Genomic DNA, 230,686 nt, shown 5'->3' on the forward strand with positions numbered 1-230,686 from the left:
GCCGTCACAAGCGTGCCCGTCAGCGCGCAGACCCAGACGCAGGTCCAGGCCCAGGCCACGGCACCCATCGTCGTGTCCGGAACGGTCGCCGACGACGCCAGCAAGGCGGCCCTGCTGGCCCGCCTGCGCGCGGTGTACGGCGCGGACCGGATCGTGGACCAGCTCGCGGTCGGCCGGGTGTCGATGCCGGCGAACTGGAACGACCATGTCGGCAAGCTGATCGGCCCGAACCTGAAGCTGATCAGCCGCGGCCAGCTGCAGGTCGACGGCACGAGCGTCAGCCTGCGCGGCGACGTCGCGAGCGAAGCCCAGCGCACGCAGATCGCGAGCGACATCGCGCTCGCCCTCGATCCGGGCTACACGGTCAACAATGGCCTGCGCGTGGCGGCGACGGAGCAGGGCATGCTGGATGCGGCGCTCGCCAACCGCATCATCGAATTCGAATCGGGCCAGGCCACATTGACGGATTCCGGCAAGGCCATTCTCGACCAGATGAGCGTGGCGCTGTTGCGCCTGAAGGACAAGCGGGTCGAAGTCATCGGTCATACGGATAATGCCGGTTCGCGCGCGGGCAATTTATCGCTCAGCCAGGCGCGCGCGGAAGCCGTCAAGGCGTACGTCGTCGGACGCGGCGTCAAGCCCGACATGGTCGCCGTGTCCGGCGAAGGCCCGGATCGGCCCGTGGCCGACAACCGTACGCCGGAGGGACGCGCACGCAACCGCCGCATCGAATTCAAGGTCGTCCAATAATCGCCCACGTACTTTTATTGTATATTTGCAAGGTTAATATCCTTGCAATAGGGCGTATGAAAATCGGCATGCAAAGTGGGGCAGCCATGGCGACATCCGGCCCTTCCTGGCGCTCGCGGAGGGCCTGCAGGCGGCGGGCAATGACGTGCACCTCGTGATTACCTGTGTCGACAGTGGTGCTTACGAAAGCGTGACGTCGGCGAACGGGGTGAAGATCAGCGTGGTGGCGTCGCCCGTGCTCACACCGGAACAGCAGGAAACCGTCGGCCGGACGGCGTACGCCATCCGCAATCCGATGACGCAGATGGCCACATCCTGCGGTTGTGCCTGGACCCGGTCGAAGACGCCATGTTCGACGCCGCGCGCCGCCTGTGCGCCGAGTCCGACGTGCTGGTCGGCCATTACTTCATGCACCCGTTACAGACCGCGGCGGAGGCGGCGGGACGGCCGTATGTCAGCGTCTTGCTGTCGCACGCGGCGATCCCCAGCGACTTCGACCATCCATTGACCGGGTCTCGCGCCGGCAAATACATCCACCGCGTGCTCTGGTGGCTGACCCGCACGCTGCTCAACCGCACGTTGAAGCATTATCCCGACCGGTTGCGCAGCCGGCTTGGGTTGCCGCCGGTGCGGGACGTCGTCACGCAGGTCTGGTTGTCGCACCACCTGACACTGGCCGCAGTCAGTGCCACGATCTGCCGCGCGCAGACGGACTGGCCCCAGTCCGTCCGCGTCTGCGGTTTCCTCGATACGCTGAACCTGGCGATGGAAGGGGACATCCCGCCCGGCCCGGCCGGATTCCTCGTGGCCGGTGACGCACCTGTCTACATGACGTTCGGCAGCTGGATGCCGCGCGACCCGACGGGACAGGCGAAAGCCTTGCGTCTGCTGACGGACGCGGCGCGCCAGGCCGGATGCCGCGCCATTGTCCAGGCACCCTCCGCGGCGGCGTGCGGCTTCCAGTCCGACGGCGACATCCTATACATCGCCGCAGCCCCGCACCACGCCATCTTCCCGCATTGCCACGCCGTCGTGCACCACGGCGGCGCGGGAACGACGCAGTCGGTCATGCGCGCGGCGAAGCCGTCGGTCGTCGTCGCCAACATCAGTGAGCAGGAGCATTGGGGCAGGGAGCTGCGCCGCCTGGGCATCGCGGGCCGGCCGGCCAGGCGCCGCAAGGTCACGGCGCCGGCACTGGCGAGTCGGCTCCGTCACGTGCTGGGTCACCTGAGATGGCGGCGCGGGCCGCGGACATCGCCGGTGCGATGAAGCACGAGCATGGCGTCGACGCGGCCGTCGCGCTCGTCACGCAGGCGTTCGCGCACCGGCACGTCACGGTAGCGTGATCGTCACATTGGCCGACCGCGGCGGCAGCTTGACGAGGTCGTTGTAGCTGGCGAGCGCGCGATCGGTCTCGCGCCCAAGCGCACTGCGATAGCCCAGGTAGGCGCCCAGGCCGGCCAGCGCAAACACGCCGCACAGGACCCACAGCGACGTGTCGCTCCCAAGCTTGTGGGCGATCTGGTCGGGTCGTTCCGCATGCGGTGCGAACGTGCGGCTCTTGCCGCGCATGCGGGCGATTTCGTCGCCCAGGCGTGCCGTCAGGTAGTTCAGCTTGTCGCGGCCGTCCAGTGCGAAGCGGCCCTGGAAGCCGAGGAGCAGGCACAGGTGATACACCTCGAGCGCCTGCAGGTGCGCGCTGCCCTTGGCGCGCAAGTCTTCCAGGCGCTGGAAAAAATGTTCGCCGGCGAGCTGGTCGCCGAACAGGCGCAGCTGCAGCGGACGGGTTTCCCACGCTTCGCGGATGGAGTACTCGGAACCGAGGATGATCTCGTCGACGGCCGCGCAGAACGCATATTTAGCGGCCGTCACGTCGTCGGCCGGAATGCCGAGGGCCTTGGCGCTGCGGTCGACTTCGCCGAGGAAGCCCGTCATGCGGTCGGCGAATGCGGCCTGCTCCTGCGGGCCGCAACCGCTTTTCAGAAGGAACAGGGCATAGAAACCCTCGTACATCAGGTCGACGAGGGAGGCGGGGGCGGTGCCGGTGGCGCCGCGTGGGGAGGGCGCGGTGCGCCGTTCGACGGGATGGTTCATGCTGCGATCGCAATCAGTTCGAGTTTGAGGTCACGGATACCGTTCGGGACATAGATCGAGATGGCCTGCGCCTTGAGCATGCTGTCGTACAGCACGCCGCGGTTGTCGAGTACGAAATACACCATGTCCGGGCGTACGGGGAGCGCGCTGGGCACCTGGGCCGCATGCGCCAGCTTCACGCCGGGCATGGCGGTCAGTACCAGCTTGTCGACGTCTTCGGGGGCGCCGATCTTGAAGCGCAGCGGGACGATGTCGACGAGCTGCAGCGCCGGCAGGTCGGCGGCCACACCCAGGTACAAGGTCGTCTGGACATTGATCTTGCCGGAGTCGAGCGCACCCAGGTGGTACGAGGGACGGTCGTTCGACAGCGCGATCGCGAAATAGCGCGACGAGATCACGGTGTCGAGCAGCTCGCGCAGGATGCCGTCCAGGCGGGCGAAGGCCGGTCCGGGATCCTGGTGGGCATAGGCCGGCAGGTCTTCCAGCCGGGCCGTGCGCGAAAACGTCATCAGCCCGCCGGCCAGCGACAGGAGCTCCTGGAACAGGCGCTCCGGATGCAGTTCCCGGTGGGCGAGGTAATGCGTCAGCGCCGCGTAGCCGGTGCTTACCGTGTGCAGCAGCCAGAACGACGCGACGTCGCCCCCGCGCAGCTCGACGACGTGGCGGCCCGGTTCGCGGTAATGGCCGTACAGCGCATTCACCTTGGCGAGCAGTTTTTCCATCAGGCGCACGAGGCGCCCGTGCAGGCCTTGTGCGCCCGCGATGGACAGGCTGGGCGGCGTGAATGCCTGGTCGATCTCGAAGCCGCCCGTCGCCACGCGCTGCAGGCGCACGAGCGGAAAGCTGTCGTAGGCGTCGAGCGCATCGAGCTCGGACACGAGCCGCATCGCGCGGGTCAGGTAGGCCACCGGGGCAGGCGCGGCCTGGCTGAAGAGGTCTTGCGTGTCGTGCTCGCGCTGGCCGAAACGGGCGTCGGGCCGGGTCGCGCCCCGCTCGGCACAATTGTCGCCGTGCGGCTTCAACACGGGCAGGGCCGCGTGAAACGTGATCGTCTGGACGTTGGGCGGCAGCTCGTCCAGGCGAACCTGGGGCGGCAGCGGATCCTGGTCCGGTGCGCGCACGAGGTCGCCGTCCGGGAAGATCAGCGCCAGTTCGGTCACGCGCAACGTGTCCGCCTTGAGGGCGTCGGCATCGATGGCCAGCCGGCGCACGCCCCAGCAATAGGGATGCAGGGCGCTGGCTGTCTCGTTCAGGCGCGCTTCATGGTAGCGGTCCTGTTGCTGGAAGTGCTGGGGACGCAGGAACAGCCCTTCGCCCCATAAAACCTTCGCCGGAATGTTCATGAGCCTCCCTTCGCAAATCTCTAGCTTGCTGGAAACGTTACGGGGCTTATTGACAGTGGACAAGAGACAAAGGCTTGGCGGCATTGCCGGCCGACAACGCACAGGCATGCAGGCCGATGGTCACGCCGGCGCCTTCGGCATCCGCGGCCGGGATGACGGCGCGCCAGGCATTGCCTGACGGCGTGTGAAACAGGGCGACGACGCCGAGCCAGGGCGTGTCGCGCGCGAGCCTGTCGGTGATGTCGAGGCGCTGGCCCGGCACCAGCGTGACTTCCCTAGCCTCGACGAGGTCGGCGCCGAGGGCCTCGCGCTCCGTCTGCGGCGACAGGAACGCAGCGTAGGGCGCCTGGTCGAACGCGCCGCGCTGGCGCAGCTTGTAGATCTTGACGAGCAGCGCCAGCGACTGGCCGCGCGCGTCGACGTTCAGACGCGGCGCCGCATGCAGGTGCATGACGACGTTGCGCGGTGGCTGCTGGGATTCCGGTACGGGCGCCGGCTTGCGCAGCCCGAGCGTGCCGCCGGCACAACCGCCGAGCAGACCGGCGGCGCACAACACGATCCACGTTCGTTTCATCGTTGCTCCTTGCATCTGATAAAGAGAACACGACGATTTAACGGGATCGCCCGCCATGCACCCTGAGCAGGCGCAATACCCGCGCAACAGCCTCTTCGACGCGGCGCAATGCGGCGGCAAACCTGCGTTGATGGCACGCAATTCTCCCGAGAAACCGTTCACCAATAATGGCGTCTGATTTCAACCCGGGAGAGCCAGATGACCTTCGAACGCCTGATGCCGCTTGCGGCGGTGCCCATCACATGTGTCATGTTGTTGTCGGCCTGTGCCAGTACCGCGCCGGCAGCAAGCCATGCGGCCAAGGCGGCGCCGACGATGGCGAGCGCGATGGCCGAAGTGGATGCCGCCGTGCTCGCGGGCCAGAACGACAAGGCCTACGCGATCCTGAAGAATGCCGGCACCGCCTTCCCGACCGACAAGACGCCGTGGGTGCGCATGGCCCAGATGCATTTCGACAGTACCAACTATGGCGAGGCGATCGTCGACGCGCTGGAAGCGCTCGAGCGCGACCCGGACGATACGCTGGCCAACAGCATCGTCGCCGTCAGCGGCCTGCGCGTGACGAGCAAGGCGCTGTCCGACCTGAGCCAGAAAAACAACCTCACCGGCAACGTCCGCACGGAGGCGCAGGACCTGGCCAAGCTGCTGCGCACGAGCCTCAACGAAGACGTGCTGGTGCCGAACAACCGTCCCGCGGCGCCGCGCGTGAAGGAGACGATCAAGAAGGCCGTCGGTGCCGCGTCCACTGCCCGTACCACCGCATCGAGCGATCCGTTCGGCGCGCTCAAATAATCCGTCCACAGCCCACTGGAGTCGACATGGCAAAGAATGAAAGCGTGCAGAAACGCCTGCAGAAGGTGCGCGCGCCGCGCGTGCAGATGACGTACGACGTCGAGATCGGCGATTCGATCGAAAACAAGGAATTGCCGTTCGTGGTCGGCGTGTTGGGCGACTTCGGTGCAGATCCGGAGGCAGCGAAGAAGCGCCTCAAGGACCGCAACTTCGTCAACGTCGACGCCGACAATTTCGACGAAGTGCTGGGCGGCGTGGCCCCCGCGACGAGCTTCCGCGTGGAGAACCATCTGTCGCCGGAAGGCGGCGAATTCGCCGTGCAGCTGCAGTTCAAGCAGATGGACGACTTCCGTCCCGAGGCCGTCGTGCAGCAGGTGGCACCGTTGAAGGGCCTGCTGGAAGCGCGCGGCAAGCTGGCCGACCTGCGCAACAAGCTGGCCGGCAACGACAAATTGGAAGACCTGCTCAGCGACGTGCTGTCGAATACGGAAAAACTCGGCAGTCTCCGCAAAGGCGGCAAGGGCGGCAAGGAGGAGGCATGAGCGCGATCCTCGATACGGCGAACGTGGCGCAGACAGCGGCGCCTGAACTGGACATGTCGCTGCTCGACCAGATCGTCGAACAGAGCCGGGTGGCGAAATCGAGCAGCGAACACGAACGGGCGCGCGACATCATCTCCGAGCTCGTCAGCCAGGTGATGGAGGGCACGATGGTCGTGTCGACGAATCTGTCGGCCACGATCGATGCGCGCCTGGCGGAGCTGGACCGGATGATCTCGGCCCAGTTGTCCGCGATCATGCACGCGCCCGAATTCCAGAAGCTGGAACGCAGCTGGACCGGACTGCACTACCTCGTCCAGAACACGGCGACGAGCAACGGCCTGCAGGTGCGCATGCTCAATGCGAGCAAGCGCGAGCTGGTGAAGGACTTCCAGTCGGCGCTGGAATTCGACCAGAGCACGCTGTTCAAGAAAGTCTACGAAGAAGAATTCGGCAGCTTCGGCGGCGCGCCGTACGGCACCCTGATCGGCGACTTCGAGATCACGCGCCAGCCCGAGGACATCTATTTTCTCGAGCAGATGTCGCACGTGGCCGCGGCCAGTCATGCGCCGTTCATCACGTCCGCCGGGCCGGAACTGTTCGGTATCGAGAGCTTCGGCGACCTGGGCAAGCCGCGCGACCTGGCCAAGGTGTTCGATACCGTCGAATACGCGAAATGGAAGGCGTTCCGCGAATCGGAAGACGCGCGCTACGTCGGCCTCACGTTGCCGCGCTTCCTGGGCCGCCTGCCATACAACCCGGCCGACGGCACCGCCACGGAAGGCTTCAACTACGTCGAGGACGTGGACGGCACCGACCACCAGAAATACCTGTGGTGCAACGCCGCGTATGCCTTCGCGACCAAGCTGACCAAGGCCTTCGAGGATTATGGCTGGTGCGCCGCGATCCGCGGCGTCGAAGGCGGCGGCCTCGTAGAAAACCTGCCCACGCACACGTTCAAGACGGACGAGGGCGAGATCGCGCTGAAATGCCCGACCGAGCTGGCGATCACGGACCGGCGCGAGAAGGAATTGTCGGACCTGGGCTTCATCTCGCTCGTGCACTGCAAGAACACGTCGTACGCGGCGTTCTTCGGCGCGCAGTCGGCGCAGAAGGCGCGCAAGTACGCGAACGAGGCGGCCAATGCCAACGCGCTGCTGTCGTCGCAGCTGCAATACATCTTCGCCGTGTCGCGCATCGCCCACTACATGAAGGCCATGATGCGCGACAAGATCGGCAGCTTCGCCGCCGCATCGAACGTCGAGGATTACCTGAACCGCTGGCTGACGCAATACGTCCTCCTGGACGACAACGCGAGCCAGGAACAGAAGGCGCAATTCCCGCTGCGCGAGGCGAGCGTACAGGTGGCCGAGGTGCCCGGGCGGCCGGGCGTGTACCGGGCCGTGTCGTTCCTGCGGCCCCATTTCCAGCTCGACGAATTGTCCGTTTCGCTCCGATTGGTCGCGGAGTTGCCGCAATCGACCAAGAACTGATTCTTTCAACAACCTGAACTGGAGTAGAACATGGCAATTGACGTATACCTGCAAATCGACGGCATCAAGGGCGAATCGGCCGACGACAAGCACAAGGACTGGATCGAGTGCAAGGCGGTCAACTGGGGCGTGACCCAGCCGAAGTCCGCCACGGCGTCGACGGGAGGCGGCCATACGGCCGAGCGCTGCGAGCACGAGGAGATCGAGATCGCCAAGCTGGCCGACCTGTCTTCGCCGCTGCTGCTGCAGACCTGCTCGTCGGGCAAGACGATCCCGAAGGCGAAATTCGAATTCATGCGCGCCGACGGGCAGGGCGAACGCGTCAAGTACTTCGAGATCGAGATCGAGAACGTGCTGATCGGCTCCGTCAAGCCGACGGTCGCGGAAGGCGATTTCCTGCACGAGAAAGTCGGCCTGAAATTCTCGAAGATCAAATGGAAGTACACCCAGCAGAAGATCGGCGGCGGTGCCGGCGGCAACACGTCGGGCGGCTGGGATCTCGCCACCAACCGGGTCGTCTGAACAGGCATTCCTGACTTACCCCGCGTCTTCCGCGGCCCCCGGGCCGCGGTTTTTTTACTGCGTCTTTGTACGGGAGCCGCGATGACCGCCTATCTTCCCGGCCTGCTCGAGCGCCTGATGGGCGAGCGGGCCCACCCCGGCCGACCAGCGGGCGAGCAGCTCAGGGACAGCATCGCGCGCGACCTGGAAGCGCTGCTGAATGCCCGCGCCGGCCTGCCGCCCGGAGCATTCGACGCTTGGCCGCTGGCGCGCGCCTCGGTCCTGAACTATGGCCTGACCGACTTCGCCGCGTTCTGCCTGTCGAGCAGCGAGGACCGGGCCGCGATCTGCGCCTGCCTGAAGGACGCCATCGAGCGCCACGAACCGCGCCTGAAAAACGTCAGCGCGGCCCTGGCTTCGGAGCAGGGCGGCGTCAACCGCCTGAATTTCGTGATCAACGCGACCCTGCACGCCGGCCCCGGCGCGGCTGTCGTTCCCGTCAATTTCAACGCCGTGCTGCAGCCGTCCTCGCTGAACTACGCGATCTGCAAGGCTGCCGCGTCAACTCCACAAAGGACCTCGACATGGATATCAACCTGAAGACCCTGATCGCCAAGCTGAACGACGTCACGCGCTCGGCTGCCACGCGCGCGGCCGGCATCTGCGTGGGGCTCGGCCAGTACGAAGTCGACATCGAGCACCTGTTCCTCGCGCTGCTGGAGCAGCCCGGGAGCGACCTCGTGGTGGTGGCGCGCGCGGCCGACGTCAGCCTGGCCGGCCTCGAATCCGACCTGCGCAAGGAAGTGGAGCGCCTGCCGTCGGGCAGCGCGCGCACGCCCGTGTTCTCGCGCCATTTGCCCGTGCTGTTCGAGCATGCGTGGCTGATCGCGTCACTTGGTGCATCGGGCCAGCCGCAGCACATCCGCAGCGGCCACCTGCTGCTCGCGCTGCTGACGGAGCCGGGCCTCGCGCAACTGGCCCAGCGCGCATCGCGCCACTTCGCCGGCTTCCCGCTCGACCGCCTGAAACACGATTTCGACAAGCTGACGCACGGCTCCGACGAAGCGCCGGCCGTGCTGGCCGCCACCCCGGCGCCGTCCGCGGACCCGGTCACCGAACTGCAGGCGAGCGCGCCCGGCAAGACGCCCGCGCTCGACCAGTACACGGCCTGCCTCACGGCGCGCGCGCGCGAGGGCAAGCTCGATCCCGTGATCGGGCGCGATGCCGAGATCCGGCAAGTGATCGACATCCTGATGCGCCGGCGCCAGAACAATCCGATCCTGACGGGCGAGGCGGGCGTGGGCAAGACGGCCGTCGTCGAAGGCCTCGCGCTGCGCATCGCGCGGGGCGACGTGCCCGATGTCCTGCGCGGCGTCGAGATCCACACGCTGGACCTGGGCCTGCTGCAGGCCGGCGCCAGTGTCAAGGGCGAGTTCGAGAACCGCCTGAAGAACGTGATCGACGAGGTGAAGAAAAGCCTGCATCCGATCATCCTGTTCATCGACGAGGCGCACACGATGATCGGCGCGGGCGGCACGGCTGGCCAGAACGACGCGGCCAACCTGCTGAAGCCTGCTCTGGCGCGGGGCGAGCTGCGTACCGTGGCCGCCACGACGTGGAGCGAGTACAAGAAATACTTCGAGAAGGATGCCGCGCTGGCGCGCCGGTTCCAGGTCGTGAAGGTCGAGGAACCGAGCGAGGAGACGGCGAGTGCGATGCTGCGCGCGATGGCGCCGCTGATGGAGGCGCACTTCGGCGTGCGCATCTACGACGAGGCGATCGTGGAAGCCGTCCGGCTGTCGCACCGCTACATCAGCGGGCGCCAGCTGCCGGACAAGGCCGTCAGCGTGCTCGATACGGCCTGCGCCAAGGTCGCGCTGGGGCAGAAGGCGACGCCCGCCGTGCTGGAGGATTGCGCGCGCGCGGTGGAGCGCCTGGACGCGCGCATCCAGGCGCTCGTGCGCGAGGAAAGCGCGGGCGCGGACCACGGCACCGCGCTGGCCGCGCTGCACGCTGAGCGCGCCCAGGCACTGGAAGAACAGGACCGCCTGCGTGCGCGCTGGGATGCCGAGCAGGCGTTGTGCGCCGAGATCCACGCGATGCGCGCGCGGCTGGAAGCGGGGCAGGGCGACAGTCCCGCGCTGCGCGCGAAGATCGCGGAGCTGCATGCGCTGCAGGGCGAGACGCCGCTCGTGCCCGTGCAGGTCGACGGCCAGACGGTGGCTGCCATCGTCGCCGCGTGGACCGGGATCCCGCTCGGGCGCATGGTGAAGGACGAGATCCGCACCGTGATGAATCTGCAGGGCCTGTTGGACGAGCGGATACTCGGCCAGGGCCACGCGAGCGGGATCGTCGCCCAGCGCGTGCGCACGGCGCGTGCGAACCTGGAGGATCCGAACAAGCCGAAGGGCGTGTTCCTGTTCGTCGGCACGTCCGGCGTCGGCAAGACCGAGACGGCGCTCGCGCTCGCGGACCTGCTGTACGGCGGCGAACGGAAACTCGTCACCATCAACATGAGCGAATACCAGGAAGCGCACAGCGTCTCCGGCCTGAAAGGCTCGCCGCCGGGTTATGTGGGCTATGGCGAGGGCGGCGTGCTGACGGAAGCCGTGCGGCGCAATCCGTACAGCGTCGTGCTGCTCGATGAAGTCGAGAAGGCGCATGCCGACGTGCTCGAGCTGTTCTTCCAGGTCTTCGACAAGGGTGTGCTGGACGACGCGGAGGGCCGCCAGATCGACTTCCGCAACACGATCATCATCCTGACGTCGAACGCGGCGTCGAGCCAGATCATGCAGGCCTGCCTGAACAAGGCGCCGAACGAGCGGCCCACGCCGGACCAGCTGGCGGAACTGATCCGGCCCGCCCTCATGAAGCATTTCAAGCCCGCGTTCCTGGGCCGCCTGACGGTGGTGCCGTTCTATCCGATCGACGACGCCGTCCTCGCCAACATCATCCGGTTGAAGCTGGACCGCATCAAGCAGCGTGTGGCCGTCAACCACAACGCCCGCTTCGAATACGACGATGCGCTCGTGGCGGCCGTGCTGGCGCGCTGCACGGAGGTCGATTCGGGCGCGCGCAATGTCGACACGATCCTGAACGGCACGCTGCTGCCCGAGATCGCGGATGCCGTGCTGGCGCGCATGGCGGAAGGCGGCGCGATCGGCAAGGTGAAGGTCGGCGCCACGAAGGCGGGCAAGATCAAATATGCCGTCGAACCGGCGTGAGGAGGGCACCATGCTGAACCTGGAACGGCTGCTCGCGCCCGTCAGCGCGGACAAGCCCTGCGGCGACGACCTCGCGTTTTCCAGCGAGATCGACGCCATCGTGCGTGCGCGCCAGGCCGACGATCCGTCGCTGGAGCAGGGCGCCTGGGTCACGGAACTCAAGGAGGCGGATTGGAAGTTCGTGGGCCGGGAGTGTGTCCGGCTGATCGAACAGCGCAGCAAGGACCTGCAGCTGGCCGTGTGGCTGGCCGAGGCCAGCGTGCAGACGGCCGGCGTGCGCGCGCTGGCCGACAGCCTGCTGCTGATCGCCATGCTGTGCGAGCGTTACTGGGACGGCCTGCATCCGCTGCCGGACGAGGACGGCGTCGAGCGCCGCATCGGCAACCTGTCCTGGCTGGCGGCGCGCATCGCGCCGTGGCTGCGCGCCGTGCCGCTCACCGACGGCGCGGACGGCCACGCCCAGCGCGACTTCGACGCCGCGCGCATGCAGGGCGGAGATTCGCTGGCGAAGCTGGAAGGCGCGCGCCAGCGCACGTCGCAAACGTTCTATGCGAACCTGATGCGCGAATGCGAGCATTGCGCGGGTGCGCTCGACCGGCTGGAAAAGAGTGTCGACGCGGTCGTCGGTGCGGACGGTCCCAGTTTCAGCGCCGCACGCTCGGGACTGGAGGGCCTCGTCCTGTTCATCAAGCCCGCATTGAAGGCGGCGGTGCCGGTCCCCGGCGCGGCCGATGTCGTCGTCGCGGCGCCGGCGCAATCGCCGGTGGCGGGAGGGCCGTTGCAATCGCGCGCCCAGGCACTGGCCCAGCTGCGCGCGGTGGCGGATTATTTCCGGCGCACGGAGCCGCACAGCCCCGTCGCCTACCTGGCCGACAAGGCCGCGCACTGGGGCGAGCAACCGCTGCACGTGTGGCTGCGGTCGGTGGTGAAGGACGACGCGGCGTTCGCCCAGATCGAAGAGATGCTGGGCGTCGGGCCGCGGCCGTCCTGATTCAGTGCGACGTGGGCGCTTGCGACTGGGCGGCTTTCAACCGCTCGGTCGCGCGCGCGACCTCCTCCTCGACGCGGCGCATGGCATCGCGTGTCGACTGCGTCACCTGCTCGTAGCCCTTGAACGCATTCTCGATCGCGGCCTTGATGATTTCCACCGCGTTTTCCTGGCCCGGCTTGACGTTTTGCGTGACGTCGTAGATCAGCGCGGACAGCGTGTTCTTCGCTTCGGCCAGGTGGGTGTCGGCGGCCTGCTCGAATTCGCTCTTGATGTCGCCGATGATCTGCTTGAGCTGTTCGCCATAGGCCGTCGCTTCCGTCACGCCCGGCTGCACGCGCGCCTGCAGGGCATCAATGGCCGTCTTCGGGTCCGGTGCCTGGCTGAACTGGCGGCTGGCCTCCAGCGTGTTTTCCATCGATTGCTTGGCGGTCGCCAGGTTCAGCGCCACCACCTGCTCGACGCCCTGCACGGCCTTGGTGGCCAGGGCATTGAAAGTCTGCATCTGCAGATCGAACAGGGTCTTGGTGGCGTTTGCGAATTGCTCGGGGTTGTTGAACATCGATTTCTCCTCGGTTAGGGGACTACGGCGACCTTCTTGTTGCAAGCTCCTCTGGTGGATTATTTAGCAGGCAATGGTTTTTCGCAACGGGCGTCACGATACGGCCCGTCGGCGCGCGCCCAGCCTTCGCCGAGCGGCGTCTGCGAGCAGACGATCGTGCCCGTGCTCTTGCTGCGCCAGTGATACCACGGCGCCGGGGCCGCGTTCAGGACGACGGGGCCGGCCAGGGCGATGGCGAACAGGATGAGGACAGTCTTCTTCATGGTTCGCCGAGCTTAACCGCTTGGCGCGACAAGTCAAGCGGCCCTTTGAGCTTCCCATCGTGGGAAGGTGTATGCTGGCGCCATGAACGACACATATTTCAACATCGGCGAGGCGGCGAAGGCGTCCGGCGTGACGGCGAAGATGGTGCGTCATTACGAATCGATTGGCCTGTTGCCGCCGGCGCGGCGCACGGAGGCGGGCTACCGGCTGTATGGCGACGACGACGTGCGCATGCTGCAATTCATCCATCGCGGCCGCGCGCTGGGTTTTTCGCTCGACCAGATCGCGGACCTGCTTGCACTGTGGCGCGACAAGCACCGGGCCAGCGCCGACGTGCGCCGCCTGGCGCTCGAACACATAGCCGCGCTGGACCGCAAGATCGCGGAACTGGAAGCGATGAAGCGGACCCTCGCCACGCTGGCCAGCTCCTGCCATGGCGACGCCCGCTCCGACTGCCCCATCCTCGACGATCTGGCGGCCCACTGAACGAGCCGGCTGGACCGGAGGCCGGCATTGCGGTCTAATGGCTGGCATGCCGCTTCGCCTGCCGCTCTCCGCCTGCCTGTTCGCACTCGCCGCCCTCCTGCTGGTGGGCGCCGTCATCGTGTGGGCGATCGGTTCGAAGTTGATCGCGGTCGAGTCGCGGCCCGTGGCGCTGGCCGGGCCGGGCTTCGAGGACGTGGTGCTGCGCGCGGCCCCGGACCAGCGCGTCATCGGTTCGTGGCTGCCGGGGCGGGGCCGCGGCGCCGTCCTGCTGCTGCACGGGATCCACGGCGACCGCCGCGACATGGCCGATCGCGCCCGTTTCCTGAACGGCCAGGGCTATGCCGTCCTGCTGATCGACTTGCCGGGCCAGGGCGCCAGCACGGCCTCCTGCGTCACGTTCGGCCTGCGCGAGGCGGATGGCGTGCGGGCCGCGCTCGAGGAGTTGCGGCGGCGGGCGCCGGGGCAGCGCATCGGCGTGATCGGCGTGTCGCTCGGCGCGGCGTCGCTCGTGCTGTGCCGCGATTGCCCTCCCGTCGATGCCGTTGTGCTGGAATCGATGTATCCGACGATCGAGGAAGCCGTCGCCAACCGCTTGCGCATGCGGCTGGGGCCGGTGGGCGGGCCGCTGTCCGTGCTGCTGCTGTGGCAGCTGCCGCTGCGCCTCGGGATCCAGCCGGATGCGCTGCACCCGATCAAATTCGTGGGACAGGTGAAGGCACCGGTGCTGATCGCGTCCGGCAGTGCCGATTTGCACACGACCCTGGCCGAAACGCAGCGGTTGTACGAGGCCGCCGCGCAGCCGAAAGCGTTGTGGGTGGTGGAGGGCGCCGCGCACGTGAACCTGCATGCGTACGCGCGCGAGGAATACGAGCGGCGCATCGGCGCGTTCCTGGCGGCGCATCTGGATCCGGTATCGGTCGCGGACGAACGCTGAAACGCAAAACGCCGCAATCCTTTTGCAAAGATTGCGGCGTTTTGCGCCAGTATCCTGGTGGTCTCGAAGACCGGGTAGCTTTTGGTGCCCACGGAGGGACTCGAACCCCCACACCTCGCGGCACATGGACCTGAACCATGCGCGTCTACCAATTCCGCCACGTGGGCATGCAAAACATCAAAACGTACAACAACAGCGGTAGCTTCTGGTGCCCACGGAGGGACTCGAACCCCCACACCTCGCGGCACATGGACCTGAACCATGCGCGTCTACCAATTCCGCCACGTGGGCATACAAAACAACCATCAATGCTCGCCAGCTGGTGCCCACGGAGGGACTCGAACCCCCACACCTCGCGGCACATGGACCTGAACCATGCGCGTCTACCAATTCCGCCACGTGGGCATTGGACCGCTTTGCTTGCATTGCTCGACGTTGCCGTCGAATTCCGCTACGATATCAGGCTTTGCCGTTTTGCGCTAGACCAACTTTTGTTCGATCCTGGCGCGCACCGCCTGCGCAGCGCCTTCGTTTCCGGCTGGGCCGTTTCCGAAGAGACCGAGAGTATAGCGGATGGATGGCAAATGTCAAAGACCCTCCGAACCGGACATTCCCTGCACGGTTCACGGGCGACGTTAGGCGAATTTGCCGGTCCTCCGTTACACTACGCGTGCCTGCGTGTCAATGTAACGAGATCCGCGCTGTCAAACGGACGGCGCCACCACTGAGAAGATAAAGAATACAAATTTGAAGCACCCAACTCATACCATCCCAAGCCGCGAGGAAATCCTCGGCGTGTTCCGTGAGGCCAAGGGGCCGCTCGACAGCGGCGCCCTGGCCCGAGCCCTCCAAGTCAACCCGGAAGCGGAAGGCGTCCTGTCGCGCCGCTTGAATGCGATGGAGCGCGACGGCCAGTTGCGCGCCAATCCGGCGGGCGAATATGCGCTCACGGACCACTCGAGTTTCATTTCCGGCCGCATCAGCGCGCACCGCGACGGCTTCGGCTTCGTCATCCCCGACGAGGGCGGTGAAGACCTGTTCCTGCCCGATAAGGAAATGCAGAAGGTCCTGCACGGCGACCGCGTGCTGGCCCGCGTCGTCGGCACCGACCGCCGCGGCCGCGCCGAAGGCACGATCGTCGAAGTCACGGAACGCGCCAACACCCACGTCATCGGCCGCCTCCTGAACGAGAACGGCGTCTGGGTCGTCGCGCCGGAAGACCAGCGCATCGGCCAGGACATCCTCGTGTCCGGCGCGCCCGGCAAGGCCAAGGCCGGCCAGGTCGTCAGCGTCGAACTCCTCGAGCAGCCGTCGCGCTTCCGCCAGCCCACCGGCAGGATCGTCGAAGTACTCGGCGAACTGGACGACCCGGGCATGGAGATCGAGATCGCCGTGCGCAAGTTCGGCGTGCCGCACATCTTTTCGCCGGCCGCCATCAAGCAGGCCAATAAATTGCCGAACGAGGTGCGTGACGCCGACCTGGCAGACCGCGTCGACCTGCGCGACGTGCCGCTCGTCACCATCGACGGCGCGGATGCGCGCGACTTCGACGATGCCGTCTACTGCGAACCCGTCAAGATCGGCCGCACGAAGGGCTACCGCCTGCTCGTCGCCATTGCCGACGTCAGCCACTACGTCAAGCCGAACGATGCGCTGGATGGCGACGCGATCGAGCGTTCGACGTCCGTGTATTTCCCGCGCCGCGTGATCCCGATGCTGCCGGAGAAGCTGTCGAACGGCCTGTGCTCGCTGAACCCGGCCGTCGACCGCCTCACGCTCGTGTGCGACATGGTCGTGACGACCGACGGCGAAGTGAAGGCCTACCAGTTCTATCCGGCCGTGATGCATTCGGCGGCGCGCCTGACCTATGACGAGGTCGCCGCTATCCTGGGCAACACGAGCGGACCGGAAGCGGGCCGCCGTCCCGGCATCGTGCCGCACCTGCTGAACCTGAACGAAGTGTTCCGCGCGCTGCTGAAGGCGCGCCAGGAGCGGGGCGCCATCGATTTCGAGACGACGGAAACGTATATCGTCTGCAATGCGATGGGCAAGATCGAGAAGATCCTGCCGCGCACGCGCAACGACGCGCACCGCCTGATCGAGGAATGCATGCTGGCCGCCAACGTGTGCGCCGCCGACTTCCTGATCCGCCACGACCAGCCGAGCACGTTCCGCATCCACGCCGTGCCGACCGAGGAAAAGCTGAACCAGCTGCGCACCTTCCTGAAGCAGGTGGGCCTGAACCTGGGCGGCGGCACGACGCCGCAGGCGCGCGATTACGCCGAACTGATGACGCGCATCAAGGAGCGTCCGGACGCGACCCTGCTGCAGACCATGCTGCTGCGCTCGATGCAGCAGGCCGTCTACAGCCCGGACAACGTCGGCCACTTCGGCCTCGCGTACGAAGCCTATGCGCACTTCACGAGCCCGATCCGCCGCTACCCCGACCTGCTGACGCACCGCGCCATCAAGGCCGTGCTGAAGGGGAAGAAGTACGAGCCGACCGGCATCGACCTGTCCAAGCTGAACACGACCGTGTCGAAAGCGGTGCGCAAGCAGGCAACGAAGGACAAGGCCGAAGGCAAGCAGAAGGATCCGAAGGACCTGACGATCTGGGATGCGCTGGGCGTGCACTGCTCGGCCAACGAACGCCGTGCCGACGAGGCGTCGCGCGACGTCGAGAACTGGCTCAAGTGCTACTACATGAAGGACAAACTCGGCGAGGAATTTACGGGCGTGATCTCGGGCGTGACGCCGTTCGGCATCTTCGTCCAGCTCGACCAGTTGTTCGTCGAAGGCCTCGTGCACGTCACGGGTCTCGGTACCGATTACTTCCAGTACGACGAAGCCCGCCACGAACTGCGCGGCGAACGCACGGGCCAGGTGTACCAGCTGACGGGCCGTGTGACGGTACAGGTCGCGCGTGTCGACCTGGAATCGCGCAAGATCGACCTCGTGCTGGCCCAGCCGAGCGACGCAGCGCCGGCGCCGCTGGAACGCGCCCGCGCCGCTGCGCTGGACGCCCGCGAACCGAAGCCGCCGCGTCGCCGCAAGGCGAAGGGGAGCGCCGTACCGGTGTCGCAGCAGGAAGCCCGCACGACGCCGGCCGAGCCGGCCGCATCGACGTTCGGTGCCACCGACGAGAGTGAAGAAGACGTCGTGTTCGTGCCGCCCACGCGCAGCCGACGCGGCAACAGGAATGGATCGCCGGCCGCGAAAGCGGCCGCGGCAAACCAGACCGCGTCCAAGAAGACCGCGGCGAATAAAAGCGCTCCCACCAAGAGCGCCTCCAAAACCAGGAAGAAGAAGTAACGCATGAAAAATAAAATGATTTTCGGCTTCCACGCCGTGACCTCGCGCCTCCGCCACGAGGCCGCCAGCGTGGAAGAGATCTTCGTCGATGCCGGCCGCCAGGACCGCCGCATGCAGGACCTGATCGCCAACGCGAAATCGGCCGGCGTGCGCGTGATGCCCGTCGACGCCGAGCGCCTCGACAAGATCGTCGGCACCCGCCGCCACCAGGGCGTGATCGCGTTCGCGAGCCAGCTGTCGCTGGCGCGCAACCTGGACGAATTGCTGGATGCCGTGGAAGGGCCGCCGCTGCTGCTGATCCTGGACGGCATCACCGACCCGCACAACCTGGGTGCCTGCCTGCGCGTGGCGGACGGCGTCGGCGCGCATGCCGTCATCGCCCCGAAGGACCGCTCCGTCGGCCTGAACGCGACGGCGGCGAAGGTCGCCAGCGGTGCCGCCGAGACCGTGCCTTACATCACCGTGACGAACCTGGCGCGCACGATGCGCGACCTGAAGGAGCGGGGCATCTGGCTGATCGGCACGTCCGACGATGCCGACAAGGGTTTGTACGAAGGCGATTTCACGGGCCCGACGGCGCTCGTGATGGGCTCGGAAGGCGAGGGCATGCGCCGCCTGACCCGCGAGACCTGCGACATCCTCGTTTCCATTCCCATGTTCGGCTCGGTCGAGAGCCTGAACGTCTCCGTGGCCTCGGGCGTCTGCCTGTACGAGGCCCGCCGCCAGCGCCTGGCGCGCGAAGGTTAATAATCCGGTTCGCGAAGGTGGGCTCGGGGAGCCCACCCTACGACATGCATCACCGCCGTGGGCTGGGCACCCTGTGCCCACCGACCGCCGGCATTCCGCCTCCCCAAAATTGATTCCCTCATAAGCAAGTACGGCGCGGATAAGCTACCATGCTGCTTCACTTGCACGAATCACGACTATGTTTTCCAACCTGCGCGAAGATATCCAGAGCATCATCGAACGCGACCCTGCGGCACGTAACGCATGGGAAGTGCTCACCTGCTACCCGGGCCTGCATGCCGTCGTCATGCACCGCTGGGCGCATGCTTGTTGGCGCGCCAACTTCCGCTGGCTGGGAAGGTTCATCTCGTATTTCGCGCGCGTTCTCACGGGCATCGAAATCCACCCGGGGGCGACGATCGGCCGGCGCGTCTTCATCGATCACGGCTTCGGCGTCGTGATCGGCGAGACGGCCGTCGTCGGCGACGATTGCACGATCTACCAGGGCGTCACGCTGGGCGGCACGACCCTGGTCGCGGGCACGAAGCGCCATCCGACGCTGGAGCGCGGCGTGATCGTGGGGGCCGGCGCGCAGGTGCTCGGCGCGTTCACGGTCGGCGAATACGCGAAGGTGGGTTCGAACGCCGTCGTCGTCAAGCCGGTTCCGGCCGGCGCGACGGCCGTCGGCAACCCGGCCCACATCGTGCGCAAGGAAGATCAGACGCGCAGCGCGCAGATGTTCGCCGCGTACGGCGTCACGCCGAACGGCGACGATCCGCTGTCGAAGGCACTGCGCAACCTGATCAACCACGTGGCCCAGCAGGACGAGCAGATCGAGCGCATGTGCGCGACGATGAAGGCGGCCGGCATCCGCTGCCATACCCCCGACGAGAGTGATAAACTCGACCAGGCACAACTGAACCGGCTCGTAGACTAAAGGACCACCGATGCAAGACGATATCCCGGGCAGCTTCGACCCGGCATCCGACCTCGACCCCAACGAAATCCGCGTACTGGGCGTCCTCACCGAAAAAGAGGCGCTGACGCCCGACAATTACCCCATGTCGCTGAATGCGGTGATGAACGGCTGCAACCAGCTGTCCAGCCGCGACCCCGTGATGCAGCTGTCGGAAGACGTCGTCCACGACACCCTGCAGCGCCTCATGCAGCGCAAGCTCGTGAACGGCATCGCCCAGGCCGGCGCGCGCGTCATCAAGTACGAGCACCGCATGCGCATCAAGTGGACGCTCGAGCAGGACAAGGTCGCCGTGCTGGCCGTGCTGATGCTGCGCGGCCTGCAGACGGCGGGCGAAATCCGCAGCCGCACGGGCCGCCTGCACGATTTCAAATCGGTGGCCGAGGTGGAAAGCGCGCTGCAATTCCTCATCGACAAGTACCCACCGCTCGTCGTCCGGCTCGAACGGGCGCCCGGGACGAAGGAATCCCGCTACGGGCAATTGCTCGGCGGGGCTATCGACGTCGCGCGCGTGGATGCGGGCGCTGGCGCAGCCGCCCGCGCCGCCGGCGGCTCGACGGGCGCCCGCGTGGCGCAGCTGGAGCAGGAAGTGGCCGCGCTGCGCAGCGAAGTCGACGAACTCAAGGCGCAGTTCGCGGCGTTTCGCCAGCAGTTCGAGTAGTGCTCGCGGGCGCGCGCTCGTCTGCACCCGCGTCGAATTGCACGAGGGCGTCGTCCGGCCAGCCCGTGTCGCCGATCGGCACCATCATGTTCCAGCCCTGCGTTTCCAGCGTGCGCGACCGTTCGCCGTCGCGCAGCACCGCACGCACGCCCGGCCGCGGCGCCAGCGTGCCGTAGTTGAAATCCTTCTTGGCGCACCAGTCCGACGTCAGCATCAGCGTGTTGATGGCAGCCTTCGCCATGAACGGCATCTGGTCCTTGACGATGGCGATGGTGACGCGGCACTCCAGGCGCAGGTCGCCGAGCCGGCGGACGTTGTCCGGCAGGCCCGCCGTGCGCACCTCCGGATGTCCCGTGTACAAACCGTTCTTCTGGTTCAGGATGAACGTGGCGTCCGCATCGTAGGCGGCCTGGTTGCGGCCGACGGTGAGCAGGCCGGCGGCATCGATGGGGACGTCTTCCTGGAAGCTCCCGTCGTCGCTCGCGAGCCGCAGCCGCAGGCCGTCGCCCGCGTTCGCCGGCGCGCCTTCCGCGTGGCGCATGCGGAAGCGGAGCAGGGCGTGCGGCGCCAGCGCGCGGTGCGCGTCGAACGCGTCGAGGCCGGCCACGACGCTGCGGTACGAGCGCATTTCCGGATCCGCGATGCCCTTCACCTGGACCGATGGCACGGGCTCGTCGGCGTGTGCGGCCGGCAGGATGCAAGCGAGCGCGAACAATAACGCGACAGGCCTGGTTCTCATGGCGTGGCTCCTTCGGTTGCGACGAACGCGAGGTCGACGACGGCATCGTTGCCCCAGCCGGCGTCATACAGCGGCAGCTCGAACTGGCGACCCTTCACCTTCAGCGGCAGCGTGCGCTCGCCTTCGCGCAACATGGCGGACGCGAGCGGCGATTCCACGTTCACGGACCACGTGCGGTCCTGGTCCTTGAAGAAGCTGCACCAGTCGCCCGTCAGGAACACGGTGTTGGCCAGCGCGACGACCCAGAACGGCGCCTCCTTCTTGGCGACGGTGACGAAGACCTGGCATTCGAGCCGCAGGTCGCCCAGGCGGCGTTGGTTGTCGGCCAGGCCGGGCGTGCGCACGTAGGGCCAGACCCGGACGTCCTTGCGCTTGCGGCTCAGCACCAGTTCCGCGTCCGCATCCCACTCCGGCTGGCTGCGCGGGACGTCGAACAGCGCGTCCGTGCCGACCGGCAGTGCCAGCGTGAACGCGTCGGCGGTCAGCTTCGCCGTCGGCAGGTCGCCTTCCAGCAGGGCGCCGCCACGCTTGCGTACGGCGAACCGCAGTTGCGGGACGGCGGGCGCCAGCGCATGCTGCGCGTCGAAGGTGTCGAGGCCGGCGGCGATGGCGCGGTAGGAATGCATCTCCGGATTCTTGATCGCATTCACGTGCACCACGCCTGCGCCGTTTGCGCTCGGGTTTGCGCCCGGCTCGATGTCCTGCGCGTAAGCCGTCGCGGACAGCAGGGCGAGGGCGACGAGGGCGGGGCGCATGGCCTCAGCCTTCGTCGCGCCAGCGGCGCATGCGGATGGCGGCATACAACATTGCGACGCCCATCGCGACGCCGATCCAGGCATCGATCCCGGCCAGCGACAGGTACGACTGGGACACGAGCCCGCTCATGTCGACGCCGTTCTCGGTCGGGCGCACCCCTGTCTGCAGGGCCGGCTGGAACGTGAACCAGATGCCGGGCACGATGCCGCCGAGGATGCGGGCGACGACGTCGCTCGCGTAGTGCGACAGCAGCAGCGTCTGGCCGGAGAAATTCTCGAGCGCCGCGTTGATCCACTTGATGATGACGAGCGCGACGACCGGCACGCCGACGGCCCACAGGAACGGCTTCGATTTCGCCCAGCTGGACACGAGGATCAGCCAGCCCACCGTCGGCAGCGCCCACACGACGTACACCGGCAGCAGTGCGGCGAGGCGCAGCGGCGACAGGTACAGATCGGACGACGCCAGCAGCGACGCGAACAGGTTCAGGCCCTGCGCACTGAGCGCCAGGCAGGCGATGACGAGCAGCGCCAGCGAGGTGGCGACGGCCAGCACGAGCGTGATCGCGGGCGCGACGACCGTCGCCATGGCGGCCTTCGACAGCACCGTCATCGGATCGGACACGGGCAGCGACTTCCAGAACAGGATGCTGCGGTCGCGGCGCTCGTCGTACAGTGCACCGAGGCAGTAGAAGAACACGACGCCGACCAGGATCGCAAACAGCGGCGCCGACGCGCCCAGGTACATGCCGGTGGCGATCTTCGCGACCACCAGCTTCGTTTCCTCGGGCAGGATCTGGTCGAGGCGGGCGTGATCCAGCGTCTGGCCGTTGACCGTCACGTGCGCGGGAATGCCGTGCTGCATGATGCCGTAGGTGATGGTGCAGCCCAGTAGCACGACGAGCAGCGAGCCGACGATGAGCGGCGCCCAGAACATCGAGCCTTTATGCTCCCAGAACTCGCGCCTGAGCAGCCATTTCATGGTGTTCGAGTTCATGCGTAGGTTCCTTTCATGGTCGCGACGAACAAATCGGCGACGGAGGGATTACGGGTTTCGCCGAGCGCGGCCAGCTGCTGGCGCGACGCGCCGCCGGGGCCGGCATCGAACAGCATCACGGCCTTGCCGAACACGGTGCGGCGGTCGAGTGGCTGCAGCGCGTTGGCGGCGCTCAGTTTTTCCTGCGGCACCATGACTTCGACATAGCGCTCGCCGATCTCTTCCATCGATGCGGCCAGCACGATGCGGCCGTCGCGGATGAACATCAGGTCGGTCAGGATGTGCTCGACTTCCTCGACCTGGTGCGTCGTGATGACGATCGTCTTGTGCTCGTCAAAATAGTCCTCCAGCAGGTTCTGGTAGAACTGCTTGCGGTAGATGATGTCGAGGCCCAGCGTGGGCTCGTCCAGCACGAGCAGCTTCGCATCGATGGCCATCACGAGGGCCAGGTGCAGTTGCACGATCATGCCCTTGGACATTTCCTTGACCTTCATGCCCGGCTGCAGCTTCGTGTTCGCGATATAGCGCTCCGCTTTCTCGCGGTTGAAGCGCGGGTGCACGCCGGCCACGAAGTCGATGGCGTCGCGCACGCGCAGCCAGCGCGGCAGGATCGCGACGTCGGCGATGAAGCAGACATCCTGCATCAGCTCGTCGCGGTGGGTGCGCGGGTCGAGGCCCAACACGGACAACTGGCCCTCGAACGGGATCAGACCGAGCGCGGCCTTCAGGGTAGTGGTCTTGCCCGAGCCGTTCGGACCGATCAGGCCGACGATGCGGCCGGCGGGGATGGTGAAGTCGATGCCGTTCACCGCCGTGCGCTTGCCGTAACGCTTGGTCAGGTTTTTCGCTTCGATCACGGCGCTCATTTGTCGCCTCCGGCCGGTTCCCGCAGCAATTGATCGATGTTGAGGCCGAGGCGGCGGATTCGCTCCAGCATCGCCGGCCATTCCTCGCGCAGGAAGCGCTCCCTTTCGCTGGCGAGCAGTTTCTCGCTCGCGCCTTCCGTGACGTACATACCGATCCCCCTTCGTTTTTCTACTAAGTTGTCGTCGACCAGTTCTTGGTAAGCCTTCGAGACCGTGATCGGATTCAGCTGGTATTCCGCTGCGATCTGGCGCACGGAGGGGAGCGGATCCCCGGCCTTCAGGGCGCCATCGAGCATCATACCGATCACCCTGTCCTTCAACTGCCGGTAGATTGGAGAGTTGTCATTCCAGCCGATCGTCATTGCCGGCCTCCTTTCGTCGTGGTGCAGTCCATGTCATGCCTGCCTCCATGTTGGTGATGTAGAGTCGTGGTGTTGTAGTGAAGTATAACACAATGCCGGCAGCGGTCAATACGAGGGTGACCTAGCAGGATTGAGAGGGGTTAGATTGTTTGTCCGTCGAGGTCGAAACGCAGGATGCGTCCGTCCTCGTCGATTGCGATCCAGCCGCCGCGGACGGGATCCGCGTCGAGTTCCCAGTCGGGCAGTACGTAGCGCCGCTTGCCGCCGGCCTCGTGCAGGGCAGGCCGGTGGGTGTGGCCGTGGATGATGACGTCCGTACCCGTGTCCGCATGCAGCGCGGCGACGGCGGCCGGGGTGACGTCCATGATCTCGTACGATTTTTCGCCGTGCGCCGCGCGGCTGCCTTCGCGCAGGCCGGCGATGATCGCCTTGCGCTGCGCCAGCGGCATGGCGAGGAACTGGCCCTGCCATGCCGGGTCGCGCACCTGGGCGCGGAAGGCCATGTACTTGACGTCGTCCGTGCACTGGGCGTCGCCGTGCACGAGGACGACCTGGCAGCTGCCGATGGTCGCTACATGCGGCTCGGGCAGCAGGGTGAGGCCGGCCGCCTCGGCGAAGCCGGTGCCGACGAGGAAGTCGCGGTTGCCGCCGAGCCAGTAGACGGCCGTGCCGCCATCGCTCACGCGGCGCAGCGCGGTGGCGACGCTGCGGTTGAACGGGTCGTCGAGGTCATCGTCGCCGGCCCAGTATTCGAAGATGTCGCCGAGCAGATAAAGCCGCTCGGCGTGCGCCGCGCGTTCGGCCAGGAAGCGGAAAAACGCTTCGGCCGTACGCGGGTGGGATGCCTGCAGGTGCAGGTCGGAAATGAAGAGTGCGAGCGTGCGCGCGGGTGCGGTCATCATGTTGCCAGGACGACCGGGGGGTGGATCCCGCGCGTCATGCCTGCCTGTCTGGGATTGCTAAACACCTCGAAAAACCGTCGCGAGCGGCAGCGGATCTGGCCGGGAAGCGCAGCTGTACGAGGAGTACAGCGAGCATCGCAGGGCTAGGCGCCCCCGCCAATGTGCAACGCGCAGCAGGTTTTGCGACGTGTTTACTGGACGACTTCGATCTTTTCGATGACGACGTCTTCGCTCGGCACGTCCGAGTGCATGCCTGCACGGCTCGTCTTGACGTTGTTGATCTGGTCGACGATGTCCTGGCCTTCGACGACCTTGCCGAACACGGCATAGCCCCAGCCGTCCTGGCCCGGGTAGTTCAGGAAGTCATTGTTCTTGGTGTTGATGAAGAACTGGGCCGATGCCGAGTGCGGGGCCATCGTGCGGGCCATGGCGATCGTGTACTTGTCGTTCTTGAGGCCGTTCTTCGCTTCGTTCTCGACGGTCTGCTCGGTCGGCTTTTGCTTCATGCCCGGCTCGAAACCGCCGCCCTGGATCATGAAGTCCTTGATCACGCGATGGAAGATCGTGTTCGAGAAGTGACCCTTGTTCACGTAGTCCAGGAAGTTGGCAACGGTCTTCGGTGCCTTGTCGGCGTCCAGTTCGACCTTGATGTTGCCCTTGTTGGTGGTCATGAGTACGGTGGTCATGTTTTTTCCTATCGTTGGAGTTGCGAGTTCGTTATTTTACTTTATCGCCCTTGAGGAGGGTCGCGGACTGGATCGTGACGGGCGTGACCGGCACGTTTTCGAGGCCCCGGATGTCGTCCACGACGACGGCCTTGATCTTGTCGACGACGTCCTGGCCCTTCACGACCTTGCCGAATACGGTGTAGCCCGAGCCCTGCATGTTCGGATAATCGAGCCCGGGATTGTCGACCACGTTGATGAAGAATTGCGAGGTGGCCGAGTCCGGATTCGACTCGCGCGCCATGGCGACGGTATACTTTTCGTTCGACAGGCCGTTGTTGGACTCGTTCTTGATCGGTTTGTTCGTCTTGCGTCCATGGAACTGGGCATCCATGCCGCCGGCCTGGATCATGAAGCCGTCGATCACGCGGTGGAAGATCGTGCCCTTGTAGAAGCCGGCTTTGACGTACTTGAGGAAATTGTCCACGGTGATGGGTGCTTTTTCCTGGTTCAGCTCCAGCACGATCTCGCCCATCGACGTTTTCAGCGAGACTTGCGGGTCGGCGGCGAACGCGGCTGCGGACAGGGTCAGGGCGGCCACACCTGCGACAAAGCGGGCAGTAAAGCGGGCGCCGGGCGATTTCAGGACGTGCATCGTAGCTTCCTCTCGGTGGATGTAGCGCAAAGTGCTGTCAAGGGTTTTGCAGAAAAATAAACCTATGGCATATGCGGCCAGTCGGGATTTTATCAATGCTATACTTTGCGACGGACTGCCGATTCTATCAAAAAGAACAAGGTTCCCAAGATTCGCTGTCCTGACACTCCCGACGCGCCTGCCACGTCACGGCACTGCCGCAAGGCTGCGTTTCGAGCGTCATGCTCCAACCCTCTAGCAAACATCCGATGAGCCAACTCAAGATCTACAACACGCTCGCGCGTGACAAGCAGGTATTCGTTCCCCTCCAGTCCGGCAAGGTCAACATGTACGTGTGCGGGATGACGGTTTACGATTACTGCCACGTCGGTCACGGCCGGATGATGATGGCGTTCGACGTCATCTACCGCTGGCTCAAGGCATCGGGCTACGAGGTCAAATACGTCCGCAACATCACGGATATCGACGACAAGATCATCAAGCGCGCCGTCGAGAACAATGAAACGATGACGTCGCTCACGACCCGTTTCATCAAGGCGATGGACGAAGACACTGCTGCCTTGGGCATCCTGCCGCCGGATTTCGCGCCGCGCGCGACGGAGTACGTGCCGCACATGCTGTCGATTATCGAAAAGCTGGAAACGAAGGAACTTGCCTACCGGGGCGAGGACGGCGACGTGAACTATGCCGTGCGGAATTTTCCGGGCTACGGCAAGCTGTCCGGCAAGTCGCTGGACGACCTGCGCGCCGGCGAGCGCGTGGACGTGAACACGGGCAAGCGCGATCCGCTCGACTTCGTGCTGTGGAAGGCCGCCAAGGAATCCGAGCCCGACGAAGCCAAATGGGATTCGAAATGGGGTAAAGGTCGTCCGGGCTGGCACATCGAGTGCTCGGCCATGTCGTGCGCCATGCTGGGCGAACACTTCGACATCCACGGCGGCGGCGCCGACCTGCAGTTCCCGCACCACGAGAACGAGATCGCCCAGTCGGAAGGCGCGTTCGGCCCGCCGATGGCGAACTACTGGATCCACAATGGCTTCGTGCGCGTCGACAACGAGAAGATGTCCAAGTCACTGGGCAATTTCTTCACGATCCGCGACGTCCTCAAGAAATACGATGCCGAAGTCATCCGCTTCTTCATCCTGCGTGCCCACTATCGCAGCCCGCTGAATTACTCGGACGTCCACATCGACGACGCGAAGGGCGCGCTGACGCGCCTGTACACGGCCTTGTCCGAGGTCGATGTCGGCCTCGAGCCGCTCGCCGTCGACTGGGACGAAGCCCATGCGCAGCGCTTCCGCGACGCGATGGACGACGATTTCAATACGCCGCTGGCGGTGGCCGAGCTGTTCGACCTGGCCACGGAAGTCAACAAGAGCAAATCCATCGCGGCCGCGCGCCAGCTGAAGGCGCTGGCCGCCGTGCTGGGCCTGCTCGAACGCAGCCCGCAAGCCTTCCTGCAGGCCGGCACGCCGGGCGAGGGTGGCCTGGGCGAAGCTGCGATCGTCGACGCGATCGCGCGCCGCGCCGCCGCCAAGAAGGCGCGCAATTTCGCCGAGGCGGACGCGATCCGCGCCGAGCTGACCGCGGGCGGCGTCGTGCTCGAGGACAAGCCGGACGGCAGCACCAACTGGCGTCGCGCCTGACCGGCCCTCCGCGCACGAGCATGGCACTTTCCAAGGACCTCGCGGGCGCCGTCCCGGCGCCGCCGGACGTTCAGCCTTCCGTCCCACCGTACTGGGCGGAGGCGAAGGCCGAGCTCATGCGTCGGGACCGCATCATGAACAAGCTGATCCCGCAATTCGGCGATATGCACCTGCGTGGCCATCCCGACCCGTTCACCACGCTGGCCCGCTCCATCGTCGGCCAGCAGGTGACGGTCAAAGCCGCCGAGTCCGCCTGGACGAAGCTGCGCGCGCTGTGCCCGAAGATGACGCCGTCGCAGGTCATCAAGGCCGGCGCCGAAGAGCTGGCGGGCTGCGGCCTGTCGAAACGGAAGACGGAATACATCCTCGACCTGGCCGATCACTTCAAGGCGAAGCGCGTCCATGCCGACCAATGGTCGCAGATGGATGACGAAGCCGTCATCGCCGAGCTGGTCCAGATCCGCGGCATCACGCGCTGGACAGCCGAGATGTTTTTGATATTTAATCTGCTCAGACCGAACGTCCTGCCCCTGGACGATCCCGGCCTGATCCAGGGCATCAGCCAGAATTACTTCTCCGGCGAGCCGGTTTCGCGCAGCGATGCGCGCGAGGTCGCCGCCAATTGGGAGCCTTGGCGAACAGTTGCCACATGGTATTTATGGCGTAGCCTGGATCCGGTTCCGGTATAGAATAGCGCCCTTGCCGCCGCGCGGATGATCTTCCCCGGCCACGAACACACCCGGAGGTACAATGAGTAAAACAACTTTCCTCAGTTTCGAGCAGCCGATTGCCGAGCTCGATTCGAAAATCGAAGAGCTGCGCTTCGTGCAGGACGATTCCGCCGTCGACATCTCGGAAGAAATCGACCGCCTGGCCAAGAAGAGCCAGCAACTGACGAAAGACATCTATGCCAAGCTGACCCCTTGGCAGGTTTCCCAGATCGCCCGCCATCCGCAGCGTCCGTACACGATGGATTATGTGAACGCGATCTTCACCGATTTCCATGAGCTGCACGGCGACCGTACCTTCGCCGACGACCAGTCGATCATCGGCGGCCTGGCCCGCTTCAACGGCCAGTCCTGCATGGTCATCGGCCACCAGAAGGGCCGCGACACGAAGGAACGCGCGATGCGCAACTTCGGCATGCCGCGTCCGGAAGGCTACCGCAAGGCCATGCGCCTGATGAAGGTGGCCGAGAAATTCAACCTGCCGATCTTCACGTTCGTGGACACCCCCGGCGCCTTCCCCGGCATCGACGCGGAAGAGCGCGGCCAGTCGGAAGCCATCGGCCACAACCTGTACGTGATGGCCGAGCTGAAAGTGCCGCTGATCGCCACGATCATCGGCGAAGGCGGCTCGGGCGGCGCGCTGGCGATCGCCGTCGGCGACGCCGTGCTGATGCTGCAGTACGCGACGTATTCCGTGATTTCGCCGGAAGGCTGCGCGTCGATCCTGTGGAAGACGTCGGAGCGAGCGGCGGACGCGGCCGACGCCCTTGGCCTGACGGCGCACCGCCTGAAGGCGATGGGCCTGATCGACAAGATCGTCAACGAACCGCTGGGCGGCGCCCACCGCGACCCGGCCCAGATGGCCCAGATGCTCAAGCGCGCGCTGGCCGACACGCTGCGCCAGTTCCAGGGCATGAAGACCAGGGAACTGCTGGATGCCCGCCACGCCAAGCTGCTGGCCTACGGCAAGTTCAAGGAAACGACGCCGCGCGAAGAGTGAGCCGTCGTACGCAGGGGGTGGCCGTGATTGTCGCCCAGTTCGCGCAGGCCATCGCGGCCCTGCGCGAAGCATACCTTCCCGATGCCATGCCGCCCGTCGCGGTCGCCCTCAGCGGCGGCCTCGATTCGATGGTGCTGCTGCACCTCGTGCACGCGCACGGCCTGAACGCCCGCGCCTTCCACGTCCACCATGGGCTGAGCCCGAACGCCGACGCCTGGCGCGACCATTGCGCGGCCGCCGCCGCTGCGCTGGGCATCCCGTTCGACTGGCGCGCTGTCGTCGTCGCGAAAGGGAAGAGCGGCATCGAGGCTGCCGCGCGCAAGCTGCGCTACGCGGCGCTCGGCGAGATGTGCCGGGCCCATGGCGCCGGCGTGCTGCTGACCGCCCATCACCTCGACGACCAGGTCGAAACGGTGCTGTTGCAATTGCTGCGCGGTTCCGGTCCGGCCGGCCTGTCCGGCATGGATCCCGCCAACCGCGCACCCGGTTTGCTGGGCGACGAACGCCTGGCCATGGCGCGCCCGCTGCTGGGCGTCGCGCGCGCCGACCTCGAACAGGTCGCGCGCGAGCGGGGCATCACGTGGGTCGAAGACGAATCCAATACCGATCCGCGCTATGCCCGCAACGCGCTGCGCCACCAGGTGATGCCGGCGTTGGCCGCCGCGTTTCCCGGCTACCAGCAACGCGTGGCGCGCAGCAGCGCCCACACGCGCTCGGCCCAGCGCCTGCTGGACGAGCTGGGTGAGCAGGACCTGCAGGCCTGCCTGGCCGGTGATGGCCTCGACCTCGTCCGCGTGCGCGCGCTGAGCCGCGACCGCATCGACAACCTGCTGCGCCACTGGTTCACCGTGCGCCGCCTCGCGATGCCGTCGACGGCCTGGCTGGCGCAGATGGTGGCGCAGATCCTGTCCGCGCGCGAGGACGCGCAATTGCTCGTCGAACACCCGGACGTCGACGTGCGCCGCCACCGCGACCATTTGTATCTCGTGCCGCGCCTGCCGGACCTCGCCGGGATGCGCGATCCCGAGGATGCCGGCATCATCGACAAGCACGCCCAGCCGTTCCGCTGGAACGGCGAGGCATCCATTGCGTTTCCCGATTACGGCGGCGTGCTGCATTTCGATATGGACGAACGCGGGTTCGATCCGGCCTGGCTGCGCGAGCAGGGACTCGAGATCGATTTCCGCAAGGGCGGCGAACGGCTGCGCCTGGCGCACAACCGTCCCAGCCGCAGCCTCAAGATGCATTACCAGGCGAGCGGCATCCCGGCCTGGGAACGGGGGCGCCTGCCCATCGTGAATGCCGGCTTCGACCTGCTGTTCGCGGCGGGGCTCGGCATGGATTGCCGGCACGTGACCGAGGGCCCGGAGCGCGTCGCGCTGCGTTGGGAAAGCGCGACGGCAGTCATCCCGCGTTAATACCCTTTCCGTATTACCATATTCCTATTTGGTATAGATTTCGCATCCCGACGGCTTGTGATTCCGCGCCGCAGCATGTAGAGTAAAAGGCTCATTTGATTTTTTACAAGCGGAAATCCCTTCAGTCATGGCCTTAATAGTCCACAAATATGGCGGTACGTCGATGGGTTCGACGGAACGCATCAAGAACGTCGCGGCCCGCGTCGCCAAATGGCACGACGCCGGCCATCAAGTCGTTGTCGTCCCCTCGGCAATGTCCGGTGAAACCAACCGTCTGATCGGCCTGGCGAAAGAGATTATGTCGCAGCCGGACCCGCGTGAACTGGACATGATTGCATCGACCGGCGAACAGGTGTCGGTCGGCCTGCTGGCCATGGCACTGCTGGCGCGCGGCAAGGATGCCGTGTCGTACACGGGCTGGCAGGTGGGCATCAAGACGGACTCGGCCTTCACGAAGGCCCGTATCCAGTCGATCGACGACACCCGCGTGCGCGCCGACCTGGACGCCGGCAGGATCGTCATCATCACCGGTTTCCAGGGCATGGATGAGGACGGTAATATCTCCACGCTGGGCCGTGGTGGTTCGGACACCTCCGCCGTCGCGATCGCGGCCGCACTGAAGGCCGACGAATGCCTGATCTACACGGACGTCGACGGCGTCTACACGACCGACCCGCGCGTCGTGAGCGAAGCGCGCCGCCTGTCGAAGATCACGTTCGAAGAAATGCTGGAACTGGCGTCGCTGGGCTCGAAAGTCCTGCAGACCCGCTCCGTGGAATTTGCCGGCAACTACCGCGTGCCGACACGCGTGCTGTCGTCGCTGACCGACCCCCTGATGTCGCTCGAAGAAGAAGCCAACTCGGGTACCCTGATTTCGTTTGAGGAAGAAAGCAACATGGAACAAGCCGTCATCTCGGGCATCGCCTTCCACCGCGATGAAGCCAAAATCACTGTCCTGGGCGTGCCCGACAAGCCGGGCGTCGCCTTCCACATCCTCGGGCCGATCTCGGAGGCCAATATCGAGGTCGACATGATCATACAGAACCAGTCGGTCGACGGTAAGACCGACTTCACGTTCACCGTGTCGCGCAACGATTACCAGCGCGCCATGGGCGTCCTGGAAGGCGTGAAGGCCGAAATCGGCGCCGACAGGATCCTGGGCGATGCCAAGGTCTCGAAGGTATCGGCCGTGGGCGTGGGCATGCGCAGCCACGTGGGCGTCGCGTCGCAGATGTTCCGTACGCTGTCGGAAGAGGGCATCAACATCATGATGATCTCGACATCGGAGATCAAGATCTCCGTCCTGATCGACGAGAAGTACATGGAGCTGGCCGTGCGCGCCCTGCACAAGGCGTTTAACCTGGAGCAAGCTTAACTTTTTTCAAAAAAATGGCCGTGCTTCCTTGACCAAAAAGGGTGTGGCCATTAATATGCGTGCACTCAGCGCTGACGCATAAACGTTGAAGCTGACTGGAGGCGTGGCCGAGTGGCCGAAGGCACTTCCCTGCTAAGGAAGCATACGGGCTTAAACCTGTATCGTGGGTTCGAATCCCACCGCCTCCGCCAGGACACCGTCCCTGAGTGTTCAGGGACATCAAAGAACCCGCTGTTCTCGTAGAGACAGCGGGTTTTTTGTTGTCTGATACTGTCCAGCGAGGGAGCCTCGCCTTCGTGGACGGCAATCCCGACTACGAAGCGATCAAGCGCGCCGGCGCACGCATCCCCACCATCGTCACCGTCAACCTCGAGCGACCCGCGATCCTAACCAATGTCGTCGACAAGACAAGGGCGGTGCTGGCCACTTTCGGCATAAGCGACGAGGCCTTGCTGGATGTCGTGACCGGGAAGGGAACGCCGGAAGGCCACTTGCCGGTGGAGCTGCCGTCTTCGATGGCGGCCGTCGCCAGGCAGCGTTCGGACCTGCCGTACGACAGCGAACGACCCTTGTTCCCGTTCGGTTTCGGACTTGCTTATTGAACCAGCCAGCTTTGGCAGGTCGACGCTCAACATGCGCATGGACGCATCGTTTTTTCCGGTACTAACAATCGGTAGAAACGGTTTTAAACGTTTCTCATTCGCCGATATGATCAGTTTTAAGCCAAGCCTTGGCAGAACCAATCACAAATCGGAGACATGCGCATGACATCGATGACTCATACCACCGGCTGAACCGAGCCGCATCTCGCGGCGTATCAAGCGTCCGCCGACTTCCTGCCGCAATCACTCGATGGAGTCCCGGTAGTGCGACCTGCAGTTCCGGCGGCCGCATCACGTCCGTCGCAGTCGGGATTCCTCGTCGGCAGGCCTGGCACGCCGCGCACGAATAACTATATGGAGACCCAATGCACCACCACACATTCGGCTTCGGCCACATGACCACCAAACTTCGGAAGGGCGCTGCCTGCACGCTGGCCGCCGCCTTCGGGACGCTGTTCGCAGCCACAGGCGCCGGCGCTGGCGAAATCGATACCGGCAACCCCGAACTGAAGCTGCGCTGGGATAACACGATCAAATACAGTGCCGCGTTCCGCCTGAAAGAACGCAGCGCCGAGTTGATCGCCACGCCAGACGCACCCAATTTCGACGACGGCGACCGCAACTTCGGCAAGGGTCTCATCTCGAATCGCGTCGACCTGCTGTCGGAGATGGACCTCACCTACAAGAACGTCGGCGCGCGCGTGAGCGGCGCCGCCTGGTACGACTCGGTCTACAACCGCCATACGGACAACGATTCCCCCTTCACCTACAACGCACTGTCGGTACCTGCCAGCGAGTTCACCGAAGCGACGCGCACGCTGCACGGACGCAAGGCCGAGCTGCTGGAAGCCTTCCTCTTCGCCAACGGCGACGTGGCGGGCAAACCGGTCTCCGTGCGTCTCGGCCGCCATGCGCTGGTGTATGGCGAAACGTTGTTCTATGGCGCCAACGGCATCGCCGCCGCCCAGCAGCCGATCGACGTCGTCAAGGCGCAATCGGTGCCGAACACGCAGTTCAAGGAACTGATCCGGCCGGTCGGCCAGGTCTCGGGCCAGGTGCAGCTCGCGTCGAACCTGACGCTCGGCGCCTACTACCAGTATCGCTGGGAGGCGAACCGGCTGCCCGGTATCGGCAGCTACTTCAACTTCGTCGACAACGTGGGCACCGGCGTCGAGAGCCTGATCCTCGGCGCGCCGCCGACGCCGCGCAGCATCTACATGGGCGTCGTCAACGCGAAGAATTCCGGGCAGGGCGGCATGCAGATCAAGTGGACGCCCGCGGGCAGCGACGTCGACCTGGGCTTCTACGCCGCGCGCTACAACGACAAGTCGCCCCAGGTTGTGCTGGGCCTCGTGCCGACGCCGGTCGGTGCGTTCCCGGCCACGTTCCGTCACTTCTACCACGAGGGCACCCTCACGTACGGCGTCAGCGCCAGCAAGACCTTCGGCGAATTCAACGTGTCCGCCGAAGCCTCGGTGCGCCGTAACGCCGCGTTGAGCAATGCCGGCTCGCCGGACCTCTACGGCGTCGTGCCGGCCGCGTTCGGCGGCCCGGTGGCGCCTTCCGACAACCGTGGCAATCCGGTGTATCCGGTGGGCCGGACGGCGCACCTGAACGTGTCGACGCTGGCCACGCTCGCACCGAACGCGATCTCCGCCGAGTCGTCGCTGGCGGGCGAGATCGCCTGGAACCGCGTCACCAGCGTGACGAAGAACGCCGACCACCTCGACCCGAACGCCGCACGCGACGCGTGGGGCCTGCGCGCCGTGTACACGCCGTCCTACCGCCAGGTGCGGCCGGGCCTCGACATCGATGTGCCGGTCGGCGTCGGCTACACGCCGAAGGGCCGCTCCGGGGCGCTCGGCCCGTCGTTCGGCGCGGACAAGGGCGGCGATTTCAGCATCGGCGTCAACGGCCGCTACGAGGATGTCTGGTTCGCCAGCATCAACGTCACGCATTACTACGGGGCGGCGGCGACCATCGCGACGAACGGCGCCGCGGGCACCGTCTACACGTACAAGCAGGCGTTGAAGGACCGCGATTTCGCGTCGTTCTCGCTGCGCCGCACCTTCTAATCACATAATAGTCAGGAGACGACAATGAACTTCACGCGAGCAATCGTGACCGCCGCGGTGACTGCGGCCATGACGGGTGCCGTCGGCGCGGCCACGCCCGAGGAGGCGGCGCAGCTGGGCAAGACGCTGACACCGTTCGGCGCCGAAAAAGCCGGCAACAAGGACGGCACGATCCCGGCCTGGGACGGCGGCCTGACCAAGGCGGCGGCAGGCTATAAGGCCGGCGGGCGGCGCGACCAGGATCCCTACGCCGGCGAAAAGCCGCTGTATTCGATCACGGCGAAGAACATGGACCAGTACGCGGACAAGCTGACCGACGGCACGAAGGCGATGCTGAAGAAGCACGCCAGCTACCGCATTGACGTGTACCCGACGCACCGCACGGCCGCGGCGCCGCAATGGGTATACGAAAACACGGCGAAGAACGCGACGGCCGGCAAGCTCGGCGAGAAACAATTCCCCACCGGAGTCTACGGCGGGATACCGTTTCCCATCCCGAAGAGCGGTGCCGAGGCGATGTGGAACCACTTGCTGAACTGGCGTGGCGAAAACTGGGAGCTCAACATTCGCGGCTACCTGATCACCGCCGAAGGCAAGCCGGTGATGACGGTCGACGCCGTAGGCGCCCAGAGCATGCCGTATTTCTTCAAGGACGGCAGCGCCGAGGCGGCCGGGGGTAATTACTGGAACATCCGGCTCGTGAACGTCGGGCCGCCGATTCGTGCCGGCGAGGCCATCCTGGGACGCCTGAACCTGGATGCGGATCGCGACAGCAGCTATGTCTACCTGGCCGGCCAGCGCCGGACGCGCAAGCTGCCGAACGCCTGCTGCGACACCCCGACGCCCGCGACCGCAGGCGTGATGAGCTTCGACGAGGTCAACGTGTTCGGCGGACGCCTCGACCGCTTCGACTGGAAGCTGCTCGGCAAGAAAGAGATGCTCATCCCGTACAACACGAACCGTTCCTTGAAGGGCAAGGATCTCGACCTGATCGGCGCGAACCACTTGAACCCCGACATGGTGCGCTGGGAGCTGCACCGCGTCTGGGTCGTGGAAGCGAACCTGAAGCCCGGCATGCGGCACGTGGCGCCGAAAGGGCGTTACTACCTCGACGAGGATACCTGGACGGCGGTGCTGGGCGATCGCTGGGATGCCAAGGGCCAGCTGTGGAAGACCACGTGGCAACTGCCGGTGATGATGCCCGACCTGCCGGCGACGACCCCGACCGTATTCGGCTTCTACGACCTGCTGTCGAGCACCTGGTTCGTCAACGGGATCGAGAACGAAAAACCGCAGCAATACAAGACGATGCCGCGCTACCCGGAAACGACGTTCTCGCAGGATTCGCTGAACAGCGGCGTACGCTGATCAGGAGGATGGCATGTCTCTCAAACTCAATATCGTCGGGCGCCGCAAGCCCGGCACGACCATTGCCGACCACCGCCATCACATCCGTGCGGTGCACGGGGAGATGGTCCTGCGTTTCATCGAGGTGGCGCCGGACTGTGCCCCGCACCGCTACGTGCAGAACGCGGTGTTCGACGGACAGTATCGTACGACCCCACCGGGCACCGACCCCTTCGCGTTGAACCGCGATTTCGTGACCCAGGTCTGGGTCGACGACTTCGCGATGCTCGAAGCGTCGCGGCGCCACCCGTTCTACAACGCCAGCCTGAAGGACGACGAAGACAATTTCGTCGACCAGGCGACGGTCGTGTTCCTGCCATCGCGGGAACGGCAGATCGTGGCGCGTGGCGACCAGCCGCCAACGTCCGTCAAGCTGTTCACCCTGATGCGGCGGGCGGCCGACGCCGACCCAGGCGACTACGCAAAGGCGTGGGTCGATGCAGCCGGAGCAGCAGGCACGCTCCCGCTGCGACACGTGCAGAACGACGTCGTGGCATTGCCGGGCGCGGCGCCCGCAGCCGACGCGATCGACGAGTTCTGGCTTCCGAACGAAGCCGACGCCCGGAGGTTCCTTGCGTCGTGGTCCGCGGTGCTGGCCGATAAGCTCGTGAAGCCGGGACTGGCCTGCCCGGGCGGCGTCGTGGCGCTGCTCGCCCGCGAGGACGTCGTGCATGCGGGCCGGACCTGACATGGCGTCCGCGATCAGGGGGGGCTCCCGTGAACGGGATGGCGCCGGGAAGGCTTCCGCGAAGTTATCGGATTTTCCGTTAGTTCGGAACGGTGCAAACGATTTTTCCTCTCTATTGATCGGAACTATGATGGATTCATGCAAAGAGCTCACACGAGCCGGCGCCACCAAGGAGAGAGCATCATGACCGCAACGTTTACCCTCCCACCGCAGCCACGCATGCACGCTTCGGCGCCATTGCGCCGGAGCTGATCCCTCGCAATACCGCAGCGCCGGCCCGCACGCGCGGGCTGGCCCCCAGGACCAGTATCGTTCATCCGGCGGCCGCCACGGCGTGCCGGACGGGCCGCCGCATGCCTGCCCGCGATACCGGTCCTTGATTAGCATCGTGGAGCGTTTCATGTACCTGAACAGATTGACATTGACCCTCGCGGCGGCCTGGATCGGCGCCGCAACCGTGCCGGTCGCCGCAGCCCCCGTTGCCGATCCGATGGCGCGCCCCGCGCTGATGGTGGCGCAGCCGGCCAGGGCCTACCTCACCGGCATCGCCCGCGCCGGCAAGCGCCTCATCGCCGTGGGCGAACGCGGCGTCATCGTGCTGTCCGACGACGACGGCGCCACCTGGCGCCAGGCCAGCGTCCCCGTCAGCGTGACGCTGGCCGCGGTCCAGTTCCCCACGCCGACGCAGGGCTGGGCCGTGGGCCATTACGGCGTCGTGCTGCACAGCGGCGACGGCGGCGCGACCTGGACGCGCCAGCTCGACGGCGTACAGGCGGCCCAGTTGGTACTGCGCGACGCCCAGGCGGCGCAGGGCGGTGCAGCCTATCTGGCAGACGCGCAGCGCCTCGTCGCGGACGGACCGGACAAGCCCTTCCTCGGCCTGCATTTCACCGACGAGAACAACGGCTTCATCGTCGGCGCCTACAACCTGGCGTTCCGCACGCGCGACGGCGGCGAGACCTGGGCGCCATTCGGCAACCGCCTGGACAACCCGAAGGCCAGCCACCTGTACGCCGTCGAGGCATCCGGCAGCGACGTGCTGATCGTCGGCGAACAGGGCGTGCTGCTGCGCTCCACGGACGGCGGCGCCACCTTTGCGCGCATCGCACTGCCGTACAAGGGCAGCTTCTTTGCGCTGACGCTGGGCGGCGCGGATGCGGTCGTTGCGGGCCTTGGGGGCAACGCGTTCTCATCGCACGACCGCGGCGCAACCTGGACCGCGCTGGCGGTGCCCGCGTCCGTCTCCGTGACGGCAGCCCATCTACGCGACGGCCGCCTGCTGATGGCGAACCAGGCCGGCATGCTGCTGGCCGGCGCCGCCGGCGCCACCGCAATCGCACCGCTGAACACGCAGGCGCTGCCCCAGCCCAACGACCTGATCGCACTGCCCGACGGCACCATCGTGACAGTCGGCGTGGCCGGCGTCGTCCGTCTGCCCGCGCACGCCGCAACCACCACGTCCATGGCCTCACGATGAACCCGACCCACGCTCCCCAACAAGTCGCCGCCGACCTGGCGCAGTTCGATCCGCGCTCCGGTTCGTTCCTCGAACGCCTGCTGTTCAACCACCGCATCGTCGTCGTGGTGCTGTGTGCCGTCGTCACCGTGCTGCTCGGCTGGCAGGCCGGCAAACTGCGCCTGAACGCCAGCTTCGAGAAAGCGATCCCCGCCGGCCATCCGTACATCGCCAACTACCTGAAGTACCAGAAGGAGTTGAGCGGCCTGGGCAACGCCGTACGCATCGCCGTCGAGAATCCGAATGGCACGATATACGACCGGCGCTACCTGGATCTGCTGGCCAGGATCAGCGACGAGGTCTTCCTGCTGCCCGGCGTCGACCGTCCGTTCATGAAATCGCTGTGGACGCCCAACACCCGCTGGGTCGGTGTCACGGAGGAAGGCATGGACGGCGGTCCCGTGATCCCCGAAGGCTACGACGGCTCGCCGGACAGCCTGCGCAAGATGGCGGCCAACGTCGCGCGCTCGGGAGAAATCGGCCAGATCGTCGCGCAGGGCAAGCCGCTCGACTACCAGGCCCTGTCCGGTGCACTGGAGACGATCCGCGCCAAATACGAGGCGCAGGGCGTGCGCATCCACGTGACGGGGTTCGCCAAGATCGCGGGCGACCTGATCGACGGCCTGCGCCAGGTGTTGCTGTTCTTCGGCGTAGCGATCGCCATCGCCGCCGCGATGGTGTTCTGGTACACGCGCTGCGCGCGCTCGACGCTGCTGGTCGTCGCGAGTTCGCTCGTCGCCGTCGTGTGGCAGCTCGGCCTGTTGCCGACGCTGGGCTATGCGCTCGACCCGTACTCGATGCTGGTGCCGTTCCTGATCTTCGCGATCGGCATGAGCCACGGCGCGCAGAAGATGAATGGCATCATGCAGGACATCGGTCGCGGCGCCCACAAGCTCGTCGCGGCACGCTTCACGTTCCGCCGCCTGTTCCTGGCCGGGCTGACGGCGCTGCTGGCGGACGCCGTCGGCTTCGCCGTGCTGCTCGTGATCGACATCCAGGCGATCCGCGAACTGGCCATCGCGGCCAGCATCGGCGTCGCCGCGCTGATCTTCACGAACCTGATCCTGCTGCCGATCCTGCTGTCGTACACCGGCGTGAGCGCCGCGGCGGCCCAGCGCAGCCTGCGCGCGGAAGAGACCAAGCGGACGGGGGGCGGCAAGGAAGGCCTGTGGCGCTTCCTCGACCTGTTCACCCGCAAGCTGTGGGCGGGCGTCGCCGTCGCCGCAGCCTGTGTGCTGGCCGTGGGCGCGGGCGTCACCAGCCATCAGCTGAAGATCGGCGACCTGGATCCGGGCGCGCCGGAGCTGCGTCCGGACTCGCGCTACAACCGCGACGTGGCCTACATCAGCGCGCACTACGGTGCCAGCAGCGACGTGTACGCGGTGCTGGTGAAGACGCCGGACGGCGGCTGCGCCAGCTACGACGTCCTCAAACGGGTGGATGCACTCGATTGGGAACTGCGCCAGGTCGAGGGCGTGGAATCGGTGAACACGCTGGCGCTGCTGAACCGCCGCATGCTCAGCGGCCTGAACGAAGCCAACCCGAAATGGTACGAGATGTCGAGGAACCAGGCGATGCTGAATTCGATCACCGCCGGCGCGCCGCGCGGCCTGTACAACGATGCCTGCAACCTGCTGACGGTTTACGTCTACCTCAAGGATCACCGGGCCGACACGCTGTCGCGTGTGGTCGCGCACGTCGATGCGTTCGCCGCCGCCAACGATACCGCCGATGTCAAGTTCCTGCAGGCGGCGGGCAGCGCCGGGATCGAGGCCGCGACCAACATCGTCGTCAAGCGCTCCTGGTACGAGATGCTGCTCCTCGTGTACGGCGCCGTGATCGTCCTGTGCTTCATCACGTTCCGCTCCTGGCGCGCCGTCGTCGTGGCCGTGCTGCCCCTGATGCTGACGTCCGTGCTGGCGGAAGCGCTGATGGTCGTCCTCGGCATCGGCGTGAAGGTCGCGACCCTGCCCGTGATCGCCCTGGGCGTGGGCATCGGCATCGACTACGCGCTGTACATCCTGAGCGTCACCCAGGCGCGCATGAAGGAGGGCATGAGCCTGTCCGAAGCCTATTACCGCGCGCTGCTCTTCACGGGCAAGGTCGTGATGCTGACGGGGGTGACCCTGGCCGTCGGCGTCGCCACGTGGGCCTTTTCGCCGATCAAGTTTCAAGCCGATATGGGCATCCTGCTCGCCTTCATGTTCCTGCTGAATATGCTCGGCGCCCTGGTGCTGCTGCCCGCACTGGGCCATTTCCTCCTGCGTCCCACGCCGGTATCCCGGGTGGCGGCGGACGTTCCCAACACCATGCCAACCACCCAACAACGATAGAAAGCCAACCATGTTCAAGTATTTCCCCACCAACTACGTCTGGAACCTCTCGGTCGACCTGGCGATCGAGATGGGCGCGAAGATCGGCGAAATCGAGGAGATGTGTGCGCCGCTGCAGGACGCGGCGAAGCAACCCGACGCCGCCGGTACGAAAGCGTTCCGCGAGACCTGGTCGCGCATGGCCGACAAGCTGTGCGGCCTGGCCGAGGAAGACGAGACGCGCGGCCGCCTGATCTCGGCCGGCGACAAGTACAACCGCGCCGCCACGTATTACCTGACGGCGGAGCGTCTGCAGGCGCACGGCGCGCCCGGACGTGTCGAACTGTATAAACGGTTCCTGGACGTCTTCGCGCGCGGCCTGAAGCTCAGCGGCGAGAACTGCGTCCGCGTCGAGATCCCGTACGGCGACGCCCATATCTCTGGCCTGTACGTGCGCGCCGAGGGTGTGGACGGTCCCGCGCCCATCCTCGTGCAGGTCAACGGCCTCGATTCCACGAAGGAGATGAAATACCGCGTCGGCCTGCCGCAATGGCTTGCAAAGCGGGGCGTGTCGTCGCTCGTGATCGACCAGCCGGGCACCGGCGAAGCGCTGCGCCTGCACGGCATGCACGCGGTGTATGACAGCGAGCGCTGGGCCAGCAAGGTCGTGGACTGGCTCGAGACGCGTGCCGACGTCGATCCGAAGCGCATCGGCCTTGAAGGGGTATCGTTGGGCGGCTACTACTGCCCGCGCGCGGTGGCGTTCGAACCGCGCTTCGCCATGGGCGTCGTCTGGGGCGCCAACCACGACTGGCGCGACGTACAGAAGAAGCGCCTCGCGAAGGAGGGCAGCTTTCCTGTGCCGCACTACTGGGAGCACGTGCGCTGGGTATGGGGGGCGAAGGACCAGGACGACTTCATGCGCATCGCCGAGAACGTGCACCTGGACGGCATCCTCGACCGCATCAAGGTGCCGTTCCTCGTCACGCACGGAGAGAAGGATTCGCAGATCCCGCTGCACTGGGCCGTCCGCACATACGACCAGCTGGTGAACAGCCCCAAGCGCGAGTTGAAGGTGTTCACCGAGCGCGAAGGTGGCGTGCAGCACTCCAGCTTCGACAACTCGGCCAATGCCGGCGCCTACATCGCCGACTGGGTGGCCGAAACCCTCGGCGGCCGCACCGCCGTCTGAACCACGACACGACAGAGAGAACCCCATGAATATCATCGGACCCGACGCACTGGTCTTCGGCGTCGACGACGTCGCCGCCTGCACCCAATACCTCACCGACTACGGCCTCACGCCCGTCGGCAACGGCCGCTTCGAGGCGCTGGACGGCACCGCCATCGTCCTGGCGCACAAGGACGCGCCCGAACTGCCCGCGCCCCTCGGTACGGCGACCATGCTGCGCAAGACGATCTACGGCGTGGCGGATGCGCAGACGCTGGGCGCCATCGCCGAGGAACTCGGCCGCGACCGCGAAGTGAAACGCCTGGCCGACGGCAGCATCGAAGCCGTCGACGACCTGGGCTTCGTGCTGGGCTTCCAGGTGACGGTGCGCAGTCCCCTCGACCTGCCGGCCGAAGCGGTGAACGCGCCCGGGGCGCACAACCGCCCGGTCAACCACGTCGCCGTGGACGAAGCCGCGAAGGCGTTGCCGCGCACGCTGTCGCACGTCGTGTATTTCGTACCCGATGCGGTGAAGGCCGAGGCCTTCTACGTGGAGCGCCTGGGCTTCCGCTGCACCGACCGCCTGCTGGGCGCCGGTCCGTTCCTGCAGCCCGGCGGCACGGTCGACCACCACACGCTGTTCCTGATCCAGACGCCGCCGTTCATGCAGGGCTGCGAGCACTTCACGTTCCACATGGGCGGACCGACGGAACTCATGCAGGCCGGCACGCGCTTCGTGAACAAGGGCTACCAGTCGTTCTGGGGGCCGGGCCGGCACAAGATGGGATCGAACTGGTTCTGGTACTTCAACAGCCCGCTCGGCTGCCACGTCGAGTACGACGCGGACATGGACCTGCACGACGACACGTGGACGGCGCGCGCCGTGCCGATGAGTGCCGACGCCTCACAGCTGTTCCTGTTCCAGCAGCGGGATAAATGGGCTCCGGGCGGGCCACGCCCGGAGAGTGGGCCGCCACCCGGCGCGGCAGGTGCCGGCGAGCGCCACTGAGCGATGGCGCATCACTACCTGTGCAAGGGCAGCGACCTGGCGGAAGGATGCGCGCGCGGGTTCGACCCGCGCGGCGAGGGCGCCGACACGATCTTCGTGGTGCGCAAGGACGGCCGCCTGCACGCGTATCGCGACGCCTGCCCGCACTACGGCGACACGCCGATGGCCTGGCGCAAGGATGCCTACCTCGACGGCGCCGCCACGCGCATCGTATGCAGCGCACACGGCGCGCAGTTCGCGATCGACACGGGCATCTGCACGCTGGGCCCGTGCCTGGGGCAGGCCCTGACCCCGGTGCCGCTCGCCATCGCCGCGCCGGACGACATCTATGCAGTAATGGAAGAGACATAAGGGAGACATCATGACGGCAGCACACAAGGTACTCATCATCGGCGGCGGTTTTTCCGGCATGTCCGCCGCGATCGAACTGCGCAAGCGCGGCGTGGAGGTCGATCTCGTCGAAATCGATCCGGGCTGGCGCTCCTATGGCGCGGGCATCAGCCTCGGCGGCGCCACGCTGCGCGCCTTCCGCACGCTCGGCATCCTGGACGAGTTCCTGCGCCGTGGCGCCGCCTTCGACGGCGTCGAGATCGGCCTGCAGAACGGGATGCACGTGGCGACGCTGCCGACGCCGCGCGTCGCCGGCGCCGACGTGCCGGGCGGCGGCTCGATCATGCGTCCCGTGCTGGCCGCGATCCTGGCCGAAGCCACCCGGGCGTCCGGTGCCGACGTGCGCCTGGGCTGCTCGTTCACCACGATCGGGCAGGACGACGCCGGCGTCGACGTCGGCTTCACGGACGGCTCCACCGGCCGCTACGATCTCGTGATCGGCGCGGACGGCCTGTATTCGAAGACGCGCGCGACGCTGTTCCCCGATGCGCCGGCGCCGCGCTACAGCGGCCAGGGCGTCTGGCGCGCCGTGCTGCCGCGCGCGCCGGAAGTCAACCGCGCCGCCATGTGGCTGGGACCGAAGATCAAGGCCGGCGTGAGTCCGGTGTCCGACAGCGAGATCTACCTGTACGTCACCGAGGATCGGGTCGAGAACGTCCACATCGATCCGGCGCAGTTCCTGCCTATGCTCAGAGACCTGCTGGCCCCGTTCGACGTGCCCGTGCTGCAGGACGTGCGCGCGAAACTGGACGCTTCGTCGCAGATCATCTACCGGCCGCTGGAGGGCATGCTGCTGCCGCGCCCGTGGAACCGGGGCCGCGTCGTGCTGATCGGCGACACCGTCCACGCGACCACGCCGCACCTGGCGTCCGGCGCCTGCATAGGTATCGAGGACGCACTGGTGCTCGCCGACGAGCTGGAGAAGGCGACGGACGTAGCGCATGCGCTGCACGCCTTCCAGGAACGGCGCTGGGAACGCTGCCGCATGGTGGTCGAGAACTCGGGCCGCCTCGGCGACATCGAGATCGCCGGCGGCGACAAGGAAGAGCACAGCCGCATCATGCGCGAGTCGCTGATGGCGCTGGCGCAACCGATCTGAGCGCGCCATGCCAAGCGTACCAGCCAGCGGGAAAGGCCTGTTCGACCTGGGCGGGCAGGTTGCCCTCGTCACCGGTGCGGCGCAGGGCCTGGGCCGCGCGATCGCGGCGGCATTGGGCGCGCACGGGGCGGCTGTCGTGCTGGCCGACTGCGACGCCGCCGGCTGCGCGGCGGCCGCGGACGCATTGCGCGCGGATGGCGTCGACGCGCTGGCGCTCCCCTGCGATGTCGCCGATCCCGCGGCCGTCGCGCGCCTGGTGGATGTCGCAGCCGGCTGGCGCGGCCGTATCGATACGCTCGTCTGCAATGCCGGCGTGCAGGGCCCGGTCGGACCGCTCGCGCAGACGACCGACGCCGACTGGGACCACGTATTCGGCGTCAACCTCCAAGGCGCGGCGCGGCGCGGCTCGCCAACCTGATCGTACCTTCGATGGCAGGCCGCGCCGGCGGCTTCATCACGGGGCAGACGCTCGTCGTCGACGGCAGCACCCTCATCACCGACTAATACCCAACAAGGAAAAACCATGTCCCGTCATTTCATCGACCTGTCCATCTACCTCGAAAACGAAGTCCTGTCCGATCCGCCCCCGCTGGCGCCGAAGATCACCTATCAAAAGCACCAGGACACGCTGCCGGAATTCATGCTGATGATCCCGGGCACCACGGCGGCCGACTACCCCGACGGCGAAGCGGCCGCCGCCGAATGGGTCACGATGACGACCCACAGCGGCACGCACCTCGACGCGCCTTACCACTTCCATTCGACGATGGATGCGAAGACCGGCGAGAAAAAGGCATCGATCACCATCGACGAGGTGCCGCTCGAATGGTGTTTCCAGCCCGGCGTGAAGCTCGATTTCCGCCACTTCCCGGACGGCTACGTGGCCACCGCCGCCGACGTCGAGGCCGAGCTGGCGCGGATCGGCCACGTGCTGCAGCCGCTCGACATCGTCGTCGTGAACACGCGCGCCGGCAGCCGCTATGGCCACGGCGACTTCGTGCAAGCCGGCTGCGGCATGGGCTACGAGGCGACGATGTACCTGCTCGAGCGCGGTGTGCGCCTGACTGGCACCGACGCCTGGAGCTGGGACGCGCCGTTTTCGTACACGGCGAAGAAGATCGCGGAGACGGGCGACAAGTCGCTGATCTGGGAAGGCCACAAGGCCGGCCGCGACATCGGCTACTGCCACCTCGAGAAACTGCACAACCTGGAAGCGCTGCCAGCCCACGGTTTTTATATCAGCTGCTTCCCGCACAAGGTCCGGCGCGGCTCGGCCGGATGGACGCGCGCGGTGGCCATCGTCGACGACGGCCTGCTGGCATTGCCGCGTTCCTAAGCTTGCGGCACCGGTCCGGCGTGGATGGCGGCGCCGTGTTCGGCGAGTACCTGTCGCATCCACGCCATGCCCGGATCGCTGTCGGCGTACCGGTTCCACTGCATGGCTTCGGAGACGGTCGGCAGTTCGAAGGCGGGCTCGATCACCTTGATGGGCAACAGGTCCGCATAGTAGTCGGCCAGCGTGCGCTGGATGGTCGCGATGCGCCTGTTGCCGATCACGGCCTGGGGCAGGCCGTAGAAGCCGGTCGTGATCATCTCGATGCGGCGCATCTCGCCGAAGCGCCGCAGGAACCATTCGTCGATCGCGGGCGTGCGGTTGTGACCGAAACGCGTCACGACGTGCCCCAGCTCCATGAAGCGGTCCAGCGTGATCGCATCGTCCACGAGATCGTTGTCGCGCCAGGCGATGCAGCAAAAGCCGTCCTCGAACAGCAGGGAGCTCGGGTGGCCCGTGGTCATGTAATTCTGCGGCATGATCAGGAAGTCCGCCTCGCCGCGGTCGAGCGATTCCCACGGCACGGTCGAGTGGGGAACGATCTCGAGCGTGATGCTGGGCGCGATCCGGCTCAGTTCCGCCGCGACCCTGGTGACCAGCACCGTGTAGACGTAGTCGCTCACCATCAGGGTGAACGTACGGACGGCCGCGGCGGGATCGAAGCTCGGCTTCGTGTTGACCATTGCTTCGGCCTGCAGCAGCAGCGTGCGTGCCGGTCCGATAAGGCTCTCGCCGAGCGGCGTCGGCACCATCTTGCGGCCGACCTGGGTCAGCAGGTCGTCGTTGAAATACTGGCGCAGCCTGCCTAGTGCGTCGCTGATCGTGGTCTGGCTCGCGTTGAGCCGGACGCCGGCCCGGGTGACGCTGCGCTCGTCCAGCAGTGCGTCGAGCACGACGACGAGGTTGAGGTCGAGTTTCTTGAATCGCATGGTGTCTCCGCAGCCCTTCGGCTTTCTATCGTTTTTCCCGTTAGTTTAAATCGATATAAACGGTTATTCATAGGCTTTTTTGATCCCTAAGATGACCGTACCTGCAACATCACCAAGAAAGACAACACGAGCATGAGCACGAATCCTCTCAAGGGCTGGCAGGTCGACCGCGGCCAGATCCGAACTATCGGCACCGACCTGCAGCGCCCCGAATGCATCCTGGCGCAACGTGACGGCAGCCTGCTGGTCGCCGACGCCAGGGGCGGCGTGATGCGCATCGAACCGGACGGCAGGCAGCGCCTGATCGTGCCCGTGCGGGCCGAAGGTGCGGCCGCGCAGGACAGCTTCGCGGACCGCTACGTGATGGCCAGGGGCTCGCTGCCGAACGGCCTCGCGCTGATGGAAAACGGCGACATCCTGATTGCCAACTGGGGCACCGACAGCGTCGAACTCCTGACCGTGGATGGCACCCTGCGCACGCTGTACACCGAAATCGACGGCCGCCCGATCGGCAAGGCCAATTTCGTCATGCGCGATTCGAAAGGCCGCACCTGGCTGACCGTCACCACGCGCACGGTGCCGTGGACCGATTCGATCAACTCGGGCGTCCTCGACGGCTATATCGCACTGATGGACGAGAAGGGCATCCGCATCGTGGCCGACGGCTTCGGCGGCACCAACGAAATCCGCTTCGACGCGAACGAGGATTGGCTGTACGTCGTGGAGAGCAACGCGCGCCGCATCTCGCGCCTGCGCGTGGCCGACGATGGTTCGCTGTACGACCGCGAGGTCTACGGCCCGGCCGAACTCGAAGGGTTCCCGGACGGCTTCGCGTTCGACGCATACGGCAACCTGTGGATCACGCTGATCATGAGCGACAAGCTGATCGCGTTGACCCCCGACGGCGAGGTCCTGACCCTGCTCGACGACGGCAATGCGGAAGCGACGGCGCGCCTGAATCGCCACTTCGCCGACAAGACCCTGACGCCTGAAATCATGCAGGCGGCGCGCGGGCCGCTCGCGCCCTGGATGGCGAGCCTGACCTTCGGCGGCCCGGACCTGCGTACGGTCTACCTGGGTAGCCTGATGGGCACGAAGATCCCGTATTTCCGCGCGCCGGTGGCGGGCCTGCCGCCGATCCACTGGTAACACGAATTCAACGACAACGAAGGAGACACATGAAGCTCGCTACACTCAAGAACGGTTTCCGCGACGGCCGCCTCGTCATCGTCTCGCGCGACCTGGCCTGCGCCGTGGACGCGGCACCCGTCGCGGCGACGATGCAGGCCGCGATCGAGAACTGGAGCACAGTCGAACCGGCGCTGCGCGCCCGCTACGACGCACTGAACGCGGGCGCGCTGGCCGACGCCTTCGATTTCGACCCTGCGCGTGCGGCGGCGCCGTTCCCGCGCGCCTACCAGTTCATCGACGCATCGGCGTTCCTGAACCATGGCGACATCATGGAACGCGCCTATAACCTGACCGTCAAGAAGACGCCCGGCGTACCGATCCTGATCCAGCGCCAGGGCGACGACTTTCGCGGTCCGTGCGACGACTATGCGTTCCCGTCGGAGGACGACAACGGCGATTTCGAGGGCGAATTCGCCGTCGTCCTCGACGATGTCCGGATGGGTGTTGGCGCGCGGGAGGCTCTGGATCACGTTAGGCTGATCACGATCTTCAACGACGTCAGTATGCGCGCACACCTGTTCCGCGAACTGTCGATGGGCTTCGGCTTCATCCAGGCCAAGCCCGCCGCCGCGTTCGCGCCGGTCGCCGTGACGCCGGACGAACTGGGCGACGCGTGGCGCGATGGCCGCGTGCACCTGGACATGCACGTGGCGCGCAACGGCGACTGGTTCGGCCACCCGAACGGCGGCGAGATGGACTTCGGTTTCGGCGAGCTGATTCGCCACCTGGCGTACAACCGCAACCTGGGCGCCGGCACGATCATCGGGTCCGGCACGGTATCGAACAAGAACTACCGCGAGGTCGGTTCCGCGTGCCTGGCCGAGCGGCGCGCGATCGAGACGATAGACCACGGCGAGCCGCGCACGGCCTTCCTGCGCTACGGCGACCGCCTGCGCTTCGACGTGACAGGCAGCGATGGCCAGTCGGTGTTCGGCGCCATCGAGCACCGCTTCGTGGCGCCGCGCGAGGGAGCCGACGCATGAACGTACTGATCACGGGGGCGAACGGTTTCGTTGGTCGCCACCTGGTGCGGCGCCTGCTGCGCGCGGGGCGCATCGGCGCTGGACAGGCACCGTTTTCCAGGCTGACCCTGGTCGATCTCGAAGCGGACGACAGCATCGACGATGCGCGCGTGCGTGTTGTGCGCGGCAGTATCGCCGACGATGCCGTGTTGCGCGCGGCATTCGCGGAACGGGTCGATCACGTCATCCACCTGGCCAGCATTCCGGGTGGCGCGGCGGAGAAGAGCTACACGCTGGGGCTGGACGTCAACCTGCGCGCAACCCTGGCCATGCTGGAGCTGCTGCGCGCCCAGCCGGCGCCGCCGGCCCGCTTCACGTTCGCGAGCACGATTGCCGTGTACGGTTCACCGATGCCTGCAATGGTCGACGACGCTACGCCGATGCGCCCTGGCCTGAGCTATGGCGCGCACAAGCTGGTCGACGAAATTCTGGTCAAGGACTACAGCCGGCGCGGGTGGATCGACGGGCGTATCGTGCGCCTGCCCGGCATCGTCGCCCGGCCCGCGGAGCCGTCGGGCCTGCTGTCGGCGTTCATGAGCGAAATCTTCTGGAAGCTGCGCGCCGGCGAACCGTTCACGTGCCCCGTGTCGGCCGACGCGGTGGCGTGGTGGATGTCGGTGGGGTGCTGCGTGGGCAACCTGCTGCATGCGGACGCCCTGGACGAGAAAGAGGTCGAGACGCGGCGCGACTGGACGCTGCCCGTGCTGCGGCTGCGCGTTGCCGAACTGGTGGACGCCCTGGCCCGGCGCTATGGCAACGACCGGCGCGACCTGGTCTCGTACGCGCCCAACGACGCGCTGGAGCAGGTGTTCGGGCGCTTTCCACCGCTCGACGCGTCGGCCGCCGAACGGATCGGTTTCCGCCATGACGGGGACGTCGACCGGCTCGTCGTGAACGCCTGCGCACGCGACACGGACTGCACGCCATGATGCGCAGCCTGTCGATCAGGACGCGGCTGCTGTGCGGCCTCGCCATCCTGTCCATCCTGTCGCTGGTGTCCAGCGTCGGCGCCATCGTCAGCTTCAATGCGTCGAAGTCGTCGGTCGAGACCTTGTACGACCAGCGCCTGATGGCGGTGGCGCTGCTCGACCGCGTCAAGGTCGACCTGTTCTCGATGCAGGGCGCGATCCTGAACGCGGGCGGTACGGCGCCGGCCGACGCCGCGATCCTGGACGGCCTGGCGGCCGACCTGGGGCGCAACTGGGTGAGCTATCGCGGCAAGCCGCAATCGCCCGGCACGCGCAAGCTGGCGGACGCGTTCGACCGAAGCTGGACGGCGCTGGCGGCCGACCTGCGCATGCTGTCGAAGCCGGACGCCGCCGTGTCGATCCCGGCGCTGCAGCAGGATATGGCGAACGCAATCGCGCAGGCGCAGCGCATCAGCATGGCGCAGGAGAGCGATGGCGGCCAGTCCTACCGGCAAGCGCTCGAGGACCACGCGTTCTCCGTACGGTGCGCGCTCACCGTGCTGGTATTCAGCCTGGGCACCGCCGTGGTCGTAGCGGTGTCGCTGCTGCGCTCGATATCGGCTCCGCTGCGGCACGTGATCGACCTGACGCAGGCAATCGCCGCGGGCGACCTGACCCGCCGCATCGAACCGGTGTCCGGCGACGAGATCGGCCAGATCACCGCCGCATTGGCACGCATGCAGGAGGGGATCAGGAGCATGGTGGCCGATCTGCGCGAGACCACGGGCGTGCTGCTGCCGATGGCGGAGGATATGGCGAGCGGCAGCCGCGAGCTGGCGGAGCGCAACGACGCGCAGGTGTCGGCGCTGTCCGCGACGGCGGCGTCCATGGAGCAATTGACGACGACGGTGCAGCAAAATGCGGATAGCGCACGGCAGGTCGATGCCCTGGTCAAGAACGCCGCCGAGGTGGCTGCACGGGGCGGCGCAGTGGTCGGCGATGTCGTGGCGACGATGGCGTCGATCGGCGGGGCGTCGGCCAGGATCGTCGACATCATCGGCGTCATCGACAGCATCGCTTTCCAGACCAACCTGCTGGCGCTGAACGCCGCCGTGGAAGCGGCCAGGGCAGGGGAGCAGGGCCGCGGATTCGCCGTCGTCGCCAGCGAGGTGCGCAACCTCGCGCACCGTTCCGCGCTGGCCGCGAAGGAAATCAAGGCATTGATCGGTGCGTCGACGGCGCAGGTCCGGGATGGGAACAGGCTTGCCGGCGAGGCGGGGGCGACGATCGAAGACGTCGTCGCGAGCGTGCGCCGCGTCACGGCCATGGTCGGCGACATCGCACGCGCGAGCGCGGAACAGTCGGGCGGGATCGACCAGGTCAGCCGGGCCATCGTCGACATGGACGGGGTGACGCAGCAGAACGCGGCACTCGTGCAGCAAGGCGCGGCATCGGCCGCCGCCATGCGCGAACAGGCCCAACGGCTGTCGGCCGTCGTGGCCAGGTTCAGGTTGACGCCCGATGTGCACGCGCTTTCAGGCGTGTTCCCGGCCACCGTGCATGGCGGCCGCAAGTTCCGGTCCGAGCGCAGTGCGGATGATCTGCACCTCGATCTCGTCGACAGATAGGCCGCCGACCATGTACGGCTGCAGCAAGGCCGCCTGGCTGATCGTGGCGTAGCCGAAGAGCGTCGACCAGAACGCGATCACCCGTGCCTTCACGCCGTCGCCGTCGACCCCGGGCGTGCCGTCCAGCGCCTCCGCGAACAACGTGAAGATGCGTTCGTACACGGCACGTTGGGCGGCCGCCAGATTGGGGAATGCATCGGCGCGCTGAAACAGGCCGGATTCATACATCAGCCGAAACAGTTGTGGATGTGCGCGGACGAAGCCCAGGAACTGTTGCGCCGCGCCGACCACACGCGTTGCCCGGTCGGTATTGCGCACCGACTCGTCCAGCGCGAAGGCATCCAACCGCTCGAATCCCACCGAGGCCACTTCGGCCAGCAGGTGGTCGCGCTCGGGGAAATGCCGGTAGGGCGCCCCCCGGCTCACGCCAAGTTCCTCGGCGATGGCGCGCAGCGACACCGCTTCGTGTCCTTGCGTTTCGACGACTTCCAGGGCGCGGGCGATCAGCGCCGCCCGCAGGTCGCCATGATGATAAGCGCGGTCAGTGGCCATAAAAAGACGTTCGGATCCTTTGCAAATAAACGCGATTGTGCCATCATTCAGCGAATGTATGCGGCGCATACATTAAAATAATCGAGCGCATGGCGCGATCACGGAGACGACAATGACTTTTCTACGCAATACCTGGTACGTGGCGGCATGGGACCACGAGGTCGCACACGACGCGCTGTTCCAGCGCACCCTGTTGAACGAATCTGTGCTGTTCTTCCGCGACGACGCAGGCAAGGTGCAGGCGATCTCGAACCGCTGCCCGCACCGTTTCGCGCCGCTGCACATGGGCAAGCGCGTATCGAACGGCGTCCAGTGCCCGTACCACGGCCTGCAATTCGACGGCGCCGGCACATGTACGGGCAACCCGCATGGCGACGGCAGGATCCCGGCCGCGGCGTCGGTCAAGAGTTATCCCGTGATCGAGAAGTACAGTGCGATCTGGATCTGGATGGGCGATCCGGCCCGCGAGGACGAGGCTTCCATCCCGGACTTTTCGTGCATGGACCCCGAACACGCCTGGGTGGGCAAGCGCTACCTGCACGCCCGGGCCAACTACGTGCTCGAGACCGACAACATCATGGACCTGAGCCACATCCAGTACCTGCACCCGACGACGCTGGGCAGCGACACGGTGTCCGACGCGATCACCAGCGTGAAACAGGAAGGCCATACGGTGTATTCGAACCGCCAGACGGTTGCCGAGATCATGCCGGATTACCTGTACACGGCAATGGGTTTTCCGCACGGACTGCCGGTCGACCGTTGGGTGGACGTGCGCTGGGATGCACCGGCCAACATGCTGCTGGACGCCGGCGCGGTGGCGACGGGCGGCGCGCGCAGCGACGGCAGGTCGTTCATGCTGCCGCACCTGTTCACGCCGGAGACGGACAAGACGACGCACTACTGGTTCGCGTTCTGCATGCCGAAGGCGTTGGGCGAATTCGGCAAGCAGGTCGTGGAAGAGCAGGTGGAGGGCCTGAGCGTCCCGTTCACCAACGAAGACCTGCCGATGCTGGAAGCCCAGCAGCGCATGATGGGGGATGCGGAATTCTGGTCGCTCAAGCCCGTGCTGCTGCCGGGAGATGCCGGTGCGATCCGTGCGCGCCGCGTGCTCGACGGCTTGATCGCGAACGAGCAGAAAGAGGCGCTGCAGCCTGCACCTGCGCTCTGATTCCTTCTTCCACAAGCACACAGGACCGTCCATGATGAATAGTATTTCCGTCCTCGTCGCTTCGCGGCGCCAGGAAGCCGAGGACATCGTCAGCTTCGAGCTGGCGAATCGCGATGGCAGCCCCTTGCCGCCGTTTTCCGCTGGCGCGCACATCGACGTGGAAGTGGCGCCCGGCCTGGTGCGCCAGTACTCCCTGTGCAACGATCCCGACGAGTCGCACCGCTACGTGATCGCCGTCCTGCGCGATCCGCGGTCGCGTGGCGGATCGACGGGCATGCACGACCGGATCGCCGTCGGGCAGACTCTTCGCATCAGTGCGCCAAAGAACCATTTTCCACTGCAGCCGGCCGTGCATTATCTGCTCTTCGCCGGTGGCATCGGGGTGACGCCGATCCTTTGCATGGCGGAGCGCCTGGCGCGCGCGGATGCGGCCTTCGACTTCCACTACTGTGCGCGGTCGCCCGCGCGCACCGCGTTCGTCGAACGCATCCAGGCGTCCGCGTTCGCCGACCGGGTGCGGTTTCACTTCGATGCCGGCGACGCCGCACAGAAGCTCGATCTGGAGGCCGCGCTGCGCGCTGCGCCGCGCGGTACTCACATCTACGTGTGCGGGCCGTCCGGGTTCATCGACTACGTCACCGGCACGGCGCGGGCGCACGGGTGGCCCGCCGACTCGGTTCACCAGGAATACTTCGGTGCCGCGCCGGTCGACACGTCGGCCGATGCCTTGTTCGACGTGCGCATCGCGAGCAGCGGCAAGACCTGCACGGTCCCGGCCGATCAAACGGTCGTCCAGGCGTTGGCCAGACATGGCATCGAGATCCCCGTGTCCTGCGAACAGGGGGTGTGCGGCACCTGCATCACGCGGGTGCTGGACGGCGTGCCGGATCACCGCGACATGTATTTCACGGACGAGGAAAAGGCGCGCAACGACCAGTTCACGCCGTGCTGCTCGCGCGCGCTCACCAGGGTGCTGGTGCTGGATCTGTAAGCGTACAGCGTACAGCGTACAACGGCGCCGCGGCATGCCTCGTTACTCGTCATCGGCTCATCGGTTTTTCCGATGATGAGTAACGAAAAAAACCATTTCTTGTACCGCTATAACCTTCCTAAGATGACGATGCACCAATGCCGCAAACACAGGCGACGGATGCCAGCAGCCGTTCGCGACCGTAACCGGCGCCTCACGGCACCGGTGCGAAACGCCAGGGAGCTGCTTCTAAAAATTAGACGTCAAGGAGATAGCAGATGAGCAGTCCACATTCCAAAGCAACCGCTGTACACCCCTCGCCGCCCCTGCGCGACCACGAGCACGTCCCCGATGGCCACCGTTTTTATATCAGGCGCGAACGCTTGATTGCTGTCGTCATCAACCTCGTCTTGTCGCTGGCGTTCACCGCACTATTGTTTTCGAACGTTCAGCACGTTCCCCTGTGGGGAGTGGGCGGTATCGCGTTCGACCTGGTACCGACCGTCTTTATGCTTACGCTGATGGGAAACCTTGCCATGACGGTGACGACGAGGAGGCGTTTGCGTGACGGCGCGATCGCCCCGATGCCGGCGCGACTGTGTGGTTGGGTGGCATGCGCATTGCCCAGAAACGGAGTTCTCAGGGTCGCGCTCGTGGCATCGGTGGTCACCGTCGCGGTCGTGCCGGTTTCCGTACTCGTGCTATGGCTGTCGGGCCTTGACTCAATGTCCTACCAGCAGTATTTGGGCTTCAAGGCACTGTATGGGCCGGCGGTCGGTGCACTGTCGACCGGCATCATCATCAAGGCTGCTCTAAAGGGCCCGGGTGCGGCATGACGATCCAGGCAACTGGCACATCCTGAAGTTGCAGGATGCTGCACTTGGTATCATCGAACTCGTGCGGTACAAAGCGTGGCGCAGAGCTTAATCATTGGTTTATAAAGATTTTAAATGGCCGGTAAAGTCGTGTGGATGGGGTAGACTCCCGCCCGCGCAGCCGGCACAGCGGCTCATTGTATGGACGTGATTATTTCAAATTATGGCTGGCCAATAATTATTTGCTAGCCATAATTTGTGCTAATTTACTTGACCGACAGGCGCAAACTCACAGTGATTGCGCAGACTGCCAGGATCTCTTTCGGGCTGTTTGTCGCAGCGAATCTGTAAAACTATGTACTTCCGCCGGTCGTACCATGGTCGTAAGAAAAGCCATAATGAGTGTGAAATCTGCCGTGTGGGAACGATGACCCTGGTCCTAGGTGTCCAGTCCCGTTTGATCGTAAACGCGTTTGACGAATAATTCTGGCCGCTTCTGCTGCCATTCTTTGAGCGCGAGGATAGGCGTTTTACTGCCGATGGGGCTTTGTGGAATGTGGTGGTTGTACAGCTTCAAGTAGTTCAGCAATGTGGCCTGCAGGTCGGCCCTGCTGTCGAAGCGGGTTTGCTGTAGCAGTTCGTTGATCCGTCCGTTGAAGCGCTCGACCATGCCATTCGTTTGGGGATGACGCGGCGGTGCCAGTCGATGCTCGGCAGGCAGGCCTGCGCAAGCGACGTCGAAGGCGTGCTTGCCGCTGGGCTTCTTGTCTTTGGTGGCGAAACGGTCGGTAAATTGCGAGCCGTTGTCAGTCAGGATCTTGCTGATCTTGATGGGTGAAGCCAGCTTGAGCCGACGTAGGAAATCGACGCTGCTCGCCTCGGTCATGTCGCCATAGATGTGCATGAAGACCCAGCGCGTGGCGCGGTCGATGGCGACGAACAGATAGCGGCGCGAGGTCTCATCCGGCATCTGCGGCAGGTACTTGATGTCGATGTGGATGAAACCCGGCTCGTAGTCCTTGAAGGTCTTTTTCGGTGCGATGGTTTCGCCCTCGGCCTTCGGAATCACGTCTTCCAGGCGCGACATGCCTTCGCGCTTGAGCAGACGTGCGATGCCTGATCGGGAGACGTCGGGATTGATGTATTGCCGCGTGATGAAAAGCAGATCGTCGAGGGGCAGATAAAGCGACTGCCGCAGTGCCAGGACGATGGCTTCCTGGGCCGTGCTCAGCGTCGTATGCAGCGTGTGGGCACGATGCGAGCGGTCCTGTACGTCATCCCGCTTGAGCCACTTTGCGGCTGTCGCCCGTGTGATGCCGAAGACCTTCGCCGCCTGACGGTCCGATAGGCCGGAATCCTTGATCTCCTGCTGGACTTTCGGGGTCGTACGAGCTTGCGGATGGATGCGTGAACTCATGCTGCGAACTGCTCCTGTTGCGGTTGAATGCCGGGACTGCTGAACCCAGCAATCAAGTCGCCCAGCATAGCCCTTGCGCGAAACAAGGGCCAGCTACGACGAGGAGCATGATCACACGAAACTAAACAGCTAGCTTAACTGAACGGCATTACCTGCAAAAAGTGGCTTTTTCTTTTCTGGAACAGAACAGGCGAGCAGGACGCTTGTACGTCCTGCGGGGGGATTTGCCAGAACATAGTCCCTGGAAGTCATCTCGACCGCTGTTTCTCAGGTGGTACTGCCGCGCGTGCTTCACTGTTGGCCTGGCCATGCACACCGGCGGGGGTTGCAACAGCTCGTTCGGCACTTAGCTGGATTTCTGCGATCTTAAGCAAGACACGTAAGTTTGTTCCTTTCAGCACGGCTACCAAACCTCCCGACGTCTCGACCAACACCAGAGCAAGAGCAATGCTCGTAGCGCACCGCATCAGGCTGGACCCGAACAAGTTGCCGGCGACCTACTGTGCGCGCGCGGCCGGCACGGCCCGTTTCGCCTATAACCGGGCATTGAGCGAATGGCGGTAACAGTACGAAGCCTGCAAACCGATCCGACGCCGCCCAAGCCTTCCGAAGCGGGGTTGCGGCGTCTACTCAACAGCATCAAGCGCGAGCAGTTTCCGTGAATGCTAGAGGTTACCAAGTGCGCGCCGCAAATGACCATCAGATCGGTAGCGAAGACCTCAACGTCAAAGGCATGCTGGGCAACCGGCATCTGGCGGGCCATTGCCGCCATGGGCTTTCACGAGCTGCGCCGCCACGTCGAGTACAAGGCGGCCTGGCGTGGCGGGCGGGCCGTGCTGGCCGATCGCTCGTTCCCAAGCAGCAAGCTGTGCGCGTGCTGCGGATTTCGGCTGGAAACGCTCGTCCTCGATGTGCGTCAATGGACCTGCCCGGGTTGCGGGGCATCCCATGACCGCGACGTGAACGCCGCGATCAATCCAAGAAACATGGCGGTGAGTTCTACCGCATCTGCCTGTGGAGGGCAAGGCGCTGGCCCCACGCGCGAGCGCAGGGCGAAACCGGTCCGGCGAAGCAGGAATCCAATAGCAAAGTTATCTGTGGCTAGCTTGGCGTAATGTTGGAAGAACGGAAGATCACGCGGGCGCGCAGCCCCCGCTCGCCATCCGGCCGGTCGAGCAGGGAGATGGTCGCGCCGATCCGGTCGACGATCGACGCCGTGATCGCGAGCCCCAGGCCCGAACCGATCTCGCCGCTGCCGAGCACGCGGTAGAACGGATCGAACACGCGCTCGCGCTCGGCGGGGACGATGCCCGGTCCCGTGTCGTCGACGTCGAGAACGATGCGGTCGCTCGCGGCGGTCACGCGGATGTCGATGCGTCCGCCCTCCGGCGTGTAGCGAATCGCATTGTCGACGAGATTCTTGACGAGGATCCGGATGTCCATGGCGCGCCCCGTAACCGACGCATCGGCATCGCCTACCATGCCGAGATCGATCGCCTTGGCCTCCGCCAACGGCACGAGGTCCTCGAAGGCTTCCTGGATCGCCTTCTGCAACGGTACCTGCGTCAACGGCTCGCCGCCGCCCTCCTGGGAGCGTGCCAGCGTCAGCAACTGGTCGAGCAGGATGCGCGTGCGTGCCAGGCCTGCCGACAGCGCGTCGAGCCTGGCGCGCGCCTCGCGCGGCATCTCGGTCGCCGCCAGGCGTTCCGCCTGCAGCGACATGGCCGTCATCGGCGAACGCAGTTCATGCGCCGCGTCCGCGATGAAGCGCCGCTGCAGCGCCAGCGCGCGCCCGGTGCGGGCGATCAGCTTGTTGATCTCGCTGACGAAAGGCCACACCTCGGACGGGAGCGGCGTCCGGTCCAGTTCCCGCAAGTCGTGGCCGCGGCGCTTGCCGAGCTGTACGGCCAGCCTTTGCAGGGGCAGGAACATCGTACGCACCAGCAGCGCCGCCAGCAGGATGAGGACCGGACCGAGGAACAGGATGGGCATCACGGTGCGCAGGGCGCTCGAGCGGGCCGCGGCGTCGCGGACCGCCGTCTGCTGCGCGACGGCGACGCGTACGCCTTTCGCGTTGGTGCGGACGAAGACGCGCCAGGTTTCGTCGCCGATGGCAACCGTCTGCAACCCGTCGGGCAGGGACGGGCCGAAACGCGGGGGCCTTTCCGGTTCGGGAATGCGCGTGCCGGGCGCGTCGATGAAACGCACGACCAGGCGGGCGTCGAAATCGACGTCGCCCACCTTTTCGCGGGCCATCGGCGATGTCGGCACGGCGTCCAGTCTGCTGATGAGGTAGCCGACCTGGCGCAGCTGCGTGTCCTGGCCGCGGTGCGCCTCGGCGGTGGCGGCCAGGTACGAGTAGAGGCCGGCGACGGCGGCGCCGATCAGGATGGCCGCCGAGATCCACAGGGACAGCCTGAAGCGCAACGATGCCGTCAACGGCCCTTCGCGACCATCCATCCGACGCCCCGGACGTTCTTGATGATGTCGCTGCCCAGCTTCTTGCGGATCGAATGGATCAGGAACTCGATCGCGTTGCTCTCGACCTCTTCGTTCCAGCCGTAGACCCTGTGTTCGAGTTCCAGGCGGGAGAGGATGGCGCCTGGCCGCACGAGCAGCGCCTGCAGCAGGGGGAATTCGCGCGCCGTCAGGCGCACGGTCGCCGTGCCGGCGCGCGCCTCGTGCGTCGCGGGATCGAGTTCGACGATGCCGTTGCCCAGCACGGTGCTGCCCGTACCCTCGGCGCGGCGGCTCAGCGCGCGCATGCGCGCCAGCAGTTCGCTCATCGCGAACGGCTTGACGAGATAGTCGTCCGCGCCGCCGTCGAGGCCGGCCACGCGGTCTTCCGTCGTTTCCCGCGCCGTCAGCACCAGCACCGGAACACCGTTGTGCGCCGCGCGGATGCGGCGCAGCACCTCCATGCCGTCCATGCGGGGCAGGTTCAGGTCCAGCAGGACCAGCGCGTACTCATGCACCAGCAGCGCGGTCAGCGCCGCTTCGCCGTCGCATACCCAGTCGGCCGCGTAGCTGGCGTCGCGCAGCGCATGCTGCACGACGCTGCCGATCATGGGATCGTCTTCCACCAGCAATACTCTCATCGTTCCACTTTCCCTCCGGGCACCACCGGGCTGTCGAACATCGTGCTCGCCAGCCGCGCCAGGTCAGCCGGCCGGGCGCCGGCGGCCATGTGCGCGGTCAGCCAGCGTGCCTGTCCACCATTATGCAGCAGCTCATCGATCAATACGCACGCGGCCGGGAAGTCCGGATCGTCCGAGCGTGCCGCCAGGCGGGCGAGGTCGTCTCGCACCACGTGGGCTATGCTGTGTTTCTTCCGCGTGCTTGGGTCGATCCACGCGCCCAGCACGCCGCGCCGCGTGGCGTTGAAGCGGTTCCATGGATACACGTCGGCGGCCCGCCGGCCGGGCCAGCTGCCGGGGCGTTCCGCGACTTCGACGCACAACTCGCGCGCGTAGCACGCGAGGGCCGCGGCATAGGCCGGACGCAAAGGCGCGTCGAGCGCGCGCAGCTCGACCGCCCCATGCCCGGGATCCGGACGGACGTCCCAGTCGACGTCCTCGACGCGCGTGGCAAGGCCGTAGCGCGCGAGACGCGCGACATGCTGCACGACATCCTGCCAGCTGCGCAGCGCGGGCGGCATGATGCCGCTGCCCTGGAACGCAACGGCCACGTTGTTGCGTGCGCTGCAAAAGCCCGAGTCCTGCCCACGCCAGTACGGCGAGCTTGCGGAAAGCGCGATGAACAGTGGCGCGCGCTGATTCAGCCAGGCGCCGATGCGCACCGCCTCGTCGGCGCTCGGCGCACCGATCTGGACGTGCATGCCGAAGCCCGCGGCATGGTTGCGTTGCCTGCCGCCTGTCCGGACCGGATGGGTGCCGCCGCCCGCGACCGCGGCCCCGACCGAGCGGGCGGCCCGCCGCACGCAGCACCGCATGTCTTCGAGCGCGTCCGCCGCCGCGCAGTAGCCGTCCAGCGCCGAGGTGGCCACGTCGAGTGTCGTCGCGTCGATGTCCGGCGTGGCCACCCAGGCCGCGTCCTGCCCTTCCAGCCGGAACGCGATGTCGGGCGCCGCAGGATGCAGATCGTATGTTTCGCGGTCGAGCACCATCCACTCGAGTCCGATCCTCATGCTGCCCGGCCGCGCGGCGGCGAACCGCGGCGGCGGGATCGATCCAGCCATGTTCGACTTCCTTCCCTGAACGCGTGACGAGCGCAAGGATAGGGGGCCTCACTTAGCGAATACTTAGCCGCTGGCGCAGTCGAATTACGCACCCTGCCGCAGCGGTATGGAGGCATACCGATGGCGCTGCCGGTAACCGGAACCTGGCGTAAACATGAACCGTATTGATTTCCTGACGCTAAGGGTTTGCTAAGTCGGCCTGCCTACCATTGCCGGGTTCCCTCAGCTGCCGATCCGGCGATATGAAATATTTTGCATCTCTCATGCTGGCGCTGGCGTTCCTGTCAGGGCCGGTATCCAGCGTCCAGGCGCGCGCTGCGCGGACCGTCAAGGTCGTCAAGACGAAACCGGCACATACGCACCGGCATGCCAGGCCGCACAGGCGCCATCGGGCGCCGGGGGCGCGGGCGGCCAGGATGGTGGCGCTGAAGTCCAGCGCCGTCCTCATCCTCGACCCGAAGACGAAGGCCGTCCTGTATGGGAAGAATGCGCAGGCCGTCATGCCCATCGCTTCCCTGACGAAGCTGATGACGGCCCTGGTCGTCCTGGAAGCGAAGCAGGACATGGCGGAGGTGCTGGCCGTCACGGATGCGGACGTCGACCGTCTCAAATACTCGTCGTCGCGGCTGCACGTCGGTACGCGCCTGTCGCGCTCGGCCATGCTGCACATTGCACTGATGAGTTCGGAGAACCGCGCGGCGTCGGCACTCGGGCGGCACTATCCGGGAGGAACGAAGGCATTTGTCGCGGCCATGAATGCGAAGGCACGGGCGCTGGGCATGCGGCGTACGCATTTCGTGGAACCGACCGGCCTGTCGAGCGCCAACGTCTCCACGCCGGAAGACCTGGCCCGCCTCGTCGTTGCCGCCGAACGCCATGCGCTCATACGGCGGTATTCGACGGACCGGCATTTCACGATTCGCCAGGGCCGGCAGCATACCGACTACCACAACACGAACCGGCTGACGGCAAACCCGCGCTGGAAGATCCGGCTGCAGAAGACGGGTTACATCGCCGAGGCCGGCCGTTGCATGGTCCTGCACGCCACTGTCGCGGGGCGCCCGACGGTCATGGTGTTCCTCGACGCGCAGGGAAAATTTTCCCGTGCGGCCGACGCCAACCGGGTGCGCGCATGGCTGGCCAGAAACCGGCTCGCGGCACGCGGCTGAGTCCGCACTCGCAGCGATTGAACTTGGGCGGCAATCGTGCAACGATTTGATGCATCGCCGCAAGAAATGTTTGGACAAATGCGACGCGTGGGCGAAAATTCTCCGGTTATCCTCCGTTGCGCGCCGATTTCATGAACGGACCCGACACCCAACCCACGCCGCCATCGCTGCGCGCCGCCATCGCCCACCGTTTCAGCCTCCACGACGACAAGGCGGACGACACCGAGATCGACCGCGCCATCCGCGCCGGCGTGGAGTTGCAGGGCGCGACGTTGTGGATCCTGATGCTGGCGATCCTGATCGCCTCCGTCGGCCTGAACACCAATTCCACTGCCGTGATCATCGGCGCCATGCTGGTGTCGCCGCTGATGGGGCCGATCGTCGGGTTCGGCTACGGGATCGGCATCCTCGACTTCGCGCTGATTCGCCGCGCGCTCGCCAACCTCGGCATTGCCGCCACGATCAGCCTGTCGACCTCGACGCTGTATTTCCTCGTCACGCCGCTGGCCGAGGCGCAGTCGGAACTGCTGGCGCGGACGACGCCCTCGCTGTGGGACGTCCTGATCGCGCTGGCGGGCGGGCTGGCCGGCATCATCGGGCAGACCCGGCGCGAGAAGTCGAACGTGATCCCCGGCATTCGAAGCGCAGTACCCGCAGTGCGGCGACGTCCTCGTGGGCAAGGCCGCTCAGGACGGCGTCGACGGCGCGGCGCCGGTGCCTTTCCTCAGCGCGACTTGCCGGCGCATGCCGCGTGCGGACGAGGTCAAGCGGATCAACGAGTGGCTGAAGGTGCGAAGCGGCATGTCTGACGCCAGAGTGGTTCTTGTCGCCGGACGACCGCAGACCGTACGACGCCCCGCGCCAGGTCCATGATCCCCGTTGGTCGCTTCGGTCTGGTCGTGGAACAGCACCTGATGGGCGGGGAAGGGGAGATTATGGTTTCGCAGGGCCCGTCAGGAGCAGCAGCAGCACGCTGTGCGGCGCCAGCCGCGCTTCCAGTTTGGCGCTGGTGTCGCCCGTCTTCTTGCTCCACAGGTCGGACCAGCGGTAGACGGTCTGCTTGAAATCGACTGACCGGTTGTTCAGGTCATCGATCAGGACTTGCTTCTTCCAGTCGTGGTGAACGTCGGCAGGCTGGTTGGAGCGGTTCAGGAACATCAGCGCCCACTGGCCGCCGTCGAGCGGCTTGGCATAGACTTCCAGCGGACCGTCGGCGAGGACGCGCAGCGCCTGCACACCCAGCTTGTCCTGGTTCACCGCGATCACGCCGGGGTTGGTCAGGATGCGGCGGGTCGCCTCGGACATGGAGCGCAGGTCGTTGCCCAGGATGAGGGGCGAGGCCATCATGGCCCAGATCGACAGATGGGCGCGGTCTTCATCCTCGCTCATGCCGTTGCCCACTTCGAGCATGTCCATATCGTTCCAGTGGCCAGGCCCTGCGAACTTGCGCAGGTTTGCCTGCTTGTCGAGGATGCGCAGCACGCCCAGACCAGTCGAGAGACCGGGACTGAATTCGCAGTCGAAGCAATTATAGATATCGGGTGTGGTGCGCCACGAATGGCCGACCTGGCCGGCCCACTCCCACGGCTTGCTCATGCCCCATTCGCATATGCTGAACAGCATCGGGCGGCCCGCCTTGGCGATCGCGTCGCGCATCGTGGTGTAGGCCGCTTCAGCGTTCATGCTCGGGGTATTACACCAGTCGTACTTGACGTAATCGATGTCCCAGCTGGCGTAGGTCCGCGCATCCTGATATTCGTGGCCGCGGCTGCCGGGACGGCCGCCGCAGGTGGTCGCGCCGGCGTCCGAGTAGATGCCCAGCTTTAGTCCCTTGCCGTGCACATAGTCTGCCAGCACCTTCATACCGGATGGGAAGCGCTTGGGGTCGGGCTGGATGTTGCCGTCGGCGTCGCGCTGGCCTTGCCAGCAATCGTCAATGTTCACGTACTGGAAGCCGGCGTCCTTCAAGCCATGCTTGACCATGGCATCGGCAGTCTCGCGGATCAGGCGCTCGTCGATTTCGCAGGCAAATTTGTTCCAGCTGTTCCAGCCCATTTGCGGGGTGCTGGCCAGGCCTTCAGCCTTTTGAGCCCAGCTATTGCCAAAGGCGGCGGCACCCAGCAAGGCGCCTAACACGAGCTGCGCCGTGCGTTTGATGTTCATCTTGATTCCTATCATTATGCGGATGTTTGAAAGTTTGCGTTCGTGTGGGCGGCCAGCACGCTTGCCGTGACCGCCGCAACTGCAAGGCCGGGCCTTGGCCGCCTGGTGTGAGCCTTGAACGTGCATCGAACCGCAAATTCGCGTCTCACCGACTCGTGTAGAGCGAGGTGGCATCAAGGAGGCACACGCTTGACTGCGTAACTGCCGGCTTTATTTTGCGTCCGGGGTCGTGGGCGGTAGCGGAACCTGGCCTGAGGCTGAAGCATAGGCAATCCGTCGTGGACAACGATATCGGCGGCAATCGAATTTCTAGCAATCCGCAGAAATTGCAAGCAATCTTAACCACAGTGAAAAAAGTTTCATATTTGATACGCTGTTCAAGGAAGAATTCGGCTGTACGCCGAAGTCATCCCGGATGCTAGCCGCCCGGCAGCCGCAGCGGGGACAGCCCGTCGATAGCGTTCCGTCAGAACCACTTGCCTGAACACTGCGGCTGAACCGCTGCCATCCAGGGCCGCGCGAGGCGTGGTCATCCCCATCCCCTGCCAGTCTCCATGTCGCCGGCCGCCACGGCCGATTTCTACTGTGGCTAACATCGCTTGCAATTTCTGCGGTTTGCAAGAAATTCGATTGACAGCGATATCGGTGCCCATGCGGAACGGCCTATGTTTTGCACATGGGCCTGATTCCGCGACCGTCTTCCGTCCGCCACGGTGCCCGAACCCGGCACCCGGCCGATGCTGGGAATCGGCCTGCTGAGGTTTCGGAAATGTTTTCCAAACACACAAGTAAAATGGACACGACGAAAGTACAGCGGATCGCACTGTTATTCAACGCGAACAAGATATTCGATTACGAAGTCATTGCCGGCATTGCCGCCTATTTTGGAAGTACGGGGGCGGCCTGGGATATCTTCCTGGAAGAAGATTTTCGATTGCGCGTTGCGGGCATCGAGCACTGGCAGGGCGACGGCGTTATCGCCAACTTTGACGATCCAGCCGTGGCAGAAGCGTTGTCGCGCTGTAGCGTACCGGTGGTCGCAATTGGCGGTTCCTATGCCGACCCGTCGAATTACCCTGCCGGTGTACCCTACGTTGCGACCGACAACATCAAGTTGATCGAACTGGCACATCAGCATCTGATCGATGTCGGCCTGCAGCGTTTCGCCATGTTCAGCGTTCCCGCCACCGCGGAAAACCGCTGGGCGCAGGAGCGCGAGAATGCCTTCCGCAGCCTGATGCAGGGCGACCGCCTTGAAGCGGAGATATTCCGCGGCTGCGAAACCAGCGTCCATTCGTGGGACGAGGCAGTCCAGGGGCAGATTGACTGGTTGCGCAGCTTGCCCAAACCGGTTGGCATCATCGCCGTCACGGACGCGCGTGCACGCCAGCTCATACAGGCCTGCATTATCGCCAACGTCGAAGTGCCGGAACAGGTGGCGATCATCGGCATCGACAACGACCCGCTGGTGCGCAGGCTCACCCGCATACCGCTCAGTTCCGTGATCCAGGGCGCGCAGGAGATCGGGCGCGCGGCCGCCCGTCTGATCGGGCAGATGCTGCACGGGGTGTGCCCGCCGAAGACGCCGATCGTGGTGCCGCCGGCCGGCATCAACGTGCACGCGTCCAGCCAGTACCAGCTGATCAAGCATCCGAACGTGATGCGCGCGCGCCACTTCATCCGCCAGTATGCGTGCCAGGGCATCAGGACCGAACAGGTGGCCCAATACGTGGGCGTGTCGCGCTCTACGCTCGACGCCGTGTTTCGCCAGGAGCTGGGATGCAGCGTGCACGACGTGATCCTGAGCTTCAGGCTCAGTGCCGCCCGGGCCGGCCTGGATAGCGGGGATCGCAGCAAGGCCGACGTGGCGCTGAACAGCGGCGTTACGTCTATCTAGTACGTGCTTTGAATCAGGCGTTTTTTTTGAAGCTGACTTCCGCAACGATTGTGGCGCCACCCAGCGCGGCGGAGCTACGTTCGATACCGGAAAACGTCAAGCCAATCCTATTTGAGGAGACAATATGTTTCGGAAGCATAATTTGATCGTCCCAACGCTGGTCGCGGCGCTTCTCGCCGGTTGCAGCGGGGGCAGCACGCCCCCCGGCGCGTCCGGCACCGCACCGGCCCTCGCCGCCACCATCGGCTCGGCCACCAGTTATACGAGCGTGAAGTGGGCCGGTGGCGGCTACGTCACCGGCCTCGTCTACCATCCGACGACCGCGGGCCTCATGTACGCACGCACCGACGTCGGTGGCGCCTACCGCTGGAATAATTCGAACGGGTCGTGGACGCCCATTACCGACGGTATCGGTTTCAACGGCGGCGAGAGCGAGTTTCACGGCGTCGAAAGCATCGCCCTCGATCCGGCCAACGACCAGCTCGTCTACCTGGTCACCGGCATGTATACGAAAGACGGCGGCGGCAACCCGTCTAACGGCCGTATCTATGCCTCCAGCAACCGCGGCCTCACATGGACGCACTACGACCTGCCTTTCCCGGTGGGTGGCAATGAAGGCGGCCGGGCCATCGGCGAACGCCTGAAGCTCGATCCCACCAATCCGTCGACGATGTTCTACGCCTCGCGCACGGCCGGCCTGTGGAAAAGCACGAACTCGGGCCAGACGTGGACCCAGACGGCTCTGTCGAGCATCGTGCTCACGGGCGCCCAGATCCAGGCTATCGGCGCCGTGAAGGGCGTCGAGCAGATCATGTTCGACAACTCGAACGTGGGTGGCGGCCAGACGACCTGGATCATGTATGCCGCCGTCGCGCCGGACTACGGCCAGGTGGCGGGCCTGACCTCGACCCTGTACAAGTCCGTCAACGGCGGCTTTTCGTGGACGCCGGTGTCGGTCCCGTCGAACGTGTCCGGTTACTACGTCCCGCACATCGTGCGTACCAGCGACGGCATGTACTATGTGGTATTCAACCAGAACGCCGGCGAGGGCGCCGGCGGTCCCGGTTACCTCTACAAGTTCGGTGGCGTGGCCGGCAATGAGTCCTGGACCCAGCTCTCCAGCATCACAACCGGCGGCGGCTACGGCGGTGTGTCCGTGTACGGCACCGGCTCGACGGCCCGTATCGCGCTGGCCGTGACCGGGACCTGGAGCTCCGCCGGTCCTGTCGTCCAGCTGTCCGACAACGGCGGCGGCACCTGGCGCGAAATCGCGGGCGGCATGCTGCATTACGGCGGACAGTTCTGGGGCTGGATCGACGACATCGAGATCGATCCAGCCAACCGCGACCACATCATGCACGTCACCGGCGGCGGCGTCTGGGAAACCTGGAACGCGTCGTCGTCCACGCCGAGCTGGGACTTCCCGAACAACAACCTCGAGGAGACCGCCACCCTGGCCGTCGTCACGCCGCCGGCCGGCGCGCCGTACAAGTTCGTCAACAGCGCAGGCGACATCGGGACATGGGTCCAGACCGACCTCGCGACGACGCCGACCAGGGGCCCTCTCGCCGATTGGAACAATGGCAACTACGCCGACGTGCTGTGGTCTGATCCGAACTACATCGTCGGTGCCGGCCTCAACAACTCAACGCAACCAAAAAGCGTCTTCGGCTTCTGGTCCGGCGACGCCGGCAACTCGTGGTCGAACTTCGCGACCCTGCCTGCGGGCGCGGCAGCGAACGATTCCGACAACGGGAGTATCGTGACCACGTCTCGCAACAACGTGATCTGGGCGCCGTCCGGCTCGGTGCCATCCTATACCACGAACAATGGCGCGAGCTGGACCGCGACCAACCTGCCGGCGCCGGCAAACCCCGGCGGCTGGGCTAACGGCTATCGCCTGGTCGTCGACCGGAAGAATCCGAACAAGGTCTATGCGTACGATTCGGGCGGCGCATTCTGGGGGCCGGCGGGCAAGGTCTACGTCTCGACCGATGGCGGCCACAACTTCACGCTGAGCCAGGGCTCGGTGTCGGCGAACCTGTACCACAACGCCTTCGATCTCACGTCGATGGTGGTCAACCCCAACGTCGAGGGTGACCTCTGGCTGGCCGACGGCAACGCCATGTACCACTCGACCAATTCGGGGTCGACCTGGACCAAGCTGAACGGCTTCGCGACGGTCGGTGACGACGGCGCGCGGGGCCAACTGCATGGCGCCAGCGTGATCGCCCTGGGCAAGGCACAGGCAGGCAGCCCGTACTCGGCCGCGGTCTACGTCGTGGGTACGATGAATGGCGTATGGGGCTTGTACCACTCCGACGATGGCGGTGCGACCTGGGCACGCTTCAACGATGATGCGCACCAGTACGGCGGCATCGGCGCGATGGCGGGCGATTGGAACACCTACGGGCGCGTCTACTTCAGTGGCACCGGCCGCGGTCTGGTCTACACCAACTGAGTGATACGTCCCAGACGCCGCCAATGACCGCTGCGGCACCGCAAACGTGCCGCGGCGGTCTTTCGATCTGATCCGCAGCTTGCAACCGGAGCGCCGGTGTCGTCAGGCCGCGTGCATCGAGTCTCTTCGCCATCTTGCACGTGATGAAGTCGCTTCCGTGTCGAGCATGGCCCCGGCTTATGCTGGCCGGTCCATTCCCTCCAGATCGCCCCCCTGGCGCGCATGCTTGCGTGGCAGCTTTTCGACCAGCGGCTGGAAACGCACTGCCCATCGGTTGATCGTGGCGTGGTCGACGGAGCCGTACGGAAACGTATTCCTTTGAGCCGGGCATCCCACCCCTTGGTTCCACGATCGGCCTGTGGTGTGGCAGCCATTTCTTCCGGCCCGCTTGCCTGACCGACGCCACCCGTCACGTCCGATTTTTACTATGGCTGACATTCCTTGCAATTTCTGCGGAGTGCAAGAAAATCGATTAGCGGCGATATCGTTGCCCATGACGGACGGCCTATGCTTCACACATGGGTTGGGTTTCGCAACCGCCTCCCGGCCGCAGACGATCCTGGGCTTCACACATTTTCGCTCTCCTCCGTGGCGGGTTTCCGCAGCGGTTTTATGGGGCAGCTTTGGCTGCCCCTTTTTTCGGAGCCGCCCAGCACCGAGACAATTGTTTTAAATATATAAAGATCAAGATATGTCAATACGGCGCCATCGAAGAAGCTGGTTGAACGGTATCGATAATAAAAGCAGGGAGACAAGACGTGCACCTCAGGCTCATTGCATGCAGCAGCAACCGGTCCGCAAACCTTTCGCCGTCCCGGCGTACATCGCGTCGCGCTGTTTTTTTCGCGTTTTTGAAAACGATTTCATAACGCCGGCGACGCTCTGCCAGTCCGTACATCCTTGACCAGTACCAGTCTCCCTGCCGCGAATGTGGAGCGAAGCGGGCAGGGAGCGATCTTTTCTTGTCATCGGCGCAGCCGGTGCCGAGCAACTTCAGCAAACAAAAAAGAAAGGAAGATTCCAATGAGGAGACAAACCATGAGATTCCAGTTGACGGCAGTCGGACTGGCCTGCGGCATGTTGCTGGCCGGCTGCAGCGGCGGCGGCGGTTCGAGCGACGGCGCGACGGCGCAATCCATTTCGTTCCCATTCGTCGGCGGACCGACGCTCGCCGCCCCGCCCGACGTCGCGACCGTCCAGCTGACGGCGACGGCGAGCGGAGGCGGCGAGGTGACCTTCACGTCGAATACGCCGGATATCTGCACCGTCAACGGCGCTACGCTGTCGCTGATCAAAGCAGGCGAGTGCTCGGTGACTGCAAACCAGGCGGGTGGCAACGGCTACACCCCCGCCTCGGAAAACCAAATTTTCGGCATCCCCAAACGGTCGCAGACGGTGACCTTCCGTAATCCAGGGGCGCTGCCGCTGGATTCGACGCCGGTTCCGCTGGTCGCCACGACCAGCATTGCCGGCAAAGCCGTTACTTTTACGTCCAGCACGCCATCGGTCTGCACGGTCAGCGGCAACACGATGACCAAGGTCGACAACGGGCTGTGCGAAATCACGGCGCAGGTAGTCGATGATATCTATGCCCCCGGCACGGTTGTCCGGAGCATCCCGATCGGCACCGCGCAAGCGGATGCGCTGACGTTCCTGAGCGGCTACAAGGGCATCGACCAGACCAATGAGTCGGGCAGCATCGAGACCTACGCCGGCAGCAGCGCGGACGGTTGGTGGTGTGCCACGAACTGGTGCGGCCGCACCGTGCCCACCGACGGCAACAGCTTCACCTGGTACTACAACATCCAGCCGGATTCCGGCAATGGACTGGGGGGCTACATGGGCGTCAAGCTGCTCGCGGGTGGCCTGGCGAAGCTCGTCGAGAACGGCGACACGCCCACTGGCGCACGGATCGATGCCCAGACGGCCCTGAAGTTCAAGCTCGCGCAGAACCCTGAATGGTTCGGCAACGGCAACAACGGCGTCGATATCAATCTGTACCTCGGCCACTTCGCCGTCAAGGACGGCAAGGCCTGCAACGTGAAGCTGCACGCGACGGTAATGCCGACCGCTGCAGCCGCCACGAGCTACAGCGTCGCTCTCAAGGACAAGTTCACGATTGCGGAATCGTGCGGCCTGACGGGACTCGACCTCTGGACCGAGTTGCAGGATTACCCGATCGCGCAAGTCGAATTCTCCGCAGTGAGCGCGAACGCCTCGATGGCGACCGCGGGTGCGGTCAAGCTGACCTACTCGACCCAACTCACGCTGACCGGCCCCATCACCTTCCAATGACCGCGGACGGCATCCAAGGCATTAAATAAAAGGATATAAATAATGACAAGAATTGAGACGAAGATCGTGAGGAAACCGATCAAGATGACCGCGCTGTCGTTGGCGGTGGCGCAGGCCGCACTGGTCTGGGGCGGCGCGGCGCATGCGCAAACGGCGCCGGCCGGCGACCCGCCTACGCAGACGGTGGTCGTGAGCGGCCAGCGCGCCGCCATGCAGTCGGCGCAAAAACTCAAGCAGAACGCCGAGGAAGTCATCGATGCCGTCGTTGCGGAAGAAGCCGGCAAACTGCCGGACAAGTCGATCACCGAAGTGCTGCAGCGCGTCGCGGGCGTCACGATCGACCGCAACCGTTCGCGCGGCGACCCGGAACACTTCTCGGTCGAAGGTTCGGGCATTTCGGTGCGTGGCCTGACCTGGGGTTCGTCCACGCTGAACGGCCGCGAATCGTTCTCGGCCGGCTATCCGGGCCGGGAACTGAGCTGGGGCGACATCCCGCCGGAACTCATGTCCGCAGTGGTGGTGCACAAGAATCCGCCCGCCGAGCTGGTCGAAGGCGGCGTCAGCGGTCAGGTGGATCTGCGTACCGCGCTGCCATTCGACTACAAGGACGGCAAGGTCGCCCTGTCGGTGAACGGCAACTACAACGCCCTGGGCAGCAAGAAGTCGCCGGGCCTGTCGGCCCTGGTGTCGAAGCGGTGGAATACCCGCACCGGGCAATGGGGCGCGTTGATCGACCTGTCCGCCAACCGCACCAATTCCCACAACGATACGGTTCAGGTCGATGCGTATTTCCCACGCACCGACATCGTTGACAGCCAGACCGTCTGGATCCCCAAGTCCGCGTCATTCCGCACCAACACGAGCCAGGTCGACCGTGCCGGTGTCTATGGCGCGTTGCAGTGGAAGAACAACGGCATGGAATCGGCACTGACGTACTTCCATACCGGTTACAAGTCGGCCAACACCGAGAACGCCACGTTTACGGCCGTCGAGTCGCCGTACCTGGTCAAGCCGCTCGATCCGGTTTTCAACCAGAACGGCATTTTGCAGAATGGCCTCTACACTTACCCGATCGGCGGCGTGGGCGCGAACAGCTTCGCGGCCGGTGGCCTAGGTTACCAGTCCGACACCGGCTTCGACACCAGCAAATCGCAGACGCGCGAGATCGCCTGGAACTTCAGGTGGAACATCAACGACCGCTGGGCCATCCAGAGCGACTTGCAGTGGGTGCATGCGACGAATAGTTCCGAGGGCAACGTCATGACCTTGGGCACGTTCGTGCCGAACCTGGGCATCGACTTGTCGGGCAGTCTGCCGAAGGTGACGTTCGATGACACTGACCGCGCCTTCCTGGCGAATCGCGACAACTACTACATGAGCTTCATGATGCCGTCGATGACCAAGGCCAAGGGCGACCTGTATGCCTGGAAGACGGACGCGCGTTTCCACTTCGACGACGACGTGCTGCGCGACCTGCGCTTTGGCGTGCGCCTCACCAAGCGTACGGCGGTCCGCTCCGACGCCTCCGGTGGCATCGGTGGCTGGAAGAGCATTGCCGAGCCGTGGTCCGTCAACGCGACGAAGGTGCCGGGCACTCTGCCGCTGCTCGCGGACAAGGGTTGGCAAGCACGCCCCAACGTCAGTTACTTCAGCGATCCGCGCTACGGCAACCTGGTGCAGACGTCCTCGTATACGTTCCCGACGTTCTTCAATGGCAAGATTCCCCAGGTGCCAACGATGGTCGTTCCGGACCCGGCCTTCGTCCGGAACCTGGCCAATAATGCGAAACTCATCCCGGCCCTGCAGATGCAGTGCCAGGACGGCAACGCATACTATGGCACCAACAATGATTGCTCGACCGCGGATGGCGGCTGGAAACCGCTGGCCTACAACGACGATCCGGCCCAGACCAGCAGCCAGCAGGAACGCACCGAAGCCGCCTACGGCCAACTGCGCTTCGGCTTCGACAACTTGCGTTTCCCCGTCGAGGGCAACCTCGGCGTGCGTGTGATCCACACGCGCAGCGAGTCCCACGGCTTCACGATCTTCAATCCGACGTATGGCTCGAACGCGTCGGATGTGATCCCGCGCTTCGCCGCGATCAAGGATCCGGTGAATGCGTCGCAGCAGTACGTCGACGTGCTGCCCAGCCTGAACCTGAAGGCCGACCTGACGGACAAGCTGCAAACCCGTTTCGCGTTCGCCAAGTCGATGTACCGTCCGCCGTTCGACAACCTGAACGAGTACATCAACCTGAACCAGAACATCACGTCGGGCACCGGCGCCGAGGCCGGCACCATCAAGAGCATCAGCTACACGGGCAACGACCGGGGTAACGCCAAGCTGAAGCCGGTCCGCTCCAACAACTTCGACTGGACGCTCGAATGGTATCCGGGCAACGGTTCGTCGCTGACCATGGCCGTGTTCCGCAAGAATGTGCGTGACATCATCTTGAACACGGCATTCACCAGGACCTACAAGAGCCTGGCGGGCAACGACCAGACGTTCCTGATCACGGGGCCGGACAACGTCGCAAAGGGTTCGGTGACGGGCCTGGAACTGGCGGGCCAGACCTACTTCAACAATGTGCCGGGGCTGGACCGCATGCTGCCGGACTGGGCCAAGGGCTTCGGCATCTCCGCGAACTACACGTACATCGATAGCAAGCAGGACCTGTACCATCCGTTCACCCAGAAGTATTGCCCGGCGAACGGATCGTTCAACAACAGCTCGCTGAGCCTGTACGGCTGCGACACGAACGGCCTGCCTTTCACGTCGCTGCCGATCCAGTACCTGTCGAAGAACGCGTACAACCTCATGTTCCTGTATGACCGCGGTCCGCTGTCTGCGCGCCTGGCCTATAGCTGGCGCAGCCGGTTCCTGCAGGGCGTGGGTGCGAACGGCACGGGCGGTGACAACGCCACGAGTGCCGATCCGGACCGCGCCGCCGCGAACGGTGGCACGGCGCCGACGGACGTGGGCTACGGCCTGCCGACCTGGCAGGAAGCGACGGGCCAGCTGGACTTTGGCGTGGACTACAGGTTCAACGAGCACATCTCGGGCAACTTCTCGGCGAGCAACCTGACGGACATGGTCGTGCGTCAGACGCAACAGCAAGGCATCGGCAACATGCCCCGCGCCTGGTTCGAGCCGGGCCGCAGCTTCCGCCTGAGCCTGCGTTACACGTACTAAAGGAAAAGGCGGTCCCGTCTGCGGGGCCGCCCCTGCCTCTGCGTCGACAAGCCGGGCCCGGTGCGGACCGGCTTTATTCGCTGGTATGCGGCTTGGCCGCCAGGCCACCGGTTCGCCACTGTCGGACCTGCCACCTTCATTGACATGCACCCGCTATATTCAAAAGCATTGGTCCGGCTGGTCCTGCTTCTCGGTATGAGTACACTGACCGGGTATATTTGCGTCAGCCGCAGCCATCACCGCGTCCCGTTGTTTGGGCAGGCAGATTTTTCCTGGCAGTTGCGAACGCATAAAGGCAACGACGCGACAACGAGCCTGGATGCGCGAGTCGATGCCGCGCGCCTGATCATGGAATTCGCCCTGTCACGCAGCAGTTCCAAACCCTATGTATCGAGCGGCCTGCTCTTCAGAGACAGCAACGGTAAACCGGCATTGCTCGACTGGTCCAGATTCGGCAAGATCAGTTTCGAGGCACGCTGCCTCCCCGCCGGTACCATCCGGATCAGTCTGACCACCTTCGATGACAAGCTGTCCAAAGTGGATGATCTGATGACCTACCGTTCGCCGTCGGCATACATTAACTGCGATCAGGACGGGGCTCACGCCGAACTCGATCTGGCGCATTTGACTGTTCCGCAATGGTGGGTCGACTCGAACAAGCTCAATCCATCCGACCTGGGCTACTCGCTGGCCAAGGTTGCGCAGTTCGAAGTGGGCACCAGCACTGCCAGCGGCGTCGGCATCCCGTCGCGTATCGAAATCGCGAATATCGAAATGCACGAGCGGAAATATGGCTACCTGTATTTTCTCGCCGCATTCCTAACGGTAGCCTGGGCGGGTTTCGGGTTCTGGTTCGTCAGGCAGTACGCCGTGGTTTTGGCCAATGACCTTCATGCGCGGATGCAGAAGGAAGTGCCACTGGTGGCGTACCAGCAGCTGGCGCTGGAGACACACCAGGAAAAAGGAAAATCCGCCATTCTGCGATTGCTGGCGACGCGTTATGCGGATCCAGGACTGGATCTGGAGACCGTAGTGACGGAAACCGGTGTCAACCGCAATAAGGTCAACGACATATTAAAGGCGGAAATAGGCTGCACCTTCATCGGTTACGTGAACAAGCTCAGATTGACCGAAGCATCGCGCCTGTTGGTGGAAAACACCGGTGCCAGTATTGCAGAAGTCGCCTATTCGGTCGGCTACAGAAATTCCTCGTATTTCATCAAGCTCTTCAAGCAAGAATACCAATGCACCCCGAAGGCATTCCGGGATGCATGCAAAAAAGACGCGCGCGAGCCGGCGCGATAAGGCCCTCCGCAGGCGGCGGTCAGCGGGAGCCCCCGCTTTGACCGATCCGGTAGTAGTCAAAGTCGACGCGGCCGCCGGCGGTCTGCGTCGAATAATAGAAGAGCGCGTAGCGGTAACCCATGAAGTGCGGGAAGGTGTAGGTAAGGCGCGAGGGACGCCCGATCGGGGTCCAGGATTTGCCGTCGAGGCTGTAGGAGAAGCGGGCGACTTCAGGCGCCCCCGGTATGCCATAGGTCTTGGCGCCATTCTCGTCGACGCCGAAACGGGCATCGTCAGGCGCGGACTGGAATTCGCATTCGACCTTGAGGTGAACGGTTTTGCCGGAAAGGGGAATGGAGGCGACCTCCTCGGGCTGGCCGGAGTCGGCGCTCACCATGACGAGCGACCTGGCGCCGGCGCTCATCTTTACGCCGACAAAACCGTATTTTTTCTGAAAGGCGGCAAGGCCGGTCCAGTCGCCGTCTTTCATGCCGCTCACGTCGATGCTGGTGGTGGCGAAACTGTCAGGGCCAAAGGTGCGCTGGGTGAGGGTATTCCTCGCCTCAGGCAGGCTGGAATCGACCCGGCTGGTGACGAAGCTCAGGTAGCCGGGGCGCTTGGTGAGCGACCAGTTACGCGGCTCGGGATTGTGATTCCATTGCCAGGCGAGGGGCAGGGCGGGGGCGCCGGGCGAGCGGTCGAATTCGTCGGAGGCGACGATACCGGACGCGCCCGAGCGGCCCTGGCGGCCGGCGGGGATGTCGAGCGTCATGGGCACCTCGCCGTCCTGGCCGAGCACGGGCCAGCCGTCCTTCCAGGTCACGGGCACGAGGTAGGGAACGCGACCGACGGCGCCGTTGTCCTTGAAAAGATAGGCATACCATTTGCCTTCCGGGGTGTCGATGAGGCCGCCCTGGGCGATACCGCGATCATCGAGCGCGATGCGGCCCTCGTAGGGACCGTCGATCTTGTCGGCGCGGTGGACGATGACGGTGCGTGCCCAGCGGGTCTTGGGCGAGGCGATGTTGAAGAGGTAGTAGCGGCCGTTGATCTTGGAGAGCTGCGAGCCCTCGGCTTTGAGTCCGCCCTGGTCGGCGCCGAAGAGGGCATTGGCGTTTTCGATGATGACCTTGTTGACGCCGCCGGGCTTGAAACCAGTGAGATCGGGTTTCAGCTCCCTGAGCGAGATGCGGCCGCCCCCGAACACCATGTAGACACGACCGTCGTCGTCGAAAAACAGGCTGTGGTCACCCAGCGCGGGCTCGAAACTCGTTTCTTTCCACGGGCCGCGCTCCGGATTGCGCGTGGCGTAGATATGGGTGCGTCCTCCGGCGGTGGCGGAGAATGTCGAGGCATAGAACATGCCGTCGTGATAACGCAGGCTGCTGGCCCAGGAGCCCTCACCGTAGGCGTTCTTGCCGTTTTCGAGGCGGAAGGCTTCGTTGTCGGCCAGGGTGTCATAGGCGTACGAGGCCATGCTCCAGTTGACCAGGTCCGTCGACTTCATGATCGGCAGGCCCGGGCTCATGTGCATCGTCGTGCTGCTCATGTAGTAGGTTTTTCCTACACGGATGACTGCAATGTCCGGAACGTCGGCCCAGATCACGGGATTATGGGCACGATCCGCCTTTGCCGCCGGGCCGGGCCGGGGCGCGCCGGAGGCGCGGTCCGCCGGCAGGTCGTGGTGCGCGAATTGCCAGTAATCGAACTTGAAGAGTTCTTCGCCGGCCGCACCGCGGAACACGAAGAAGACATCCTGGACGCCGGAGGCGCCGGAGACCCGGACCGACTGCGGCTTCCATTGGCCGCCGGTTCCCGAGACCGGCAGCGTGCCGATCAGCTGGCCGTCGAGCTTGCCCAAACGAATCTCGATCTTCGCCCCGGTGGCCTGTTTCGGCTTGGCCGTGCTGGAGAGGCTGGCCATGAAGGCGCGCGCGCCGGGCGCGCCGAAATCGACATTGCGCACCTGGATGTAGGCCCCGTCGTGGATGTCGCGCACATTCTGGCCGCCGGCGCTGCTGGGTTCGATTTTGACACCGGACGACCACGCAATGGTCTCGGCTTCGACGCGCTTGTAGGGATCGAGGGTGGCGACCGGTGCCGGGCCTTCCCTGGTCGGTTGCACCGTCGGGACCGAGCCGTCCGGGTTGAACTTCAACTCATCGACGGCCACGGAACGCTTGAAGCCGTCGCCTCCTGGAAGCGCGGCGTTGTGGTAGAAGAGGTAGGTCTTGCCCTTGAAATCGACCACGCCCGGATGGTTGGTGAACGCACTTTGCGGGGGCATGACGACGCCGCCGTAGGTCCACGGGCCTTCCGGTGTGGGGCCGGTGGCGTAGGCGAGATGCTCAGGGATGGGACCACCAGCAAAAAACAGGTAAGCGAGATTCTTGCGCTTGTAGAGCCAGGGACCTTCTTCGTAGGACGTGCCGCGCAAGGCGCGCTTCGGAAGCGTCGTGCCTTGTGTGTCCGGAGGATTGCGCTCGCCCAACGCCTTGACGGTCATCGGATGGCGAATGATGCCATTCTCCCCGACGCTCGTGTCGTAGGAAATCATGTCCTTGTTCAGCTTCACCGACCACAGATTCGGGTTGCCCCAGGCGAGATAGGCCTGGCCGTTGTCGTCGATGTAGACGGTCGGATCGATGCTGTCGTACAGGCCGCCGGCGTGGCCAGCGATCAGTGGTTTCTTGATGGGATCGGTGTACGGGCCGAGGGGATTGTCGGCCACCAGCACGCCTATGCCGCGGCCTTGCACCGGGGCGTAGAGATACCATTTGCCGTCCCTCTCGATCACCTGGGGAGCCCAGGCGCCATTATCAAAACCGTCCCAGCCGGAAATCTCCTTGGCGGCCCAGGCGAAATCCCGCAGGGAGGCGATCGCGCCATGCTGGGTCCAGTTCACCATGTCCGTCGTCGTGGCGAGCACCCAGTCCTTCATGTTGAAGTTGTTTCTTTCGCCGACATCCTGGTCGTGGCTGGAAAACAGGTAGAGCGTGCCCTTATGGACCATGGGTGCCGGATCGGCGGTATACATCGTTTGAATAATCGGGTTGTGCGCGAATGACGCCGCGGGCAGCGAAACCAGTACGGACAAGAGAACGAGAGCGGGGCAGTGTGTCTTTTTCATGAATGTCGGAAGTGAGGTGTGGAACGTGGAGCGGCCCTGATTACTCCTTCGGGCGGATCGGCGGCAGCGTGCCGGCAGGCGGCCGCCCTATCAGGCTGCGCGGCAAATAGCTGTAATCGGCCGCACCGGGCCTTTTCCACGCAAGCATCAGCGCAAGATCTGGGCCTGGGCCCTGGAAGTAGCGCAGGCGGAAATTGTGCGAGCCCTTCTCCAGCTTGATCCTGGTCGCCACGGGTGTAGGGGCGTGGATGCCGTCGTTGTCGATCACGTTTTCATCGTCGATGCTGAGAACGGCACCATCGTCGGCCAACAGCATCAACTCCCAGGTGCCGGTTTCGGCAATATTGACGGTAAAGCGAATATCCAGACCGAACCATTCGATCGTCGAGCCCATGCCGGGAAAGCCTTCGCGGAAGGAGCGCGGCACGATATCGAGTTGGGCCAGGCAAACGCGCTTGATCGGCTTACGTCCGCGCATGTCGTACACCGATTGGTTGCCGGCAGCGAGGCGATATACGTCGGCGACCATATGCCGATCCGACGCTTCGGCGCATTCCTCGAACAGCTTGGGAGGCGCGCTGGCCACGACCTCCTTCGCGGGCGCGGCCGGGGCCGGGGCGGGGGCGCGGCCGGCGCCGGGGCCGCAGCAGGCGCCGGAGCCGGAGCCGGAGCCGGAGCCCGGATAGCGTCGGGCACGACGTCGGGCACTGGCAGCGGCGGCGGGACGAGAAGGGGCGGTGGCGCGAGGGTGGGTGGGGCGATGGCGGCGGGCGCAGGTTCGGGAATTTTTTCTTCCGGTACTTTCTCTTCGATCAGGGCCGTTTCCAAGGCGCGCGGCGGCGAAGGCGCGGGACGGCGCGCGGGCGACAGCAGCATGGCGATCAGCAAGGCAAGATGGATGAGCAGCACGATACCCAACGCGTAGCGCCGTTTCTCGGGCCGCAATGACGGCTGCCCTTCAGTTGCGGGCGGGGGCAAACTGGATTCCGGTGTTGAACGCATACGTTTCCGAATACAAGGTCGATTGATTGAGGTTTGACGCCCTTGCGGCGTCCGTTGCCGGAGCGGCGAGCTGCCGCCGCTGCTGTTCAGGATGGGCCGCGTCGGTACCATCGGACATGCCGAAGGTGATCACCATGCCCTTGCGCGCGCGGCGTTTATTCCTCCAGAGCGACCACCATCACGGCCTTTGCAGGCACCTCGATCGATAGTTTGCCGCCCGCGGCACGCGCGCTGAACGCTGCCGGCTTGATGACCTGCGGATTCTGGAACGTGTTGTGCGCATCCATCGCGGCCGAGGTCAGTACCTTGCCGGTCGCAGCATTTACCTTCGCGCCGGCGACGTCGACGGCGACCTCGACCGCCTTGTGCGGATCGGTGTTGACCAGTGCCAGATACACCTTGCCGTCCTTGGCAAGTGACGCCGATGCGCTCACCCCCGGAATGGTCGTTGCGCCCAGGGTATAGCTCGTGTTGTCCTTGATTGCCAGCGGCAGCGACCTGGCATCCTGGAACGGCACATACATCTGGAACGTGTAGTAGGTCGGGGTCAGGACCATCTTTTCCTTGTCAGTCAGGATCATCGCCTGCAGGACATTGACCATTTGGGCGATCGTGGTCATGGGGACCCGCTCCGCGTGAGCATGGAAGATGTGGAAGTTGAGCGCCGCCACGAGCGCGTCGCGCAGGGAATTCTGCTGGAATAAGGCGCTTCTGGCACCCGCTTCGTCATACCAGGTGCCCCACTCGTCGATCATCAGCCCGATCTTCTTCTCGGGATCGTGCTGGTCCAGTACGGCCACGTGATCCTTGATAAGCTGATCCATTTTCAAGGTATTGGCAAGGGTCGAGATCCACTCGTCTTCCTTGAAGCCAAGGTCCTTGCCCTTGACCGCCCAGCTGCCGCCCGGGATGGTGTACTGGTGGACGCTGATGCCCACCGTTCGGCCCTTCAGTTCCTTGCTCAGGACGTCGGTCCAGGCGGTGTCGAAACCACTGCCGCCGCTGGCAATCATCTTCGGCCTCGAATTTCCGGGCGCCCTCAGGAAATTCTCGTAATTACTGTACAGGTTCGCGTAGTAGTCGGGCTTCAAGTTGCCGCCGCAGCCCCATAACTCATTGCCGATACCGAAGTAGGCGACTTTGAACGGCTTAGCGTGCCCGTTCCGGGCGCGCAGCCTGGCCAGGGGCGAACCACCGTCCGACGTCATGTACTCGACCCAATCGGCCATCTCCTGCACGCTGCCGGTACCGACGTTGCCGTTGACGTAGGCGTCGGCGCCCAGCATGTCGATCAAGTCGAAGAATTCATGGGTGCCGACGGCGTTGATCTCCTCTACGCGGCCCCCGTTGATGTTGCTCGGGCGCTTGTCCTGCGGACCGATGCCATCGCGCCAATGGTAGGTGTCGGCGAAGCAGCCGCCCGGCCAGCGCACCAGCGGCACATGCAAGGCCTTGAGTGCGCCGACGACGTCATTGCGCCAGCCACGGGTGTTGGGGATGCTCGACTTCGTGCCGACCCACATGCCCCCGTAGACGCCAGTGCCGAGCTGTTCGGCGAACTGGCCGTAGACGTTCTTGTTGATGACAGGGCCGGGTCGACTGGCGTCGATGCTGATGCTGACTTGGCTGGCGGCAAAAGCCGGTGCCGCGATCAGGCCGAGAACGGCGAGGCTATGTTTGATGATGTTCATTCAGTCGTATCCATGAAAGTCGTATGTTTTTTGGCGCGTCGATGCATCAGTGGTGAAGAAGGCCGCCATGACGCATGCGTCCACCGGCGCCATAGCTGGCGCGCCGGTCCAGCAAACCGGCGAAGTCTATCCCAGGGGTTCGGGAAGAGTAAGGACCGAAATTACGCTAGCGGTGAAGACATTTACAGGGTGCGGAAAATCGCATTGATACTGCACTTCCTTGCATCCGCCCCGCGGCGGCGGCGGCGGCCTGTGACGGAACGGATGCAGCCGCGGCTTGCGCCGACACGCGACATTGACAGCGTCCTGTTATCGCACTTGCGCAGCCTGACGATCCGCTCGTCCAAGCCGTAGCTGTAAATCCCCAAGTTGTGCAATTTTTCGCATATTGCTAGCAATTTCTGGGGAAGCGATAACGGCCGTGGCGCGGATCTCGGTATGTTGGCGCTTGGCCGAAAAAATATTCGAGGCCAACGGGTAATTTGTCAGCATGAATATTTCGAGGTTAATTTGAAGCTCAGCCGTGTACTTATATTAGTTGGAATTCTGTCATTAAACGTTGGCTGTGGCGGCGGCGCGGCCAGCACGAAGCCTGCGGTGCCGGCGCCAACGACGCCAGCCGCAACGACGCCAGCGCCCACCACGCCAGCCCAGCCGACGCCAGTCCCGACGACACCGGCGCCAACCACGCCGGCCGCGGGTCTCTATCCCGACTACAACCAGAATCCGATCGCGCCCGATGCTGCCGGCATGGGCAGCACCGCTGTCCAGCTTGCCAGCAAGATTCGTTTGGGGCTGAATATTGGCAACACGATGGAGGCGATCGGCGGAGAAACCGCCTGGGGCAATCCCCTGATCACCGAGGCGCTGATCAAGGCGGCCAAGGCGGACGGATTCAACGCCATCCGGCTCCCGGTTGCCTGGGACCAGTACGCCAACCAACAGACCGGCAAGATCGACCAGGCCTGGATGGACCGCGTCAAGCAAGTCGTCAAATATTGCGTCGACAACCAGATGTATGTGCTCATGAACATCCATTGGGATGGCGGTTGGCTCGAAAGAAACGTTCAGCCCGACAAGCAAGTGGCCGTCAACGAGAAACAAAAGGCGTTCTGGACCCAGATTGCCACGCAAATGCGCGACTTCGACGAGCATTTGATATTTGCCGGCGCCAACGAGCCGGCTGTCGATACGGCCAACCAGATGCCGGTGCTCATGTCCTACCACCAGACCTTCATCGATGCGGTGCGCGCCACGGGCGGCAAGAATGCCTACCGTGTCCTGACGGTGCAGGGACCGGCCGTGGACATCGATAAATCAGCGACGATGTGGACCGCCATGCCGACCGACACTGTCAGCAATAAGCTGATGTATGAGGTGCACTTCTACCCGTGGCAATTTACTTTAATGGAAAAAGATGAATGGTGGGGCCATGCATTCTATTACTGGGGCAAGGACAATCATTCGACCACGGACACCGCCCACAATGCCGACCAGATGGAAGAGGCTTACGTCGATCAGCAGTTCTCGAAGATCAGGCAGCAGTTTGTCGACAAGGGCATTCCGGTCGTGCTCGGCGAGTACGCCGCAATGCTGCGCAATAATCTGACGGGCGATGCACTGGCCCTGCATAAGAAGTCGCGCGTCTACTATATCAACTACGTCACCAGGTCGGCAGTGGCCCATGGCTTGTTACCGTTCTATTGGGATGTGGGCGGCCTGATCGATCGGGGCAGCAATAACGCAGTCCTCGACCCGGACCTCCTCGATGCGCTGGTGAAGGGCGCAATCCGGTAAGCTGCCACACGCACATTCGCATGACGTGAGTGGCTTCTAGCGTATGCGGTCCGGCTCGGCGCGTTCTTCGCCGGGCCGTTTCGTTTGGCCGGGTTCGGTTCCGGTCTTGCACACAGCCCGGCCGGCGAGACAGGCCCCGATTCAATACAGAGCAATACAGAGATGATGCGATTACTTTCAATTACAGCGATGCTGACGGCCGTATTGGTTTGCGTGCCGGCCCTTGGCGCTGCCGAACCCAGACAACGCCTGATTGTCCTCACCGATATCGAGGCCGATCCCGATGACAGCCAGTCCCTCGTACGCTTGCTTCTATACGCGAACCAGATCGATATCGAAGGTATCGTCGCCACGACCTCTACGCATCAGAAGTCGCGCATTGCCCCGGAATCCATCCATGCGATCGTCGACGCCTATGGCCGGGTCCAACCCAACTTGTTGAAGCACGAACCGGGGTTTCCGAAAGCGCAGGCACTCAAAGCCGTGGTGCGCTCCGGCTCGCAAGTCTACGGCATGCTAGGTGTCGGCGACGGCAAGGACTCGCCGGGGTCGGACGCCATCATCAAGGCCTTGGAGAAAAATGATACGCGCCCCCTCTGGGTTGCGGTCTGGGGCGGTGCCAATACGCTTGCTCAAGCGTTGTATCGGATCAGCCACGACAGGACACCGGAGGAGGTCGGTCACCTGGTGAAGAAGTTGCGCGTCTACACGATCTCTGATCAGGACGATTCCGGTTTCTGGATACGCACCCAGTTTCCCGATCTGTTTTATATCGTCAGCCCCGGCGGGTATGGCAATGGCACCTGGACTGGGATGCACGCGACCGAGCCTGGCTTCGACAGCACGGAAGTGAGCAACGACTGGATCGCCGCGCATATTCAACAGGGGCATGGGCCGCTGGGTGCGGTGTATCCGGATGTTTCTTTTGGCGTCGAGGGCGATACGCCATCCTTCCTGTCCTTGATACCGAACGGCCTGAACGCACCCGAGCATCCGGACTGGGGCGGCTGGGGTGGGCGCTACGAGTTCTACACGCCTGCGTTGAAAGATACCAATCCGGAAGGCTTTACCGGCAACGTACCTGTATTACAAGAGCCTCATGCCATCTGGACCAACGCAGTGGATAGTTACAGGCCGATGGTCCACAGCGATTTTGGCCGCGCCGTGCGCGCCCACGACAAGGTCTCCACCGGGTACAGGACCACCATCTGGCGCTGGCGCAAAGACTTCCAGAACGATTTCGCAGCTCGAATGGAGTGGACCACCAAGCCGTACAAGGGGGCGAATCATCCGCCAGTCGTAAAGCTTGCGCCGGGCGATCGGCTGACCGTCAAATCCGGCGAGGGTTTCATGCTGAGCGCGGCCGGCAGTTCCGACCCCGATGGAGATAGCTTGAGCTACCTGTGGTTTCAGTATCCCGAAGCTGGCAGCTACAGGCAGGAGATCAAGCTGGGGTATGCGGAAAACCATCATACCGTTTGGGGGCAGGCGCCCGTGGTCAGCAAGACGGAGACCGCCCACTTCATCGTCAAGGTGATCGATAAGGGCAGTCCGGCGCTGACGCGTTACGGACGCGTTATCGTCACATTCGTGCCGTCTGCGCCCTGAACATGCAGATAGACCTTTGGGGCCGACCAGGAGGCTATTGCCCCTAATCAGTGATGACGCCGGTGGCGGGATGCGTGTAGCCGACTGGCTCGGCCGTTGCTTCAGGGCCGCCGTTGAGCATATCGATGAAGATGTTGCTATCGAAAAGACCAACGCTATTCCGTCGTCGTCGCCGCCCTGACCACCAGCCTGCGCCTCGCCTGCGCGGGCGCCCGCGCAGGCGACCGGGTCGGCATCGCCAACGCCGGCCACTGGGGCGACAGGAAGACTTGCGGCCTGTCGGCGTGAGCACGGTCCGCTGCAAAAATAACTGGGACTGTCCATATACCGCCTGTTATGATTCCGGGATCGTAGCCGTCGACACCTGCGGCGCCGAGACAGTTCAGGCCCCTACCTATATGCAAGAGTTCTATAAGAAGGCGCTGCTGGCGCTGATTGTCCTGCTTCTCGTGGACGCGCTGGTGGCGGTGGTTTTTGTTTATCGGACCTATCCGACACAAACGCTGTTGCCGGCGCAAAATGGCAGCTCCCGCTGGCATTACGGAACGTATTCCGATGTGGCTACTGGCGGAGCGTCGTCAGTGCGCTTGCACGACATGTCGCGCGACCGGCTGCGGTTCGACTTCAAGCTCAAGGATGCGGCCGCGTATCCTTTTGTCGCCGCCGACCTGACCTTCAAGGACGACAAAGGGCGGCCGATTCTCCAGGATTGGTCGAGGTTCCGTACCATTACCTTCGTTGCCAAATGTGCGCCGGCCACCTCGGTGACGTTCGAGATGTCCGCCTTCGATGAAAAAATCTCGAAGCCAGGCCAGTTCGAGACTTACCGCCCACCTAGAACGTATTTTTCGTGTAATGAGCAGGGCATGCCGGTGACGCTCGACCTGGCCCGGCTGCTGATTCCCGAATGGTGGTTTCCCGCGATGAAGCTGGACCTGGCGCGTCAGGGCTATAAACTGGACAAGGTCGCGAAAATCCTGTTTGGCACCAGCATGGCCACTCCACGCAATGTCGACGGGTATATTGAGATCAGCGAACTGACATTGCATGGCCGGGATTACCGCTACCTGGCCGCGCTGGCGGTCATTGTCCTGGGTGGCTGGGTGGCATTTGGTGTGTGGTTTTTCCTGGCTCATTCGCGCGCGCTGTTGGCCAGCGTGGATACAAAAATGAAGACCAATTTGCCCTTGGTCGCCTATCGCCAGCTAACCCTGGAACCGTACAAGGACAAGGAAAAAGCATCGGTCTTGCGGTATATTGCCAGCACTTATACCGACCCCAAACTGGATCTCGAAGCCGTGGCGGCAGGGACCGGCGCGAACCGCTACAAAATCAATGAAGTGCTGAAATCCGAACTTGGCATGACCTTCACCGCTTACGTGAATAAACTGCGGCTGACTGAGGCATCCAGGCTGCTGACTCAGAAAAGCAGCGCCGCCGTGTCGGAAATCGCGTATTTGGTTGGCTACTCGAATGTTCCATATTTCAACAAGCTGTTCAAGGAAGAATTCGGCTGTACGCCGAAGTCATTCCGGATGCTAGCCGCCCAGCAGCCGCAGCAGGAACAGCCCGCCGACAACGCCCGGGCGGAAACACCTGTCTGAACCGCTCCCTCCCGAGCACGCGGTTCGGCCGGAGCGTTCCGGCCGCACAACCTGATCCTGCGCATACTTCTTCTTGTATCAAGTTGAGCAAGTGCATGTCAGAGTGATAATTGTCACGAACAGGCCCAGCGGCTCGCGGCCGTCGTCGTCAGGTTCCGGTTGACGCCCGACGTGAACGCGCATGCGCACCGCCCTGTCCAGCGGGGCGATACCAGGCTGCACGCCAGCGAGGCCAGGCTGATGGTCGCGTAGCCGGGTGCGGTTTCATGTCGCCGCCGGCAAGCCCAGCCAACAGCTCGATCTGGACGCCGCGCTGCGCCTCGAGGCGCGCATATCTACGTGTGCGGGCCGTCCGGGCGGCGGCCGAATTCGACTCATTTGTCATTAAAAGGTGATCGCCAATACCTTTTTTGAACCAATCGATATACACAAAACATTGGTTCTAACTATCTTATTGAAATAGAGTGAATGAATGAGTGCCGGTCAGCATCGTGTTGCATTAACTCGCGATTGAATCGAATCCTTTGTATTGACAAATGCGCCCGTGGATAACGTCTTTTTATTTATTCTGTTATCCGGGTAGGGAATCGATTGCGGGTTTCCACATGTTGTGCTCGCGGCCCTGCTGATTAGCGTTCGTACACATGGAGACCGTAATGCCTCGCTACCGCATGTTCCCGGCGATCCTCGTCGCCGCGATGTTTTCCGCCTCGCCTTTCGCTCAGGCGCAATCCGGTCAATGCGCTGTCACCAGGACGGCCCTGGCGCTGACACCCCAGCAAAAAGCCGAAGGCTGGACCGTTTTGTGGGACGGCACCTCGACCGACGCCTGGCGCAGCGTGAAATCGGACCGGTTCCCGGAACATGGATGGCGGACCTGCGACGGCCTGCTCACGATGGCAGGGAAAGGTGGCGAGGAATCGCGCGGCGGTGGCGACATCATCACCCGCAAGCGCTATGCCGATTTCGAGCTGACGCTGGATGCGCGGCTCACACCCGGCGCGAACAGCGGGGTCAAGGTCTTCACCCAGCCGAATCTGGCACCGATCGACAAAGTGACGGGCAAGCCGGCCGCGGTGGGTTCGGCGATCGGCCTCGAGTTCCAGTTGCTGGACGATGAGCGCCATCCCGATGCCAAGCTGGGACGCAACGGCAACCGGACCATCGGTTCGCTCTACGACCTTATTCCAGCCGCAAAGGACAAGATCCCCGCGCCGGTCGGCCAATGGAATCACGTGCGGATCCTGTCGCGAGGGAAGACCGTGACTTTCTGGCTGAACGGCAGGAAGACCGTGGAATTCGAGCGCGGCTCGGCCGCCTTTCGGGAAGCCGTCGCGGCCAGCAAGTTTCGCGACATCCCCGGGTTCGGCGAATGGGCCGACGGGCACATCCTCCTGCAGGATCACGGCGACGAGGTTGCTTTCCGCAATGTCCTGATCCGCGACCTCCACGGCAAATAAGCGGCCCGATGTTTCACCGGACCTTCGCGTCGATGAACACGCGGCTGAGCATGGTCTTGCCCTCAACGGCAGACCAGGCTGGCGAGCGACTTGCGGACGAGGTGCGGGGACTGCTGCGCGAACAGGAATCGATCATGAGCCGCTTCGTGGCCGATGGCGACCTGGCGGTGCTCAACCGGAACGCCGCCCGCGGGGCCGTCCGGGTGAGCGACGCCCTGTGGACGGTCCTGGACGCCTGCATGCGGCATCACCGCCTGACCGGGGGCGCATTCGACATCGCCCAGGGCGCAGGCCGTCCCGGCCATGGCATGCACCTGCTGGACCTCGATCCCGGTGGGCAGACCGTGCGCTTCACCGAGCCGGGGGTGCAACTCGACCTGGGCGGTATCGGCAAGGGAATCGCACTCGACCTCATCAGGCAGCTCCTGCTCGATCGGCACGTCGGGCAGGCCTTCCTCAGTTTCGGGGAGAGTTCGGTGGCCGTGATCGGCAGCCATCCCGCCGGCGCCTGCTGGCCGGTCGGCGTCGAGCACATGTTCGCGCCCGGGACGTCGTTGCACCGCTTCGACTTGCGCGACGGCGCGATGTCCACGTCGGGCAATCGTCCCGGCGAGACCCACATCATCGATCCGGCGAACGGCCAGGCGGTGACCGGTTGCAGGACCGTGTCCGTCGCCTGTGCCGGCGCCGCGGATGCCGAGGCGTTGTCGACTGCCCTGTTCGTGCTGCCGGCGGCGCGGCGTGCGGAGGTGTTGCGGCGCTATCGGGGCGCGCAGGCCGTGGCGTTCGACTATGGCCTGGAGGGCGGGGCCTGGCGCGTAGAAAAGGAATGGCGATATGCGCAGTAAATCTTTGGACGACATTCGCCATGAGGCGCAGGAACGGCGGCGCTTCCTGGCGCGCGTGGCGGGCGTGGTGGCAGGCTCCTCGTTGCTGAGCGGGCTGCCGTGGATGGCGCCGCTCCGCGCCCAGCCGGCCGGCGATGCGCCCTCGGACCGGGTGCGCATCGGCGTGATCGGCACTGGATCGCGTGGCAGCCTGCTGCTGCAGTACCTGCTGCGGACCCCGGGCGTCGAAGTCGCGGCATTGTGCGACGACTATCCGCCGCACCTGGCCGACGCCATGGCGGCGGCGGGCGGCAGGCCGAAGGCGTTCACCGATTACCGCAAGCTGCTGGCGATGCCGGGGATCGATGGCGTGGTGGTTGCCACGCCGCTGCACCAGCACGCGCCGGTCTGCCTGGCCGCGTTCGCGGCCGACAAGCACGTGTTTTGCGAAAAGAGCCTGGCGCTCACGGTCGACGAATGCAAGGCGATCGCGCGGGCGGCGAGCGCCAGCCCGCGCGTGTTCCAGGTCGGTCACCAGCGCCTGTTCAGCGCCACGTTCCTGCACGCGCACGAACTGGTGCGCTCCGGGCACATCGGCCCGATCACGCAGATCCGCGCCAGCTGGCACCGCAACAACGACTGGCGCCGTCCCGTGCCGGACCCGCGCCTGGACCGCAAGCTGAACTGGCGGCTGTACCGCGCCACCTCGGGTGGCCTGCTGACGGAGCTGGCGTCGCATCACCTGCAGGTCGCCAACTGGTATCTCGACGCTGCGCCGCTGTCCTGTGTCGGCTACGGCAGCGTCAATCACTGGAAGGACGGGCGCGACGTGTACGACAACGTCAATGTGCTGTTCCGCTATCGCGACGGCGTGACCCTGGTCTACGACTCGCTCACCAGCAACCGTCACCACGGGCTGGAAATCCAGATCATGGGACCCAGGGGAACGATCGAAGGCGAGAGCGGCAGGTTCTACACGGAGGAGCCGCCACCGGCCCCCGCCGTCGCGGCACTCGTCGCGCAGATCGAGGAGGGCAGGGCCGAAACGGTCGCTATCGGCGCGCCGAGCTGGAAGCCGGAAGCGAAGTCCGGCGAGGTCGGGCAACAACTGCGGCACGAACTGGGCGGCGGCGACGGCACCGAGCTGTCGATGGCCGCCTTCGCCAACGCGATCCGCCTGGGCCAGCGGATGCCCCACATGATCGAACACGCCTACCGTTCCGGGATCGCCGCGCTGATGGGGCAGGCGGCAATGGACGAGGGCCGCGAGATCGCCTGGCCCGGCAGCTATCAATAACGACAACCCGACTACTACAAGGAGACACCATGCCGCAGCCGCTTTTCTCTACCCGTCGCCGTACGATCGTCAAGGGCGCCCTGGCCGCGATGGCCACGCCGATGCTGGCGCAGGCGAAGGCATCCAATGGCAAAGTCAACCTGGCCTGCGTCGGCATCGGCAATCGCGCAGCCCAGGTCATCAAGGCGCTGCACGCGACCGGGCTCGCGAACGTCGTGGCGTTGTGCGACGTCGACATGGGCGCGCCGCATACCGTCGAGATCCTTAAAATGTTCCCCGACGTGCCGCGCTTCCAGGATTTTCGCCGCATGTTCGACAAGATGGGCAAGGAATTCGACGCGGTCAGCGTCGGCACGCCCGATTTCTCGCATTTCCCGATCGCGATGCTCGCCATGTCGCAGGGAAAACATGTCTATTGCGAGAAACCGATGGGGCAAAGCTTCCGCGAAATCGAGATGATGATGGCCGCCGAGCGCAAGTACAAGGTGGCTGCCCAGATGGGCAACCAGGGCCATTCGGAGGCGAATTACTTTCAATTCAAATCGTGGGTCGACGCCGGCATCATCAAGAACGTGCGCACGATCACGGCGTTCATGAACAATCCGCGCCGCTGGCATGGCATGTCGGTGTCCGGATATCTGCCGCGGGAACCGGTACCGGAAACGCTGGACTGGGACGCCTGGACCGCGACCGGCCCTTACCATGATTTCAATCGCGGATACGTCAACGGCGACTGGCGCTCCTGGTTTGACTACGGCAACGGTGCATTGGGCGACTGGGGCGCGCATATTTTCGATACCGCCCACGAGTTCCTGCAGCTTGGCCTGCCGACCGAAGTCGAAGCCGTGCGGCTGGAAGGGCACAGCCCCTTCATCTTCCCGCAGGCGTCGACGCTGGCATTCCGGTTCCCGCAACGCGGCGCGCTGCCGCCGCTGGAACTGACCTGGTACGACGGCGTGAACAATCTGCCGCCGCTGCCGAAGAACTTCGGCACCGCAATCGTGGATCCGAGCGTGCCGCCGCCTTCGAAAGGCAGCGCCACCGGCGCCGTGCTTCCGCCCGGGAAGGTCATCTACGGCGACGGCCTGACCTTCAAGGGCGGTTCGCATGGCTCGGAGCTCCAGATCCTCGGCGACGCCGCGCAGGATATCGCACTGCCTGCCGTGCCGAGGAGTCCGTCGAACCACTTCTCCAACTTCCTCAAGGCCTGCATGGGCGAGGAAACCTGCCGCTCGCGCTTTGCCGTCGCGGGACCCCTGTGCCAGACGATGGGCCTCGGCGTGATCGCCCAGCGGGTCAACGCCAGGCTCGCGTTCGATCCCGCGACGAAACAGATCACCAACCACAAGCTGGCAAACGCCCTGCTGGCCGGCATGCCGCCACGCAAGGAGTGGGAACAGTATTACAAGCTGGTCTAGCAATACGCACGCCGGATCGCCGCTTCCCGAGATACCGGCGTGACTTCCCACCTGTTTGCATATTCATTTGGTTGGCTTCTCCGCGAACCTTCGAGATCACACGATTTCCTATTTCAAAAACTTCCCGTGGATGCGGAAGTTGTATTGGTCAATATAAACAAAAGATTGGTTCTTATATATTGGCTAACGTAAATTAGCAGAGCAGAAATGCTAATAAATAGTCTTCCATGTTTGCGCGCTTTAAACATGGAAAGGAAATAGCGGAGACTTGAAAAACCAATGAATAATTATTCGAAATTTAATACGCGGCGCTGTCTTTCCGGAGGCCGCGACCTGTTTGCCATGACGGTCCTGGCCGGTTTGATTTCGAGCGCGTATGCGCAGACGGCGCCGGCACAGAGCGATCCGGCGCCGGTACAGGGCGATGTCGTGCCCGTCGCGAACAAGGTCGAAGTGAAGGGCATTCGCTCGTCGCTGGCCATGTCGGCGCTGGAAAAGCGCGACAATATCGGATTGAGCGACTCGGTGTTTTCGGAAGACCTGGGTAAATTCCCCGACCCGAACATTGCCGACGCGCTCGCGCGCGTCCCGGGCGTGACGGTCACCCGCAGTACCCTCGACGGCGAGGGAACGAACATCTCGATCCGCGGCATGGGGGCGTCGTTCACCCGGGTGATCCTCAACGGTGCACCGATGGCGTCGGCCTCCGGTGGCGGTTACGGCAACACGCCGAGCGCGAATCGTGAAGTGGACATGGACTTCCTCCCGTCCGAACTGTTCCGCCGCGCCACGGTGTACAAGAGTTCGACGGCGAGCATGATCGAGGGCGGCATTGCCGGCGTCGTCGACATGCGCAGCGTGCGGCCGTTCGACAAGAGCGGCTTCCGGTCGGCATTCACACTCAGCGGCAATTATCGCGACCGTGACAAAAAGCCTGGCAACACGGGTTCCGGCGTGATCAGCAATACCTGGAACACGCGCTTCGGCAAGGTCGGCCTGCTGGGCGGATTCGCTTTCGGTAACACCAAGTTTTCGACGGACGCGTTCCAGTCGGTCGACATGCGCAATTTCCAGCTGACGTCCAGCCAGGTCGGCCCGGGCGAAAAGGCGAATCCCACCAGCGGCGGCTCGCAATCGACGCCGGCCACCGTGCCCGCCGGCCTGCCGCTGAACTTGCTGCCCGATTATGCCCGCGCCGTACTCGTGCCCGGCAAGCCGATCGACCGGGCCATGTTGCTCGCCCTGAACCCCGGTGCGACGATCCAGCAGATCGACAACGGCCTGATGGGACGCCTGGGGCGCCATATGCTGAATTCCGGCGATCGCCATCGCAAGGGCGAGGTGATCAGCGCGCAGTGGCAGCCGAACCAGGACCTGATGCTCTACCTGGACACCATGTTTGCCCAGAAGGGCAGCAACGTCGTCCAGCAGGAGATGAACGTCGGTACGCGCGCTTCGACGCCGATTCCGATCGGGCTGGAGTTCGACCGGAGCGATTGCACCACCGGCTGCACGATCACGAAGGGCATCTTCGCCAACACGTTCTGGGGCCTGGAATACCACCCCATCAAGGAAAACACGCACTTCCAGAGCGCCAACCCGGGCTTCGAATGGCGTCCCACCGACAAGCTGACGATCGACGGCAACATCAACTACACGCGCAGTTCCTTCTACCGGATCACGCCGGGCGTGCTGGTGGCGACGCAGTCCGCGCCATCCGTCATCAGCTACGACAACACGACGCCGGACCAGCCGCCGACCTACACGGGCAATATCGACGTCAACGACCCGAATGCCGGCTTCGGCTGGTACCAGGCCGGCAACAGCACGTCCGGCCTGCGCCTGAACCTGTACCAGCGGGATAACACCACGCGCGGTTCGCGGTTGAATGTCGCCTGGGGCGACAGCGACTTTACCGTCAAGACCGGCGTCAGCTACGACGATATTGCGCGCCGGTCGTTCAGCTACGACCAGCAGCCCGCGAACGGCTGGCAGAACCTCACGTGCGGGAACAACATGAACGCCACGTTCCTGCCGCCGAATACGGGGATGCAGGGCACGTGCGATGGACGCGTCGCACCCGGCCCCGTTGCGGCCACGGCCTATCCCGGCTATGGCACGGGGTCGTCGGCGAATGGTGCGCAGCCGCTGGCTTACCAGGGTTCGGTCGTGCCGAACGCCGCCGTGGCCGATTATCTGAGAGCGACCAACCACGGCTTCGTCACGCTGGACTGGGCGAAGTTCGCCAGGGACACGAATTACCAGTACTTCGAGAACATGGCGAACCAGGTCGTCAACAGCGCAGCCGCCGGCAGCACCGCCAGCAATGTCGGGGGCTATCTCCGCGAGACCGTGGGGGCGGCCTATGTGCAGTTCGATGGTCGCGTGAATCTGTTCGGCCATACCCTGCGCTACGACGCCGGCGTGCGCTATGTGCGGACGAGACAGACGATCGGCGCATCGAACGTCGTGACGGACCCGCGGAATGCGACGCTGGCGAACGGCGGCCTGTATCCGAACAAGATCGCGTTCGAGTACGAGACGAGGTACTACAACAACGTCCTGCCGGCCGGCGCCCTCGTGTACAACCTGCGCAACGACCTGCTCCTGCGCATCGCGGCGTCGAGGTCGATGACCCGGCCCGATCCGAATTCGCTGAAGCAGACCCGCTACGATACGTCGGACATCAGCCTGGCCAAGATCACGGTGACGAATCCGAACCTGAAGCCGTTCAAGGCAAACAACCTGGACGTCGGTCTCGAGTGGTACTACACGAAGGAAGCCTATGTCGCGGTGGCGGGCTTTGCCAAGGACCTGATCGATCGTCCGGTTACGATGAGCAACGTGATGTCGCTGTCGCAGTACCAGCAGAAGTACGGCTACGCGGTCGCCCTGACGACGACGCAGCAGACGGTGGTGGACAACGACGGCGGTCCGGACAACCATATCGTCACGGTGTCCGAGCCGGTGAACATTGCCACCAAGCTGAAGGTACGGGGCCTGGAGCTGACCTGGCAGCAGCCGCTCGACATGCTGCCGATCAAGGGCTTCGGCTTCACGGGCAATATGACGTTCGTTCACCAAAAGGATTCCACGGCCGGGGCACCGCCCGTGGCAGGCGTCCCCGAGCGCACGAACAACCTGACCCTCTATTACGAGGGCAGGGGCTTCAACGTCCGCGTCTCGCGCCAATATCAGTCCTCGATGGTCACGCAGACGAACACGGGTATCAGCCCACCGGATGGCGCGACGGCCTATGCGTACCAGTCCGGCCGCCAGTCGATCGATCTGTCGCTGGGTGCCAACCTGAAACAACTGTTCGACATGAAGAACAACCTGGACGTGACGTTGAGTGCCTGGAACCTGAATAACGCCGTCAGCCAGAGTTATGTCCAGTTCCCGAACGCCATCTATGACCAGTACAAGCCCGGCCGCAGCTATACGCTGTCCGCGCGCACGTCGTTCTAAGGCTGGCCGGATCGCGTGAGCGGTTCATGGGCGGGCACCACGTTCCCTCGTGGTGCCAGCCTCTTGTTAACAAAGGAGTCAGGAAACATGAAGCACAAGTTGAACAGGCGGGTCGCGAGCGCGCTTGCCCTCGCCATCGCGGCCGTCCTGGGAACGGCCCCGCCGCAGGCGCAGGCGCTCGGTATCAAGCATTTCGTCGATCTCGACGAGAAGGCCGGCGCCGGGGTCGTGCTGGCGGGGAGCGGGCGCGTGGCGCCCATCCTCGTCGGCAAGGACGATTTCCCGGGCGTGGTGCGCGCGGCGCGCGACCTGCAGCGCGACATCGGCAGCGTCACCGGCAAGACGCCGCGGTGGATCGAGGGCGATCCGGGCACCGCCCGCGACGTGATCATCATCGGGACGCTCGGCAAGAATCCGCTGATCGACCGCCTGGCGCAGCAAGGCAAGCTCGACGTCCGCGAGCTCGCGGGGCAGTGGGAAGGCTTCGTCATCCAAACCGTCGACAACCCCATGCCCGGCGTGCAGCGCGCGCTGGTCGTCGTGGGCAGCGACAAGCGCGGCACGATATTCGGCACCTATACCGTCTCCGAGCAGATCGGCGTGTCGCCCTGGTACTGGTGGGCGGACGTCCCGGTGGTCCATCACAAGGCGCTTACCGTCCCGGCGGGAACGCGCATCGCGGAAAAGCCGGCGGTCCAGTATCGCGGCATCTTCCTGAACGACGAGGCGCCCGCCCTGTCGAACTGGGCGAAGGAACGGTTCGGCGGCTTCAATCACAAGTTCTACGAAAAGCTGTTCGAACTGATGCTGAGGATGCGTGCCAACTATCTGTGGCCGGCCATGTGGAATTCGTCGTTCTTCGACGACGACAAGGAAAACTGGCCGCTGGCCGACCGGATGGGCATCGTTATGGGCACGTCGCACCACGAGCCCATGATGCGGGCGCAGAAGGAATGGCACCGCTATGGCAAGGGACCGTGGGACTATCACCGCAACGGCGAGGTGCTGCGCGAATTCTGGGCGCAGGGCCTGCGCAATGCCGGCAACTACGACAAGGTGATCACGATGGCCATGCGCGGCGATGGCGACGAGCCGATGTCGCAGGACGCCAACGTCGAACTGCTGCAGAACATCGTCCGCGACCAGCGCGCCATCATCCGCAAGGAACTGGGCAAGCCGCCGGAACAGGTGCCGCAGCTGTGGGCGCTGTACAAGGAAGTGCAGGACTACTACGAGAAAGGCATGCGCGTTCCCGACGACATGCTGCTGCTCTGGTGCGACGACAACTGGGGCAATATCCGGCGCCTGCCGACGAGCGAGGAGCGCAAGCGCAGTGGCGGTGCCGGCATCTACTATCACTTCGACTATGTCGGCGTGCCCCGCTCCTACAAGTGGCTGAACGTCACGCAGATCCCGAAGGTGTGGGAGCAGATGAACCTGGCCAACGAGTATGGCGCGAACCGGCTGTGGATCGTCAACGTGGGCGACCTGAAGCCGATGGAAATCCCAACCGAGTTTTTCCTCGCCTACGGCTGGAACCCGCGGGCATGGCCGGCCGAGCGATTGCCGGAATTCCTGCGCGAATGGGCTGCGCGTGAATTCGGCGCGGCGCACGCGAACGAGATCGCGTCCATCGTCGAACGCTACACGCGCTACAACGCGCGCCGCCATCCGGAGCAGATCGATCCCGACACGTACAGCCTGACCGCGTACGACGAGGCGGAGCGCGTCGTGGCGGACTACAACCAGCTGGCGGACGAGGCGAAACGCGTCGGGCAGTCGCTGCCGAAGACCATGCGCGACGCCTATTTCCAGCTCGTCGAGTATCCGGTCCTCGCCTCCGCCAACGCCGTCGACATGCTCGTCTCGGCCGGCAGGAACCGCCTGTACGCGCGCCAGGGCAGGGTGACCACCAACGACATGGCCGCGCGGGTGCGCCGGCTGTTCCAGCGCGACGCCGATCTCGTCAAGCAGTACCAGCAGGGCATCAGCGGCGGCAAGTGGAACCACATGATGTCGCAGACCCACTTCGGCTACACGACCTGGGACCAGCCCTACCGCGACGTGATGCCGGCCGTGTCGGAACTGCGCGTGCCCGAGCCGGGCCAGCTGGCGGCGCCGAACGGGATCCACAGGTCGGACCACATGGGCGTGGCGATCCAGGGCGAGCCGACGGCATGGCCGGTCTTCCCGCCCAAGCCGCTGGTACTGCCGGCGCTCAGCGTGTTCGAGAAGCAGCCGCGCTACGTCGAGGTGTTCAACCGCAGCAGTGCGCCGTTCGACTACACGATCACGGCGAGCCATCCGTGGCTACGTCTCAGCCACACGGGCGGACGGGTCGCGAAGGACCAGCGCATCATGGTGGACGTCGACTGGAATGCGGTTCCCACCGGTACCACGCAGGCGACGTTGACGATCAAGGGGCCCGACACCGCGGAAGTCCTGGTCAGGGTGCCCGTGCACAAGCCTGCGGACTTGACGCCAGCCTCGGCGCAGGGCCACGTCGAGAGCCAGGGCGTCGTCGCCATCGAAGCCGAACACTATACGGCCTCCTACGCGCCGCCGGGACGGCAGTGGCTGAAGATTCCCGGCTATGGGCGCACGCTGTCCGGCATGACCACGACGCCCGCCGCCGCACCGGCACTCGCCGTCAAGGATGGCATGCATCTGGACTACACGGTGAACGTGTTCTCGGCCGGCGACGTGAAACTGCATGCGGTCCTCGGACCGACACTGAAGTTCCAGCCCGGAAGCGGCTTCCGTTACGCGGTATCGATCGATGACGAAGCGCCGCAAGAGGTCAACGTGCATGCCGACCAGTCCGAGGGGTTCTGGAGCCGCGCGGTCTCGAACAACGCCGTGGACTTCGTGACCACGCACCGCATCACGTCCCCCGGACGGCATACCGTGAAGTTCTGGGCGCTCGATCCGGGACTTGTGCTGCAAAGGCTGGTACTCGACGCGGGCGGGATGCGGCAGAGTTATCTCGGTCCGCAGGAAAGCCCGTACTACCCGGGCAAGTAAGCGCGCCAGGTGCCCGGGCAACGGAAGGTTGCCCGGGCATGGTGCATCTAGTCGAATTGCCAGTAATCGACGTTGAAGACGATGTGGCGTCCGTTGGCATTGAAGACGAAGTACAGGTCCTGCACGCCGGTCACGCCGGATGCCGGCACGGCCAGTTCCTTCCATGCGTCCGCGCCGCCGGTGGCCGGCACGTCCACGCTTGCGACCAGCGTGCCCTGCGGCGATCCGGCCCGGACGTCGATGTGGCCACCCGGGCCGGCGCTCGCCACGCTCGCCTTGAACGTGCGCGGCCCGCGCGCGCCGAAATCGACCCCGGCCACTTTCACGTAAGCACGCGGGCCGACCGGATACACGACCATCCCGCCACGCGGATCCTTCGCGGTCCTCACCCCGGCGACCCAGTCGAAAGGACGGTCCCAGTCCCGCTTCACGCGGGATTCCCATGCGATGGTCTCGGCTTCGACCCGCTCATACGGAGACAGGGGCTGGACCTGTTTCACGCCCGTCGCGTTCCAGAATGGTTGCGTCGGAATCGTGCCGTCCGGCCGATAGCTGAAATCGGTGACCGAGACGGAGCGCCGCTCCCGGTGCAACGGCGTGTCCGCGAAATTCAGCCGGTAGCTGAAGCCGAAGACGTAGGACTTGCCCTTGAAATCGACGATGCCGGGATGGTTGCCCGTCGATTCGGTGGTCGGGTCCATGATCTGGCCCTTGTATTCCCATGGTCCGGTCGGCGTGTCGCTCATCGCGTAGCCGATGCCTTCCGAACAGCACGTGGATGCATAGGCCAGGTAGTACTTGCCGTTCCGTTTGTAGACCCACGGGCCTTCCTGGTAGTTGTTGGGCTTCGCATCGATCCGTTCGATCTTGCCCGAATAGGAGATCATGTCCTTGTCGAGCCTGACGTACCAGAGGTTTGGATTTCCCCAGTACAGGTAGGCTTGCCCATCGTCGTCGATCAGCACCGTCGGATCGAAAAAGCCTTCGCCGCGATCGATCAGCGGACGCCCCAACGGGTCCTTGAACGGACCGAGCGGGCTGTCGGCGACGGCCACGCCGATCACGTTCCGGGGCGAGCCGCTGACCGTGACCGGCGCGTACAGGTAGAACTTGCCGTTGCGTTCGACGACTTGCGGCGCCCAGGCATCGTTGTCCTGGTTGGCCCAGGCGAAGATCGAGAGATCGGCGACCGTCCCGCGATCGGTCCAGTTGACCATGTCTTTCGACGTGTACAGCTTCCAGTCGCGCATCTTGAACCCTTGCGCATCGTCTTCGTCGTGCGAGGTGTAGAGATACACCGTGTCCCCGTGCACCAGCGGTGCAGGGTCCGCCGTGAAATTGGTCTGGATGATCGGATTCTCGGCGAACGCCGGGAGGCAGGCCCCCCAGCAAACGGCAACGGCGACGGCGATGCAACGCAGGTTCATGTCAGGTCCTCATCGGTGGGTGATGAATCGCTCAGTGGGCAGGCGGATTGCGCGGCTTCGACGGCGGCCCGAAATAACTGTCGGGCAGCGGACTATCGGACAGGACGATTTTCTGCACGACGATCGTCGGGTCGACCATGATGATCTTCAGGTCGTACTTGCCGGGACCGTGCACCTTCACCGTGAAGCGCATGGTACGTGCATTCTCGGACGTATTCTTGAAGTGATATTTTCCAAGGAACGTCTGGTCGGCTCGCGTTGCCGGCGGAAATACCCGAACGACCTGCGGCGCGGCGTCGTCGAGGGCGACGGCGACGGCCAGCTCGCGTCCCGGATAATTGTCCAGCGTGGGCGCCGTCACCAGATCGACCTGCCAGGTGCCTGCCGACGCAAAATAGACCGGGTATTCGAGACGGGGCGAGTCGGCAAACGGTGCGCTACGCGCCGTGACCGGAAACACGGTCATCGCGCCCGGGCCCCGTCCATAGTCGGGCAACCATTCCCAGCGGGCATATTTGCCGGGGATGTTGCGCACGGCATCCTGGGCGTCGAACGCGATGGGGCCGGTCTGGCCGCCGAACGCGCCGGCCGCGGCCTTGGTCTCGTCGCCGACGGCGATGGTCGCGTAAGACCGCACGACGACGCGCTGGTTGCCTTCGCTGACCGTGATTTGCCCCAGTTGTGCCGACCCGACCGGAACGCGGCTCCAGTCGATATCGACCCAGATGCGCTGGTCGTTGCTCCCGTCGGGCGCGGGCGCCTGCGACAGCTTGACCCATGGTTTGTCGGCGAGGGCGGTGAAGCGGGGCGGGCGCCCGTCCTTCGAGAACACGTCGATGTACGAGCGCTGCTTGTTGATGGAATCGAAATACGGAAGGGTCGGCGTGTTCTCGCCGCCCGGCCAGGCCTGGTCCGAACCGTCGATGGCGACGCCGAATTCGCCCGCGGCGCCGGCAGGGACGGAGGAAGTCGCCGGCATGACGTTTTCGGGTGGAGAACGCCAGTCGCGGTAGCCGATGTGGGTCTGGTCCATCATGTGATTCCATTTGCCGCCCGCCACCTGCGTGTTATAAAAATCGGACAGGTCCTGGTCGCGCTTGAACAGGGCGCGCACCCGCTCGGCCTGCGTGTTCGCGGCGTAGCGTCCTTGTTTGGCGTACAGATGGTTGCGGCCTGCCGCGATCTCGAGATCGATGAAATTCGAGAGCGCGAGGATAGGGTGCAGCACCAGTTCGTAATACGCGTCCTGCTGGTCCGCGGGAATCGAGGTTTTCAGCAGCGTGGCGCGTTTCGCCAGCGCGTTCCAGGCTTCGGAAACCCGTTCGGCCTCGCGGTAATTGACCAGGCTGAACGTGTCGGGCCGCACCAGTTCCGCCTTGCGCCAGGCATTGTATTTCGCGTACTTCGCGACGAGGTCGGCGATTTCCGCGGCGTGCTGCGCGCCGAATTCGCGTTCGGCCCAGCGTTGCGTCCACCCGGCGATGTCGTCCTTGCCCATGCCTTTGGGGCTCCATGCAAGGCGGAGGAAGAACTCGATCGGCACTTCCAGCGGCTTGAGGTCGCCGACATTGGCGATCCAGATCTGGTTCGCACCGTATTCGTGGGCGAGATTCATTTGCTCCCAGATCTTGGGCAGCGGATTGCTGTTGAGCCACTTGTACGAGAACGGGCCGCCATTCATGTCCATGTGGAAGTAGATGCCCGAACCGCCGCTGCGCTTGCGCTCCGCCGGCGTCGGCAGGCGGCGCAGGTTGCCGACGTTGTCGTCCGTGAAGAGGAGGGTGACGTTGTCGGGGACCTTGAGCCCCGCGTCGTAATACTTCTGGACCTCGGTGAACAACGCCCACAGCTGAGGCACTTGCCGCTGGTCGACGCCCATCTCTTCGGTGAGGATCTGCTGCTGGTCGTGGATGATTTTCTCGATGAGCTTCTTGTTGGCCTCGAGACCGCCCGCATCCGGCATCGCCGTATCGCCATCGCCGCGCATGCCCATGGTCACGATGCTTTCGTAGGCCTTGTTGCGCCGGATGCCGTCGCGGAAGAAGCGTTTGAGGCCGTCTTCGTTCGTCGCATAGTTCCATTCGCCGTTGCCATAGTCACGGCGGTGCGCGAGCCATTCGTGGTGGGAGCGCACCATCGGTTCGTGGTGGCTCGTGCCCATCACGATGCCGTAGGCGTCGGCAAGCCGGGGATTGTCCGGATCGTCCTCGTTGAAGGCATTCGTCCACATGGCGGGCCACAGGTAATTGGCGCGCAGGCGCAGCAGCAGCTCGAACATGTGCGTGTACATCTTCGAATTCCCGCCGCCGAATTTTTCGCGCGACCACTTGCCCAGCGCCGGCTCCTCGTCATTGATGAAGATGCCGCGGTATTTCACGGCCGGCGGGCCCTGGACCCAGGCGCCCGCACGTACGAACAGCGCGCTGGCCTTCTTCACGGGGACGTCGGCCCACCAGTACCACGGTGACACACCGATTTGTTCCGAGATCTCGTAAATGCCATAGATCGTGCCCCGTTTGTCGCTGCCGGCAATGACGAGCGCACGCTCGACGCCGGGCATCGGATTGGCGACGTTGGCAATCACGAAGGATTCCCATTTGCCGCGTATCGCTTTCACGTCGAGTTTGCCGGCACTGACCAATGCATCGACGAGCGCGCTGTGGCCCAGCGTCCCGATGATGATGGCGGTGCGTGTATTGGCGGCCGAGGTCGACAGCGCCGGCTTCGTGCCTGTGACCTTGTCGATGTCGCCTTGCAGGTCGGTTGCCGCGCGCATGACGCCCCAGTGGTCCGCCTTGTCCACGTACAGGGGGGCGGCATTGCCGTCACTCACGAGCGGGATACTGTTTGCGCTAGGGGTTGCAGAAACGAGCTGGACGCCGAGACCGAGACTCGGCGCCGCGCAGGCCCACGGCGTCCCCAGCGACATGACAAGAACGAAGGCGATTTGCCAGATCGTGGCAAACCGCCGCTTGAATACGGACATGTGTTGCATGATTCCCTCTATCAAAAACACTGATGCGTCGTTCGCACATTGAAAAAAATCGCTCCGCGTGAGCAGAGCGATCAAACTCCCGAGTGCCAGGAGGGAGCAATGCACGGTCTTGTCGCGGTGGTACTGCCAGGCCACCGCGACGGCATGGTCATCAGAACTTCATGCGCAATCCGACGGCCAGCGTACGTCCCGGCTTGTAGCTGGTGTACGTCGCGTTCGGGTACTGGAAGTAGGCACGGCGCGTCGTGTTCGTCAGGTTCACGACGTCGAGCGTCAGCGTGGGATAGTTGTCGCGGTCCAGGATTTCCGCCAGGTCGACCTGCGACGAGAAGTCGAGCTGTTTGAAATCATCGCCGAACAATGCCGCGTTCGTGATGCCGTTCTGGTTCGGGCCGGAATTCTGGCTGCCCTGCGAATACGTGTGCGACAGGCGTGCCAGCAAACCATGGTTTTCGTAGTAGACCTGGAAGTTGTTGCTCTTCTTCGGCACACCCAGTGCGACGAAGCCCGCGGAGCCTTCGCCGCTCGCCTTCTGGTTGATCATGGTGAGCGTTTCCGAGAAGCCGAAACCGCGCCAGGGCAGCAGCTTGTCGAGCGGCTGCACCCAGCCCAGCTCGAGTCCTTGCACCTTCAGCAGGCCCGAGGCGTTGCGCTGCGACGTCGTGACGATCGTCGCGGCATTCTGGCCGCCGCGCGCATCGAGCGAGCCCTGCTGGGTCGGCGTCAGGTTGCTGTACGTGATGCCGTAGGCGGCCAGGGCGCTGAACGGCACCGTCACGTTCTGGTTCAACGTGAACCCGTTCAGGTTTTTCTGGAAGACCGTGGCCGACAGGTAGCCCTCGCGCCCCATGTAATACTCGACGCCGAAATCGAAGTTATCCGAGATATACGGTTTCAGATCCGGGCTGCCCAGCGTCGCGGTATCGGCCGACGGCGACGAGAAGTTGATGCCGGGGCGCAGCGCATCCGGGTTCGCACGGGTCATGCTGCGCGATACCGACGCGCGCAGCACCAGGTTCTTGGCGAGGTCGTAGGCCAGGCTGGCCGAGGGCAGCGTATTGTTGTAGGTCTTGTCGATATAGACCCATTGGCTGATGTTCGGGAAAGGCGTGCTTCCCGCGGGCAGGGTCGCGTTGCGCGGGTCCACCGTGGAGTTGTAGGCGCCGACATTCTGCTTGGTACGCACGTAGCGCACACCCGCGTCGTAACGCAGCGAACGGTCGAATACAGGCACCGTACCGTCGACCTGGAGGAACAGGCCGGTCGTCTTCTCGTCGATATAGCCCGTGCTGGCGCCCGTATTGGAGGAGCCCGCGACCGGCGCGGACTGCAGCAGGGCATCGTAGCCGGTGGCGGCCGCAAAGCGGTTGAAGTCGACCGATAGCAGGTTGTCCGGACCCTGGACCAGGTAGTTGGCAATGCCCAGGCCGAGCGAACCGGGGCCCTGGCAATTGGCCGAGTTGGCGCAGACCAGGTTCTGCCATGCCGTCGTGTTGTCGCGTGCGGTAATGCGGCGCATGATGTCGTCATACGCGAAGCCGCCCTTGATGCTGAAGGCCTTGTCGCCCCACGTCAGGGACGACCGCACGCCTTGCGTCCTGGTCATGCGCTCTTCGGCATTGATGCTGACGCGACCGCCTTGCGAGGTATTGAGGACCCAGCTGGCCGGATCATAGGTGTCGACGTTGCTGGTAATGCTCGGGAGCGCGCCGTTCTGATAATCGATGGTCGTGCCCGAATTCTGTGCCGTGACGGGACCGACGGTGGGCGACTGGCGCGTGAAGGTCGAGCGCGTGTAGTTCACCTGGCCGTCCATCTTCAGTTTGTCGGACAGGTTCCATTCGAAGCCGGGGTTCACGCCGATCAGGCGTACACGTTCGTTATAGGGACGATACTCGAGGAAGTACTGGGCATTGGCGAACGTGCCGCTTTCCACCACGCAGCCATTGGCGCAGTCGCCACCCGACACTTTCATGTTGAGCGGAATGACGGCGCCGTTGCGGCCGACCCACGAGGTGTCGGTGCGCTCCAGCGTATTGTGTTTTTCGCTGAACATCGAGTCGACATAGAAGTGCAGGCTGTCGCTCGGGCGATATTCGCCGGACAGGACGGCGGTGATCTTGCCCTTGTCGCCGTACTCGGCCATGCTGCGTCCCAGGCGCGGAATCAGCGCGTTGTCGATTTGCTGGATGGTCAGGCCCGGGTTGTGGGCCAGCAGGAACGCCTGGTCGATGGGGGCGCCCGGCGTCAGTCCGTTGCCCGCATTGGACGGTACGGTGGCCGGAATCGTGAAGTTGCCGCCGCCGGTATTGTTGCGCGTCGGGCTGTTGTTTTGGGCGGCCGAGAGATTTGGGTTCGTGTAGCCGATGGTCTCGTAGCCGGTCGTATGGACCTTGGTGCTGCCCCAGGCAATGCCGCCCAGCAGGCCCCAGGTGTTGTTCCAGGTGCGGCTCGATACCAGCGAACCCCGGTTACCCCATTTACCCGCGACCTGGCTGCGCGTGCCGACGACGTTGAACGAATTGAAGTCGCCCTTGTGGTCGAACGGGCGCGCGCTGCGCATGTCGACGACGCCGGCAGCGCCGCCTTCCAGCATCGATGCCGTCGGGCTCTTGCTGACCGTCAGTTTCGTGAACAGGTCAGTCGGCAGCAGGTCGAGGTCGACCTCGCGGTTCGAACTCTGGGCGTCGGTCGTGCCGGTCGACGCAACGGCGACGGGCGCGCCGTTCAACAGCACTTTCGTGAAGCTCGTACCGAGACCGCGGATCTGGACGTTGACGCCTTCGCCCGTGATTTCACGCGATACCTGGACGCCCGGGATGCGATTCAGCGATTCGGCGATATTCGTATCCGGGAACTTGCCGATGTCCTCGGCGAAGATGGAGTCCTGGAAGCCGGTGGCTTCGCGCTTGTCGCGCGCGGAGGAGGCCAGCGAGGCGCGGTAACCCGTCACGGTCACCGTCTGCGGGGCCATCGGCGCCGCTTCCTGGGCATAGGCGGCGGACACCATGCTTGCCAGGATAGTGAGTTGCAGGATGCGGGTGCCCGTACGGGCGTCGTGTCGTAAACGATTCGTGCTGCTGTTCATAGAGTCTCCAAAGTTTATTTTTATAAACAAATAAAAAATACAAACCCTGTCGGCGATGCGTATTCACGCAACCGTTCGATTCGCGACATGCGGAAAAGGCCTCGAGGGTTCAATGCATTGCACTGGCGCTTGCTGGAATCAACGCAACATGCAGGGGCGCTTGTTATCGAATTTCCAGCCGGGGATCAGGAATTGCATTGCGGCCGCGTCGTCGCGGACGCCCGTCCCCAGGTTCTTGTAATCCTGATGGGCTTTTTCAAGCTCGACCATATCGATGTCGATGCCGAGCCCCGGTTTTTGCGGCAGCCGTACCGCGCCTCCCTCGATCTTCAGGGGTTCCTTCGTCAGGCGTTGGCCGTCCTGCCAGATCCAGTGCGTGTCGATCGCGGTGACACGGCCAGGCGCAGCCGCTCCCACATGGGTGAACATGGCGAGCGAAATATCGAAATGATTGTTCGAGTGCGATCCCCAGGTCAGGCCGAACATCTCGCACAGCTGCGCGACGCGAACGGATCCCTGCATCGTCCAGAAATGGGGATCCGCCAGCGGGATATCGACGGACTGCAGCTGGATCGAATGTGCCATCTGGCGGAAATCGGTCGCGATCATGTTGGTGGCGGTCGGCAGACCCGTCGCGCGCCGGAACTCCGCCATGACTTCACGTCCCGAAAAACCGTTCTCGGCGCCGCAAGGATCCTCGGCATAGGCAAGCACGTTGCCCCGGTCGCGGCAGACCCGGATCGCCTCGCTCAGCGACCATGCCCCGTTTGGATCGAGCGTGACGCGGGCATCGGGAAACCGCTCATGCAAGGCGATCGCGGCGTCCATCTCTTCGTTGGCGGAAAACACACCGCCCTTGAGCTTGAAATCATTGAAGCCATAGCGGGCATGGGCCGCCTCCGCAAGCTTCACGACTGCGTCGGGGGTCAGGGCCGGCTGGTTACGGAGACGCAGCCAGGCATCCTCGCCAGCGGGCTCGGCGCGGTAACCCAGCGTTGTCCGGTCACGGTCGCCGATATAAAACAGGTAGCCGAGCATGTCGACGGCGTCGCGTTGAATCCCGTCTCCCAGCAGGGCCGCTACGGGAACGCCCAGAAACTGGCCCAGCAAGTCCAATAGCGCCGATTCGACGCCGGTTACCGCGTGGATGGCCGTACGCAGATCATAGGTCTGCGTGCCCCGGCCGCCGGCGTCGCGGTCCGCAAACGCCGTCCGCATGGCGCCCAGCACGCTGTTGTACTCGCCAAGCGATTTGCCGACGACGAGCGCTCGCGCATCGTCGATCGTGCGGCGAATGCTCTCGCCGCCAGGTACCTCCCCGAGGCCCGTATTGCCGCTGCTGTCGGTCAGGATAATGACGTTGCGTGTGAACCAGGGGCCATGGGCGCCGCTCAGGTTCAGCAGCATACTGTCCTGGCCGGCAACAGGTACGACGCGCAGATCGGTTACGACGGGAGCATTCTTGACGGCACTATTCATGAGTAAGCTGGAAGTGATCGATGGCGTTGACAAGCTGAAACGATCTTATACTTCTAGCCTATTCTGTCCAAATCAATCAATGACTCGATTGATCCACTAATTGAATGTTGGCCTCGGCTATTCGTTCGAGCCAAACGATGGCAAGACCTCTTCCAGGAAAAGACCAAGCGCGGGATTGTCGTTGTCCCGGCGCCAGGCGCCAATCGTCTCGACAGGCTCCGTTTGTATCGGAAGAAAAGCAACGTTATTGAATTGCAGGCTCGTTGCGCTTTCGGCGATCAGTGCGGCGCCGAGTCCGGCGCGCACGAGCGCCAGCATCGTGTGGACCTGGCCGACATGCTCGACGATGTCCGGAATCACGCCTGCGCTTTGAAAACGGGCGTTCAGCATGTGATAAAAGGGCCTGGCTTCCTGTGGTGAATACATGACGAACGGCTTTCCGTGAAGGCAATCGAGCGTCGGTTCTTTTGGCCACTGATCAACGGATTCGGCAGGCACGGCGAGCATGAGCGGTTCGCTGAGAAGGACCTTGCTTTCCAGCTCGTTATTCAAAAGGTGAGGGCGCATCAGGCCAATGTCCAGTTGTCTGGCATTCAGCGCCTCGACCTGGCTGGTACTGACCAGCTCTTTAAGGGAAAGTGCAATACCGGGACGGCAATCGCGTAAGCGACGGACGACTTCCGGAAGCAGGCTATATCCGGAAGCGGACGTGAAACCGATCGTCAGCGCCCCTTGCTCTCCTTTTGCGACACGACGCGCTTTTAAAGAGGCCTGCTCCGCGAAGCGTAAAATCTGCGTTGCCTCGGGTAAAAACGCTTTCCCGGCGGCGGTAAGACGTACTACTCTGCTATTTCGTTCGAGAAGTTGCGCGCCAACGTGGTGTTCCAAAAGCCTGATTTGGCGACTGAGGGGAGGTTGAGTCATATTCAACCTTTCCGCGGCGCGACTGAAATGTAATTCCTCGGCCACGGCAACGAAACAACGGAGCTGACTTAATTCAAACATCGATTTATTCCTTAAATCATGAGTCAGCCGGCGTGAAGATTATCGAGATTGTTTATTTTGGTTCCTCCAGGAAAGACCTGCCGTGCGCGAGCACAGCGTACCGGTTGGCGTATTGATAAAACAGACCGGGTTCGGGGTGGATGCCGTTTGGTCCGATCATACTTAGGGTAGTGCAGTTATCAATACTAATCCATGCATTTATTGTATGGTGAAATACAATAATCGTATTTTTTGTGCAGATTTTTCTGCCGGGGTACTTCGCCGCTCCCGGCCTGTCCATTGAACGATCCAATACCGGATTTCACTCAATTCATTCGTTGTATCGGCAGGAATACGATTTGAATCGGGTTATTCGGTGTGTTGCTGTAATATGGTTTCGTACCTCGGTTTCTCGTCTCCTCTCGCCCGGAATCGGGTATTAATGCCCTGTTCACCGAAAGGCAGACAGGGCATTTTTTTGACATATTGTTGCTTGTGGTGGCGCGCAGATCCGCACGAAACCTCCCTGGGTTCGAACCATGAAAAAATCTCGGATCGACGATACGTGCCGAAGTTTTGCTCACGGCGAAATTCCAACGCTTGCCGACGTCGCGAGATTCGCCGGCGTCTCCGTCATGAGCGTATGGAGAACCATGAACGGAGAGTCGGCAGTCACTGAGCGTACCCGGCGCAAGGTCGCCGCTGCGCTCGAGGCACTGCACTACGCGCCGAATGATCAGGCGCGCATTCTGGCCGGTTCCAGAACTGTCCGGATCGGTGTCGTTCACAACCAGGATTCCCGTTTTCTGAGCGAATTCCTGCTGAATCTCTTTAATCAATCTGTCGTCAATAATGTGAATTTGGTCGTTACCAGGGACATACGGGTCGACGGGGTGATCTTTTTGCCACCACCCTATTCGGACGAAATGCCAACAAGAGCTTTCTGCGCACCGGACATGCCTTCCGTAGTGATTGGGTCCGCATTCAGCGACGAGCATGTCAGCGCCGTTTATGGCGACGACCGCGAGGCGGCATACAAAATGGCAAGCCACCTGATTCGTCTCGGCCATCATCGAATCGGCTTCATCTCCGGACCCAGGGATAATATGGTCGGCATCCGTCGCCTGGAAGGATATCGTCGCGCTGTCGACGAAAATGGGGTAGACGGGTCCGATCATCTTGTCGTGTGCGGCGACTTCACTTATCGATCAGGCCTGGATGCGGCACAACGATTGCTCGGTTTATCGAAGCGTCCAACGGCGATTTTCGCAAGCAGCGACGACATGGCAGCTGCGGCAGTCGCGGTCGCGTTTCGTCTCGGCTTGAATGTCCCCAGCGATCTGACTGTGACGGGTTTCGGTAACACCACGATTGCAACATCGAACTGGCCCGAACTGACGACGCTGAAATATCCGGTTGCCGACATGGCGGGCCTGGCGATACATGCGCTTCTTCGGCAAGTGCGGTCCGTACGCGAGGGACGGGCGCCGAGTGTAGAGCGATCCAGTATGAGCCTTGACATCGTGCGGAGACAGTCGGACGCCGCCCCGCGACTGCGGGGCGGCAGAAAGTGTTAGAAGGTACTACGCAGTGACAGCGTATAACTGCGGCCAGGGATATTTTGGTTGAACACGGCGCCGTTGAATTGCGTGTAGGTCTGGCTGATCGCGTTGTTCACGTTCCATACACTCAACGTCAGGTCCGTGTTGTAACCGAAACCGAAGACCTTTTTCAGATTCATGCCTGCTGACAAGTCCACCTGCTGGCGCCCGGTACTGTACGCGTAGGCGCCCCCTGGTACCGTCAGGCCGGTGTTGACGTTGACGACCGTGGATGCCTGGTACTGGCGCGTCACGCGCAGGTTCACCCCGTTACGCTCGTAATACAGGGTCAGGTTGTTGGTGCGTGGCGGCACGCCGGAGACGGGCGGCGCATTCGGGGTCTCGTCTTTCTGCCTGGTGTAGGTAAAGTTACCGGTAAAGCCGAAGCCCTTCACCGGCAACATATCCAGCGCTTGCTGCCAGGTGAGTTCGACACCGCGAATCTTCAGCTTCGTGGCGATGTTGTAGGGCTCGGTGATCTCGACCAGGTGCTTGTCCGGGCCACCGCTCGCATCGACGGATTGCTGTTGCGCTGCCGTCAGGCCGACCGTGCCATAGATCTGGTTCAGCTGGGCGAGCGTGTACTGCACGATGTGCGTACCGGGACGGTCGACGATGTCCTTGGCGAACGCGCCCAAGGCCAGATAGGAGTCGCGCGACATATAGTATTCCAGACCCAGGTCCAGGTTATTGGCCTGGAACGGTTTGAGATCCGGATTGGTGATGCTGCCCTGGCGCGCGCCCTGGTCGCCGATGGAGAGCCTGGTCTGGCGCAGGTCGGCGGGATTCGCCCGCGTCATCGATTTCGACGCGGCAATCCGGGCAATCATCTTCGGCGTGATGTTATAGGCGAGCGTCGCCGACGGCAGCAGGTTGTGGTAAGTCACGGTTTCGTACGACCAGGTTCCAACGGAAGGATAGAGGCCGCCGTTTTGCAGCGTCGCGTTGCGAGGATCCGCAGTGGCCGCGAGGTCGCCGATCGTCTGCCGCGTACGGGCATAGCGGACGCCGGCGTTGAAGCGCAGGGTCCGGCCATACACGTTCAGCCGGCCATTCGTTTCGACATAGGCGCCACCCACGGCTTCACGGATGTAGCCGCCACTGCCGCTATAGAAACCTTTGTAAATGTTGTCGCGGAAATATTGGTAATTGGTGTCTTTGGCGAACTTGTTCCAGTCTAGGGTAATGAAACCATGGTCCGTCGGCTGCAGGTAATTTGCCAGTGCTGTATTCGGGACGAGCGAGCCGAGGTACGCCAGCGGCGTGGTCTGGCCGGCTGAAGAACCCGTACCGTAGCCCGGATAGGCGGTGGCGGCATTCGTCATCGGCCCCGGGGCGTACCGTCCGTCGCAACCGGGCGACTGGATCTGGGTGTTGGGACCGAAGAACGTATAGTTGAGGTTGTTGCCACAAGTAACGTTGGCCCAGGCATCGGCGACCGTATAGCTGCGGTAACGCCGTTCGATATCGTCGTAGGTGCCGCCGACCTTGATACTGAAGTCGTCGTCGCCCCATTTGACGTTCAGGCGCGTGCCGCGGGTCGAATTGCTGCGTTCGTACAAATCCATGACCAGGCCCGACATGCCCTGGCCCGCCTGGTACCAGCCGAAGTTGCTCGGATCGTTGGGGTTCAGGTTGCCGGTGAACGTCGGCGGTTGGCCGGGCGTCGTGTTGTCGTAGGTAATGACCGACGGCGCTGCCATCGTCGCGACCTTAACCTGCGGCATGTCGCGGGAGAACTTGCTGAGCGTGTAGTTGAATGCGCCGTCGATCGTCCACTTGTCGCTCGGGCGCCACTCGAAGCCGGGGTTAAGGCTGCGGAACTTGGTCTTGTCGATATCCGGGCGGTATTCCAGTCCCCAGAACGTGTTGGCCAGGGTCGCTTTCGTAATGACGCAACCGATCGTGCAATCGCTGCGGTCGAATTCCATGCCGATGGGGATCGGCGTATTGGCACGTGTGCCCACGTTCATTGCCTGCCATTCCATCTCATTGCGCTTTTGCGCGAACACCGTGTCGAAGTAGAGGTTCCAGTCCTCGTTCGGCTGCCATTGCACGCTGATCACTTCGCCTGCGCGGCGGCGTTGGCCTTCGAACACCTGATGCCGGCCCAGGCGGCCCATCAGTCCATTGTCGATCTGCTGGATGGTGGCACCCGGGTTGAGCGCCAATAACATCGCCCGGTCGATCGTGGCGCCAGGCACGAGGACGGAACGGGCGTAATCCGGCAACAGGTTCAAAGGCAGGCCTGCCGGCACCTTGTCCGGTGTCGATTGCGACCCGCCCCCCGTGCTGTTCGGGTTGTCCGCGGCGTTGGCCTGGAACGATTTCAACTGGAGATTCCGCATGTCGACGGTGTCGAATGCGTCGGTACGGTACTTGGTCATGCCCCAGGCGACGCCGCCCAGGATCCCGAACTTGCCGAACCTGCTGGTGTTCCAGGTATTGCTGATCAGGGCCGAACCCGTCGTACCCGGCTTCTTGTCCCTGTCGCGGTAATTGCCGCTGAGCGTAAAGGCCGACCGGAAGCCGGCTTTATCGAATGGCCGGACGCTGCGCATGTCCACGGTTCCCGCGATGCCCCCCTCGATGACGCTGGCTTGCTGGCTCTTGTACACCGTCGCGCTGCGGAACAGTTCGGACGGAAGAAAGTCCATGTCGACTTCCCGGTTGGCGCTGATATTGCCGCCCCAGCTGCCCGCCGATGCGGACGCCATCGGCGCACCGTTCAGCAGCACCCGGGTAAATGCCGGGCCCATGCCGCGGATCGAGACGTTCATGCCCTCGCCATCGATCGACGCCCGGGTGACCGTCACACCGGGTACGCGCGACAACGCGTCCGCGATGTTCGGATCGGGGAACTTGCCCATGTCTTCCGAAAACACGGTATCGCTCAAGCCGATATTCTCGCGCTTTTCGTTCGCAGACAGGGCCAGCGAACTGCGATAACCGGTCACGGTGACTTTCTCGACATTCTCCTTTGCGGCGGTTTTATCCGATTCGGACGCGGATTGTGCGTAGGCATTCGAAATGAGCGCCGCCAGCAGCGTGAGCGTAAAAACGTTGGATCCGACACGGCCGCGGGGTTGGCATGGTGTTCTATGGTTTTTCAAGCTTATCTCCGTTTATTGAATATTTTTTGTTCCGGCGGAATAGAGCGGGTTCGCGCCGGCGCCATATAACGGTATCTTTTCGCATTAACAAAATGCCAATTCTAATTTTGATTCAGTCAATACAATATTTGGATTCCTTTGTTCTACGCTCTGTAAGCACACGGGGACCGGTTCGCTATCAACAAAATGTTGTGCGCTAACATGCAACATTTGTCATTACGGCGCGAGCGTTGACTTCAGCCTCGTCACAGAGAAGGATTGGGAATGGATACGCTTATTGAATCGCACGGATACCAAGCGTAGATAGGTGGGTCGTCTGGATGGCGGTCACTTGTTAGTTGGCCGCGGACGATGTTATGGATGTTCATACGCTGGAAGGGAGCGAATTCATGCATTCAGCGAAGCGGGCCGGAATTCATTTGTCTATCGTCTTCAGCAATGTTTTGTGGCTACTTTTAACCGTATATTTTTTCAAACGCTGATTTTTAGCTGCGATATTTATCGTAGCCAAGGGCTGCATTAATCGGTTTCCAGTCGATGTCGCAAGCGTGCGAACGAGGCATCGCCATTGCCGACGGAGTCACGGACGCGCGAGTCAGAATCAGGTCGCGGCACCAGATGCGATGGATCGAGCACGTCGTAGGCGGCCGAGCTGCGAAAGCAGGTATGCAGTTTGATGTGCCACCTCGCCGGCGGGAGGGTGCCCGGCGCCTTCGCAACACGATCCGTCGAGATGACGCGCTACGTAATCGAGCATGGCCGGCCGCAGGGTTCTCCGTTCTAACCGGCCCCGCCAGATTGCGTGTTGGTTTTAAAGAAGTATTTCATTTGCATGTTTAAGGGAAATCCCCTAGACTTGAGCCATTCCGACAACCCGAACCTGTCATGAACATCGACAAATTCAAAGCGCAGCACATCGCCATCCTTGACGGCATCGCTCGCCTGCGCGAGGCGACGCAGGGTGGGATCGTGGAAAACGCCGCGTCCATCGCCGCGCATGTCGTCAAGCTGAGCGGCACTGTGAAGCTCCACCTCAGGGTCGAAGACAGCGTTCTCTACCCGGGGCTCGCGAGCGACGTGAATCCCAGGCTCGCGAGATTGGGGGAACGCTACCAGCGCGAGATGGACGGCATCGCCAGCGCGTATTTTGAGTTCGCTACCAGGTGGAATCTCGCGAACCGTGTCGAAGCCAATCCTGAAGGCTTTCGTGCCGACGCGAACCGTGTCCTGCGCGTGCTGTTCGAACGCATGAAGCGCGAAGACACCGAGTTCTATCCGGCGATCGAGGCCGCCCATCCGCCTGCGTAAGCCCGGCATCTACAAGATCCAGTCCAGGTACGACGATATTTTCCTCGCCGGCGCCAAGACCGGCGCACCGTCAGCGGACGGTCTTTTTACGGTGTACCTTGATCGGGGTCTCGCGCGGCGGCGGTTCCGGCAGGAGGTCGGCCAGCGTACGGCGGTCGAGTGCGGCGAGATACGCTGCCGTCGCGTCCTGCAGGACGCCTTTCAGGCGGCAGGCGCCGGTCAGTCCGCAGGGCGCGCCGTCCGGATTGAAACATTCGGCCATGTAGAAGTCGGTTTCGCTATTGCGGATGACGTCGCCGAGGTTGATGTCCTTCGGCGCATGCGCCAAGCGAAAACCACCGGAGCGCCCCCGGACGGTCTCGATGACGCCGCTGCGGCCCAGTTCGAACACGACTTTCATCAGGTGGTTCCTCGATATGCCGTGCAGGTCCGCGATTTCCTGGATGGTGACGAGGCGGTCCTGGTGGCTACCGAGATGAAGCAGCGTACGCAATGTATAGTCGGTGAAGGATGTCAGGCGCATGGTCCAGACAAGTATAAGGCATATATGTTATGCGGTCTCCGGCCTGCTTGCGGTTCCTTATCGAGGGCCGGTTCCAGGGCGTCGCCAGCGTCGACTTCATGCTGGCGCGGCCGCGGACCGCCTGCAGCAGCAGGCCGACCGGCTCGTGGCGCTGGTAGGGCAGTTCGGCATGGATGACGCCCGGGTACCTGATCAATACCGTTTGTGTATTAATCAATCCAAACAAAGCATTGGTTTTGGATAATTAGTTGACATAGAGTGGCTCCCACGCAAGAACCGGAACAGCGCACAGGCTGGTCCAGCATCGGGAGCTCGATCCACATGAAAAAATATTCCGTACGGGCCATGTGTCTCCTGGGCGCACTGGCCCTGGGTACCGCCTCTTCCATGGCGCCAGCCGTTGCAGCAGACGCCCCGGGCGCGACCGTCGCGCGCTTCGAGCGGTTTTCCTACCGGGGCCAGTCCCAGGAAAACGTCCGGCCGCGCGCCGGCGAGTTCGTCAATCCGATATTGAGCGGCTATTACCCGGACCCGTCGATCACGCGCGTGGGCGACGATTACTACCTGGTGAATTCCTCGTTCACGAATTTCCCGGGATTGCCCGTCTTCCGCTCCAAAGATCTCGTCAACTGGACGCAGGTCGGCAACGCGCTCGACCGCCCCGGCCAGGTCGATTTCACCGGCGTGCGCGCATCGCAGGGCATTTATGCGCCGGACATCTCTTACCACGACGGCACGTTCTATATCGTCACCACGTGTTCGAGCTGCCCGGGCGGCACCGGGAGTTTCGTCATCACGGCAAAGGATCCGGCCGGCCCGTGGTCGCAACCGGTCACGATCCGGGGCTTGCAGGGCATCGATCCGTCCCTCGTCTGGGATGACGGCAAGCTTTACGTCGTATACAACAATGCCCCGGAAGGCCAGCCGCGCTACGACGGCCATCGCGCGATCTGGATCGCGGAGCTGGACCCGCGCACTTTGCAGTTCGCCGGCAAGCCGAAAGTCCTCGTCGACGGCGGCGTGGCGCCCGACAAGCGGCCGATCTGGATCGAGGGCCCGCACATCTTCAAGAAGGATGGCCACTACTACCTCATCTGCGCCGAAGGCGGAACTGCCGACAACCACTCCGAAGTCGTGCTCCGGTCCGACACCGTCACGGGACCCTATGTGCCGGGGCCCGTCAATCCGATCCTGACGCAGCGTGACCTGGATCCGAAACGTCCGCATCCCGTCACCACGGCCGGCCACGCCGATTTCGTCCAGACGCAGAACGGACAATGGTGGGCTGTCTTCCTGGCGACGCGGCCTTATCCGGGCAATTTCTTTAACATCGGGCGCGAAACCTTCATGCTGCCCGTCGACTGGAAGGATGGCTGGCCGCTGATCCTGGAGCAGGGCAAGACGGTGCCGTATGCCGTCGCCAAGCCCGCCCTGCCGGCGCAACCGCCCGCGCCGGTGCCCACCAGCGGCAACTTCGCGTACGTCGACGAATTCGATGGCCCGCTGTCCTCGGCCTGGATCGGCATCCGCATTCCGCGTGCGCCGTTGTACTCCGTCGAACGCGGCGCACTGGTTCTGCGTACCGGCGCGCCGCTGGGCGACCTGCGCGGCGTGCCCGCCTTCGTCGGCCGGCGCCAGCAGCACCACGTCGCCACCGTATCGACCGTCGTCGACTTCGTGCCGCAGCACGATGGGGACCGTGCTGGCCTCGTCGCCATGCAGGACGACGGCAACCACGTGTTCCTCGGCGTGGCGCGCAGCGCCGGGAAGAACGTGGTGGCCCTGTACAAGACGGAGGGCGGCAAGGAGACACTGGTCGCCAGCAAGCCCGTTGCGTCCAAACGGGTCGAACTCGTCATGGACATGAACGGCGGCGAGGCCAGCTACCGCTACCGCGACGGGAATACGACGACGACCCTGGCCGACAAGCTCGATATCCGCTTCCTGTCGACGCAGAAGGCGGGCGGATTCGTGGGCGTCGTGGTCGGTCCTTACGTGGCCGCCGGACGCTGACGTCGTCAAAACCCCTTGCTCTGCACATGCCATTCCGGCCGTGTGCACAGGCCGCAGCCGGCGCCCAGGAACTGGTGCGCCGCGTTGCGGTCTCCCTTGAGCTGCCAGTCGAGCCACGCGACAACCACCGTACCGAAGGCACCGCCGTTCTCTTCGCGGTACGTGCCCATGTGCGGCGTGTTCTCGCGCCAGAGTCGCACCGCGGGGGTGTGGTTCGTGCGCGCGTAGTTGTCTTCCGACTGCGGGAAGGCGGCGTCCTGCGGGTCGCCGGTCAGGTACAACACGCTGCCGTGCAGGGTCGCCAGGTCCGCGATGTCCGCATGCGCGGCGGCGATTTCCCAGCTGCGCCCGTTGGCCGGAAAGACGCCGCTGTTCAGCACCGCGAGCGTGCGCACGCGCGGATCGTGTGCCGCGTCGATCGCCTGCAGGCCGCCGCAGGATTGCCCCATCACGGCGATGCGTGAGCGATCGAGCTTGCCGTGATACGGGCTACCGGGACGGGCGTTCTCCGCGATGGCCCAGTCGATCGCCTGGATCAGCTGGGCCGCGTACGTGGGGGACGGCCGCGTCGACCCCGGCGCCAGCGAGGTGCTCCCCGCCAGCTCCGGATGCGCGGCGGCCGGCGATCCCGGCGCCGGCGCGACGCGCACCGCCTTGTCCCCTGCCGGCACGATCGGGCCGATCGCGACCACCAGGTAGCCATGCGACGCGATTTCCGTCAGAAATGGACGGAACCGGTTGCCGGCGTTCTCGCAGCCGCCGTTCGCGAAGGCGACGATCGGTAGCGGGTCGGCCGGCAGCCGTGCCGGCCGGTAGACCGTGTGGGTCGGCAGGCCGGCGTCTGCTTCCATGACGGCCGGCGCGGCGAGCGCAGCGCCGGCGCCGAGGGTGAGCGTGAGTGCGAAAGCGTGAAGCGGATTGCGCATGCGTGTCTCCTCGAAGTGATCGATCAGTCGGGCCAGTGGCGCAGGAAAGGGGCCGGCTGGTAGTCGACCTGGCGCGGCAGCGCGACTTTCCACTGGCCGCTTTCGCTGCGCCGTACCAGCGCGTCGAGCGCGCCGAGCGTCTGGTCCGACGTGAAGTTGCAATGGCCGGTCTGGCCGAGATAGGCCGCGCGCACCATGCCGTCGCCGCTTTGCGCGCGTACGCGCTGCGCGTAGTCGCCGGTCATCTCGACCAGCGTCACCGGGTCATTGGCCGCCTGCAGCAGCAGGACCGGCGCGGCGACCTTCCCGGTCGGCGCGTAGAACCGCCGCATGTACGCCACCGCGCGGTCGTCGGCCGCGATGCGCGGCGCGCCGGCCAGCCGGGCCAGGTCCGCGCCGAGATCCAGCCCGGCGGCGACGTACATCCGGCGCACGAAGTCCGACTGCCCCGAACGTTCCAGCAGGACGGCATAGTCGATCCCGGTATTCCAGGATGCATTGCCGCCCGCGCGCTGCATCTGCTCCTCGCGCGGCAGCATCGTCGCGGGCAGGAAACCGTCGGCCAGCAGGCGCACGCGGGCGGCGTCATCGACGGGCTGCGGCGTCCACCCCGGCACTTGCGCCAGCGTCGCCGCGAGCGCGATGCGGGCGCGTCCCGCGGGCGTGGCTTGCTGCGCATCGAGCAGCGTCCGCCACGCGGCCAGGTCCTTGCGCATCTGCTCGCCTGAACTCGTCAACAACACCGGCAGCGGGGCCTCCGGCGCGGCCAGCGTGCGCAGCACCCACGGCCCGTCGAGTGCCGCGTTCATCATGCCGACCGTGCCGCCCGCGGAGGCGCACAGCGCGAGCGCGCCGTCGAAGCGTGCCGGCGCGCGCTCGACCAGGGCGATGGTGACCAGGCCGCCCATCGAACTGCCCCAGGCATAGGTGCGTGCGGGCTTGCCGACCGCGGCGGCGAAGGCGTCGAGCGTCGCCAGCTGGTCCGGGATCGCCTCCTCCACGGCCCAGCCGGTGCGCGCGTAGGAGGAGCCGGCCAATGCGTAGCCGGCCGCCAGCAGCGCCTCCTGTTCGGCGCCGGCGACGTTGCGGGCCGGGTTGTCGGGGCCGCGCGCATACCCGTGGCTGAACAGCAGGAGCTTGCCGTTCCACGCGTCCGGCACGTCGAACACCCAGGTGGCGCCGCTGGGCAGGCGTCCTTCGAGATGGCGCGGCGCCCCGGCCGCGCTTGACGCCAGCGGCACGGCCGCCAGCAGGAGAGTCAGGAGTCGCTTCATGGTCGGGAATCCGGTTGGTTCATGAACAGCACGCGCGGCTGGCCGAGGCGTGGGCCGAGGGAGAGCACGACGACGGCGATCGCCAGCAGGGCGGCACCGAGCAGTTCGGCCCGGGTCGGGTAAGGCAGTCCGAAACCGATCGCCAGGACGTACGACGCGACGACGCCCGCGATGATCGATGCCGAACGTTCGAGCGGCACGCAATAGGTGTTCTCGTGCTTGTCGAGCAGGATCAGTGCGGACACGATGGAAATGACGAACAGCGCCACCGACTGGATGACCAGCAGCCAGATGGCGTCGGACGACCATGCGCGCGTGAAGCCGGCATGCACCTGTTCGCCCTGCGGCCCCGGGACGGCGAGGGCGATGACGGCCAGCACCAGGAGCGACAGGGGAATCGACACCACCCGCTCCTCGACGAAATAGCGCTGGGTCGCCGCCGGGTCGGCATTCTTCGCGATCCGGGTCATGACGAACAGGCGGATGAAGTAGCCGATCGTGTACAGGACGATGATCAGCACGAGAAGGGGAGGGACATGGAAACCGTCGCGCGCCGTCACGTTGATCGCAAGGCCCGTCAGCACGAGCGCGAACGCGACCCACGAGTACCAGCGGACCTTGCGGCCGCACAGGAGGTCGACGATCGGCGCGATGATGATGATGTCCCCGCGCATCAGCAGCTGCACGAACGGGATGCTCACGCCGGCAAAGGTGTACGAGAGCGGCACCGACACGAGCAGCAGGGTCGCGCCGACGCCGGCGAGGGCGGTCGCGCCGGTCGCGCCGGGAAAACCGCCCAGCCCGCGCATCGGCGTCGCCGCGCGCCACCAGCCCGAGCGCCAGATGAACACGACGAGCAGCGCGCTGCTGAGCGTCAGCGCGACCGGTAATGTCTCGAGACCGGACAGCGGACGGCTCACGACGCCGCTCCTGGGACTCGTGATCAGCTTCGTCAACACGGCATACGGCGCGTACGCGAGAAAGTAGATCAGCAAAAGCCACTCGATCGACAGCCGTTTCATGCGGCCCTCCCTGCGAATGCGACGGGCACCGCGACGGGACCGATTTCCGGCATGCGGGCGGGCACGACCTCGCCGGCGAGCGTGAAGCGGGTCGTGCGGTCGAGGAGCGCTTCCAGCGCGACGGCAAGCTGCAGCCGGGCCAGGCCGGCACCCGGGCACATGTGCGGCCCGCGCCCGAAGGCGACGGATTCCTTCATGTTCGGGCGGTCGAGCCGGAACGTCTCCGCGTCGTCGAACACGGCGGCATCGCGATTGGCCGACGCGTAGACCAGGGCGATCGCCTCGCCCGCGGGAATCGTCACGCCATGCAGCGTGACGTCGCGCGTGGCGGTCCGTGCGAAGCCGCGGTAGGGCGTGTACAGGCGCAGGAATTCCTCGACCGCCGGCGCGATCGCGGCGCGGTCCGTGCGCAGGCGGTCCTGCAGGTCCCGGTCGTTCGCCAGGTGGACCACGATCGCGCCGAACACGATCTGCGGCGCGATGATGCCGACCACCAGCACCTGGCGGATCGTGCCGACGATCATGTCGTCGGGCAGCGCCGCGCCGTCCACCCGCACGGCCAGCAGCGCGGCCGTCACGTCGTCAGCCGGGTCGCGCGGATGCGCCTTGCGATCGTCCAGCAGGTGCACGGCCAGGTCGTAGAGCAGCGCACTGTTGTCCTTCGTCGCTTCCGGGTCGGACATGCCGACCGCGCGGGCATACTTGCGCGCGACGTCCGCCAGCCATTCGGCCTGTTCGAGCGGCAAATTCATCCATTCGGCGAACACACGGATCGGCACCACGGAGGCGTAGTCGCCGCACATGTCGCCGCCGCCCTGCGCCACCAGGGGATCGAGCAGCTCGTTGCAGAGGCGTTCGATGTAGGGCCGCAGCCGGTCGACGCGCTTGCCGGCGAGGAGCGGCGTGATCGCCTTGCGGTACGGCGTGTGGTCGGGCGGATCCAGGTGGAGGGGCGGGCGCCGTCCGGACGCCGCGACCCTGGGCACGACGTTCTGCACGGTGGTCGTATAGGTGGCGTAGTCGGCGGCGGCCCGGGCGACGTCCTCGTGGCGCGTCAACGCCCAGAAGCCGCCGAGCTCAATCGTATGGGCGACCGGGCAGCTGGCACGCAGCTCGCGGTACAGTGCGTACGGCGTCTCCAGGGTTTCCGGCAGGGTGGGATCGAAATCGTTCATGGGGTTTTCCTTACCAGGCCTTGTCGACCGTGAGGGCCAGGACGCGCCCGAGGGCGCTTGCTTTCGACGGGTCGTAACCGTTGCCGTAATCGGCCGCGGGCGGCGCCTTGTCGAACAGGTTGCGGGCATTCAGGGACACGCGGATGCCGTCCAGCGCCGTGCCGCTCGCGAAGCTGTACGCAAGATCCATGTCCACCGTCGTATAGGCACCGACCGTCGGCATCAGGGTGGAGAGGTTGTTGCGATAGCTGTTCGTGTAATTGGCGGCCAGTTGCGCCGACATGCCGCCGACCTTCCACGCACCGCTGATGCGGCCGGAATTCCTGGCCGGGTAAGCGATCACATTGTTACGGTCGAGGAAGACCCTGGCGTTCGGCGCTTCGTCGTACTTGAGGTAGTGAGTCAGATTGCCGCGCAGGGTGAACGTGATCCCGGCGTCGAGGCGCCATACGTTGCTCAGCGCGAGGTCCAGGCCATCGACCTTCACCGCGGCGGTATTGGTGCGGCGCGCATCCATGATCGCGGCATTGGTGTAGTTGATCGTGCCGGGCGTCGTGAACGGGGAGCTCTCGACGAGATTCTTCAGGGCGGCGTAATTGGGCGCGCCGGGGTAGGCGACATATTTCGCATACGTCACGGGATCGAGCAGGTAGTTCCCCTGCAATCCGAAGCCGTCGACGATCTGGTTGTCGTACGAGATATCGAAATACGTCAGGCCGGCCTTCAGGCCCCGCATCGAGGACGGGGAATAGTCGATCCCGAGCGACTTGGTCCGCGCTTTTTCCGGCCGCAGGCCGGGATTGCCGCCGCCCAGCGTCACGGTCGGCACGAGTCCGCGTCCCGGCACCGTTTGCTGGCCGATATAGACGCCGGACCCGGACGCGTTCGGATTCGATTCGGACAGCCACGGCGCACGGAACGACGTGCCGTACGACGCATGTACGAGCACGTCGTCGACGGGTTTCCAGTTCACGCCCACTTTCGGATTGGTGGTCGTGCCGACGTCGCTGTACTTTTCCCAGCGGCCGGCAAGCGACAGGTCGAGTTGGGCGACCAGGGGCAACCGGTTGCCGGCTCCGAACACGGGCACGAGCACCTCGCCGTACACCGCCTTGATCGTGCGCGCGATGTCACTGGCCAGGACCACGGGCGTCGTGCTCGTTCGGCTGTTGGCGTTGTTCGAGAAATAGGCGTCCGATGCTTCCCTGCGCACTTCCGCGCCGGCGGCGGCACGTACCTCGCCGCCCGGCAGCGCGAACAGCGGTCCGTCGATGCCCGCGACGAGCGTGTTCAGGTGCGTATTGCCGCGAATGATCGATTGACCCGTCGCCAGTTGCTGCACGAGCGCGCGCGGGATCGCCTGCGGCCCGCCGAACACGTTCAACGCGGTGGCCGGATCGGAACTCGCCATGGCCTGGGCGAGGGCGTAATTGCTCAGGGCCGCGCGGTTTTCTTCCCTGTCGCCGCCCATCCCGGTGGAGGCCGACACCTTGTAATGGTAGTTGCCGAGATCGCCGTCGATACCGGTCTGGAATTGCATGACCTTGCTCGTCACCTTCGCGAAGTCCGGGCCCAGCAGGTCGCTGAACGAATAGCTGGCCAGCAGGGGCGTGGCGCTGGCGGCGGCGTCGGCGGGATAGAACGCGTTGGTCTTCGGGACCGTGTAGTTCGTGATCGTGTACAGCGCCCGGGCCGATGCCGAGCGGCGGGAATAATAGAATGCCTGGGCATACACCTTCATCGAGTCGGTCAGCTTCTGTTCCGCGTAACCGAAGACGCTGCCGCGATCGGTTTCGGGAATCAGCGTGGTGTAGGGCGTGGTCTCGCAACGATTCGCGGGACCGCTCTGAAGGTTCGCCAGGAGCAGCCCCTGGCCATTGCCATCGCGCAGCGGATAGGTCGTGCCGCCGTAGGAAAGCGTCCCGGGCGCACAGGTGCTCGGGCGCGCGTCGGCGCCGCCGAGACGGCGCCGGTCGCTCCCGATGAACGACCGGCCGCTGTTCTGCATGCCGGTGTTGTGCGCAACGTCGAACGACACGAAGACCGAGCCGTCGCCCCACGCCTTGCCGGCGATCGCCCCGGCCTGGGCGTCATGGTAACCGTCCGCATGGCCCGCGCGGATCATCGTTTCCAGCCCCTGGAAGTGCTTGCGGGGGATCAGGTTGATCACGCCCGCCACCGCGTCCGAGCCGTACACCGCGGACGCGCCGTCCGCGATGACTTCGATCCGTTGCAAGGTCAGGGGCGGCAGGAACGACGGATCGACGATATTGCCCATCGTGCCCGCGGCAGGGACGCGCTGGCCGTCCAGCAGCGTCAGGGTGGCCTGGGGGCCGATGCCGCGCAGGTTCGGGGCAGTGGCGCGCGTGATGTTCGCCGCCGCGGCGGCACCGAGCGAACCCTCGGCGTTGAAGCCCATCGACGTGACCTGCGGAATCTCCTTCAGCAGGTCGGCCGTGGTCATCGCACCCGACTTCTTGATGTCGTCGATGCCGACCTGGATCAGGCTCGAGCCGACCGGCGCCACGCCCCGGATGCGGCTGCCCGTCACGACGACCTTGTTCGGATCCTGGTCCTGCGCATTGACAGCCGATACCGACGACGCAACCAGCACGGCCAGCGACGATGCCTGGAACGACAACTTTTTCATCACCATGTCTCCTTGTATTGTTTTATTGCGAACTGGGAAAGCGCTTTCCATTGCTTATGAAAGTATATCTATTATTTTTTATAAGTATACTTTTTTGATGAGGCGGTTCGATGGGCGCAAATGCGCTAGACTCCTGCTGGCACGCCCGAGGAACGCATGAACGATCAATCCGACAATCGCCCGAGAAAGCGCCGCCCGACCGGCGGTGTTTCCACGCTGGAGCTCGTGGCGGCGGAGGCGGGCGTGTCGATGGCGTCCGCGTCGCGCGCCTTCAGCAATCCGGGACGCGTGAGCCTGCAGACGGCGCAGCGTGTCAAGGAGGCGGCGACGCGCCTCGGTTATTACCCGAACCTGATCGCCGGCGGCCTGGCGTCGCAGAAAAGCCGGATCATCGGGCTGCTCGTGCCGACGATCGAGCAATCCATTTTTTCGGCCACGGTCCAGGCCCTCACGGACCAGCTGGCGGCGGAAGGCTTCCACGTGATGATCGGCCAGACCGGCCTGCACGACGAACACCTGGCGGACCTGGTCGGGTCGATGGTCGGACATCGGCCATCCGGCGTGATCGTGACCGGTGTGATCGAGTCGGCCGAACTGCGCGAGGTTTTGTCGAAGAGTCATATTCCCATCATCGAAACCTGGGACTTGCCGGCGGACCCGATCGACATGGCGGTCGGGTTTTCGCACGAGGCCGCCGGTCGCGAGATCGGCCGCTTCCTGATCGAATCCGGCTATCGCAGGCCGTTCGTCGCCACGGCAACCGGGATCAGAGCGTCGGCCCGGCACCGGGGACTGGCGGCCTGTTTTCTCGAATCGGGGCGGCAGGCGCCGCCGTTCGGGTGCTACGAACCGCCGACCAGCGTGACGCAAGGACGCGCGGCGCTCGCGCACGTGCTCGCGTCGGAACGGGACACGGATGTCATCGTGTGTTCCTCGGACTGGATGGCCCTCGGCGTCATCGTCGAAGCGCGGCAGCGCAAGCTCCGGGTGCCCCAGGATGTCGCCGTGATCGGGTTCGGCAACTCGAGCATCGTGGGCGAACTCGAACCTGCGCTGACGACGATCGGGATCGATGGGAGCGCGATCGCCAGGGAGGCCGTCTCGCTGTTATTGAACAAGGCGCGGGGGGAAACGTCCGCGGCGCCTGTCGTGGACGTGGGTTATTCGCTGCTTCGGCGCGGCAGCGGCTGAGATAGCGACCGGGCCCTGTCGTGCATGCAGCCATGCACGATGGCAGCGCCCCCCGCCGCCGCGATGCCGGCCGCCAGGAAGCCATGCGCAAACCCGGCTTCGACACTGCGCCGCAGCAGCCCGGCCAGCCCGGCCGGCAGGGCGCCGGTGTCGCCCGCGATCACCCGCTCGACCAGGTGCGGCGCGATCGTCGCGCCGGCTTGCGCCACGCCGGCCAGCAGGGCCGCGCGCGTGCCGCTCGCCAGCACGGCGCCGATGCCGGCAAAGCCCAGCAGGATGCCGCAGAAGCGTGACGTCGTACTGATGCCGGAGGCCATGCCCGCCCGCTCCGGCGGGACGGTGCCCATGATCGCCTTCTGCGTCTCGCCGTTCAGCAGGCCCCCGCCCGCGCCGAGGATCGCCATGCCGATGCCGTCCAGCAGCCGGTTGCCCGGCAGGTGCGCCGCCCACACCATGACGAGGTTCCCGGCCGCGACGACCATCAGGCCGAGCGCGAGGATCCGGTAGCCCGGCATGAACGCGGCCAGGCGCCGTCCGGCCATCGGCAGCAGCAGCATCGCGAGGGCGAAGGGCAGCATGCCGACGCCCGCTTCCAGCGCCGTGGCGCCGCGCGCGTTCTGCAGGTAGAGCGGCAGCAGGGAGGCCATCACCTGGGCGCAGGACGCGTAGGCCAGCATGGCCGCGACGGCGCCGACGAAACGCCGCTGCGCGAACAGGGACAGGTCGAGCATCGGTGCGCGGACCCGGCGCTCGGTGGCGAGGAACAGCGCGAACAGGGCCAGCGCGGCCGCGGCGCGTGCCAGCACGGCCACGCTGGCCCAGCCCTCGGCGGGGCCCGAGATCAGGGTCCACGTGAAGGCGAACATGGCCGCCGCGAACAGGACGATGCCCGGCACGTCGAGCGTCCGCTGCGCCGCGCCGCGCGACTCCGGCACGTGGCGCAGGACGGCGAGCGCCAGCCCGGCACACACGGGCAGGTTGACGAAAAATGCCCAGCGCCAGCCGAGCCAGCGGCTGATGACGCCGCCGATCAGCGGCGCACACACCATCGTCAGGCCAATGATCGTGCCCCAGAAGGCCCACACGCGGGCGCGCTCCCGCTCGTCATGGAACGCATGGCCGATCACGGCCAGCGACGGCGCGAGCAGAAAGGCCGCGCCGACGCCCTGCGCGGCGCGGGCGAGGTACAGTGCCCGTGCGCCGGGAGCGGCGCCGCACGCGAGGGAGGCCGCGGCGAAGATGGCGAGGCCCAGCAAGAGTACGCGCTTGCGCCCGGCCCGGTCGGCGATGGCGCCCGCGGGCAGGAGGAGGGCCGCGAAGCACAGCAGGTAGGCGCTCACGACCCATTCGATGTCGGCGAACGTCGCGGCCAGCTCGCGCGCGATGGTCGGCAGGACGATCCCGACCACGTTGGTGTCGAGCACCGTGACGGCGCAGCCGAGCGAGGCCGTCAGCAGCAGGGGTGTCGACGAGGGGCGTGGCGGGGAGTCGGCAGGCATCGCGGGGGCTCCTGAGTTCGGATGAAAGCTGCATTACACCCCAGCCGGGAATTTCATTCATTAACGGGAAAACGTGAAATAATTCGTTCCTATCGAATACTCATGCCTGGAGACGGATGGAGCTGCGACATTTCCGCTATTTCGTGGCGGTGGCCGAAGAACTGCATTTCGCGCGCGCCGCCGAACGGCTGGGCATTGCCCCGTCCACGCTGACCGTGCAGATCCAGGAGATCGAGCGGACGCTCCAGGCGCGGCTGCTGCAGCGGACCAAGCGCAGCGTGGGCCTGACCGCGGCCGGCGAGCTGTTTCTCGAACAGGCGCGCGCCAGCCTGCTGCGGTTCGACCAGGCCGTCGGCGTCGGCCGCCGCGCCGGCCGCGGTGAGCTCGGCCGGATCGTGATCGGCTATGTGGGCTCCGCCGCCCTGGCCGGCATCCTGCAGCGGCAGATGCGGCGTTTCCGTGCCGAGTGGCCCGATGTCCAGCTGCAGGCGAACGAACAGCCGATGGGGCGGCTGCCGGGCCTCGTCGCGGAGGGCCATGTCGATCTCGGCTTCGTGCGCCTGCCGATGGCGCTCCCGGACGAATTGCGCGTGCACGTCCTGCAGCGCAACCGCTTCTGCATCGCGCTGCCCGCCAGCCACCGCCTGGCCGGCGCCGCAGCGGTCGACGCGCAGGGGCTGGAGGACGACGATTTCGTCGTGCCCGAACAGGACCTCGGTACGCGCGAAGTCGGGCGGCGCGGGCGCTTCGCGCCGCGCATCGTCTCGGCGCCGGGTAATCTGCTGACGGTGTTGACCGAGGTATCGTTGCGCAAGGGCGTCGCGGTCGTCCCCGACGTGGTGGCCACGACGCTGGCGCTGCCGGACGTGGTCTACAAGCCGCTGGCCGGAGACCCCGTCACGTCGGAACTGGCCGCCGTCTTCCGCCGCAGCGAAGGGGCGCCCGCCGTGAAGAACCTGATCCGGCAGCTGGTGGCGGAGGGGGCAGCATGCTGATCGCCGACCCCTTGTTCTATGCCGTCGCCGTGCCGGCCGTCCTGTTGACCGGCATCTCGAAAGGGGGCTTCGGGGGCGTGCTGGGCGGCGTGGGCGTGCCGCTGATGGCACTGGCGATCTCGCCCGTCCAGGCGGCCGCGATCCTGCTGCCCGTGCTGTGCCTGATGGATCTCGTCGGCCTGGGCGCCTATTTCGGCAAGTGGGACATGCCGACGCTGCGCATCATGCTGCCCGGCGCCCTGCTCGGGATCGTCGCCGGCTTCCTCACGTTCGGCATGCTGGGCGAGGACGTCATCCGCATCCTGATCGGGAGCATCGCGGTGGCCTTCACCGTCAACAACGTGCTGGGCCTGGCGGCGCACCAGCGCCAGGCCGGCCCCTCGTTGGCGAAAGGCACCTTCTGGTCCGCGGTCTCGGGCCTGACCAGTTTCCTCGCCCATGCCGGCGGACCGCCCGCCATGGTCTACCTGCTGCCGCAGCGGATGGACAAGGTGCGCTACGTCGCCACCATCAGCGTGTTCTTCGCGGCCGTCAACGCGGTCAAGCTCGTGCCGTACGCGTGGCTGGGCCAGCTGTCGCTCGACAACCTCGGCACGAGCTTCGTGCTGGCGCCGCTCGTGCCGCTGGGTGTGAGGCTGGGCATCTGGCTGCAGGACCGGATCAACCTCGTGTGGTTCTACCGGATTTCGCAGGCCTGCCTGCTCGTGACCGGGCTGCAGCTGGTCTGGCAGGGTGGCGCGCATTACCTGTAACTGCGCGGACCGGGATCAGGTCTCGTAAAGCTCCAGCGGCAAGCCGTCCGGGTCGGCGAAGAAGGTAAAGCGCCTGCCCGTGTATTCGTCCGTGCGTACCGGTTCCACGGCGACGCCGTGCGCTTCGAGATGCTGCCTGCAGGCCTGCAGGTCGTCGACCGCGAACGCGAGGTGCCGCAGGCCGCACGCTTCCGGATACGACGGGCGTGCGGGCGCGTTCGGGAACGAGAACAACTCGACCTGCGAGCCGTCCGGCAGCGCTAGGTCCAGCTTCCAGGAGTCGCGTTGTGCGCGGTAGTTTTCGGCGACGATGCGCAAGCCCAGCACCTCGGTGTAGAAGTGCCGGGATCGTGGGTAGTCCGCACAGATGATCGCGGCGTGGTGGATGCGGGTGAACATGACGGTAGCGGTCCAGGGTGACGGTTCGCTATCGTAACAGCCCGGCGCCATCTACCCGACCGTGGCAGGGGAGCGGATCGTCACGCCGGCGCCAGCGCCTGCCCGACCGGTTCCAGCCGGCGCAGGCGCAGCGCGATCAGCAGGGCGGCGCCCAGCAGCACGCCCAGCAGCGCCACGACGCCGCCCCAGCCGCCGTGTTCCCACAGCACGCCGCACAGCCAGCCGACCAGGCTGGAGCCGAGATAATAGAAGCACAGGTACAGCGCGGACGCGAGCGCCTGCTGCGTGCGGGCGCGCCGGCCCACCCAGCTGCTGGCGATCGAGTGCGACGCGAAGAAACCGAACGTGAACACCGCCATGCCGGCCACGATGACGGCCACGTTGTGCGCCATGGTCAGCAGCAGGCCCGCCAGCATCGTGCCCATCACGGTCCACAGCACGTGGCGCCGGCCCAGGCGGTCGGCGCGGCGGCCGGCCCAGACCGAACTGAAGATGCCCAGCAAATACAGCAGCGAGATGCCGCCGACCACGCTCTGGCGCAGCCCGAACGGCGCGCCCAGCAGGCGGAAGCCGATCACGTTGTACGCGCTCACGAAGCAGCCCATCAGCAGGAACGACAGGGCGAACAGCCAGGGCAGGCCGGCGTCGCCGAAGTGGCCGCGCAGGCCGTGCAGCAGCGCCGGCACGCCGCCGGACGACGGCCGGAAGTTGCGCGACGCCGGCAGGCTGCGCCAGAATTCCCACGCGGCCAGCAGGCCCGCGACACCCATCACGGCGAACGCGGCGCGCCACGACACGAAGTCGGACAGCACGGCCGCCAGCACCCGCCCGACCATGCCGCCGAACGCATTCCCGCCGATGTACAGGCCCATCGACACGCCGAGCGCCGCCGGTTCGATCTCCTCGCTGAGGTAAGCCATCGCGACGGCCGGCATGCCGCCCAGCGCGAAGCCGAGAAGCGTGCGCGCCGCCAGCAGCTGCGGATACGTACGCGCGCCCGCGGCCAGCACCGTCATCAGCGCGGCCACGACGAGCGCCACGACCATCATGGTCTTGCGGCCCAGCCGGTCGGACAGGACGGACGAGAACAGCAGCGACACCGCCAGCGCGCCCGTCGAGAGCGACAGCGACAGGCTGCTCTGCGCGGGCGTGAGCCCGAAATCGTGCGCCAGCAGGGGCATCAGCGGCTGCACGCAATACAGCAGGGCGAAGCAGGAAAAGCCGCCGAAGAACAGGGCGCGGTTGGTGCGATTGGTCATGGGGCCATCGTAGGATTGCGGGATACGACTGTCCAATATATATTTGTGGCGTTACTTATCGCTTGAAAATATAAGATGGAACTCAGGCACCTGCGTTACTTCGTGGCCGTGGCGGAGGAGCTGAGCTTTACGCGCGCCGCCGAGCGGCTGCACATCGGCCAGCCGCCGTTGAGCCAGCAGATCCAGGCGCTGGAACATGAGATCGGCGCCCGGCTGTTCGAGCGCAACCGGCGGCGCGTGCTGCTGACGGAAGCGGGGCGGCTGTTCCTCGCGGACGCGCGGCGCATGCTGGCGCTGTCCGAACAGGCCAAGGAAACGGCGCGCCGCGCGCACCTGGGGGAAGCGGGCGAGCTGCGCGTCGGGTTCACGTTTTCCACGCCGTTCACGCCGCTGTTCGCCCGCGTCGTGCGGCGCTACCGCCAGCAGTATCCGGGCGTGCGGCTGACGTTCCTCGAGATTCCCACGCAGCCGCAGCTCGCGCAGATCGAGGCGCGCGAACTGGACGTGGGCTTCGTGCGGCCCGGCCCCATGCCGCTGCCGCGCACGGTCGCGCTGACGATGCTGCGCCGGGATCCGCTGCTGCTCGTGCTGCCGGCCGACGCGCCGCTGGCGCGGAAAAAGACGATCGCGGTGAAGGACCTGGCCGACCAGGCGTTCGTCGTATTCCCCGAAAAGACGGGCACCGGCATCTACCACCAGATCTTCGACCTGTGCCGCGCCGCCGGGTTCACGCCGCACATCGCAATGGAGGCGGGCGAGCCGTCGACGATCATCGGCCTCGTTGCCGCCGGCTGCGGCATTTCCGTGCTGCCCAGCTCATTCGAAGGCATCCACATGGACGGCGTCGTCTACCGGCCGCTCGCCGACCCGGACGCCACCACGGCGATGCTGCTCGCGCGCCATGCCGAAGGCGGCGGCCCGCTCGTCGATGCGTTCGTCGCGCTGGCCCAGGCTGCGGCCGATCAGTCCGCGTAGCTGATGCGGTCGCGGCCCGCGTGTTTCGACCGGTACAGCGCCGCGTCGGCACGGCCGAGCAGGGCGACCGGATCGTGCGGGGTGCCGGGTGTAAAGGCGACGACGCCGAAGCTGGCGGTGACGGCCAGCGTGTTGCCTTCGCCGATGTCGACGGGTTCGCCGCGCACGACGGCGCGCAGGGCGTCGATGCGGGACGCGTCGGCCGGCAGGTTCAGGCCGGGCAGGACCACGACGAATTCCTCGCCGCCGTAGCGGCCCACCGCGTCGTAGGGCCGCACGGCCGCGCGCAGGCGGCGCGCCGTTTCGACCAGCACCGCGTCGCCCGCCAGGTGGCCGTGCGTATCGTTGACGCGCTTGAAGTAATCGAGGTCCAGCAGCACGAGCGCGAAGCTTTCGCCCGAGCGCGCGCATTGTTCGATTTCGCGCGCGACGATGTCCATCATCGCGACCCGGTTCCAGCACTGGGTCAGCCCGTCCTTCAGCGCGCGCAGGCGCATTTCCTCGCGCGACTGTTCCAGCTCGTGCGTGCGCGCGCGCACCAGCGCCGTCAGCTTCGCTTCGCGCGCCCGGTGCGCGCGCAGGCGCAGGCGGTGGAACGCGACGAATGCGCCAGCGACGCCGAGGGCGCACAGCACGTAGAACCGGACGCTGCGCCACCATGGCGGTGCGATCGTGAACGCCAGTTCCACCGGCGCCGACTGCTCGCCGGTGGCGCTGTCGACGGCGGCGACCTGGAAGCGGTACCGGCCGCCCGGCAGCGCCGCGTAACGCACTTCCGGCTGCACCGTGTCGTTCCACGCGTCGTCGACGCCGAGCAGGCGGAAACGATAGTGCCAACTCCGGCCCCGGTCGAACTGCAGGTGGGCCAGGCGGAACACGATCTGGTCCGCCCGCCACGGCACCGGCGCGTCGCCGACCGGTAGCGGACCGTTGCCGCGCAGCGCCTCTTCGATCACGGGCTGGCGCAGCGCCGACGCGAACAGGCGGTCCGGATGAAGCACGTGCGACAGGCCGTTGCTGGTGATGAGCCAGATCGAACCGTCCCGGTCTTCGTACGTGCCGCGGCCGTTCGAATCGTTCCACGCCAGACCCTGCGTCTGGTCGAGCGTGCGCCAGTGCCTGCCGTTCCATACCGCGAAGCCCACGTCCAGTGCGACCCAGAGCCAGCCGCGGCTGTCTTCGCGGGCGTTCAGGATGAACCGGTCGCGCAACACCGGCGCATCGATCCGCGTCGCGCGGCCGCCGGGCTGCAGCCGCCACACGCCGTCGTGCGTGGTCGCGATCAGGTTGCCGTCGCGCGCGCACGCCAGGCTGAGGATTTCGGCACCGCCCAGCGCCGCGTCGTACGACCGGGTCTCCCAGGCCCGTCCGTCGAAACGCCTGACGTCGCTCATCCCGGCAAACCACAGATGGCCGCGCCCGTCGGTACAGCCGTCGGTCACCGCATCGGTGACCGGTTCGTTGCCGACGGCGGGGAGGGGCGCCGTCGCGGGGAAGACGTGCATGCCCGCTTCCGTGGCCATCCAGACGCGGCCGCCGTCCGCCAGCACCTGGTTGATCTGCGGCCACCGCGCGACCAGCGCGGTCCTGCCGTCCTCCTGCGTGCGCCGCAGCAGCGCGCCGCCGTAGGTGCCCGCCCACAGGTGGCCGTCCGCGTCGAGCGCCATACTGCCCCATTCCTGTGTCGCGTACGCGGGCTGGGCGGGATCGGTGCGGAAGCGGCGTTCGCCGGGCACCTGCCAGGCATGCCCGGAGCGCGTTCCGACGTGCAGGATGCCGCGAGGGTCGCGCAGCACCGAGATCACGACGTCGTTGGGCAGGCCCTGCGACGTGGTCCAGTTTTCGAGGTTCCCGTAGCCGAGTAGTTGCACGAGGCCGCGGCCCAGCGTGCCCAGCCAGATGCCGTGTTCGCGGTCCTGCAGGATCGCGGTGACGCCGCCGCCGACGTCCAGGCCGTTCTGGCGGCCGAACAGCTGCCACCGGCCGTCCTGCCAGCGCAGCAGCCCGTCGTCGGCGTTCGTCAGCACCCGGCCATCCGCGTCCAGGCGCATCTCCGTGAGGAGCTGGCGCTTGCGTATCTCGGACGGCGTCCGCTCCTGGAAGCGCGCGGCGCCCGCCGGCAGCACGAAGACGTGCGTCGCGCTGCGCACCCAGAGCGTGCCCGCGCCATCACGCAGGATGCTGCTCCAGGCATCCGCGGGCAATCCGTCCTTGCCGTCCCGGACGGTCACGCGGCCGCGCTCGACGCTGCACAGGGCCGTGCCGCAACCCATCCACAGGGCGCCGTCCGCGTCGGCGTGGATGCTCAGGATCGTTGCCAGCCCGGGGTAGGCGCGGATCTGATCGGGCGTGAAGTAGGCGCGGACGTCGCCGCCGTCGCCGCGTGGCGTAATCTCCACAAGCCGGTCGCGCGCCACCACCAGCACGCGGCCGTCCGCCGTCGCGGCGACGGGCTGGCCCGGCCAGACCTCGATCGGCTTGCCGTCGAACCGGACGGAAAGGAAGCGCCTGCCGTCGAACCGGTATAGATTCTCGTATGTCCCGGCCCACATGCCCGTCGCGCGGCCGTCGACCAGCGCCGTCACGATCTTGTCGGGAAAGCCCTGCGCCGGACCGTAGCGGCGGAAGCCGGTGCCATTGAATCGGAACAGGCCGTTCTGCGTGCCGATCCATACATAGCCGGCGGCATCCTGGGACGCCACCGTGACGGACAGGTTGCCGAGGCCCTCGGCCTGGCCGTAGGCCTTCAGCGGCAGGTGTTGTGCCGGCGCGCGCGCGCACAGGAACGCGAGCGCCAGGGCCGCAAGACGAAGGAGCAGCTTGGGATGCATGACGGGACGATGACTGACTTGAAGGCTTGGAATTGCGTAAGAGTAACATTTATTGTGCGTGAGTACTTACGTTTGCCGATTCCTTTTGTGCTGCAGCGCAGCAGAGCAAATAGTCGTATGTTTTCAATTTATAGAATACAATTATGCTGTTACTTAAGTCAGCCGCAAAGGATCGTCATGTCCAGCACCACCCCAGCGCAGGCGGGCAGCCTGCTGCTCATGTCGCGCGAGGATAACTGCCTCATCGCGCGCGTCGACCTCAAGGCCGGCGCCACGGTCGTCATCGACGGCCGCGAGGTTGCGCTACCCGGCGACGTCCGCCTCGGCCACAAGGTCGCGCGGCGCGACCTGGCGCCGGGCGACAAGGTGCTGCGCTACGGCGCCATCATCGGCACGGCCACGGTGCCCGTCGCCATCGGCGCGCACATCCACACGCACAACCTGGAAAGCGACTACATCCCGACCTTCACGCTCGACCAGGACGGCCACCATTTCATCGGAAGCAAAGCACCATGACCACCTCCACCGACATCACCCTGGCCGCCCTGTCCGGTTATCCGCGCGCGGACGGGCGCAAGGGCATCCGCAACGTCGTCGTCGTCGCCTATCTCGTGGAGTGCGCGCACCACGTCGCGCGCCTGATCGTGAATGCGTTCCCCGGCCAGCCCGTGCACCTGATCGGCTTCCCGGGCTGCTATCCGAACGAATACGCCGACACGATCATGCGCCGCGTGCTGACGCACCCGAACGTGGGCGCGGCGCTGCTCGTGTCGCTCGGCTGCGAGAGCTTCGACAAGAACGGTGTCGCGCAAGCCGTCGCCGACAGCGGCCGGCCCGTCCACACGGTGACGATCCAGGACGTCGGCGGCACGCGCTCCGGCGTGAAGAGCGGCGTCGAATGGGTGCAGTGGGCCGTCGAGGACCTGGCGCGCCAGGAGCGCGTGCCGATGCGCCTCGACGAACTGGTCGTCGCGACGATCTGCGGCGGTTCCGACAGCACGAGCGGCATCACGGCCAATCCGGCCGTCGGCGCGGCGTTCGACCGGCTGATTGCCGCGGGCAGCGCGTGCGTGTTCGAGGAGACCGGTGAACTGGTCGGCTGCGAATTCCACATGAAGCGCCGCGCCGTCACGCCGGAACTGGGCGACGAGATCGTCAAGACGGTCGAGAAGGCGTCGCGCTACTACACGATCATGGGCCACGGCAGCTTCGCGCCGGGCAATGCGGACGGCGGCCTGACGACGCTGGAAGAAAAATCGCTGGGCGCATACGCGAAAAGCGGCGCGTCGCCGATCAGCGGCATCATCAAGCCGGGCGACCAGCCGCCCACGGGCGGCCTGTACCTGCTGGACGTGGTGCCGGACGGCGAACCGCGCTTCGGCTTCCCGAATATCTCGGACAACGCCGAGATCGTGGAACTGATCGCGTGCGGCGCGCACGTCACGCTGTTCACGACGGGCCGCGGGTCCGTGGTCGGCTCGGCCATTTCTCCCGTCATCAAGGTGTGCGCGAACCCGGCGACCTACGAGCGCCTGGCGGACGACATGGACGTCAACGCGGGCCGCATCCTCACGGGCCATGCGACCATCGAGGAAGTCGGCGACGAAATCGTCGACCTCGTCGCCCGCGTGGCGAACGGCGAGTGCACGAAGTCGGAAGACCTGGGCCACCAGGAATTCATCCTCACGTACAAGCAGTTCGAGCCGATCGGGCCGCGCTGCCTGCCCTTGAAGGTAGCCTGACATGAAGCGGCCCGACATGGACGTCACCAAACTGGGCTTGGGCTGCGCGCAACTGGGCGGCCTGTACGACCCGATGGCGGAAGCGGACGCGTACGCGCTCGTCGACGCCGCCTGGGACCTGGGCATCCGCTATTTCGACACGGCGCCGTACTACGGTTTTACGCTGTCCGAGCACCGCCTGGGCGCGGCGCTGCGATCGCGGCCGCGCGGCGACTACACGATCAGCACGAAGGTCGGCCGCCTGATGTGGCCCGATCCGAACGTGCAGCCGGGCGAATGCGGGTGGGCGGCGCCGTTGCCGTTCCGGCCGCATTACGACTACACGCACGACGGCATCATGCGCTCGCACGAGGACAGCCTGCAGCGCCTCGGCCTGGACCGCGTGGACATGCTGTACGTGCACGACATCGGCCGCGTCACCCACGGCGAACGCCATGCGCACTACTGGAAGCAGCTGACCGAGGGCGGCGGCTTCCGCGCGCTGGCGCAGTTGCGCGACGAGGGCGCGATCAAGGGCTTCGGCCTCGGCGTCAACGAGTGGGAGGTGATCGCCGATGCCATGGACATGTGCGCGCTCGACTGCGTGCTGCTGGCCGGGCGCTACACACTGCTGGAGCAGGCGTCGCTCGCCCCGCTGATGGACCGCTGCGCGCGGCAAGGCACGCGCGTCGTGATCGGCGGGCCGTTCAACTCCGGCATCCTGGCGGGCACGAACAAATTCAATTACGAGGACGCCCCGGCGGCAGTCGTCGAGCGCGTGCGCGCCATCGCCGCCGTCTGCCGCGACTTCGACGTGCCGCTGCAGGCCGCCGCGCTGCAATTCCCGATGGCCCATCCGGCCGTCGTGTCGTGCATCCCCGGCGCCCAGAACATCGACCAGCTGCGCCGCAACGCGCACTGGTTTTCCCAGCCGCTGCCGGCCGGCCTGTGGACCGCGCTGAAGGACGCCGGCCTGCTGGACCCGGCCGCGCCAGTGCCGTCGGCTTGATCTCCGGCCTGATTTTTCAATATCACCGTAACAAAGGAATACCATGAAACTGCTGCGATATGGCCCGAAGGGCGCCGAGAAACCTGGCCTGATGGACGCCGACGGCGTGATCCGCGACCTGTCCGGCGTGCTGCCCGACCTGACCTCGGCCCAGCTGGCCGCCGGCGCGATCGCCCGCCTGTCGGACCTCGACCCGAGCCGCCTGCCCGTCGTCGAACAGCCGGTCCGCTACGCGCCGGTCGTCGCCGACATCGGCAAGCTGATTTGCGTGGGCCTGAACTATTCGGACCACGCGGCCGAATCGGGCATGGCCGTGCCGGCGGAACCCGTGCTGTTCACGAAGGCGACCAGTTCGATCATCGGCTGCAACGACCCCGTCGTGCTGCCGCGCGGTTCCGTCAAGAGCGACTGGGAAGTGGAACTGGGCGTCGTCATCGGCAAGCGCGCGCGCTACGTCGACGAAGCGAATGCGCTCGACTACGTGGCCGGCTACTGCGTCGTGAACGACCTGTCCGAGCGCGAATACCAGCTGGAGCGGGGCGGCCAGTGGGACAAGGGCAAGGGCTGCGACACGTTCGGCCCCGTCGGCCCATGGCTCGTGACGACCGACGAAGTGCCCGATCCGCAGAACCTGGACATGTGGCTGGAAGTGAACGGCAAGCGCTACCAGACGGGCAATACCCGCACGATGGTGTTCACCGTCGCGCACCTGGTGAGCTACATCAGCCGTTTCATGACCCTGCAGCCGGGCGACGTGATCAGCACCGGCACCCCGCCGGGCGTGGGCCTCGGCCAGAAGCCGGATCCGGTCTACCTGGAACCGGGCGACCGCATGCGGCTCGGCATCGAAGGCCTGGGCGAGCAGGCGCAGACCGTCCACGCGTGGAACGAGGCGCTGATCGACGGCTGATCCGCAGTTTGTTGGCAGTGCACGTGGGCACGGGGTGCCCACGCTACAAGATACGGTAGGGTGGGCACCACGTGCCCACGCATGACGTACGCGATATGTTGGCTGACGGAGACTTTGCAGACATGACGGACCCCTCGACGCGGCAGTACCGGTTTTCCCTCGTGATGATCACCACACTGTTTTTCATGTGGGGGTTCGTCCATAATCTCGACCCGATCCTGATCCCGCACCTGCGGCGGTCGTTCAGCCTGACCGTGCTGGAGTCGGCGCTGGTGGATTCGGCCGTGTTCATCGCCTATTTCGTGATGGCGCTGCCGGCGGGCCTCCTGATCCGCCGCGCGGGCTACAAGGCCGCGATCATCTGCGGCCTGCTGCTGTTCGCCACGGGTTCGCTGATGTTCATCCCGGCCGCGAACACGCAGCAATACATCGTGTTCCTGGCCGCGCTGTTCACCATCGCGTGCGGCCTCACGATCCTGGAGACGGCCGCCAATCCGTACGTGACCCTGCTGGGCCGGCCGGACCGCGCGGCCCAGCGCATCAACCTGGCGCAGTCGTTCAACGGTCTCGCCGCCACGCTGGCGCCGATCATCGGCGCGCGCCTGATCCTCGTGCACGGCGCCGACGACGCGCAGCTCGCCGCGATGCCGGAAGCGGCGCGCCAGGCGGCGCTGGCGGCGGAAGCGGCCAGCGTGAAGGGCCCGTACATGATGCTGGGGCTCGTCATCCTCGCCATCGCCGTCGTGTTCTGGTTCCTGAAGCTGCCGGAAGTCGGCGGCCGCTCGGACAATGCGCCGGCCAAGAGCTCGCTCGGCGAGGCGCTGGCCGTGCCGTCGATCCGCCGCGGCGCGATCGCCCAGTTCTTCTACGTGGGCGCGCAGGTGTGCGTGTTCAGCTTCTTCATCCTGTACGCGACCCGGTCGGCGGGCGTGTCGCCCGTGACGGCGGCGGACTACCTCGGGTGGGGCTGCGGCATGGCGTTCATGGTCGGCCGCTTCGTCGGCACGGGCCTGATGCGCGTCGTGGCGCCGGCGCGGCTGCTGTGGATGTACGCGCTGGCGTGCACGGTGCTCGCGGCGGTGGCGATGGTGGCGACCGGCGTCGCCAGCCTTGCCGCGGTGATCGGCATCGCGTTCTTCATGTCGATCATGTTCCCCACCATTTTCTCGCTGGGCCTGCAGGGCGCCGGCCACCACGCCGACATGGGCAGTGGCCTGATCATCATGGCCATCGTCGGCGGCGCGCTGCTGCCGCTGCTGTTCGGCTTCGTCAGCGACGTCACGCACAACGTGCAGTACGGCTATGCGGTGCCGCTGCTGTGCTTCGTCGTCATCGCCTGGTTCGCGCGCGCCTCGCTGCGGCAGGCCAGCCGCGAGTCCCGCGCCACGCCATCTTCCATGGGAGTCACGAAACGTGTTTGAATTGAACGACAAGAAAGCCGTCATCACGGGCGGCGGCAGCGGCATCGGCAAGGCGATCGCCCAGCTGTTCGCGCGCCAGGGGGCGCATGTCCACGTGGTCGACCTGAGCGACGCCGCCAGCCTGCAGGCGGTGCGCGAAATCCGCGAGGAGGCCGGCCGCGTCACCTCGCACGCCTGCGACGTGTCGCGCCAGGCCGACGTGGAAGCGCTGATGGCCGCGATCGGCCCGTTCGACATCCTCGTCAACAACGCCGGCATCGCCCACATCGGCAAGGCCGACACGACGAGCGAAGAGGACTTCGACCGCGTCATGAGCGTCAACGTCAAGGGCGTCTACAACTGCCTGCACGCGGCGATCCCGCAGCTGCGCGCGAACGGCGGCGGCGTCATCGTCAACATGGCGTCGGTGGCGGGCTCGGTGGGCATCAAGGAGCGCTTCGCGTATTCCACGGCGAAGGGCGCCGTGATGGCGATGACCCTGTCGGTCGCGAAAGACTACCTGCAGGACGGGATCCGCTGCAATTCGATCTCGCCGGGCCGCGTGCACACCCCGTTCGTGGACGGTTTCCTGGCGCGGAATTATCCGGGCCGGGAGGCGGAGATGTTCGAGCAGCTGTCGAAGACGCAGCCCATCGGCCGCATGGGCAGGCCGGACGAAGTGGCCGCGCTCGCGCTATACTTGTGCAGCAACGAAGCTGCCTTCATCACGGGAACCGATTATCCGATCGACGGCGGCTTCATCACCCTGAACACGTAAAGCCGCCTGATGATCATCTCTTCCGCCACCGACTATCGCGAGGCGGCGCGCCGCCGGTTGCCGCCGTTCCTGTTCCATTACCTCGACGGCGGCTCCGGCACCGAGTCGACGTTGCGCCACAACGTGGACGACCTGCAGGCCGTGAGCCTGCGCCAGCGCGTGCTGAAGGGTTCCGAAACCCTCGATTTGTCGACCGAGTGGTTCGGCGTGAAGCGCGGCCTGCCGCTGGCGCTGGCGCCGATCGGCCTCGCGGGCATGTACGCGCGCCGCGGCGAGGTGCAGGCGGCGCGGGTGGCGGCGGAACGCAACATCCCGTTCATCCAGTCCACCGTCTCCGTGTGCCCGCTGGCCGAGGTGGCGGCGCAATCGTCGCAGCCGCTGTGGTGCCAGCTGTACGTACTGAAGGACCGCGGCTTCATGCGCGACTACCTGCGCCGCGCGCGCGAGCTGAACATCGACACGCTCGTGTTCACCGTCGACATGCCGGTGCCGGGCGCGCGCTACCGCGACGCCCATTCCGGCATGAGCGGCCGCCACGGCCCGCTGCGCCGCATGCTGCAGGCGATGCTGCATCCGCGCTGGGCGTTCGACGTCGGACTGTTCGGCCGGCCGCACGACCTGGGCAACATCTCCGCCTACCGCGGCCACGCGACGGGCCTCGCGGACTACATCGGCTGGCTGGCCGCCAACTTCGATCCGGGCATCAGCTGGAGCGACCTGCAGTGGATCCGCGACGAGTGGCAGGGGCCCATGGTCATCAAGGGCATCCTCGACGCCGGCGACGCGCGCGACGCGAAGGCGTTCGGCGCGGACGGCATCGTCGTGTCGAACCACGGCGGGCGCCAGCTGGACGGCGCGCTGTCCACGGCGAAGGCGCTGCCGTCCATCGCGGCGGCGGTGAAGGGCGACCTGACGATCTTCGCCGACTCCGGCGTGCGCACGGGCCTGGACGTCGTCCGCCTGCTGGCGCTGGGCGCGGACGGCGTCCTGATCGGCCGCGCCTTCATCTACGCGCTCGCGACGGGCGGCGCGGCCGGCGTGCGCAACCTGCTCGCGATCCTCGAAAAAGACATCCGCACCAGCATGGTCCTGACGGGCGTGCAATCCGTGCGCGACATCGGGCCGGACTGCCTGGCCTGACCTTCTGCGCCGGCGCGGCCGCGCCGGCTATTCAATTTCATACGCGGGAATGGCGGTTTTCGATTGCTTTACGACTATAAATGTTTTAAATTTATAGAATACAAAACGAAAGGCAACGACATGAGTCAGATGAAGTGCGTGGTATGCGAATCCCCCGGCGACCTGCAGCTGGGTTTCAAGCCGGTGCCGGAGGCCGGTCCGGGCGAGGTGCTGCTGCGCGTACGCCGCATCGGCGTGTGCGGTACGGACATGCACATCTTCCGCGGCACGCAGCCGTTCCTCGCGTATCCGCGCGTGATGGGACATGAACTGTCCGGCGAAGTGGCCACGGCGCCCGCCGGCTCCGGCCTCGCGCCGGGCGACGAGGTGCTCGTGATGCCGTACCTGTCGTGCGGCGACTGCGTCGCCTGCCGCAAGGGCAAGACGAACTGCTGCACGCGGATCCAGGTGCTGGGCGTGCACCGCGACGGCGGGTTGGCCGAATACCTTGCGGTCCCGGCGCAGTTCGTCCTCAAGACGGAAGGCATTTCGCTCGACGATGCCGCGATGGTGGAATTCCTCGCCATCGGCCTGCACGCGGTACGCCGTGGCGCCGTCGCGGCGGGGCAGCGCGTGCTGGTCGTCGGGGCGGGGCCGATCGGCGTGGCCGTCGCGCTGTTCGCGGCGCTGAACGGCGCGCAGGTCACGGTGCTGGACGCGCGCGACGACCGCCTCGGCTTCTGCCGCGACGTGCTGAAGGTCGCGCACACGGTGACGGCGGGCGAGGGCGACGTCGAGGCACTCCGCGCGATCACGGGCGGCGACTTCTTCGACGCCGTGTTCGACGCCACCGGCAACATCAAGGCGATGGAGCGGGGCCTGGAGTTCGTCGCGCACGGCGGCACGTACGTGCTCGTGTCGATCGTGCTGGATCGGATCTCGTTCGCCGATCCGGAATTCCACAAGCGCGAGACGACCCTGCTCGGCAGCCGCAACGCGACCGTGGACGATTTCCGCGAGGTGCTCGCGGCGATGAAGGCGGGCCTGGTGCCGACGCGGGCGATGAACACGCACCGCGCCACGCTGGACGAGTTCATCGACACGCTGCCGCGCTGGATGGACCCGGCCAGCGGCGTGATCAAGGCCATCGTCGAGGTTTGAACGATGTCGCTTCCCAGCGCGGCAGCGAGTTCCGGTAGAATGGGGGATTGTCCACCCGGCCTTCTCGACTCCGGACTTCATGGCCCGACCTCCAACCATCTTCAAGCGCAGCGCGAACCTGCTGCTGCAATACATTGCCGACCACGTGGGGGTCGGCGAAGCGCTGCCGACCGAGCAGCACATGGCCGAACTGGGCGAGGGCAGCCGCACGGCGATCCGCAGCGCGCTGGCGCACTTCCACGAGTGCGGCCTGATCAGCGACCTGAAGGAACGCCGGCTGCTGCGCAAGCCCGTCCGCACGGACTACTTCGACCTGGACGAGCTGCGCACGGGCGCGGACCGCATCCGCGAAGTGCTGATGGAGCGCATCTATCACAGCGACCTGCCGCCCGGCGCCGAGTTCTCGGAAACGGAACTGGCGCGCGCGGCCGGCACGAGCACGATCAGCGTGCGCGAATTCCTGATCGGGTTCTCGCACTCGGGCCTGATCGAAAAGAAGCCGCGTGGCGGCTGGCGCCTGTGCGCGTTCGACCGCTCGTTCGCGATGGAGCTGGCGGACGTGCGCCAGATGTTCGAGTTCGCCGCGATCGACCGCTTCGCCGCGCTGCCGCCGGATTCGCCGGCCTTCGCGGAGCTGCGGCAACTGATCGCGCGGCACGAGCAGCTGGGCTCCGTCATGCCGACGCACCACAAGGATTTTCCCGCGCTCGACCGCGATTTCCACGCCTTCCTGATGGGGCAACTGGACAACCGCTTCGCGCAGGGCTTCTTCGACCTCGTGTCGCTCGTGTTCCACTACCACTACCAGTGGGACAAGACGCAGGAAATGGTGCGCAACGAGTACGCGGTGCACGAGCACCTGGACATTCTGCGGGCCCTGGCGCGGCGCGACGTCGCGGGCGCGCGCGAGGCGATGCGTGTCCACCTGAGTTCCGCACGCAGCACCTTGCTGCAATCGATCCGAGTCAGAGAAATGAAGGCGCACCCGGGCTGACGCTCCCGCGGGCGCGGGAGGGAGCATGATGCTTGTCGACGCCCATCAACACTTCTGGCGGCTGGCCGACCGCAACGGCGCGTGGCCGCCGCCGGACCTGGCCGCCATCTACCGCGATTTCTTCCCGCCCGACCTGGCGCCGACGCTCGCGCAGCACGGCGTCGCGAGGACGGTGCTCGTGCAATCGATGCCCAACGAGGACGACACGCGCTTCATGCTCGGCCTGGCCCATGCTCACCCGTTCATCGGCGGCGTGGTCGGCTGGGCCGACCTGAATGCGCCCGACGCGCCCCGGCGGATCGCCGCGCTCGCGGCCGACCCGCTGCTCAAGGGCTTGCGGCCGATGTTGCAGGACATCGAGGACGACGACTGGATCGCCGATCCGGCGCTGGCGCCTTCGGTCGCGGCGATGCTGCGCCATGGCCTCAGCTTCGACGCGCTCGTCCTGCCGCGCCATCTGCCCGCGCTGCTCGCGTTCGCACAGCGGCATCCGACTCTACCCATCGTGATCGACCACGGCGCCAAGCCGCTGATCGCCGCGGGCGTGCTGGAACCGTGGCGCACCGACATCGCGCGCCTGGCCGCGCTGCCTCAGGTGAGCTGCAAGCTGTCCGGGCTCGTCACCGAAGCGGGCGCCGACTGGGACGTCGACTGCCTGCGGCCGTACGTCGACCACCTGCTCGCGTGCTTCGGGCCGCAGCGCCTGATCTGGGGCAGCGACTGGCCGGTGCTGAACCTGGCCGCCGATTATGGGCGCTGGCTCGCCGCCTGCGCGTCCCTGCTGGACGGACTGTCCGGTGCCGACCGGCTTGCCGTGTTCGGGCTGAATGCCCTGCGTTTCTATCGTATCGATTGAGGAGTCTTATATGCAAAGAATGGGAATGGTCATCGGCATCGAGCCGGAAAAGATCGCGGAATACAAAGCGCTGCACGCGGCCGTGTGGCCGCAAGTGCTGGCCCGCCTTGCGGAAGCCAATGTGCGCAACTACACAATCTTCCTGCGCGAGCCGGAAAACCTGTTGTTCGGCTATTGGGAATACCACGGCACCGATTTCGCCGCCGACATGGCGCATATCGCGGCCGATCCGGAAACGCAGCGCTGGTGGACGTTCTGCAGCCCGTGCCAGGTGCCGCTGGCCAGCCGGGCCGAAGGCGAGCACTGGGCGATGATGGAGCCCGTGTTCCACATGGACTGACCTTCAGCCGTCGCTGCGCAGGGCGGCGATCGGGTCGAGCGCCGCCGCCTGGCGCGCGGGGTAGACGCCGAACCCGAGCCCGACCGCCACGCATGCCAGCACCGCGAGCAGCAGGCTCACCGGCGACCACGCCACCGACCACCCGGCCAACGCGGCGATGCTGTACGCGGCCACGGCGCCCAGCACGAGGCCGAGCAGGGCGCCGCTGACGGCGATCACGAGCGCCTCGGCCAGGAATTGTTCCACCACGTCGCGGCGGCGCGCGCCGAGTGCGCGCTTCAGGCCCACTTCGCGCCGGCGCTCCAGCACGTTGGCCAGCATGATGTTCATGATGCCGATGCCGCCCACCAGCAGCGAGACTGCCGCGATCGAACTCATGACGATGGTGAAGATGCGCTGCGTCTGCTGGTTCTGGCGGTACAGGCCCATGGGCACGATGAGGTTCGTGTCGTCGACGCCGCCATGGCGCTGGTGGATGACCGCCTGCAGCACGCGCGCCGCGTCGTCCGGCGCGACCTGGCCGTCCAGGCGCACGCTGATGCCGTCCACCTCGTCCTCGATGCGGCGGAAGCTGAAGCGCGCGCGGGCCGTTTCCCACGGCACGAACAGGCGCTCGTCGTCCAGGCCCAGCTTGACGCCTTCGAACTCCGACTTGCTGGGCGTGCGGTCGGCCAGCACGCCGACCACCTGCAGCCACACGTGGTTGACTTTCACGCGCTGGCCGACGGCTGGCGCCGCGCCGAACAGCGTGTGCGCGAGGCGCGCGCCCAGCACGCAGACCGGGGCCAGCGTCGCGCCGTCGGACGGGCGCAGCCAGCGTCCGACCTTGAGCTGCAGGCCGCCATGGTCCGCATACGCCGGCGACACGGCGAACGCGCGCCCGCTCACGACGCGGTCGTCGACGATCAGCTGGTCGACCTTGATCTCCTTTTTCAGCGCCACCGACCGCGCGCCCGGCACGACGGACAGCGCCGCCGCGGCATCGGCCGCGGACAGGCCCAGCGAGCGGGTGCGGATGTCCTTCAACTGTTCGTCCGTGTTGCCCTTGCTCTCGACGATGACGTTGTTCAGGCCCAGTTCCGCGACGAGGCGCAGCGCCTCGCGTTTGCTGCCTTCGCCCACGGCCAGCATGGCGACGATGGCGCCCACGCCGAAGATCATGCCCAGCAGGGTGAGGCCGGTGCGCAGTTTGCGGCGTTTCAGTTCGGCGACGGCTTCCAGCAGGAGTGCACGGTTCATGACTTGTCCGTTGTTGGAGGGAGGAGCAGGATGCGCGCGCCGGACGCGAGGCCGCTCCTGATTTCGCTGCGTACCGGGCCGCGCCGGCCCAGCTCGACCTTGTGCTTCACGGTGCGGCCGCCATCGGCCGTGTACACGGCGTAGGCGGCGCCGTCCTGCACGAGCGCGATGTTCGGGACCGTCAGCGCCGCCGCCTGCGTCACGAGGTGCACCGTGCCGTGCAGCGCCTGGCCGGGTTTCAGTCCCAGCTTGCGCGCCGTGTCGGTCCCGATGGCGGCGTCGAAATCGCTGTACTTGACGGGTGATTCGGGCGAGATGACGCTGGCGCTGCTGCCGACCCGCGTCACCGTGAGGTCCAGTTCTGTCCCCGTGCCGGCCAGGCGCACGCGCACGGGCAGGCCCGGCTTGAGTCCGTAGGCCTGGCCCTCGGCCACGCTGAAGTGGGCGACGAGCTTGTCGAGGTCGGGCAGGGCGCCGAACGGCTCGCCCGCCATCTGGTTGGCGCCGACCTGCGGCTTGGCGCCGTCCCAGCGCGCGGCCAGCAGGAACACGCCGTCGTGCGGCGCCACCAGTTCCAGCGCGTCCAGGCTCCTGCGCTGCTGTGCCGCGGTCTGCGCCACGCTGTCGCGTTGCGAGTGCAGCACGGCGTCCTGCGCGGCGGCGCGGGCCTGCGCCTGCCCGCCTTTCCAGTCCAGGTAGGTGCGCTTCTTGGTGAGGAAGCCGACGTCGGCCAGCGCATCGAGGATCGTGTTGCGGGCGAAGACGGACAGGTCGACGTTCGCATAGCGGCGCGCGAGGCCCAGGTCGTCCTCGAGCTTCGCGCGGTCGCCGGCCAGCACGCCTTTCTCGACGGCCGCGTTCTGGCGATTCGCCTCCTCGGCCAGCGCCTTGCGCAGCAGTTCGAGGTCGGCCTGCGACAGTTCCGCGCGCGCCTGCGGGGCATCGAAACGGGCCACGACCTGGCCTTTCGTGACGGTGCTGCCGTCCGCGACCATGTCCACCAGCACGCGGCTCGACCAGCCGCTGCCCGGCACCGTCAACGGCGTGTTGGCGGCGGCCTGGATCTGGCCGTCCGCTTCCAGCGTTTCGGTCCACGCGCGCGGCGCCAGCGTTTCGACGGGGCCGCCGGCCGGCGCCGACGCGCCGCCGCAACCGGACAGCAGGGCCGCCAGCATGGCGGCGAATGTAGACAGGCGTGGCATCGGAAATCTCATGGTCGGATGGCCGCGACGCGGCGGTCGACGCCCGGCAGCAGTTCCACCTGGACGGCGGCCCCGGGCTTCAGGTCTTTCGCGGGCGCGTCGAATTCCAGCTCGACGTCGCGTATGACGACCGCCTGCGCCGCCGATTTGCTGTGGAAGGCGCGTCCCAGGCCCGTCACGTGCGCCGCCAGTGTCTGCCGCGTACCGGCCACGATGACGCGCGCCGCCTGGCCCTTCCGCACGCCAGCCGCCTGCGCTTCCGGCACGCGGGCGTTGACGCCCAGCTGGTCCGGATCGGCCAGCGTCGCGACCGACAGGCCTATCCAGACCTGGCTGCCGATGGCGAACTTCTCGCCGTTGAAGCCGGTGCGATGCAGGACCAGGCCCCGCCGCGGCGCCACGACGGTCAACGCCGACTGCCCCTTGACGAGGGTGGCGATCTTGGCCCGCAACTGCGCCGCGTCGGACTGCAGGCCGGCGCGCTCGGCCTGGCGCGCGCGCCGCTGTGCCTCGTACTGGGCCTGCGCCAGTTTCGCCAGCTGCGCCTTTTCGGCGCGGTCGATCACCAGCTTGTCGTAGTCGACGCGGCGAATGAGTTCCTTCGGCATGGTCGCCTTGCGCGCGGCCTTCTCGGCATTGCTCTGCGCCTCGGCCTGCGCCAGCACGCCGGCCCGGTCGGCCTCGGCCTGGTCCAGCTGCAGCTTGTCCAGCGCCCGCTCGCGTTCCTTCAGCGTGCCTTGCAGCGAGATCAGCTGGTTCATCACCTCGGTGGATTCGAACACGGCGATGGGCTGCCCGGCCTGCACCATCGTGCCTTCCGGCGCGAGGAACGCCAGCTTGTAGTTCCAGACGTGCGGGATGGTCGGCGGCGACACCGGCATCGTGCGGCGCGACGCGATCTCGCCTTCGATCGCCAGCGCGGCGGGCGCGGCGGCCTTCGCCTGGCGGACGCCCGCGGCCGCGGCGCCGGGCGCCAGCGGCTCCACCTGCACGCTCATCCCCGCGACGAGCGGCAGGCCATGGTCGTCGGGCAGGGCGATCCGGGCCCGGAAGTAGCGGCCGATTCCCCAGCGGGGCCGCGCTTCCGGCGCGCTCGTGATCTCGGCCAGCTTCCCGGTCACGACGACGCCCGGCAGCGCGTCGAAGCGCAGGGCGACGGCCTGGCCGTCGCGCAGGTACGGGCGGTCCGCTTCCAGTACCCAGGCCGTGACGACCATGTGGCCGTCGCCGAGCACCGTGCCGGCCGCGTTGCCCGGCCAGGCCGTGGAGCCCTCGTCCATGCGCTCGCCGTTGAACGGGCTGTAGCCGTGGACGACGACGCCGTCGCGCGTGGCGCGCACTTCCGATTGCGCCACCTGGGCGAGCTGGAACGCCTCGTTGATCTGCAGTTTCTTCACTTCGAGCGCGCCGTCCTCCTTGCGGCGGGCGACGGCCGCGCGGGCGTTCTTCAGGTTGTCCCGCTTGATCGCGAGGTCGCGCGTGGCCTGGCCTAGCGCCGCCTGGTAGCGGTCGTAGTCGAGCGCCATGATCTGCTGCTTCGGCAGCGCCGCGTCGACCTTGGCCTTGTCCAATGCGGCCTGGGCGTTGACCAGCGCTTTCTCCGCCTCGATGGCCGCGACTTCCAGCGTGGCCGTCTCGCTGTCCGCCTTCGCGCGGGCACGTTCGCGGTCCATCCGCAACTGGTCGATATTGGTCGTGCTGGCGGAGTCGATCCGCAGCACGACGTCGCCCTTCCTGACCTGCGTGCCCTCGGCGAGGAAGTTGCGCACGACGACCGGCGACGCGTTCGACGGCGGCACGAAGATCGTCTGCGAATCCAGCGCTTCCACTTCGCCGCTGATCAGGACCGGGCGGGTGTCCGCGGCCGTGGCGGCGACGGCGACGAGGGCCAGCAGGGGAACGAGGCGCTTCATGACTGGCCCGCGACGCGGCCGTCGCGCAGGTGGATCGTGCGCTGCGCGCTGGCGGCAATGGCCGGATCGTGCGTCACCATCACGAGCGTCTGGCCGCCCGCGTGCAGTTCGCGCAGCAGGGCCATCACGTCGGCCGCGCTGCTGGAATCGAGGTTGCCGGTCGGTTCGTCCGCGAGCAACAGGTCCGGCTCGTTCAGCAGCGCCCGCGCGATGGCGGCCCGCTGCAGCTGGCCGCCGGACAACTGGCCCGGCAGGTGGTCGAGGCGCTGGCCCAGGCCGATGCGGCCGAGCAGGGCACGGGCACGGTCGGGCGCCCGCGGGTCGGGCTGGCGCGCATAACGCTGCGGCAGCAGTACGTTCTCCAGCACGGTCAGGCGCGGCAGCAGGTGGAACGACTGGAACACGAACCCGATGCGGCGGTTGCGCACGTCGGATGCGGCGTCGTCGTCGAGGGCGCTGATCTCGTCCTGCGCCAGGCGGTAGCGGCCGCTGTCCGGGCGATCCAGCCCGCCCAGCACGTTCAGCAGGGTCGACTTGCCGGAGCCGGACGGCCCCATCACGGCGACGAATTCGCCGCGCGCCACGTGCAGGTCGATGCCGTCCAGGGCATGGATGTCGCTGCCGCCCAGGCGGTAGGTCTTGCGGATCGCACTCAGTTCTATCATGCCGAAAAGTATTTCTTAAGGCACAATAGTTTGTCAATTGTCAAATGCGTCAACCGGTAGATTATTTTGGCATGGCGGCAAGTTCCGCCAGCCGGCGGCAGTCGGCCACGAGACGGCGCGCGTCGACATTGGTCACGCCCAGCAGCAGGCCGCGCGCGGCCGGCGTATGCACATACCAGGGCGACAGCGGCACGGGCGCGAGGCCGGCCCGCAGGGCGCGCGCGGCGACGTCGACGTCGGACACGTCCGTGCGCAGGCGCGTGACGACGGCCATGCCGGCCGTCGCCTGCACCTCCAGCACGTCGGCGGCCTCCTTGCGCAGGCAGCGCAACAAGGCTTCGCGCCGCGCCGCATACAGACGTTTCATGCGGCGCAGGTGGCGCAGGTAGTGACCCTCCCGCAGGAAGTCCGCGACGGCGCGCTGGATCGTCGCGCCGGGCGCCGGCGCGAGGCAGGCCGCGACGTCGCCGAACCGGCGCGCCAGGTCGGCCGGCACGACGAGGAAGCCGAGGCGCAGCGCGGGGCTGATCGTCTTGCTGAACGTCCCGATGTGCAGCACGCGGCCGCCCTGGTCGAGCGACGCGAGCGCCGGCGCCGCGCGGCCTTCCAGCTGCAGCTCGCTGAGGTAGTCGTCCTCGACGATCCAGGCACCGTTGTCGCGCGCCCAGTCCAGCAGGGCGCGGCGGCGCGCGAGCGACATCGTCATGCCGAGCGGCGCCTGCTGGCCCGGCGTCACGACGGCGAGCCGCGCGTCCGGGGCCGTGCGGACACCGGCATCGACGTCCAGGCCCTCGGCGTCGACCGGGACGGCCGTCACCGTCGTCCCCGCGAGCGACAGGGCGGTGCGCGTCAGCGGAAAACCGGGGTCTTCGAACCACGCGCCCTGGCCTTCCAGCGCGAGCGCGCGCACGACGAGCCCCAGCGCGCCCGCGAAGCCCGCCGTGATCAGCACCTGCGACGGGTTGCAGCGGATGCCGCGCGCGATGCCGAGATAGGCGGCAACTTCGCGCCGCAGGTCCGGATCGCCGCGCGGGTCCGGGTAGCCGACGGGGCTGGCCGCGGTGTGCCGGGCCGCGCGCACCATCACGCGCGACCACAATTTATAGGGGAACGCGTCCTGTGCCGGGACGCCCATCTGGAACGGCAGCGGCTTTGCGCCGAAGGTCGGGAACAGCTCGGGGATCGGCGAAGTATCGGGCAAGTGCGCGGGTGGTTGGCCGGGGATGCCGGGCGTGGCCGGCCGCCCGTTGACGCGGGTGCCGGCGGCGCCATAGCTCGTCGCGAGCTGCTCGTCGACGAGGCGTTCGTACGCGATGCGCACCGTGCCGCGCGACACGCCCAGCTGGGCGGCCAGGTCGCGCCACGACGGCAGCTTCGCGTCGGCCGGAATCTGTCCCGATTCGATGCCTGCGCGGATGGCCGCGTAGATCTGCGTGGCGAGAGGTGTTTTCTTGGCCCGGTCGAGGCCGATGGACAGCGTGGTCATGGCCGATGGTACATTAAAAATGATCAAACTTGGCACTGTTGTTTGGCCACTGCAACGCGCATCATGTCTTCATCCAGTTCAACCAGGAGAATCAAAATGACGCAACGCATGGATTACAACGCGGCCACCCCGGCCGGCATGAAGGCACTCGGCGGCGTGTACGGCCACATCCTGGGCAGCGGCCTGCCGAAGGTGCTCGTCGACCTCGTCTACCTGCGCGTCTCGCAGATCAACGGCTGTGCGTATTGCATCGACATGCACTCGCGCGACCTGCTGAAGGAAGGCGTCAACGTCGAGAAGCTCGTGCTGGTGCCGGCGTGGCGCGAGGCGGGCAGCCTGTTCGACACGGCCGAGCGCGCGGCGCTCGCATGGGCCGAGACGGTGACGCGGGTGGCCGAGACGGGCGTGCCGGATGCGGAGTACGCCGCCGCCGCGGCCGTGTTCAGCCAGCAGCAGCTGGCCGACCTGACCATCGCCATCGGCCTGATGAATGCGTACAACCGCATGGCGATCAGCTTCCGCGCGACGCCGGCCGCCGTGACGGCCGCGCGTTGAGGAGGCGGCGATGAAGCGCAAGATCGCCTTTTGCCTGGCGCTGCTCTGCACTGCGGCCGGCGCGCACGAGACGGTGAAACCCCTATTCCACCGCGCGCTGCCGAACGTGCCCGGCAAGGCGCTGGTGGCGGTGGAAGTGTCGTTCGCGCCCGGCGCGGAAGCGGCGCCCCACACGCATCCGAAGTCGTCCTTCATCTACGCGCAGGTGCTGTCCGGCGAGATCGTCAGCGCCGTCGACGATGCGCCGCCGAAGGTCTACCGCACGGGCGAGTCCTGGTACGAGGATCCGGGTGCGCGCCACCAGGTGACGCGCAACGCCAGCAAGGACAAGCCGGCCACGCTGCTCGCCGTGTTCGTGCTGGACGAGGGGGAGCGGAAGCTCGTGCTCCCGGCGGCAAAATGACGGCGCCGATGCTGCCCGACAGCCACATCGCGCGCGCGATCACGCAGTACGTGCGCGACACGGCGAGCGACATGCTGTTCCAGCACTCGGCCCGCGTGTACTGGTGGGGCGCGCTGCTGGGCGACAAGCTCGGCCTCGCGTTCGACCCCGAGCTGCTGTATGCCGCCGCCATGTTCCACGACATCGGCATCACGCCGCATTACCACGGCAGCCGGCAGCGCTTCGAGGTCGATGGCGCGAACGCGGCGCGCGATTTCCTGCGCGGCCACGGGATCGCCGAGCAGGACATCGAAAAAGTCTGGCTCGCGATCGCGCTGCACACGACGCCCGGCATCCCCGAGCACATGCATCCGGAGATCCGCCTCGTGCAGGCGGGCGCCGGCATGGACATGGTGGGCCGCGGCATGGACGCCATCCCGGCGGCGGAGCGGGACAGGGTGCTCGCGGCGCACCCGCGCGGCCACGGCTTCGCGCACGACGTCATCGACACGTTCTACGAAGGGCTGAAGCACCGGCCCGAGACGACGTTCGGCACCTTCAACGACGACTTCCTCGCGTTCAGGGACCCTGCATTCCAGCGCGGGAATCTGTGTAGCCTGCTGCTCGCCGCACACCCATGATGCCGTCGCCCATGCGCCGGCCCCAGTCGACCAGGTTGCGGCCGGCGCGCAGCTGCGGGACTTCCCAGTCCTTCAGGCGCGCTTCGATGGGTTGATCGGTGCGCTGCAGGGCCTGCGCGAGCGCCAGCGCATTGGCCGCCGCCTTGGCCGCGCCGCCGGCCGTGTGCGGGCGCGCGACGAAGGCGGCGTCGCCCAGCAGCAGCACGCGGCCGAACACCATGCGCGGCACGGCGAGGTCGAGGATCGCCTGCACGAACGGTTCCTTCGTTTTCTGCACGAGCGCGTTGAATTGCGGTGCGAGGAGGCGGGTTGCGTCCTTGCGCAGCACGGCCGCCTGCGCATCGGGCAGCGCGCCCGGCGGCAGCGAGAACGTGTGCGTGCGGCCGGTGCGGTCGGTCAGCAGCGCGGGCAGGCCATCTTGCGGCACCTTGCGATACCACACCCAGTTCCAGCGCCGGCGGCCCGGCGCCGTGGCGCCGTCCTCGCCGGGGACGAGGTACTCCAGCAGCATCTGCTCGCCTTCGTCGTGCTGGAATGCGAACACGCCGTCCAGCACCGCGCGGCTGTCCGCGTCGAGATCCGCTTCCGGCACGAGGCCGCGCCACGCGACGTAGCCCGAGTATTCCGGCGCGAGGTTTGGCGCAAGCGCGGGCAACATCAGCGAACGGACCGTCGACCGCGCGCCGTCCGCGCCGACCAGCAGGTCGCCCGTTTCCACGCGGCCGCTGGCGAACACCGCGCGCACCTGGCCGCCGGCCTGCTCGATGCGTTCCAGCGTCTCGCCCGGATGGATGCAGTCGCCGGGCAGCGCGCGCCGCATGGTCCCGTGCAGCATGTTCCACGACGTCTGCGTCTGCGGCTGGTGGTCGCGCCGCACGACGTCGCCCGCGCGGTCGAGGTAGATGCGGTCGCGCGACGCCACGCCCAGCGCGCCGGCGGGCCGGATGCCCGCGAAGTGGAAGGCGTGCAGGACGTCCGGCTGCAGCACGATGCCGCCGCCGCGGCTGTCCAGCGCATGGGGCGAGCGCTCGAACACGTCGACTCTCCAGCCGATGGTTTTCAACGTGTTCGCGGCCAGCAGCCCGCCGAGCGAGCCGCCGATGATCAGGGCGCGCGGGCTCATGAGGCGGTCGCGCCGGTGGTTGCGCGGCGGCCGGCCAGTTCGCCGAACCAGACGAGCAGCGCGGCGGCGGGGAAGGCCATGCCGGCCAGCAGGGCGGCGTGCCAGCCGTGGTGGGCATAGACCCAGGCACCGGCCGCGGAGCCGAGCGCGCCGCCGGCGAAGAACAGCGCGAAATAAATGCCGTTCAGGCGGCTGCGCACTTCGGCGCCGAGCGCGAAGATGGCGCGCTGGCCCAGCACGAGGTTGGCGGCGACGGCCATGTCCAGCACGATGGACGCGACGACGAGGATGCCCAGTGCCAGCGCACGGGACTCGGGCTGGTACAGCGGCAGCGCGAAGCCGACGATGCCGAGGACGAGCGCGGCGGCCGTCGCCATCAGCGTGTGGCCGGCATCCGCGAGGCGTCCCGCGACCGGCGACGCGACGGCGCCCGCCATGCCGACGAGGGCGAAGATCGCGATGCCCGTTTGCGACAGGTGGAATTGCGGGCCTTCCAGCATCAGCGGCGTGACGGTCCAGAACAGGCTGAACGATCCGAACAGGCCGGCGTGGTAGGCGGCACGGCGGCGCAGCACGAGCGTCGTCGCCAGCAGATGCCACAGCGATCCGATCAAGCGGCCGTACGACAGGCTGTGCACGGGCACGCGCCGCGGCAGTTTGGCGCGCAGCACGAACGCGAGGACGAACACCGCGACGGCGGCGCCGCCGAACACAGCGTGCCAGCTGGCGTGGTCCGCGATCAGGCTCGCGGCCGGGCGGGCCAGCATGATCCCCAGCAGCAGGCCGCTGACGACCTTGCCGACGGCCTGGCCGCGCGTCGCTTCGTGCGACAGGTGCGCGGCGAACGGCACGAGGATCTGCGCGGCGACGGAACCGAGGCCGATGCCCAGCGACGCGACGAGGAACATCCACGCGTTCGCGCTGAACGCGGCGGTGGCCAGCGCCGCGGCTGTGGCGAGGAGGGCGGAGAACACGAGCTTGCGGTTCTCGAGCAGGTCGCCCAGCGGCACGATGAACAGCAGGCCGAGCGCATAGCCGACCTGCGTCAGCGTGACGATCAGGCCGGCCGCTTCCGGCGACAGGCCGGTCGCGGCGCTGATCGGGCCGACGAGGGTCTGGGCGTAATACAGGTTCGCGACGATCAGGCCGGCCGACGTGGCCAGCAGGCGGATCATGCCCGGCGCGATGTCGGGGGCGTGTTTGGCATTGGTGTGCATGAAAACTCCTTGTGTCAATGGCGGAATCTACGCCCGTGGTGAAGTGGGCGCGACTTCCTTTCGGTCAGGCGGCGAGCGGTTCGTAGTCGAGATAACCATGGACGCCGCCGCCATAGAACGTGAACGGATCGGGCGTGTTGTACGGGCCGCCGCGGCGGATGCGGTCGACGAGGTCGGGGTTGGCGATGAAGCTGCGGCCGAACGATGCCAGGTCGGCCATGCCGGATGCGATCAGCGCGTCGGCCGCGGCGGGATCGAGGCCGCCGTTGGCGATGATGGCGCCGCCGAAGTTCGGGCGCAGCACGGCGAGGATGCGGTCCATGTCCGGCGCGCCGGCCCACGCGTTCGAATCCGCGGCGTGAAGGTACGCGATGCCGGCCTCGCCCAGCATCCGGGCCACGTAGGCGTACGTCTCTTCCGTGGCCGGGTCGGTGGCATTGTTGTAGGCGGCGAACGGCGACAGGCGCACGCCGATGCGGTCGGCCGGCACTTCGTCCAGCACGGCGCGCAGCACGAGTTCGAGGAAGCGGGCGCGATTGGCGAGCGGGCCGCCGAACTCGTCGTCGCGACGGTTCGTGTGCGGCGACAGGAACTGGTGCGGCAGGTAGCCGTTGGCGGCGTGCAGTTCGATGCCGTCGATCCCGGCGCGCATGGCGTTGCGGGCGGCGACGCGGAATTCGTCGACGGCCACGTGGATGTCCTGCACGGTCATGGCGCGGGCCGGCGACGCCGCGATGCGCGTATAAAAGCCGTTCTCCAGGGCGGCGTACGGCTGCAGCAGGTGCAGGTCGTCGTTGACGGCGGACGGCGCCAGCGGCGCGCGGCCGTCCAGCAGCGCGTAGGAGCTCACGCGGCCGCTGTGCCACAGCTGCGCGAACAGGCGGCCGCCGGCCGCGTGCACGGCTTCCATCACGCGGCGCCAGCCGGCCACCTGCGCGTCGTCGTGCAGACCCGGCGCCAGCTCGAACGCGGCGGAATGGCGCGACACGTTGGTCGCTTCGCCCACGATCAGGCCGGCCGCTGCGCGCTGCGCATAATAGGCGGCGTTGGCGGCGGTCGGGACGCCGTCGGCGCCGGAACGGGCGCGCGTGACGGGGGCCATCGCGATGCGGTTCGACAGCGTCAGGTTGCCGAGGCGGGTGGGTGAGAGAAGGTTTGCCATGTCAGGACTCCGTTGAAAAGATGGCTTCACTGTAGCGGCGCCGGCCTGCGGCGATAATCCGGCGGCAGCCGGCAACACCTTTGCGCACGCGGCAACGACGTTCGATCATCGAACATATAATTGACTATCGAACACGCCATTGCTACGCTGGCGCGAAGCCGGCATCTCTGGAGACCGTCATGACCCATCCGGACCTCGACGTCCAGGCGTTCATCAACCGCCATCCCTTTTCGCCGTACCAGTGGCTCGTGTGCGCCACGTGCTTCTTCATCGTGCTGCTGGACGGCTTCGACACGGCCGCCATCGGCTTCATCGCGCCGTCGCTGCTGAAGGAGTGGGGCATCGCCAAGCCGGCGCTGGCGCCCGTGCTGTCCGCGGCGTTGTTCGGCCTCGCGGCCGGGGCGCTCGCCGCCGGACCGCTGGCGGACCGGCTGGGGCGCCGCATCGTGCTGCTCGGGGCCGTCCTCGTGTTCGGCGCGGCGTGCGGCGCGTCGGCGTTCGCCGCCAACCTCGAGAGCCTGACCGTGCTGCGCTTCGTCACCGGCATCGGCCTGGGCGCGGCGATGCCCAATGCCGTCACGCTGGTCAGCGAATTCTGTCCGGACGGGCGCCGCGCCGTCATCACGAACGCGATGTTCTGCGGTTTTCCGCTGGGCGCCGCGTGCGGCGGTTTCCTTGCCGCGTGGATGATCCCGCAGTGGGGCTGGCGCAGCGTGCTGGCGCTGGGCGGCATCGCGCCGTTCGTTCTGCTGCTCGTGATGGCGTTTACGTTGCCGGAATCCGTGCGCCACATGGTCGCGCGCGGCGCCCCGGTTGAACGGATCCGCGCCGTGCTGCGCCGCATCCACGCTTCGGGCGCCGACGCCGCGCGCTACGTGCTGGCGGAGCAGGGCGCCCGGACGGGCGGGGGCTTCGGCGTGCTGTTCGCGCGCTCGTACGCCGTCGGCACCCTGATGCTGTGGCTCGCATACTTCATGGGTCTCGTCATCTTCTACGCGCTGATCAACTGGATGCCGATCCTGTTCAAGGAGGCGGGCCTGCCCGCGCAGACGGCCACGCTGATCGCCGCGCTGTTCCCGCTGGGCGGCGTGGGCGCGATCCTGTTCGGCTGGCTGATGGACCGCTACGACGCCAACCGCGTCATCGCTATCGGCTTCGGGCTGACGGCGCTGGCCGTCTTCCTGATCGGCCAGGTGGCGGGCAACGTGGGCCTGCTGACCTTCACGGTGTTCGGCGCCGGCGCGCTGATGAACACGGCGCAGTCGTCGCTGCCCGCGCTGGCGGCCGCGTACTACCCGACGCAGGGCCGCGCCACGGGCGTCGCGTGGATGCTGGGGATCGGCCGCTTCGGCGGCATCGCCGGCTCGTTCCTCGTGGCGGAGCTGGCGCGGCGCCAGCTGCCGTTCGGCCAGGTGTTCATGGTCGTGGCCGCGGCGGCGCTCGTGTCGATGGCGGCGCTGCTCGTGAAACTGGCGGCCGACCGCAACCGGCCGGCCGCCGGCGGCCCGGCGCTGCGGGCGCAGGTGGACCTGCACTGAGCGCCGGTCCCCGTCCTCCCTGGTCTTGCCTGTTCGCTACCATTCAGGTAACGTTGGGGGATGCAGAAGACAAGTACGTTGACGGAAGTGGCAGAAGAGGCGGGCGTATCGCTGATCACGGCGTCGCGCGCGCTGCGCGGCGTGGGGCGGGTGGCGAAGGAGACGCGCGAACGCGTGCTCGCGGCGGCCGCGAAGCTGGACTATACGCCGGACATGCTCGCGCAGAAGATGCGGGGCGGGAACTCGGGCCTCGTCGGCGTGTTCGTCAACGGCTTCCGCTCGCTCGTGATGCACGAGCTGCTCAGCGCCATCAACGACGAGGCCCGCCGGCTCGGCTTCGACCTCATCGTCTTCAACGCCGACCATTTCGACGATGCGCGCCGCGCCGGCACGGCCGAGATGCTGCGCAAGCTGTGCGACGGCCTGCTCCTGCTGCTGCCGGACGCGAACGACGGCCTGCTGGTCAGGCTGGAACGCGCGCACGCCCCGTGCGTGCTGGTGAGCTTCGCGGCGCGCCCGATCGACCTGCCCGTCGTCCTCGGCTCCAACCGCATGGCGGCGAAGAGCGCCGTCGAGCACCTGCTCGGGCTGGGCCACCGCCGCATCGCCTTCATCGCCGGTACGTCGTTCACGGGCCAGAGCGAGGAGCGCCAGCGCGGCTACGAGGATGCGCTGCGCGCGGCCGGCATCGCGATCGAGCCCGCGTATCTGCGCCAGGGCGATTTCAACGACGCCAGCGGGTTTGCCGAGACGCAGGCGCTCCTCAAGCTGCCCAAGCCGCCCACCGCGATCTTCGCCGCCAACGACGCGATGGCGTTCGGCGCCATGGACGCCATTTCCGACGCCGGGCTGAAGGTGCCGGACGATCTCTCCGTCGTCGGCTTCGACGACGTGATCCGCGCGGCCGTCGTCTTCCCCAAGCTCACCACCGTGCGCCAGCCCCTGAACGAGATCGCCGTGCGCGCCGTCGCGGAACTGGTCGACGCCATGCGCAACGGCCGGGCCGAGGGTTTCCGCATCGAGCTGCCGGCCCGCCTCGTCATCCGCGATTCGACGGGGCCCGCACCGAAGGGCTGACGGCCCCGATGGCATCGTTACCACCCCGCCGCGCTCTCTGAATCGACCACCGGGTTGAGCGAAACCCTATTGTCTTTTGCGAACGTGAGTGGTAACGTTGTCACAACTCATCAGGGAGACGACATGAATCGAAGGAATGCGCTGACCCGCGGACTGGGTGCGCTGGCGCTGCTGGGCGCGCCCGGCCTGCGCGCGGCGGCCGGACCGGCGGGAGAGCAGGGCGGCGCGGCCCCGGCGCCGCGCGTGCCCAAGCGCTACCTGCGTGCCGTGGTCGACGAGGCCTTGCTGCGCCGCCGCCTGCCGCCGCCCGGGGCGTGGCATCCGTATCCGCGGGCGGGCGACCGCGCCGCGTGGGCGCAGGTGCCGGCCGACGTGGCCGCGGCGCTGATCGCCCGCGCCGACGCCTGGCTGGGCGCCGAGTGGCCGCAACTGCCGGCGAGCCTGTTCCTGGAATTCGCGGAGAACGGCAACCGCACCCATTACGAACAACGCTATTTCGAGCGCCGCAGCCGGCTGGCGGGCCTCGTGCTGGCCGAATGCGTGCAGGGGCAGGGCCGCTACCTGCACGCGATCGCGGACGGTGTCTGGCACGTGTGCGAGGAGACGTTCTGGGGCCTGCCGGCCCACAGCGGCATGTTCGAGCGTGGCGTCGGCCTGCCCGATGCTGCCGAACCCGTGATCGACCTGTTCGCGGCGGAGACGGGCGTCACGCTGGCCTATGTCCATGAGCTGGTGGGCGAGCAGCTGCGCACTGTGTCGCCGCTGCTCACCGTGCGCATCGCGGCGGAGGTGAAGCGCTGCATCCTCGATCCGGGTTTTACCCGCGACGACTTCAAGTGGATGGGCCTGAAGGACAAGAAGGAACCGCTGAACAACTGGACGTCCTGGATCGCATCCAGCTGGCTCGAAGCGAACCTGCTGCTGGAGCCGGATCCGGCGCGCCGCATCGCGGCCACGTTGAAGATCTGCCGCTGCCTGGACGGCTTCCTGGAAGACTACTCGGACGACGGCGCATGCGAAGAGGGCCCCGGCTACTGGGCGCTGTCGGCCGGTCCCTACCTCGACAGCCTGATGGCGCTGGACGCCGCGACCGGCGGGGCGGTGAACCTGGCGGCCGACCCGTTCGTGCGCCGCATGGGGCATTACGTGCTGGACGTGCACGTGGCGGGCGACTGGTACGTGAACTATGGCGATGCGCACGCGAAGGTGCGCCATTCGCCGCCGCTGCTGCACCGCTTCGGGCGCGCCACGGGCGACGTCGACCTGGCCGCGTTCGGCGCGTTCCGTGCGCCCGCGCGCGGCATCGCGCTGTCCGACCAGGGCCGGCTCGCGCGCGACGTGGCCGACGTGCTGGAGGTCGCGCGCATGCGGGCGACGCCCGGGCGCGACGCGCTGCAGCGCGCATCCTGGTATCCCGCGCTCGGCCTGATGACGGCGCGGGCGCAGGGCGGCTCGGCGCATGGATTCTTCCTGGCCGTGCAGGCGGCGCCGAACGCGCGCAGCCACGGCCACCACGATTCCGGCAGCTTCATCGTGTTCCACGACGGCCTGCCCGTGTTCGTGGACCCCGGCGTCGAAGCCTATACGGCGAAGACGTTCAGCAAGGACCGGTACACCATCTGGACCATGCAATCGGGCTGGCACAACCTGCCGCTCGTGGGCGGCCGCATGCAGGCTGGCCGGGATGCGCGCGACCGGGCGAGCCGGGTGCGCGTCGACGATATGGGGATGACGATGGACCTGGCAACCGCGTACGGCCCCGAGGCGGGCATCAGGACGTGGGAGCGGCGCGTCGCGCTCGACCGCGCCGCCGGCACGGTGAACCTGCGCGAGACGTTCGCACTGGCCCGTCCCGCGCCCGTGGCCCTCGTCTTCGTCACGCCACGCAAGCCCGATGCGGCGCAGGCGGGCGCCGTGGCGTTGCCCGTGGCCGGTGGCCGGACCGTGCACTTGAAGTTCGATCCGCGCGCGCTGCGTGCCGACGTCGAACGTCTGGCGCTGGACGACGCGGGCCTGAAGCATGAATGGGGCGACGCGCTGTACCGCATCCGGCTGGCGTCCGCGCAGCCGCTCGGCAGCGGCGACCTGAACGTAGCGATAGCGACTTGAAACCTGAAGGATCCACATGAAGAAGCGAACGATGGCGGCCATCCTGGCGAGCGGCATGCTCCTGCTGGCCGGTTGCGCGGACATGACGAGTAATCGCGCGGCCGTTCCCGCGCAGGAAGCACGCACCTCGATCCCGACGCGGGCCGAAGCGCTCGCCGTCATCGACAAGGTGAACGGCTACTGGCAGCGCACGACGCCGCCGACGGAATGGGCGTTCTGGAACGTGGCCGTCTACCACACGGGCAACCTGGCGGCCTACGAGGTCACGCGCAACGAGGCGTACCGCCAGTATTCCGAGCGGTGGGCCGAGTACAACGGCTGGAAGGGCGCCAGGTCCGACAACAAGGCCGAGTGGAAGCTCACGTACGGCGAGACGGACGACCACGTGCTGTTCGGCGACTGGCAGGTCTGCTTCCAGAGCTATATCGACCTGTATCGCCTCGGCCCGCAGGATCCGCGCCGCGTCGCCCGCGCGCGCGAGGTGATGGGGCACGAGATCGGCACGGACCGCGTCGACTACTGGTGGTGGGCGGACGGCCTGTACATGGTCATGCCCGTGATGACGAAGATGTACCACCTGACCGGCGACCGGCGCTACCTCGACAGGATGGTCGCGTATTTCGAGTACGCGAACAGCCTGATGTACGACCCCGAGACGCATCTGTACTACCGCGACGCGCGCTACGTCTACCCGCAGCACAAGAGCGTGAACGGCAAGAAGGACTTCTGGGCGCGCGGCGACGGCTGGGTGTTCGCCGCGCTGGCCAAGGTGCTCGCGGACCTGTCGCGCGACGATCCGTACCGGCCGATGTTCGAGGAGCGCTTCCGCGCGATGGCGCAGACGCTGCAAGGCATCCAGGCACCGGACGGTTACTGGACGCGCAGCCTGCTCGACCCGGCCCACGCGCCGGGCCCGGAAACGAGCGGCACCGCGTTCTTCACCTACGGCATGCTGTGGGGTATCAACAACGGCCTGCTCGACCGCGGCACGTACCTGCCGGTGGCGGCGAAGGGCTGGGATTACCTGACCCGCACCGCGGTTCAGGCGGACGGCAAGGTGGGCTACGTACAGCCGATCGGCGACCGCGCGATCCCCGGCCAGGTGGTGGACCGCAACTCGACGGCGCATTTCGGCGTGGGCGCGGTGCTGCTGGCCGCGTCCGAAATGGCGAAACTGGCCCCTTAGTTGGCCCTTGTTTTCTCTCCTTCGCGGGCCACCGTGCCCGTGTTCGGCCTGCCCAGGGATGGCAGGCTTTTTTTTAAGAACCGGGGTCAGAGCCCGGTTTTGGGAAATTAAAAGCTTGCACTTTTTTTACGCTGCGGCGATGCTTTAGCCCTTGTTAGTGGGAAACGCGTCCATGTTGGAAGACAAAAGCGCCCACGCCGTCGGTACGTTGCGCTATACGACGGCGGGCCTCGCCATCGTCATGTTCTGGCTGCTGTTCGGCGAGTTCGCCATCGCCTTCCGCGACCGCTCGGCCATCCCCGGCGTCATGGAACTGCTGCGCCAGCACCACGCCAGCGACACGATGATCGCCGTGCTCGTGTCCGCGCTGCCGGCGCTGCTGGGCGCCGTGCTCGTGCCCATCGTCGGCTTCCGCTCCGACCGTTTCCGCAGCCGCTGGGGCAGGCGGCTGCCGTTCCTGATGGGGATCACGCCGGTCGCCGCGCTCGTGCTGATCGCGCTCGGCAACTGCGCCACGTTCGGCCGCGTCACCGACCAGTTGCTCGGGTCGCTGTCGCCCGGCGTGGACGCGTGCGTGCTCGCGTGGTTCTGCCTGTTCTGGACCGTGTTCGAAGGCGTCGCGCTCGTCACGCTCGCGCTGTATGCGGGACTCGTCAACGACATCGTGCCGCGGCCCGTGCTCGGGCGCTTCTACGCGGCGTTTCGCATCGTCAGCCTCGTCGCCGGCATCCTGTTCAACCTGTGGTTCTTCAGGCTGACGGAACACCATCTGCGCGAAGTCTTCCTCGGCATCGGCCTGTTCTTCGGCGTCGCCGTCATGCTCATGTGCCTGCGCTTGAACGAGGGCGAGTACGGCCCGCCGTCGGTGGATGGCCAGGAGGCCATGACGTGGCGCGCGATGGGCCGCGCGTACTGGCGCGACTGCCTGTCGGACCGCTACTTCCTGCTCGTGTTCTTCGCCCTGACGGCGTCCGAGCTCACGTTCATGCCCTTCAATACGTTCTCGCAGCTGTACGCGGAATCGATCGGCATGGACAAGGCCACCCTGGGCCGCCTGCTCGCCCTGTCGTACACCTTGTCGATCGGACTGTCGTACGTGATCGGCTGGCTCGTCGACCGCTACAGCGCCGCGAGCGTGACGGTGTGGGCGATGGGCCTGTACCTGTGCGTGGGGGCCGGCGGCTTCCTCGCCGTGCACGACCTGCAGAGTTTTGCGATCGTCTACGTGTTGCACGCCGTCGTGGCGGGCACGTATTACACGGCGTCCGCCTCGCTGCCGATGGTGCTGTTCCCGCGCGCCCGCTTCCTGCAGTTCGACGGCGCCAAGCGCTTCCTGTTCTCCACCTCCAACATCGTGCTGAGCTTCCTGCTCGGTCCCCTGCTCGACACGACGGGCCACTTCTACGGCCTGACGCTGCTCGTCGGCGGCCTGCTGGCGGGGACCAGCCTGGTCATGTTCCGGACACTGGCACGCGCCGCGCGCGGGCGCGTTGCCGCGGCGTCGTCGGCATAGATTCCGCCTGCGGCGCCGGCCCCGTCGAATCGCGCACGGTGAGCCTGGCGGGGAAGGCGATGCGCGCCGGGCCCGTCGTCTGGCCCGCGATCATGCCCACCACTTCGCGCACGGCATAGGCGGCGATCGTATCGAACGGCTGGTGCATCGTCGTCAGCTTCGGGAACACGCAGCTGGCGGTCGGGATGTCGTCGAAGCCGATCACGGAGATGTCATGCGGGACCTTCAAGCCGCGGCTGTTGATGGCGTCGATGGCGCCGAACGCCATCTCGTCGTTCGCGGCGAAGATGGCGGTCGGCGGGACGGGGAGGGCGAGCAGCTGTTCCGTCGCCGCATAGCCGCCCGACTGCACGAACGCGCCGTTGACGACGAGCGCCGGATCGGGCGTGATGCCGGCCGCCTGCAGCGCATCGACGTAGCCCCGCTCGCGCTCCGCGCTCTGCCCCGTGCCCGGATTGCCGGCGATGTAGGCGATGCGGCGGTGGCCCAGCTCCAGCAGGTGATTCACGGCCACGCGCGCGCCGAGGCGATTTTCCGCCGCGACGACGGGCACCGCGAGGGGGCGCGCATCGAAGCAGATCACGACGCTGGCCACCTGCTGGCGCTCGATGGCGTCCAGGAAGCGGTCGTCCGCACCGGGCATCACGACCATCAAGCCGTCGCACAGCTTGCCCAGCAGGTCGCACGTCGCCATGCGGTCCGGGCTGTCGAAGCGTTCCGCGTTGAACAGCAGCAGGTCGTAGCCCTGGGCGCGCGCGTGCGTGCTCAACGCGCGGATGATCTCGTGCAGCACGACGGGGCCGTAATTGTTGACGAACACGCCGAGCAGGCGGCTGCGGTCCCCGCGCATGCGGCGCGCCAGCGGATCGGGCGTGTAATTCAACTGCGCGGCGGCGGCCATGATGCGCTCGCGCGTCTCGGCCGACACGTACCCCGCGCCGCGGATCGCGCGCGATGCCGTGATCGGGGCCACGCCCGCGAGCCGGGCGACTTCACTGAGTTTGCTGACTTTACGCATGCTGGGAAGTCTGACGGAAAAATGAGACAACGTACATCACAAAATTCGTCAAAGGTATGACCGTTTGGCATGCCTGTCGTGGTTGTGCGACACAGAATTTGCCAAAATGGCTGGCCATATCGAATAAAAACAATGAGTTACGCCCTGATTTGATTCGTGCGTGCACTATTGCCCTTTAATAATCGCTTGTGGTAACGTGACCACCAGCCGGCGTAAAGACCACCGTTAGTCGTGCCCCAGACCGGCATCCATGTTCCAATAACGACACAAGAATGGAGACAAGATGAACAAGAAGTTGCTCGCCACGCTGCTGCCGGTGGCGCTGGCCGCCGCCTATGGGAACCAGGCCCTGGCACAGGATGCGACGGCGCCCGCCGCGCCGACCACCGAACCGGCACCGCCGGCCGCGGACGCGCCCGCCGCGACCACCGTCGTCGTCACGGGCTTCCGTTCCAGCCTGCAGAAGGCGCTGAACCTGAAGCAGCAGGCGATCGGCGTGCGCGATTCGATCGTCGCCGAGGACATCGGCAAATTCCCCGAGGCGAACGTGGCCGAGTCGCTGCAGCGCGTGCCGGGCGTGATCCTGAACCGCGACGAAAGCTCGGCGGAAGGCCAGCGCATCTCGATCCGCGGCCTGCCGACCGAATACACGGTGACCACGCTGAACGGCGCGCCGGTCAACACGACGTCGACGAGCACCATCGGCAGCGCGGCGCGCGGTTTCAACTACGACGTGTTCGCATCCGAACTGTTCGGCCGCGTCGACTTCTACAAATCCCCGCTGGCCGAACTGCCGGAAGGCGGCATGGGCGGCGTCGTCGACCTGCAGACACCGCGTCCGTTCGACAATCCGAAGCGCACCGTCCGCTACGGCGTGTCGGCCGCCTACAACACGATGTCGGAGAAGACCGATCCGAACCTGTTCGCGCTGTATTCGAACACGTGGGGCAACTGGGGCTTCCTGGCCGGCGCGTCGCACTCGAAGGCCGTCAACAACCGCTCCGGCTTCGAAGCGACTGGCGGCTACAACAGCTCGCGCCGCGGCAGCGCCTCGCCCGTGCTGGGCAACTTCGCGTTGCAGCTGGACTACGACGATCCGCGCGCGAACCTGTCCGGCTATACCCGCGACCAGGTCGACAACGCGCTGCTGCCCCGCATCTACCGCTTCTACGGCTCGCAGAACCGCCGCACGCGCGACGGCCTCGTGACGTCGCTGCAGTACAAGGAAGGCGGCCTGAATATCAGCCTGGACGGCCTCGCCTCGCAACTGCAGAACAGCCGCGACGAACTGTATTACGGCATCCTGATCCGCAACAGCAAGACGACGAACCGCGCCGCGCCGGCCGGCCAGGCGGGCCACAACGGGCTCGTGCCGCTGGACGTGCACATCGACCCGGCGTCGAACCTGTTGACGGGCACCTTCGGCAATACGTCGTACAGCAGCGGCGTCACGTACGGCGAGGACAAGACGAAGTTCGGCTACCTCGCCCTGAACGGCCGCTGGGAAGTGAAAAAGGGCACGGTGCTGACCGGCCAGCTGTCCGCGAACAACAGCGACGCGAAGAGCTACCAGGACACGCTGTCGGGCCAGATCTTCGGCGTCGATTCCACCATCGACTACGGTTCGGACCACGTGTACCCGTCGATGTCGTCGAACGTCGACTACACGAACCCCGCCAACTTCACGGGCTTCGACATCAACACCGGCTGGACGCGCGAGACGGACAAGGGCCGCCAGGCGCGCCTCGTGCTGGACCAGGACTACGACCTGTGGGGCGGCTGGACGGGCCACTTCAAGGGCGGCCTCGTGTACGTCGACACGACGAAGACGATCGAGAAGCGCAACGGCACGACCGCCATGGTGGCCAAGCTGAAATCGTTCGGCGACGCTGGCCTGCGCAGCAACATGGTGTCGGCCCTGCCGATCCCGAACCTGGACATGGGCGACGGCTGGCCGCATCAATTCGGCACGTTCACGCGCAGCTACACGTATTCGACGTACGACCCGCTGGCCTACAACACGCCTGCCGCCTTCACGCCGGCGCAGAGCTTCGGCGCGGAAGAGAAGGTCACCACCGGTTTCGTGCAGTCCGACTTCAAGGGCGAAGTGCTCTCCCGCGAACTGCGCATCAACGCCGGCGTGCGCTGGGCGCAGACGAAGCTGGGCATCGACAACTACAAGAAGTCGGGCACGGGCGGCGCCTACCTGCCGAACCAGGAACACGGCAAGTATACGAACGTGCTGCCGGCCGTCAGCGCCGCGTACGACCTGACGGAAGACCTGATCTGGCGCGCGTCGTACGGCAAGACGATCAGCCGCGCATCGCTGTCGATCATCGCCGCGCAGACCGTCATCCCGAACCCGTTCGACAACACGGCCACCGCCGGCAATCCGAACCTGAAGCCGCAGCAATCGAAGAACCTCGACACGAGCCTGGAGTGGTACTTCAAGCCGGGCAGCCTCCTGTCGGCCGCGTACTTCAAGAAGGATCTGACCGACGCCACCGTGTCGAGCACGACGCAGACCACGTTCGGCGCACTGGGCCTGCCGGATACGGCGCTGGGCGCGATCTTCCAGGACAAGAACGGCCACGTCGATCCGAACCTGCCGATGACGTTGCGCACCTACGGCAACGCGGGCCAGCAGACGTTGAAAGGCTACGAGCTCGCGTACCAGCAGGACTTCAACTTCCTGCCCGATCCGTTCAAGGGCCTGGGCGCGCTGGCCAGCTATACGCACATCGATCCGTTCAACAGCCAGAAATGGATCACGAACGCCGGCAAGGAAATCGAAGTCAACTCGGTGCCGAAGTACGCGTACAGCTTCACGACGTATTACGAGCGCGGCCCGCTGGCGATGCGCCTGTCGTACAACTACAAGGGCCGCTCGCTGCACGGCGACAATCCGAAGAACAACGGCGACGATTTGATTCGCTGGCGCGCCGCCCGCGGTTACCTGGACGGCACCATCAGCTACAAGCTGACCGAGAACCTGGAACTGCGTCTCGACGCGCTGAACCTGACCAACACGCTGTCGTACGATTACTTCGAGGATGCGACGGGCCAGTACGGCGACGGCCACCGCACCCGCATGGACTATGCGAAGTATGATGGACGCACCATCAAGTTCGGCCTGCGCGGCAAGCTCTGATTCTTCATTTATTCTTACGACCACATGACCATCAGTTTCCAACGCCGCCGCCTGCTGCAGGGCGCGGCCCTGCTGCCTTTCACGGGCACACTGCACGCGGCGGCCTCCCGGCGCTTCGCGATCGGCGACCACGACTTCCTGCTGGACGGGAAACCGATCCAGATCCGCTGCGGCGAGATGCACTTCGCCCGCGTGCCGCCCGAGTACTGGGCGCACCGCCTGAAGACCATCAAGGCGATGGGCCTCAATACCGTGTGCGCCTACCTGTTCTGGAACTACCACGAATGGAGAGAGGGCCGCTACGACTGGGCCGCGCAGCGCGACGCCGCGGAGTTCTGCCGGCTCGCGCAGCAGGAAGGACTGTGGGTGATCCTGCGTCCCGGTCCGTACGCCTGCGCCGAGTGGGAGATGGGCGGCCTGCCGTGGTGGCTGCTGAAGCACGACGGCGACGCGTTCCTGCGCACGCGCGACGAGGCCTATCTCGCGCCGGCGCGGCGCTGGCTGAAGGAAGTCGGGCGCGTGCTCGGCCCGCAGCAGGTCACGCACGGCGGTCCGATCCTGATGGTGCAGGTCGAGAACGAGTACGGCTTCTACGGCGACGACGTGGGCTACCTCCGCGTGCTGCGCCAGGCCTTGCTGGATGCGGGCTTCGACGTGCCGCTGTTCCAGTGCAATCCGACGAATGCCGTGGCGCGTACGCACATTCCGGAACTGTTCTCGGTGGCGAACTTCGGCAGCGACCCGGTGGCCGGCTTCAAGGCGCTGGACGCCGTGCAGAAGGGCCCGCGCATGTGCGGCGAGTACTACTCCGGCTGGTTCGACACGTGGGGATCGCCGCACCGCCGCGGCGGCGTGGAAGGGGCGACGAAGGACATCGCCGCGATGCTGAAGGCGAACGGGTCGTTCAGCCTGTACATGGCGCACGGCGGCACGACGTTCGGCCTGTGGGGCGGTTGCGACCGCCCGTTCCGGCCCGATACGACGAGCTATGACTACGACGCGCCGATCAGCGAGGCGGGGTGGATCGGTGCGAAGTTCGACGCGTACCGCGCGGCCATGACGCCGTTCCTTGCGGCGGGCGAAAAGCTGCCGGAGCCGCCGCCGCGCATGCCCGTCATGACGGTGGCGCCGTTCGCGCTGGCGGAATCGGTGCCCGTCAAATCGGCGCTGCCGGCCCGGATGATCAAGGACCAGTCGCCACGGCCGATCGAGCAGTACGACATCAGCCGCGGCCTCGTCTCGTATCGGGTGACCGTGCCGGCCGGCCCGGCGGGCGTCGTGGAAGTGGCGCGCGCGCGCGACCTCGCGTGGGTCACGCTCGACGGCAGGCAGCTCGGCACGTTCGACACGCGCCACCGCCGCTACAAGGTCGACGTGCCCGCGCGCAGCAAGCCGGCGACGCTGGAGATCCTGCTGTACACGATCGCGCGCGTGAACTTCGGTCCCGAAGTCCACGACCGCAAGGGCATTCATGGTCCGGTCACGTTCACGGCGAAAGGCGGCACCGCGCAGCCGCTGGAAAACTGGGAAATCCGCGCGCTCGATTTCGACGCGGACGGCGTGCTGCCGAAGCTGGCGTTCAGGAAGGGCCGCGGCAAGGGCGCCGCGTTCTACCGCGGCGGCTTCGATGCGGCGCGCACGGAGGACACGTTCCTCGACATGTCGGCATGGGGCCAGGGCGTCGTCTGGATCAACGGCCGCTGCCTGGGACGTTTCTGGAGCATCGGCCCCACGCAGACGATGTATCTGCCGGGACCGTGGATCCGCAAGGGCCGCAACGAGGTCGTCGTGCTGGACCTGACGGGACCGCGCGGGCAGGGCACGCCGACGATCGCCGGCCTGGAAACGCCGATCCTCGACCAGCTGCACCGCGAGCGCGATTTCCCGCGCCCGCCCAGCACCGCGCGCGTGCAGCTGGATGGCGTGAAGCCGGCGCACGAAGGCGAATTCGCGCCCGGCTCGCAGACGCAGGACGTGCGCTTCGCCGCGGCCGTGAAAGGCCGCCAGTTCTGCCTGGAGTCGCTCGACGCGTTCGACGGCAAGCCGTTTGCTGCCGTGGCGGAGCTGGCGCTGCTGGACAAGGACGGCAAGACGCTGGACCAGTCCAACTGGACCATCGCCTGGGTCGACAGCGAGGAAGCGACGAAGGAGGACGGCGGGGCGCTGAACGCGATCAATGGCCAGAACAGCGACTACTGGATCACGGCGGACAAGGCCGCGTACCCGCATCGCCTCGTGATCGACCTGGGACGCGGCATGGACGTGGCCGGCCTGCGCTACGTGCCGCGCCAGGGACCGGACGGCACGCCGGGACGCATCCGCCGCTTCCGCGCCTACGTGGGCGATACCCTGGTGGTGGACAAATAATCAACGAAGGAGACGCATGAAACGACGACACTTCATGGGCAGCTTCGCGGCCGCCGCCGGTGCCATGGGCCTGAAGGGCGCCGACGCGGCCACGCCGGCACCACGCCCGGGGAACGACCGCGAGTGGATGCTGAACCTGCTGCGCCGGATGGCCGAGCCCGTGCTGGAAGCGATGGCGCGGGGCGAGCTGAAAAAACGCTTCGCGCTGGAGCTGAGCCCCACGTGGGACGGCCGCAGCCCGCAGGTCGCGTACCTCGAATGCTTCGGCCGGCTCATCGCGGGCATCGCGCCGTGGCTGGCGCTGCCCGACGATGCGACGCCGGAGGGCCGCCTGCGCGCGCGCCTGCGCCAGCTCGCGCTGCAGTCGTATGCGCATGCCGTCGATCCGAACAGCCCGGACTACCTGTCCTGGCGCGAGCATGGCCAGGCGCTCGTCGACTCGTCCTATTTCACGAATGCGCTGCTGCGCGCGCCGAAAGCCTTGTGGGATCCGCTCGACGCCACGACGAAGCAGCGCATCGTCACCGAGATCAAGGGCCTGCGCCGCGTGGAGCCGCCGTACATCAACTGGATGCTGTTCGCGGCGATGAACGAGGCGTTCCTGCTGGCCGTCGGCGAGCAGGCCGACCCGATGCGCACGAACGTCGCGATCCGCAAGGTGAACGAGTGGTACGTGGGCGACGGCTGGATCAAGGACGGCGAGACGTTCCACTTCGATTACTACAACTCGTACGTGATGTACCCGATGCTGGTCGAGATCCTCGAGGTGCTGGAGCGGCACAATGCGCCGTTCTGGAACGGCAAGCCGGCGGACCTGCGCGCCCAGGCAATGAAGCGCATGCAGCGCTACGGCGAGCACCTGGAGCGCTTCATTTCGCCGACGGGCACGTATCCGCCGATCGGGCGCTCGCTCACGTACCGCACGGCCGTGTTCCAGCCGCTCGCGCTGTTGGCCTGGCGCAAGCAGCTGCCGGCCAGCCTGCCGGAGGGACAGGTCAGGGCGGCCATGCAGGCGGTGCACGAGGCCGTGTGGTCGGACCCGACGAACTTCACGAAGGACGGCTACCTGACCCTCGGCTTCGTCGGCCACCACCCGGAACTCGCCGACATCTATTCGAACAACGGCAGCATGTACATCGCCTCCGAAAGCCTGCTCGCGCTGGGCTTGCCGGCGACGGACTCCTACTGGACGAGCCCGGCCCAGGACTGGACGCAGAAGAAGGCCTTTGCAGGCCGCCCGTTCCCGAAGGATTACGCGGTCAACTACTGAAGCACATGCAGTGCGCATCGTCTTATATGTTTTTGGCATGCCAGAGCGTAAAGAAGCCATAGAGGCAACGATCGCACTGCTACGTACAATAAAACTCGGTGGGCGTAAAGACCACGGCGATCACGGCGCCAGAGCCCCCTTTTTGCGCCGTTTTGCGACAACGTTGTCGCCGCCTTGCAGGAATCACACATTCAAATAACGGAGATTGGAGACAAGAACATGATCAAGAACCGGATCAGCAAGACCGTACTCGCGACGGTCATCGCCGAACTGTGCATCACCGGCTATGCCGGCGCGCAGACGGCGACCGCACAGCCCGCGGGCGGCGAAGTGCAGCAGGTGGTCGTCAGCGGCATCCGCGCGTCACTCAGCTCGTCGCTGATGACGAAGCGGCTGCAGGACGGCGTCGTCGATGCGGTGTCGGCGGAGGATGCGGGCAAGTTCCCGGACACGAACATCGCCGAGTCGCTGCAGCGCGTGACGGGCGTGCAGATCCAGCGCAACAACGGCGAGGGCCGCTACATCTCCGTGCGCGGCCTGGGTCCGGAATTCAACAACGTCCTGATCAACGGCCGCACGATGACGAGCGATACGGGCGGCCGCGAGTTCTCGTTCGACGTGCTGTCGTCCGACCTGATCTCCAAGGCCATCGTGTACAAGACGTCGCAGGCCTTCCTGCCGGAAGGCGGCATCGGTTCGACGGTCGACATCCAGACGGCGCGCCCGCTGTCCGGCAAGGCCGGCAGCTCGACCGTCGTCAACGTGTCGGATTCGTGGGACTCGAATTCGCGCAAGAACACGCCGAACCTCAGCGCCCTGTACTCGTACGCGAACGCGGAAAAGAACTTCGGCGTGTCCGGCTCGCTGTCGTACACGGACCGCGCCTCGCGCCAGTACAAGGCGCTCAACGACGCGTGGAACCTGCTGGACGTGAAGACGATCAACGGCAACCTGAATTCCAAGGGGCTCACGGCCGCCGACGTCACGACGAAGAAGCTGCTCATGCCGCAAAGCTACGGCTTCCAGAACGAGGACGAAAGCCGCAAGCGCCTCGTCGCCAACACGACGGTGCAGTACAACCCGTCGCGCGACTGGAAGATCACGGCCGACGCCCTGTATTCGCGCCTGAACCAGCGTAACAAGGTGATCGCCATCAGCGACTGGATGAATCCGACCCAGCTGAACGTGAAGACCGATGCGAACGGCCAGGTGACGGGTTTCGACCGTCCGGGCTCGAACTTCGTCGCCAACAACCCGGGCCTGGCCGCGGCGGGCATCCTGACCGAGGCAAACTCGAACGACATGATCGTCAAGGGCGGCGACCGCCTGTCGACCACGCTGGCCTACGGCCTGAATTCGAAGTGGAACCTGTCGCCGGACTGGAAACTGGAAGCCGACCTGTCGACGTCGCGCACGGCGATCGGCTATCCCGACCTGTGGATCGTGGCCGGCATGGTGCCGAAGAACGGCGACGTGCTGACGTTCGGCTCGACGCCGACCGTGAACTTCGGCGACGGCATCGCAGATCCGTCGGCCGTGCGCGCCCACGCGGTCGGGAACACCATCGCCTCGAACCACGACAACCTGCACGAAGGCCGCCTGAACGCCACCTGGAACACGGACATGGGCTGGTTCAAGGGCCTCCAGATGGGGACCGCGTACTCGCAGCGCAAGGTCGAGCACATCCAGTGGAGCTCCGATTCGTGGAACGCCTTCTCCGGCTACCACGTGTCGCTGCCGTCGTCGCTGTTCACGGTGACGCCGCTGGGCAATCCGTTCGGCAGCGGCGGCGGCGTGCCGGCGAACTTCCTGAGCTTCGATCCGTACGACTACATGGCTTACCTGAACCAGCCGTCGCTGATCCCGCAATCGAACGACCCGGCCCATTACGCCGACAAGTCGGTCTTCCCGAACGGCCCGATGGCGATCGACTACACGAAGCCGTCGCTGTGGGCAGTGCGCGAGAAGGTGGCGAACGCGTTCGTCCAGTCGAGGTGGGAAGGCGAGGGCTGGTCCGGCGACCTGGGCCTGCGCTACATGCACGTGAAGTCGCAGTCCTCGGGCACCAGCCGTATCCTGCTGTCGGCCGTGCAAAGCCCGAACGACACGACCTATATCCAGAACTGGGGCCCGATGCAGACGAATTCGGTCGACAACAGCTACAACGCGTGGCTGCCGTCCGCCAACCTGAAGTTCGACCTCACGTCCGACATGCTGCTGCGCTTCGGCGCGTCGAAGACGCTGACCCGTCCGACGCTGAACCAGATGGGCGTCAGCAATTCGTATGGCGGCCGTACCGGCTATGTCACGAGCGGCGGCGGCAACCCGTACCTGAAGCCGATGCGTTCGAATAACCTGGACGTGTCGTACGAATGGTACCTGTCGAAGACGAACTACGTCAGCGCCGCCCTGTTCATGAAGAAGGTGTCGGACTTCCTGGAGAAATCGCTGCAGGACACGAAGCTGCCCCAGTATCCGAACGAGATCGTGCACGACACGCGTATCCGCAACGGCCAGAAGGGCACGATCAAGGGCGCGGAACTGGCCGGCCAGTTTGCGTTCGACAAGATCCACCCGCTGCTGGAAGGCTTCGGCGTGACGGCGAACTACACGTACGTGGATGCGGAAGCGAACCGCGATACGTCCGAGGGTCCCGTGACCTGCGGCTATCCGGGCCTGTCGCGCCAGTCGTACAACGCGTCGCTGTTCTTCGAGAACAGCAAGTTCCAGGCACGGGCCAGCTATAACTGGCGCAATCACTTCTCCATCGATTGCGGCGGCGGCAGCACGTTGCCGCGCAACCGCGCGGCCTACGGCCAGACGGATGCGAGCCTGCGCTACAACCTGACCCCGCAACTGTCGCTGTACCTGGACGCCATCAACCTGACGAACGCCAAGGTGCACGAGTACGCCAACAACGACAGCCAGTTCCTCACGCTGGAAAACGACGGCCGCCGCATCAATCTCGGCCTGCGGATGCAGTTCTAAGCAGCAGGGGTCAGAGTCCGGAGCCGCACGGCGGCGGTGCTCTGACCCCGAATTCCGACGCGCCGATTATTGGATCAGCTTGCGGTCACGCAGCCACTCCTCGGCGCGCTTCGGCCACAGCGAGAAGTCGCCGTGGCCGGCGCCCATGCCGGCACCGTGGCCGCCGCGCTCGAACAGGTGCATCTCCGCCGGCACCTTGGCGCGGGTGAGGGCCTGGAAGAACAGGATGCTGTTCTCGACCGGGACGGCGCCGTCGTCCTGCGCGTGGACGAGGAAGACGGGCGGCGTCTGCGCGGTCACGCGGGTCTCCACCGACATCGCCTTCACCTGTTCCGGCGCCGGATGGGCGCCCAGCAGGGCGTAGCGCGAGCCTTCGTGCGCGAACGGCGGCATCAGGGTGATCACCGGGTACACCAGCAGCGCGAAGTCGGGGCGCGCGCTGACGGCATCCAGCGCGGCGCCCGTGCGGCCCGCCGGGTCGTCGAACAGCGTGGCCGCGCTGGCGGCCAGGTGCCCGCCGGCCGAGCTGCCCATCACGCCGACATGGTCGGGCGCCACGCCGTAGTCGGCCGCATGCGCGCGCACGGTGCGCAGCGCGCGCAGCACGTCCTGCAGCGGCGCCGGGTGGCCGTAGTCCGCCAGCCGGTACTTCAGCACGAAGGCGGCGACGCCGAGGCTGGACAACCATTGCGCGTACTGCCTGCCTTCATGGTCGGCCGCCAGGAACTGGTAGCTGCCGCCCGGGCAGATGATGACCGCGGTCTTCGCGGCGTGGCCCGCGGCGGCGGGGTAATAGGTCAGCGACGGCTGCGAGACGTTGCTGATGAAGGTCCCGTCGATCTTTTCCGGGCCGGGATTCGCTTTCGCGTTCGGCACGCCTTCCGGCCAGAGCGGAATCACGGCCGTCTGCGCCTGGGCGCCGGCGGCGAGGAAGAACAGTGTCAACAACAGTTTGCGCATGGGAAACCCCTTGAAATAAAAGGGATTGTCGTCACGGGCGCGCGCACGGCGCAATTATGAAAATGGTGGAGTGCGGCAATGATTTCTGCCGATGCTGCGATTTCATGTGCCGCCCGCGCGATTTTCGTGTGCCGTTCCGGGCCCGACCCGGCTACCATCTCCCCTTTTTGCAAGAGGAGCTGCACGTGGACCGTCTCGCCACCATCAGGAACAGGATCGCACTGCTGTGCGCCACCGCCGTCTGCTGCGGCAGCGTGCTCGCCGCCGAGCCATGGATGAATGCGAAGCTTCCGGCGGACGAGCGGGCCGCCCTCGTGCTGCGCGAAATGACGCAGGACGAAAAACTGAAGCTCGTCTTCGGCTACTTTGGCATGGACAATGATGGCAAGAAGATGAAGCGCCCGGCGCCGTCGCACGACCAGTCGGCGGGTTTCATCTACGGCGTGCCGCGCCTGGGCATCCCGCACCTGTGGGAAACGGACGCCGGCCTCGGCGTCGCCAGCCAGGCCGGCCCGAACGTGCGCCCGGCGACGGCGCTCCCGTCCGGCCTGAACACGGCGGCCACGTGGGACGTCGACACCGCCTACGCGGGCGGCGCGATGATCGGCGCGGAAGCGCGCGCCTATGGCTTCAACGTGCTGCTGGCGGGCGGCGTCAACCTGATGCGCGATCCGCGCAACGGGCGCAATTTCGAATACGGCGGCGAGGACCCGCTGCTGGCCGGCCGCATGGTCGGCGCGCAGATCCGTGGCATCCAGTCGAACCACGTCGTCTCCACGCTGAAGCACTTCGCGCTGAACGACCAGGAGGCGGGCCGCACGACGCTGAACGTCCTGATCTCCGAGCAGGCCGCAGTGACGTCCGACCTGCTGGCGCTGCAGATCGCGAACGAGGAGGGCAATCCCGGCGCCGTGATGTGCGCCTATAACCGCGTCAACGGCGCCTACTCGTGCGAGAACCGCTGGCTGCTGACCGACGTGCTGAAGGGCGACTGGGGCTTCAAGGGCTGGGTCATGTCGGACTGGGGCGCCGTCCACAGCACGGTGCCGGCGGCGAACGCCGGCCTGGACCAGCAGTCGGGCATGCCGTTCGACTTGGCCGACTACTTCGGCGCGCCGCTGAAGGAAGCCGTCGCGAACGGCTGGGTACCGCAGGCGCGCCTGGACGACATGGCGCGCCGCATCCTGCGCTCGATGTTCGAGCACGGCGTCGTCGACCACCCCGTGGCGCCGGCGCCGGAGGCTATCGACTTCAAGGCCCATGCGGCCGTGTCGATCAAGGATGCGCAGGAAGGCATGGTCCTGCTGAAGAATGCCGCGCGCGCGCTGCCCCTGGCCCCGGCCGTGAAGCGGATCGCCGTCGTCGGCGGCCACGCGGACAAGGGCGTGCTGGCGGGCGGCGGCTCGTCGCTCGTGTACCCGGCCGGCGGCAATGCGGTGCCGGGCATCGCGCCGACGTCCTGGCCCGGCCCGGTCATGTATTACCCGTCGGCGCCGCTGGAAGCGATCCGCCGGCGCGCGCCCGGCGCGACGGTCACGTATGCCGACGGCGCCGACCGCGCCGCGGCGGCTGCGCTGGCGCGCGAGGCCGACGCCGTCGTCGTGTTCGCGACCCAGTGGACGGGCGAGGGCGTGGACGCGCCCGACCTGTCCCTGCCGGCCGGCCAGGACGACCTGATCGCGGCCGTGGCCGCGGCCAATCCGCGCACGGTGGTGGTACTGGAGACGGGCGGCCCCGTCGCCATGCCGTGGCTGTCGAACGTGGCCGCGGTGCTGGAAGCGTGGTATCCGGGCACGAGCGGCGGCGAGGCCATCGCGGGCATCCTGTTCGGCGAAGCCAACCCGTCCGGCCACCTGCCGGCCACGTTCCCGGCATCGACGGCGCAACTGCCGCGTCCCGTGCTGGACGGTTATCTGGACGGGAACGAACGCCGCTTCGACGTCGACTACCACGAAGGCGCGGCCGTCGGCTACAAATGGTTCGACCTGAAAGGCCTGAAGCCGCTGTTCCCGTTCGGGCACGGCCTGTCCTACACGGACTTCACGTTGTCCGGCCTGAAGGCCACCGTCAGCGACGGCATCGTGACCGCGTCGTTCACCGTCGCGAACACGGGCAAGCGGGCGGGCAAGGAAGTGGCGCAGATCTACGTGGCGCCCGTGGGCGCGCGCTGGGAGGCGCCGAAGCGCCTGGGCGGCTTCGCGAAGGTGGACGTGCGGCCCGGCGCCGCCGCGCAGGCGTCCGTGACCGTCGATCCGCGCCTGCTGGCCGTCTACGACGCGCCCACGAAGCGGTGGAATGTGGCGGCGGGCGACTACCGGGTCATCCTCGCGGCCAGCGCGGCGGACGACAAGGCGCAGGAGACGACGGTGCGCCTGGAAGCGGCGTCGTACGACGTCCACGGCAAGCCCCTGCGCACGCGCGCGGCGCCCTGACCGGTGAGCGTCGCCCCGTTGCGTAACTGCAACGCGGCGACGAAACCGCGATCCGGCGTGAGTGGGCTGTTATGATTCCAGCGACGTCCCCATGAGAGGTGACGGCCGGAGACAATCACCCACCATGCCATATGCAAGAGTTTTATAAGAAGGCGTTGTACGCGTTCATGCTGATCGTGCTCGCGGACGCGCTGCTGGCGATCGTGCTCGTCGACCGCAGCTATCTGTCGCAGCAGCTGCCGCTGGCGCGGGAGGCCGGCGATGCCGGCGATGCCGGCGCGCTCCGCTGGCGCGTCGGCGTCACGGCGAAGCAGTGGTACCCGCCGATGGTCCAGGTCGACGCCACGGCGCGCGACAAGCTGCGCTTCGACCTGAACCTGCCGGCGGCCGATCCGGATCCGAACGCGTCCGCGGACCTGCTGGCAAGCGACGGCGAGGGCCGGCCCCTGCAGGCCGACCTGTCGATGTACAGCACTATCTCGTTCGTCGCGAAATGCGCGCCCGCCAATTCGATGATGTTCATCGTCTCGAGCTTCGACGAGCACGTGTCACAGCGCGGGAATTACCTGACTTATCCGCCCGCCACGACCTATTTCTCGTGCAACGAGGCGGGCGTGCCGGTCACGCTCGACCTGACGCGGCTGACGATACCCCCATGGTGGTTCGACGCGGTGCATCGCGACCTGGCGCGCCAGGATTACCGGCTCGACCGCGTGGAGCGCATGGTCTTCGGCGCGACGCCGCAGAGTCCGCGCGGCGTTCCGGCCCACGTCGAGATCAGCTGGATCACGCTGCGTGGCCGCGACTACCGCTACCTGGCCTGGCTGGCGGGCCTCGTGACGGCGGGCTGGGTCGCGTTCGGCGTGTGGTTCTTCCGCGGCCACGCGCGCGCGATGCTCGCGAGCGTGGACGCGCAGCTCAAGAAGGACCTGCCGCTCGTCGCCTACCGCCAGCTGACGCTGGAGCCTTACCGCGACAAGGAAAAGGCGGCGGTGCTGAAGTTCATCGCGACGAATTACACGAATCCGGAACTGGACCTCGAAGGCGTCGTCGCCGCCACGGGGACGAACCGCACCAAGGTCAACGACGTGCTGAAATCGGAACTCGGCATGACGTTCACCAGTTACCTGAACAAGCTGCGCCTGACCGAGGCGGCACGGCTGCTCACCGAGAAAAACGAGACGACCGTCGCGGAGATCGCGTACTCGGTCGGGTATGCCAACGTCTCGTACTTCAACAAGCTGTTCAAGGAGGAATACGGGTGCACCCCGAAGGCCTTCCGCACGCTGGCGGAGCAGCAGGACCCGCCCGCCGATCCTGTGCAGGAAACCGCAGCGCCATGAGTGAAGTCGTTGCGCAAGCCATACACATCGCAATTTTCATGTGTCGCGCTGGTGATTTTCACAATTGTTCCACCGGTTGCTCCTGATCAAAATTGTTGCACCGCCATTAAGCGGTACATGCCGTCTTTCGGCATTCCGATAAGAACGGACGCACAAAAACGCAGAGGAGAATACCAAGTGAAGCAGTTCCAAAGAACCGCCATCGCGACCGGGGCAGCGCAGTTCGTGCTGATGGCCAGCGGGGCCATGTTCGCGCACGGCGCGTACGCGGCCGACGCCGTGAAGAAGGACGACACGACCACCGTCGTCGTCGTGGGCCAGCGGGCCGCACTGGAATCGGCCGCCGCCCGTAAGAAGAATGCGGACGAGATCGTCGACTCGATCGTCGCCGACGACATCGGCAAGCTGCCCGACAAGTCCGTGACCGAGGTGCTGCAGCGCGTCACCGGCATCACGATCGACCGCACGCTGAACCGCGTCGACCCGCAGCAGGGCGTGGGCGACGGCATCCAGCACTTCGCCGCCGAAGGCACGGGCGTGGCCATCCGCGGCCTGACGTACGTGCGTTCGGAACTGAACGGCCGCGATTCGTTCTCCGCGAACGGCGGCCGCTCGCTCAGTTTCGAGGACGTGCCGCCCGAGCTGATGACCGGCCTGGACGTGTACAAGAACCCGTCGGCCGAGCAGATCGAAGGCGGCATCAGCGGCCTCGTGAACCTGCGTACCGCGCTGCCGTTCGACTACAAGGGCAGCAAGGGCGCCGTGTCGGTCGAAGCGTCGCGTTCGCAACTGCGCGGCAAGAATGCACCGGCGTTCTCCGGCCTGCTGTCCAACCGCTGGAACACGGATTACGGCCAGTTCGGTGCGCTGGTCGACGTCGCCCATTCGCGCATGCGCACGCGCAGCGACGGCACGAGCCTCAGCCCGTACATCCCGCGCACCGATGCCGTCGTGGGCGACAAGAGCGGCGCCACGCGCTGGATCACGAACGGTGCCAGCTGGACCACCAATAACTTCGACCGCGACCGCGACGGCCTGTACGGCGCGCTGCAGTGGAAGAAGGACAAGCTGTCGTCCTACCTGACCTATTTCCGCTCGAAGTACGACATGACCACGACGGAAACGTCGGTGTCCCAGAACACGCCCCCGTCCGCGGCGATGCTGGATGCCGGCGCCGAATTCGACAGCCGCGGCGTACTGCTGCGGGGCGTCGTGCGCGATCCGTCGAATCCGGGCGTCAGCATCGGTACCCAGAGCCGCGTCGCGGCCCGCAAGTCCGATACGACCGACATCGCCTGGAACACGCAATGGCGCGCCACCGACCAGTGGACCCTGACCGCCGACCTGCAGCACACTTCCGCCTCGTCGGTGGGGTACGACAACACGCTGGGTATCGGCACGTTCCTGCCGAAGCTGACCACGAACGTGACCACGTCGCCGCCGACGCTGTCGTTCGACGCCGCGGACACCGCTTACCTGGCCGATCCGAACCACTACTACTGGAGCTTCACCCAGGAACACCGCGACGAGTCGATCGCGACCCAGAACGCGGCGCGTCTGGACGCCAAGTTCACGTTCGACAGCACCGTGCTGAACGACCTGCGTTTCGGCGTGCGCTTCACCAACCGCGACGCGATGACGCGCTCGACGCACGACAGCGACTGGGCCCAGATCTCGCAGACGTGGTCGGTCGACACCACCGGCAACGGCTGGCAACCGCTGTCCGACTTCGCCTGGCTGAGCAAGCCGAACCTGCGCATGCCGAACGACGTCGCGACGGCGCAGTTCGCAAACTTCTTCGGCGGCAAGGCCGGGATGCCGCCGGCCGTCGTCGTCCCGAACCAGGGGCTGCTGGCGGGCGGCCCGCCGGCGTCCTTCACCACCCTGCACAGCTACACGCAAGCGGTCTGCAAGCAACCGTGCTCGCAAACCTGGAACCCGGCCGCCTACGGCGACGACAAGGGACTGAACGGCCAGCATGAGAAGACCAAGGCCGCGTACGCGCAGCTGCGCTTCGGCGTCGACACCTTGCGCTTCCCGGTGGACGGTAACGTAGGCGTGCGCGTCGTGCGTACCGACATGGCGGCGACCGGCTATACGTTGTTCGATCCGCCGCAGAACCCGTTGCCGGTGGTGCCGCTGATCCCGCGCCTGGCGGACAAGCGCGACTTCAACCACAAGTACACGAACGTCCTGCCCAGCCTGAACCTGCGCATGAAGGCCAGCGACGAGCTGCAGTTCCGCGCCGCGTACTCGAAAGGCATGACGCGTCCGGACTTCTACCAGATGCAGGCCTACACGACGCTGGAACAGAAGGTGAACACGCACCAGGAAAACGGCCAGTCGGTGGTGGACTCGATCGATTACCAGGGCACCGCCCGCGGCAATCCGGTGCTGAAGCCCGTCACGTCGACCAACTTCGACCTGACGGCCGAGTACTACTTCGGCAAGGGCAACTCGCTGACTTTGGCCCTGTTCAACAAGCGCCTGAAGGACATTATCATCGGCAAGACGTCGGCGTACACGGTGAACGACACGACGGGAACGCCGCATGACTTCCTGATCACGTCGCCGGTCAACGGCGCGTCGGGCCGCCTGAACGGCGCGGAAATCGGCTACCAGCAGTATTTCGACAAGCTGCCTGGCCTGCTGTCCGGCTTCGGCGTGTCGGCCAACTACACGTACGTCGACAGCCGCCAGAACATGGGCAAGTCGCTGGTGAACGGCTGGTGCACGCCGAAGGGCACGCTGAACGCGAACCTGGCCCGCGATCTCTCCGGTTGCGACACGGACGGCCGCCTGCTGAACGCGGACAACACGCCGCTGATCGGGCTGTCGAAGAACTCGTACAACCTGGCCCTGCTGTACGACAAGGGCCCGTGGTCCGGTCGCCTGGCCTACAGCTGGCGCACGAAGTACCTGCAGGCGGTCAACGCCTTCGGCACGAACGGCAGCGACGGTATCGACGGCAATCCGGACAGCCCGACCTACCACCAGGGCAGTTCGGTCGGTTATGCGCTGCCGGTCTGGGGCGGTGCCTACGGCCAGCTGGACGCCGGCGTCCACTACAACGTCAACGAGCACCTGAACATCTCGGTGGAGGCGTCCAACCTGACCAATGCGCTGTACAAGCAGTTCATGCAGCAGAATATCGGCATGATGGAACGCGGCACGTTCTACACGGGCCGCCGCTACACGGTGCGGATGGGCTACACTTTCTGATAGCCGCCCCGTGAGTCATACGCCTCCCGCGACCCGGCCGGTCGCGGGAGGTTTTTGCGTTTCCGAACTGGAGAAAATTATGCCCGACAAGGCCATTCGTAAAATCGTCATCGTGGGCGGCGGTACCGCCGGCTGGATGACCGCCGCGCCGCTGGCGCTGAAGCTGGGCGCGTCCTGCGAGATCGTCCTCGTCGAGTCGCCGGAGATCGGCACCGTCGGCGTGGGCGAATCCACGCTGCCGACGATCCGCTACTACAACCACGCGCTCGGCATCGACGGCGCCGACTTCGTGCGGCGCACGAAGGCCACGTTCAAGCTGGGCATCGACTTCCGCGACTGGGGCCATCTCGGCAACCGGTTCTTCCACGGCTTCAGCGATTTCGGTCCGGCCATCGAAAACCGCCCGGCCTTCATGGTCTGGCTGCATCTCGCGCGCGACAATCCGGACATGCCGTCGTACGAGGAATGGTCGATCTCGACGGCGATGGCCCACCAGAACAAGTTCGTGCCGCCGCACGGCGACCAGCCCGGCCCCACCAATGCGTATTCGTACGCCTTCCAGTTCGACGCGGGCCTGTATGCCCTGTACCTGCGCGAGTACGCGATGGCGCGCGGCGTGCAGCGCGTCGAGGGCACGGTCGGCCACGTCGAGCAGCACCCGGAGACGGGCTTCATCACCGCGCTGCAGCTGAAGGACGGCCGCCGCATCGAGGGCGACCTGTTCGTCGACTGCACGGGGTTCCGCGGCCTGCTGATCGAAGGCGTGTACCAGGCCGGCTACGAGGACTGGAGCGCCATGCTGCCCTGTAACAGCGCCCAGGCCGTGCCCAGCGCGCTGGCCGACAAGCTCACGCCATACACGCGCTCGACGGCGAAGCCGGCCGGGTGGCAGTGGCGCATCCCGCTGCAGCACCGCAACGGCAACGGCCACGTGTACTGCAATGCGTTCATGTCGGACGACGAGGCGGGACGCGTGCTGCTGGACGGCCTGGACACCGAGGCGCTGCACGCGCCGCGCCAGCTGCGCTTCACGACGGGCCGGCGGCGCAAGTCGTGGGTCAAGAACTGCGTGGCGGTGGGCCTGTCGAGCGGCTTCCTCGAACCGCTCGAATCGACCAGCATCAACATCATCGAACTGGCGGTCGGCTGGCTGATCCAGTATTTCCCGGACCGCGACTGCAACCAGGAACTGGCCGACGAATTCAACCGCCTCGTCGCGCAGCGCTACGAATTCGTGCGCGACTTCATCGTCCTGCACTACAAGCTGACGAACCGCACCGATTCCGAGTTCTGGCGCTATTGCGCCAATATGCCCATCCCCGACACGCTGCAGCACCAGATCGACCTGTTCCGCACGTCCGGCCGCATCACCATCTACGACAAGGAAGGGTTCCAGGCCGATTCGTACGCGTCGATGATGCTGGGCCACGGCATCCGCCCCGAGCGGACCGACCCGCTGCTCGACCGCATGGACCAGGCGCGCCTGCTGGACCACTTCCGCAAGGTGCACGCGACGATCCGGCAGGTGGTCGGCGCGATGCCGGACCACGCCGAACTCCTGGCGCAAATTACCGGCGAACCTATACGAAAATCGTAATGGCTTCTGGCAGATTTGATAATTGCGGGCGTCCGGGGCCACGGGCACCATCCCGTGGATAGTCGAAGAGCCGCCTGTCGAGCGGCCGTCACCTACCTTGGAAAGATACCGATGAAACGACGTGAACTCCTGCAGCACATGGCGGCCGCCATCCCGGCGCTCGCCGTGTCCCCGTATGCCGGCGCCGCCGGCGCCCGCGTGCCCATGGCAACCGGCCCGTTCGAACCGACCTGGCCCTCGCTGTCCAGATACGAAACCCCGGACTGGTTCCGCAACGCCAAGTTCGGCATCTGGGCGCACTGGGGCCCGCAATGCGAGCCGGAGCACGGCGACTGGTACGCGCGCGGCATGTACGAGGAGGGCAGCGATCACTATCAATACCACGTCGCGAAATACGGTCATCCGTCGAAGTTCGGCTTCAAGGACGTGATCCATCGCTGGAAGGCGCAGCGCTGGAATCCGGACGAACTCGTGGGCCTGTACAAGAAGGCCGGCGCGAAGTACTTCGTCGCACTGGCGAACCATCACGACAACTTCGACCTGTACAAGAGCCGCTACCAGCCCGAGTGGAATTCGACGAAGCTGGGGCCGGGCAAGGACCTGGTCGGCGGCTGGCGCGACGCGGCCCGCAAGCACGGCCTGCGCTTCGGCGTGTCCGTGCACGCGGCCCACGCATGGAACTGGTACGAGACGGCGCAGGGCGCCGACAAGACCGGCCCGCTGGCCGGGGTGCCGTACGACGGCCGGCTGAAGAAGGCCGACGGCAAAGGCCAGTGGTGGAACGGGCTGGATCCGCAGGCGCTGTACGCGCAGAACCACCCAGTCAGCCGCGACGGCGGCAGCACCGACCAGCGCTGGGCATGGGGCGGCGGCGTGCTCCCGCCGGACAAGGCGTATGCGGACAAGCTGTACAACCGCACCGTCGACCTGCTCGACAACTACGACCCGGACCTCGTGTATTACGACGACACGGTGCTGCCCCTGTATCCGGTCAGCGACATCGGCATGCGCCTGGCCGCGCACATGTACAACCGCAGCGCCGCGAAGCACGGCAAGGTCGAAGCCGTCGTCAACGGCAAGATCCTCGACGAGGTGCAGCGCAAGTCGATGGTGTGGGACATCGAGCGCGGCCAGAGCCCGCGCATCGAACCGCTGCCGTGGCAGACCTGCACCTGCATCGGCAGCTGGCACTATGACCGCCGCATCTACGACCGCAAGGCGTACAAGAGCGCGCAGACCGTGGTGCACACGCTGATCGACATCGTCAGCAAGAACGGCAACCTGCTGCTGTCCGTGCCCGTGCGCGGCGACGGCACGATCGACGAGCAGGAACGCGCCATCGTCGAGGAAATCGGCCGCTGGATGGCCGTCAACGGCGAAGGCATCTACGATTCGCGCCCGTGGGCGCTGTATGGCGAAGGCCCGGTGGCGGAGGCGGCCGCGGCGCCGATGTCCGGCCCCGGCTTCAACGAAGGCAAGGGCAAGCCGTTCTCCGCCGCGGACATCCGCTTCACGACCGGCAAGGATGCCGTGTACGCGTTCGTGATGGGCTGGCCGGAAGACGGCACCGTGACCATCAAGACCATGCGCGCCGGCGGCGAGCACCTCAAGAAGGCCGTGTCCCGCGTCGAACTCGTGGGCGGCGGCGCGCTCGCGTTCCGCCAGACGGCCGAGGGCCTGAAGGTCACGCTGCCGCGCGAACGCGCCGCACTTCCGTATGCAATCACGCTGAAAGTCGCCTGAACATGAAACACGTACACCTGATCCCGGCGTTCGCCGCCATCGCCGCCGCCATGCCAGCGCACGCCGCCGCGCCGTACACGGTCGTCTCGCCGGACCACCGCACCCGCATCGAACTCACCGCCGCCGACGGCCAACTGGCCTACACGGTCATCCGCGACGGCGTGACCGTCATCGCGCAATCCCCGCTCGGCCTATCCACGACCCAGGGCGCGCTGGACGGCACCACCCTGCGCGTCACCGGCGTCGAGAACAAGACCGTCGACGAGACGTGGCACCCCGTCGCCGGCAAGGCCGCCAGCGTCGCGGACCGCTACAGCCAGGTCGAGCTGCAACTGGCCGGCAAGGACAAGCCGGTCAAGGTCAATCTCGTCGCCCGCGCCTACGACGACGGCGTCGCGTTCCGCTACGTGCTGCCGCGCCAGCAGGTGGCCGACCTGGGCATCAACGGCGAGGCCACGCGCTTCGACTTCCCGGCCGACTACCGCTGCTGGGGCTTCAATCCGGGCCGCTTCGACAGCTCGCACGAGGGCGAGTTCGACCCCGTGCCGGCATCGACGATCCGTCCGCACCACACGTTCGACGCACCGCTCGTGTGCAAGACGGGCAACAAGAAGACCACGTTCGCCATCGCCGAAGCGGACAAGCGCGGCTATGCCGGCGCGTATTATTCCGGCCGCGGCGACGGCGGCCTGGGCGTCGCGGTCGTGCTGGCGCCACATTACGACGGCGACGTGCAGGTGCATGGTCCGGCCGTGCGCACGATGCTGGCCGACGCACCCCTCGCGACGCCGTGGCGCGTGGTGATGGTGGCCGACACGCCGGGCGGCCTGACACAATCCAGCCTGATCGCGACGCTGGGCAGCCCGTCGACGATCGCGGACACCAGCTGGATCAAGCCGGGCAAGGCATCGTGGGACTGGTGGAACGGCTGGGCCGTCGACATGCCGGGCGCCGGGGTCAACACCGCGACCTATAAAGCCTATACGGACTTCGCGGCCAGCCTGGGCCTCGACTACATCCTGATCGACGAAGGCTGGTACGAAGGCAGCTCCGAACAACCGCTGCCGTCCAATCCCCTGAAGCCGGTCCCCGCGATGGACATGCAGGAGATCATCAAGTACGCGAAGCAGAAGAACATCGGCGTGTGGGTCTGGCTGCAGTGGAAACAGCTCGACCGCCAGATGGACGACGCGTTCGCACTGTACGAATCGTGGGGCATCAAGGGCGTCAAGGTCGACTTCATGGACCGCACCGACCAGGACATGGTGGCCTTCTACCACAAGATCCTGTCGAAGGCCGCGAAGCACCACCTGATGGTCGACCTGCACGGCGCGTATCCGCCGGACGGCCTCACGCGCACCTATCCGAACTACATGACGCAGGAAGGCGTGATGGGCGCCGAGTACAACAAGTGGAGCGCACGCGTCACGGCGACCCACAACGTGACCCTGCCGTTCACGCGCATGATCCTCGGTCCGATCGACTACACGCCTGGCGGTTTCCGTTCGATCGCGGCGAAGGACTTCATGGGCCAGCGCCGCAACGTGAAGCCGTTCGTGCAGACGACGCGCGGCCAGGCCGCCGCGATGTACGTCGTGTACGATTCGCCGTTCGGCATGGTGGCCGACAGCCCGGACGCCTACCGCAACGCGGACGGCACCTGGGCCGACGGCGCGAAGTTCATCGGCGCCGTGCCGACCACGTGGGACGAGACGCGCGTGCTGGACGGCGACATCGGCCAGTACATCGTGACCGCCCGCCGCAAGGGCAGCACGTGGTACATCGGCGCGATGACGAACGAGTCGGGCCGCACCGTCGACGTGCCGCTGGACTTCCTGGCGCCGGGCGCGAATTATTCGGCCGCGATCCTGGAAGACGGCAAGGACCGCAACCACCTCGCTGCGCGCACCACGCGCGTGACGGGCAAGAGCCGCCTGCAGCTCAAGCTCGCCGGTTCCGGCGGTGCCGTGGTCACGCTGACGCAAGGAGCGCAATGATGCGGCGGCCGCTGCGGGCCGCGCTGGCGGCGTGCGTGTTGCTGCTGTGCCGCGACGCCGCGTTCGCGGCGATCCGGGACGTGCGCGAGTCCGGCAGCGGCATCGAATACCGGGTGGACGACACCCGCGTGAAGGTCGAATTCGTCACCGACCGCATCGTGCACGTCACGGCGACACGCAATGGGGACTGGTCGACATCCGCCCACCTCATGCGAGTGCCGGTCGCCGCCAAGCCCGGGGCGATCACGGCCAGCGACGAGGGCGAGGCCCGCATCCTGCGCTCGGCGCAGGCGGGCGTCGCGGTGAACCGGAAGACGGGCGCGCTCGCGTTCCGCAACGCGGCCGGCGCGGTGCTGCTGCGCGAGGACGATGCGGCGCCCCGTGCGTTCGAGCGGGTGGCCGTGTTCAAGTCGACGCCCGATCCGGCCACGGTGTCCACCGTCAAGACGGTCGACGGCGACCGGCAGGTGGCCGGCAAGTATGTCCAGATGAAGGACCGCGACGCGTGGAAAGCGACGGCGCGGTTCCGCCTGGGAGACGAGGAAGCGCTGTACGGCCTGGGCTTCGACGAGACGGCCGACCTCGACCTGCGCGGCAAGACCAGGCGCCTGTACCAGCACAACCTGCGCATCGCGATCCCGTTCGTCGTGTCGACGCGCGGCTACGGCGTGCTGTTCGACACGTACAGCGCCATGACGTTCGCGGACGGGAAGACGGGCATGTCCGTCGCGAGCGACGTCGTGGACGATCTCGATTACTACTTCATCCTGGGGCCGTCGATGGATGGCGCGGTCGAAGGCTACCGTGAGCTGACGGGTGCCGCGACGATGCTGCCGCGTTGGGCTTACGGCTACGTGCAGTCGAAGGAACGCTACAAGACGCAGGACGAAGTCGTCGAGACGGTGAAGGCATTCCGCAAGCGCCGCATCCCGCTCGACCTCATCGTGCAGGACTGGAATTACTGGACGCCGGACCACTGGGGCAGCCCGGTGCCGGAAGCGGCGCGCTATCCCGATATCGCGGCGATGACGAAGGCCGTGCACGACGAGAACGCGCACGTGATGATCTCGATCTGGCCGAATCCGAGCCCGCTCGATGCACCGGGCAAGGAACTGAAGGACGGCGGCTACCTGAGCGGCGGCACGCCGTACGTCGATTTCTTCCGTCCCGAGGCGGCCGACGTCTATTTCAGCAACGTGTGGAAATATCTGGGCCGGCATGGCATCGATGCGTGGTGGTGCGACTCGACGGAGCCGGAAGTCGCCGACTGGACGTGGGATGCCAAGCGTTCCGGGCGCGCGGACGACGTCAACGTCGACGGCCTGGCGCGCGTCATGGATCCGCAATACCTGAACGCGTACGCGCTCGTCGACGCGCAGCATTTCATGCGCAACTGGCGCAGGCACGCGCCCGGCAAACGCCTCGTGAACCTGACGCGGTCCGCCTATCCCGGCAGCCAGGCGGCGGGGGCCGTCGCATGGACCGGCGACATCTCGGCCACGTGGTCCGTGTTCGCGCAACAGGTCGCGGCGGTCCAGAGTTACAGCGCATCGGGCAACCCTTACGTCACGTTCGACATCGGTGGATTCTTCGTCGCCCGCGGCCGGCCCTGGTTCATGGCCGGCGACTTCGACCAGGGCGCCGCCGACCTGGGCTACCGCGAGCTGTACACGCGCTGGCTGCAGCTCGGCGTCTTCCTGCCCATGTTCCGCAGCCACGGCACCGACACGCCGCGCGAGCCGTGGCACTTCGGCGCGCCGGGCACGCCGTTTTATGACGCGATCGTGGATGCCATCCAGCTGCGCTACCGCCTGCTGCCGGCAATCTATTCGCAGGCCGGCCTGGTACACCTGCGCGGCGCATCGTTCATCCGTCCGGTGGCGTTCGCGTTCCCAAATGACCCGCGCACGCACGACCTCAAGTCGCAGATGCTGTTCGGCGACGGCATCATGGTGAGCCCCGTGACGACGCCGATGTATTTCGCGCCGGGCTCCAGGCCGATCGAGGGCGCGGCGCGCACGCGCGACGTATATCTGCCGGCGGGCACGTGGTTCGATTTCCGGACCGGCGAGCGGCTGGCTGGCGGCCGCACGGTCGCGGTGGCCGCGCCGATCGACCGCATGCCGGTGCACGTCCGGGCGGGCAGCATCGTCCCGCTGGGCCCCGTCGTGCAATATGCGTCGGAACAGCCCGATGCGCCGATCGAACTGCGGATCTACCCGGGCGCCGACGGCGACTATACGTATTACGAGGATGCGGGCGAGGGCTGGGGCTACGAGCGCGGCGAATACGCGCTGACCGGCATGCACTGGGACGACGCGGCGCGCAAGCTGACGATCGCGCAGCGCCGCGGCGCGTTCCCCGGCATGCAGGCGCGGCGCCGGTTCAAGGTCGTCATCGTCGGCCGGGAGGGTAAGGCGGCCGATCTCGTGTACGATGGCCGGGCCGTGACAATCCAACAATAATCCATTCAGGAACCGAGACATGCAGATTCAGCTTGCCGCCGCCATGGCGGCCGCCCTCCTGTGCACCGCCGCCCAGGCGCAGGACACCGACGTCAACGCCAAGGACAACGCCAAGGTCAGCGCAGAAACGGCGCGCGCCAACTTCGCGCGCACTATCGTCCTCGCCGCCGACGACGTGCGCGCGTTCGCGCCGCCGCCCGCCGGATTCGCGGATGCGCAGCCGGGCCGCGCGCAAGGGAAGGTGGAGACGTTCACCTACGCGTCCAGCGTCACGAACAAGCGCCGCACGGCGAACGTCTGGCTGCCGCCCGGTTACGACAAGTCGCACCGCTACCCGGTGCTGTACCTCCTGCACGGCATCGGCGGCAACCAGGACGAGTGGCGCGGCTATGTGCGCGCGCAGGACGTCCTCGACAACCTCGCGGCCGCCGGCAAGATCGTGCCGATGATCGTCGTGATGCCGAACGGCCGCGCACTGGCGGACGACCGCGCGCCGCCGGAGAACAAGGTCTTCACGCCGGAAAACGCGGCCGGCTTCGCGCGTTTCGAGCGCGACCTGCTGGATTCACTGGTTCCCGCCGCCGACGCCGCGTATCCGACGCTGAAGGACAGCGCGCACCGCGCGATCGGCGGCCTGTCGATGGGCGGCGGGCAGGCGCTGAATTTCGGCCTGGGGCATCCGGAAGCGTTCAACTGGGTGGCGGGTTTCTCGCCGGCGCCGAACACGGAAGCGCCCGCGAAGCTGGCGGGTGAGGCGGCGCAGGCGAAGGGCAAGCTGAAACTGGTGTATCTGTCGTGCGGCAACCGCGATGGACTGATCAACGTCGCGCAGGGCGTGCACCGCCAGCTGCGCGAGCAGGGCGTCGCCCACGTGTGGAACGTGGACGGGTATGGGCATGACCGGGACAGCTGGGCGGAAAACCTGTATCACTACGCCCAGCTGCTGTTCCGTTAAGGAGCGTCGTAAAACCTGCTGCGACGGTTTTCCGAGGCTCCTTTTCAGTTCTCCTCGACGATCGCGAGATCCCACGGCGCCAGCGTGACGGTCTCGTCGCCCTTGACGGCGCGGGACGTCAGCAGGTCCGTGCCGGTCTTGTGGCGGTACGTGAACGTCGCGGGGCTGCCCGAGTAGTTGAAGTAATACCGGATGGTCTTGCCGAACCGGTTCACGCCCGTGCGCGCCTGGATGTGCGACGGCAGTTGCTGGTCCGGCCCGATCAGGCCCTTCTCCTGCAGCACGGATTGCAGCACGGCCTTCTGCAGCTTGTCCGACAAATACGTGCCTTCGTAGACGGCCTTGCCCGCGCCGAACTGGTTCGCCGTGATGGCCGGCCAGCGCCCGAAGAACGGGTGGTCGTACCAGGCGAGCGCCTTCGCCGTATCCAGCTGCAGGAACTCGGCCCAGTGGCGCACCTTGTTGTCGTCGCCGGCCTGGAACGGGTCGCCCTTCAGCGCGAGCGGTTGTGCGAGGTTCGAGAATTCCTGGTAGTGGAAGCCGAGCACCTGGCGCAGGGGACCCGGCGCCATCGTCCAGCGCACCGCGGCGTTCTCGTTCGCGAAGCCGCTCTTGAAGCCCATCACGACGTGGCCGCCCTTGCGCACGAACTCGGCGATCCGCTGCAGCAGCGCGTCGTCCGCGATGTACAGCGACGGCACGACCAGGACCTTGTACGCGGACAGGTCGGCCGTGTCCGGGAACACGAAGTCGGTGCCGACATTCAGGTCGTACAGCGCGCGGTGGATCTGGCGCACTTCCGAGCCGTAGTCGGCGTTGCTGCCCGCCGAGCCCCATTGCGACTGCTTCGCGAACGGCATGTCGTTGATGGCATTGAGCGAATCGCGGCTCCACAGGATCGCGACGTCGTTGTGGATGCGCAGGTCGACGAGGCGCTGGCCGATCTTCTGCAGTTCCTTGCCGGTGCGGCTCATTTCCGCGTAGGCGCGGTTCGGCTCCAGGTCGTGCGAGAGGACGCCTTTCCAGTACGTCTCCTGGTTCGCGTGGATCGACGCCCAGTGCCAGTATTCGACCATGTTGGCGCCGTTGGACAAATGCGTGTAGACGTCCTGGCGGAACTGGCCGTCGTACGGCGGGTACTGGAACGAGGAGCTCCAGTCGGTCGTCTGCGCGTTCGTTTCCGTGACGAGGAAGTTGCCGCCCTTGAGCGAACGCGTGAAGTCGCCGTCGAGCTTCTGGGCAGCGCCGTTGTACTGGTCCTGCGTGCCCCAGTGGTAGATGTTCACGCCGGCGACGTCGAGCTTCTGCGCGACGGCGCTTTCGTTGACGTCGCCGTGCAGCGAGCCGGCGAAATCGTGCGTGACGAACTGGCGCGGGCCCGCGCATTCGCGCACGAGCTGCGCCTGCCAGTGCAGGAAGTCCGTCACGCGCATCTGGCTCCAGCGCGACCATTCCAGTTTGTAGCCCGTGCTCTGGGCGCCGTCCGGCCGGGGCAGGTCGGTCCACGAATGCAGGTCCTGGCCCCAGTAGTTCAGGAACCAGGCGCGGCTGAGGTTTTCCGGCGTGCCGAATTTCTTTTCCAGGTAGTGCTGGAAGCGGATGAAGACGTCGTCGTTGGCGGCGCCGTAGCTGCCCGTCTCGTTGTCGACCTGCCAGCCGATGACGTTCGGGTTGTCCTTGTAGTGCGCGGCGATGCGGCGGATCAGGCGCTCCGCGTAGAAGCGGTAGGCGGGAGAATCCGTATTCATGTTCTGGCGCATGCCGTACGTGTTCTTCGCGCCGTTGAATTTGGTCGCCAGGATTTCCGGATGCTGGCGCGCCATCCACGCGGGGATCGAATAGGTGGGCGTGCCCATGATGACCTTGATGCCGGCCTTGCCCATCGCGTCGACGACGCGGTCCATCCACGCCGTCTCGAAGCGGCCGTCCTCCGGCTCCCACAGGCTCCATGTCGATTCGCCCAGGCGCACGACGTTGAAGCCGGCCGCCTTGATCATCTGGACGTCCTTGTCCAGCCGCTCGTAGGGCATGTATTCGTGATAGTACGCGGCGCCGTAAAGGACGGTCGGGAAGTCCGGCTGGGCGGCCGCGGCGGGGGCGCATGCGCCGCCTGCGAGTGCGCACGCCAGCGCGAGTGGGAGGAGTCTCCGGGTGAACATTCGTAGCCTTTCTTATGGATAGAGGTCTGGATAGTCATGCATTCTGACGTGTCGGGACAGGGTCGGGCAATTACGAAATTCGCTTCCTGCCATACGATTTGTCGTAGGTGTCGAGGTTGGGCAATTTCGTATGGGGTGCTGGCATTTTTCACAATTGCGGCGGCGCGTCATGGCTTCCACAATGGCTGGGTAGTCTCCTACCGCCTGGCATGGTAGGTTTTATGGGGCGGCCCTGGGCCGCCCCTTTTTTTGCCTTCGTATTGACCGGGCTGTTATGATCGGAGCGATCGAAGATCACTCAACGGCCGTACGACCATGCAAGAGTTTTACAAGAAGTCGCTGCTCTTTCTGATCGCGCTGCTGGTCGTGGATGCGCTGCTCGCGGCCTTGTTCATTTTCCTGAGCCAGCCGACCTATACGTTGTCGCCGGCGCTCCGGGACGGCATCCGCTGGGACCCCGTCGCCGTGTCCGACAAGGAGTTGGACGGCACGTCGGCAGTCAATCTGCGCGGTGCGGGACCCGGCGCGGTATCCTTCGACTACCGCCTGACGCACGACGGCAAGTTTCCGTTTGCCGGCATCCGGTTCATGGCCAAGGACGCGAAGGGCAACCTGGCCACGGTCGACCTGCGGGGATACGAGACCATCACGTTCACCGCGCGCTGCTTGCCCGCCTATCCGATGATGCTGGGCATGACCGTGTTCGACGACAAGATCTCGGTCCCGGGCCAGTACCTCACCTACCGGTCGCCCGGTACGTTCTTTCCTTGTAACGAACAAGGCGTGCCCGTGTCCATCGACATCCGGCGGCTGACCGTCCCCGACTGGTGGCTGTCGATGATGAAACTGCCGCTGTCGTCCAAGGATTACCAGCTCGACAAGGTGGCGCAGTTTTCCTTCGGTTCGAGTTCGCGAACGCCATTCGACCTCGATGCGCACGTGGAAATCAGCAATATCAAATTGCACAGGCAGGATTACCGGTATATCGGCGCGCTTGCCGTGATTCTCGTAACGGGCTGGATCATGTTCGGCATCTGGTTTTTCCGGACCCATACAAGGACCCTGGCCGCCAGCCTGAATTCCAGATTGAAAAAGGATCTGCCGCTGGTCGCTTACCGCCAATTAACCGTGCAGCCATATCGGGACGAGGAAAGCGCGACGGTGCTGAAATATATCGCGACGAATTACACGAATCCCGAACTGGAACTGGAAAGCGTGGTGGCCGGCACCGGTGCCAACCGGAATAAAGTGAATGAGCTGCTGAAAACGGAACTCGGCATGACGTTCACCGGTTATGTGAATAAATTGCGGCTGACCGAAGCGGCGCGCCTGCTCACGGAAAAAAGCACCGCGACCGTGGCGGAAATCGCCTATTCGGTCGGCTATGCCAACGTGTCGTATTTCAACCGTTTGTTCAAGGAAGAGTACGGTTGCACGCCGAAGGCATTCCGGACGCTGGCACCTGGCCAGCCGTCCATCGACGCCGAGTCACGGCCAAAAAAGGTGGGAAACGGCTGATCCAGCCTTCCACTCCCTGCAAAACTGATCGTACTTTTTGCACGGTGAAAGAAATCCGCTTGCTGACGTTATAGGCGCCCCGGGGTGGGATCCTATTCTTGAGCTGAAGGGGCGCCGCCACCGGCACCCCGGTCACGCTACGAGGAACCATCCCATGACTGCGCATGTCCCGTGCCCAACCCATTCCAGCCGCGCGCTCGCAATGAGCGCATCTTCCCGGCGCCTGGAAAACATCATCCATTGTTTGCCCCGCTTTGTCGGGCATTGCGCTGCCTGATCTCCTTGTTGCTGCGTTATCTGTTTACCGAGCTGTTTACTAAACATGCCATGCCGGGCCCGTTTAGCCCGGAAACAAAATAAAAATAGTTTCACAGGAGACGACAAGAGTGAAAACGACGAAAGCCTATCGGATAGCGCTGCTATTCAACGGAAACAAAACGTTCGATCGCGATGTGATTGCCGGAATTGCCGGCCATTTGGGCGGTACGCGCGTGGCCTGGGATTTATTTCTGGAAGAGGATTTCCGCCTGCGCCTGAATGGAATGGATCGCTGGCAGGGCGATGGCGTCATTGCCGATTTCGACGACCCGGCCGTCGTCCGGGCATTATCCGGCTGCACGGTGCCGGTGGTCGGCGTCGGCGGTTCCTATGCGAACGAGGACGCGTATCCGCCCGGCGTGCCCTATGTCGCGACCGATAATGTCAAGCTGGTCAAGCTGGCGCGCGACCACCTGATCGACGTCGGCCTGCAACGCTTTGCCATGTTCAGCCTGCCCGAAGCGCAGGAAAGCCGCTGGGCCCAGGAACGCGAGCGCGCGTTCCGCACCCTGATGGCCGACGACCGGATGGAAGCGGAGATCTTCCGCGGCTGCGAGACCAGCGCGGCGTCGTGGGACGCGGCGGTGCAGGGCCAGATCGACTGGCTGCGCAGCCTGCCCAAGCCGGTGGGCGTCATCGCGGTCACGGACGCGCGCGCGCGCCAGCTGCTGCAGGCCTGCGCGATCGCCGGCATCTCGGTGCCGGAGCAGGTGGCGCTGATCGGCATCGACAACGACCCGCTCGTGCGCATGCTGACCCGCATCCCGCTCAGTTCCGTGATCCAGGGCGCGCACGAGATGGGCCGCACGGCGGCGCACCTGCTGGAGCAGATGCTGCACGGCGTGCGCCTGTCGAACACGCGCATCCTCGTGCCGCCGGCCGGCATCAACGTCCTCGCGTCGAGCCGCTACCAGGCCGTCAAGCATCCGCACGTGATGCGGGCCTGCCACTACATCCGCCAGTACGCGTGCCAGGGCATCAAGACGCACCAGGTGGCGGAGTACGTGGGCGTGTCGCGCTCCTCGCTGGAAGTCTACTTCCGCCAGGAGCTGGGCTGCAGCGTGCACGACATGATCCTCAAGTCGAAGCTGGAAGCGGCCAAGGCGGGACTGGAAAGCGGCGAGCGCAGCATCGCGGACGTGGCGCTGGGCTGCGGGTTCACGTCCACGCAGTACATGCACCTCGTGTTCAAGCGCGAACTCGGCTGCACGCCGCGCGCGTGGCGCGACCGGGCGCTGGGCGAACGCACCGCCGCGTAGCATCGGCGAGAATCGTTCGGCCCGTTGGTGATTTTCGTAATTGAAACACAACGCGCGGGCCGGGAGAATGGCTTCCTATCGAACCTCGGGAAGCCAGACTGCAATGACGATCCACCTCATTCCGGGCGCCCCGGCCGTAGCGGCCGGCGAACGCTCGTTCATGCTCGAGAACGCGGCCGGCATGACCGTGACGATCGGCGAACGGGGCGCGCAATTGCGTGCCTGGGTCGCGCCCGACCGTTATGGGCGCATGGCCGATGTCGTGCAGTCGGACCTCGACGGCATCCCGTCCGGCGGCCGCGCCGCGCGCTGGGAGGGACGGCAGGCGAACGGCGTCGTGTCGTTGGCGCTCACCGCGGGCGGCGACGGGGCGGGGATGCTCGTGCATTACCGGCTGGACGACGAGGGCGCCCTGTCGATCGAGTACCAGGCCGTGGCCGGCGTGCCGATCCCGCTCGCGGCGCTGGCGCATCCTTCCTTCAATCTCTCCGGCAGCGTGGCCGACGTGGGCGACCACATGGTGCAGATCGACGCCGACTATTTCGAGGAAACGGGGCCGGGCGGCACGCCCGCCGGCGTGGCCGCCGTGGGCGGGACGGCCTTCGACTTCCGCCAGGCCGCCGCGATCGGCCCGCGCCTGCACTGGACCGACACCCAGCTGCAGCGCGCCGGCGGCTTCGATCACTGCTTCTGCGTCCGCAACCACTTCGCCGGCGGCCAGGGGCAGTTGCGCGAAGTGGCCCGCGTGTTCGACCCGGCTTCCGGGCGCCGCCTCCAGCTGCACACGACCGAGGCGGCCGTGCGCTTCAGCAGCGGCGCGGGCCTGCCGCGCCTGGACGCGTTCCGCGTCGAAGCCCACGCCCGGCCCGGCCTCATGAGCGCGGCGTGGCCGCGCGTGATGCTGCATCCGGGGCAGGTGTACCGGCAGACGACCGTTTACCGGTTGTCGTTGCAGGCGTAGTCCGAGCCCAGTCTCCGGCAAAGCTGGATGAAGGTGAATTCAACTATCGTGCGCGCTTGTCCCGGAAGGAGCCCGCTGACTCCGTGAAAGCGAAGCGCTGCAGGTGTTCCGCCGGCTTCGTGGCTGGCCCCTCACAGGCTCCCGGCGGTACCCGTGTACAGGTAGACCTTCCCGTTCGGGGCGCGCGCGAGCGCGCTCCACAGGGCCGCCTTCGTTGCCACATATAGCGGTTCGTTCGGAAGCGTCTTTACGATAGTTCCTTTATCCGGCCGCAGGGACAGCGTGACGAGACGGTTGTGCTTTCCCTTGCATGGTTTGACGACGGCCGCAACCCCGTCGCCGTAGGGGGCGATCGACGCGACCGAGCAATACGTTCCGGGCTGGAACGACGGCGGATGCGCCTTGCCGTCGGGTCCAATGGTGGTCAACGTCAAATTGTCGGGGCCGATGCTCAACGCATGCGTCGTCCCGTCCGGCGCCACGACGAAGCGCACATCGACGTCCGCCACGTGTGTGGCCGGAGTGCTCCAGACGTAGCCTCCGTTTGCCTTCATGCGCGAGGCCATGATGGCTCCCGCCGCGCCGGCCGGCGCCGTGGCCGGAAAGAACGTCCCCGCGATGTAAAGGCTGTCGCCTTCGAGACGCGCGCCGAACGGCCATGCGAAGGCGCCGTTACGGCGCTGCAGCGGCGCCCCGCGTGGCTGCAGTCGCTGGTCCAGATGGAGCGTGAACGTCGCGTAGCGCTCGTTCTTGTCGTCGGCATCCATCGTGTATCCCGCGACCGTCAGTCTGTCCGGCGTTTCTGCCAACGTATAGCCGTACTGGTTCTGGCCCGGCACCGCAAGCCGCGTCGACGCAATCGGGTTGCCCCGCAGGTCGAACGCGTACACGTAGACGCTCGCGCTGGATCCTGGCTGAGTGAAGCCGGTGGCGGCATTGGTCAGCAGGACGACACGCTCGGCGCCGACCAGGCACTTGACGGGATACGCCGTCGCCACGACGTCGGGAAGCGCAATCGGCTTGCGCCACGCCGCGCTCCCACGTTCACGATCAACCAGCACGAGGACAGGCACCGACGCGCCCATGTCGTCGATATCGTAGCCCGTAACGCAGACGCGTTCGCCATCGGCGGAAAATGCCATGTCGTACGTGTGAAACGATGTGCCGTTCAAGGGCAGGGGGATCCCTGCCGGCGGCGCGGCGTGTACGGCCGCAGCGTGCGCGCCAAGCAGCGTCAGGCAAAATGCGACGGCGCCGTGGGCGCCGCGGGAGCGGCGATTGCTCACGGCAGCGTGATCGTCAGATTCGCCGCCCGCGGCGCCATCTTGACGACGTCGCTGTACGCATTCATGCGCGCCTCGCTCGTGTGCCCGAGCGACGTGCGCAGCCCCACATAGCCCAGCACGCAGATCAGGCCGAACACCGAGCACAGCACCCACAGCGGCAGGTCGCTGCGCAGCTTGTGGCGGATCTGGTCGGGACGTTCCGCGTGCGGCGCGAAGCCGCCGCGCTTGCCCTTCATGTGCGCGATCTCGTCGCCCAGGCGCGATGTCAGGTAGTTCAGCTTTTCGGTCCCCTCCAGGATGTAGCGGCCCTGGAAGCCGAGCAGGAGACACATGTGGAAGACTTCGAGCGCTTCCACGTGGGCGCTGCCGCGCGCGCGCAGCTGTTCCAGGCGTTCGAAGAAGTGCTCGCCCGCGAGCTGGTCGCCGAACAGCTGCAGCTGCAGCGGGCGGCGCTCCCAGGCGTCGCGGATCGTGAAGTGCGAGCGCAGGATGATCTCGTCGACCGCGGCGCAGAACGCGTATTTCGCGGCGTCGACGTCGTCCGGCGACGCGTTGTGCTTGCGCGCATTGCGCCCGAAGTCGTCGAGGAATTGCGTCATCTTGCGCACGAACGCGGCGTCGTCCTGCGGGCCGTTGCCGTTCTTGAGCATGAACAGGGCGTAGAAGCCGTCGTACATCAGGTCCAGCAGCGTCTGCGGCGCCGCCGGCGCCGCCGCCGGGGTGCCGGCGGCCATGAGGGAAGGTGCGGTTGCGGTGGTCATGGAAGGTCTCTCGGGTTCAGGAGGTCACGGCGACGAGGTCGGGCTTCACGTCCGCCATGCTGCCGGGGACGTAGATCGAGATCGACTGCGCCTGCAGCATGCGCTCGTACATCTGGCCTTTCGCTTCGATGGCGAAGTAGACCGCGTCCGGCCGCACCGGCACGGCGGCCGGTACCTGCGGCGCGTGCACGAGGCGCACACCGGGCATCGCGGACAGCACGAATTTTTCCACGTCGTCCGGCGCGCCGATCTTCAGCCGCAGCGGCACCACGTCCACCAGTTCGCTGGCCGGCATGTCGCCGGACACGGCCAGGTAGAACGTCGTCTTGTCGTCGATTTTTTCCGAGTCCAGCATGCCGTGCCAGTACGACGGTTTCACTTCGCGCAGCGCGATGGCGAAGTAGCGCGACGAGATCACGGTGTCGAGCAGCTCGCGGATGATCTGGTGCAGTGTCGCGAACGCGGGGCCGGGATCGGCGTGCTGGTACGGCGGCAGGTCGGCCAGGGTCCAGCTCTTCGAAAATGTCATCAGGCTGCCCGCCAGCGACAGCAGTTGTTCGTACAGCCGTTCCGGATGCAGCGCCGGATTGTGGAAGTAGTGCGACAGGTTCGCGCACGCCGTGCTGGCCGTGTGCAGCAGCCAGAACGACGACATGTCGCCCGAGCGGAATTCGATCACGTGCCGGCTCGGTTCGCGGTGGTGGCCGTACAGCGCACTGACCTTCGCCTGCAGCGCATCCAGCAGCCGGCGCAGCTGCAGGAACAGTAGCGGCGCGCTCCTGATCGTCAGGCTCGGCGGCACGAACGACCCATCGAGCTCGAAGCCACCGGTGGCCGCGCGGCGCAGCCGCAGCACGGGCACGTGCACGTAGGCGTCCAGCGGCTCTCCGTCCGACACGAGGCGCACCGTCTTGCGCAGGTACGTCAGCTGCGCGCTCGCGGCCTGCGTGTACAGATCCGGCGTGTCGCGGTCCAGCTGCGCGAAGCGCGCGGTGTGCGTGCCGTCGCCGTCGGTCCTGTGCCCGCTGAAATTCGCGCCGTACGGCTTGAAGCCGGGCAGGGCGGCGTGCCACGTCACGGTCTGCACGGATTGCGGCAGCTGGCTCAGGTCGACGGCGTCCGGCAGGTCGTCGCCGCCCGGCGCGGAATACAGCTCGCCATCGGGAAAACGCACCGACAGTTCGAGCAGGCGCAGCGCGTCGTTGGCCAGCGCGTCGCGGTCGACCTGGACCGCGACGACGCCCCAGGCATACGGGTGCAGCAGGCCCGCCGTGCGATGCAGCCGATCCTCGTGGTACTGGTCCTGTTGCTGGAAATGCTGGGGGCGGAGGAACAGTCCTTCGCCCCATAAGATTTTGCCGCTCATGCGTTGGTTATCCCCTGGCGCTGCTGAAAATGAAAATGGCAGAACAGTAACATTTCTTACGGAAATTTAGCGCACGATTATGACACAAATTTTCTTTGTGATAATTCGTGATATTTCTTTGGCATAACGTCAGATGCCGTCAGGTTACAAGGAAAATCATTGGGAAATAGTGGAAATTGGTGAGCATTTCACTCGTCACTGACCCGCGTACGATTGTAAATAAAATTGAGGTTGATCAATAATATAATTCTGATACTATAAAAAAAGTTTTACAAAGTTAATACCAAGGCATCACTTAGTTCACCCTTTTGCGAGGACCCGCATGACCCCTGCATTTCCCGTTGGCCGCTTGAGCCGTTTCGTTGGCGCCGCCGCCTGCGCCATCCTTCTTTCCGCTTGCGCGACGACGAAGCCGGAACTGGCCGAGAAGCCGCCCGTGCCCACGATGGACGAGCTGCTGGTCAAGGCCACCGAGGCCAGCACCGCCGGCCGCAAGGAAGACGCGGTCACGCTGTGGAAGGAGGCGGCCGCCGCCTACCCGGCCGACAAGACGCCGTGGTCCAGCATCGCCCAGACCCGCTACGACGCCGGCCAGTACGGCGAAGCGATCGTCAGCGCCCAGGAAGTGCTGGTGCGCGATCCGAACGACCGCCTGGCGAACAGCATCATCGCCATCAGCGGCCTGCGCCTGTCGACGCGCGCCCTGGCCGACCTGAGCCGCCAGAACAACCTGTCCGGCTCGATCAAGACCGAGTCGCAGGACCTGGCCAAGCTGCTGCGCGAGAGCCTCGGCGAGCAGATCCTCGTGCCGCCGCCCGTGCAGGCCGCGCCGCCGGCGAAAGCCGCCGCGAAGGGCCGCGCCAGGCCGAAGGCGAAACACGCCGTCGCCGCCGGCGCGTCCGGTGCCGATCCGTTCGGCGCACTGAAATAACGTCCGAAACAACCACAGGGGAATCCCATGTCCAGAAATTCCAGTGTGCAGAAAAAACTGCAGAAAGTCCGCCCGCCGCGCGTGCAAATGACGTACGACGTCGAGATCGGCGACGCGATCGAGAACAAGGAGCTGCCGCTGGTCGTCGGCGTCGTCGGCGATTTCGGCGGGAATTCCGAAGTCCCGCAAAAACGCCTGAAGGAGCGCAGCTTCGTCGGCATCGACCGCGACAACTTCGACGAAGTCATGAAGGGCGTCGAACCCCGCGCCACGTACCGCGTGAACAACGAACTCACGGGCGAGGGCGGCCAGTTCGCCGTCGACCTGACGTTCCGCTCGATGGACGATTTCCGTCCCGAGGCCGTCGTGAACCAGGTCGAGCCGCTCCGTAAGCTGCTCGAGGCCCGCACGAAGCTGGCCGACCTGCGCAACAAGCTGGCCGGTAACGACAAGCTCGAAGACCTGCTCAACGACGTGTTGAACAGCACCGAAACCCTGGCCAAGCTGGGCCAGCCGACGACGAAAGAGTGATCATGTCCGCACTCCAGAACGCGGCCCTCGCGGCCGACACTCCCCTCGCACCCGAGGCCGACCTGCTCGACCAGATCGTCGAGCAGAGCAAGGTGGCGAAATCCAGCGCCGAACATGCGCGCGCCCGCGACCTGATCGCGGAACTGGTCAACCAGGTCATGGACGGCACGGTGGTCGTGTCCGACAACCTGGCCGCCACCATCGACGCCCGCGTGGCGGAGCTGGACCGCCTGATCTCCGCGCAGCTGTCGGCGGTGATGCACGCGCCGGAATTCCAGAAGCTGGAATCCAGCTGGACGGGCCTGAACTACCTCGTCAACAACACGGCGACGGGCCCGAACCTGAAGGTCAAGATGCTCAACGCGACCAAGCGCGAACTGGTGAAGGACTTCCAGAGCGCCATCGAGTTCGACCAGAGCACCATGTTCCGCAAGGTCTACGAAGAAGAATTCGGCACCTTCGGCGGCGCGCCGTTCGGGGCGCTGCTGGGCGATTTCGAGATCACCCGCCAGCCGGAAGACATGTACTTCATCGAGCAGATGTCGCACGTGGCGGCGGCCGCGCACGCGCCGTTCATCACGGCCGCGTCGCCCGAGCTGTTCGGCCTCGAAAGTTATTCGGATCTCGGCAAGCCGCGCGACCTGTCGAAGATCTTCGACACCGTCGAATACGCGAAATGGAAGGCGTTCCGCGAATCGGAAGACGCGCGCTACGTGGGCCTCACCTTGCCGCGCTTCCTCGGCCGCCTGCCGTACAACCCGGCCGACGGCGCCACCACCGAAGGCTTCAACTACGTCGAGGACGTGGACGGCACCGACCACCACAAATACCTGTGGTGCAACGCGGCCTACGCGTTCGGCACCAAGCTGACGGGCGCGTTCGAGGACTACGGCTGGTGCGCGGCGATCCGCGGCGTGGAAGGCGGCGGCCTCGTGGAAAACCTGCCGACCCACACGTTCAAGACGGATGAAGGCGAGATCGCGCTGAAATGCCCGACCGAGATCGCCATCACCGACCGCCGCGAAAAAGAGCTGTCGGACCTCGGTTTCATCTCGCTCGTGCACTGCAAGAACACGGACTACGCGGCCTTCTTCGGCGCGCAGTCGGCGCAGAAGGCGCGCAAGTACGCGAGCGACGCCGCCAACGCGAATGCCGTGCTGTCGGCCCAGCTGCAATACATCTTCGCCGTCTCGCGCATCGCCCACTACATGAAGGCCATGATGCGCGACAAGATCGGCAGCTTCGCCGCCGCGGCCAACGTCGAGGACTTCCTGAACCGCTGGCTCACGCAGTACGTCCTGCTGGACGACAACGCGAGCCAGGAACAGAAGGCGCAGTTCCCGCTGCGCGAAGCGAGCGTGCAGGTGCAGGAAGTGCCGGGCCGTCCGGGCGTCTACCGGGCCGTCTCGTTCCTGCGTCCGCACTTCCAGCTCGACGAACTGTCCGTATCGCTGCGCCTCGTCGCGGAACTGCCGGCATCGGCCACCTGATCAACTTTGTAGTCCCCCCGTATCAACTGAACTGAAAGGAAAAACACAACATGGCAATCGACGTCTACCTGCAAATCGACGGTATCAAAGGCGAATCCGCCGACACCGCACACAAGGACTGGATCGAAGTCAAGAGCGTCCAGTGGGAAGTCCTGCAACCGAAATCGGCCACCGCGTCGACCGGCGGCGGCCACACCGCCGAGCGCACCGAGCACAAGGACATCGTCGTCTCGAAGCTGGCCGACCTGGCCACCCCGATCCTGCTGCAGACCTGCTCGTCGGGCAAGACCATCCCGAAAGCGAAGTTCGAGTTCCTGCGTGCGGACGGCCAGGGCGAGCGCGTCAAGTACTTCGAGATCGAACTGGAAAACGTCCTGATCTCCAGCGTCTCGCCGTCCGTCGAGCAGGGCAACATCCTGACCGAAGACGTGTCGATCAAGTACTCCAAGGTGAAATGGAAGTACACCCAGCAGAAGGTCAACGGCGGCACGGGCGGTAACACGTCGGGCGGCTGGGACCTGTCGGCCAACAAGATCGCGGCCTGATAGCGCGCCGGCACGATGTCCGCCAAAGGATTCATGCCGGGGTTGTTCGATCGCCTGATCGACCGTCCCGGCCAGGCCCAGACGGGCACCGTGCCGCGCGTCTCGCTCGAGGAAATGAAGGATTCGGTGGCGCGCGACCTGGAGGCGCTGCTGAATACCCGCGCCGTGATGCCGGAAGAGGCATTCCGGCGCTTTCCCGAATGCGCGCGTTCCATCGTCGCGTACGGCCTGCACGATTTCGCGGGCCTGTCGCTGTCGAGCACCGACGATCGCGCCTTCATCTGCCGTAGCCTGGAAGCGGCGATCGCGCGCCACGAACCGCGCCTGCGCAACGTGCAGGCCCGCCTCGAACTGCGCGACGATGCCGTGAACCGCCTGAATTTTTCGATCACCGCGCTGATGGTCGTGAGCGCGGCGCACGAGCCGGTCAACTTCGACGCCGTGCTGCAGCCCTCCAGCCAGCATTACACCATCAGCAAGGCCCGCCGTGCGGCGGCGCCGGGAGCCTGAGTTGGACCAGTTATTACCGTATTACGAGCAGGAGCTCGGTTTCCTGCGCCGCCATTCGCGCGAATTCTCCGAGCGCTACCCCAGGATCGCCGGCAAGCTGCTCATCGGCGGCGAAGTGTGCGAAGACCCGCACATCGAACGCATGATCGAATCGTTCGCGCTGCTGAATTCCCGCATCGCCAAGCGCCTCGACGACGACTACCCCGAATTCACCGAAGCGCTGCTCGACGTCCTGTACCCGCACTACCTGCGCCCGTTCCCATCGTGCTCGATCGCGCGCATGGACTTCGGCGGCGCCGCCGCGCAGCCCGGCGCCGCCGGCGAGATCCCGCGCGGCACGCAGCTCGCCACGCGCCCCGTGCGCGGCGCGCCGTGCACCTTCCGCACCGCCTACCCCGTGACGGTGGCGCCGCTGGACCTGGCGCGCGCCCGCTTCGACGCCATCCTCGACGCGCCCGACGCCGTGCGTCCGCCGCCGCAGGCGACGTCGAAGCTGTCGATCACGCTGGCCGCCACGGGCGCCAATCCGATCGCGGGCCTGAAGCTGGCGAGCCTGCGCGTATTCATCGACGGCGAACCGTCGTTCTGCGCCGCGCTGCGCGACGCGCTGTTCATGCGCGGCGTGTGCGCGTACGCGGAAGCCGACGGCAACGGGCGCTGGATCCCGCTGTCGAAGATCCCGCTGCAGCCGGCCGGCTTCGGCGAGGACGAGTCGCTGATCGACTTCCCGGCCCGCTCGCACACGGCGTACCGCCTGCTCACCGAATATTTTTGCTTCCCCGAGAAGTTCAACTTCTTCGACATCGACCTGGCCGCATTGACGGCCGCGCTGCCGGCAGGGACGCGTACCATCACGCTGCACCTGGCCTTGTCCGGCCTGCGCGCGGATTCGAACGCGGCCCGCATGCTGGGCACGTTGTCCGCGACGAACCTGCTGCTGGGCTGCACGCCGGTGGTGAATTTGTTCCGCCAGCGCGGCGAACCGATCCGCCTGACGCACACGACGGCCAGCTATCCCGTGCTGGCGGACGCGCGCCGCGCCTTCGCGTTCGAGGTGCAGGCTATCGACAGCGTGCGCCTCGTGCGCCAGACCCCGCAGGGCGAATCCATTGTGGAGTTTCGGCCGTTTTACTCGCTGCGCCACGGCCAGATGCCCGACAAGAGCGGCCATTACTGGATCATGCGGCGCGACCCGCTGCTGGCCGAACGCAGCCCCGGCTACGAGACCCAGATCTCCCTCGTCGACATCGATTTCGACCCGGCCGAGGTGGAGACGGACACGCTGAGCATCGAGCTCACGTGCACCAACCGCGACCTGCCCGCGCTGCTGTCGTACGGCGTGCGCGGCGGCGACCTGTTCATCGAGGGCGGATCGACGGTGCAGTCGATCAGCTTCCTGCGCAAGCCCACGCCGTCGTACCGCTTCGAGCGCGGACGCGGCGCGCACTGGCGCCTGATCTCGCACCTGTCGCTGAATCATCTGTCGCTGTCGGGCGGCGGCATCGCCGCGTTCCGCGAGATGCTCACCCTGTACGACCTGCCGCGCTCACCCTCGACGCAGCGCCAGATCGGCGGCATCCTCGCCGTCGAGCACCGCCCCGCGACGGCATGGCTGCCGGGGAATCCGTTCGCCTGCATGGTGCGCGGCATCGAGGTGCGGCTGACGATCGACGAGGAGGCGTTCGTCGGCAGCGGCGTCGACGCGTTCGCCCACATCGTCGAACGCTTCCTCGGCCTGTACGTGCACGCCAACAGCTTCACGCAACTCGTGATCGTTTCCAACAAGACCGGAGGAGAGCTGCTGCGATGCACGCCCCGAAGCGGCGATTTGAGCCTGCTGTAATCGAGCGGCTGTTCGCGCAGCCGTACCGCTTCCAGTATTTCCAGGCCGTGCGCATGATCGAGCTGTGGCTGCGCAAGCGCGGCATGGCGGAAGAGGGCGCGCTGGCGAATTTCCTGCGCTTTAGCAATTCGACCTCGCTCGCCTTCCCGGCCAGCGAGATCGAGGCGCTGCACGCGGAACCGCGCACGGTCGCGCCGAACAGCGCCGCCCTGGCCGCCGCTTTGCAGTCGCAGGAGCTGAAGTACGTGCGGCTGACGCCCACGTTCATGGGCCTGCTGGGTTCGAGCGGCGCCTTGCCGGCCCATTACACGGAGCGGGTGGCCGCGCAGCAGATCGCCGAACGGGACGACGGCCCGCGCGCCTTCCTCGACACGTTCTCGACCCGCACGCTGGCCCTGTTCTACGAGGCCTGGCGCAAGTACCGGCTGGAGCTGAAATACGGCGGCCGCCGGGATGGCTTCCTGCCACTGCTGCTGTCGCTGGCCGGCATGGGCCACACGGCGCTGCGCCGACGCCTGTCCGACCACGGCGACGGCGTGCTGGACGAAACCTTCGCCTACTTCGCCACCGCGATGCGCCAGCGGCCCGCGTCCAGCGTGCAGATCGCGCGCGTGCTGTCCGAGTACTTTGGCCAGCCCGTGCGCGCCGAGCAGTTCATCGGCCGTTGGTACGACGTGCCGGCCACGCAGCAGACGGCGCTCGGCCTCGGCAACGCCACGCTGGGCGGCGGCGCCATGGCCGGCACGCGCGTGTGGCAGCGCGACCTGCGCCTGCGCCTCGTCATCGGTCCGCTGGACCTGCCGTCCTACGAAGCCTTCCTGCCGGGCGGGCGCGCGGCGCGCGCGCTGGGCAATATGGTGACCATGTTCACCGGGCTGTCGCTCGAATACGAAGTGCAGCTCGTGCTGCGCGCGGCCGACGTGCGGGGCAGCACGCTGGCCGGCACGCGGACGGCCGGCGCACGCCTGGGCTGGGACGGGTTCCTCGTCGACGGCCCCCAAATACAAGACCGCGCCGATGTGCGCTATGAGATTCACGCAAACTAAGACATGCCAACTGAAAGAGGACACGCGATGAGCATCAACCTGAAAACCCTGATCGGCAAACTGGACGACACCTGCCGCGCGGCCGCCACGCGGGCGGCCGGCCTGTGCGTGTCGCTGGGACAGTACGAGGTCGACATCGAGCACCTGTTCCTCGCGCTGCTGGAACAGCCCGCGTGCGACCTGGCCGTGATCGCGCGGCGCTGCGGCGTGTCGATCGAGCGGCTCGAGGCGGACCTGCACGCGGAAGTGGCCGGCTTCAGGAGCGGCAACACGCGCACGCCCGTGTTCTCGGAGCGGTTGCCGAAACTGTTCGAACACGCGTGGCTCATCGCGTCGCTCGACCTGCGCGCGGGCCAGCAGGCCGGCATCCGCAGCGGCCATCTGCTGCAGGCGCTCCTGAGTTCTCCCGAGCTGGCGCAGCTGGCGCACCGGGTGTCGCCGCAGTTCGCCGAATTCGACCTGGACCGCATCAAGCACCATTTCGACGACGTGACGGGCGGCTCCGACGAAGCACCGGCCGTCGCCGCGGCGCCCGTGCAGGACGCGGGCGGCGACCCGGTGGGCGAGCTGCGGCGCCAGGGACCGTCGAAGACGCCCGCGCTGGACCAGTTCACGACGAACCTCACGCAGCGCGCGCGCGACGGCAAGGTCGATCCGGTGATCGGGCGCGACGCGGAAATCCGCCAGCTCGTCGACATCCTCATGCGCCGCCGCCAGAACAACCCGATCCTGACGGGCGAAGCGGGCGTCGGCAAGACGGCCGTCGTGGAAGGCCTTGCATTGCGCGTCGCGACGGGCGACGTGCCCGAGGTATTGCGCGGCGTGGAAATTCACGTGCTGGACCTGGGCCTGCTGCAGGCCGGCGCCAGCGTGAAGGGCGAGTTCGAGAACCGCCTCAAGAACACCATCGACGAAGTGAAAAAAAGCCCGCACCCGATCATCCTGTTCATCGACGAGGCGCATACGATGATCGGCGCGGGCGGCCAGGCGGGCCAGAACGACGCGGCGAATTTGCTGAAGCCGGCGCTGGCACGGGGCGAGCTGCGCACGATCGCGGCCACCACGTGGAGCGAGTACAAGAAATACTTCGAGAAGGATCCCGCGCTGGCGCGCCGGTTCCAGGTCGTGAAGGTCGAGGAGCCGAGCGAGGAACTGGCGTGCGCGATGCTGCGCGGGATGGCGCCGCTGATGGAGAAGCATTTCAATGTCCGCATCCACGACGAGGCCATCACGGAAGCGGTACGCCTGTCGCACCGCTACATCAGCGGGCGCCAGCTGCCGGACAAGGCCATCGGCGTGCTGGACACCGCGTGCGCGAAAGTGGCGCTGGGCCGCGACGCGGCGCCGGCCCGCATCGAAGACCTCACGCGCCAGCTGGAGCGCCTCGATGCCGAACGCGCGGCGCTGGAGCGCGAGCAGGCGGCGGGCGAGGGCGCACACGATGCGCGGCTGGGCGAGTTGTCGGCGGCGCGCGGTGCCGCCGAAGACGAACTGGCCACGTTGCGCGCGCGCTGGGAGCGCGAGCGCGATCTCGTAAACCGCATCCGCGAAGCAGCGGACGCGCGCGGCCTGCGCGACGAACTGAAGGCCGTGCAGGGCGAGGCGCCTCTCGTGCCGCTGCAGGTGGATGGCCACGTAGTCGCCGGCATCGTCGCCGGCTGGACCGGTATCCCGCTCGGCAAGATGGTCAAGGACGAGATCCGCACGGTGCTGAACCTGCAGGACCTGCTGGAGCAGCGCGTGCTGGGCCAGTCGCATGCGATCGACGCGGTCGCGCAGCGCGTGCGCACGGCGCGCGCGAACCTCGACGATCCGAACAAGCCGCAGGGCGTGTTCCTGTTCGTCGGCCCGTCCGGCGTCGGCAAGACGGAGACGGCGCTGGCGCTGGCCGACGTGCTGTACGGCGGCGAACGCAAGCTCGTCACCATCAACATGAGCGAATACCAGGAGGCGCACAGCGTCTCCGGCCTGAAAGGCTCGCCGCCGGGCTATGTGGGCTATGGCGAGGGCGGCGTGCTGACGGAAGCCGTGCGCCGCAACCCGTACAGCGTCGTGCTGCTCGACGAGGTGGAAAAGGCCCACCCGGACGTGCTTGAGCTGTTCTTCCAGGTCTTCGACAAGGGCGTGCTGGACGACGCCGAAGGCCGCGAAGTCGATTTCCGCAACACGCTCATCATCCTCACGTCGAACGTCGCGTCGAGCACGCTGATGCAGGCTTGCCTGAACAAGGCGCCGGAAGAGGTGCCGGGCGCCGAGGAACTGGAGGCGCTGATCCGTCCCGCACTCGTCAAGCAGTTCAAGCCGGCGTTCCTGGGCCGCCTGAAAGTCGTGCCGTTCTATCCGATCCCGGACGACGTGCTGGCGCAAATCATCGAACTCAAGCTCGGACGCATCGGCCAGCGCGTGGCCGCCAACCACAAGGCGGCGTTCGCGTACGACGAGTCGCTCGTGGAGGCCGTGCTGGCGCGCTGCACGGAAGTCGATTCCGGCGCGCGCAACGTCGACAACATCCTCAACGGCACCTTGCTGCCGCAGATTGCCGAGGCCGTCCTGGCGCGCATGGCGGAAGGGGCGGCGATCGAGCGGATCGCGGTGGGCGCGGACCAGAGCGGCGATTTCACGTATGCAATCGCGTAGAAATGGACGGGCGGACTGCGCTCGTCGATATCGATAACAAACAGGGTGTGGTCGGCGCCGGTGCGCGGCGATCCACGCTGCATGGTTTTAGGGCCGTGTTAGCGATAACGCCCGTCTCTACCGTATCTTCCTCGCATCACTAGTAAAAATCATAACGCCGAATGGTTGCTTTTATTACTCGGCGAACTCCTATAATCCATTCGCATTGTTATCGATATCTAAAACGGCAGCCGGCTGCATGGCAAGCCGTAAAACCAGCGAAACAATAAGACGACAAGTCCATTCGGATTACTTGGAGGAGAAGAAGATGCACCAGAAATACTACACCGTCCCGCGCATGACCCTCGTCGCACTGGCCCTGTCCCAGGCCTTCGCGTCGCAAGCGCTGGCACAGGTCGCGCCGGTCGAAGCCAACACCGTCGTCGTGAAGGGCCTCCGCGCCAGCGCGGAATCGTCCCTGTCGATCAAGAAGAACGCGATGGAAGTCGTCGACTCCATCACGGCCGACGACATCGGCAAGCTGCCCGATCCTAACGTCGCGGAAACGCTCACACGCCTGCCGGGCGTGCAGGGTTACCGCTACGGCGGCGAAGGCGCCTCGCCGGGCGGCAACGGCTCCGGCATGACCATCCGCGGCCTGTCGAACCAGACGGCGTCGCAAATCAACGGACGCGCCTATTTCACCGCCGGCTCGCGCGAATTCAACATCGAAGACGCGGTTCCGGCCATGGTCGCCGGCATCGACGTCTACAAGAACCCTTCGGCCGAACACGTCGAAGGTGCCATCGGCGGCCTGATCAACCTGCGCACCCGCAATCCGAGCGATTTCAAGGGTTTTACCGCTGTGCTGAACGGCAATATGCGCTACAACGATCTCGTCCGGAAGAAAGAACCTGAAGTAAGCGGACTGCTCGCCAACCGCTTCGATCTCGGCGGCGGTTCGCGCATCGGCGTGATGGCCGCCTTCGCCTTCCAGAAGACCACCAGCCGTAACGACTCTGCCGGCACCAATGGCGGTATGAATTACCGGCGCACGGTTCGTGGCGACAGCGCCGAGTACGCGAGCCTGGCGGCCGCGAACACGGGCAATAACGTGGCCCTGCCCATGTCGAAATATGTCGGCCGCAGCGACATCACTTACCTGGCGCCCGTGGACGTGATACCGGCGGCGGGCACCGTTACTCCCAACGCAGTGCCGGACACGTCCAAGCTGACACCCGCACAGGCCGCCAACATTATCTCCGCCAATACCCTCGGTCCCTGGCCCAGTGTGGAAAGCATCGCGCGCACGCGCAAAGCCCTGAACCTCGGGGCCGATTATCGCGTCAACAATACCTTGCGCTTCTACACCGAAGGCGCCTACACCTCTTACCTGTACAACCAGAACTATCTTTTTACCCGCATTTTCAACGACTACGGGGGTAACGTCCAGAACCTGACGCTCACGCCGTTCACCATCAACGAGTACATGGCCAACCGCAACGCCAACGGCGGCAGCAACGACGTCGTGACTACCCAGCGTGCGCTCGGCGGTACCTTCCTGAACCAGCCGATCGGTACGTGGGGCGGCGATGAGCACAGCCTGTACACGACCTGGAACGTGGCCACGGGCGTCGAGTGGAGCCCGACCCCCGCACTGTCGCTCAAGGGCGATATCAACTACATCAGGGCGGACCGCATCAAGGACAACCGCCGTGTCGAGATGGGCAACGCACCCGGCCAGTACTTCGATATTACTCGCGTCAACCAGAACTGGAACGACGGCCACTACACCGACATTCACGGCAACGATTGGTCCGATCCAGCCAAATTCGTCTTCCAGAAATACAGCGGCGACGGCTACCAGGAATTCCACGACAATGGCGCCGCGACCGCGCTCAGCGGCATCTATACGTTCGAAGACGGCTTCTTCACCAGGTTGAAGTTCGGCACGCGCTTTGCGCATCAGACCAATCGGTTCTTTGACAAGAATCCCTACAACGGGGGCAAGTGGTTGACGACGGACGGCAAGCCGCTCGCCGCCGATTACTCGAACGCGATTTCCGCGGCGTCCAAGCCGGGCGTCCTGGGACAGGCGCCGACGAACATGCTGGGCAATCAGAACGGCTATACCGGGGGCTTTGTCGTGTACAACCCGGACGCGCTGCTGGGCAACCAGGTTGCCGCACAATTCCCGCAAGCGAATATCGTCCCCGAGGGCAGCTACCCGGAATATGAGCTGGGCCGTCGTTATCTCAACGAGAATACGCTGGCCGGTTACGTCTCCACCGACTTCGCGGCGTTCGACGAGCGCCTCAAGGGTAACGTCGGCGTACGTGTCGTCCGCACCAAGTCCCAGGCGACCGCGCGCGTCCTCTCCGACCCGGCCCAGGCGACGTCCCCGCTGATCGACAATACGAAAACGACGACCTACACGAATGTCCTGCCGGCGTTTAACGTCACCTACGACATCGCGAAGGATTTCCTGGCCCGCTTCGGCTATGGCCGCGGCATGACCCGTCCCAATCTGGACCTGCTGAATCCGAACTACTCGTACAACTTCGGAAACGGCACCGCCAACGTGGGCAATCCGGACCTGAGCCCGCAGAAAGCCGACAGTGTCGACCTCTCGCTCGAGCGCTATTTCAGCCCGACGAACTATCTGGCGCTCGGCCTGTTCAACAAGGACATCAGCGGCTTCTTCAGCCAACTCTCGAGCTGCGGGATGCCGCAGAATGCGGTGTCCTACACGGGGCCCAGCAACGGCTGCTCGAATGGCCAGTGGATGGTCTCGAAGAACGTCAATGCCGCGAAGGGCTATGCGCGCGGCGTGGAATTGTCCGGGCAGTGGTTCTTCAACGACAAGGATAGCTGGCTGAAGAACTTCGGTGTGGCAGGCTCCTATACGTATGTCGATACGTCCGCTCCGCTGAATATCGGCACGAACACGGCGCCCATCTTCATCGACGCGCAGCAGAACTTCGTATCCAAGAACAGCTACAGCCTTACCGGCATGTACGAGGACAGCAAGCTGTCGGCCCGCCTCGTGTACACCTGGCGTTCGTCCCAGAACCGGGGTTACAACGGACTCATTCCGTTGTTCAGCACTTACATCGGGTCCTACGGTCTGGTCGACGGATCGATCAACTACGCGATCGACGAGCACCTGACGCTGTCCTTCAATGCGTCGAACATCACGAACACGGCGCCCAACCGCTACGCCGGCGAAGTGCAAACCATGGAAACGGGCCGGGAGTACTCGCACATGGACAACGGCCGCTCGTTCAGCCTCGGCCTGCGCTACAAGTTCTGATCACGGCAAGCACCGGCACGGACGACCGCACTGCGCGGCCGGCCGTGCCGGTTTTTTTCTTTGGATACCGACCACATGACCATCAGTTTCCAGCGCCGCCGCCTGTTGCAGCGCGCGGCTGCATCTGCTGCGCTCTTGCCGTTTACGGGCACCCTCCACGCGGCAGCCTCGCACCGGTTCGCGATCGGCGACCACGACTTCCTGCTGGACGGGAAGCCGATCCAGATCCGCTGCGGCGAGATGCACTTCGCGCGCGTGCCGCGCGAGTACTGGTCGCACCGCCTGAAGACCATCAAGGCGATGGGCCTGAATGCCGTCTGCGCCTACCTGTTCTGGAACTACCACGAGTGGCGCGAAGGGCGCTACGACTGGGCCGCCCAGCGCGACGCCGCGGAATTCTGCCGGCTCGCTCAGCAGGAAGGCCTGTGGGTGATCCTGCGTCCGGGCCCGTATGCCTGCGCCGAGTGGGAGATGGGCGGCCTGCCGTGGTGGCTGCTGAAGCACGACGGCCACGCGTTCCTGCGCACGCGCGACGAAGCCTATCTCGCGCCGGCGCGGCGCTGGCTGAAGGAAGTCGGGCGCGTGCTCGGCCCGCAGCAGGTCACGCACGGCGGTCCGATCCTGATGGTGCAGGTCGAGAACGAATACGGCTTCTTCGGCGACGACGTGGGTTACCTGCGCGTGCTGCGCCAGGCGCTGCTGGATGCCGGCTTCGACGTCCCGCTGTTCCAGTGCAATCCGACGAATGCCGTCGCGCGCACGCACATCCCCGAACTGTTCACGGTGGCGAACTTCGGCAGCGATCCGGCCGCCGGCTTCAAGGCGCTGGACGCCGTGCAGAAGGGCCCCCGCATGTGCGGCGAGTATTACTCAGGCTGGTTCGATACATGGGGCTCGCCGCACCACGGCGGCGGCGTCGAGGGTGCGACGAAGGACATCGCCGCGATGCTGAAGGCGAACGGTTCGTTCAGCCTGTACATGGCGCACGGCGGCACGACGTTCGGCCTGTGGGGCGGCTGCGACCGTCCGTTCCGGCCCGATACGACGAGCTACGACTACGACGCGCCGATCGGAGAAGCGGGCTGGATCGGCGAAAAGTTCGACGCGTACCGCGCGGCGATGACGCCGTTCCTCGCGCCGGGCGAAACGCTGCCCGAGCCGCCGCCGCGCATGCCCGTCATGTCGATTTCCCCGTTCGCGCTGGCCGAGTCCATGCCGGTGAAGACCGCGCTACCCGCGCGCGTGATCAAGGCAGTATCACCGAAGCCGATCGAGCAGTACGACATCAGCCGCGGCCTCGTCTCGTATCGCGTGACCCTGCCGGCCGGTCCGGCGGGCGTCGTGGAAGTGGCGCGCGCGCGCGACCTCGCGTGGATCACGCTCGACGGCAGGCAGGTCGGCACGTTCGACACGCGCTACCGCCGCTACAAGGTCGACGTACCGGCGCGCGGCAAGCCGGCCGTGCTCGAGATCCTGCTGTACACGATCGCGCGCGTCAACTTCGGCGTGGAGATCCATGACCGCAAGGGCATCCACGGTCCCGTCACGTTCACCGCGAAGGGCGGCACCGCACAGCCGCTGGAGAACTGGGAAATCCGCGCCATCGATTTCGATGCGGACGGCGTCCTGCCGCCGCTCGCCTTCAAACAAGGCTGGGGCAAGGGCGCGGCGTTCTACCGCGGCGCCTTCGATGCCGCGCGCACCGACGATACGTTCCTCGACATGGCGGCCTGGGGCCAGGGCGTCGTCTGGGTCAACGGCCGCTGCCTCGGCAGGTTCTGGAGCATCGGCCCCACACAGACGATGTATCTGCCGGGACCGTGGATCCGCAAGGGCCGCAACGAGGTCGTGGTACTCGACCTGACGGGACCGCGCGGGCAGGGCACACCGACGATCGCGGGACGTACGACCCCGATCCTCGACCAGCTGCACCGCGAGCGCGACCTGCCGCGCCCACCGAGCACCGTCCGCCTGCAGCTGGACGGCGTGAAGCCGGCGCACGACGGCGAATTCGCGCCCGGCTCGCAGACGCAGGACGTGCGCTTTCCCGCTTCGGTGAAAGGCCGCCAGTTCTGCCTGGAGGGACTCGACGCGTTCGACGGCAAGCCGTATGCGGCCGTGGCGGAGCTGGCCCTGCTGGACAAGGACGGCAAGACGCTCGACCAGTCCAACTGGACCATCGCCTGGGTCGACAGCGAGGAAGCGACGAAGGAAGACGGCGGCGCGCTGAACGCCATCAACGGCCAGAACAGCGATTACTGGATCACGGCGGACAAGGCCGCGTACCCGCACCGCCTCGTGATCGACCTGGGACGGCAGATGGACGTGGCGGGGCTGCGCTACGTGCCGCGCCAGGGGCCGGACGGCACCGCGGGACGCATCCGCCGCTTCCGCGCCTACGTGGGCGACAGGCTGGTGGTGGAATAATCGAGGAGACGCAATGAAAGTATTCCTGGCAGCCGCGGTCCTGGCCGTGGCGACCCACGCGCAGGCCGGCGACGTGTTCCGGCCCGGCGCAATCTGGCCCGACGACAAGGGCGTGCACATCAATGCGCACGGCGGCGGCATCCTGCGGCACGACGGCGTGTATTACTGGTTCGGCGAGCACAAGGTCGCCGGCACGGCCGGCAATCGCGCGCAGGTCGGCGTGCACGTGTACAGTTCGCGCAACCTGACCGACTGGAAGGACGAGGGCATCGCGCTCGCCGTCACCGACGACCCCGCGAGCGACATCGTGCGCGATGCGATCATCGAACGGCCGAAAGTGATCCGCAATGCAAAGACGGGCAAGTTCGTCATGTGGTTCCACCTGGAGCTGAAGGGCAAGCGCTACGACGCGGCGCGCGCCGGCGTGGCCGTCGCCGACAAGGTGACGGGGCCGTACGTGTATCAAGGCTCGTTCCGGCCGGACGCGGGTGCATGGCCGGTCGATGTCAAGCCCGACGACAAGGATGCCGCCACGTCCTTCCTCGCGCGCGACTTCGCGGGCGGGCAGATGTCGCGCGACATGACCTTGTTCGTGGACGACGACGGCAAGGCCTGGCAGTTCTACGCGTCGGAGGAAAATCACACGATGCACGTGTCGCGCCTGACGGACGACTACCTGCGTTCGGCCGGACAGTACGCGCGCGTGAAGCCGAACGGCGACGACGAGGCGCCGGCCGTCTTCAAGCACGGCGGCAAATACTACCTCGTGACGTCGGGCCTGACGGGCTGGGCGCCGAACGCGGCGAAGTCGTACGTCGCGGACAACCCGCTGGGTCCGTGGACGGCGCTGGGCAACCCGGTGCGCGGCACGCCGGAACAGCAGAAGATCACGTTCGGCGGCCAGTCGACCTACGCGCTCACCCTGCAGCGCAACGGCTGCACGCGGCATATCCTGATGCTCGACGTGTGGCGCAAGGAGAATGCCATCGACGGGCGCTACGTGTGGCTGCCCATCGAATGGGAAGGCGGCAAGCCGGTGGTGCGCTGGCGCGACCAGTGGACGCTGGCGGAGATGGACAAGCTGCCTTGCGACGGGCCTGGCGCCATGGGAGGCAATCGATGACCGAACCCGGCAAGACCGACCGCTCTGCGGGCGGCGCGACGGTGTGGGACGTCGCCAGCCGGGCCGGGGTCTCGGCCATGACCGTCTCGCGCGTCATCAACGGCAATACGAGCGTCAGCATCAAGAACCGGGAAAAGGTGATGCGCGCGATCGGCGAACTCAATTACGAGGTCAATGTGGCGGCGCGCGCCGCGCGCATCGGTACACTCCGTGTCGGCCTGTTGTACAGCAACCCCAGCGAGGCCTTCCTCAGCGCGTTCCTCGTCGGCGCGCTCACCGAGTGCGGCCAGAGCGGCGCGCACCTGATCCTCGAGCACTGCGACAACCTGAAGAGCCAGCGCAAGGCGATCGACCGATTAATCGATGACGGCGCCGACGGCATCCTCGTGCCGCCGCCGCTGTGCGATTCGAAGTCAGCCCTCAAGATGCTGGCCGAACTGGGCATCCCGTCCGTCGCCGTGGCCACCGCGCGGCCATCGCCGCGGATGTCGGCCGTGCGCATCGACGACTACGAAGGCGCGCTGACGATGATGCGGCACCTGCTCGCGCTGGGCCACACGGACATCGGCTTCATCAAGGGCGACCCGGAACACACGCCGACCCAGCTGCGTTACCAGGCATTCATCGATGCGATGCGCGGCGCGGGCCTCGACGTGCCCGCCGAGCGGGTGGCGCAGGGCATGTTCACCTACCGTTCCGGCCTGCTGGCGGCGCGCGAGCTGCTGGGGCAACCGACCCGGCCGACGGCCATCTTCGCCAGCAACGACGACATGGCGGCCGCCGTCATCGCCGTCGCGCACGGGATGCACCTGCAGGTGCCGGACGACCTGACGGTCTGCGGCTTCGACGACACGCCCGTCGCGACGACCGTGTGGCCGGAACTGACGACGATCCACCAGCCGATCACGGACATGGCGCGCAGCGCCGTCGCGCTGCTGATCGAGCATGTCCGCGCCCAGCGCTCGGGTCACGCCTATGACCGGCGGCACCAGCTGATGCCGTTCACGCTGGTGGTGCGGGAATCCACCTCGGGGGCCGACTGACGGTCATCGGCGTTGCCGATGGCGCCGATCGGTTTTTCCCGTTTCTCTTTCCGGTACGGTGCGCCGACAATCGCGCCATCGATGTCAAGGGACGGGAAATGAACAAGGAAAAGGTATTGGTTGTCGGCGGCAGTTCGGGGATGGGACTGAGTCTCGCGCGGTCGCTGCTCGCGGACGGCAACGCCGTCGTCATCGCGGGGCGCTCGCCTGACCGCCTGGCGCGGGCGCGGGCCGCGCTGGCCGACGTGGGCGACGTCCACACGGTCGCTGCCGACATCACGCGGGAGGATGACGTCATTCGCCTGTTCGGCGAATGCGGCCACCTGGATCACATCGTGTCCACCGCCGCGGACATCGAAGGCGCTTATGAACTGCTGCCCGACCTGACGCTGGCCGCGGCGCGCAAGGTCTTCGATTCGAAGTTTTTCGGGCCGCTGCTGTTGGCGAAGCACGGCACGTCCCGGCTCGCCGCGCACGGCTCCATGACGTTCACGTCCGGGATCGCGGCCTACCGCCCGGCGCCGCGCGGGTCCGTTGTCGCCGGCGTCAACGGCGCCCTCGCGTCCCTCGCGTACGCGCTGGCCGTCGAGCTGGCGCCGATCCGGGTCAACGTCGTGTCGCCGGGCTGGGTCGACACGCCGATCTGGCAGCACGTCGCGGGCGCCGAGGCGCCGGCCCGGCTGGACGCCATGGCGCAGAAGCTGCCGGTGGGCCGCATCGGCCGGCCCGACGACATCGCCGACGGCATCCGCTTCCTGATGCGCAACGGCTACGCCACCGGTTCAGTGCTGCATCTCGACGGCGGCCACCGCCTCGTGTAACGCGGTTATCGCGGACGACGCCCGCGCGCGCCAGGCGAGTGAGACGGGCACCGTCGCGCCTTCGCCATGCCAGGGCACCATCGCGACGCGCGCGTCCGCGAGCGCGGGCACCATGCGCGGCACGATGGCGCAACCCAGGCCCCGTTCGACCATGCGGACGATCGCCGCCACGCTGTCGGACTGCCCGGCGATGACGGGTTCTCCGTCCACGCGCGACCGGAACGCCGCCTCGAACATCCGGCGATAGGCGCAGCCCGGCGCCGTCACGAGAAAGCGCTCGTGTGCGACGTCGTCGTGGCCGGCGCTCGCGCGCGCCGCCAGCCGATGGCCGGGCGGCACGATCAGCATGAGGGGCGCATGGGCGATCACGCCGCATCGAACGCCGTCGTCGTGCGGGCGCGTACCGAAGAAGAGGGCGGCGTCCAGCGTGCCGTCCTTCACCTGCGCATGCAGTGTCGACGTCTGCGCCACGGTCACGCGGACGGCGATGTCCGGGTGGGTGGCCGCCATGCGCGCCACGACGTCCGGCAGGAATGCGGCGGCGAGGGTCTCGATGCCGCCCACCTCCAGCGTCCGGCATGCGCTGCCGGCCGCGGCGAGGGCGGCGGGGCCCGCCGCGCGCCTCGTCCGCCAGGCCGATCAGCCGGTCCGCGTAATCGAGCAGGCACGCGCCCCCGTCCGTCAACGCGAGCCTGCGGTTCGAGCGGTCGAACAGGGGCACGCCGAGGTCGGCCTCCAGCGCCTGGATCTGTTCCGTGACGCTCGATTGCGTGCGGTGGATCTGCCGCGCGGCCTCGCTGAAGTTCAGCGTGCGGGCCACGCGGACGAAGGTTTTCAATCGTTTGAGGTCCATGGTGCGGAAGAGTTTACTCCGCCGGCGGTACCCCCAGCATTTCCTCGAGATGCGCCAGCGCCCCCTGGTCCTTGACCACGGAGCGCAGCCAGGTGTGCAGGTCCTGCTCGCCCGCGGCCGCGGCCTTCTCGACGAAGTACGACACGGGGCTGTGCGGTTCCGTCTCGCGGAAGAATTTCGCGATCAGGCGCAGCTGCGCGATCGCGTCGGCGCGCGAGCGGATCGCGCCGGCGGCGACGGCCTGCGGCTGCGGCGCCGTCACGACGGCTTGCGTTCCAGCGGATGGTTCCGCGGGCGCTTCCGGGGGAACAACGGCCTGCGGTGCGGCCGCGGGCGCCGGCAGTGTGTGCAGCAGCGCCTGCACGGCGTCGCGCGCCTGCGAAAAGCCGGGACTGTCCTGGCCCAGGCGTGCGTCGGCCGCGCGTTCCAGTTGCGCGAGCGCGTCCAGGCAGTTTTCCGCGTCCGCCCGCATGCCCTCGATGAAGGCGGTGGAGTTACCGCGTTTTGCCGCTTCCAAGTCGGCCAGGCGCGGCGGCGTGTCGGCCTCGCCGCCGGCGGCGGCGCGGCGGCGCGCGGCTTCGAAATCGACGGTGGAATACGCGGTGCCGCGGCCTTCGGTCAGCGGCATCTCGCGCACGAGGGCGCGCGTGCGCGACAGAATCCACGCGAGGTTGCCGATGCGCTGTTCCTGGTCGCCACCATCCGCTTCCGGATACAGGCCCAGGTCCCAGTAACGTTCGCACAGGCCCGCCAGCACGCGGAAGCCTTCGCCCAGGCCGCGCAGGTGGTGGCGCTTGGCGGCGGCTTCCGTCAGCCAGACGGCGAGGCGCAGGTCCTTGGTCTGCTCGGCCAGCAGGCGCGCGCAGCGGTCGACGACGAAGCCCCAGTCGGCCTCCTTCAGGTCCGTCACCCATTCGCCCTGCGCGAGCGACGGGTCGTCGAACTGGCGCGCGCGGGCGATGGCGTCCAGTTCGGGCGAGAAGGCGAGGTCGGCGCCGCACGGGGCGGCGGCGGAGATCGGGGCGAGCAGGGCGTCGGCGGTGAACATGGTGTCTTTCAATGGAAAATCATTGCGCGAGGCGGAATTCGATGCGGCGGTTGCGCGCGCGGCCCTCGGCGGTGTCGTTGCTGGCGATCGGGCGGTCCGGGCCCTGGCCGCTGGCGGACAGGTTCTCTTCCGCGATGCCGTGCGCGGCCAGGTAGGCCTTCACCGTGGCGGCGCGCGCCTGGCTCAGGCTCACGTTGCTGGCGCGCAGGCCGGCGCTGTCCGTGTGGCCGATGATCTCGATGCGGCGGCCCTTCAGCTTCTGCATCGCCGCGACCATCTCGTCGAGGATCGCGCGGCCGGTCGGCGTCAGGGTCGCCTTGCCGCTCTCGAATTCCACGGTGCGGTTGGCCAGCGTGTTGTCGAGCAGGGCCTGCTCGGTGGCGGAGACGCGCAGGCTGTTGTTGACGGTGTAGGTCGGGTTCAGGTTGGTGGCGACGTTGCTCGCGATGCGCTGGCGCAGCGCCTCGTTCGCGACTTCGCCGCGCAGGCTGACGTTGCTGCCGTCGATCCTGAGCTGGCCGCGGCTGATCTGGCGCAGGTCCGGCGTGATCAGCTTCTGTACGTAGCCGTTCCAGTTCGCGGGCATGGCGACGGGGCCGATGGCGATCTGATCGACGACACGGTCGGCGCCGTAGACCTCGCGCAGCTTCGCGAGCACGGCGGCCTTGGTCGCCTCGTCCGGCACGGTGCCGCTGGCCGTGACCTGGCCCGGTTGCGCGGCGGCGGGGGCGGGCGCGGTGTTCTGCGCGGCGGCGATGCCGGCGTGGCACGTGACGAAGAACGCGAGGAGGGCGCGCTGGGTGAAGATTCGCATATCAGGTTCCGATGAATGCCGCGGCGACGGAATCGAGCGCGGACTTGAGGGACAGGCTGCCCTGCGCCAGCCAGGCGGAGAGCTTGCGCACGGCGTAGTCGCCGTCGACCTGGTCCTCGACCCATTCGAGGTCGGCGAAGCCGATGAGGTGGTCGAGGCCCGCCTGCGGGTCGATGAGGGTGCGCAGCGTCTGCGCCGACGCGCCGGAAAAGCCGACGACGAGCGCCGGCCGGCCGTCCAGCCGCGTGACGAACAGCGCCAGTTCGAAGTCGGCGCGCGCGAGGAAGGGCGCGATCACGTGCATCCAGAACGCGGCCACGAGGTTGCGGTGGATGGGGTCTTCCGGCAGCGGCAGCACGAGGCTTTTTTCCAGGCGTCCGGACCCGCTGGCCAGCACGGGCTGCAGCAGCATGCCCAGCGCCAGCAGCACCTGGCGCGTGGAGACGGCGAAGCCGGCGCCCGCCAGCAGCGCATCCAGCGCGGCGATCGTCTGCACTTCCAGGAAGTCGTCGAACGCCGGGTCGTATGCGGCGGCGCGCAGGTCCAGGTCGATCGGCTGGCTGCTGGCCGCAAGCAGCGGCGCGGCCGGATCGCCCGCGTTGCGCACGCCCGCCGTCAGGGTCTCGAGCCGGCACCACAGGCGTGTGAACACGAGCGGCGTCGTGGGCAGGAACGCGGCGGGTTCGGCGATTTCCATCGCGCCGGCCATCAGGAACGGATAGCGGCGGCTCGATTCGTCGCTGCTCGCCACGATGTGGCCGCCGATCGCGTGGCGCCGACGCGGGCCGACGAACGCGAAGTGCAGCGGCGCGGCGGCGTCGTATGCGAGCTTCCAGCGCGCGTTGGTGCTCATCAGGTCCATCGCTTCCGACAGCCAGTCGTCCAGCACCTTGAGGAGGGCCGGGCTGGCGCTGCCGCGCACGAAGTCGCCGCGGCTGGGCAGCTTGCCGAAGTAGCCGACGCTGACGGGGGTCGTGAGGCGGCTCATTGCGCAGCTCCCGCCAGCGCCGTCTGCACCGGGGCGGTGCGCGGCGCCGTGATCGTTTCCGGCAGGCGCAGGCGCTTGAAGCCCTGGCCCGACGTGGACGCCTGGACAGGTGCGGGCGCCGGCGCGGCCGGCAAGACCTTCAGGTTCGCCGTCACGGTGACGCCGCCGGCCTGCCACGACAACTCGAACGCGCCGTCGGGCTTGCGCTTGCGCTGGGCCGCGTCGATCATTTTCTTGAGGCCGAAGTGGCCCGGTTCGTCCAGTATAACGACGTTGCGGCCTTCAGGCGTCAGCGCGGTGATCTTCGCGCCCGGCACGCCCTGCGGATTCGGCCACACCATGTGCACCCAAGGCTGCGGCTGGCCGCGCCAGCGCAGCGACTGGCCGTCGATCTCCAGCGTGAATTCGGTCGCGCCCTGCGTGCCCAGCGCCTGCAGGTCGAAGCGCGTCTGCGCCTCGCCGCCGCTGCTCGCCGCGGCATTGGCGACGCCGCCGGCCGCCAGCGGCGCGACCCAGCCCGGGAAGCTCGCGACGACGTTCGGGGCGAGGTTCACGCCCATGTCCGCCCACGTGCGCGGGCTGAGCGAATCGCCGCGGCGCACGACCAGCGGACCCACCGTCGTGTTGAAGAATTTCGCGATGGCGCCGTCCGGGCCGAAGATCTGGCCGATCTCCGCATTGCTCGCCTCGGCCTTGGACTCCGTCGAGAACGGATACTTCGTCGCCAGGTCGCGGTTGAACGGTTGTACCACCTGCGCCGCCCACACCTTGTTGATCTCGGCTTCCGCCGGCCGCACGATCACGGCGAACGTCTGCATCAGCGGGCGCACGAGCACGGGGCGCAGCGCCTGGCGCTGGGCGTCCGTCATCCCGACCAGCATCTGCTCGTCCACGTATTTCAGCGCGTCGGCCAGTTCGGAACCGCTGCCGTCCAAGGTCTGCTGCATCAGCTGCTTGGCGCCGGGGCCGGGGTCGCCCTGGTTCTTGATCTGGTTGAAGCGGGCGCGCAGCTTCGACAGGTTGTCGACGTAGCCGCGCATCAGCGACGCGTCCTTGTCGCGCGCGACCACGAGGCGGGCGACGCCGGCGAATTCGCGGCCCACGGGGCCCAGCGCCGGGGTGGACGCGGCTTGTGTGCCTTGCGCCGGCAGGCTGACGTTCACGATGGCCGGCTTCTGGCGCAGGATCGTCTCGCGGAACCACCCCGTCAGGCCGCTTTGCGCGCGCTGCAGCGTGGCGCCGGCCAGGGTCGGGTTGTCCCACGACGTCTGTTCGTACACGGTCGACACGAGCTTGTTGATGGGCGAATTCTGCGGATCGCCCAGGCGGTTCATCGCGGCGGCGGCGCCGTCGAACCCTTCCAGGTCCTTCACCGTCACGCCCTGCATGAACTTCTGCCATTCGCGCGCGTATTCCGCCTTGTACAGGTCGACGAGCGATTTCTGGATCTGTTCCGGGCTGCCCTCCAGCGTGAGGTCGTCGCGCGCGGCGGTTTTCAGCACCCAGTCGGCGCTCTGCAGCTCGCGGTTGGCGGCGTCGCGGAACGCCTGCTGCACGAAGCCTTCCCACGCCTGGCGCGTGAAGGCGCCGGAGATGGCGTAGCTGCCGAGGACGAGGTCCTTGTCCTGGTCGCCGACGATGCGCGCCACCGTGATCGACGGATAGCGCGTGGCGGCGCGCGCCTTCACGTCCGCGTACACGCGCTCCATCGCCGGCATGCCGCGCACGACCTTGCGCAGGCTGTCGCGGGTCTGGTCGACGAGCGCGAGGCGCGTGTCGATGACGGGCCACGACGGGTCGTTCACCTGCGCGAGGTAGAACGAGATCATGCGCTCGGCGCTGCGGATCATCTGCTCGCGCGGCATCGCGCCGCGGTTCGATTCCAGCCAGTTGCGCCAGAAGCGCGTCAGCTGGTCGTTCAGGTGGGCGCTCTCGGCGCGCGATTTATCGCCCAGCATCAGGTACGTCTTCAGCGCGTTGTACGCGTCTTCGGTATCGGCGGGCGACGCGTCCTTGAATTGTTGCGGCGCGTCGGCGGCGGGCGCGGTGGTGCCGGCGGGCTTGTTCAACGGCTGCAGCTGGCCCGCGTTGCCGTTCACGTCGGCGAGGTACGATTCCAGCGATTGCCCGACGGGCTTCAGCATCAGTTCGCGCACGCCGGCGAAGTACTCTTCCTTCAGTTTCCGGTTCAGCAGGTTGCCCTGGTACAGGCCGAGGCTGAGGCTCAGCGGGCGGTGTTCGGCATAGCGGTCGAGCTGCTCGATGCGGTCCTGCAGGATCTCCAGCGCCTGGAAGCGCGACTGCAGGTCGAGGCTCTTGCTCTGCACGCGGATCGCCTGGTCCAGGTCGGCCTGGACGTTGGCGACGAGCTGGCGGTTGTTCATGTACGACCAGCTCCAGCCTCCGAGCGCGAGGCCGACGATGGCCGTCGCGGCGAAGAACGCGGCATAGCGCAGGCGCGTCTTGGCGGGGCTGGCGTATTGCGCGACGAGGTCCTTGTCGGCGAAGATCACCTTGCGGAACAGGTTCAACAGGAAGTAACCCTGCTGCTGGTGCTGGTCTTCGTGCGCGGGCGGCGCGAGGCGCAGGTCGAAGCGCTGCGCGACGCGGGCGGACGACGTCGACACCGTCTCGCCTTCCTGCAGCGCGCTCGTGAAGTAGAAGCCGCGGAACACGGGCTTGAACTGGAACGGGTTGTCCTCGAACAGCGTGGCGACGAACGCGCGCAGCGCGGGCTTGATCGACGCGAATTCGAGCGGGAACGTGAACACGCCGGACGGCATGCTCTCGCGCCGCTGCAGCGCCATGTTCGCGAGGCTCAGTTCCTTCAGGCCGTCGTACAACTCGTCGAAGCGGGCGTCGAACTGGTCGAGCAGGCGTTCGCTCGTCACGTGCTGGTCGTAGGGCAGCGTCGCGCCCCACACTTTTTCGCGCTCGGCGCGTTCGCTGTCCTGGAAGAATTCGTTGAAGCCGTCGATCAGGTCGGCCTTCGTGAACACGACGTAGACGGGGGCGTGCACCTCCAGGCGCTCCGTCAGTTCCTGCACGCGCTGGCGCAGGTTCTTGGCCAGGTTGATCGCGAACTCGGGACGGTTGCGCGTGAGTTCCGCGATGCTGACGGCGATGATCACGCCGTTGATCGGCGCCTTGCGGCGGTGCTTCTTGAGCAGGTCGAGGAAGCCGAACCACTCGGCGCGGTCCTGGTCGACGACGGAGTAGCGCCCGGCCGTGTCGAGCAGGATGCCTTCGGTCGTGAAGAACCAGTCGCAGTTGCGCGTGCCGCCCACGCCCTGCACGACCTTGCTGTCGGCGAAGGGGAATTGCAGGCCCGAGCTGGCGATCGCCGTGCTCTTGCCGGCCGCCGGGTTCCCGATGATCATGTACCACGGCAGTTCGTACAGCGCGGCGCTGCCGGACAACTGGCCCAGCTTGGAGCCCTTGATCGTCGCGATGGCGTCCAGCAGCCGCTTGCGGATCACTTCCGTCTCCTGGCGCTGCGTGGCGTCGGGGACGGGTCGATGTTGGTCCTGGTTGGCCTGTTGTTCGAGCATGTCGCCGATCTGTCCGGCCTTTCTCGCATGGCGCCAGCGGCGGAACAGCCAGACGGCGGCGCCGACGGCGAGCGCGATGCCGAGCACGATCCACGGCAGCGAGGCAGGCCATTGCAGCAGCCGCGCGGCCACGAACAGCAGCGCGGCGAAAGCCACCCAGCCGATGACGGCCAGGCTGGTGCGGGTGGTCAGGAAATCCCAGATTTTTTGCATGATTACGAGAGTGTGATTAATGCTTCATGACCCCGGGCAGGCGCAGTTCCGTGTGCCCGAAGTCCATCATTTTCCAGCGTCCGCCCCACGTGAGGCCGACGGATTCGGCCACCTGGCCGTACAACTGGTAGCCGCGCATCGCCCACGGATCCTTTTCCGAGATCACGAGCTTGCCGTCGCGGACGAACGCGCAATCGGCGGCGAGGCCGTACTGGTGCCAGCTTTGCCACGAGCGCGCGTTCGTGACGCCCGGTCCCAGCGCGGCCAGCGCATCCTGGCGCGCGGGACTGCGATAGCCTTCCAGGATCGCCATCTCGTAGCCATGGCGCTCCTTCATGATCCGGAAGACGGTCAGCAGGCGCTGCGTGTAGTCCGCGTTCAGCATGGCCCAGTCGCGGCTGGCCGAGGCGAGCAGCGGCCGTTCCTGCGCCACTTCGGCCGTCGTGAACACGAGCGGCGGCAGCGGGGGCGGCGGCACGAGCTGCTCGCCCTGCAGCAGGTCGGCCACCTGCGTGTTCATGGGGCGCTCGGTCGACTCGTAGCCGCTCAGCATGGGCCGTTCCGCGAGCAGCAGGGCGGCCAGCGGCGGCAGCCCGACGAGCGCGGCGCCGCACGCGCAGGCGATCCAGTGGCGCCGCACGAAGCCGGCCAGGCTGTCCGCCGCCGCGCGGCCGTTCGCGGCCAGCGCATCCGCGTCGCGCAGGCGCTGCTGCGCGAGCGCGCCCGCGCGCCGGCCCAGCCGCAGCCCGGCCCCCGCCAGCGCGTCCAGCACGAATTCGCGGCCGGCCGGGAACAGCACCATCCAGCTGATCGCGCACGCCAACACGAAATACACCGTCACAGCCAACACCCACACCGCTCTCTCCGGAAGCTGTTCACATTGTTGTCGAAGAAATATTTCCCGAAAGTATAAATCCGGTAAGCGACAACCCCGCGCACGATTGAAAAAACGCAAAAACTCACCAATTGTGTTAATCGCGCACGATTAAAAGCAAATTAGAGGCACAATTGTCTTGATTCTTGTAAAGTAATGCAAACTTTTTTAAGGAGCTGATTTGCAACATCAAGGCGATCGCCCGGTCCGTGGCGGCCGGCCCAGCCTGCTCTCGCCCGAAGAGCAGCCGGTTCAGGAGCGGCAGGGCATCCTCAGTTCGCTGGACGGCATGCCCGGGCAGGCAGCGGCGGCATCCGGGCCGCGGCCCCGTTCGCGTGCGCTGGCCTGGGGCGGCGTGGCCGCCGGCGTGGTTGCCGTGTGCGGCGCGCTGTTCCTGTTCGGCGGGAGCGATGAGCGGTCCGTGCCTGCCGCGGCGCCGGTCCAGGTCGCGGCCGCACCGGCCACGCCGTCCGTCACGCCGGTCGCGCTGCCGGCGCCCGCACCGGCACCGGCGGCCGCCGTGCTGCACGACGAGCCGGCGGCGCCGGTCGAGCCCATGACCAATCCGCTGGCCGACATGGTGCCGGCCGTGCCCGCGCCGCACAAGGAGCGGGCGGCCAAGCCGGAGAAGTCCGCGCGGGTGGAGAAGGCCGAACGCAAGGAAGCGCATGCGAAGGTCGCGCACGCCAAGGCACAGGAGCGGGCGCAGGAGCGGGCGCGCGAGGCCGCGAAGGACAAGAAGGCGAAGACGAAGCCGGGTGCGGTGCGCGAGCAGGACAGCGACGTGGTGCTGCTGGCCGCGCTGATCGGCCACATGGAACCGAAGCGGGGCAAGGCGACGCCGGCGGAACAGCTGGCGTCGTGCCGCCGCTACAACGCGGCCGGCGAAGAGCAGTGCCGCGCGCGGGTGTGCGCCGCGGCGGGCCCCAAGGAGCCCGCGTGCAAGCGCGTGCGGGCCGCGCGCGCGGACGCGGAGTCGTGACCTAGCGCTGTCCGGCCGGCGGCCGGTACGCGCCGTAGCGCATGCCGAGCGCCGCGATGGCGCCGTCGGCCAGGCGCGCACGCACGATGCCGTTCACGCGATCCAGCGTGGCGGCGTCCGTGTCGAGCAGGTCGATCGCCACGTCGAAGGCGAATTCGGCCGGATCGAGCAGCGTGTCCAGCACGCGCAGGCTCCCCGTGCCGGCTTGCTGCCGATACCAGCCGGCCGCCACGTCCGACACGACGCCGGCGTCCGCGTCGCCCCGCACCACGGCGGCGATGATCTCGGGATCGGTCCGGAACCGCACCCACACGGGCACGCCGTGCGCATCGAGCCAGCGGTGCGCCCACGAGCCGCTCGGCACCGCCACGTGGCCCGTGCGCAGCGTGTCCAGCGTCGCGCCGGGTGCGCGGCCCGTGTCCACCACGACGGCGCCGGCCCGCATCCACGGCACCGTCAGCACGTTGCGCCACGATGCCGGGCGGTCCTCCGCCTTGACGACGGCCGCGCCCATGATCGCATCGCAGCCCACGCGGCGGGCCAGTTCGCGGCGCGGGATCCAGCGGATGGCGAGCGCGAGACCGAGGTCGGACGCGACGAGCCGGCCCAGGTCGACGTACAGCCCGGCGGGCGTGCCGTCGCGCCGCGAGAACGGCATGTCGTCCGGCGCCGCGCAGATGACGAACTCGTTCGACGCCGCCATCTCGGGCAGCGTACGCGCCTGTGCGGTGGCCGCCACGCAGGCCAGGGCGACCAGGCCATGCTTACGAAGACGCGCCATGGCGGCCTCCTATTTCGCCGCGCCGGCGTTCTTCAGCGACAGGATGTACGCGGTGAGCTCCTGGATCTGCTGCTCGTTGAACGCGCCTTTCCACGCCGGCATGTTGAAGGCGCCGCGCTGCTTGCCGTTGGCGATCGTCTCCATGACGTATTCCCTGGTGAGGTCGTCGCGGCCTTGCAGCGGCGCCGCCTTGCCGCCCGAGCCGGCATTGCCGTGGCAGTAGACGCAGCTCTGGTTGAAGCGCTTCGCGCCCGCGTCGATCATGGCCTGGTCGGGTTTGGCGGGGCCGGAAATGGTCGGCGCGACGGCCATGGCGGCGGATGCGCACAGCAGCTGGACCGCGAGGGCGCAGGCGATGGGTTTGAACATGAGAGTCTCCTTGATTGTCGTTGGTGGTGAAGCGGGCGCGCGCGGCGCCCGCGTTGAAGTGAAAACGAGCGCGCCGCGCGCGCTGAACGTCAGTCGAGCGCGAACACGACCATCGCCGCGCCGCCCGTCAGCTGCTTCACGGCCGGGAACGCGGAGGCCATGAAGCCGGGCGCCAGCGAGCCCCAGCCGCTCGGCACGGCGATGTACTGCTTGCCGTTCACCGCATAGCTGACGATGCCGCCGCGGATGCCGGAGCCGGTCTGGAACTTCCACAGCTCCGCGCCCGTGTCGGCGTCATACGCGTGCACGAAGCCTTGCGGGTCGCCGTTGAACACGAGGCCGCCGCCCGTCGTCAGCACGCTGCCCAGGCCGGGGACCGGGTACTTGACGCTCCATTTCAGCTTGCCCGTGAGCGGGTCGCGCGCATCGAGGCGGCCTTCGGCGGGACGGTCAGGCGGCGGCACCGCCTCGAGCTTGTCGACGCCGAGGTACAGGCTCGCGATGCCCATGCCGGAGGTCTCCTGCCTGGCCGGGATCACGTTCTGGCAGACTTCCATCGCGTTCGTGTACCACAGCTTCGTCTTCGGGTTGTACGCGCCCGCGTTGTAGCTGCGCGTGCCGAGCAGGTAGGGGCACAGCAGGGTCTCCTTCCCGACCGGCATCTCGCGCCGGCCGATCAGTTCCCCCGTCTTCGGATCGATGGTCTTGACGAAGTTGTAGGTCTGGCTCAGGGGCCACACGTTTTCCAGCTTGCCGTCCGCCTTGTCCATCACGAACACGAAGCCGCTCTTGTTCAGGTGGACGACGACGTCCTTGCCGTCCTTCTTGAGCAGCAGGGCTTCGTACGTGGAGTCGTAGTCGAACGTGTCGTGCGGGATTTCCTGGCGATGCCATTTCAGCTTGCCCGTCTTCGGATCGAGCGCCAGCAGGCTCGCCGTGTACAGGTTGTCGCCCTTGCGGCCGTCGCCGTAGAAGTCCGGCGCCGCGTTGCTCGTGCCGATGAAGAACGTGTCCGACGCGGCGTCGTACGTGCCCGGCATCCACGCGCCGCCGCCCGCGACTTCGCCCGTGTCGCCGGGCCAGCTGGCCGGATCGTCGCGGATCGTGTCGAAGGTCCACATCTGCGCGCCCGTGATGGCGTTCACCGCGTAGATCTTGCCGCGCTGCGCCTGGTCGCCGCCCGTCGTGCCGCCGATCAGGACGTCGCCCGCCAGCACCGGCGAGGACGAGAACAGGCAGCCGAAGCATTTCTTCAGGTCCGTCAGCTGCGTGGACCACACTTCCTTGCCCGTCTTGTCGTCGATGGCGACGAAGCGGCCGTCCAGCGTGCCGAGGTAGATGCGGCCGTGGCCCAGCGTCAGGCTGCGGCCCAGCGACGCATAGAAACTTTCGGACGCGACGGCCGCCAGCTTCGGCTGGTAGTGCCACAGCGGCTTGCCGGTGGCGCCGTCCAGCGCGAACACGTGGTTGTTGGGCCCCACGTAGTACAGCACGCCGTCCTTCACGAGCGGCGTGGAAACGAGGCCGGACGTGATGTCGCCCGGCTGGTGGATCCACACGGGTTTCAGCTGCTTGACGTTGCGCGTCGTGATCTGGTCCAGCGGCGAATAGCGCCAGGCGTTCGACGTGCGGTGGTATTGCGTCCAGTTGGCGGCGTCCTCGTCGTCGTGGGCGGCGGCGGGCTGCGTGAGGGACAGGGCGAGCAGGAAGGCGGCGACGGCGGCCGCCGTGTTGGAACGGGTGGTCGGATGCATGTTGGATTCCTCGGAATGCGTTGGATGGATTACCACACGAAGCGGCCGCCGAGCGTCGCGTAGCGGGTGTTGGTCGGCCGGCCGAACACGGGGTTCAGCGAGAACGTCGAGCGCGCGAGTTCGGCATACACCGTCACGTGCGGGTTCACCGCGTAATAGGCGCCGCCGATGCGCGATTGCGCGACGTGGCCCGGCGTGCTCGCGGTGTCGTCGATGCGCGTGCGGCCGTAGCTCGCGCGCAGCGACAGCGCATCCGTCGCATGCCATACGACCTGGGCGAAGCCGCCGCGGCTGCGGCGTTCGCGGCCGGCGGCATCCAGCGCGTCGACGTCCTGCATCAGCACGGACCCGAGGCCGTCCGCCTTGAAGCCGGAGACGTGGAAGTTCAGCGGGCCCACGTCGACCGTGGTGCCGGCCGAGATGCCGCGCGTGTGCACGTCGTCCTGCACGCAGGCGCCGCCGCCCGCGACGGTGCAGTGGCGCGCCGTTTGCCACGTGAAGTCGCCGTACAGCTTGAACTTCGCCATGCCCACCTGGTCGTTGTAGTACACGCCGCCTTCCACGCGCGGCGAATTCGTCTGGTCGGCGCCGGCGCCCGTGAACGTGTTGCGGATCTGGCTCGGGTCGTACAGCGCCACAGAGAACGACAGCGGCGCGGTCTTCGGCGAGTTGTAGCGCAGGCCCGCGTTGAAGTTCGTGTACATATAGCCCGCGTTGAAGGTCGCGGCCAGCGCGTTGGTCGTGTTGACGACGTCGTAGCCCGTCAGGCCGCCCGCCAGCACGGACGCATCG

178 protein-coding genes, 4 tRNA genes and 1 pseudogene (2 of these 183 running past the window's edge) are annotated in these 230,686 nt (G+C 66.0%); 114 read left to right on the plus strand and 69 right to left on the minus strand.

Going from position 1 to position 230,686, the window contains the following annotated elements:
- Positions 1-750 carry the 3' portion of an OmpA family protein gene (locus tag ACEN98_RS26310; RefSeq protein ID WP_413387805.1) on the plus strand. Its footprint begins 36 nt before the window's first position, so the window shows 750 of its 786 coding nt (coding positions 37-786); its start codon lies beyond the left edge, outside the window; its stop codon occupies positions 748-750.
- Positions 751-930: 180 nt separating this feature from the next.
- Here ACEN98_RS26310 and ACEN98_RS26315 read toward each other — a convergent pair whose 3' ends face one another.
- The gene (locus ACEN98_RS26315) at positions 931-1,152 is read right to left on the minus strand and encodes a hypothetical protein (protein ID WP_413387806.1); all 222 of its coding nucleotides are present in this window, start codon (positions 1,150-1,152) and stop codon (positions 931-933) included.
- A gap of 6 nt (positions 1,153-1,158) precedes the next feature.
- On the opposite strand from ACEN98_RS26315, the gene ACEN98_RS26320 reads away from it, so the two are divergent.
- Positions 1,159-2,019 (plus strand): glycosyltransferase, encoded by an 861-nt coding sequence (locus ACEN98_RS26320; protein WP_413387807.1) that lies wholly within the window; start codon positions 1,159-1,161, stop codon positions 2,017-2,019.
- A gap of 63 nt (positions 2,020-2,082) precedes the next feature.
- Here the strand turns inward: ACEN98_RS26320 and icmH (ACEN98_RS26325) are convergent, their stop codons facing one another.
- The 3 genes from icmH (ACEN98_RS26325) to tssJ are packed head-to-tail and all read right to left on the minus strand — an operon-like array spanning position 2,083 to position 4,761.
- Positions 2,083-2,844, minus strand: a complete 762-nt coding sequence (icmH, locus tag ACEN98_RS26325; RefSeq protein ID WP_413387808.1) for a type IVB secretion system protein IcmH/DotU — start codon at positions 2,842-2,844, stop codon at positions 2,083-2,085.
- Positions 2,841-4,187: a type VI secretion system baseplate subunit TssK gene (tssK, locus tag ACEN98_RS26330; RefSeq protein ID WP_413387809.1), complete on the minus strand. Its 1,347-nt coding sequence runs from the start codon at positions 4,185-4,187 to the stop codon at positions 2,841-2,843. The genes icmH (ACEN98_RS26325) and tssK (ACEN98_RS26330) overlap by 4 nt, the downstream gene beginning before the upstream one ends.
- 46 nt (positions 4,188-4,233) lie before the next feature.
- Positions 4,234-4,761 carry a type VI secretion system lipoprotein TssJ gene (gene tssJ, locus ACEN98_RS26335; RefSeq protein ID WP_413387810.1) on the minus strand — a complete coding sequence of 176 codons (528 nt, stop codon included), beginning with the start codon at positions 4,759-4,761 and terminating at the stop codon, positions 4,234-4,236.
- 55 nt (positions 4,762-4,816) lie between these two features.
- Between tssJ and ACEN98_RS26340 the strand changes: the two genes are divergently transcribed.
- The 8 genes from ACEN98_RS26340 to tssA (ACEN98_RS26375) all read left to right on the plus strand — a co-directional run bounded on the left by ACEN98_RS26340 (position 4,817) and on the right by tssA (ACEN98_RS26375) (position 12,301).
- Positions 4,817-4,939, plus strand: coding sequence for a hypothetical protein (locus ACEN98_RS26340; protein ID WP_413337963.1), 123 nt, complete (start codon positions 4,817-4,819; stop codon positions 4,937-4,939).
- Between the two features lie 20 nt (positions 4,940-4,959).
- On the plus strand, positions 4,960-5,553 hold the full coding sequence (locus tag ACEN98_RS26345) for a tetratricopeptide repeat protein (RefSeq protein WP_413337961.1): 594 nt from the start codon (positions 4,960-4,962) through the stop codon (positions 5,551-5,553).
- Positions 5,554-5,579: 26 nt separating this feature from the next.
- Complete coding sequence (gene tssB / locus ACEN98_RS26350) at positions 5,580-6,095, plus strand: type VI secretion system contractile sheath small subunit (RefSeq protein WP_413387811.1); 516 nt, start codon at positions 5,580-5,582, stop codon at positions 6,093-6,095.
- Positions 6,092-7,585 (plus strand): type VI secretion system contractile sheath large subunit, encoded by a 1,494-nt coding sequence (gene tssC, locus ACEN98_RS26355; protein ID WP_413387812.1) that lies wholly within the window; start codon positions 6,092-6,094, stop codon positions 7,583-7,585. Before tssB (ACEN98_RS26350) ends, tssC (ACEN98_RS26355) begins: the two co-directional genes overlap by 4 nt.
- A gap of 30 nt (positions 7,586-7,615) precedes the next feature.
- On the plus strand, positions 7,616-8,107 hold the full coding sequence (locus ACEN98_RS26360) for an Hcp family type VI secretion system effector (protein ID WP_371762614.1): 492 nt from the start codon (positions 7,616-7,618) through the stop codon (positions 8,105-8,107).
- Between the two features lie 81 nt (positions 8,108-8,188).
- Complete coding sequence (gene tssE / locus ACEN98_RS26365) at positions 8,189-8,686, plus strand: type VI secretion system baseplate subunit TssE (RefSeq protein ID WP_413387813.1); 498 nt, start codon at positions 8,189-8,191, stop codon at positions 8,684-8,686.
- Positions 8,671-11,310 carry a type VI secretion system ATPase TssH gene (gene tssH, locus ACEN98_RS26370; protein ID WP_413387814.1) on the plus strand — a complete coding sequence of 880 codons (2,640 nt, stop codon included), beginning with the start codon at positions 8,671-8,673 and terminating at the stop codon, positions 11,308-11,310. The genes tssE (ACEN98_RS26365) and tssH (ACEN98_RS26370) overlap by 16 nt, the downstream gene beginning before the upstream one ends.
- A 10-nt stretch (positions 11,311-11,320) precedes the next feature.
- Positions 11,321-12,301, plus strand: coding sequence for a type VI secretion system protein TssA (gene tssA, locus ACEN98_RS26375; RefSeq protein ID WP_413387815.1), 981 nt, complete (start codon positions 11,321-11,323; stop codon positions 12,299-12,301).
- A 1-nt stretch (position 12,302) separates the two neighbouring features.
- On the opposite strand, the gene phaP is transcribed toward tssA (ACEN98_RS26375), so the two are convergent.
- A complete protein-coding gene (gene phaP / locus ACEN98_RS26380) occupies positions 12,303-12,860 on the minus strand; it encodes a TIGR01841 family phasin (RefSeq protein WP_056128124.1) in 558 nt (185 codons plus the stop codon).
- 59 nt (positions 12,861-12,919) lie between these two features.
- Positions 12,920-13,123 (minus strand): hypothetical protein, encoded by a 204-nt coding sequence (locus ACEN98_RS26385; protein WP_371762304.1) that lies wholly within the window; start codon positions 13,121-13,123, stop codon positions 12,920-12,922.
- An 82-nt stretch (positions 13,124-13,205) separates the two neighbouring features.
- On the opposite strand from ACEN98_RS26385, the gene cueR reads away from it, so the two are divergent.
- Together cueR and ACEN98_RS26395 are read left to right on the plus strand one after the other, a co-directional pair.
- Positions 13,206-13,610, plus strand: coding sequence for a Cu(I)-responsive transcriptional regulator (gene cueR, locus ACEN98_RS26390; RefSeq protein WP_413387816.1), 405 nt, complete (start codon positions 13,206-13,208; stop codon positions 13,608-13,610).
- A gap of 46 nt (positions 13,611-13,656) precedes the next feature.
- Entirely contained in the window at positions 13,657-14,544 is an 888-nt protein-coding gene (locus tag ACEN98_RS26395; protein WP_413387817.1) for an alpha/beta hydrolase, read from the plus strand.
- 82 nt (positions 14,545-14,626) lie between these two features.
- Here the strand turns inward: ACEN98_RS26395 and ACEN98_RS26400 are convergent.
- From ACEN98_RS26400 to ACEN98_RS26410, 3 genes are all read right to left on the minus strand, one after another.
- Positions 14,627-14,711 (minus strand) — tRNA-Leu (locus ACEN98_RS26400).
- 39 nt (positions 14,712-14,750) lie between these two features.
- Positions 14,751-14,835 (minus strand) — tRNA-Leu (locus ACEN98_RS26405).
- A gap of 29 nt (positions 14,836-14,864) precedes the next feature.
- Positions 14,865-14,949 (minus strand) — tRNA-Leu (locus ACEN98_RS26410).
- Between the two features lie 342 nt (positions 14,950-15,291).
- On the opposite strand from ACEN98_RS26410, the gene rnr reads away from it, so the two are divergent.
- The 4 genes from rnr (at position 15,292) to ACEN98_RS26430 (ending at position 20,219) form a co-directional block, all read left to right on the plus strand.
- Positions 15,292-17,856: a ribonuclease R gene (gene rnr, locus ACEN98_RS26415; RefSeq protein ID WP_413387818.1), complete on the plus strand. Its 2,565-nt coding sequence runs from the start codon at positions 15,292-15,294 to the stop codon at positions 17,854-17,856.
- Between the two features lie 3 nt (positions 17,857-17,859).
- Positions 17,860-18,603 carry a 23S rRNA (guanosine(2251)-2'-O)-methyltransferase RlmB gene (gene rlmB / locus ACEN98_RS26420; RefSeq protein ID WP_413387819.1) on the plus strand — a complete coding sequence of 248 codons (744 nt, stop codon included), beginning with the start codon at positions 17,860-17,862 and terminating at the stop codon, positions 18,601-18,603.
- Between the two features lie 178 nt (positions 18,604-18,781).
- Positions 18,782-19,519 carry a serine O-acetyltransferase gene (gene cysE, locus ACEN98_RS26425; RefSeq protein ID WP_413343588.1) on the plus strand — a complete coding sequence of 246 codons (738 nt, stop codon included), beginning with the start codon at positions 18,782-18,784 and terminating at the stop codon, positions 19,517-19,519.
- A gap of 10 nt (positions 19,520-19,529) precedes the next feature.
- A complete protein-coding gene (locus ACEN98_RS26430) occupies positions 19,530-20,219 on the plus strand; it encodes a YceH family protein (protein WP_413387820.1) in 690 nt (229 codons plus the stop codon).
- Here the strand turns inward: ACEN98_RS26430 and ACEN98_RS26435 are convergent.
- The 8 genes from ACEN98_RS26435 to ACEN98_RS26470 form a co-directional block, all read right to left on the minus strand.
- Entirely contained in the window at positions 20,179-20,958 is a 780-nt protein-coding gene (locus ACEN98_RS26435) for a hypothetical protein (RefSeq protein WP_413387821.1), read from the minus strand. The two genes, ACEN98_RS26430 and ACEN98_RS26435, sit on opposite strands and share 41 nt — an antisense overlap.
- The gene (locus ACEN98_RS26440; protein WP_413387823.1) at positions 20,955-21,713 is read right to left on the minus strand and encodes a hypothetical protein; all 759 of its coding nucleotides are present in this window, start codon (positions 21,711-21,713) and stop codon (positions 20,955-20,957) included. Before ACEN98_RS26440 ends, ACEN98_RS26435 begins: the two co-directional genes overlap by 4 nt.
- 4 nt (positions 21,714-21,717) lie before the next feature.
- The gene (locus tag ACEN98_RS26445) at positions 21,718-22,710 is read right to left on the minus strand and encodes a hypothetical protein (RefSeq protein WP_413387824.1); all 993 of its coding nucleotides are present in this window, start codon (positions 22,708-22,710) and stop codon (positions 21,718-21,720) included.
- The gene (locus ACEN98_RS26450; protein WP_413341607.1) at positions 22,707-23,576 is read right to left on the minus strand and encodes an ABC transporter ATP-binding protein; all 870 of its coding nucleotides are present in this window, start codon (positions 23,574-23,576) and stop codon (positions 22,707-22,709) included. The genes ACEN98_RS26445 and ACEN98_RS26450 overlap by 4 nt, the downstream gene beginning before the upstream one ends.
- Positions 23,573-23,938 carry a GntR family transcriptional regulator gene (locus tag ACEN98_RS26455; RefSeq protein ID WP_413341605.1) on the minus strand — a complete coding sequence of 122 codons (366 nt, stop codon included), beginning with the start codon at positions 23,936-23,938 and terminating at the stop codon, positions 23,573-23,575. Before ACEN98_RS26455 ends, ACEN98_RS26450 begins: the two co-directional genes overlap by 4 nt.
- 140 nt (positions 23,939-24,078) lie before the next feature.
- The gene (locus ACEN98_RS26460; protein WP_413389093.1) at positions 24,079-24,837 is read right to left on the minus strand and encodes a UDP-2,3-diacylglucosamine diphosphatase; all 759 of its coding nucleotides are present in this window, start codon (positions 24,835-24,837) and stop codon (positions 24,079-24,081) included.
- Between the two features lie 194 nt (positions 24,838-25,031).
- On the minus strand, positions 25,032-25,526 hold the full coding sequence (locus ACEN98_RS26465; protein ID WP_056128158.1) for a peptidylprolyl isomerase: 495 nt from the start codon (positions 25,524-25,526) through the stop codon (positions 25,032-25,034).
- Positions 25,527-25,557: 31 nt separating this feature from the next.
- Entirely contained in the window at positions 25,558-26,160 is a 603-nt protein-coding gene (locus ACEN98_RS26470) for a peptidylprolyl isomerase (RefSeq protein WP_413387825.1), read from the minus strand.
- Between the two features lie 248 nt (positions 26,161-26,408).
- Between ACEN98_RS26470 and cysS the strand changes: the two genes are divergently transcribed.
- From cysS to ACEN98_RS26560, 18 genes are all read left to right on the plus strand, one after another.
- Positions 26,409-27,806: a cysteine--tRNA ligase gene (cysS, locus tag ACEN98_RS26475; RefSeq protein WP_413387826.1), complete on the plus strand. Its 1,398-nt coding sequence runs from the start codon at positions 26,409-26,411 to the stop codon at positions 27,804-27,806.
- A gap of 20 nt (positions 27,807-27,826) precedes the next feature.
- Positions 27,827-28,495, plus strand: coding sequence for a DNA-3-methyladenine glycosylase family protein (locus ACEN98_RS26480; protein ID WP_413387827.1), 669 nt, complete (start codon positions 27,827-27,829; stop codon positions 28,493-28,495).
- Positions 28,496-28,556: 61 nt separating this feature from the next.
- On the plus strand, positions 28,557-29,534 hold the full coding sequence (locus tag ACEN98_RS26485; protein ID WP_413341593.1) for an acetyl-CoA carboxylase carboxyltransferase subunit alpha: 978 nt from the start codon (positions 28,557-28,559) through the stop codon (positions 29,532-29,534).
- A gap of 26 nt (positions 29,535-29,560) precedes the next feature.
- Positions 29,561-30,952: a tRNA lysidine(34) synthetase TilS gene (gene tilS, locus ACEN98_RS26490; protein ID WP_413389094.1), complete on the plus strand. Its 1,392-nt coding sequence runs from the start codon at positions 29,561-29,563 to the stop codon at positions 30,950-30,952.
- A gap of 127 nt (positions 30,953-31,079) precedes the next feature.
- Positions 31,080-32,327 (plus strand): aspartate kinase, encoded by a 1,248-nt coding sequence (locus ACEN98_RS26495; protein WP_413387828.1) that lies wholly within the window; start codon positions 31,080-31,082, stop codon positions 32,325-32,327.
- A gap of 97 nt (positions 32,328-32,424) precedes the next feature.
- Positions 32,425-32,518: transfer RNA gene (locus ACEN98_RS26500), tRNA-Ser, on the plus strand.
- A 105-nt stretch (positions 32,519-32,623) separates the two neighbouring features.
- Complete coding sequence (locus tag ACEN98_RS26505; RefSeq protein ID WP_413387829.1) at positions 32,624-32,929, plus strand: glycoside hydrolase family 3 C-terminal domain-containing protein; 306 nt, start codon at positions 32,624-32,626, stop codon at positions 32,927-32,929.
- A 365-nt stretch (positions 32,930-33,294) separates the two neighbouring features.
- The gene (locus ACEN98_RS26510) at positions 33,295-35,004 is read left to right on the plus strand and encodes a DUF1302 domain-containing protein (protein ID WP_413387830.1); all 1,710 of its coding nucleotides are present in this window, start codon (positions 33,295-33,297) and stop codon (positions 35,002-35,004) included.
- A 24-nt stretch (positions 35,005-35,028) separates the two neighbouring features.
- Complete coding sequence (locus ACEN98_RS26515; RefSeq protein ID WP_413387831.1) at positions 35,029-36,372, plus strand: DUF1329 domain-containing protein; 1,344 nt, start codon at positions 35,029-35,031, stop codon at positions 36,370-36,372.
- 13 nt (positions 36,373-36,385) lie between these two features.
- Positions 36,386-37,099, plus strand: a complete 714-nt coding sequence (locus tag ACEN98_RS26520; RefSeq protein ID WP_413387832.1) for an EthD domain-containing protein — start codon at positions 36,386-36,388, stop codon at positions 37,097-37,099.
- Positions 37,100-37,499: 400 nt separating this feature from the next.
- Positions 37,500-38,576, plus strand: a complete 1,077-nt coding sequence (locus tag ACEN98_RS26525) for a WD40/YVTN/BNR-like repeat-containing protein (protein ID WP_413387833.1) — start codon at positions 37,500-37,502, stop codon at positions 38,574-38,576.
- Entirely contained in the window at positions 38,573-40,948 is a 2,376-nt protein-coding gene (locus ACEN98_RS26530; protein WP_413387834.1) for an efflux RND transporter permease subunit, read from the plus strand. Before ACEN98_RS26525 ends, ACEN98_RS26530 begins: the two co-directional genes overlap by 4 nt.
- Before the next feature lie 10 nt (positions 40,949-40,958).
- The gene (locus ACEN98_RS26535; RefSeq protein ID WP_413387835.1) at positions 40,959-42,119 is read left to right on the plus strand and encodes an alpha/beta hydrolase family protein; all 1,161 of its coding nucleotides are present in this window, start codon (positions 40,959-40,961) and stop codon (positions 42,117-42,119) included.
- Between the two features lie 25 nt (positions 42,120-42,144).
- The gene (locus ACEN98_RS26540) at positions 42,145-43,107 is read left to right on the plus strand and encodes a VOC family protein (protein WP_413387837.1); all 963 of its coding nucleotides are present in this window, start codon (positions 42,145-42,147) and stop codon (positions 43,105-43,107) included.
- Between the two features lie 3 nt (positions 43,108-43,110).
- Positions 43,111-43,458, plus strand: a complete 348-nt coding sequence (locus ACEN98_RS26545; RefSeq protein ID WP_166862952.1) for a Rieske (2Fe-2S) protein — start codon at positions 43,111-43,113, stop codon at positions 43,456-43,458.
- A gap of 7 nt (positions 43,459-43,465) precedes the next feature.
- A complete protein-coding gene (locus ACEN98_RS26550) occupies positions 43,466-44,596 on the plus strand; it encodes an FAD-dependent oxidoreductase (protein ID WP_413389095.1) in 1,131 nt (376 codons plus the stop codon).
- Positions 44,597-44,603: 7 nt separating this feature from the next.
- Complete coding sequence (locus ACEN98_RS26555; protein WP_413387838.1) at positions 44,604-45,014, plus strand: SDR family NAD(P)-dependent oxidoreductase; 411 nt, start codon at positions 44,604-44,606, stop codon at positions 45,012-45,014.
- Positions 45,015-45,119: 105 nt separating this feature from the next.
- Complete coding sequence (locus ACEN98_RS26560; RefSeq protein ID WP_413387839.1) at positions 45,120-45,932, plus strand: cyclase family protein; 813 nt, start codon at positions 45,120-45,122, stop codon at positions 45,930-45,932.
- Here ACEN98_RS26560 and ACEN98_RS26565 read toward each other — a convergent pair.
- Positions 45,929-46,858, minus strand: a complete 930-nt coding sequence (locus tag ACEN98_RS26565) for a LysR family transcriptional regulator (RefSeq protein WP_413387840.1) — start codon at positions 46,856-46,858, stop codon at positions 45,929-45,931. The genes ACEN98_RS26560 and ACEN98_RS26565 overlap by 4 nt on opposite strands.
- 132 nt (positions 46,859-46,990) lie before the next feature.
- On the opposite strand from ACEN98_RS26565, the gene ACEN98_RS26570 reads away from it, so the two are divergent.
- The 4 genes from ACEN98_RS26570 to ACEN98_RS26585 are packed head-to-tail and all read left to right on the plus strand — an operon-like array spanning position 46,991 to position 51,607.
- Positions 46,991-48,007, plus strand: a complete 1,017-nt coding sequence (locus ACEN98_RS26570; protein ID WP_413387841.1) for an SMP-30/gluconolactonase/LRE family protein — start codon at positions 46,991-46,993, stop codon at positions 48,005-48,007.
- A gap of 29 nt (positions 48,008-48,036) precedes the next feature.
- Positions 48,037-49,032: a fumarylacetoacetate hydrolase family protein gene (locus ACEN98_RS26575; protein WP_413387843.1), complete on the plus strand. Its 996-nt coding sequence runs from the start codon at positions 48,037-48,039 to the stop codon at positions 49,030-49,032.
- Entirely contained in the window at positions 49,029-50,000 is a 972-nt protein-coding gene (locus ACEN98_RS26580) for an NAD-dependent epimerase/dehydratase family protein (RefSeq protein ID WP_413387845.1), read from the plus strand. The genes ACEN98_RS26575 and ACEN98_RS26580 overlap by 4 nt, the downstream gene beginning before the upstream one ends.
- Entirely contained in the window at positions 49,997-51,607 is a 1,611-nt protein-coding gene (locus ACEN98_RS26585) for a methyl-accepting chemotaxis protein (protein ID WP_413387847.1), read from the plus strand. The genes ACEN98_RS26580 and ACEN98_RS26585 overlap by 4 nt, the downstream gene beginning before the upstream one ends.
- Here the strand turns inward: ACEN98_RS26585 and ACEN98_RS26590 are convergent.
- Positions 51,515-52,159: a TetR/AcrR family transcriptional regulator gene (locus ACEN98_RS26590; RefSeq protein WP_413387849.1), complete on the minus strand. Its 645-nt coding sequence runs from the start codon at positions 52,157-52,159 to the stop codon at positions 51,515-51,517. The genes ACEN98_RS26585 and ACEN98_RS26590 overlap by 93 nt on opposite strands.
- A gap of 112 nt (positions 52,160-52,271) precedes the next feature.
- Here ACEN98_RS26590 and ACEN98_RS26595 point away from each other — a divergent pair, with 112 nt between their 5' ends.
- The 3 genes from ACEN98_RS26595 (at position 52,272) to ACEN98_RS26605 (ending at position 55,136) form a co-directional block, all read left to right on the plus strand.
- Complete coding sequence (locus ACEN98_RS26595) at positions 52,272-53,330, plus strand: Rieske 2Fe-2S domain-containing protein (protein ID WP_413387850.1); 1,059 nt, start codon at positions 52,272-52,274, stop codon at positions 53,328-53,330.
- A 34-nt stretch (positions 53,331-53,364) separates the two neighbouring features.
- Entirely contained in the window at positions 53,365-54,321 is a 957-nt protein-coding gene (locus ACEN98_RS26600; protein ID WP_413389096.1) for a PDR/VanB family oxidoreductase, read from the plus strand.
- A gap of 257 nt (positions 54,322-54,578) precedes the next feature.
- Positions 54,579-55,136 carry a hypothetical protein gene (locus tag ACEN98_RS26605; RefSeq protein ID WP_413387852.1) on the plus strand — a complete coding sequence of 186 codons (558 nt, stop codon included), beginning with the start codon at positions 54,579-54,581 and terminating at the stop codon, positions 55,134-55,136.
- A gap of 418 nt (positions 55,137-55,554) precedes the next feature.
- On the opposite strand, the gene ACEN98_RS26610 is transcribed toward ACEN98_RS26605, so the two are convergent.
- On the minus strand, positions 55,555-56,532 hold the full coding sequence (locus ACEN98_RS26610; protein ID WP_413387854.1) for an IS481 family transposase: 978 nt from the start codon (positions 56,530-56,532) through the stop codon (positions 55,555-55,557).
- A gap of 447 nt (positions 56,533-56,979) precedes the next feature.
- Between ACEN98_RS26610 and ACEN98_RS26615 the strand changes: the two genes are divergently transcribed.
- Positions 56,980-57,096 carry a helix-turn-helix domain-containing protein gene (locus ACEN98_RS26615; RefSeq protein ID WP_413387856.1) on the plus strand — a complete coding sequence of 39 codons (117 nt, stop codon included), beginning with the start codon at positions 56,980-56,982 and terminating at the stop codon, positions 57,094-57,096.
- Between the two features lie 206 nt (positions 57,097-57,302).
- Positions 57,303-57,647 carry a zinc ribbon domain-containing protein gene (locus ACEN98_RS26620; RefSeq protein WP_413389097.1) on the plus strand — a complete coding sequence of 115 codons (345 nt, stop codon included), beginning with the start codon at positions 57,303-57,305 and terminating at the stop codon, positions 57,645-57,647.
- Here the strand turns inward: ACEN98_RS26620 and ACEN98_RS26625 are convergent.
- Genes ACEN98_RS26625 through ACEN98_RS26635 form a run of 3 tightly spaced genes read right to left on the minus strand, consistent with a single transcriptional unit; the run spans position 57,634 to position 60,679 of the window.
- A complete protein-coding gene (locus ACEN98_RS26625) occupies positions 57,634-58,971 on the minus strand; it encodes an ATP-binding protein (protein WP_413387858.1) in 1,338 nt (445 codons plus the stop codon). The genes ACEN98_RS26620 and ACEN98_RS26625 overlap by 14 nt on opposite strands.
- Positions 58,968-59,630 (minus strand): response regulator transcription factor, encoded by a 663-nt coding sequence (locus ACEN98_RS26630; protein ID WP_413339939.1) that lies wholly within the window; start codon positions 59,628-59,630, stop codon positions 58,968-58,970. Before ACEN98_RS26630 ends, ACEN98_RS26625 begins: the two co-directional genes overlap by 4 nt.
- Positions 59,627-60,679, minus strand: coding sequence for a glutamate-cysteine ligase family protein (locus ACEN98_RS26635; RefSeq protein WP_413387860.1), 1,053 nt, complete (start codon positions 60,677-60,679; stop codon positions 59,627-59,629). Before ACEN98_RS26635 ends, ACEN98_RS26630 begins: the two co-directional genes overlap by 4 nt.
- 293 nt (positions 60,680-60,972) lie before the next feature.
- Between ACEN98_RS26635 and pbpG the strand changes: the two genes are divergently transcribed.
- The gene (pbpG, locus tag ACEN98_RS26640) at positions 60,973-61,899 is read left to right on the plus strand and encodes a D-alanyl-D-alanine endopeptidase (RefSeq protein ID WP_413387862.1); all 927 of its coding nucleotides are present in this window, start codon (positions 60,973-60,975) and stop codon (positions 61,897-61,899) included.
- A 131-nt stretch (positions 61,900-62,030) separates the two neighbouring features.
- A complete protein-coding gene (locus ACEN98_RS26645) occupies positions 62,031-62,708 on the plus strand; it encodes a DUF389 domain-containing protein (RefSeq protein WP_413387864.1) in 678 nt (225 codons plus the stop codon).
- Positions 62,709-62,832: 124 nt separating this feature from the next.
- On the opposite strand, the gene ACEN98_RS26650 is transcribed toward ACEN98_RS26645, so the two are convergent.
- Positions 62,833-64,062 (minus strand): glycoside hydrolase family 27 protein, encoded by a 1,230-nt coding sequence (locus ACEN98_RS26650; protein WP_413387866.1) that lies wholly within the window; start codon positions 64,060-64,062, stop codon positions 62,833-62,835.
- 793 nt (positions 64,063-64,855) lie between these two features.
- Between ACEN98_RS26650 and ACEN98_RS26655 the strand changes: the two genes are divergently transcribed.
- The 5 genes from ACEN98_RS26655 (at position 64,856) to ACEN98_RS26675 (ending at position 75,212) form a co-directional block, all read left to right on the plus strand.
- Positions 64,856-65,959, plus strand: a complete 1,104-nt coding sequence (locus ACEN98_RS26655; protein WP_413387868.1) for a substrate-binding domain-containing protein — start codon at positions 64,856-64,858, stop codon at positions 65,957-65,959.
- 124 nt (positions 65,960-66,083) lie between these two features.
- Positions 66,084-68,420, plus strand: a complete 2,337-nt coding sequence (locus ACEN98_RS26660) for a dockerin (protein ID WP_413387870.1) — start codon at positions 66,084-66,086, stop codon at positions 68,418-68,420.
- A gap of 1,038 nt (positions 68,421-69,458) precedes the next feature.
- Entirely contained in the window at positions 69,459-70,715 is a 1,257-nt protein-coding gene (locus tag ACEN98_RS26665) for a hypothetical protein (RefSeq protein ID WP_413387872.1), read from the plus strand.
- Between the two features lie 42 nt (positions 70,716-70,757).
- On the plus strand, positions 70,758-73,907 hold the full coding sequence (locus ACEN98_RS26670) for a TonB-dependent receptor (RefSeq protein WP_413387874.1): 3,150 nt from the start codon (positions 70,758-70,760) through the stop codon (positions 73,905-73,907).
- Positions 73,908-74,102: 195 nt separating this feature from the next.
- A complete protein-coding gene (locus ACEN98_RS26675; protein WP_413387876.1) occupies positions 74,103-75,212 on the plus strand; it encodes a helix-turn-helix domain-containing protein in 1,110 nt (369 codons plus the stop codon).
- A 19-nt stretch (positions 75,213-75,231) separates the two neighbouring features.
- On the opposite strand, the gene ACEN98_RS26680 is transcribed toward ACEN98_RS26675, so the two are convergent.
- From ACEN98_RS26680 to ACEN98_RS26695, 4 genes are all read right to left on the minus strand, one after another.
- A complete protein-coding gene (locus ACEN98_RS26680) occupies positions 75,232-78,321 on the minus strand; it encodes a family 43 glycosylhydrolase (RefSeq protein ID WP_413387878.1) in 3,090 nt (1,029 codons plus the stop codon).
- 40 nt (positions 78,322-78,361) lie between these two features.
- Positions 78,362-78,907 (minus strand): PA14 domain-containing protein, encoded by a 546-nt coding sequence (locus ACEN98_RS26685; RefSeq protein WP_413387880.1) that lies wholly within the window; start codon positions 78,905-78,907, stop codon positions 78,362-78,364.
- Between the two features lie 372 nt (positions 78,908-79,279).
- Complete coding sequence (locus ACEN98_RS26690; protein WP_413337802.1) at positions 79,280-79,459, minus strand: hypothetical protein; 180 nt, start codon at positions 79,457-79,459, stop codon at positions 79,280-79,282.
- Between the two features lie 19 nt (positions 79,460-79,478).
- Entirely contained in the window at positions 79,479-81,014 is a 1,536-nt protein-coding gene (locus tag ACEN98_RS26695; RefSeq protein WP_413387882.1) for an alpha-N-arabinofuranosidase, read from the minus strand.
- A 438-nt stretch (positions 81,015-81,452) separates the two neighbouring features.
- Between ACEN98_RS26695 and ACEN98_RS26700 the strand changes: the two genes are divergently transcribed.
- The 9 genes from ACEN98_RS26700 (at position 81,453) to ACEN98_RS26740 (ending at position 97,517) form a co-directional block, all read left to right on the plus strand.
- Positions 81,453-82,811 (plus strand): glycoside hydrolase family 5 protein, encoded by a 1,359-nt coding sequence (locus ACEN98_RS26700; RefSeq protein WP_413387884.1) that lies wholly within the window; start codon positions 81,453-81,455, stop codon positions 82,809-82,811.
- Between the two features lie 162 nt (positions 82,812-82,973).
- Positions 82,974-84,419: a nucleoside hydrolase-like domain-containing protein gene (locus ACEN98_RS26705; protein ID WP_413337799.1), complete on the plus strand. Its 1,446-nt coding sequence runs from the start codon at positions 82,974-82,976 to the stop codon at positions 84,417-84,419.
- A 398-nt stretch (positions 84,420-84,817) separates the two neighbouring features.
- On the plus strand, positions 84,818-86,023 hold the full coding sequence (locus ACEN98_RS26710; protein ID WP_413337798.1) for a helix-turn-helix transcriptional regulator: 1,206 nt from the start codon (positions 84,818-84,820) through the stop codon (positions 86,021-86,023).
- A gap of 656 nt (positions 86,024-86,679) precedes the next feature.
- Positions 86,680-87,483 carry a DUF1080 domain-containing protein gene (locus ACEN98_RS26715; RefSeq protein ID WP_413387886.1) on the plus strand — a complete coding sequence of 268 codons (804 nt, stop codon included), beginning with the start codon at positions 86,680-86,682 and terminating at the stop codon, positions 87,481-87,483.
- Between the two features lie 8 nt (positions 87,484-87,491).
- A complete protein-coding gene (locus ACEN98_RS26720) occupies positions 87,492-88,331 on the plus strand; it encodes an FAD:protein FMN transferase (protein WP_413387888.1) in 840 nt (279 codons plus the stop codon).
- Complete coding sequence (locus ACEN98_RS26725; protein WP_413387890.1) at positions 88,321-89,607, plus strand: Gfo/Idh/MocA family protein; 1,287 nt, start codon at positions 88,321-88,323, stop codon at positions 89,605-89,607. The genes ACEN98_RS26720 and ACEN98_RS26725 overlap by 11 nt, the downstream gene beginning before the upstream one ends.
- A 29-nt stretch (positions 89,608-89,636) precedes the next feature.
- Complete coding sequence (locus ACEN98_RS26730) at positions 89,637-91,025, plus strand: Gfo/Idh/MocA family oxidoreductase (protein WP_413387892.1); 1,389 nt, start codon at positions 89,637-89,639, stop codon at positions 91,023-91,025.
- Positions 91,026-91,367: 342 nt separating this feature from the next.
- Positions 91,368-94,493, plus strand: a complete 3,126-nt coding sequence (locus tag ACEN98_RS26735; RefSeq protein ID WP_413387894.1) for a TonB-dependent receptor — start codon at positions 91,368-91,370, stop codon at positions 94,491-94,493.
- A gap of 87 nt (positions 94,494-94,580) precedes the next feature.
- On the plus strand, positions 94,581-97,517 hold the full coding sequence (locus tag ACEN98_RS26740; protein WP_413387896.1) for a glycosyl hydrolase 115 family protein: 2,937 nt from the start codon (positions 94,581-94,583) through the stop codon (positions 97,515-97,517).
- A 47-nt stretch (positions 97,518-97,564) separates the two neighbouring features.
- On the opposite strand, the gene ACEN98_RS26745 is transcribed toward ACEN98_RS26740, so the two are convergent.
- The 5 genes from ACEN98_RS26745 to ACEN98_RS26765 all read right to left on the minus strand — a co-directional run bounded on the left by ACEN98_RS26745 (position 97,565) and on the right by ACEN98_RS26765 (position 107,511).
- A complete protein-coding gene (locus tag ACEN98_RS26745; protein WP_413387899.1) occupies positions 97,565-98,944 on the minus strand; it encodes a glycoside hydrolase family 43 protein in 1,380 nt (459 codons plus the stop codon).
- 31 nt (positions 98,945-98,975) lie between these two features.
- A complete protein-coding gene (locus ACEN98_RS26750) occupies positions 98,976-101,939 on the minus strand; it encodes a glycosyl hydrolase 115 family protein (protein WP_413387901.1) in 2,964 nt (987 codons plus the stop codon).
- Positions 101,940-102,090: 151 nt separating this feature from the next.
- Positions 102,091-105,027: a TonB-dependent receptor gene (locus tag ACEN98_RS26755; protein ID WP_413387903.1), complete on the minus strand. Its 2,937-nt coding sequence runs from the start codon at positions 105,025-105,027 to the stop codon at positions 102,091-102,093.
- Positions 105,028-105,165: 138 nt separating this feature from the next.
- Positions 105,166-106,506: an enolase C-terminal domain-like protein gene (locus ACEN98_RS26760; protein WP_413337180.1), complete on the minus strand. Its 1,341-nt coding sequence runs from the start codon at positions 106,504-106,506 to the stop codon at positions 105,166-105,168.
- Positions 106,507-106,623: 117 nt separating this feature from the next.
- Positions 106,624-107,511 (minus strand): LysR family transcriptional regulator, encoded by an 888-nt coding sequence (locus ACEN98_RS26765; RefSeq protein WP_413387905.1) that lies wholly within the window; start codon positions 107,509-107,511, stop codon positions 106,624-106,626.
- Positions 107,512-108,029: 518 nt separating this feature from the next.
- Here ACEN98_RS26765 and ACEN98_RS26770 point away from each other — a divergent pair.
- On the plus strand, positions 108,030-109,067 hold the full coding sequence (locus ACEN98_RS26770) for a LacI family DNA-binding transcriptional regulator (RefSeq protein WP_413387907.1): 1,038 nt from the start codon (positions 108,030-108,032) through the stop codon (positions 109,065-109,067).
- Here ACEN98_RS26770 and ACEN98_RS26775 read toward each other — a convergent pair.
- Entirely contained in the window at positions 109,064-112,204 is a 3,141-nt protein-coding gene (locus ACEN98_RS26775; RefSeq protein ID WP_413387909.1) for a TonB-dependent receptor, read from the minus strand. The genes ACEN98_RS26770 and ACEN98_RS26775 overlap by 4 nt on opposite strands.
- 885 nt (positions 112,205-113,089) lie before the next feature.
- Between ACEN98_RS26775 and ACEN98_RS26780 the strand changes: the two genes are divergently transcribed.
- Complete coding sequence (locus ACEN98_RS26780; protein WP_413387911.1) at positions 113,090-113,512, plus strand: hemerythrin domain-containing protein; 423 nt, start codon at positions 113,090-113,092, stop codon at positions 113,510-113,512.
- Between the two features lie 70 nt (positions 113,513-113,582).
- Here the strand turns inward: ACEN98_RS26780 and ACEN98_RS26785 are convergent, their stop codons facing one another.
- Complete coding sequence (locus tag ACEN98_RS26785) at positions 113,583-114,035, minus strand: RrF2 family transcriptional regulator (RefSeq protein WP_413387913.1); 453 nt, start codon at positions 114,033-114,035, stop codon at positions 113,583-113,585.
- 321 nt (positions 114,036-114,356) lie between these two features.
- On the opposite strand from ACEN98_RS26785, the gene ACEN98_RS26790 reads away from it, so the two are divergent.
- Positions 114,357-116,048: a glycoside hydrolase family 43 protein gene (locus ACEN98_RS26790; RefSeq protein ID WP_413387915.1), complete on the plus strand. Its 1,692-nt coding sequence runs from the start codon at positions 114,357-114,359 to the stop codon at positions 116,046-116,048.
- Between the two features lie 5 nt (positions 116,049-116,053).
- On the opposite strand, the gene ACEN98_RS26795 is transcribed toward ACEN98_RS26790, so the two are convergent.
- The 5 genes from ACEN98_RS26795 to ACEN98_RS26815 are packed head-to-tail and all read right to left on the minus strand — an operon-like array spanning position 116,054 to position 123,095.
- A complete protein-coding gene (locus ACEN98_RS26795) occupies positions 116,054-116,974 on the minus strand; it encodes an alpha/beta hydrolase (protein ID WP_413387916.1) in 921 nt (306 codons plus the stop codon).
- 23 nt (positions 116,975-116,997) lie between these two features.
- Positions 116,998-118,248, minus strand: coding sequence for a hypothetical protein (locus ACEN98_RS26800; protein WP_413387918.1), 1,251 nt, complete (start codon positions 118,246-118,248; stop codon positions 116,998-117,000).
- On the minus strand, positions 118,245-119,270 hold the full coding sequence (locus ACEN98_RS26805; RefSeq protein ID WP_413387920.1) for a hypothetical protein: 1,026 nt from the start codon (positions 119,268-119,270) through the stop codon (positions 118,245-118,247). Before ACEN98_RS26805 ends, ACEN98_RS26800 begins: the two co-directional genes overlap by 4 nt.
- Entirely contained in the window at positions 119,267-120,445 is a 1,179-nt protein-coding gene (locus tag ACEN98_RS26810; protein WP_413387922.1) for a cytochrome P450, read from the minus strand. Before ACEN98_RS26810 ends, ACEN98_RS26805 begins: the two co-directional genes overlap by 4 nt.
- A 10-nt stretch (positions 120,446-120,455) precedes the next feature.
- Positions 120,456-123,095 carry a TonB-dependent receptor domain-containing protein gene (locus ACEN98_RS26815; protein WP_413387924.1) on the minus strand — a complete coding sequence of 880 codons (2,640 nt, stop codon included), beginning with the start codon at positions 123,093-123,095 and terminating at the stop codon, positions 120,456-120,458.
- Positions 123,096-123,251: 156 nt separating this feature from the next.
- On the opposite strand from ACEN98_RS26815, the gene ACEN98_RS26820 reads away from it, so the two are divergent.
- Positions 123,252-124,286, plus strand: a complete 1,035-nt coding sequence (locus ACEN98_RS26820; protein WP_413387927.1) for a LacI family DNA-binding transcriptional regulator — start codon at positions 123,252-123,254, stop codon at positions 124,284-124,286.
- On the opposite strand, the gene ACEN98_RS26825 is transcribed toward ACEN98_RS26820, so the two are convergent.
- Positions 124,256-125,785, minus strand: a complete 1,530-nt coding sequence (locus ACEN98_RS26825) for an MFS transporter (RefSeq protein WP_413387929.1) — start codon at positions 125,783-125,785, stop codon at positions 124,256-124,258. The two genes, ACEN98_RS26820 and ACEN98_RS26825, sit on opposite strands and share 31 nt — an antisense overlap.
- Positions 125,786-125,901: 116 nt before the next feature.
- Here ACEN98_RS26825 and ACEN98_RS26830 point away from each other — a divergent pair, with 116 nt between their 5' ends.
- Both ACEN98_RS26830 and ACEN98_RS26835 read left to right on the plus strand, forming a co-directional pair.
- Positions 125,902-126,780: a LysR substrate-binding domain-containing protein gene (locus ACEN98_RS26830; protein WP_413387931.1), complete on the plus strand. Its 879-nt coding sequence runs from the start codon at positions 125,902-125,904 to the stop codon at positions 126,778-126,780.
- The gene (locus tag ACEN98_RS26835; RefSeq protein WP_413387933.1) at positions 126,774-127,532 is read left to right on the plus strand and encodes a sulfite exporter TauE/SafE family protein; all 759 of its coding nucleotides are present in this window, start codon (positions 126,774-126,776) and stop codon (positions 127,530-127,532) included. Before ACEN98_RS26830 ends, ACEN98_RS26835 begins: the two co-directional genes overlap by 7 nt.
- Before the next feature lie 15 nt (positions 127,533-127,547).
- On the opposite strand, the gene ACEN98_RS26840 is transcribed toward ACEN98_RS26835, so the two are convergent.
- Together ACEN98_RS26840 and ACEN98_RS26845 are read right to left on the minus strand one after the other, a co-directional pair.
- A complete protein-coding gene (locus ACEN98_RS26840; protein ID WP_413387936.1) occupies positions 127,548-127,931 on the minus strand; it encodes a VOC family protein in 384 nt (127 codons plus the stop codon).
- Between the two features lie 80 nt (positions 127,932-128,011).
- Complete coding sequence (locus ACEN98_RS26845; protein WP_413387938.1) at positions 128,012-129,190, minus strand: MFS transporter; 1,179 nt, start codon at positions 129,188-129,190, stop codon at positions 128,012-128,014.
- Positions 129,191-129,265: 75 nt separating this feature from the next.
- Between ACEN98_RS26845 and ACEN98_RS26850 the strand changes: the two genes are divergently transcribed.
- Positions 129,266-130,165, plus strand: a complete 900-nt coding sequence (locus ACEN98_RS26850; protein WP_413387940.1) for a LysR substrate-binding domain-containing protein — start codon at positions 129,266-129,268, stop codon at positions 130,163-130,165.
- Here the strand turns inward: ACEN98_RS26850 and ACEN98_RS26855 are convergent.
- Positions 130,153-132,996 carry a diguanylate cyclase gene (locus ACEN98_RS26855; protein ID WP_413387942.1) on the minus strand — a complete coding sequence of 948 codons (2,844 nt, stop codon included), beginning with the start codon at positions 132,994-132,996 and terminating at the stop codon, positions 130,153-130,155. The genes ACEN98_RS26850 and ACEN98_RS26855 overlap by 13 nt on opposite strands.
- A 177-nt stretch (positions 132,997-133,173) precedes the next feature.
- Between ACEN98_RS26855 and ACEN98_RS26860 the strand changes: the two genes are divergently transcribed.
- The 11 genes from ACEN98_RS26860 (at position 133,174) to ACEN98_RS26910 (ending at position 143,284) form a co-directional block, all read left to right on the plus strand.
- Complete coding sequence (locus ACEN98_RS26860; protein ID WP_413387944.1) at positions 133,174-133,512, plus strand: UxaA family hydrolase; 339 nt, start codon at positions 133,174-133,176, stop codon at positions 133,510-133,512.
- Complete coding sequence (locus tag ACEN98_RS26865; protein WP_413387946.1) at positions 133,509-134,738, plus strand: UxaA family hydrolase; 1,230 nt, start codon at positions 133,509-133,511, stop codon at positions 134,736-134,738. The genes ACEN98_RS26860 and ACEN98_RS26865 overlap by 4 nt, the downstream gene beginning before the upstream one ends.
- A 1-nt stretch (position 134,739) precedes the next feature.
- Positions 134,740-135,726: an aldo/keto reductase gene (locus tag ACEN98_RS26870; protein WP_413387948.1), complete on the plus strand. Its 987-nt coding sequence runs from the start codon at positions 134,740-134,742 to the stop codon at positions 135,724-135,726.
- A gap of 43 nt (positions 135,727-135,769) precedes the next feature.
- Positions 135,770-136,636: a fumarylacetoacetate hydrolase family protein gene (locus tag ACEN98_RS26875; protein ID WP_413341750.1), complete on the plus strand. Its 867-nt coding sequence runs from the start codon at positions 135,770-135,772 to the stop codon at positions 136,634-136,636.
- Positions 136,637-136,758: 122 nt separating this feature from the next.
- Entirely contained in the window at positions 136,759-138,057 is a 1,299-nt protein-coding gene (fucP, locus tag ACEN98_RS26880; protein ID WP_413387950.1) for an L-fucose:H+ symporter permease, read from the plus strand.
- A complete protein-coding gene (locus ACEN98_RS26885) occupies positions 138,050-138,814 on the plus strand; it encodes an SDR family NAD(P)-dependent oxidoreductase (protein WP_413387952.1) in 765 nt (254 codons plus the stop codon). Before fucP ends, ACEN98_RS26885 begins: the two co-directional genes overlap by 8 nt.
- A gap of 9 nt (positions 138,815-138,823) precedes the next feature.
- Positions 138,824-139,954: an FMN-dependent L-lactate dehydrogenase LldD gene (lldD, locus tag ACEN98_RS26890; RefSeq protein WP_413387954.1), complete on the plus strand. Its 1,131-nt coding sequence runs from the start codon at positions 138,824-138,826 to the stop codon at positions 139,952-139,954.
- Between the two features lie 129 nt (positions 139,955-140,083).
- A complete protein-coding gene (locus ACEN98_RS26895; RefSeq protein WP_413389098.1) occupies positions 140,084-141,094 on the plus strand; it encodes a zinc-binding alcohol dehydrogenase family protein in 1,011 nt (336 codons plus the stop codon).
- Between the two features lie 79 nt (positions 141,095-141,173).
- Positions 141,174-142,088, plus strand: coding sequence for a GntR family transcriptional regulator (locus tag ACEN98_RS26900; protein WP_413387956.1), 915 nt, complete (start codon positions 141,174-141,176; stop codon positions 142,086-142,088).
- Positions 142,089-142,113: 25 nt separating this feature from the next.
- The gene (locus ACEN98_RS26905; RefSeq protein WP_413387958.1) at positions 142,114-142,944 is read left to right on the plus strand and encodes an amidohydrolase family protein; all 831 of its coding nucleotides are present in this window, start codon (positions 142,114-142,116) and stop codon (positions 142,942-142,944) included.
- Between the two features lie 10 nt (positions 142,945-142,954).
- Positions 142,955-143,284: an L-rhamnose mutarotase gene (locus tag ACEN98_RS26910; RefSeq protein ID WP_413346260.1), complete on the plus strand. Its 330-nt coding sequence runs from the start codon at positions 142,955-142,957 to the stop codon at positions 143,282-143,284.
- A gap of 3 nt (positions 143,285-143,287) precedes the next feature.
- On the opposite strand, the gene ACEN98_RS26915 is transcribed toward ACEN98_RS26910, so the two are convergent.
- From ACEN98_RS26915 to ACEN98_RS26935, 5 genes are all read right to left on the minus strand, one after another.
- Positions 143,288-144,523: an ABC transporter permease gene (locus tag ACEN98_RS26915; RefSeq protein ID WP_413387959.1), complete on the minus strand. Its 1,236-nt coding sequence runs from the start codon at positions 144,521-144,523 to the stop codon at positions 143,288-143,290.
- Positions 144,520-145,725, minus strand: a complete 1,206-nt coding sequence (locus ACEN98_RS26920; RefSeq protein WP_413387961.1) for an efflux RND transporter periplasmic adaptor subunit — start codon at positions 145,723-145,725, stop codon at positions 144,520-144,522. The genes ACEN98_RS26915 and ACEN98_RS26920 overlap by 4 nt, the downstream gene beginning before the upstream one ends.
- 8 nt (positions 145,726-145,733) lie before the next feature.
- Positions 145,734-147,638, minus strand: a complete 1,905-nt coding sequence (locus ACEN98_RS26925) for an HlyD family secretion protein (RefSeq protein WP_413387963.1) — start codon at positions 147,636-147,638, stop codon at positions 145,734-145,736.
- Complete coding sequence (locus tag ACEN98_RS26930; RefSeq protein ID WP_413345966.1) at positions 147,635-148,303, minus strand: ABC transporter ATP-binding protein; 669 nt, start codon at positions 148,301-148,303, stop codon at positions 147,635-147,637. Before ACEN98_RS26930 ends, ACEN98_RS26925 begins: the two co-directional genes overlap by 4 nt.
- Positions 148,304-148,364: 61 nt before the next feature.
- A complete protein-coding gene (locus ACEN98_RS26935; protein WP_413387964.1) occupies positions 148,365-149,789 on the minus strand; it encodes a PLP-dependent aminotransferase family protein in 1,425 nt (474 codons plus the stop codon).
- Between the two features lie 96 nt (positions 149,790-149,885).
- Here ACEN98_RS26935 and ACEN98_RS26940 point away from each other — a divergent pair, with 96 nt between their 5' ends.
- Genes ACEN98_RS26940 through ACEN98_RS26950 form a run of 3 tightly spaced genes read left to right on the plus strand, consistent with a single transcriptional unit; the run spans position 149,886 to position 151,367 of the window.
- The gene (locus ACEN98_RS26940; RefSeq protein WP_413387965.1) at positions 149,886-150,344 is read left to right on the plus strand and encodes a carboxymuconolactone decarboxylase family protein; all 459 of its coding nucleotides are present in this window, start codon (positions 149,886-149,888) and stop codon (positions 150,342-150,344) included.
- A 10-nt stretch (positions 150,345-150,354) separates the two neighbouring features.
- Complete coding sequence (locus ACEN98_RS26945; protein ID WP_413387966.1) at positions 150,355-150,747, plus strand: cupin domain-containing protein; 393 nt, start codon at positions 150,355-150,357, stop codon at positions 150,745-150,747.
- Entirely contained in the window at positions 150,744-151,367 is a 624-nt protein-coding gene (locus tag ACEN98_RS26950) for an HD domain-containing protein (protein ID WP_413387967.1), read from the plus strand. The genes ACEN98_RS26945 and ACEN98_RS26950 overlap by 4 nt, the downstream gene beginning before the upstream one ends.
- Here the strand turns inward: ACEN98_RS26950 and ACEN98_RS26955 are convergent.
- The 3 genes from ACEN98_RS26955 to ACEN98_RS26965 form a co-directional block, all read right to left on the minus strand.
- Entirely contained in the window at positions 151,306-152,490 is a 1,185-nt protein-coding gene (locus ACEN98_RS26955) for an FAD binding domain-containing protein (RefSeq protein ID WP_413387968.1), read from the minus strand. The genes ACEN98_RS26950 and ACEN98_RS26955 overlap by 62 nt on opposite strands.
- Complete coding sequence (locus ACEN98_RS26960) at positions 152,487-153,707, minus strand: MFS transporter (RefSeq protein ID WP_413387969.1); 1,221 nt, start codon at positions 153,705-153,707, stop codon at positions 152,487-152,489. The genes ACEN98_RS26955 and ACEN98_RS26960 overlap by 4 nt, the downstream gene beginning before the upstream one ends.
- 64 nt (positions 153,708-153,771) lie before the next feature.
- Positions 153,772-154,869: an alkene reductase gene (locus ACEN98_RS26965; protein ID WP_413387970.1), complete on the minus strand. Its 1,098-nt coding sequence runs from the start codon at positions 154,867-154,869 to the stop codon at positions 153,772-153,774.
- A 179-nt stretch (positions 154,870-155,048) separates the two neighbouring features.
- Here ACEN98_RS26965 and ACEN98_RS26970 point away from each other — a divergent pair, with 179 nt between their 5' ends.
- From ACEN98_RS26970 to ACEN98_RS26990, 5 genes are all read left to right on the plus strand, one after another.
- The gene (locus ACEN98_RS26970) at positions 155,049-156,407 is read left to right on the plus strand and encodes an MFS transporter (protein WP_413387971.1); all 1,359 of its coding nucleotides are present in this window, start codon (positions 155,049-155,051) and stop codon (positions 156,405-156,407) included.
- Between the two features lie 60 nt (positions 156,408-156,467).
- On the plus strand, positions 156,468-157,484 hold the full coding sequence (locus tag ACEN98_RS26975; protein ID WP_413387972.1) for a LacI family DNA-binding transcriptional regulator: 1,017 nt from the start codon (positions 156,468-156,470) through the stop codon (positions 157,482-157,484).
- A gap of 123 nt (positions 157,485-157,607) precedes the next feature.
- The gene (locus ACEN98_RS26980; RefSeq protein ID WP_413387973.1) at positions 157,608-159,593 is read left to right on the plus strand and encodes a heparinase II/III family protein; all 1,986 of its coding nucleotides are present in this window, start codon (positions 157,608-157,610) and stop codon (positions 159,591-159,593) included.
- A gap of 16 nt (positions 159,594-159,609) precedes the next feature.
- Complete coding sequence (locus tag ACEN98_RS26985) at positions 159,610-160,779, plus strand: glycoside hydrolase family 88 protein (RefSeq protein ID WP_413387974.1); 1,170 nt, start codon at positions 159,610-159,612, stop codon at positions 160,777-160,779.
- A gap of 172 nt (positions 160,780-160,951) precedes the next feature.
- Positions 160,952-162,292: an MFS transporter gene (locus ACEN98_RS26990; protein WP_413387975.1), complete on the plus strand. Its 1,341-nt coding sequence runs from the start codon at positions 160,952-160,954 to the stop codon at positions 162,290-162,292.
- On the opposite strand, the gene ACEN98_RS26995 is transcribed toward ACEN98_RS26990, so the two are convergent.
- A complete protein-coding gene (locus ACEN98_RS26995; protein ID WP_413387976.1) occupies positions 162,231-163,310 on the minus strand; it encodes a LacI family DNA-binding transcriptional regulator in 1,080 nt (359 codons plus the stop codon). The two genes, ACEN98_RS26990 and ACEN98_RS26995, sit on opposite strands and share 62 nt — an antisense overlap.
- 283 nt (positions 163,311-163,593) lie before the next feature.
- On the opposite strand from ACEN98_RS26995, the gene ACEN98_RS27000 reads away from it, so the two are divergent.
- The 4 genes from ACEN98_RS27000 to ACEN98_RS27015 all read left to right on the plus strand — a co-directional run bounded on the left by ACEN98_RS27000 (position 163,594) and on the right by ACEN98_RS27015 (position 173,086).
- Positions 163,594-166,461 carry a TonB-dependent receptor gene (locus tag ACEN98_RS27000; protein WP_413387977.1) on the plus strand — a complete coding sequence of 956 codons (2,868 nt, stop codon included), beginning with the start codon at positions 163,594-163,596 and terminating at the stop codon, positions 166,459-166,461.
- A 24-nt stretch (positions 166,462-166,485) separates the two neighbouring features.
- Entirely contained in the window at positions 166,486-168,828 is a 2,343-nt protein-coding gene (locus tag ACEN98_RS27005) for a beta-galactosidase (RefSeq protein WP_413387978.1), read from the plus strand.
- A 16-nt stretch (positions 168,829-168,844) separates the two neighbouring features.
- Positions 168,845-170,098 carry a DUF2264 domain-containing protein gene (locus ACEN98_RS27010; RefSeq protein WP_413387979.1) on the plus strand — a complete coding sequence of 418 codons (1,254 nt, stop codon included), beginning with the start codon at positions 168,845-168,847 and terminating at the stop codon, positions 170,096-170,098.
- A gap of 219 nt (positions 170,099-170,317) precedes the next feature.
- Complete coding sequence (locus ACEN98_RS27015; RefSeq protein ID WP_413387980.1) at positions 170,318-173,086, plus strand: TonB-dependent receptor; 2,769 nt, start codon at positions 170,318-170,320, stop codon at positions 173,084-173,086.
- Positions 173,087-173,152: 66 nt separating this feature from the next.
- Here the strand turns inward: ACEN98_RS27015 and ACEN98_RS27020 are convergent, their stop codons facing one another.
- The gene (locus ACEN98_RS27020) at positions 173,153-174,046 is read right to left on the minus strand and encodes an alpha/beta hydrolase (protein WP_413387981.1); all 894 of its coding nucleotides are present in this window, start codon (positions 174,044-174,046) and stop codon (positions 173,153-173,155) included.
- Positions 174,047-174,321: 275 nt separating this feature from the next.
- On the opposite strand from ACEN98_RS27020, the gene ACEN98_RS27025 reads away from it, so the two are divergent.
- The 8 genes from ACEN98_RS27025 (at position 174,322) to ACEN98_RS27060 (ending at position 189,800) form a co-directional block, all read left to right on the plus strand.
- On the plus strand, positions 174,322-176,478 hold the full coding sequence (locus ACEN98_RS27025; protein ID WP_413389099.1) for a glycoside hydrolase family 3 C-terminal domain-containing protein: 2,157 nt from the start codon (positions 174,322-174,324) through the stop codon (positions 176,476-176,478).
- A gap of 131 nt (positions 176,479-176,609) precedes the next feature.
- A complete protein-coding gene (locus ACEN98_RS27030) occupies positions 176,610-177,821 on the plus strand; it encodes a helix-turn-helix domain-containing protein (protein WP_413387982.1) in 1,212 nt (403 codons plus the stop codon).
- Positions 177,822-177,998: 177 nt separating this feature from the next.
- The gene (locus ACEN98_RS27035; RefSeq protein ID WP_413387983.1) at positions 177,999-181,043 is read left to right on the plus strand and encodes a TonB-dependent receptor; all 3,045 of its coding nucleotides are present in this window, start codon (positions 177,999-178,001) and stop codon (positions 181,041-181,043) included.
- 79 nt (positions 181,044-181,122) lie between these two features.
- Complete coding sequence (locus ACEN98_RS27040) at positions 181,123-182,640, plus strand: tryptophan halogenase family protein (protein WP_413387984.1); 1,518 nt, start codon at positions 181,123-181,125, stop codon at positions 182,638-182,640.
- Between the two features lie 111 nt (positions 182,641-182,751).
- Entirely contained in the window at positions 182,752-184,383 is a 1,632-nt protein-coding gene (locus ACEN98_RS27045; protein WP_413387985.1) for an alpha-L-fucosidase, read from the plus strand.
- A gap of 2 nt (positions 184,384-184,385) precedes the next feature.
- Positions 184,386-186,380 carry a glycoside hydrolase family 97 protein gene (locus ACEN98_RS27050; RefSeq protein WP_413387986.1) on the plus strand — a complete coding sequence of 665 codons (1,995 nt, stop codon included), beginning with the start codon at positions 184,386-184,388 and terminating at the stop codon, positions 186,378-186,380.
- Complete coding sequence (locus tag ACEN98_RS27055; RefSeq protein WP_413387987.1) at positions 186,377-188,845, plus strand: TIM-barrel domain-containing protein; 2,469 nt, start codon at positions 186,377-186,379, stop codon at positions 188,843-188,845. The genes ACEN98_RS27050 and ACEN98_RS27055 overlap by 4 nt, the downstream gene beginning before the upstream one ends.
- Positions 188,846-188,864: 19 nt before the next feature.
- Entirely contained in the window at positions 188,865-189,800 is a 936-nt protein-coding gene (locus tag ACEN98_RS27060) for an alpha/beta hydrolase (protein ID WP_413387988.1), read from the plus strand.
- A 44-nt stretch (positions 189,801-189,844) separates the two neighbouring features.
- Here ACEN98_RS27060 and ACEN98_RS27065 read toward each other — a convergent pair whose 3' ends face one another.
- Complete coding sequence (locus tag ACEN98_RS27065; protein ID WP_413338398.1) at positions 189,845-191,959, minus strand: beta-galactosidase; 2,115 nt, start codon at positions 191,957-191,959, stop codon at positions 189,845-189,847.
- A 315-nt stretch (positions 191,960-192,274) separates the two neighbouring features.
- Here ACEN98_RS27065 and ACEN98_RS27070 point away from each other — a divergent pair, with 315 nt between their 5' ends.
- From ACEN98_RS27070 to ACEN98_RS27080, 3 genes are all read left to right on the plus strand, one after another.
- Positions 192,275-193,477, plus strand: a complete 1,203-nt coding sequence (locus tag ACEN98_RS27070; RefSeq protein ID WP_413338401.1) for a helix-turn-helix domain-containing protein — start codon at positions 192,275-192,277, stop codon at positions 193,475-193,477.
- 386 nt (positions 193,478-193,863) lie between these two features.
- Positions 193,864-195,054 (plus strand): XylR family transcriptional regulator, encoded by a 1,191-nt coding sequence (locus tag ACEN98_RS27075; RefSeq protein WP_413338402.1) that lies wholly within the window; start codon positions 193,864-193,866, stop codon positions 195,052-195,054.
- 103 nt (positions 195,055-195,157) lie between these two features.
- The gene (locus ACEN98_RS27080; protein ID WP_413387989.1) at positions 195,158-196,015 is read left to right on the plus strand and encodes a hypothetical protein; all 858 of its coding nucleotides are present in this window, start codon (positions 195,158-195,160) and stop codon (positions 196,013-196,015) included.
- A 131-nt stretch (positions 196,016-196,146) separates the two neighbouring features.
- On the opposite strand, the gene ACEN98_RS27085 is transcribed toward ACEN98_RS27080, so the two are convergent.
- The 3 genes from ACEN98_RS27085 to tssK (ACEN98_RS27095) are packed head-to-tail and all read right to left on the minus strand — an operon-like array spanning position 196,147 to position 199,428.
- Positions 196,147-197,301, minus strand: a complete 1,155-nt coding sequence (locus tag ACEN98_RS27085) for a hypothetical protein (protein WP_413387990.1) — start codon at positions 197,299-197,301, stop codon at positions 196,147-196,149.
- Positions 197,298-198,062, minus strand: a complete 765-nt coding sequence (gene icmH / locus ACEN98_RS27090; protein WP_413387991.1) for a type IVB secretion system protein IcmH/DotU — start codon at positions 198,060-198,062, stop codon at positions 197,298-197,300. The genes ACEN98_RS27085 and icmH (ACEN98_RS27090) overlap by 4 nt, the downstream gene beginning before the upstream one ends.
- A gap of 16 nt (positions 198,063-198,078) precedes the next feature.
- The gene (gene tssK / locus ACEN98_RS27095) at positions 198,079-199,428 is read right to left on the minus strand and encodes a type VI secretion system baseplate subunit TssK (protein WP_413387992.1); all 1,350 of its coding nucleotides are present in this window, start codon (positions 199,426-199,428) and stop codon (positions 198,079-198,081) included.
- Positions 199,429-199,750: 322 nt separating this feature from the next.
- Here tssK (ACEN98_RS27095) and ACEN98_RS27100 point away from each other — a divergent pair, with 322 nt between their 5' ends.
- The 13 genes from ACEN98_RS27100 (at position 199,751) to ACEN98_RS27160 (ending at position 217,667) form a co-directional block, all read left to right on the plus strand.
- The gene (locus tag ACEN98_RS27100; RefSeq protein WP_413387993.1) at positions 199,751-200,359 is read left to right on the plus strand and encodes a hypothetical protein; all 609 of its coding nucleotides are present in this window, start codon (positions 199,751-199,753) and stop codon (positions 200,357-200,359) included.
- Positions 200,360-200,386: 27 nt separating this feature from the next.
- Complete coding sequence (gene tssB / locus ACEN98_RS27105; protein WP_413339867.1) at positions 200,387-200,890, plus strand: type VI secretion system contractile sheath small subunit; 504 nt, start codon at positions 200,387-200,389, stop codon at positions 200,888-200,890.
- Between the two features lie 2 nt (positions 200,891-200,892).
- Complete coding sequence (gene tssC, locus ACEN98_RS27110; protein WP_413339866.1) at positions 200,893-202,380, plus strand: type VI secretion system contractile sheath large subunit; 1,488 nt, start codon at positions 200,893-200,895, stop codon at positions 202,378-202,380.
- Positions 202,381-202,430: 50 nt separating this feature from the next.
- A complete protein-coding gene (locus ACEN98_RS27115) occupies positions 202,431-202,925 on the plus strand; it encodes an Hcp family type VI secretion system effector (RefSeq protein WP_056125847.1) in 495 nt (164 codons plus the stop codon).
- 15 nt (positions 202,926-202,940) lie between these two features.
- Positions 202,941-203,435 carry a type VI secretion system baseplate subunit TssE gene (gene tssE / locus ACEN98_RS27120; protein WP_413339864.1) on the plus strand — a complete coding sequence of 165 codons (495 nt, stop codon included), beginning with the start codon at positions 202,941-202,943 and terminating at the stop codon, positions 203,433-203,435.
- A 1-nt stretch (position 203,436) separates the two neighbouring features.
- The gene (gene tssF, locus ACEN98_RS27125) at positions 203,437-205,278 is read left to right on the plus strand and encodes a type VI secretion system baseplate subunit TssF (protein ID WP_413387994.1); all 1,842 of its coding nucleotides are present in this window, start codon (positions 203,437-203,439) and stop codon (positions 205,276-205,278) included.
- Positions 205,242-206,324 (plus strand): type VI secretion system baseplate subunit TssG, encoded by a 1,083-nt coding sequence (gene tssG, locus ACEN98_RS27130; RefSeq protein ID WP_413387995.1) that lies wholly within the window; start codon positions 205,242-205,244, stop codon positions 206,322-206,324. Before tssF ends, tssG begins: the two co-directional genes overlap by 37 nt.
- Before the next feature lie 27 nt (positions 206,325-206,351).
- A complete protein-coding gene (tssH, locus tag ACEN98_RS27135) occupies positions 206,352-208,961 on the plus strand; it encodes a type VI secretion system ATPase TssH (RefSeq protein ID WP_413387996.1) in 2,610 nt (869 codons plus the stop codon).
- A 307-nt stretch (positions 208,962-209,268) separates the two neighbouring features.
- Positions 209,269-212,253: a TonB-dependent receptor gene (locus tag ACEN98_RS27140; RefSeq protein WP_413387997.1), complete on the plus strand. Its 2,985-nt coding sequence runs from the start codon at positions 209,269-209,271 to the stop codon at positions 212,251-212,253.
- 75 nt (positions 212,254-212,328) lie between these two features.
- Positions 212,329-214,680 carry a beta-galactosidase gene (locus tag ACEN98_RS27145; protein ID WP_413387999.1) on the plus strand — a complete coding sequence of 784 codons (2,352 nt, stop codon included), beginning with the start codon at positions 212,329-212,331 and terminating at the stop codon, positions 214,678-214,680.
- A 13-nt stretch (positions 214,681-214,693) separates the two neighbouring features.
- On the plus strand, positions 214,694-215,803 hold the full coding sequence (locus ACEN98_RS27150; protein WP_413388000.1) for a glycoside hydrolase family 43 protein: 1,110 nt from the start codon (positions 214,694-214,696) through the stop codon (positions 215,801-215,803).
- Positions 215,800-216,846, plus strand: coding sequence for a LacI family DNA-binding transcriptional regulator (locus ACEN98_RS27155; RefSeq protein WP_413388001.1), 1,047 nt, complete (start codon positions 215,800-215,802; stop codon positions 216,844-216,846). Before ACEN98_RS27150 ends, ACEN98_RS27155 begins: the two co-directional genes overlap by 4 nt.
- Positions 216,847-216,944: 98 nt before the next feature.
- The gene (locus tag ACEN98_RS27160) at positions 216,945-217,667 is read left to right on the plus strand and encodes an SDR family oxidoreductase (protein WP_413388002.1); all 723 of its coding nucleotides are present in this window, start codon (positions 216,945-216,947) and stop codon (positions 217,665-217,667) included.
- Here ACEN98_RS27160 and ACEN98_RS27165 read toward each other — a convergent pair.
- The 7 genes and pseudogenes from ACEN98_RS27165 to ACEN98_RS27195 all read right to left on the minus strand — a co-directional run bounded on the left by ACEN98_RS27165 (position 217,629) and on the right by ACEN98_RS27195 (position 225,990).
- Positions 217,629-218,231 (minus strand): LysR family transcriptional regulator substrate-binding protein, encoded by a 603-nt coding sequence (locus ACEN98_RS27165; protein WP_413388003.1) that lies wholly within the window; start codon positions 218,229-218,231, stop codon positions 217,629-217,631. The two genes, ACEN98_RS27160 and ACEN98_RS27165, sit on opposite strands and share 39 nt — an antisense overlap.
- 118 nt (positions 218,232-218,349) lie before the next feature.
- Positions 218,350-218,520 (minus strand): annotated as a pseudogene (locus tag ACEN98_RS27170) (LysR family transcriptional regulator); the annotation flags it as partial.
- A gap of 13 nt (positions 218,521-218,533) precedes the next feature.
- Positions 218,534-219,568, minus strand: a complete 1,035-nt coding sequence (gene tssA / locus ACEN98_RS27175) for a type VI secretion system protein TssA (protein WP_413388004.1) — start codon at positions 219,566-219,568, stop codon at positions 218,534-218,536.
- A 19-nt stretch (positions 219,569-219,587) separates the two neighbouring features.
- The gene (locus ACEN98_RS27180; RefSeq protein ID WP_413388006.1) at positions 219,588-220,382 is read right to left on the minus strand and encodes an OmpA family protein; all 795 of its coding nucleotides are present in this window, start codon (positions 220,380-220,382) and stop codon (positions 219,588-219,590) included.
- A gap of 1 nt (position 220,383) precedes the next feature.
- A complete protein-coding gene (gene tagF / locus ACEN98_RS27185; RefSeq protein ID WP_413388007.1) occupies positions 220,384-221,370 on the minus strand; it encodes a type VI secretion system-associated protein TagF in 987 nt (328 codons plus the stop codon).
- Positions 221,367-225,134 carry a type VI secretion system membrane subunit TssM gene (tssM, locus tag ACEN98_RS27190; protein WP_413388009.1) on the minus strand — a complete coding sequence of 1,256 codons (3,768 nt, stop codon included), beginning with the start codon at positions 225,132-225,134 and terminating at the stop codon, positions 221,367-221,369. The genes tagF and tssM overlap by 4 nt, the downstream gene beginning before the upstream one ends.
- A 16-nt stretch (positions 225,135-225,150) precedes the next feature.
- A complete protein-coding gene (locus ACEN98_RS27195) occupies positions 225,151-225,990 on the minus strand; it encodes a M15 family metallopeptidase (protein ID WP_413388010.1) in 840 nt (279 codons plus the stop codon).
- Positions 225,991-226,189: 199 nt separating this feature from the next.
- On the opposite strand from ACEN98_RS27195, the gene ACEN98_RS27200 reads away from it, so the two are divergent.
- Complete coding sequence (locus ACEN98_RS27200) at positions 226,190-226,990, plus strand: hypothetical protein (RefSeq protein ID WP_413388011.1); 801 nt, start codon at positions 226,190-226,192, stop codon at positions 226,988-226,990.
- Between the two features lies 1 nt (position 226,991).
- Here the strand turns inward: ACEN98_RS27200 and ACEN98_RS27205 are convergent, their stop codons facing one another.
- The 4 genes from ACEN98_RS27205 to ACEN98_RS27220 all read right to left on the minus strand — a co-directional run.
- The gene (locus ACEN98_RS27205) at positions 226,992-227,771 is read right to left on the minus strand and encodes a substrate-binding periplasmic protein (protein WP_413388012.1); all 780 of its coding nucleotides are present in this window, start codon (positions 227,769-227,771) and stop codon (positions 226,992-226,994) included.
- Between the two features lie 9 nt (positions 227,772-227,780).
- A complete protein-coding gene (locus ACEN98_RS27210; protein WP_413343460.1) occupies positions 227,781-228,140 on the minus strand; it encodes a c-type cytochrome in 360 nt (119 codons plus the stop codon).
- 89 nt (positions 228,141-228,229) lie between these two features.
- Positions 228,230-229,894 (minus strand): pyrroloquinoline quinone-dependent dehydrogenase, encoded by a 1,665-nt coding sequence (locus ACEN98_RS27215; protein WP_413388013.1) that lies wholly within the window; start codon positions 229,892-229,894, stop codon positions 228,230-228,232.
- Positions 229,895-229,923: 29 nt separating this feature from the next.
- A protein-coding gene (locus ACEN98_RS27220) for a hypothetical protein (protein ID WP_413388014.1) crosses the window boundary here: on the minus strand, positions 229,924-230,686 show its 3' portion. The gene runs 440 nt beyond the window's last position; the window shows 763 of its 1,203 coding nt (coding positions 441-1,203); the start codon falls outside the window, past its right edge — the gene reads right to left on this strand; its stop codon occupies positions 229,924-229,926.

This window comes from Massilia sp. CT11-137 (genome assembly GCF_047302885.1).
Taxonomy (GTDB): Bacteria; Pseudomonadota; Gammaproteobacteria; order Burkholderiales; family Burkholderiaceae_D; genus Telluria; species Telluria orientalis.

Bases quoted from the DNA above. Each gene is read 5' to 3' on its own strand.
- ACEN98_RS26695 (WP_413387882.1), bottom strand. From the start codon at position 81,014: ATGAACATCATCAAACATAGCCTCGCCGTTCTCGGCCTGATCGCGGCA.
- ACEN98_RS26760 (WP_413337180.1), bottom strand. From the start codon at position 106,506: ATGAATAGTGCCGTCAAGAATGCTCCCGTCGTAACCGATCTGCGCGTC.
- ACEN98_RS27160 (WP_413388002.1), top strand. From the start codon at position 216,945: ATGAACAAGGAAAAGGTATTGGTTGTCGGCGGCAGTTCGGGGATGGGA.
- ACEN98_RS26345 (WP_413337961.1), top strand. From the start codon at position 4,960: ATGACCTTCGAACGCCTGATGCCGCTTGCGGCGGTGCCCATCACATGT.
- ACEN98_RS26670 (WP_413387874.1), top strand. From the start codon at position 70,758: ATGACAAGAATTGAGACGAAGATCGTGAGGAAACCGATCAAGATGACC.
- ACEN98_RS27155 (WP_413388001.1), top strand. From the start codon at position 215,800: ATGACCGAACCCGGCAAGACCGACCGCTCTGCGGGCGGCGCGACGGTG.
- ACEN98_RS26805 (WP_413387920.1), bottom strand. From the start codon at position 119,270: ATGAAACGGCTGTCGATCGAGTGGCTTTTGCTGATCTACTTTCTCGCG.
- ACEN98_RS26735 (WP_413387894.1), top strand. From the start codon at position 91,368: ATGACGGTCCTGGCCGGTTTGATTTCGAGCGCGTATGCGCAGACGGCG.
- ACEN98_RS27025 (WP_413389099.1), top strand. From the start codon at position 174,322: ATGAATGCGAAGCTTCCGGCGGACGAGCGGGCCGCCCTCGTGCTGCGC.
- cueR (WP_413387816.1), top strand. From the start codon at position 13,206: ATGAACGACACATATTTCAACATCGGCGAGGCGGCGAAGGCGTCCGGC.
- tssK (WP_413387809.1), bottom strand. From the start codon at position 4,187: ATGAACATTCCGGCGAAGGTTTTATGGGGCGAAGGGCTGTTCCTGCGT.
- ACEN98_RS26780 (WP_413387911.1), top strand. From the start codon at position 113,090: ATGAACATCGACAAATTCAAAGCGCAGCACATCGCCATCCTTGACGGC.
- ACEN98_RS27115 (WP_056125847.1), top strand. From the start codon at position 202,431: ATGGCAATCGACGTCTACCTGCAAATCGACGGTATCAAAGGCGAATCC.
- ACEN98_RS26940 (WP_413387965.1), top strand. From the start codon at position 149,886: ATGACGCAACGCATGGATTACAACGCGGCCACCCCGGCCGGCATGAAG.
- tssE (WP_413387813.1), top strand. From the start codon at position 8,189: ATGACCGCCTATCTTCCCGGCCTGCTCGAGCGCCTGATGGGCGAGCGG.
- ACEN98_RS26900 (WP_413387956.1), top strand. From the start codon at position 141,174: ATGGCCCGACCTCCAACCATCTTCAAGCGCAGCGCGAACCTGCTGCTG.
- ACEN98_RS26650 (WP_413387866.1), bottom strand. From the start codon at position 64,062: ATGAACATCAAACGCACGGCGCAGCTCGTGTTAGGCGCCTTGCTGGGT.
- ACEN98_RS26980 (WP_413387973.1), top strand. From the start codon at position 157,608: ATGAATCGAAGGAATGCGCTGACCCGCGGACTGGGTGCGCTGGCGCTG.
- ACEN98_RS26395 (WP_413387817.1), top strand. From the start codon at position 13,657: ATGCCGCTTCGCCTGCCGCTCTCCGCCTGCCTGTTCGCACTCGCCGCC.
- ACEN98_RS26750 (WP_413387901.1), bottom strand. From the start codon at position 101,939: ATGCAACACATGTCCGTATTCAAGCGGCGGTTTGCCACGATCTGGCAA.
- ACEN98_RS27030 (WP_413387982.1), top strand. From the start codon at position 176,610: ATGCAAGAGTTTTATAAGAAGGCGTTGTACGCGTTCATGCTGATCGTG.
- ACEN98_RS26445 (WP_413387824.1), bottom strand. From the start codon at position 22,710: ATGAACTCGAACACCATGAAATGGCTGCTCAGGCGCGAGTTCTGGGAG.
- tssA (WP_413388004.1), bottom strand. From the start codon at position 219,568: ATGTTCACCGCCGACGCCCTGCTCGCCCCGATCTCCGCCGCCGCCCCG.
- ACEN98_RS26830 (WP_413387931.1), top strand. From the start codon at position 125,902: ATGGAGCTGCGACATTTCCGCTATTTCGTGGCGGTGGCCGAAGAACTG.
- ACEN98_RS26440 (WP_413387823.1), bottom strand. From the start codon at position 21,713: ATGCGCCCCGCCCTCGTCGCCCTCGCCCTGCTGTCCGCGACGGCTTAC.
- ACEN98_RS26575 (WP_413387843.1), top strand. From the start codon at position 48,037: ATGAAGCTCGCTACACTCAAGAACGGTTTCCGCGACGGCCGCCTCGTC.
- ACEN98_RS26555 (WP_413387838.1), top strand. From the start codon at position 44,604: ATGCCAAGCGTACCAGCCAGCGGGAAAGGCCTGTTCGACCTGGGCGGG.
- ACEN98_RS27180 (WP_413388006.1), bottom strand. From the start codon at position 220,382: ATGCGAATCTTCACCCAGCGCGCCCTCCTCGCGTTCTTCGTCACGTGC.
- ACEN98_RS26635 (WP_413387860.1), bottom strand. From the start codon at position 60,679: ATGAGGATCGGACTCGAGTGGATGGTGCTCGACCGCGAAACATACGAT.
- ACEN98_RS26965 (WP_413387970.1), bottom strand. From the start codon at position 154,869: ATGGCAAACCTTCTCTCACCCACCCGCCTCGGCAACCTGACGCTGTCG.
- tagF (WP_413388007.1), bottom strand. From the start codon at position 221,370: ATGAGCCGCCTCACGACCCCCGTCAGCGTCGGCTACTTCGGCAAGCTG.
- ACEN98_RS26745 (WP_413387899.1), bottom strand. From the start codon at position 98,944: ATGAACCTGCGTTGCATCGCCGTCGCCGTTGCCGTTTGCTGGGGGGCC.
- ACEN98_RS26510 (WP_413387830.1), top strand. From the start codon at position 33,295: ATGCACCACCACACATTCGGCTTCGGCCACATGACCACCAAACTTCGG.
- tssC (WP_413387812.1), top strand. From the start codon at position 6,092: ATGAGCGCGATCCTCGATACGGCGAACGTGGCGCAGACAGCGGCGCCT.
- ACEN98_RS27000 (WP_413387977.1), top strand. From the start codon at position 163,594: ATGAACAAGAAGTTGCTCGCCACGCTGCTGCCGGTGGCGCTGGCCGCC.
- ACEN98_RS26930 (WP_413345966.1), bottom strand. From the start codon at position 148,303: ATGATAGAACTGAGTGCGATCCGCAAGACCTACCGCCTGGGCGGCAGC.
- ACEN98_RS26495 (WP_413387828.1), top strand. From the start codon at position 31,080: ATGGCCTTAATAGTCCACAAATATGGCGGTACGTCGATGGGTTCGACG.
- ACEN98_RS26850 (WP_413387940.1), top strand. From the start codon at position 129,266: ATGGAACTCAGGCACCTGCGTTACTTCGTGGCCGTGGCGGAGGAGCTG.
- pbpG (WP_413387862.1), top strand. From the start codon at position 60,973: ATGAAATATTTTGCATCTCTCATGCTGGCGCTGGCGTTCCTGTCAGGG.
- ACEN98_RS26340 (WP_413337963.1), top strand. From the start codon at position 4,817: ATGCACCCTGAGCAGGCGCAATACCCGCGCAACAGCCTCTTCGACGCG.
- tssH (WP_413387996.1), top strand. From the start codon at position 206,352: ATGAGCATCAACCTGAAAACCCTGATCGGCAAACTGGACGACACCTGC.
- phaP (WP_056128124.1), bottom strand. From the start codon at position 12,860: ATGTTCAACAACCCCGAGCAATTCGCAAACGCCACCAAGACCCTGTTC.
- tssC (WP_413339866.1), top strand. From the start codon at position 200,893: ATGTCCGCACTCCAGAACGCGGCCCTCGCGGCCGACACTCCCCTCGCA.
- ACEN98_RS27205 (WP_413388012.1), bottom strand. From the start codon at position 227,771: ATGGCGCGTCTTCGTAAGCATGGCCTGGTCGCCCTGGCCTGCGTGGCG.
- ACEN98_RS26810 (WP_413387922.1), bottom strand. From the start codon at position 120,445: ATGAACGATTTCGATCCCACCCTGCCGGAAACCCTGGAGACGCCGTAC.
- tssM (WP_413388009.1), bottom strand. From the start codon at position 225,134: ATGCAAAAAATCTGGGATTTCCTGACCACCCGCACCAGCCTGGCCGTC.
- ACEN98_RS26645 (WP_413387864.1), top strand. From the start codon at position 62,031: ATGAACGGACCCGACACCCAACCCACGCCGCCATCGCTGCGCGCCGCC.
- ACEN98_RS27060 (WP_413387988.1), top strand. From the start codon at position 188,865: ATGCAGATTCAGCTTGCCGCCGCCATGGCGGCCGCCCTCCTGTGCACC.
- ACEN98_RS27040 (WP_413387984.1), top strand. From the start codon at position 181,123: ATGCCCGACAAGGCCATTCGTAAAATCGTCATCGTGGGCGGCGGTACC.
- ACEN98_RS26720 (WP_413387888.1), top strand. From the start codon at position 87,492: ATGTTTCACCGGACCTTCGCGTCGATGAACACGCGGCTGAGCATGGTC.
- ACEN98_RS26570 (WP_413387841.1), top strand. From the start codon at position 46,991: ATGAGCACGAATCCTCTCAAGGGCTGGCAGGTCGACCGCGGCCAGATC.
- ACEN98_RS26840 (WP_413387936.1), bottom strand. From the start codon at position 127,931: ATGTTCACCCGCATCCACCACGCCGCGATCATCTGTGCGGACTACCCA.
- ACEN98_RS26960 (WP_413387969.1), bottom strand. From the start codon at position 153,707: ATGCACACCAATGCCAAACACGCCCCCGACATCGCGCCGGGCATGATC.
- ACEN98_RS26785 (WP_413387913.1), bottom strand. From the start codon at position 114,035: ATGCGCCTGACATCCTTCACCGACTATACATTGCGTACGCTGCTTCAT.
- ACEN98_RS26790 (WP_413387915.1), top strand. From the start codon at position 114,357: ATGAAAAAATATTCCGTACGGGCCATGTGTCTCCTGGGCGCACTGGCC.
- ACEN98_RS27215 (WP_413388013.1), bottom strand. From the start codon at position 229,894: ATGCATCCGACCACCCGTTCCAACACGGCGGCCGCCGTCGCCGCCTTC.
- ACEN98_RS26630 (WP_413339939.1), bottom strand. From the start codon at position 59,630: ATGAGAGTATTGCTGGTGGAAGACGATCCCATGATCGGCAGCGTCGTG.
- ACEN98_RS26920 (WP_413387961.1), bottom strand. From the start codon at position 145,725: ATGCCACGCCTGTCTACATTCGCCGCCATGCTGGCGGCCCTGCTGTCC.
- ACEN98_RS26610 (WP_413387854.1), bottom strand. From the start codon at position 56,532: ATGAGTTCACGCATCCATCCGCAAGCTCGTACGACCCCGAAAGTCCAG.
- ACEN98_RS26315 (WP_413387806.1), bottom strand. From the start codon at position 1,152: ATGGCCGACCAGCACGTCGGACTCGGCGCACAGGCGGCGCGCGGCGTC.
- ACEN98_RS26815 (WP_413387924.1), bottom strand. From the start codon at position 123,095: ATGAAAAAGTTGTCGTTCCAGGCATCGTCGCTGGCCGTGCTGGTTGCG.
- ACEN98_RS26705 (WP_413337799.1), top strand. From the start codon at position 82,974: ATGATGCGATTACTTTCAATTACAGCGATGCTGACGGCCGTATTGGTT.
- ACEN98_RS27150 (WP_413388000.1), top strand. From the start codon at position 214,694: ATGAAAGTATTCCTGGCAGCCGCGGTCCTGGCCGTGGCGACCCACGCG.
- cysE (WP_413343588.1), top strand. From the start codon at position 18,782: ATGTTTTCCAACCTGCGCGAAGATATCCAGAGCATCATCGAACGCGAC.
- ACEN98_RS27100 (WP_413387993.1), top strand. From the start codon at position 199,751: ATGACCCCTGCATTTCCCGTTGGCCGCTTGAGCCGTTTCGTTGGCGCC.
- ACEN98_RS26725 (WP_413387890.1), top strand. From the start codon at position 88,321: ATGCGCAGTAAATCTTTGGACGACATTCGCCATGAGGCGCAGGAACGG.
- ACEN98_RS26595 (WP_413387850.1), top strand. From the start codon at position 52,272: ATGACTTTTCTACGCAATACCTGGTACGTGGCGGCATGGGACCACGAG.
- ACEN98_RS26865 (WP_413387946.1), top strand. From the start codon at position 133,509: ATGACCACCTCCACCGACATCACCCTGGCCGCCCTGTCCGGTTATCCG.
- ACEN98_RS27055 (WP_413387987.1), top strand. From the start codon at position 186,377: ATGATGCGGCGGCCGCTGCGGGCCGCGCTGGCGGCGTGCGTGTTGCTG.
- ACEN98_RS26660 (WP_413387870.1), top strand. From the start codon at position 66,084: ATGTTTCGGAAGCATAATTTGATCGTCCCAACGCTGGTCGCGGCGCTT.
- ACEN98_RS26675 (WP_413387876.1), top strand. From the start codon at position 74,103: ATGAGTACACTGACCGGGTATATTTGCGTCAGCCGCAGCCATCACCGC.
- ACEN98_RS26455 (WP_413341605.1), bottom strand. From the start codon at position 23,938: ATGACGATCGGCTGGAATGACAACTCTCCAATCTACCGGCAGTTGAAG.
- ACEN98_RS27050 (WP_413387986.1), top strand. From the start codon at position 184,386: ATGAAACACGTACACCTGATCCCGGCGTTCGCCGCCATCGCCGCCGCC.
- ACEN98_RS26935 (WP_413387964.1), bottom strand. From the start codon at position 149,789: ATGACCACGCTGTCCATCGGCCTCGACCGGGCCAAGAAAACACCTCTC.
- ACEN98_RS26535 (WP_413387835.1), top strand. From the start codon at position 40,959: ATGTTCAAGTATTTCCCCACCAACTACGTCTGGAACCTCTCGGTCGAC.
- ACEN98_RS26795 (WP_413387916.1), bottom strand. From the start codon at position 116,974: ATGCGCAATCCGCTTCACGCTTTCGCACTCACGCTCACCCTCGGCGCC.
- ACEN98_RS26950 (WP_413387967.1), top strand. From the start codon at position 150,744: ATGACGGCGCCGATGCTGCCCGACAGCCACATCGCGCGCGCGATCACG.
- ACEN98_RS26870 (WP_413387948.1), top strand. From the start codon at position 134,740: ATGAAGCGGCCCGACATGGACGTCACCAAACTGGGCTTGGGCTGCGCG.
- ACEN98_RS27145 (WP_413387999.1), top strand. From the start codon at position 212,329: ATGACCATCAGTTTCCAGCGCCGCCGCCTGTTGCAGCGCGCGGCTGCA.
- ACEN98_RS26755 (WP_413387903.1), bottom strand. From the start codon at position 105,027: ATGAACAGCAGCACGAATCGTTTACGACACGACGCCCGTACGGGCACC.
- ACEN98_RS26975 (WP_413387972.1), top strand. From the start codon at position 156,468: ATGCAGAAGACAAGTACGTTGACGGAAGTGGCAGAAGAGGCGGGCGTA.
- ACEN98_RS26955 (WP_413387968.1), bottom strand. From the start codon at position 152,490: ATGAGCCCGCGCGCCCTGATCATCGGCGGCTCGCTCGGCGGGCTGCTG.
- ACEN98_RS26990 (WP_413387975.1), top strand. From the start codon at position 160,952: ATGTTGGAAGACAAAAGCGCCCACGCCGTCGGTACGTTGCGCTATACG.
- ACEN98_RS26320 (WP_413387807.1), top strand. From the start codon at position 1,159: ATGCACCCGTTACAGACCGCGGCGGAGGCGGCGGGACGGCCGTATGTC.
- ACEN98_RS27005 (WP_413387978.1), top strand. From the start codon at position 166,486: ATGACCATCAGTTTCCAACGCCGCCGCCTGCTGCAGGGCGCGGCCCTG.
- tssK (WP_413387992.1), bottom strand. From the start codon at position 199,428: ATGAGCGGCAAAATCTTATGGGGCGAAGGACTGTTCCTCCGCCCCCAG.
- ACEN98_RS27010 (WP_413387979.1), top strand. From the start codon at position 168,845: ATGAAACGACGACACTTCATGGGCAGCTTCGCGGCCGCCGCCGGTGCC.
- ACEN98_RS26905 (WP_413387958.1), top strand. From the start codon at position 142,114: ATGATGCTTGTCGACGCCCATCAACACTTCTGGCGGCTGGCCGACCGC.
- ACEN98_RS26585 (WP_413387847.1), top strand. From the start codon at position 49,997: ATGATGCGCAGCCTGTCGATCAGGACGCGGCTGCTGTGCGGCCTCGCC.
- tssJ (WP_413387810.1), bottom strand. From the start codon at position 4,761: ATGAAACGAACGTGGATCGTGTTGTGCGCCGCCGGTCTGCTCGGCGGT.
- ACEN98_RS26515 (WP_413387831.1), top strand. From the start codon at position 35,029: ATGAACTTCACGCGAGCAATCGTGACCGCCGCGGTGACTGCGGCCATG.
- fucP (WP_413387950.1), top strand. From the start codon at position 136,759: ATGACGGACCCCTCGACGCGGCAGTACCGGTTTTCCCTCGTGATGATC.
- rlmB (WP_413387819.1), top strand. From the start codon at position 17,860: ATGAAAAATAAAATGATTTTCGGCTTCCACGCCGTGACCTCGCGCCTC.
- ACEN98_RS26770 (WP_413387907.1), top strand. From the start codon at position 108,030: ATGAAAAAATCTCGGATCGACGATACGTGCCGAAGTTTTGCTCACGGC.
- ACEN98_RS26875 (WP_413341750.1), top strand. From the start codon at position 135,770: ATGAAACTGCTGCGATATGGCCCGAAGGGCGCCGAGAAACCTGGCCTG.
- ACEN98_RS27015 (WP_413387980.1), top strand. From the start codon at position 170,318: ATGATCAAGAACCGGATCAGCAAGACCGTACTCGCGACGGTCATCGCC.
- cysS (WP_413387826.1), top strand. From the start codon at position 26,409: ATGAGCCAACTCAAGATCTACAACACGCTCGCGCGTGACAAGCAGGTA.
- ACEN98_RS26360 (WP_371762614.1), top strand. From the start codon at position 7,616: ATGGCAATTGACGTATACCTGCAAATCGACGGCATCAAGGGCGAATCG.
- ACEN98_RS26620 (WP_413389097.1), top strand. From the start codon at position 57,303: ATGGGCTTTCACGAGCTGCGCCGCCACGTCGAGTACAAGGCGGCCTGG.
- tssG (WP_413387995.1), top strand. From the start codon at position 205,242: ATGCACGCCCCGAAGCGGCGATTTGAGCCTGCTGTAATCGAGCGGCTG.
- ACEN98_RS26985 (WP_413387974.1), top strand. From the start codon at position 159,610: ATGAAGAAGCGAACGATGGCGGCCATCCTGGCGAGCGGCATGCTCCTG.
- icmH (WP_413387991.1), bottom strand. From the start codon at position 198,062: ATGACCACCGCAACCGCACCTTCCCTCATGGCCGCCGGCACCCCGGCG.
- ACEN98_RS27045 (WP_413387985.1), top strand. From the start codon at position 182,752: ATGAAACGACGTGAACTCCTGCAGCACATGGCGGCCGCCATCCCGGCG.
- ACEN98_RS26710 (WP_413337798.1), top strand. From the start codon at position 84,818: ATGCAAGAGTTCTATAAGAAGGCGCTGCTGGCGCTGATTGTCCTGCTT.
- ACEN98_RS26520 (WP_413387832.1), top strand. From the start codon at position 36,386: ATGTCTCTCAAACTCAATATCGTCGGGCGCCGCAAGCCCGGCACGACC.
- ACEN98_RS26465 (WP_056128158.1), bottom strand. From the start codon at position 25,526: ATGACCACCGTACTCATGACCACCAACAAGGGCAACATCAAGGTCGAA.
- ACEN98_RS26665 (WP_413387872.1), top strand. From the start codon at position 69,459: ATGAGATTCCAGTTGACGGCAGTCGGACTGGCCTGCGGCATGTTGCTG.
- tssH (WP_413387814.1), top strand. From the start codon at position 8,671: ATGGATATCAACCTGAAGACCCTGATCGCCAAGCTGAACGACGTCACG.
- ACEN98_RS27210 (WP_413343460.1), bottom strand. From the start codon at position 228,140: ATGTTCAAACCCATCGCCTGCGCCCTCGCGGTCCAGCTGCTGTGCGCA.
- ACEN98_RS26655 (WP_413387868.1), top strand. From the start codon at position 64,856: ATGGACACGACGAAAGTACAGCGGATCGCACTGTTATTCAACGCGAAC.
- ACEN98_RS26995 (WP_413387976.1), bottom strand. From the start codon at position 163,310: ATGCGTAAAGTCAGCAAACTCAGTGAAGTCGCCCGGCTCGCGGGCGTG.
- icmH (WP_413387808.1), bottom strand. From the start codon at position 2,844: ATGAACCATCCCGTCGAACGGCGCACCGCGCCCTCCCCACGCGGCGCC.
- ACEN98_RS26945 (WP_413387966.1), top strand. From the start codon at position 150,355: ATGAAGCGCAAGATCGCCTTTTGCCTGGCGCTGCTCTGCACTGCGGCC.
- ACEN98_RS26855 (WP_413387942.1), bottom strand. From the start codon at position 132,996: ATGCATCCCAAGCTGCTCCTTCGTCTTGCGGCCCTGGCGCTCGCGTTC.
- tssE (WP_413339864.1), top strand. From the start codon at position 202,941: ATGTCCGCCAAAGGATTCATGCCGGGGTTGTTCGATCGCCTGATCGAC.
- ACEN98_RS27070 (WP_413338401.1), top strand. From the start codon at position 192,275: ATGCAAGAGTTTTACAAGAAGTCGCTGCTCTTTCTGATCGCGCTGCTG.
- ACEN98_RS26600 (WP_413389096.1), top strand. From the start codon at position 53,365: ATGAATAGTATTTCCGTCCTCGTCGCTTCGCGGCGCCAGGAAGCCGAG.
- ACEN98_RS26860 (WP_413387944.1), top strand. From the start codon at position 133,174: ATGTCCAGCACCACCCCAGCGCAGGCGGGCAGCCTGCTGCTCATGTCG.
- ACEN98_RS26565 (WP_413387840.1), bottom strand. From the start codon at position 46,858: ATGCGATTCAAGAAACTCGACCTCAACCTCGTCGTCGTGCTCGACGCA.
- ACEN98_RS26385 (WP_371762304.1), bottom strand. From the start codon at position 13,123: ATGAAGAAGACTGTCCTCATCCTGTTCGCCATCGCCCTGGCCGGCCCC.
- ACEN98_RS26835 (WP_413387933.1), top strand. From the start codon at position 126,774: ATGCTGATCGCCGACCCCTTGTTCTATGCCGTCGCCGTGCCGGCCGTC.
- ACEN98_RS26680 (WP_413387878.1), bottom strand. From the start codon at position 78,321: ATGAAAAAGACACACTGCCCCGCTCTCGTTCTCTTGTCCGTACTGGTT.
- ACEN98_RS26910 (WP_413346260.1), top strand. From the start codon at position 142,955: ATGCAAAGAATGGGAATGGTCATCGGCATCGAGCCGGAAAAGATCGCG.
- ACEN98_RS26470 (WP_413387825.1), bottom strand. From the start codon at position 26,160: ATGCACGTCCTGAAATCGCCCGGCGCCCGCTTTACTGCCCGCTTTGTC.
- lldD (WP_413387954.1), top strand. From the start codon at position 138,824: ATGATCATCTCTTCCGCCACCGACTATCGCGAGGCGGCGCGCCGCCGG.
- ACEN98_RS26915 (WP_413387959.1), bottom strand. From the start codon at position 144,523: ATGAACCGTGCACTCCTGCTGGAAGCCGTCGCCGAACTGAAACGCCGC.
- tssB (WP_413387811.1), top strand. From the start codon at position 5,580: ATGGCAAAGAATGAAAGCGTGCAGAAACGCCTGCAGAAGGTGCGCGCG.
- ACEN98_RS26820 (WP_413387927.1), top strand. From the start codon at position 123,252: ATGAACGATCAATCCGACAATCGCCCGAGAAAGCGCCGCCCGACCGGC.
- ACEN98_RS26460 (WP_413389093.1), bottom strand. From the start codon at position 24,837: ATGACCGCACCCGCGCGCACGCTCGCACTCTTCATTTCCGACCTGCAC.
- ACEN98_RS27140 (WP_413387997.1), top strand. From the start codon at position 209,269: ATGCACCAGAAATACTACACCGTCCCGCGCATGACCCTCGTCGCACTG.
- ACEN98_RS26825 (WP_413387929.1), bottom strand. From the start codon at position 125,785: ATGCCTGCCGACTCCCCGCCACGCCCCTCGTCGACACCCCTGCTGCTG.
- ACEN98_RS26560 (WP_413387839.1), top strand. From the start codon at position 45,120: ATGTCCCGTCATTTCATCGACCTGTCCATCTACCTCGAAAACGAAGTC.
- ACEN98_RS26800 (WP_413387918.1), bottom strand. From the start codon at position 118,248: ATGAAGCGACTCCTGACTCTCCTGCTGGCGGCCGTGCCGCTGGCGTCA.
- ACEN98_RS26485 (WP_413341593.1), top strand. From the start codon at position 28,557: ATGAGTAAAACAACTTTCCTCAGTTTCGAGCAGCCGATTGCCGAGCTC.
- ACEN98_RS26615 (WP_413387856.1), top strand. From the start codon at position 56,980: ATGCTCGTAGCGCACCGCATCAGGCTGGACCCGAACAAGTTGCCGGCG.
- ACEN98_RS26590 (WP_413387849.1), bottom strand. From the start codon at position 52,159: ATGGCCACTGACCGCGCTTATCATCATGGCGACCTGCGGGCGGCGCTG.
- ACEN98_RS26690 (WP_413337802.1), bottom strand. From the start codon at position 79,459: ATGGTGATCACCTTCGGCATGTCCGATGGTACCGACGCGGCCCATCCT.
- tssB (WP_413339867.1), top strand. From the start codon at position 200,387: ATGTCCAGAAATTCCAGTGTGCAGAAAAAACTGCAGAAAGTCCGCCCG.
- ACEN98_RS26895 (WP_413389098.1), top strand. From the start codon at position 140,084: ATGAAGTGCGTGGTATGCGAATCCCCCGGCGACCTGCAGCTGGGTTTC.
- ACEN98_RS26545 (WP_166862952.1), top strand. From the start codon at position 43,111: ATGGCGCATCACTACCTGTGCAAGGGCAGCGACCTGGCGGAAGGATGC.
- ACEN98_RS26450 (WP_413341607.1), bottom strand. From the start codon at position 23,576: ATGAGCGCCGTGATCGAAGCGAAAAACCTGACCAAGCGTTACGGCAAG.
- ACEN98_RS26480 (WP_413387827.1), top strand. From the start codon at position 27,827: ATGGCACTTTCCAAGGACCTCGCGGGCGCCGTCCCGGCGCCGCCGGAC.
- ACEN98_RS27065 (WP_413338398.1), bottom strand. From the start codon at position 191,959: ATGTTCACCCGGAGACTCCTCCCACTCGCGCTGGCGTGCGCACTCGCA.
- ACEN98_RS26430 (WP_413387820.1), top strand. From the start codon at position 19,530: ATGCAAGACGATATCCCGGGCAGCTTCGACCCGGCATCCGACCTCGAC.
- ACEN98_RS26765 (WP_413387905.1), bottom strand. From the start codon at position 107,511: ATGTTTGAATTAAGTCAGCTCCGTTGTTTCGTTGCCGTGGCCGAGGAA.
- ACEN98_RS26540 (WP_413387837.1), top strand. From the start codon at position 42,145: ATGAATATCATCGGACCCGACGCACTGGTCTTCGGCGTCGACGACGTC.
- ACEN98_RS26435 (WP_413387821.1), bottom strand. From the start codon at position 20,958: ATGAGAACCAGGCCTGTCGCGTTATTGTTCGCGCTCGCTTGCATCCTG.
- ACEN98_RS26845 (WP_413387938.1), bottom strand. From the start codon at position 129,190: ATGACCAATCGCACCAACCGCGCCCTGTTCTTCGGCGGCTTTTCCTGC.
- ACEN98_RS26580 (WP_413387845.1), top strand. From the start codon at position 49,029: ATGAACGTACTGATCACGGGGGCGAACGGTTTCGTTGGTCGCCACCTG.
- ACEN98_RS26730 (WP_413387892.1), top strand. From the start codon at position 89,637: ATGCCGCAGCCGCTTTTCTCTACCCGTCGCCGTACGATCGTCAAGGGC.
- ACEN98_RS26605 (WP_413387852.1), top strand. From the start codon at position 54,579: ATGAGCAGTCCACATTCCAAAGCAACCGCTGTACACCCCTCGCCGCCC.
- ACEN98_RS26525 (WP_413387833.1), top strand. From the start codon at position 37,500: ATGTACCTGAACAGATTGACATTGACCCTCGCGGCGGCCTGGATCGGC.
- ACEN98_RS27020 (WP_413387981.1), bottom strand. From the start codon at position 174,046: ATGCGCAAACTGTTGTTGACACTGTTCTTCCTCGCCGCCGGCGCCCAG.
- tssA (WP_413387815.1), top strand. From the start codon at position 11,321: ATGCTGAACCTGGAACGGCTGCTCGCGCCCGTCAGCGCGGACAAGCCC.
- ACEN98_RS26925 (WP_413387963.1), bottom strand. From the start codon at position 147,638: ATGAAGCGCCTCGTTCCCCTGCTGGCCCTCGTCGCCGTCGCCGCCACG.
- ACEN98_RS27080 (WP_413387989.1), top strand. From the start codon at position 195,158: ATGACGATCCACCTCATTCCGGGCGCCCCGGCCGTAGCGGCCGGCGAA.
- ACEN98_RS26700 (WP_413387884.1), top strand. From the start codon at position 81,453: ATGTTGGCGCTTGGCCGAAAAAATATTCGAGGCCAACGGGTAATTTGT.
- ACEN98_RS26530 (WP_413387834.1), top strand. From the start codon at position 38,573: ATGAACCCGACCCACGCTCCCCAACAAGTCGCCGCCGACCTGGCGCAG.
- ACEN98_RS26970 (WP_413387971.1), top strand. From the start codon at position 155,049: ATGACCCATCCGGACCTCGACGTCCAGGCGTTCATCAACCGCCATCCC.
- ACEN98_RS26715 (WP_413387886.1), top strand. From the start codon at position 86,680: ATGCCTCGCTACCGCATGTTCCCGGCGATCCTCGTCGCCGCGATGTTT.
- ACEN98_RS26740 (WP_413387896.1), top strand. From the start codon at position 94,581: ATGAAGCACAAGTTGAACAGGCGGGTCGCGAGCGCGCTTGCCCTCGCC.